The 166,001-nt window shown below is 72.1% G+C and carries 164 protein-coding genes and 5 tRNA genes; 109 read left to right on the forward strand and 60 right to left on the reverse strand.

The genetic code is table 11. The features are described from left to right. Window positions 1–422 precede the first annotated feature (422 nt). The 3 genes from TR42_RS10635 (at window position 423) to TR42_RS10645 (ending at window position 2,397) form a co-directional block, all read left to right on the forward strand. The gene (locus TR42_RS10635; protein WP_042215674.1) at window positions 423–1,250 is read left to right on the forward strand and encodes a class I SAM-dependent methyltransferase; all 828 of its coding nucleotides are present in this window, start codon (window positions 423–425) and stop codon (window positions 1,248–1,250) included. An 88-nt stretch (window positions 1,251–1,338) separates the two neighbouring features. Continuing rightward, window positions 1,339–1,893, forward strand: a complete 555-nt coding sequence (locus TR42_RS10640; protein WP_042215912.1) for a DnaJ family domain-containing protein — start codon at window positions 1,339–1,341, stop codon at window positions 1,891–1,893. Between the two features lie 114 nt (window positions 1,894–2,007). Next, window positions 2,008–2,397, forward strand: a complete 390-nt coding sequence (locus TR42_RS10645) for an SHOCT domain-containing protein (RefSeq protein ID WP_042215676.1) — start codon at window positions 2,008–2,010, stop codon at window positions 2,395–2,397. Window positions 2,398–2,438: 41 nt separating this feature from the next. Here the strand turns inward: TR42_RS10645 and TR42_RS14380 are convergent, their stop codons facing one another. From TR42_RS14380 to TR42_RS10660, 3 genes are read right to left on the reverse strand one after another with little or no spacing between them, the layout of a single operon-like run. Beyond that, complete coding sequence (locus tag TR42_RS14380) at window positions 2,439–3,482, reverse strand: DUF8320 family protein (RefSeq protein ID WP_052405964.1); 1,044 nt, start codon at window positions 3,480–3,482, stop codon at window positions 2,439–2,441. Continuing rightward, a complete protein-coding gene (locus tag TR42_RS14385) occupies window positions 3,479–4,648 on the reverse strand; it encodes a sensor histidine kinase (protein ID WP_052405966.1) in 1,170 nt (389 codons plus the stop codon). Before TR42_RS14385 ends, TR42_RS14380 begins: the two co-directional genes overlap by 4 nt. Beyond that, a complete protein-coding gene (locus TR42_RS10660) occupies window positions 4,645–5,295 on the reverse strand; it encodes a LuxR C-terminal-related transcriptional regulator (protein ID WP_042215678.1) in 651 nt (216 codons plus the stop codon). Before TR42_RS10660 ends, TR42_RS14385 begins: the two co-directional genes overlap by 4 nt. Window positions 5,296–5,463: 168 nt before the next feature. Here TR42_RS10660 and TR42_RS10665 point away from each other — a divergent pair, with 168 nt between their 5' ends. Next, on the forward strand, window positions 5,464–6,006 hold the full coding sequence (locus TR42_RS10665) for a variant leucine-rich repeat-containing protein (RefSeq protein WP_143059010.1): 543 nt from the start codon (window positions 5,464–5,466) through the stop codon (window positions 6,004–6,006). A gap of 41 nt (window positions 6,007–6,047) precedes the next feature. Here TR42_RS10665 and TR42_RS10670 read toward each other — a convergent pair whose 3' ends face one another. Next, on the reverse strand, window positions 6,048–6,836 hold the full coding sequence (locus TR42_RS10670; protein WP_042215682.1) for an exodeoxyribonuclease III: 789 nt from the start codon (window positions 6,834–6,836) through the stop codon (window positions 6,048–6,050). A 44-nt stretch (window positions 6,837–6,880) separates the two neighbouring features. On the opposite strand from TR42_RS10670, the gene TR42_RS10675 reads away from it, so the two are divergent. From TR42_RS10675 to TR42_RS10755, 17 genes are all read left to right on the forward strand, one after another. After that, window positions 6,881–7,645, forward strand: a complete 765-nt coding sequence (locus TR42_RS10675) for an SDR family NAD(P)-dependent oxidoreductase (protein ID WP_042215684.1) — start codon at window positions 6,881–6,883, stop codon at window positions 7,643–7,645. A gap of 43 nt (window positions 7,646–7,688) precedes the next feature. Next, the gene (gene pyrE / locus TR42_RS10680; protein WP_042215685.1) at window positions 7,689–8,255 is read left to right on the forward strand and encodes an orotate phosphoribosyltransferase; all 567 of its coding nucleotides are present in this window, start codon (window positions 7,689–7,691) and stop codon (window positions 8,253–8,255) included. A gap of 39 nt (window positions 8,256–8,294) precedes the next feature. Next, window positions 8,295–9,215: a hypothetical protein gene (locus TR42_RS10685; protein WP_042215687.1), complete on the forward strand. Its 921-nt coding sequence runs from the start codon at window positions 8,295–8,297 to the stop codon at window positions 9,213–9,215. A gap of 28 nt (window positions 9,216–9,243) precedes the next feature. Then, window positions 9,244–9,801, forward strand: coding sequence for a LemA family protein (locus TR42_RS10690; RefSeq protein ID WP_042215689.1), 558 nt, complete (start codon window positions 9,244–9,246; stop codon window positions 9,799–9,801). Beyond that, entirely contained in the window at window positions 9,801–10,556 is a 756-nt protein-coding gene (locus TR42_RS10695; RefSeq protein WP_042215692.1) for a DUF3137 domain-containing protein, read from the forward strand. Before TR42_RS10690 ends, TR42_RS10695 begins: the two co-directional genes overlap by 1 nt. A 43-nt stretch (window positions 10,557–10,599) precedes the next feature. Next, window positions 10,600–11,805 (forward strand): formate-dependent phosphoribosylglycinamide formyltransferase, encoded by a 1,206-nt coding sequence (gene purT, locus TR42_RS10700; RefSeq protein ID WP_042215694.1) that lies wholly within the window; start codon window positions 10,600–10,602, stop codon window positions 11,803–11,805. 58 nt (window positions 11,806–11,863) lie between these two features. After that, a complete protein-coding gene (locus tag TR42_RS10705; RefSeq protein WP_042215696.1) occupies window positions 11,864–12,760 on the forward strand; it encodes an ABC transporter ATP-binding protein in 897 nt (298 codons plus the stop codon). After that, a complete protein-coding gene (locus tag TR42_RS10710) occupies window positions 12,757–13,968 on the forward strand; it encodes an ABC transporter permease (protein ID WP_042215698.1) in 1,212 nt (403 codons plus the stop codon). Before TR42_RS10705 ends, TR42_RS10710 begins: the two co-directional genes overlap by 4 nt. Beyond that, window positions 13,965–14,630: a TrmH family RNA methyltransferase gene (locus tag TR42_RS10715; RefSeq protein ID WP_042215919.1), complete on the forward strand. Its 666-nt coding sequence runs from the start codon at window positions 13,965–13,967 to the stop codon at window positions 14,628–14,630. Before TR42_RS10710 ends, TR42_RS10715 begins: the two co-directional genes overlap by 4 nt. A 96-nt stretch (window positions 14,631–14,726) precedes the next feature. Then, entirely contained in the window at window positions 14,727–15,083 is a 357-nt protein-coding gene (locus TR42_RS10720; RefSeq protein ID WP_042215700.1) for a YciI family protein, read from the forward strand. Further along, a complete protein-coding gene (locus TR42_RS10725) occupies window positions 15,011–16,339 on the forward strand; it encodes an RNA polymerase sigma factor (protein ID WP_236623429.1) in 1,329 nt (442 codons plus the stop codon). The genes TR42_RS10720 and TR42_RS10725 overlap by 73 nt, the downstream gene beginning before the upstream one ends. 117 nt (window positions 16,340–16,456) lie before the next feature. Continuing rightward, a complete protein-coding gene (fbaA, locus tag TR42_RS10730) occupies window positions 16,457–17,476 on the forward strand; it encodes a class II fructose-bisphosphate aldolase (protein WP_042215702.1) in 1,020 nt (339 codons plus the stop codon). 173 nt (window positions 17,477–17,649) lie between these two features. Next, window positions 17,650–18,945 carry an adenylosuccinate synthase gene (locus TR42_RS10735; protein ID WP_042215923.1) on the forward strand — a complete coding sequence of 432 codons (1,296 nt, stop codon included), beginning with the start codon at window positions 17,650–17,652 and terminating at the stop codon, window positions 18,943–18,945. Between the two features lie 366 nt (window positions 18,946–19,311). Further along, window positions 19,312–19,815 carry a hypothetical protein gene (locus TR42_RS10740; RefSeq protein ID WP_042215703.1) on the forward strand — a complete coding sequence of 168 codons (504 nt, stop codon included), beginning with the start codon at window positions 19,312–19,314 and terminating at the stop codon, window positions 19,813–19,815. 119 nt (window positions 19,816–19,934) lie between these two features. Then, window positions 19,935–21,233 (forward strand): phosphoribosylamine--glycine ligase, encoded by a 1,299-nt coding sequence (gene purD, locus TR42_RS10745; RefSeq protein WP_042215706.1) that lies wholly within the window; start codon window positions 19,935–19,937, stop codon window positions 21,231–21,233. Beyond that, window positions 21,233–22,129, forward strand: coding sequence for a phosphoribosylaminoimidazolesuccinocarboxamide synthase (locus TR42_RS10750; RefSeq protein ID WP_042215708.1), 897 nt, complete (start codon window positions 21,233–21,235; stop codon window positions 22,127–22,129). The genes purD and TR42_RS10750 overlap by 1 nt, the downstream gene beginning before the upstream one ends. Window positions 22,130–22,194: 65 nt before the next feature. After that, window positions 22,195–22,659, forward strand: a complete 465-nt coding sequence (locus tag TR42_RS10755) for a hypothetical protein (protein ID WP_042215710.1) — start codon at window positions 22,195–22,197, stop codon at window positions 22,657–22,659. Between the two features lie 4 nt (window positions 22,660–22,663). Here the strand turns inward: TR42_RS10755 and TR42_RS10760 are convergent, their stop codons facing one another. Beyond that, window positions 22,664–23,371, reverse strand: a complete 708-nt coding sequence (locus TR42_RS10760; RefSeq protein WP_052405968.1) for a trimeric intracellular cation channel family protein — start codon at window positions 23,369–23,371, stop codon at window positions 22,664–22,666. 94 nt (window positions 23,372–23,465) lie between these two features. On the opposite strand from TR42_RS10760, the gene purS reads away from it, so the two are divergent. From purS to TR42_RS15425, 4 genes are all read left to right on the forward strand, one after another. Continuing rightward, on the forward strand, window positions 23,466–23,780 hold the full coding sequence (purS, locus tag TR42_RS10765) for a phosphoribosylformylglycinamidine synthase subunit PurS (protein WP_081953345.1): 315 nt from the start codon (window positions 23,466–23,468) through the stop codon (window positions 23,778–23,780). After that, the gene (purQ, locus tag TR42_RS10770; RefSeq protein ID WP_236623430.1) at window positions 23,777–24,481 is read left to right on the forward strand and encodes a phosphoribosylformylglycinamidine synthase subunit PurQ; all 705 of its coding nucleotides are present in this window, start codon (window positions 23,777–23,779) and stop codon (window positions 24,479–24,481) included. The genes purS and purQ overlap by 4 nt, the downstream gene beginning before the upstream one ends. An 87-nt stretch (window positions 24,482–24,568) precedes the next feature. Beyond that, window positions 24,569–25,234 carry a nucleoside/nucleotide kinase family protein gene (locus TR42_RS10775; RefSeq protein ID WP_042215713.1) on the forward strand — a complete coding sequence of 222 codons (666 nt, stop codon included), beginning with the start codon at window positions 24,569–24,571 and terminating at the stop codon, window positions 25,232–25,234. Next, window positions 25,231–26,031, forward strand: coding sequence for an antibiotic biosynthesis monooxygenase (locus TR42_RS15425; RefSeq protein WP_342341834.1), 801 nt, complete (start codon window positions 25,231–25,233; stop codon window positions 26,029–26,031). Before TR42_RS10775 ends, TR42_RS15425 begins: the two co-directional genes overlap by 4 nt. Before the next feature lie 10 nt (window positions 26,032–26,041). Here TR42_RS15425 and TR42_RS10785 read toward each other — a convergent pair whose 3' ends face one another. From TR42_RS10785 to TR42_RS10795, 3 genes are read right to left on the reverse strand one after another with little or no spacing between them, the layout of a single operon-like run. After that, window positions 26,042–26,389 (reverse strand): hypothetical protein, encoded by a 348-nt coding sequence (locus TR42_RS10785; RefSeq protein ID WP_042215715.1) that lies wholly within the window; start codon window positions 26,387–26,389, stop codon window positions 26,042–26,044. A gap of 49 nt (window positions 26,390–26,438) precedes the next feature. Further along, window positions 26,439–26,741, reverse strand: coding sequence for a YciI family protein (locus TR42_RS10790; RefSeq protein WP_042215717.1), 303 nt, complete (start codon window positions 26,739–26,741; stop codon window positions 26,439–26,441). 17 nt (window positions 26,742–26,758) lie between these two features. Continuing rightward, entirely contained in the window at window positions 26,759–27,799 is a 1,041-nt protein-coding gene (locus TR42_RS10795; RefSeq protein WP_042215718.1) for an LLM class flavin-dependent oxidoreductase, read from the reverse strand. Between the two features lie 125 nt (window positions 27,800–27,924). Between TR42_RS10795 and TR42_RS14390 the strand changes: the two genes are divergently transcribed. Further along, window positions 27,925–28,908: a GNAT family N-acetyltransferase gene (locus tag TR42_RS14390; RefSeq protein ID WP_052405970.1), complete on the forward strand. Its 984-nt coding sequence runs from the start codon at window positions 27,925–27,927 to the stop codon at window positions 28,906–28,908. Beyond that, entirely contained in the window at window positions 28,905–30,557 is a 1,653-nt protein-coding gene (locus TR42_RS10805; RefSeq protein ID WP_042215721.1) for an amidohydrolase, read from the forward strand. Before TR42_RS14390 ends, TR42_RS10805 begins: the two co-directional genes overlap by 4 nt. On the opposite strand, the gene TR42_RS10810 is transcribed toward TR42_RS10805, so the two are convergent. Together TR42_RS10810 and TR42_RS10815 are read right to left on the reverse strand one after the other, a co-directional pair. After that, window positions 30,554–31,117 (reverse strand): hypothetical protein, encoded by a 564-nt coding sequence (locus tag TR42_RS10810; RefSeq protein ID WP_143059011.1) that lies wholly within the window; start codon window positions 31,115–31,117, stop codon window positions 30,554–30,556. The genes TR42_RS10805 and TR42_RS10810 overlap by 4 nt on opposite strands. Window positions 31,118–31,199: 82 nt before the next feature. Further along, on the reverse strand, window positions 31,200–31,901 hold the full coding sequence (locus tag TR42_RS10815; RefSeq protein ID WP_042215725.1) for an aspartate/glutamate racemase family protein: 702 nt from the start codon (window positions 31,899–31,901) through the stop codon (window positions 31,200–31,202). A gap of 87 nt (window positions 31,902–31,988) precedes the next feature. Here TR42_RS10815 and TR42_RS10820 point away from each other — a divergent pair, with 87 nt between their 5' ends. Together TR42_RS10820 and TR42_RS10825 are read left to right on the forward strand one after the other, a co-directional pair. Beyond that, window positions 31,989–32,408 (forward strand): heavy metal-responsive transcriptional regulator, encoded by a 420-nt coding sequence (locus TR42_RS10820; protein WP_042215727.1) that lies wholly within the window; start codon window positions 31,989–31,991, stop codon window positions 32,406–32,408. Between the two features lie 9 nt (window positions 32,409–32,417). After that, window positions 32,418–34,802 (forward strand): heavy metal translocating P-type ATPase, encoded by a 2,385-nt coding sequence (locus TR42_RS10825; RefSeq protein ID WP_042215729.1) that lies wholly within the window; start codon window positions 32,418–32,420, stop codon window positions 34,800–34,802. 209 nt (window positions 34,803–35,011) lie between these two features. Here the strand turns inward: TR42_RS10825 and TR42_RS10830 are convergent, their stop codons facing one another. The 5 genes from TR42_RS10830 to TR42_RS10850 all read right to left on the reverse strand — a co-directional run bounded on the left by TR42_RS10830 (window position 35,012) and on the right by TR42_RS10850 (window position 39,745). Continuing rightward, window positions 35,012–36,157: a PrsW family intramembrane metalloprotease gene (locus tag TR42_RS10830; RefSeq protein ID WP_042215730.1), complete on the reverse strand. Its 1,146-nt coding sequence runs from the start codon at window positions 36,155–36,157 to the stop codon at window positions 35,012–35,014. Then, the gene (locus TR42_RS10835; protein WP_042215732.1) at window positions 36,154–36,756 is read right to left on the reverse strand and encodes a hypothetical protein; all 603 of its coding nucleotides are present in this window, start codon (window positions 36,754–36,756) and stop codon (window positions 36,154–36,156) included. Before TR42_RS10835 ends, TR42_RS10830 begins: the two co-directional genes overlap by 4 nt. A 45-nt stretch (window positions 36,757–36,801) precedes the next feature. Then, a complete protein-coding gene (gene metZ / locus TR42_RS10840) occupies window positions 36,802–38,019 on the reverse strand; it encodes an O-succinylhomoserine sulfhydrylase (RefSeq protein ID WP_042215734.1) in 1,218 nt (405 codons plus the stop codon). An 89-nt stretch (window positions 38,020–38,108) separates the two neighbouring features. Then, window positions 38,109–39,143: a LacI family DNA-binding transcriptional regulator gene (locus TR42_RS10845; protein WP_042215735.1), complete on the reverse strand. Its 1,035-nt coding sequence runs from the start codon at window positions 39,141–39,143 to the stop codon at window positions 38,109–38,111. A gap of 188 nt (window positions 39,144–39,331) precedes the next feature. Further along, a complete protein-coding gene (locus TR42_RS10850) occupies window positions 39,332–39,745 on the reverse strand; it encodes a rhodanese-like domain-containing protein (RefSeq protein ID WP_042215737.1) in 414 nt (137 codons plus the stop codon). Window positions 39,746–39,850: 105 nt separating this feature from the next. Between TR42_RS10850 and TR42_RS10855 the strand changes: the two genes are divergently transcribed. After that, window positions 39,851–40,129, forward strand: a complete 279-nt coding sequence (locus TR42_RS10855) for an ArsR/SmtB family transcription factor (RefSeq protein WP_042215740.1) — start codon at window positions 39,851–39,853, stop codon at window positions 40,127–40,129. Continuing rightward, window positions 40,126–40,518 (forward strand): VOC family protein, encoded by a 393-nt coding sequence (locus tag TR42_RS10860; protein ID WP_425305735.1) that lies wholly within the window; start codon window positions 40,126–40,128, stop codon window positions 40,516–40,518. The genes TR42_RS10855 and TR42_RS10860 overlap by 4 nt, the downstream gene beginning before the upstream one ends. A gap of 87 nt (window positions 40,519–40,605) precedes the next feature. Here the strand turns inward: TR42_RS10860 and TR42_RS10865 are convergent, their stop codons facing one another. Together TR42_RS10865 and TR42_RS10870 are read right to left on the reverse strand one after the other, a co-directional pair. Then, window positions 40,606–42,669 carry an FtsX-like permease family protein gene (locus TR42_RS10865; protein WP_143059012.1) on the reverse strand — a complete coding sequence of 688 codons (2,064 nt, stop codon included), beginning with the start codon at window positions 42,667–42,669 and terminating at the stop codon, window positions 40,606–40,608. Window positions 42,670–42,750: 81 nt separating this feature from the next. Beyond that, window positions 42,751–43,254 (reverse strand): phosphoribosyltransferase, encoded by a 504-nt coding sequence (locus TR42_RS10870; RefSeq protein WP_042215745.1) that lies wholly within the window; start codon window positions 43,252–43,254, stop codon window positions 42,751–42,753. 67 nt (window positions 43,255–43,321) lie between these two features. Here TR42_RS10870 and TR42_RS10875 point away from each other — a divergent pair, with 67 nt between their 5' ends. From TR42_RS10875 to TR42_RS10910, 8 genes are all read left to right on the forward strand, one after another. Beyond that, window positions 43,322–44,590, forward strand: a complete 1,269-nt coding sequence (locus TR42_RS10875) for a hypothetical protein (RefSeq protein ID WP_042215746.1) — start codon at window positions 43,322–43,324, stop codon at window positions 44,588–44,590. Between the two features lie 77 nt (window positions 44,591–44,667). After that, window positions 44,668–45,117: a hypothetical protein gene (locus TR42_RS10880; protein ID WP_042215748.1), complete on the forward strand. Its 450-nt coding sequence runs from the start codon at window positions 44,668–44,670 to the stop codon at window positions 45,115–45,117. 41 nt (window positions 45,118–45,158) lie between these two features. Then, window positions 45,159–45,722, forward strand: coding sequence for a hypothetical protein (locus TR42_RS10885; protein WP_143059013.1), 564 nt, complete (start codon window positions 45,159–45,161; stop codon window positions 45,720–45,722). After that, window positions 45,719–46,261, forward strand: coding sequence for a hypothetical protein (locus tag TR42_RS10890; RefSeq protein ID WP_042215752.1), 543 nt, complete (start codon window positions 45,719–45,721; stop codon window positions 46,259–46,261). Before TR42_RS10885 ends, TR42_RS10890 begins: the two co-directional genes overlap by 4 nt. 72 nt (window positions 46,262–46,333) lie before the next feature. Next, complete coding sequence (gene purL, locus TR42_RS10895; protein WP_042215753.1) at window positions 46,334–48,640, forward strand: phosphoribosylformylglycinamidine synthase subunit PurL; 2,307 nt, start codon at window positions 46,334–46,336, stop codon at window positions 48,638–48,640. 131 nt (window positions 48,641–48,771) lie between these two features. Next, the gene (locus tag TR42_RS10900; protein ID WP_042215755.1) at window positions 48,772–49,023 is read left to right on the forward strand and encodes a type II toxin-antitoxin system Phd/YefM family antitoxin; all 252 of its coding nucleotides are present in this window, start codon (window positions 48,772–48,774) and stop codon (window positions 49,021–49,023) included. Continuing rightward, on the forward strand, window positions 49,020–49,295 hold the full coding sequence (locus tag TR42_RS10905; RefSeq protein WP_042215757.1) for a Txe/YoeB family addiction module toxin: 276 nt from the start codon (window positions 49,020–49,022) through the stop codon (window positions 49,293–49,295). The genes TR42_RS10900 and TR42_RS10905 overlap by 4 nt, the downstream gene beginning before the upstream one ends. A gap of 30 nt (window positions 49,296–49,325) precedes the next feature. Next, window positions 49,326–49,697: a sterol carrier family protein gene (locus TR42_RS10910; RefSeq protein WP_042215759.1), complete on the forward strand. Its 372-nt coding sequence runs from the start codon at window positions 49,326–49,328 to the stop codon at window positions 49,695–49,697. 56 nt (window positions 49,698–49,753) lie between these two features. Here the strand turns inward: TR42_RS10910 and TR42_RS10915 are convergent, their stop codons facing one another. From TR42_RS10915 to TR42_RS10945, 7 genes are all read right to left on the reverse strand, one after another. Continuing rightward, window positions 49,754–51,853 carry an FtsX-like permease family protein gene (locus tag TR42_RS10915; RefSeq protein ID WP_042215761.1) on the reverse strand — a complete coding sequence of 700 codons (2,100 nt, stop codon included), beginning with the start codon at window positions 51,851–51,853 and terminating at the stop codon, window positions 49,754–49,756. Next, on the reverse strand, window positions 51,850–53,937 hold the full coding sequence (locus tag TR42_RS10920) for an FtsX-like permease family protein (RefSeq protein ID WP_042215762.1): 2,088 nt from the start codon (window positions 53,935–53,937) through the stop codon (window positions 51,850–51,852). Before TR42_RS10920 ends, TR42_RS10915 begins: the two co-directional genes overlap by 4 nt. Further along, complete coding sequence (locus tag TR42_RS10925) at window positions 53,934–55,778, reverse strand: FtsX-like permease family protein (RefSeq protein ID WP_042215764.1); 1,845 nt, start codon at window positions 55,776–55,778, stop codon at window positions 53,934–53,936. The genes TR42_RS10920 and TR42_RS10925 overlap by 4 nt, the downstream gene beginning before the upstream one ends. Continuing rightward, the gene (locus TR42_RS10930) at window positions 55,775–57,577 is read right to left on the reverse strand and encodes a hypothetical protein (RefSeq protein WP_042215766.1); all 1,803 of its coding nucleotides are present in this window, start codon (window positions 57,575–57,577) and stop codon (window positions 55,775–55,777) included. Before TR42_RS10930 ends, TR42_RS10925 begins: the two co-directional genes overlap by 4 nt. Next, complete coding sequence (locus TR42_RS10935) at window positions 57,574–58,326, reverse strand: ABC transporter ATP-binding protein (protein WP_042215767.1); 753 nt, start codon at window positions 58,324–58,326, stop codon at window positions 57,574–57,576. Before TR42_RS10935 ends, TR42_RS10930 begins: the two co-directional genes overlap by 4 nt. An 80-nt stretch (window positions 58,327–58,406) precedes the next feature. Further along, the gene (locus TR42_RS10940) at window positions 58,407–59,057 is read right to left on the reverse strand and encodes a response regulator (protein WP_042215769.1); all 651 of its coding nucleotides are present in this window, start codon (window positions 59,055–59,057) and stop codon (window positions 58,407–58,409) included. Next, window positions 59,054–59,848, reverse strand: a complete 795-nt coding sequence (locus TR42_RS10945; protein ID WP_042215771.1) for a sensor histidine kinase — start codon at window positions 59,846–59,848, stop codon at window positions 59,054–59,056. The genes TR42_RS10940 and TR42_RS10945 overlap by 4 nt, the downstream gene beginning before the upstream one ends. A gap of 230 nt (window positions 59,849–60,078) precedes the next feature. Here TR42_RS10945 and TR42_RS10950 point away from each other — a divergent pair, with 230 nt between their 5' ends. The 6 genes from TR42_RS10950 to purM all read left to right on the forward strand — a co-directional run bounded on the left by TR42_RS10950 (window position 60,079) and on the right by purM (window position 66,555). Continuing rightward, on the forward strand, window positions 60,079–61,461 hold the full coding sequence (locus TR42_RS10950) for an ABC transporter substrate-binding protein (protein WP_052405973.1): 1,383 nt from the start codon (window positions 60,079–60,081) through the stop codon (window positions 61,459–61,461). A gap of 184 nt (window positions 61,462–61,645) precedes the next feature. Further along, window positions 61,646–62,548, forward strand: coding sequence for a carbohydrate ABC transporter permease (locus tag TR42_RS10955; protein ID WP_236623436.1), 903 nt, complete (start codon window positions 61,646–61,648; stop codon window positions 62,546–62,548). Further along, window positions 62,548–63,480: a carbohydrate ABC transporter permease gene (locus TR42_RS10960; protein ID WP_042215773.1), complete on the forward strand. Its 933-nt coding sequence runs from the start codon at window positions 62,548–62,550 to the stop codon at window positions 63,478–63,480. The genes TR42_RS10955 and TR42_RS10960 overlap by 1 nt, the downstream gene beginning before the upstream one ends. Before the next feature lie 152 nt (window positions 63,481–63,632). Then, complete coding sequence (locus tag TR42_RS10965; RefSeq protein ID WP_052405975.1) at window positions 63,633–63,944, forward strand: hypothetical protein; 312 nt, start codon at window positions 63,633–63,635, stop codon at window positions 63,942–63,944. Next, on the forward strand, window positions 63,941–65,449 hold the full coding sequence (gene purF / locus TR42_RS10970) for an amidophosphoribosyltransferase (RefSeq protein WP_236623431.1): 1,509 nt from the start codon (window positions 63,941–63,943) through the stop codon (window positions 65,447–65,449). Before TR42_RS10965 ends, purF begins: the two co-directional genes overlap by 4 nt. A 2-nt stretch (window positions 65,450–65,451) precedes the next feature. Next, window positions 65,452–66,555: a phosphoribosylformylglycinamidine cyclo-ligase gene (gene purM / locus TR42_RS10975; protein ID WP_042215776.1), complete on the forward strand. Its 1,104-nt coding sequence runs from the start codon at window positions 65,452–65,454 to the stop codon at window positions 66,553–66,555. Window positions 66,556–66,901: 346 nt separating this feature from the next. Here purM and TR42_RS10980 read toward each other — a convergent pair whose 3' ends face one another. Further along, the gene (locus TR42_RS10980) at window positions 66,902–67,090 is read right to left on the reverse strand and encodes a DUF3073 family protein (RefSeq protein WP_042215777.1); all 189 of its coding nucleotides are present in this window, start codon (window positions 67,088–67,090) and stop codon (window positions 66,902–66,904) included. Window positions 67,091–67,438: 348 nt separating this feature from the next. Between TR42_RS10980 and TR42_RS10985 the strand changes: the two genes are divergently transcribed. The 3 genes from TR42_RS10985 (at window position 67,439) to TR42_RS10995 (ending at window position 69,271) form a co-directional block, all read left to right on the forward strand. After that, window positions 67,439–67,636, forward strand: a complete 198-nt coding sequence (locus tag TR42_RS10985) for a BldC family transcriptional regulator (protein ID WP_042215779.1) — start codon at window positions 67,439–67,441, stop codon at window positions 67,634–67,636. A gap of 160 nt (window positions 67,637–67,796) precedes the next feature. Continuing rightward, window positions 67,797–68,324: a methylated-DNA--[protein]-cysteine S-methyltransferase gene (locus TR42_RS10990; protein WP_042215781.1), complete on the forward strand. Its 528-nt coding sequence runs from the start codon at window positions 67,797–67,799 to the stop codon at window positions 68,322–68,324. Continuing rightward, window positions 68,321–69,271, forward strand: coding sequence for a DMT family transporter (locus TR42_RS10995; protein WP_161786640.1), 951 nt, complete (start codon window positions 68,321–68,323; stop codon window positions 69,269–69,271). The genes TR42_RS10990 and TR42_RS10995 overlap by 4 nt, the downstream gene beginning before the upstream one ends. An 11-nt stretch (window positions 69,272–69,282) precedes the next feature. On the opposite strand, the gene TR42_RS11000 is transcribed toward TR42_RS10995, so the two are convergent. Further along, entirely contained in the window at window positions 69,283–69,672 is a 390-nt protein-coding gene (locus TR42_RS11000) for a phage holin family protein (protein WP_042215782.1), read from the reverse strand. 102 nt (window positions 69,673–69,774) lie between these two features. Between TR42_RS11000 and TR42_RS11005 the strand changes: the two genes are divergently transcribed. Continuing rightward, complete coding sequence (locus TR42_RS11005; RefSeq protein WP_042215784.1) at window positions 69,775–70,728, forward strand: nucleoside hydrolase; 954 nt, start codon at window positions 69,775–69,777, stop codon at window positions 70,726–70,728. Window positions 70,729–70,754: 26 nt separating this feature from the next. Here TR42_RS11005 and TR42_RS11010 read toward each other — a convergent pair whose 3' ends face one another. The 4 genes from TR42_RS11010 to TR42_RS11030 all read right to left on the reverse strand — a co-directional run bounded on the left by TR42_RS11010 (window position 70,755) and on the right by TR42_RS11030 (window position 72,593). Beyond that, window positions 70,755–71,321, reverse strand: coding sequence for a TetR/AcrR family transcriptional regulator (locus tag TR42_RS11010; protein WP_042215787.1), 567 nt, complete (start codon window positions 71,319–71,321; stop codon window positions 70,755–70,757). Between the two features lie 926 nt (window positions 71,322–72,247). Then, window positions 72,248–72,323 (reverse strand) — tRNA-Phe (locus tag TR42_RS11020). Window positions 72,324–72,384: 61 nt separating this feature from the next. Then, window positions 72,385–72,458: transfer RNA gene (locus TR42_RS11025), tRNA-Asp, on the reverse strand. 62 nt (window positions 72,459–72,520) lie between these two features. Continuing rightward, window positions 72,521–72,593, reverse strand: a tRNA-Glu gene (locus tag TR42_RS11030). 52 nt (window positions 72,594–72,645) lie between these two features. On the opposite strand from TR42_RS11030, the gene TR42_RS11035 reads away from it, so the two are divergent. Continuing rightward, on the forward strand, window positions 72,646–73,104 hold the full coding sequence (locus TR42_RS11035; RefSeq protein WP_342341835.1) for a metallopeptidase family protein: 459 nt from the start codon (window positions 72,646–72,648) through the stop codon (window positions 73,102–73,104). Between the two features lies 1 nt (window position 73,105). Here the strand turns inward: TR42_RS11035 and TR42_RS11040 are convergent, their stop codons facing one another. From TR42_RS11040 to galK, 4 genes are all read right to left on the reverse strand, one after another. After that, entirely contained in the window at window positions 73,106–73,321 is a 216-nt protein-coding gene (locus tag TR42_RS11040) for a hypothetical protein (RefSeq protein ID WP_042215793.1), read from the reverse strand. A gap of 93 nt (window positions 73,322–73,414) precedes the next feature. After that, a complete protein-coding gene (locus tag TR42_RS11045; RefSeq protein WP_042215795.1) occupies window positions 73,415–74,770 on the reverse strand; it encodes a uracil-xanthine permease family protein in 1,356 nt (451 codons plus the stop codon). 178 nt (window positions 74,771–74,948) lie between these two features. Then, window positions 74,949–75,923 carry a UDP-glucose 4-epimerase GalE gene (gene galE, locus TR42_RS11050; protein WP_042215796.1) on the reverse strand — a complete coding sequence of 325 codons (975 nt, stop codon included), beginning with the start codon at window positions 75,921–75,923 and terminating at the stop codon, window positions 74,949–74,951. A 10-nt stretch (window positions 75,924–75,933) separates the two neighbouring features. Then, complete coding sequence (gene galK, locus TR42_RS11055) at window positions 75,934–77,112, reverse strand: galactokinase (protein WP_236623432.1); 1,179 nt, start codon at window positions 77,110–77,112, stop codon at window positions 75,934–75,936. 264 nt (window positions 77,113–77,376) lie between these two features. Here galK and TR42_RS11060 point away from each other — a divergent pair, with 264 nt between their 5' ends. The 7 genes from TR42_RS11060 to TR42_RS11090 all read left to right on the forward strand — a co-directional run bounded on the left by TR42_RS11060 (window position 77,377) and on the right by TR42_RS11090 (window position 86,385). Further along, window positions 77,377–78,399, forward strand: coding sequence for a LacI family DNA-binding transcriptional regulator (locus TR42_RS11060; RefSeq protein ID WP_042215798.1), 1,023 nt, complete (start codon window positions 77,377–77,379; stop codon window positions 78,397–78,399). A 245-nt stretch (window positions 78,400–78,644) separates the two neighbouring features. Next, window positions 78,645–79,355, forward strand: a complete 711-nt coding sequence (locus TR42_RS11065; RefSeq protein ID WP_042215800.1) for an L-ribulose-5-phosphate 4-epimerase — start codon at window positions 78,645–78,647, stop codon at window positions 79,353–79,355. Beyond that, on the forward strand, window positions 79,352–80,866 hold the full coding sequence (gene araA, locus TR42_RS11070; RefSeq protein ID WP_042215802.1) for an L-arabinose isomerase: 1,515 nt from the start codon (window positions 79,352–79,354) through the stop codon (window positions 80,864–80,866). The genes TR42_RS11065 and araA overlap by 4 nt, the downstream gene beginning before the upstream one ends. 352 nt (window positions 80,867–81,218) lie before the next feature. Next, window positions 81,219–82,400 carry a multiple monosaccharide ABC transporter substrate-binding protein gene (gene chvE / locus TR42_RS11075; protein WP_042215805.1) on the forward strand — a complete coding sequence of 394 codons (1,182 nt, stop codon included), beginning with the start codon at window positions 81,219–81,221 and terminating at the stop codon, window positions 82,398–82,400. 84 nt (window positions 82,401–82,484) lie between these two features. Next, window positions 82,485–84,050 carry a multiple monosaccharide ABC transporter ATP-binding protein gene (gene mmsA, locus TR42_RS11080; protein ID WP_042215807.1) on the forward strand — a complete coding sequence of 522 codons (1,566 nt, stop codon included), beginning with the start codon at window positions 82,485–82,487 and terminating at the stop codon, window positions 84,048–84,050. Then, on the forward strand, window positions 84,047–85,225 hold the full coding sequence (mmsB, locus tag TR42_RS11085) for a multiple monosaccharide ABC transporter permease (protein ID WP_042215810.1): 1,179 nt from the start codon (window positions 84,047–84,049) through the stop codon (window positions 85,223–85,225). The genes mmsA and mmsB overlap by 4 nt, the downstream gene beginning before the upstream one ends. 146 nt (window positions 85,226–85,371) lie before the next feature. After that, the gene (locus TR42_RS11090; RefSeq protein ID WP_052405979.1) at window positions 85,372–86,385 is read left to right on the forward strand and encodes a LacI family DNA-binding transcriptional regulator; all 1,014 of its coding nucleotides are present in this window, start codon (window positions 85,372–85,374) and stop codon (window positions 86,383–86,385) included. A 10-nt stretch (window positions 86,386–86,395) separates the two neighbouring features. Here the strand turns inward: TR42_RS11090 and TR42_RS11095 are convergent, their stop codons facing one another. Together TR42_RS11095 and TR42_RS11100 are read right to left on the reverse strand one after the other, a co-directional pair. Further along, window positions 86,396–87,400 carry a LacI family DNA-binding transcriptional regulator gene (locus tag TR42_RS11095; RefSeq protein ID WP_236623433.1) on the reverse strand — a complete coding sequence of 335 codons (1,005 nt, stop codon included), beginning with the start codon at window positions 87,398–87,400 and terminating at the stop codon, window positions 86,396–86,398. 9 nt (window positions 87,401–87,409) lie between these two features. Further along, window positions 87,410–88,174, reverse strand: coding sequence for an SDR family NAD(P)-dependent oxidoreductase (locus TR42_RS11100; RefSeq protein ID WP_042215814.1), 765 nt, complete (start codon window positions 88,172–88,174; stop codon window positions 87,410–87,412). 101 nt (window positions 88,175–88,275) lie between these two features. On the opposite strand from TR42_RS11100, the gene TR42_RS11105 reads away from it, so the two are divergent. Genes TR42_RS11105 through TR42_RS11115 form a run of 3 tightly spaced genes read left to right on the forward strand, consistent with a single transcriptional unit; the run spans window position 88,276 to window position 89,823 of the window. After that, a complete protein-coding gene (locus TR42_RS11105) occupies window positions 88,276–88,764 on the forward strand; it encodes a beta-class carbonic anhydrase (RefSeq protein WP_042215816.1) in 489 nt (162 codons plus the stop codon). Between the two features lie 45 nt (window positions 88,765–88,809). After that, on the forward strand, window positions 88,810–89,082 hold the full coding sequence (locus tag TR42_RS11110; RefSeq protein WP_042215818.1) for a YkvA family protein: 273 nt from the start codon (window positions 88,810–88,812) through the stop codon (window positions 89,080–89,082). A 15-nt stretch (window positions 89,083–89,097) separates the two neighbouring features. Next, window positions 89,098–89,823, forward strand: a complete 726-nt coding sequence (locus TR42_RS11115; protein WP_042215820.1) for a flavodoxin family protein — start codon at window positions 89,098–89,100, stop codon at window positions 89,821–89,823. 60 nt (window positions 89,824–89,883) lie between these two features. Here the strand turns inward: TR42_RS11115 and TR42_RS11120 are convergent, their stop codons facing one another. The 5 genes from TR42_RS11120 to TR42_RS14395 all read right to left on the reverse strand — a co-directional run bounded on the left by TR42_RS11120 (window position 89,884) and on the right by TR42_RS14395 (window position 96,700). Then, the gene (locus TR42_RS11120; protein WP_042215822.1) at window positions 89,884–90,192 is read right to left on the reverse strand and encodes a hypothetical protein; all 309 of its coding nucleotides are present in this window, start codon (window positions 90,190–90,192) and stop codon (window positions 89,884–89,886) included. Next, window positions 90,189–90,680 (reverse strand): hypothetical protein, encoded by a 492-nt coding sequence (locus TR42_RS11125; RefSeq protein WP_042215823.1) that lies wholly within the window; start codon window positions 90,678–90,680, stop codon window positions 90,189–90,191. The genes TR42_RS11120 and TR42_RS11125 overlap by 4 nt, the downstream gene beginning before the upstream one ends. Window positions 90,681–90,741: 61 nt before the next feature. Beyond that, window positions 90,742–92,580: a BCCT family transporter gene (locus tag TR42_RS11130; protein ID WP_042215825.1), complete on the reverse strand. Its 1,839-nt coding sequence runs from the start codon at window positions 92,578–92,580 to the stop codon at window positions 90,742–90,744. Between the two features lie 94 nt (window positions 92,581–92,674). Next, window positions 92,675–95,050 (reverse strand): beta-glucosidase, encoded by a 2,376-nt coding sequence (locus TR42_RS11135; RefSeq protein WP_201770800.1) that lies wholly within the window; start codon window positions 95,048–95,050, stop codon window positions 92,675–92,677. A gap of 204 nt (window positions 95,051–95,254) precedes the next feature. Beyond that, window positions 95,255–96,700 (reverse strand): HNH endonuclease signature motif containing protein, encoded by a 1,446-nt coding sequence (locus TR42_RS14395; RefSeq protein WP_052405982.1) that lies wholly within the window; start codon window positions 96,698–96,700, stop codon window positions 95,255–95,257. Window positions 96,701–96,809: 109 nt separating this feature from the next. On the opposite strand from TR42_RS14395, the gene TR42_RS11145 reads away from it, so the two are divergent. Continuing rightward, window positions 96,810–97,589 (forward strand): siderophore-interacting protein, encoded by a 780-nt coding sequence (locus tag TR42_RS11145; RefSeq protein WP_042215826.1) that lies wholly within the window; start codon window positions 96,810–96,812, stop codon window positions 97,587–97,589. 42 nt (window positions 97,590–97,631) lie between these two features. On the opposite strand, the gene TR42_RS11150 is transcribed toward TR42_RS11145, so the two are convergent. After that, window positions 97,632–98,480 (reverse strand): aldo/keto reductase, encoded by an 849-nt coding sequence (locus TR42_RS11150; RefSeq protein WP_042215828.1) that lies wholly within the window; start codon window positions 98,478–98,480, stop codon window positions 97,632–97,634. Window positions 98,481–98,538: 58 nt separating this feature from the next. Between TR42_RS11150 and TR42_RS11155 the strand changes: the two genes are divergently transcribed. The 8 genes from TR42_RS11155 to TR42_RS11190 all read left to right on the forward strand — a co-directional run bounded on the left by TR42_RS11155 (window position 98,539) and on the right by TR42_RS11190 (window position 104,312). Next, complete coding sequence (locus tag TR42_RS11155) at window positions 98,539–99,111, forward strand: dihydrofolate reductase family protein (RefSeq protein ID WP_042215830.1); 573 nt, start codon at window positions 98,539–98,541, stop codon at window positions 99,109–99,111. A gap of 2 nt (window positions 99,112–99,113) precedes the next feature. Further along, entirely contained in the window at window positions 99,114–99,437 is a 324-nt protein-coding gene (locus TR42_RS11160; protein WP_042215832.1) for a YciI family protein, read from the forward strand. Window positions 99,438–99,599: 162 nt separating this feature from the next. Further along, window positions 99,600–100,160 (forward strand): RNA polymerase sigma factor, encoded by a 561-nt coding sequence (locus TR42_RS11165; protein WP_161786641.1) that lies wholly within the window; start codon window positions 99,600–99,602, stop codon window positions 100,158–100,160. Next, complete coding sequence (locus TR42_RS11170) at window positions 100,160–101,302, forward strand: hypothetical protein (protein WP_042215834.1); 1,143 nt, start codon at window positions 100,160–100,162, stop codon at window positions 101,300–101,302. Before TR42_RS11165 ends, TR42_RS11170 begins: the two co-directional genes overlap by 1 nt. A 55-nt stretch (window positions 101,303–101,357) precedes the next feature. Next, window positions 101,358–101,714, forward strand: a complete 357-nt coding sequence (locus TR42_RS11175; RefSeq protein WP_042215836.1) for a nuclear transport factor 2 family protein — start codon at window positions 101,358–101,360, stop codon at window positions 101,712–101,714. A 286-nt stretch (window positions 101,715–102,000) separates the two neighbouring features. After that, window positions 102,001–102,651, forward strand: a complete 651-nt coding sequence (locus TR42_RS11180) for a hypothetical protein (RefSeq protein ID WP_042215838.1) — start codon at window positions 102,001–102,003, stop codon at window positions 102,649–102,651. A gap of 104 nt (window positions 102,652–102,755) precedes the next feature. Continuing rightward, window positions 102,756–103,532 (forward strand): hypothetical protein, encoded by a 777-nt coding sequence (locus TR42_RS11185; RefSeq protein WP_143059014.1) that lies wholly within the window; start codon window positions 102,756–102,758, stop codon window positions 103,530–103,532. A gap of 63 nt (window positions 103,533–103,595) precedes the next feature. Further along, complete coding sequence (locus TR42_RS11190) at window positions 103,596–104,312, forward strand: hypothetical protein (RefSeq protein WP_143059015.1); 717 nt, start codon at window positions 103,596–103,598, stop codon at window positions 104,310–104,312. A 189-nt stretch (window positions 104,313–104,501) separates the two neighbouring features. Here the strand turns inward: TR42_RS11190 and TR42_RS11195 are convergent. The 3 genes from TR42_RS11195 to TR42_RS11205 form a co-directional block, all read right to left on the reverse strand. After that, window positions 104,502–104,574: transfer RNA gene (locus TR42_RS11195), tRNA-Lys, on the reverse strand. A 10-nt stretch (window positions 104,575–104,584) separates the two neighbouring features. Next, window positions 104,585–105,133 (reverse strand): VanZ family protein, encoded by a 549-nt coding sequence (locus TR42_RS14400; RefSeq protein WP_081953329.1) that lies wholly within the window; start codon window positions 105,131–105,133, stop codon window positions 104,585–104,587. A 78-nt stretch (window positions 105,134–105,211) separates the two neighbouring features. Beyond that, window positions 105,212–106,120 carry a phosphotransferase gene (locus TR42_RS11205; RefSeq protein ID WP_052405988.1) on the reverse strand — a complete coding sequence of 303 codons (909 nt, stop codon included), beginning with the start codon at window positions 106,118–106,120 and terminating at the stop codon, window positions 105,212–105,214. Window positions 106,121–106,204: 84 nt separating this feature from the next. Between TR42_RS11205 and TR42_RS11210 the strand changes: the two genes are divergently transcribed. Further along, the gene (locus tag TR42_RS11210; protein ID WP_042215846.1) at window positions 106,205–106,423 is read left to right on the forward strand and encodes a hypothetical protein; all 219 of its coding nucleotides are present in this window, start codon (window positions 106,205–106,207) and stop codon (window positions 106,421–106,423) included. A gap of 26 nt (window positions 106,424–106,449) precedes the next feature. Here TR42_RS11210 and TR42_RS15050 read toward each other — a convergent pair whose 3' ends face one another. The 3 genes from TR42_RS15050 to TR42_RS11225 form a co-directional block, all read right to left on the reverse strand. Continuing rightward, window positions 106,450–106,764: an AzlD domain-containing protein gene (locus tag TR42_RS15050; RefSeq protein WP_042215848.1), complete on the reverse strand. Its 315-nt coding sequence runs from the start codon at window positions 106,762–106,764 to the stop codon at window positions 106,450–106,452. After that, entirely contained in the window at window positions 106,761–107,540 is a 780-nt protein-coding gene (locus TR42_RS11220) for an AzlC family ABC transporter permease (protein WP_052405990.1), read from the reverse strand. Before TR42_RS11220 ends, TR42_RS15050 begins: the two co-directional genes overlap by 4 nt. Before the next feature lie 90 nt (window positions 107,541–107,630). Continuing rightward, window positions 107,631–107,921: a DUF1540 domain-containing protein gene (locus TR42_RS11225; protein WP_042215850.1), complete on the reverse strand. Its 291-nt coding sequence runs from the start codon at window positions 107,919–107,921 to the stop codon at window positions 107,631–107,633. Window positions 107,922–108,396: 475 nt separating this feature from the next. Between TR42_RS11225 and msrB the strand changes: the two genes are divergently transcribed. Further along, window positions 108,397–108,810, forward strand: a complete 414-nt coding sequence (gene msrB, locus TR42_RS11230) for a peptide-methionine (R)-S-oxide reductase MsrB (protein ID WP_042215852.1) — start codon at window positions 108,397–108,399, stop codon at window positions 108,808–108,810. Between the two features lie 38 nt (window positions 108,811–108,848). After that, window positions 108,849–109,439, forward strand: coding sequence for a hypothetical protein (locus TR42_RS11235; protein ID WP_369345344.1), 591 nt, complete (start codon window positions 108,849–108,851; stop codon window positions 109,437–109,439). A 428-nt stretch (window positions 109,440–109,867) separates the two neighbouring features. Here the strand turns inward: TR42_RS11235 and TR42_RS11240 are convergent, their stop codons facing one another. After that, on the reverse strand, window positions 109,868–110,842 hold the full coding sequence (locus TR42_RS11240) for an NUDIX hydrolase (RefSeq protein WP_042215854.1): 975 nt from the start codon (window positions 110,840–110,842) through the stop codon (window positions 109,868–109,870). Beyond that, entirely contained in the window at window positions 110,839–113,085 is a 2,247-nt protein-coding gene (locus TR42_RS11245; protein WP_081953331.1) for an RNA degradosome polyphosphate kinase, read from the reverse strand. Before TR42_RS11245 ends, TR42_RS11240 begins: the two co-directional genes overlap by 4 nt. 92 nt (window positions 113,086–113,177) lie before the next feature. On the opposite strand from TR42_RS11245, the gene TR42_RS11250 reads away from it, so the two are divergent. The 3 genes from TR42_RS11250 to TR42_RS11260 are packed head-to-tail and all read left to right on the forward strand — an operon-like array spanning window position 113,178 to window position 116,270. After that, complete coding sequence (locus TR42_RS11250; RefSeq protein WP_042215856.1) at window positions 113,178–113,654, forward strand: GbsR/MarR family transcriptional regulator; 477 nt, start codon at window positions 113,178–113,180, stop codon at window positions 113,652–113,654. Window position 113,655: 1 nt separating this feature from the next. After that, on the forward strand, window positions 113,656–114,615 hold the full coding sequence (locus tag TR42_RS11255) for an ABC transporter ATP-binding protein (RefSeq protein ID WP_074789490.1): 960 nt from the start codon (window positions 113,656–113,658) through the stop codon (window positions 114,613–114,615). Continuing rightward, window positions 114,615–116,270: a DUF2705 family protein gene (locus TR42_RS11260; protein ID WP_042215857.1), complete on the forward strand. Its 1,656-nt coding sequence runs from the start codon at window positions 114,615–114,617 to the stop codon at window positions 116,268–116,270. Before TR42_RS11255 ends, TR42_RS11260 begins: the two co-directional genes overlap by 1 nt. Window positions 116,271–116,415: 145 nt before the next feature. Here the strand turns inward: TR42_RS11260 and TR42_RS11265 are convergent, their stop codons facing one another. Continuing rightward, window positions 116,416–116,874 carry a GNAT family N-acetyltransferase gene (locus TR42_RS11265; RefSeq protein ID WP_042215859.1) on the reverse strand — a complete coding sequence of 153 codons (459 nt, stop codon included), beginning with the start codon at window positions 116,872–116,874 and terminating at the stop codon, window positions 116,416–116,418. Window positions 116,875–117,053: 179 nt separating this feature from the next. Between TR42_RS11265 and TR42_RS11270 the strand changes: the two genes are divergently transcribed. The 4 genes from TR42_RS11270 (at window position 117,054) to TR42_RS11285 (ending at window position 120,751) form a co-directional block, all read left to right on the forward strand. Then, entirely contained in the window at window positions 117,054–118,091 is a 1,038-nt protein-coding gene (locus tag TR42_RS11270) for an ABC transporter permease (RefSeq protein WP_042215861.1), read from the forward strand. Next, the gene (locus tag TR42_RS11275; protein ID WP_042215863.1) at window positions 118,091–118,897 is read left to right on the forward strand and encodes an ABC transporter ATP-binding protein; all 807 of its coding nucleotides are present in this window, start codon (window positions 118,091–118,093) and stop codon (window positions 118,895–118,897) included. Before TR42_RS11270 ends, TR42_RS11275 begins: the two co-directional genes overlap by 1 nt. 1 nt (window position 118,898) lies before the next feature. Further along, window positions 118,899–119,756 (forward strand): ABC transporter ATP-binding protein, encoded by an 858-nt coding sequence (locus tag TR42_RS11280; protein WP_042215864.1) that lies wholly within the window; start codon window positions 118,899–118,901, stop codon window positions 119,754–119,756. A gap of 86 nt (window positions 119,757–119,842) precedes the next feature. Beyond that, window positions 119,843–120,751 carry a phosphatase PAP2 family protein gene (locus tag TR42_RS11285; protein WP_081953335.1) on the forward strand — a complete coding sequence of 303 codons (909 nt, stop codon included), beginning with the start codon at window positions 119,843–119,845 and terminating at the stop codon, window positions 120,749–120,751. Window positions 120,752–120,864: 113 nt separating this feature from the next. On the opposite strand, the gene TR42_RS11290 is transcribed toward TR42_RS11285, so the two are convergent. After that, on the reverse strand, window positions 120,865–121,257 hold the full coding sequence (locus tag TR42_RS11290; protein WP_042215965.1) for a cupredoxin domain-containing protein: 393 nt from the start codon (window positions 121,255–121,257) through the stop codon (window positions 120,865–120,867). Between the two features lie 213 nt (window positions 121,258–121,470). Between TR42_RS11290 and TR42_RS11295 the strand changes: the two genes are divergently transcribed. The 4 genes from TR42_RS11295 (at window position 121,471) to TR42_RS11310 (ending at window position 127,082) form a co-directional block, all read left to right on the forward strand. After that, a complete protein-coding gene (locus TR42_RS11295) occupies window positions 121,471–123,144 on the forward strand; it encodes an ABC transporter substrate-binding protein (protein WP_042215866.1) in 1,674 nt (557 codons plus the stop codon). Window positions 123,145–123,236: 92 nt separating this feature from the next. Next, complete coding sequence (locus TR42_RS11300) at window positions 123,237–124,325, forward strand: ABC transporter permease (RefSeq protein WP_042215868.1); 1,089 nt, start codon at window positions 123,237–123,239, stop codon at window positions 124,323–124,325. Window position 124,326: 1 nt separating this feature from the next. After that, a complete protein-coding gene (locus TR42_RS11305) occupies window positions 124,327–125,403 on the forward strand; it encodes an ABC transporter permease (RefSeq protein ID WP_081953336.1) in 1,077 nt (358 codons plus the stop codon). Next, a complete protein-coding gene (locus tag TR42_RS11310) occupies window positions 125,400–127,082 on the forward strand; it encodes a dipeptide ABC transporter ATP-binding protein (protein ID WP_042215870.1) in 1,683 nt (560 codons plus the stop codon). Before TR42_RS11305 ends, TR42_RS11310 begins: the two co-directional genes overlap by 4 nt. 204 nt (window positions 127,083–127,286) lie before the next feature. On the opposite strand, the gene acs is transcribed toward TR42_RS11310, so the two are convergent. Beyond that, window positions 127,287–129,284, reverse strand: a complete 1,998-nt coding sequence (acs, locus tag TR42_RS11315) for an acetate--CoA ligase (protein ID WP_042215872.1) — start codon at window positions 129,282–129,284, stop codon at window positions 127,287–127,289. Window positions 129,285–129,401: 117 nt separating this feature from the next. On the opposite strand from acs, the gene TR42_RS11320 reads away from it, so the two are divergent. After that, complete coding sequence (locus tag TR42_RS11320; protein WP_042215874.1) at window positions 129,402–129,677, forward strand: hypothetical protein; 276 nt, start codon at window positions 129,402–129,404, stop codon at window positions 129,675–129,677. A gap of 29 nt (window positions 129,678–129,706) precedes the next feature. Here the strand turns inward: TR42_RS11320 and TR42_RS11325 are convergent, their stop codons facing one another. Both TR42_RS11325 and TR42_RS11330 read right to left on the reverse strand, forming a co-directional pair. Then, window positions 129,707–130,666 carry a hypothetical protein gene (locus TR42_RS11325; RefSeq protein WP_042215876.1) on the reverse strand — a complete coding sequence of 320 codons (960 nt, stop codon included), beginning with the start codon at window positions 130,664–130,666 and terminating at the stop codon, window positions 129,707–129,709. Window positions 130,667–131,016: 350 nt separating this feature from the next. Next, the gene (locus tag TR42_RS11330; protein ID WP_042215878.1) at window positions 131,017–131,814 is read right to left on the reverse strand and encodes an HAD family hydrolase; all 798 of its coding nucleotides are present in this window, start codon (window positions 131,812–131,814) and stop codon (window positions 131,017–131,019) included. A gap of 210 nt (window positions 131,815–132,024) precedes the next feature. Between TR42_RS11330 and TR42_RS11335 the strand changes: the two genes are divergently transcribed. Together TR42_RS11335 and TR42_RS11340 are read left to right on the forward strand one after the other, a co-directional pair. Beyond that, entirely contained in the window at window positions 132,025–133,023 is a 999-nt protein-coding gene (locus tag TR42_RS11335) for a TadA family conjugal transfer-associated ATPase (protein WP_052405997.1), read from the forward strand. Further along, the gene (locus TR42_RS11340) at window positions 133,020–133,904 is read left to right on the forward strand and encodes a type II secretion system F family protein (RefSeq protein ID WP_143059018.1); all 885 of its coding nucleotides are present in this window, start codon (window positions 133,020–133,022) and stop codon (window positions 133,902–133,904) included. Before TR42_RS11335 ends, TR42_RS11340 begins: the two co-directional genes overlap by 4 nt. On the opposite strand, the gene TR42_RS11345 is transcribed toward TR42_RS11340, so the two are convergent. Further along, window positions 133,901–134,686 (reverse strand): Rv1352/Rv1906c domain-containing protein, encoded by a 786-nt coding sequence (locus TR42_RS11345; RefSeq protein ID WP_143059019.1) that lies wholly within the window; start codon window positions 134,684–134,686, stop codon window positions 133,901–133,903. The genes TR42_RS11340 and TR42_RS11345 overlap by 4 nt on opposite strands. A 10-nt stretch (window positions 134,687–134,696) precedes the next feature. Next, complete coding sequence (locus TR42_RS11350; RefSeq protein WP_042215881.1) at window positions 134,697–135,980, reverse strand: ion channel protein; 1,284 nt, start codon at window positions 135,978–135,980, stop codon at window positions 134,697–134,699. A gap of 186 nt (window positions 135,981–136,166) precedes the next feature. Here TR42_RS11350 and TR42_RS11355 point away from each other — a divergent pair, with 186 nt between their 5' ends. The 5 genes from TR42_RS11355 to TR42_RS14405 all read left to right on the forward strand — a co-directional run bounded on the left by TR42_RS11355 (window position 136,167) and on the right by TR42_RS14405 (window position 139,575). Continuing rightward, window positions 136,167–136,655, forward strand: a complete 489-nt coding sequence (locus TR42_RS11355) for a MarR family winged helix-turn-helix transcriptional regulator (RefSeq protein WP_081953338.1) — start codon at window positions 136,167–136,169, stop codon at window positions 136,653–136,655. A 144-nt stretch (window positions 136,656–136,799) separates the two neighbouring features. After that, a complete protein-coding gene (locus TR42_RS11360; RefSeq protein WP_201770801.1) occupies window positions 136,800–138,512 on the forward strand; it encodes a tannase/feruloyl esterase family alpha/beta hydrolase in 1,713 nt (570 codons plus the stop codon). 165 nt (window positions 138,513–138,677) lie between these two features. After that, window positions 138,678–138,839 carry a DUF4244 domain-containing protein gene (locus tag TR42_RS15360; protein WP_081953340.1) on the forward strand — a complete coding sequence of 54 codons (162 nt, stop codon included), beginning with the start codon at window positions 138,678–138,680 and terminating at the stop codon, window positions 138,837–138,839. Then, window positions 138,836–139,162 carry a hypothetical protein gene (locus TR42_RS11370; RefSeq protein ID WP_042215886.1) on the forward strand — a complete coding sequence of 109 codons (327 nt, stop codon included), beginning with the start codon at window positions 138,836–138,838 and terminating at the stop codon, window positions 139,160–139,162. Before TR42_RS15360 ends, TR42_RS11370 begins: the two co-directional genes overlap by 4 nt. Window positions 139,163–139,167: 5 nt before the next feature. Further along, the gene (locus TR42_RS14405; protein ID WP_143059020.1) at window positions 139,168–139,575 is read left to right on the forward strand and encodes a histidine kinase; all 408 of its coding nucleotides are present in this window, start codon (window positions 139,168–139,170) and stop codon (window positions 139,573–139,575) included. Window positions 139,576–139,831: 256 nt separating this feature from the next. Here TR42_RS14405 and TR42_RS11380 read toward each other — a convergent pair whose 3' ends face one another. Continuing rightward, window positions 139,832–141,757 (reverse strand): hypothetical protein, encoded by a 1,926-nt coding sequence (locus tag TR42_RS11380; RefSeq protein WP_042215888.1) that lies wholly within the window; start codon window positions 141,755–141,757, stop codon window positions 139,832–139,834. A gap of 1 nt (window position 141,758) precedes the next feature. Beyond that, a complete protein-coding gene (locus TR42_RS11385; protein WP_042215978.1) occupies window positions 141,759–142,307 on the reverse strand; it encodes an RNA polymerase sigma factor in 549 nt (182 codons plus the stop codon). Window positions 142,308–142,465: 158 nt separating this feature from the next. Here TR42_RS11385 and TR42_RS11390 point away from each other — a divergent pair, with 158 nt between their 5' ends. The 11 genes from TR42_RS11390 to TR42_RS14410 all read left to right on the forward strand — a co-directional run bounded on the left by TR42_RS11390 (window position 142,466) and on the right by TR42_RS14410 (window position 157,212). Continuing rightward, entirely contained in the window at window positions 142,466–144,802 is a 2,337-nt protein-coding gene (locus tag TR42_RS11390; RefSeq protein ID WP_042215890.1) for a sodium-translocating pyrophosphatase, read from the forward strand. 81 nt (window positions 144,803–144,883) lie between these two features. Then, window positions 144,884–145,312: a hypothetical protein gene (locus tag TR42_RS15055; protein WP_042215891.1), complete on the forward strand. Its 429-nt coding sequence runs from the start codon at window positions 144,884–144,886 to the stop codon at window positions 145,310–145,312. A gap of 26 nt (window positions 145,313–145,338) precedes the next feature. Then, window positions 145,339–146,265 (forward strand): NAD(P)-dependent oxidoreductase, encoded by a 927-nt coding sequence (locus tag TR42_RS11400; protein WP_052406002.1) that lies wholly within the window; start codon window positions 145,339–145,341, stop codon window positions 146,263–146,265. Window positions 146,266–146,352: 87 nt separating this feature from the next. Continuing rightward, window positions 146,353–147,897, forward strand: coding sequence for an MFS transporter (locus TR42_RS11405; protein WP_081953341.1), 1,545 nt, complete (start codon window positions 146,353–146,355; stop codon window positions 147,895–147,897). Further along, a complete protein-coding gene (locus TR42_RS11410; RefSeq protein ID WP_042215893.1) occupies window positions 147,894–149,252 on the forward strand; it encodes a M20/M25/M40 family metallo-hydrolase in 1,359 nt (452 codons plus the stop codon). Before TR42_RS11405 ends, TR42_RS11410 begins: the two co-directional genes overlap by 4 nt. After that, window positions 149,252–149,779 (forward strand): GNAT family N-acetyltransferase, encoded by a 528-nt coding sequence (locus TR42_RS11415; RefSeq protein WP_042215895.1) that lies wholly within the window; start codon window positions 149,252–149,254, stop codon window positions 149,777–149,779. The genes TR42_RS11410 and TR42_RS11415 overlap by 1 nt, the downstream gene beginning before the upstream one ends. Window positions 149,780–149,806: 27 nt before the next feature. Then, window positions 149,807–151,318 carry a DUF7059 domain-containing protein gene (locus TR42_RS11420; RefSeq protein WP_236623434.1) on the forward strand — a complete coding sequence of 504 codons (1,512 nt, stop codon included), beginning with the start codon at window positions 149,807–149,809 and terminating at the stop codon, window positions 151,316–151,318. A gap of 449 nt (window positions 151,319–151,767) precedes the next feature. Next, window positions 151,768–152,493: an anaerobic ribonucleoside-triphosphate reductase activating protein gene (locus TR42_RS11425; RefSeq protein ID WP_052406004.1), complete on the forward strand. Its 726-nt coding sequence runs from the start codon at window positions 151,768–151,770 to the stop codon at window positions 152,491–152,493. A 299-nt stretch (window positions 152,494–152,792) separates the two neighbouring features. Further along, complete coding sequence (locus TR42_RS11430; RefSeq protein ID WP_042215897.1) at window positions 152,793–153,482, forward strand: hypothetical protein; 690 nt, start codon at window positions 152,793–152,795, stop codon at window positions 153,480–153,482. A 105-nt stretch (window positions 153,483–153,587) separates the two neighbouring features. Further along, window positions 153,588–154,877, forward strand: coding sequence for an alpha/beta hydrolase (locus tag TR42_RS11435; protein WP_236623435.1), 1,290 nt, complete (start codon window positions 153,588–153,590; stop codon window positions 154,875–154,877). A gap of 130 nt (window positions 154,878–155,007) precedes the next feature. Beyond that, on the forward strand, window positions 155,008–157,212 hold the full coding sequence (locus TR42_RS14410; RefSeq protein ID WP_052406006.1) for a leucine-rich repeat protein: 2,205 nt from the start codon (window positions 155,008–155,010) through the stop codon (window positions 157,210–157,212). A 215-nt stretch (window positions 157,213–157,427) separates the two neighbouring features. On the opposite strand, the gene TR42_RS11445 is transcribed toward TR42_RS14410, so the two are convergent. After that, window positions 157,428–158,282 carry an inositol monophosphatase family protein gene (locus TR42_RS11445; protein ID WP_052406008.1) on the reverse strand — a complete coding sequence of 285 codons (855 nt, stop codon included), beginning with the start codon at window positions 158,280–158,282 and terminating at the stop codon, window positions 157,428–157,430. A gap of 177 nt (window positions 158,283–158,459) precedes the next feature. On the opposite strand from TR42_RS11445, the gene topA reads away from it, so the two are divergent. From topA to TR42_RS11480, 7 genes are all read left to right on the forward strand, one after another. Beyond that, on the forward strand, window positions 158,460–161,117 hold the full coding sequence (topA, locus tag TR42_RS11450; RefSeq protein WP_042215902.1) for a type I DNA topoisomerase: 2,658 nt from the start codon (window positions 158,460–158,462) through the stop codon (window positions 161,115–161,117). 3 nt (window positions 161,118–161,120) lie between these two features. Then, window positions 161,121–161,345 carry a hypothetical protein gene (locus tag TR42_RS11455; RefSeq protein ID WP_042215904.1) on the forward strand — a complete coding sequence of 75 codons (225 nt, stop codon included), beginning with the start codon at window positions 161,121–161,123 and terminating at the stop codon, window positions 161,343–161,345. Window positions 161,346–161,425: 80 nt separating this feature from the next. Further along, window positions 161,426–162,421 carry a Gfo/Idh/MocA family protein gene (locus TR42_RS11460; RefSeq protein WP_042215906.1) on the forward strand — a complete coding sequence of 332 codons (996 nt, stop codon included), beginning with the start codon at window positions 161,426–161,428 and terminating at the stop codon, window positions 162,419–162,421. 47 nt (window positions 162,422–162,468) lie between these two features. After that, the gene (gene tmk / locus TR42_RS11465) at window positions 162,469–163,122 is read left to right on the forward strand and encodes a dTMP kinase (RefSeq protein WP_042215907.1); all 654 of its coding nucleotides are present in this window, start codon (window positions 162,469–162,471) and stop codon (window positions 163,120–163,122) included. Window positions 163,123–163,159: 37 nt separating this feature from the next. Further along, on the forward strand, window positions 163,160–164,308 hold the full coding sequence (locus tag TR42_RS11470) for a DNA polymerase III subunit delta' (RefSeq protein WP_042215909.1): 1,149 nt from the start codon (window positions 163,160–163,162) through the stop codon (window positions 164,306–164,308). Between the two features lie 9 nt (window positions 164,309–164,317). Beyond that, a complete protein-coding gene (locus TR42_RS11475) occupies window positions 164,318–165,865 on the forward strand; it encodes an alpha/beta hydrolase (RefSeq protein ID WP_042215911.1) in 1,548 nt (515 codons plus the stop codon). A 61-nt stretch (window positions 165,866–165,926) separates the two neighbouring features. After that, window positions 165,927–165,999: transfer RNA gene (locus tag TR42_RS11480), tRNA-Thr, on the forward strand. Window positions 166,000–166,001 lie beyond the last annotated feature (2 nt).

The raw sequence follows: 166,001 nt of genomic DNA on the forward strand, positions 1-166,001 counted from the left end.
CCTTCGACACCCCGTAGCGTGCAGCGACCTGCCCGTACGACATCCCCTGCACCGTCACTGCCTTGATCAGCACCTCGTACTTAGCCACCGTTCACGATGTCCTGAGACATCTCGAACCGCGCGACGGGCACCGTTCACGATGTCTTGAGACAGCCGTTCACGATGTCCTGAAACCAGACACCTCCGGGCGCGCCAGACATGAGGCCGGACCGCAAGGTCCGGCCTTCGTCGTCTCCGGACCGATGACCCGCGCGCCCACCTCTGCGCGGCTCCCACAGGCGCATCGTCGCGTCCCGATGCGCGCCCATGGTCCCGCGGGCGCGGAGGGCCCCGGTGCTAGCCTCGTCGCATGCGCTCCTAGGTCAGATTCCGCCCGACGCCTCGTCGCGTCGCGATCCGACCACCCCTGACAGGAGTACCTCATGACCAGCAAGCCGGCGCCGTTCAGCGCCTACACCACCCCCGAGTTCTGGAACGATCCGCACATCTCCGCGCGGATGCTCGACCTCCATCTCGACCCGGAGGCCGTCCCGGCCTCACGCCCTCACCGCTTCATCGACGCCTCCGCGGCCTGGATCGCCGCGGAGTTCGACATCGGGCGCGGCACAAGCGTCCTCGACCTCGGCTGCGGGCCCGGGCTCTACGCCGAGCGCCTCGCCGCGGCCGGCGCGACCGTGCGCGGGATCGACGTGTCCGCGCGCTCGCTCGCCCACGCCCGCGCGACGGCGGCCGCTCGCGGGCTCGCGTCGACCTTCGTCCACGGCAGCTACCTCGACGCCGAGCTCGGCACGGGCCACGACCTCGCGATCATGATCTACGAGGACTACTGCGCGCTCAGCCCCGCCCAGCGCGGGCTGCTGCTGCGACGGGTCCGTGTCGCGCTCCGGCCCGGCGGGTCGATGCTCGCGGACATGACGGCCGCGCCGCGCTTCGCCACCCTGACGGAGGACCGGGTCACCGAGCCGGATCTCATGGGCGGGTTCTGGGCGCCGACGCCGTACGTGGGCACCCGCGAGAGCTGGCGGTACGACGAGCTCCGGCTCGGCGTCGACCACTACGTGATCGAGCGCGACGGCGCGACGCGCGAGTACTGGAACTGGACCCAGTGCCTCACGCCCGAGGAGGCGACCGCCGAGGCCGCCGCGGCCGGCCTCGAGGTCGAGCAGGTGCTCGGTGATGTGAGCGGCGCGCCCTACGATCCGAGCGCGCACACCTTCGCCGTGGTGATGCGGAAGGCGCGCGAGGACTGACGGATCGCCGTCGCCGACCGATGCCGCGCGCACGGTCGGCGACGGCGCCTCATCGGGAGCCGTGGCTGAGGGCGTGCGAGCATGGAGCATGCGCAGATCCCGCCGCGACCCCGAGCTCGAGGCCGCGCGCTACGCGGTCGCGCGGGACGATGCGGCCGCCCACGAGAGCCCGACGGTCGACGTCGCGAGCCAGGCGGCCGAGCACGAGCGTCGCGAGCAGGAGAAGCGGGTCGAGGCGCGCCGCGCGCGCGACCGCGCCGACACGCAGCACCTCTGGGTCGAGCGGCGGATCGCCGAGGCGCAGGCGCGCGGCGACTTCGAGAACCTTCCCGGCGCGGGCAAACCGATCCCGGGGCTCACGAGCGGCGACCCCGACTGGTGGGTCAAGGGCCTCGTCGAGCGAGAGCGGCTGTCGGGCCTGGGCCCGGAGTCGGTGATGCTGCGCCGCGAGGACGCGGCGCTCGACGCTCGCCTGGACGCACTCGCCGCGGAGGCCGAGGTCCGCGAGGCCGTCGAGGGCTTCAACGCACGCGTGCGGACCGCGCGCTGCCGCCCGGCCGACGGACCTCCGCTCGTCACCCCGACCAGGGACGTCGACGCGGAGGTGCGGCGGTGGAGGGGCCGCCGCCCCGGCGGCGCGTAGCACGCCGCGGCTTCCGTGAATTTCGAGGCATTTCGTTGTGCTTGGGCGGTCTCGACGCGCTAGCGTGAGGATCGACGGCGCACCGCGACGGTGGCGCCTCAGAAAGGTACCGCGATGGACTTCTTCGCCAACTTCCTCAACATCCTGCTGTGGTCGCTCTGGTTCGCGATCTGGATCGGCTTCCTGTTCCTCGTCATCCGGTTCATCTTCGACGTGTTCCGCGACAAGGACCTCTCGGTGATCGGCAAGATCATGTGGACCCTGCTCCTGGTGCTCATCCCGTGCATCGGCGCGCTGATCTACATCTTCGCCCGCGGCAAGGGCATGGCGGAGCGCGACATGGCCGCCGCCGAGCAGGTCCGCGCCGCGCAGGTCGAGTACACCCAGGGCCTCATGGGTGAGGCCGGTCCGGCCGGCGAGATCAAGGCGGCCAAGGATCTGCTCGACTCGGGCGCGATCACGGAGGAGGAGTACGAGAGCCTCAAGGCGCGCGCTCTGTCCTGAGCCCGCGAAGTCCCCGTCTCCGGCGGCCTGATCCTCAGGGGTCAGGCCGCCGTCGCGTTCCCGTCCTCGTCGAGGACGATGCGGCTGACCGCGTCCTCGGCGACCGCCACGATGGTGACCGCCTCCTCGCGCGCGGCCGGCAGGAGCCTCACGGTCACCGCGCCGGAGGCGGAGTCGAGCGCCGCCGCGACCGCATCGTCCACGCGGGACATGGCCGCGCCGGAGGCGAGGCCCGCGCCGCGGTCGTCGAGGAGCGTCACGTCGACCCCGCGCGCCCGCGCACGGGCAGCGGCGTCGAGCACAGCCGGGGTTGCGAGCGCGCGCCCGCGCACGCTGTCGCGCAACCGCGCCTCGACCTCGCGCATCGTCGCGCGCTCGTCGTCGGACAGCGCGGAGCCCTCCGCGACGCGCTGGAGATGCGGGAGCGAGGTCGCGGCGACCTCGGCGGCGCGCTGGAGGCGCACCTGACGCTCGGCCTCGGCGGTCGCGGCGGCCGCGGCGGAGTCGACGGAGCGCTCGGTGAGCTCGTTGATCCGGTGGGCCGTGCGGCGCAGCGTGATGACGAACAGCGTCGCGACCACGAGCAGGCCGATCTGGGTGTCGACCATCATGAGGCCCGCCACCGCGCCGCGGCCGGTGGTGCCGGCCCACACCGCGGTGATGGCGGCCATGCCCGCCATCGTGACCCACGCGAGCGCGGTGCGACCGCGCAGGATGAGGAACCACAGCAGCCAGGTGTTCGAGCCGAGGTGCCACGACTCGCGACCGAGCGGACCTTCCGCGGGCAGGCACCACGAGATCAGCAGCGTCGAGACGATGACCGCGGCGGCGACGAGGAGCGAGTCCCTCAGCGGGAACGGGTCCGGGTGCGGCCGCCCGAGGAGCACGCCCGCGAGGCTCACGATGACGGTCGCGAGGTATGCGGGCCACGTCACCGTCAGCGCCTGGAGCGTCGAGATGGTGAAGACCACGTTGGTGACGATGAACACGCCGAGGATGAGGCTCGCGCCCTCGGAGCGCAGCGCGAGCAGGCGGCTGACGTCGACGGTCCGGGACGCCTGCGGCGGGGCGGTGTGATGGCTCATGCGCGGCTCCAGGACAGCGTGACGGTGGTGCCGGCCCCGGGCGTCGACGTGACGTCGGCGTCGCCGCCGGTGACGGCGCGCATGCGCTCGAGGATGCTCACGCGTATCCCGAGCCTGCGGGGCGAGATCCGCGACGCGGCGAAGCCGGTGCCGCTGTCCGCGATCACCACCCGCGCCGAGCCGTCGTCGACGTCGCACTCGACGCGGGGCGCGGAGGCGTCGCCCCCATGCCCGAGCGCGTTGCGCAGCGCCTCCGCGGTCGCCTCGGCGAAGGCCGCGACCACGCCGGCCGGCATCGGCTGCTCGCCCTCGACCGAGTAGCGCACGGGCACGGCGGAGTCGATGACCGCGGCGGTCGAGCGCACCACCGCGATGAACTCCTCGGGGTCGTAGTCCCGCGTCTCCGTGCGCCCGCTCGCGAGGGACTCGACGCTCGCGATGGCGTGGCGCGCCTGCTCCGCGAGCTGGGCCGGGGGAGAGGGCCGCGACGCGGCGAGCAGCACCGACATCACGTCATCGTGGACGATCGCGTTGATGCGCGACTGCTCGGCCTCGCGCGTGCGCCGGCTCGCCTCGAGCGCGGCCTGCTCGCGCGCGTGCGCCGCCGCGGCGTCCTGGCGGTCGCCCGCGGAGATCACCGCGATCGAGATGCCGCACACGATGAGGCAGAAGATGATCGCGCCGAGGCCGTCGAGCGTCGCCTCGAGGGCCGCGTCGTCGCGCACGCGGATCTGGGTGAACGCGACGATGGGGCCCTGGGCGAGCGGGTACGCCCAGCCGACGATGCGCGGCCACGAGATCGCGGCGGCCGTCGCGTGGACGGCCGTGACGCCCTGGATCCACGGCGTCCCGTCGTTCGCGAGGAACGGCTCGTGCATCATCATGGGCCACAGCAGCTGGACGCCCAGGAAGGCCATCGACGTGGTGCCGGCGAGCGCGAGCAGCGGGCGGATCGGGAGCACCCGGGCGAGCACCACGTACGCGGTCGGCACCACGATGCCGATGAGCACCGTGAGCACACCGAACGGGGCGCGCAGCTGGTCGACCTGCGTGATCCAGCCGCTGTCGCCGGTCGCGAGCAGCGCGCCGAAGATCAGGGCGCCGACGCCGAGGGCGCCGAGCAGGGTGCGCTGTAGGCGTTCGCGCGCCGGTCTCGCGCCCGTCACTGGGGGCCTTCGAGCAGACCGTCCTCGAGCGCCCGCTTGTACAGATCGACCCGCGAGGCGGCCGGTCGTCCCGCGTCCGCGTACTTGCGGCGGATGCGGCTGACGTAGTCGGCGACGGTCTCCCGGGAGACGCCCAGGTGGCGGGCGACGGAGAAGGCGGTGAGGCCCGAGGCGTAGAGCGACAGGATCTCGCGCTCGCGCGCGCTGAGCTTCGCGTCCGCGAGCGAGTCGTCGGAGTCGATCGCCGCGGCCCAGTCCGTGCCGAAGACCTCCTGGCCCGCGGCGGCGGTGCGGATCGCCTCGAGCAGCACGTCGGGCTCGGAGGACTTGCGGATCAGCCCCAGCGCGCCCGCGCGGGCCGCCGACTGGATGAGCTTGCGGTCCTCGCCGCCGGTGTAGATGAGCACGTGCGAGCCCATCTCGTGGATCGCGGCGATGTTCGACTCGGGGGTCGAGCCGTCGGCGAGACGGAGGTCGAGCACCACGAGGTCGAGCGTGCGCCCGAGCCCCGCGAGCGAGTCGACGCTCTCGACGAGCCCCGCGAGCTCGAGGTCGGGGGCGCCTTCCACGAGGTCGCGGAAGCCGATGGAGATGAGCGCGTGATCCTCGACGAGAGCGATGACGCGGCGCTCCTTCGCGACGGTCATGATCAGCCCCCCTTTCTACGCGGAAAACTCTAGTCCAACCTGGGCCGATGGCCGCGGTGGCACGGCCGTCGGACGCTTGTGCCCCCACAAATGGGGGCTTGTCCGGTCGGTGCGGGCGAGGGAACCTCTAACCGAGGTACACGTGGGAGGTGGAGAGGGGTTCGAGCAGTGAGCTGGTCGACCGAGTCTCTTGCACTGGTCGTCACGGGGGGAATGCTCCTGCTCGTCGTCATCGCCTCTCTCCACTCCCGCGTGGCCCTGGCCTCCGGCTCGAGAGTGATCTTCCTCGTCGGGGCCGTCTCCTTCATCGCCTTCGCGCTCCTCACGGAGTACGGGGTGGACATGTCGGTGCCTCCCGTGGTGCTCGCGCTGCCGCTCGTGCCGCTCGGCGTGATCGCGGTGCTGGTCCGGCGGATGATCCGCACGTCCCGCGCCGCCCGCGAGCTCCCGCGGCCCGCGGCGACGGCGTTCCGTGCGCCGGAGGAGTCCGCGCCCTTCGCGGCGCACGGCATCGGCGCGGAGCGGCTGCTCGCGACCAGCCCCTACGCGACCGCGACCGAGCTCTCGCAGCTCGCGTACGCGCATCCCGAGCTGCGGCCCGCGATCGCGTCCAATCCGTCAGCGCCGGCGAGCCTCCTGCAGTGGCTCACCGAGCAGGGCGAGCCGGCCGTGCTCGCCGCGATCTCGGCGCGTGGGCGCCTGCTGGGCTAGAGGGGGACCGGGATGAGGCAGTGGAGCGAGACGATGGACCGTCAGGCGTCGGCCAGGTCGACGACCACCGGGACGTGGTCCGAGGCGCCCTTGCCCTTGCGCTCGTCGCGCACGATGCTCACGCCGGTCGCCCGCGCCGCGAGCGGCTCGGACGCGTACGCGAAGTCGATCCGCATGCCCTCGCCCTTGGGGAAGCGCAGGGCCTTGTAGTCCCAGAACGTGTAGGTCCGCTCCTCGGGCAGGAACCGGCGCGACAGCTCGGTGTAGCCCGCGTCCTCGAAGGCGTGGAAGGCGGCGCGGGCCTCGGGGGTCACGTGCGTGACCGCCTCGGAGTCCTCCTCGGACCAGATGTCGGTGGGCAGCGGCGCCACGTTGAAGTCGCCCACGAGCGCGGTCGGCTCGGACGACCAGGTCGCCGCGGCGTCCTTGAGCCGCGCGAGGAAGTCGAGCTTGTACGTGTAGTGGGGGTCCGCGAGGCCGCGCCCGTTGGGGACGTACAGGCTCCACACGCGCACGCCGCCCGCGGTCGCGCCGAGCGCGCGCGCCTCGACGACCGGATCGCCGGTCTTGGCGAAGCCGGGCTGCTCGGGGAAGGACGTCTCGACGTCCTCGAGACCCACGCGCGACGCGATCGCGACGCCGTTCCACTGGTTGAGGCCGTGGATCGCGAGCTCGTAGCCCGCGGCCTCGAAGGCCTCGCGCGGGAACTGCTCGGGCTTGCACTTGATCTCCTGCATCGCGAGCACATCGGTGCCCGAGCGGTCGAGCCAGTCGATCACCCGGTCGACGCGGGCACGGATGGAGTTCACATTCCAGGTGGCGAGACGCATGGCATCCAAAATACCGGCGGACGATGCCCCGGTAGCCTCGTCGCATGGCAACCGCACTTGTGACAGGGGCATCGTCGGGACTGGGCGAGGAGTTCGCGTGGCAGCTCGCCGCCGCGGGCCACGACGTGGTGCTGGTGTCGCGCTCGCGCGACCGGCTGAGCGAGGTCGCGCACCTGCTCGAGGGCGCGACGGGTCGCACCGCCGAGATCCTGCCCGCGGATCTCACGACGGAGAAGGGGCGCACGGCCGTGGCCGCCCGCCTGCAGCAGCAGGACGCTCCCGTGAGCCTTCTCGTCAACAACGCGGGCTTCGGCATCGGCGAGCCCGTCACGTCGTCGAGCTGGCGCCGCGAGAAGGCGCTGCTCGACATTCACGTCACCGCGCCGCTGCGCCTCGCGCACGCCGCGATCCCCGGCATGGTCGAGCGCGGCCACGGAGCGATCCTCAACGTCTCCTCGGTCGCGGCGCATCTCGCGAACACCACGTACGCCGCGCACAAGCGCTGGGCGGTGGACTTCACGCAGGTGCTCGCCGGTCAGCTCGCCGGCACCGGGGTGACCGCGACCGCGGTGCTGCCGGGCCTGGTGCGGACGCATTTCCACGACGACGACGCGCTCAGCCACATGCGCCACGAGTTCCCCGAGCCGGTGTGGCTCGATCCCGAGCGCGTGGTGACCTCGGCGCTCGCGGCTGTGCGGCGCGGGCAGACCGTGGTGACCCCTTCGCCCGGCTACGCCGTCGCGGGCGCGGTGCTCCGCGCGGTGCCGCGCCGCCTTACCCGCGGACGTCGCAGCCACCAGGACCGCTGACACAGGGCCCGGCGCCCGCATCGTCCGCATTAGGCTGGGCGCCATGACCACCGGCACCCCGCGCGAGCAGCTGCGCGACCTCATCAAGGACCTCGCCGTCGTGCACGGCAAGATCACCCTCGCCTCGGGCAAGGAGGCGGACTACTACGTCGACCTGCGCCGCATCACGCTCCACCACCGCGCGGCGCCGCTCGTCGGCCATGTGCTGCTCGACGCGCTCGAGGAGGCGGGCTACGGCCCGGCCGACATCGACGCCGTCGGCGGTCTCACGCTCGGCGCCGACCCGGTCGCGACCTCGCTGCTGCACGCGGCGGCCTCGCGCGGGCTCGACCTCGACGCCTTCGTGGTGCGCAAGGAGTCCAAGGCGCACGGCCTGCAGCGCCGCATCGAGGGCCCCGACGTCGCGGGCCGCAGGGTCGTCGCCGTCGAGGACACCTCGACCACCGGCGGCTCGGTGCTCACCGCGGTCGGCGCGCTCAAGGAGGCCGGCGCGGAGGTCGTCGCGGTCGCGGTGATCGTCGACCGCGACACGGGCGCGCGTCAGGTCATCGAGGAGGAGGGCCTGCCCTACCTCTACCTCTACGGGCTGGACGACCTCGGCCTGTCCTGACCCTTCCCCGCGCATCGTCCCCTCGCTAGGGTGACCGCCATGAGGGGGATCAGAGGCGTGCGCGTCGGCGCGGGCGCGCTCGGGCTGCTGGGCCTGGTCGCGTGGTACGGCGGCGGCAGCCGCCTCGACGTGATCCTCGCGGTCGCGGGAGCTGTGGTGCTCGCGCTCCTCGTGTGGGAGGGCGTGTCGCGGCTGCGGCACGGGAACGCGGCCGCGGAGTTCGCCGCTTCCCACGGGTGGGAGCATCTCCCGCGCACGGCGGCCTACTCGCACCGGTTCTCGGGTGAGCCCTTCGACGCCACGGGCACGTCCGTGCGCCAGGAGGACGTCCTGCGCGGCATGTACGGCGGGATCCGGTGCGCGACGTTCACGCACGTGGTCGAGCGCCAGCGCGACGGGGAGCGGTCGACCGCGCAGGTCCACCAGGTCACGCTGGCCGAGCTGCCGGTGGCGCTGCCGCGCCTCGACATCGTGCCCGAGAACCTCGCCCACCACGTCGCGCAGGCGCTCGGCGGCGTGGACGTCGAGGTCGAGTCCCACGAGTTCAACCGCCGCTGGCGCGTCATCGCGCGCGACCAGCGCTACGGGCACGACGTCATCGACCCGCGCATGATCGAGCGCCTGCTCGCCCCCGATGCCCACGGGCGTTCGATCCGCATCACGGGCGGCGCGGTCCTGATCTGGACCCCGGGCCGCGAGAGCGTCGACACGCTCGCGAAGCGGCTCGACGTGGTCGTCGGTGTCGCGCGACGCATCCCGGCGCACGTGATCCGGCGCTTCAGCGAGGCCGGAGGGTCGCTCGTGGACGACGCCCCGCTCACCGGTCCCGCGTGGGCCACCACGCCCGGCGTCCTCAACTCGCGGAGCTACACCGGCATCGGCACCGACGCGGACGGCGACGGCGTCGAGGACTGGCGCCAGCGCGGCGAGCATCTGGGCAGCGACGACGAGACTCGCTAGAGTCGCGCAGAGACGTCAGGAGAGACACATGGAATGGCTCGTCATCGGGATCCTCGTGGTCCTCGTCCTCGTGGTCCTGTGGGCCATCACGGCGTACAACGGCCTGGTCAGGCTGAGGAACCTGGTGCAGGAGGCCTGGCGCCAGATCGACGTCGAGCTGCAGCGCCGCCACGACCTCATCCCCAACCTCGTCGAGACCGTCAAGGGCTACGCCAAGCACGAGCGCGAGACGCTCGAGGCCGTCACGCAGGCGCGCACCATCGCCGCCGCGCCCGGCTCGTCCCCCGCGGAGCAGGCGGCTCAGGAGAACGTCCTCACCCAGGCGCTCGGAAGGCTGTTCGCGGTCGCCGAGGCGTACCCGGACCTCAAGGCCAACCAGAACTTCATGCAGCTCCAGCAGGAGCTCACCAACACCGAGGACCGCGTCGCCGCGGGCCGTCGGTTCTACAACGCGAACGTGCGGACCCTCAACACGCGCATCGAGACGTTCCCGACCGTGTTCATCGCGAACATGTTCGGCTTCACGCGCGAGGAGTACTTCGAGACCGTCGAGGCCGCGCGCCAGGCGCCGAACGTGCAGTTCTGATGGACCCTGCGGAGCTCATCCTGCCGGGCTCCTACGACGCCGCCTTCTCGGCCGCGTTCGTCCTCTTCCCGCTGTTCTTCCTCGGCGTCGTCGCGCTCATCGTGGTCCTCGGCGTGCGCGGGTTCCTCGGGGCGCGGCGTCGCCGCGAGGCGGTCGCGGCGACGGTCGCCGCCCATCACCTCGGCCACCTCGCCGAGGACCCGGCCCGCGCCTCGTACTTCTCCAGCCCGCCGTTCGGGCTCGGCCGCAGGCGCCGGGCCAGGGACGTCGTGTGGGGGACGATGGGCGGCCGGCCGTTCGAGACCTTCGCGTACTCGTACGAGACCGAGAGCCGCGACACCGAGGGGCGTACCCGCACCACCACGCACACCTTTCAGGTGACGTGGGTGCCCCTCCCCGCGCCGCTGCCCACGGTGCGGCTCACGGGCGACAACGCGATGCTCCGCGCGCTCGGGCGCCTGGGCGGCCGCGACCTCGACACCGAGTCGCACGAGTTCAACCAGCGCTGGAAGGTGCAGGCCGATGACGAGCGCGTCGCGCACGCGATCCTCACGCCCCGCATGATCGAGCGGCTGCTCGGCGCGGACCTGGTCGGGCGAGCCTTCGTGATCGAGGGCTCCGCGCTGTACTCGTACGCGCCGTCCGCGAGCGACCTCGCCGAGCTTCCCCTGGTGGTCGGCGCGCTGCACGAGCTCGCCGACGGCATCCCCGCCTTCCTCTTCGAGGGCCCCCGCGAGGCCGACCCCGCCTCCTGACGCATCGTCCGCGCCCGGGACCGCGCCCTGGGAGGATGAGCGCATGACCGTCACCCTCGGCACCCCGCTGTCCGCGCACGCGACCCGCGCGCTCCTCCTCGGCTCCGGCGAGCTCGGCAAGGAGGTCGCCCTCGAGCTCATGCGCCTCGGCGCCGAGGTGATCGCCGTCGACCGCTATCCGGACGCGCCCGCGATGCAGGTCGCGCACCGGTCCCACGTGGTCGACATGCTCGACCCGGTCGCGCTGCGCGCGCTCCTCGAGGCGGAGCGCCCGCACCTCGTGATCCCCGAGATCGAGGCGATCGCGACCTCGGTGCTCGCGGACGTCGAGCGCGAGGGCCTCGCAACCGTCATCCCGACCGCGCGCGCGACGCAGCTGACCATGGACCGCGAGGGCATCCGCCGCCTCGCTGCGGAGGAGCTGGGCCTGCCCACCTCGCCCTACCGCTTCGTCGACACGCGCGACGGGCTCGCCGCCGCGGTCGAGGTGCTGGGCCTGCCGGTCGTGGTGAAGCCCGTGATGTCCTCGTCCGGCAAGGGCCAGTCGGTGATCCGCGCGGTCGAGGACATCGACGGCTCGTGGACCTACGCGGTCGAGGGCGGCCGCGCCGAGGGCAGCCGCATCATCGTCGAGGGCTTCGTCGACTTCGACTACGAGATCACCCAGCTCACCGTCCGCCACGCGGGAGGCGTGACCTTCCTCGACCCGGTGGGCCACATCCAGGTCGACGGTGATTACCGCGAGTCCTGGCAGCCGCAGCCCATGTCCGAGGCGGCGCTCGCCGAGTCGCGGCGCATCGCGGACACCGTCACCGCGGCGCTCGGCGGCTACGGCGTCTTCGGCGTCGAGCTGTTCGTGCGCGGCGACGAGGTGATCTTCTCCGAGGTCTCGCCGCGCCCGCACGACACGGGGCTGGTCACCTTGGCCTCGCAGGACCTCAGCGAGTTCGCGCTCCACGCGCGCGCCGTGCTCGGGCTGCCCGTCGCGGAGGTGCTGACGCTCGGCCCGACCGCCTCGTGCGCGGTCCTCGCGGAGGGCTCCGGCGTGCCCGTGTTCTCGGGCGTGGACGATGCGCTTGCGGCCCCCGGCACGGACCTGCGCCTCTTCGGCAAGCCGCGCGTCGACGGCCGCCGCCGCGTCGCCGTCACCGTCGCGCGGGGCGCCGATGTCGACGAGGCGCGCGCCAAGGCCCGTGACGCTGCCGCGTCGCTGCGGATCGAGCTGCGCGAGGACCCCGCCGGGTCCTGAACTTGGTCCGGAGCCCGGTCCCGACGAGCGGTGGGCCGGGGTTGGTAGCGTCGGGCGGGTGACCCACCCCTCCCTCGCGGTTCAGGACCTCACGCACGACTTCGGAGACCGGCGCGCCCTCGACGGCGTGTCCTTCGAGGTGCGTCCCGGTCGTCTCACGGGCTTCGTCGGCGCGAACGGCGCCGGCAAGACCACCACGATGCGCGCCATCGTCGGCGTGCTCGCCCCCGATGCGGGGAAGGTGACCTTCGGCGGCGAGCCGATGACGCTCGGGGCGCGGCGCCGCATCGGCTACATGCCGGAGGAGCGCGGCCTCTACCCCAAGATGAAGGTCGCCGAGCAGCTGGTCTACCTCGGGCGCGTGCTCGGGGTGCCGCGCGCGACCGCGCAGGCGCGCGCCGCGTCGCTGCTCGAGACCCTCGGGCTGTCGGACCGCGCCGACGACCTGCTCCACACGCTGTCGCTGGGCAACCAGCAGCGCGTGCAGGTCGCGGCGGCGCTGATCCATGAGCCCGACCTGCTCATCCTCGACGAGCCGTTCTCCGGCCTCGACCCCATCGCGATGGACACGATGGCGGCGCATCTCCGCGGCCGTGCGGACGCGGGCGTGCCCGTGCTGTTCTCGAGCCATCAGCTCGACATGGTCGAGCGGCTGTGCGACGACCTCGTGCTCATCCACGAGGGCCGCGTGGTCGCGGCCGGCGACGCCCGCGCGCTGCGCGAGGAGCGTGCCGGGCGGCGGTTCCGGGTCGCGGTCGACGGCAGCCCCGGATGGGCGCCCGACCTGCCGGGCATGACCCTCGTCGAGGCCGGGCGGCAGGGGACGCTCGTCGATCTCGACGACGCCGCCGACCCGCAGGCGCTGCTCGCCGCGGCGCAGGCGGTCGGGCCCGTCACCCACTACTCGCGGGTGCTGCCGTCGCTGTCCGACCTCTTCGCGGAGGTGGTCCGATGACCGCGTCGCGGGGTGCGTCGCGCACCGACCTCATCCGCCTCGTCGCGGGCCGCGAGATCGCGGTGAAGATCCGCGACAAGGGCTTCCTCGCGTCGACGCTCGTCTTCGTCGCCGTCATCGTCATCGCGATCGTGGTGCCGACCCTGATCGAGGGGGACACCCCGGAGTACACCGTCGCGAGCACCGCCGACGCGCGGCCCGTCGCGGAGACCGCCGCCGCGATCGGCGCCGACGGCGGGCTGGGCCTGCCCGAGGCCGCGATCACCGTGATCGATGCCGAGGACCCGGCCGCCGCCGTGGCCGACCCGGACGTCGACGCGGCGCTCTCGCTCGATCCGGACGGCGCGGTCGTGGTGACCGCCCGCGAGGGGGTCCCCGGCGCGCTCGAGGAGCTGGTCGCCACGGCATCGGCCGCCGCGTCCGCGCAGGCGGTGGCCGCCGAGGCGGGCCTGAGCGCCGACCAGGTCGCGGCCCTCACGACCCCGACGCCGCCCCGCGTCGACCTGCTCGAGCCGAAGGAGGAGCAGCCGGTGCCGCCGGAGCTCGTGGTCGTGATCTTCGGCTTCATGTTCTACTTCACGGTCCTCACCTTCGGCGTCGCGATCGCGCAGTCGGTGGTCGAGGAGAAGTCCTCGCGTGTGGTGGAGATCCTCGTCGCCGCCGTGCCGATCCGCTGGCTGCTCGCGGGCAAGGTGCTCGGTAACGCCGTGATGGCGCTGGGCCAGGTGGTGCTCATCGTCGGCGCGGGACTGCTGGGCGCGCGTGCGATGGGCCAGGGCGAGATCGTCTCGCAGGTGCTCGTGGTGAGCGGGTGGTTCCTCGCGTTCTTCGTGCTCGGCTTCCTCATGCTCGCGTGCCTGTGGGCCGTCGCGGGCTCGCTCGCGTCCCGGATCGAGGAGCTGCAGTCGACCACGCTCTACATGCAGATCGCGGTGATGGTGCCGTTCTTCACCGCGATCTTCCTGCAGACCGAGAGCCCCGCGCGCATCGCGCTGTCGTACTTCCCGCTCACCGCGCCGCTGCTCATGCCGGCGCGGGTCGCGACCGGGGACGCGGCGGCCTGGGAGCCCTGGGTCGCGATGGGCGTGGTCGCGCTCACCGCGCTCGCGCTCGTCGCGATCGGCGCGCGCCTGTACGCGGGCTCGGTGCTCAACACGTCGTCGCGCACCAAGCTGGGCGGCGCGTGGGCGGCGGGCGGCCGCGCGTGACCTCGGCCGACGGGCCCGGCGGCGAGGCCGAGGGCGACCAGGCCCCGGCGCACGGCGTCGGACCGTGGGAGGGCGCGTGGCCCGCCGATGAGCGCTACGACCCCGAGCTGCTGCGCGACGGCGACCGCCGCAACGTGGTCGACCGCTACCGCTACTGGCGCCACGAGGCGATCGTCGCGGACCTCGACGCACGGCGGCACCCCTTCCACGTCGCGATCGAGAACTGGCAGCACGACCTCAACATCGGCTCCGTGGTGCGCACCGCCAACGCGTTCCTCGCGCGCGAGGTCCACATCGTCGGCAACCGCCGCTGGAACCGCCGCGGCGCGATGGTGACCGACCGCTATCAGCACATCCGTCACCACCCCACCGTGGAGGACCTCGCGACCTGGGCGGTCGGGGAGGGGCTGCCGGTCATCGGCATCGACAACCTGCCGGGCTCGGTGCCGCTCGAGACCTACGAGCTGCCGCGCGCGTGCGTGCTGGTCTTCGGTCAGGAGTCCGTCGGGCTGTCCGACGCCGTGCGCGAGGTCGCGACCGCGACGCTGGCGATCGGTCAGTACGGGTCGACGCGGTCGATCAACGCGGGCGCGGCGGCCGCGATCGCGATGCACGCGTGGGTGCGCCGTCACGGAGACATCGCGGCCGGTCATCTCGGCTGAGCAATCCTGCGCGAGGCATGTCGATCCGTTGCCTCCGCTGCGTCGTACGGGTGAGACTCGGGAGGTGCCCGGGCTCATCGATGCGAAGGATCTGCCATGAAGTACCTGCTGCTCATCGTCTCCGACCCCACCCTTCCGTCGCCCGAGCCGGGTGACGAGGGCTTCGACGCCTACATGGGCGCGTGGACCCGGTACACCCAGGACATGATCGAGGCCGGCGCCTACGGCGGCGGCGAGGCGCTCCAGGGCGCCGAGACCGCGACCACCGTCCGCCATCAGGACGGCGCCACCACCGTGGTCGACGGGCCGTTCGCCGAGCTCAAGGAGCATGTGGGCGGCTACTACGTGGTCGACGTCGACACGCTCGACGACGCCCTCGCGTGGGCGAAGCGGCTGCCCGTCGGGACAGGAGCGGTCGAGGTCCGGCCCATCTTCCCCACGGACGGGTTCTGACCGAGCCCGCGGACGATGCGGCGCTCACCCGCGTCGCCCGGGAGGAGGGCGGGCGCCTGCTCGCCCTCCTCGCCGACCGTCTGGGCGATCTCGACGCCGCGCACGACTGCCTCCAGGAGGCCTACGCCAAGGCGGCCGCGACCTGGCCCGAGCGCGGGCTCCCCGACGATCCCGCCGCGTGGGTCTACGTGGTCGCGCGCAACGCGGGCATCGACCGGCTGCGCCGCGACGCCGCCGCCGGTCGGCGGGTCGCCGCGCAGTCCCGGGTGCTCGAGACGGGGGTCGCGCGCGACGATGCGGCTGCGCCGGAGGACCCCCGCACCCGTCTCATCGCCGAGGAGGCGGAGGTCGGCGACGAGCAGCTCCGCCTCCTCCTGCTGTGCTGCCACCCGGCGCTGTCGCGCGAGACCCAGGTGGTGCTGACGCTCCGGCTCGCGGGCGGGCTCACCACCCAGGAGATCGCCGCCGCCTTCCTCCTGCCGGAGGTGACGGTCCAGCAGCGCATCGTGCGCGCGAAGCGCAAGATCCGCGACGCCCGCATCCCGCTGGTGATCCCCGCGGACCTGTCCGAGCGCGCCGCGGTGCTCGCGACGGTGCTCGGGCTCATCTTCAACGAGGGCTACGTCGCGCATTCCGCATCGGCGGGCACGCTCACCCGCGTCGCGCTCGCGGACCAGGCGATCCGCCTCACCGCGGCCGCCGCCGACGCGCTTCCCGGTGAGCCCGAGCTGGCCGGGCTGCTCGCGCTCGAGCTGTTCCACCGCTCGCGGGAGGAGGCCCGCACCGACGAGAGCGGCGCACTGGTGCGCCTCGCCGATCAGGACCGCTCGCGCTGGGACCGGGTGATGATCGCGCGGGGCTACGCGGTGCTGGGCCGCGTGCTCGCGCAGCGCCGGCTGGGGCCGTGGCAGGTCCAGGCCCTCATCGCCGCGGAGCACACCCGGGAGACCACGGACTGGGAGCGCATCGTCCGCTACTACGACCTGCTCCTCGAGATGCAGCCCGGCGCGGTGGTGCGGCTGTCGCGCGCGGTGGCGCTGGCGGAGGTCTCCGGGCCGGTCGCGGCGCTCGAGGAGATCGCGGGAGTGGACGGGCTCGACGGCTACCACCTGCTCCACGCCGCGCGAGGGGACCTGCTCGAGCGGACCGGCGACGCGGCCGGCGCCCGCGCGGCCTGGGAGCGCGCCGCCGCGCTCGCGACCAACCCCGCTGAGGCGGCCTACGCACGCGGGCGGGCCGAGGCGTGCGCCCGGTGACGCATCGTCCCTACCTGCCCGGACGGGGCCCGTGATCTGGGACCTTCGCCACCACCGCCGTGCCGATTTCTGACAGAATGGCTGGCGGTTCCATCCGCACAAGCTCAGGAGTTACCCATGGCTATCGCCACCGTTGAGTCGTATGCCGCGATGCTGGACGCCGCCAAGGCCGGCGGCTACGCGTTCCCCGCGGTCAACATCACCTCGTCCTCCACCATCACCGCGGCCATCCAGGGCTTCGCGGAGGCGGAGTCGGACGGCATCATCCAGGTCTCGGTCGGTGGCGGTCAGTACGCCTCGGGCGGCACCATCAAGGACCAGGTCGTCGGCTCGCTCGCGCTCGCCGCCTTCGCCCGCGAGGTCGCGGACTCCTACGGCGTCACCATCGCGCTCCACACCGACCACTGCCACAAGACCTACCTGGACAGCTGGCTCAAGCCGCTCCTCCAGATCGAGGCGGACCAGGTCGCGGCCGGTGGCCAGCCGATCTTCAACTCGCACATGTGGGACGGCTCGACCGTGCCGATGGACGAGAACCTCCTCATCTCGGAGGAGCTCCTCGAGCTGTCGCAGGCCGCCAAGACGATCCTCGAGATCGAGATCGGCGTCGTCGGCGGCGAGGAGGACGGCCACTCGGCCGAGATCAACGACAAGCTCTACTCGACCCCCGAGGACGGCATCGCCACCATCGAGAAGCTGGGTCTGGGCGAGAAGGGCCGCTACCTCACCGCGATGACCTTCGGCAACGTGCACGGCGCGTACAAGCCGGGCGCCGTGAAGCTCCGCCCGGAGATCCTCGGCGACATCCAGGCCGCCGCCGCCGCGAAGTTCGGCAAGGAGAACCCCTTCGACCTCGTGTTCCACGGCGGCTCGGGCTCGACGGCCGAGGAGATCGCGACCGCGGTCTCGCACGGTGTCATCAAGATGAACATCGACACGGACACGCAGTACGCGTACACGCGTCCCGTGGTCGACCACATGATGAAGAACTACGACGGCGTCCTCAAGGTCGACGGCGAGTGGGGCAACAAGAAGGCCTACGACCCGCGCGCCTGGTACAAGTCGGCCGAGGCCGGCATGGCCGCCCGCATCGTCGAGGCGTGCCAGCAGCTCGGCTCCGCCGGCAAGAAGATCTGAGCGATCGACATGTAGGCGAGGCCTCCGCGGTCGCATGACCGCGGAGGCCTTCGCACGTTCGGGCCGGTGCGCGCTGCAGGTGCGGCGCGCATCGGCCGATAGCCTGTGAGGGGCGTTCCGCGCCTCACAAGATTTCAAGTCCCGGCGGGATGCCGGGCGAAGGGGAGGGCACGATGCCCGGAGCAGTGATCGTCGGAGCCCAGTGGGGCGACGAGGGCAAGGGCAAGGCGACCGACCTGCTCGGCTCGCGCGTCGACTACGTGGTGAAGTTCAACGGCGGCAACAACGCGGGCCACACGGTCGTCATCGGCGACCAGAAGTTCGCGCTGCACCTCCTCCCGTCGGGCATCCTCACGCCGGGCTGCACCCCGGTGATCGGCAACGGCGTGGTCATCGACCTGCGCGTGCTTTTCCAGGAGCTCGACGCGCTGAACGAGCGCGGCGTCGACACCTCCGACCTCCTCGTGTCCAACGCGGCGCACATCATCGCGCCGTACGCGCGCACGCTCGACAACGTCACCGAGCGCTTCCTCGGCAAGCGCAAGATCGGCACCACCGGCCGCGGCATCGGCCCGGCGTACGCCGACAAGATCAACCGCCTGGGCATCCGCGTCGGCGACCTCTTCGACGAGACCGTGCTGCGCGACAAGATCGAGGGCTCGCTGGTCGCCAAGAACCACATGCTCGTCAAGGTCTACAACCGCCGCGCGATCACCGTCGACGAGGTGACGGACGAGCTCCTCGCGTACCGCGACCGCCTCGCGCCGCACGTCACCGACACCTCGCTGGTGCTCAACGGCGCGCTCGACGAGGGTCAGAACGTGCTCTTCGAGGGCGGCCAGGCGACGATGCTCGACGTCGACCACGGCACGTACCCGTTCGTCACGTCCTCGTCCGCCACCGCGGGCGGCGCGTGCACCGGCTCCGGCGTGGGCCCCACCCGGATCGACTCCGTCATCGGCATCGCGAAGGCCTACACCACCCGCGTGGGCGAGGGTCCGATGCCCACCGAGCTGCTCGACAAGTGGGGCGACCGCCTCCGCGACGTCGGCCACGAGTTCGGCACCACCACGGGCCGCCCGCGCCGTTGCGGCTGGTACGACTCGGTCATCACCCGCTACGCCTCGCGCATCAACGGCCTCACCGACATCGTGCTGACCAAGCTCGACGTGCTCACCGGCATCCAGGAGATCCCGGCGTGCGTCGCCTACGACGTCGACGGCGTGCGCTACCAGGACCTCCCGCTCGACCAGGCGGCCTTCGCCGCGGCCGAGCCGGTCTACGAGACCTTCCCCGGCTGGGACGAGGACATCTCGGGCTGCCGCGAGTTCTCGGACCTCCCGCAGAACGCGCAGGACTACGTCAAGGCGATCGAGGAGCTCTCGGGCTGCCGGATCTCGACCATCGGCGTGGGCCCCGGCCGCGAGGAGATCATCCAGATCAACGACCTCCTCCACGAGCGCGGCTGAGCCGCCCGGCCGTCCCGTCGGCCTGCTCTGCCCGCCCACCCCGCCAGGCAGCACCCCGTGCCACCCCGCGCCACCCCGCCGGGACGCTCACCATGCTTCTGCGCGCCGTTCCGATCCGCACGGGACGCTCACCTGCAGCGCCCGCGGCGGGGGTGCGGATAGCCGTCCCGTGCGGCGCACGAGCCACGGATTCCGCGTGGTGACCGTCCCGGCGAGAGGGGGGCGACGGATGCGGATCTGCCCGTGATCCGGCACGCCGAGATCTGCGGTTGCCTTCGGCGCGAATCGGTCATGTGGTCACGAATGGGACCGAGGGATCCCGGCGGGGCTTCAGAGGGGGGCGCCGCGTCAGACTGAGGGGCTTCGATGATGAAGAAGATTCTGGCGACCCTGTTCGCCTCCGCGCTGATGATGACCGCGGCAGGCACCGCCGCCTCCGCCGAGGACACCACGTACCGCGAAGAGACGGGCTGGGCTCAGGGCTGCGAGTTCGCCGGCGCCAACTGGGCCATGTACTTCGAGCCCTTCACCTGCACGCGCATCGTGGCGGGCAATCCCAAGAAGCACGTCAACAACGTCGGCGAGGTCTGGATCGAGGACTACGACCCGGTCGCCGGCACCGTCACCGTCAACGTCGACCTGTGGGAGTGGAAGGCGCAGTACACGGACCCGTACGTGGTCCACATCGCCTACTCGGACGAGCCCTTCACCCAGAAGAACCCGGCCCCGGGCCGCTTCCCGATCAACACCGAGAAGCTCGTCGAGGGAGTCGACTACTGGACTCTGCTGCCGTACGGCGTCATCAAGGTCTACAACGTCCCGATCGCGAACTACTACGCCGTGCACACCGAGGTGCTGGTCAAGAACTAGGCAGGGCTTGAGGGGGGACTTGCGGGGGTCGCGGCTCGAGCTGCGGCCCCCGCGCCATGTCCCGAGCGCCCCGGTGCCCGCGCGACCTCGCCCGCCGTGCACCGCCTAGACTCGCACGCGTGATCATCCTTCTCGTCGGCACCGGAGCGCGCGAGCACGCGCTCGCCCGCGCGCTGTCCCTCGACCCCGCCGTCTCGCAGCTGCACGCCGCCCCGGGCAACCCGGGCATCGCGACCCTCGCCACCGTGGACGGCGACCCGGTCACGCTCCACGGCGTCGACGCCACCGACCCCGTCGCGGTCGCCTCGCTCGCGGGTGCGGTCAAGGCGGACCTCGTGGTCGTCGGCCCTGAGGCGCCGCTGGTCGCCGGCGTCGCTGACGCCGTCCGGGGCGCGGGCATCCCGGTCTTCGGCCCCAGCGGCAAGGCCGCGATGCTCGAGGGCTCCAAGGCCTTCGCCAAGGAGGTCATGGCCGCGGCCGACGTGCCGACCGCCGAGCCTCGCGTGTGCCGCACGTCCTCGGAGCTCGAGGAGGCGCTCGACACCTTCGGCGCCCCGCACGTGGTCAAGGACGACGGCCTCGCGGCGGGCAAGGGCGTGGTCGTGACGTCGGATCGCCGGGAGGCGATCGAGCACGGCGAGGCGATCATCGACGCCGGCGGAGTCGTGGTGATCGAGGACTTCCTCGACGGTCCCGAGGTCAGCCTCTTCTGCCTGTGCGACGGCGAGACCGTGGTGCCGCTGCAGCCCGCCCAGGACTTCAAGCGCGCCTACGACGCCGACGCCGGCCCCAACACCGGCGGCATGGGCGCCTACTCGCCGCTGCCGTGGGCGCCCGCGGACCTGGTCGACGAGGTGGTGCGCACCGTCGCCCAGCCCACCGTCGACGAGATGGCCCGCCGCGGCACGCCGTTCGTCGGCGTGCTCTACTGCGGCCTCGCGCTCACCTCGAAGGGCACGCGCGTGGTCGAGTTCAACGCGCGCTTCGGCGACCCCGAGACCCAGGTGGTGCTCGCGCGCCTCGCGACGCCGCTCGCCGGCGTCCTGCTCGCCGCGGCCGAGGGTCGCCTCGCCGACCTCCCGCCCCTCGCGTGGAGGGACGATGCGGCGGTCACCGTCGTCGTCGCGGCCCAGAACTACCCGGACGCCCCGCGCAAGGGCGACGAGATCACCGGCATCGACGAGGCCGAGCAGATCGACACCGTGCACGTGCTCCACGCCGGCACCGCGCTCGACCACCGCGGCACGCTCCTCAGCAACGGCGGCCGCGTGCTGTCGGTCACCGCGCTCGGCGCGACGCTCGACGAGGCCCGCGAGCGGGCCTACCAGGGCGTCGACCGCATCGTCCTGCCGGGAAGCCACCACCGCCGAGACATCGCCGCGCGCGCCGCCGCCGGCGAGAACCTCCTGGAGGCCTGATGCCCGGTCACGCGACCCCGCCGCAGCACCTCGAGCTCGAGGGCTGGCGCCACGTCTACTCCGGCAAGGTCCGCGACCTCTACGAGCCCGTGGGCGAGCACCCGCGCGGCGACGTGGTGCTCGTGGTCGCCTCCGACCGCATCAGCGCCTACGACTGGGTGCTCCCGACCGAGATCCCCGGCAAGGGCGGCATCCTCACGGGGCTGAGCCTGTGGTGGTTCGACCAGGTCGTCGACATCGTCGCCAACCACACCGTCGAGGCGCCCGTGCCGGCCGAGGTCGAGGGGCGCGCGATGGTCTGCAAGCGCCTCGACATGTTCCCCGTCGAGTGCGTGGCCCGCGGCTATCTCACGGGCTCCGGCCTGGTCGAGTACAACGAGAGCGGAACGGTCTGCGGCATCCCGCTGCCTCCGGGTCTGGTCGACGGCTCGCGCCTTCCCAAGCCGATCTTCACCCCCGCCACCAAGGCCGAGGTGGGGGAGCACGACGAGAACGTCGACTTCGACGCCGTGGTCGCCCTCATCGGCCTCGAGGACGCCACCGCGCTCCGCGACCTCACTCTCGCGCTCTACACGCGTGCCCACGAGATCGCGGCGGCGAAGGGCATCATCCTCGCGGACACCAAGTTCGAGTTCGGGCGCGACGGCTCGGGAGCGATCATCCTCGGCGACGAGGTGCTCACCCCCGACAGCTCCCGCTTCTGGCCGGCCGACGAGTGGGAGCCGGGTCACGCCCAGCCCAGCTACGACAAGCAGTTCGTGCGCGACTGGCTGACCTCGCCCGAGTCCGGCTGGGACAAGAAGTCCGATGTGCCGCCGCCGGCGCTGCCCGACGAGGTGGTCGAGCGCACCCGCGGCCGCTACCTCGAGGCCTTCGACCGGCTGGCGAAGCACTGACCGCGGCGCCGGAGCCCCGCACCCAACGTTCCGCCCCCGAGGGGCGTTCTTCCAGCATGGGACGGATGCCGATGGTGGCGATGGTCGCGGTGCTGGGAGCGCTGGTCCTCGGGACGCTGCTCAGCGCGTGCGCGGTGCCGGGCTCGCCTGCGGAGCAGATCGGGCCGACGGGCTTCGACGACACGATCGACCTCGGCATTCCCGGCGCGTTGATCGGGACCGTCGGTGGTGTCGAGGGCTACCCGGCCTGCCACAACGAGTCGATCACCTACGACGGCACCACCTGGTACCCGTTCCTGCCGGAGAACCTCGCGGACTTCCCCGAGGTCGTGGCGCTCGCCTCGACCGGCGGCGGCCTGGGCGGAGGGACGATGCGCATCGTCCTGCCCGCGGTCGTCGCGCCGGGGCCGGGCGACGACGTGGGAACGCTCAGCGTCTACGAGGGCGGCTTCGCGTACTGGATCTCCGATTCCGGCGATCTCGAGACCTGGCTCACCGACCGGGAGCTCAGCTACCCCTGGATCTGCTGAGCCGCTACGCGTGGCTCTCGGTCTGGAGCTCGCGCTTCTGGACCACGGCGACGGACGGCACGCCCCAGCCGCGCCGGAGCGAGAGCGTCCGCAGCACGAGGATGACGAGCAGCGGGACCCAGAACACCACCTCGGCGGGCGCGCCGGCAGCCCAGAGCGCCCAGAGCGCGAACGCTCCGCCGAGAGCCGCGGTCGCGTAGAGCTGGCCGTTCCAGAACACCTCGGGTACCTGCGCCGCGAACAGGTCGCGAAGGATGCCGCCGCCCACGCCGTTGACCACGCCCACGATCATCGCGGCCACGGGGCTCGCGCCGGCATCCAGCGCGATGCCGGTGCCGATGACGACGAAGATCGCGAGCCCGGCCGCATCGGAGTGCTCGACGATGCGGTGACGCGCGAGGGCGCCCAGGTCGCGGCGGCGCGCGAAGGGCGCGATCGCGAGGGCTGTGGCGATCGCCACGAGCACCAGCGTGGGGTTCTCGATCCAGAAGACGGGCTGGCGCAGCAGGAGGTCGCGCATCGTCCCGCCGCCGACGGCGACGAGGCCCGCGAGGACCACCGCGCCCACGAGGTCCATGCGGCGACGGCTCGCGGCGACCGCGCCCGAGATCGCGAACGCGACAGTCCCGAGGTACTCGAGCACCATGCGCAGGGTCCCCAGCGCGTGCGTGAGGATCACGTCGGGATCGACGACGGCGACAAGGGTGTGCATGAGGGGCTCCGTTCGGGGGACGGTCAAGCGTAAGCGCCCCGAAGGGTCCGCTTCGCGCCTCTGTGCACCCCGTCGCGCCGGTAGACTTCGGCGCATGGCCACGATCCTCGTCCACGTCATGCCCAAGCCCGAGATCCTCGACCCGCAGGGCAAGGCCGTCGGCGCCGCCCTGCCGCGTCTCGGCTTCGACGGCATCTCCCAGGTCCGTCAGGGCAAGCGCTTCGAGCTCACCGTCGACGGCGAGGTCACCGACGAGGTGCTCGCCAACGTCCGCAAGGCGGCCGAGACGCTGCTGAGCAACCCCGTGATCGAGGACGTCGTCCAGGTCAAGGTGGTCCGCGAGGGCGGCTGCGGCTGCGGCGGCCACGGCCACGGCGCGGGCAAGGCCGAGAAGGACCTGCTCGCGTGACCGCGCGCATCGGCGTCGTCACCTTCCCGGGGACGCTCGACGACCGTGACGCCTCCCGGGCCGTGCGGCTCGCCGGTGCCGAGGCCGTGGAGCTGTTCCACGCGGACGCGGACCTCAAGGACGTCGACGCCGTGGTGCTCCCCGGCGGCTTCTCCTACGGCGACTACCTCCGCGCCGGCGCGATCAGCCGCTTCGCGCCCATCATGGACAAGGTCGTCGACGCCGCGAACGGCGGCATGCCCGTGCTGGGCATCTGCAACGGCTTCCAGGTGCTGACCGAGGTCCACCTGCTGCCCGGCTCGATGATCAAGAACGAGCACCTGCACTTCATCTGCCGCGACCAGACGCTGCGCGTCGAGAACGCGGAGACCTCCTGGACCACCGAGTACCAGGACGGCGAGGAGATCGTCATCCCGCTGAAGAACCAGGACGGCCAGTACGTCGCGGACGACTACACGCTCGACCAGCTCGAGGCCGAGGGTCGCGTCGCGTTCCGCTACGTCGGCTGGAACCCCAACGGCTCGCGCCGCGACATCGCCGGCATCACCAACGAGCGTGGCAACGTCGTGGGCCTCATGCCTCACCCCGAGCACGCGGTCGAGGCAGGCTTCGGTCCCGACTCGCGCGAGAGCGGCCGCATGGGCACCGACGGGCTCGCGTTCTTCACGTCCGCGATCAAGGGCCTGCTCGCCACCGCCTAGCGGTGCGATGCGCCCCGTGGGGCGCTGACGACGGTTCTCGGAGCTCCTGGCGCCCTGCGGGGCATCCGACGACGCAGGGAGGGGACGATGCAGCGCGCCCAGGTGATCGCAACGCTCGCCGTCGCGGTGGCGAGGGCCGCATCGTCCGCCACCCGTCCGCTCCGGGTCGGGATCGACGGCGCCGACGGCGCCGGCAAGACGACCACGCGCCTCGCGCTCGCCGTGGAGCTGCGCCTCCGGGGCGCCCATGTGATCGAGGCGAGCCTCGACGACTTCCACCACCCGCGCGTGCACCGCTACCGGCAGGGGCGCGACTCGTGGCGCGGCTACACCGACGACGCCTTCGACCTCGCTCGCGTCCGCCGCGACCTGCTCGACCCGCTCGGCCCCGGGGGCGACCGCCGCTTCCGTGCCAAGGCGCACGACCTCGCCACCGACCGCGAGCTCGACGAACCGTGGGCGCACGCGACGCCCGGTGCGATCCTGCTGCTCGACGGCGTGATGCTCCAGCGGCCCGAGCTGGCCGACGCGCTCGACCTCGTGATCTACCTCGACGCCTCCGAGGCGGAGCGCTGCCGGCGCCTCGCCGAGCGCGACGGAGCCGACCCCGATCCCGAGGCGCCCGCGAACGTGCGGTACACCCTCGCGCATCGTCATTACCAGGCGTTCTGTCGCCCTCGGGAGCGCGCGCACCTCGTGGTCGGCACCGAGGACCTCGCGGCGCCGACGATTCTGAGAGGATCGCCCTCATGATCACCGAGTCCGTCGTGCTGACCGTGAAGCCCGGCCACGAGGCTCCGTACGAGCGCGCGTTCCGTGCGGCGTCCTTCATCATCGCGCGCCAGCGTGGCTACCTCGGCCACTCCCTCAAGCGCGGCATGGAGGACCCCTCGACGTACCTGCTGACCGTCGAGTGGGAGACCCTCGAGGACCACGAGGAGGGCTTCCGCGGCAGCGCCGACTACCAGGAGTGGCGCGCGCTGCTCCACCCCTTCTACGACGCCCTGCCGTCCGTCCCGCACTACGGCGAGGACCTCGCCGCGTCCGCCGCCGCGTGGGCCGACGCGCCCGATCCCGCGGACGAGGACGCTCTCGCCCGCTTCTGGGAGCGCTGCCGCGCCGAGGTGCCGGGCCTCCCGGAGGCGCGGCCCGAGGCGTGGGCGTTCGGCGCGACCCGTGCGCACGCGGACGTCCTGCTCGAGCTGGTGCTCGCCGGCGTGAAGACCGGCACGGCGGGCGCGCTGTGGGAGTACGAGGCGGACGGCGACCCCGTCCCCGAGGTCGGCGAGCTCAGCATCATCCTCGACGCGGACGGTGCCCCGCAGGCGCTGATCGAGACCACGGACGTGAGCATCGTGCCGTTCGACCGCGTCGACGCGGACCATGCGGCGTCCGAGGGCGAGGGCGACCGCACGCTCGAGCATTGGCGCGAGGTCCACGGGCGCTTCTGGCGCACCTACGCGCGGATGGCGCACCCCTTCGCGGCCGACATGCCGGTCGTGTGCGAGCGCTTCCGGCTGGTCCTCGCCGCCGGGGCGCCGCGCCCCTGAGGCGCCCGGCTCAGCGCGCCGCGGGAGCGAGCCGCCGCGAGCGGCCCAGCAGCACGATGCCGCCCGTGCAGATTGCGAGCGCGAGGGTCATCGCGTTGCCCAGATAGACGTCGCCGGTCGGCGTCACGGTCGCGACCAGCGCCGCGCCGGCCGCCCATGCCCAGCGCTCCTCGCGCACCAGCACGACGGCGGCCGCGGAGCAGGCGAGCCCCACCGCGAGGCACGCTCCGACGAGGAGCCGCTCGCCCGCCTCGAGCCCGGTCCACGCCTCGGCGGCGAACCACGCGGACGTCCCCGCGAGCGCGACCATGCTCAGCACGGCCAGCACCATCGACGAGCGCGCGAGCGAGGCGATCATGCGCGCGACCCTACTCGCGCATCGTGCCCGCTACAAGGCTCGTGCGCCGCTACGGGCGGACGGGTGCCGCGGCATCGTGCCCGACCACCGTCGCCCAGGGGAGGACGCGCCAGCTCGAGGCGATGCCGTGCAGCACGTACGGGTCCGAGGCCGCGTGCGTCGAGGCGAGCGCGACCGGGTCGTCGCCCATGAAGATCATCACGCCCGTATAGGGGCCCTCGCCGGCGGCGCCGCCGAGCAGCATGTCGCCTCGCTCGACGGCCGCACACGCGTAGGCGAGGTGCTCGCGGCGGTAGGGGAGACGTGCGGTGAGGTGGTCGTCGCCGAAGTCGTACTCGAGCAGCGCGTGCATGGGTGCCTCCTGAGCCTTCAGAGCGCGATCCGACGGGTCAGCCGCTCCCGGAGCTCGGCGAGCGCGACGAAGGTCGTGTGGTTGAAGTCCGCGCCCAGCTGGTTGGGGATGGTGACGAGCAGCGTGTCCGCCGCCATCACCGCATCGTCCTCGCGCAGCTCCCGCTCGAGCTTGTCGAGGCCCCCCACGTAGGTCTTCCCGAAGGTCGACATGGTGTTGTCGATCTCGCCGATGTGGTCGCGGTTACCCCCCATGAGGTCGCGCTCGAGGTACGGGTGGAAGTAGGTGTTGGAGAGGTCGTCGACGATCGGCATGATGCTGCGCGACACCGAGACCCGCGGGTTCCCGGGGTGTCCGGCCTCGCGCCACGCCGCGCGGTACTCGCCGATCTGGCGGGCCTGCACCACGCCGAGCGGCTCCCCGGTGGCCTCGAGCACCAGGGTCGAGGACATGAGGTGCATGCCGAGCTCGCCGGTCCGTCGCGCGGAGTCGATGCCGCCCGCGCCGTACCAGACGCGGTCGGACAGGCCGGGGCTGTGCGGCTGGATCGGCAGCAGCCCGCCCTCGGGCACGTGCGCCTGCGGGCCGGGCTTCGCGATGCCGATCCCGTCGACGGCCTCGCGGAACACCTCGATCCGGGAGGCGGCGTCCTCGACGGGGGTCACGCCCCACGCGAGCGGATAGCCGAAGGCCGCGGGTCCGTCCGCGGCCGGCTCGGGGCTGCCCCTCGACACCCCGAGCTGGAGCCGACCCCCCGCGATGAGGTCGACCGTCGCGGCCGCCTCGGCCATGTACAGCGGGTTCTCGTAACGCATGTTGATGACGCCGGTGCCCAGCTCGATCCGCGAGGTCCGGGCCGCCATGGCCGCGAGCAGAGGGAACGGCGAGGACACGCACTGCTCGAAGTGGTGGACGCGGATCCAAGCGCCGTCGAGCCCCGCGTCCTCGGCGGCCTCCGCGAGGCCGATGGTGTCGACCATCGCATCGTTCGCGGTGCGCACCTTCGAGCCGGGCGCGCCTGACCACCATCCGAACGACAGGAACCCGATGTTGCGCATCCCGCCTCCTCGTCGTCGCGCCGCCGCTCAGACCATCTTCGCGCCAGGGCCGCGGCATGTCGCGGCCAAAAAAGCGCGGGGCGTCGGGTCGGGGCGCAGGGGCGGGCGGTGGCTAGCCTGTCGCCATGATCACCATCCGCAGGGTCGAGCCCGACGATGCCGATGCCCACGCGCTCTGGGCCGAGCAGCAGGCCGACCTCGCGCTGCGCTACGACAGCCCCGACCTGGTGCTCGAGACGTCGTTCCCGACGCTGGTGGCCTCGCTCGTCGGCTACGCGGGCGACGGCGAGCCGGTCGCGAGCATCGTCCTGCGCTGGTCCCCGTACCCCACGGGTGCGGGCTCGCTCGAGCTCAAGCGGCTGTGGGTGCGTCCCGCGCACCGGGGGCACGGGCACTCCAAGGTGATGATGGGCGCCGCGGAGGCCATCGCGCGCAAGGCCGGCGCGACGCGCATCGTGCTGGAGACCGGGACCGAGCAGCCCGAGGCGCTCGCGCTGTACGACCGGCTCGGCTACGCGCGCATCGAGAGCTACGGCGAGTACAAGGACGAGCCCGACTCCATCTGCTACGGCCTCGACCTCCCGGTGCGCGTGCTCGTGCTCACCGGACCGATGGGCGCGGGCAAGACCGCGGTCGCCGAGGCCGCGCACACGGCGCTCGCGCTGCGCGGGGCCCGCACCGCCTTCGTCGACGCGGACACGCTGTGCGAGGCGTACCCCTCCCCGCCGGACGACATGGTGAACCAGACGCTCCTCATGGAATGCCTCGCGGCGCTCGCGCCGGTGCATCGCCGCCACGGGTACGGGCTCCTCGTGATCCCGCGCATCCTCGAGGACCCCGCGGACCGCGGCGCCCTCGCGCACGCGCTCGCGGGCCCCTCGGGTCCCGCCGAGGTGAGCGTGGTGCGGGTCGACGCGCCCGTCGAGGAGCGCGTGGCCCGCCTGCGCCGCCGCGAGACCTCCACGCGCTGGCTCGAGTGGGCCGTCCCCCGCACCGCGGAGCAGGGCGACGAGCTCGAGGCGCTCGCGATCGAGGACGCCACGGTCGACAACAGCGGGCGCACGCCGGAGGAGTCCGCCGCCGAGGCGCTCGACGCGGTCGGCTGGTGAGCGCGCTCCTCATCCATGGCGGACGGCCGTGGTCGGACGGCGCCTTCCTGCCTGGGGACGCCGTGCTGGTGGTCGACGGGCGGATCGCGGCCGTCGGCGAGCGTGCCGCGCTCGCGGCCCGGGACGATGCGGCGGGGGCCGAGGCGATCGACGCCGCCGGCGGCCTGGTCCACCCGAGCTTCGCGGACGCCCACGTGCACGCGGCGATGGCGGGGATCGAGGCGCTCGGGCTCGACCTCAGCGGCGCGCACGGCGCGACGGCATGCCTCGCGGCGGTGGCCGCGTACGCCGCGACGCACGACGGGCCGTGGATCGTCGGCGGCGGCTGGCACATGTCCGACTACGCGGGCGGCGCCCCGACCGCCGAGGCGCTCGATGCCGTGACCGGCGACGTCCCGGCCTTCCTCGTCAACGCCGACCACCACGGCGCCTGGGTCAACACCGCGGCGCTCCGCGCTGCGGGCATCTCGGCGGCGACCCCGGATCCCGCGGACGGGCGTCTCGAGCGCGACGGCGACGGCAACCCGACGGGGACGCTCCACGAGGGCGCGATGGCGCTGGTCGAGCGGCACCTCCCGTCCGTGACGCCGGATGCGGCCCGGGCCGGCCTGGCGGCGGCGGCGCGGACGATGCTGGGTCTCGGCGTGACCGCGTGGCAGGAGGCGATCCTCGGCGAGTACGGCGGTCACAGCGATGCGAGCCCCGCCTACCGCGCGCTGATCGCCGAGGGTGCGCTCGCGGCGCGCGTGTCCGGCGCGCTCTGGGTGCCGCGTGATCTCATGCTCGAGGCGGTGCCCGACCTCGTGGCCGCCTTCGCGAGGCGACGTGCGGCGAACGCCGCCGCGGGCTTCGACACGTCCACCGCGAAGATCATGGTCGACGGCGTCGCGGAGAACCTCACCGCAGCGATGCACGAGCCGTACCTCGCGCCCGGCTGCGACTGCGGCGCGGGCGGGTCCGGGAGCGGCGAGCGTGGGATCGCGTACTTCTCGGTCGAGGTCCTGCGCGCCGTCTCCGCCGCGCTCGCGGCCGAGGGCTTCGCGCTGCACTTCCACGCGATCGGCGACCGCGCGGTGACGGACGCGCTCGACGCGGTCGAGGCCGTCCCCGCGCCCGATCGGAACCGCCGTCGCCACCACGTGGCGCACGTCCAGGTGGTCGACCCCGCCGACGTGCCGCGCTTCGCGGCGCTGGGCGTGACGGTCAACGCGCAGGCGCTGTGGGCCCGCAACGCGCCGCAGATGACCGAGCTCACCGCCCCGATCCTCGGCGAGCGGCGCTCGGGCTGGCAGTACCCGTTCGGCTCGTTCCTGCGCGCCGGCGCCGCGCTCGCGATGGGCTCGGACTGGCCGGTCTCGACCCCCGATCCGTGGCAGGCGATCCATACCGCGGTGACGCGGCGGGAGCCGGGCTCGGAGGCTCCGCCGCTGAACCCGGGGGAGGCGCTGACGCTCGCCGAGGCGCTCCGCGCCTACACCGCGGGCTCGCACCGGCTGCTCGGGCTCGAGGGCTCCGGCGTGCTCGAGGTCGGCGCGCGGGCGGACCTGTGCGTGGCGTCGCGCGACCCGTTCTCGGGCCGCTCGGAGGACATCGCGCGCACGCGCACGGCGGTGACCGTGCTCGGCGGCGAGGTGGTCGTGCGCGGCTAGAGGTCCTCGTCCTCGCACGAGTCCCCGGTGGGCATCACGCGGTAGCCGTGCTCGTCGTGCTCGACCTGGCTGATGATGCCGTTGTCGTAGAGCACCAGGAGGTCCTCGACCGTGGCGGGCGCCGCCGCGTCCTCGGGCACGATGCTGAAGAGGACCTGTGCCGTGACGCCTGGCTCGATCACCGCGTCGGCGGGTGCAACGAGCCGTTCGATCACCTCCTCGGTGTGCTCCCAGGCGTTGGTCGCGGGCCACGACATGGTCCCCACCGCCTGGTCGAGCCCCACCCCTTCGACGTCGACCGCGGCGGTGATCGAGCCGACGTTCGTGCCCGAGGCCCGCACCTCGGTGAGCGTGATCGCCTCGTCGCCCTCGTTGGTGAGCATCGAGCCGAAGTAGCGGGTGGTGCCCGGCTCGGGACCGGCGCTGCAGATCATGGGTGTGCCGCTGTAGCCTCCCGTGCGATCGCCGACGAGCGGTCCGCCCGCGTACGGCGCGCAGCCGGCGAGCGTCGCCGCGCACGCGATCCCGGCCGCGCCCGCCGCCACCGTGCTTCGCCGCATCGTTCCTGCTCTCCTCCGGGCTCCTGAGGGCAACGTAGCGCCGCGGTCCGCAGGAGCGCGCGCCCCCACTTGTGGGGTCGCGTCAGTCGGCGAGCGCGAACCTCACGGCCGCCTGGGCGTGCAGCGCAAGCGCGTCGAGGTACGGCACGTCGACGTCGTCCGCGGTCATGACCATCGGGATCTCGGTGCAGCCCGCGACGATGCCCTGCGCGCCTGCATCGAGCAGCTCCAGGGCGGCGGTCCGCATGAGGGTGCGGCCCGCATCGTCCACGATGCCCCGGGCGAGCCGCGCGTAGATGAGGTCGTGGACCTCGGCCAGGCGCTGCTCCTCCGGGACGAGCGCCTCGATGCCGCCCGCCGCGAGGCGCTCGCGGTAGAACGGCATGCGCATGGTGAAGCCCGTGCCGAGCAGCGCGACCCGCGCGATCCCGGCGGCGCGCGCCGCGGCGGCGACCTCGTCGACGATGTGGATGACCGGGACGCCCGCGGCCGCCGCCACCTGGTCGGCGACGAGGTGCATGGTGTTCGCGCAGATGAGGATCGCCTCGGCGCCGCCGTCGACCAGCCATCGGGCGTCCGCGCCGAAGCGGGCCGCCAGCCCGTCCCAGTCGCCCTCGGCCTGCGCGCGCTCGACCGCGCCCCATTCGTAGTGCCGGATCGCGAGGTCGGCGCTGGACCCGGGCAGCGCGCGGGCGACGCCCTCGTGGAGGAGCCGCTCGTACTCGAGCGTCGAGTGCCAGGTGATCCCTCCGAGGAGGCCGATGCGGCGGGGTGCGGTGCGCATGGCCCCGACGCTACGGGCCGGGCGCGGGGCCACGGAAGGGACCCTTGGCCCCGGCCGCGCGTCCGAACATTCCTTTACGCTGTAACCATGCAGATCGGCGAGCTTGCCGCCCGGGGCGGCGTCACGGCGAAGACCGTGCGGTACTACGAGAGCATCGGGCTGCTCGACGCGCCCGAGCGGCGCGCCAACGGCTATCGCGAGTACGGGGAGACGGCGCTCGAGCGCCTGCGCTTCATCCGCGACGCGCAGGCCTCGGGCATGACCCTCGCGGAGACCGGCGACATCCTCCACATGAAGGACCGCGGGGAGAGCACGTGCGAGCACTCGCGCGCGGCCCTCGGCCGTCACCTCGCTGACATCGACGCGCAGATCGCGAGCCTTCTCGCCGCCAAGGCCGAGCTCACCGCGCTCGCCCGCCGCGCGGACGCGCTCGACCCCTCCGAGTGCACCGATCCCAACCGCTGTCAGGTGCTCGCCCTTGACCTTCCAGCCCACGGGAAGGCCTAGCGTGGCGTCATGAGCACCGAGACCACCCCCGCCGGCGTGCCCGGGACGCCGGTCGACGGCACCCCCGCCGCCCCCGAGGCCGCCGCCCCCGATCAGTCCGCCCCGATCGAGCTCTCCGTCGGCGGCATGACGTGCGCGGGCTGCGCGTCCGGCATCCAGCGCGGGCTCGCGGCGCTGCCCGGCGTCGAGGGCGCCGACGTCAACATCGCCACCCGACGCGCGCGCGTCCTTCCCGACGGCTCGCTCGACGAGGACGAGCTCGAGGACATGATGCGCGCCGCGATCACCGGGCTGGGCTACCAGGTGCTCACGCGACGCGCGGGCGAGGGCGTGGACGCCGACGGCGACGCCGCGCATCGTCCCTCCGCGGACCCGCTCGACGCCCGCGCGGACGAGGCCGAGGCCCAGGCCCGCAACGACGCCCGTCGCATCGCGGGCTACCGGCTCCGCTTCCTGGTCGCCGCCGGGCTGTCGATCCCGGTGATGCTGGTCTCGATGATCCCCGCGCTGCACTTCGCGGGATGGGCCTGGGTGGTCGGCGCGCTCGCGACGCCGGTGGTGTGGTGGGCCGGATGGCCGTTCCACGTCTCCGCCGTGAAGAGCCTCCGTCACGGCACCACCACGATGGACACGCTCGTCAGCCTCGGCACCGCGGTGGCCTGGGGGTGGTCCGTCGCGACGCTCCTCGCGGGCGACCTGGGCCACGTGTACTTCGAGACGGGCGCCGTCATCGTCACCCTGATCCTGCTGGGGAAGTGGCTCGAGGTGCGCTCGACGGCGCACGCGGGCGACGCGATCCGCGCCCTCAGCGCGCGCCAGAGCGCGACCGTGGTGCTCGAGGACGGCACCGGGATCCCGCGCACGGAGCTCGGCGTCGGCATGCGCTTCCTCGCGCGCCCCGGCGAGGCGATCGCGACCGACGGCATCGTCGTCGACGGCGCCGCGGCCGTCGACGCGAGCCTCGTCACCGGCGAGCCCGTGCCTGTGGCGGCCGGGCCGGGCGTCGAGGTGGTCGGCGGCACCGTCGCGACCGACGGCGCGCTCACCGTCGAGGCCACCCGCGTGGGCGAGGAGACGATGCTCGCGCAGGTCGCCCGCATGGTCGACGAGGCGCAGTCGGGCCGGGCCCGCGTCCAGCGTCTCGCGGACCGCATCGCCGCGATCTTCGTGCCCGCGGTGGTCGCGATCGCCGCGCTCACCGCATCGGCCTGGCTCATCTGGACCGGCGACGGTGCGGCCGCCGTCACGGCCGCCGTCGCCGTGCTCATCATCAGCTGCCCGTGCGCGCTCGGGCTGGCGACGCCGCTCGCGATCATGGTCGGCACGGGCCGCGGGGCGCAGCTCGGCATCCTCGTGCGCGGGCCGCAGGCGCTCGAGGACGCGCGCCGGCTCGAGACCGTGGTGCTCGACAAGACCGGCACCGTCACCGAGGGGCGCATGTCCGTCGAGGCGTGGCACGCCCCCGGGCTGTCGGACGATGCGGCGGGGCTCCTGCTCGACGCCGCCGCCTCGGTCGAGGCCCGCTCCGAGCACCCGGTCGGGCGGGCGATCGCGGAGTCCCGGGAGGGGCGGATCCCGCTCAAGGGCTTCCGTTCGTCGCCCGGTCAGGGCGTCACGGCCACAGTGCAGCGCGCGGGTGCGGACGGCGCCCACGCCGACGTCACCGTCGGCTCCCGGCGCCTCTTCGACGAGGTCCCCGAGGAGATCGCCGCGTGGGCGTCCGCGCGGGAGGGACGGGGCGAGACCGTCGTCTACGTCGGCCGTGCGGCCGTGCTCGGCGGCGGGCTGCTCGGGGGCGCCGCGGCGTCGACCCGCGCGCCGCTGCGCGCCGAGGCCGCGATCGCGGTGCGCGACCAGGTGAAGGACTCCGCTCCCGAGGCCGTCGCCGCGCTCCGCGGCATGGGCGTCGACGTGGTGCTGCTCACGGGCGACAACGCCCGCGCGGCCGGCGCCGTGGGGGAGGAGCTCGGCATCGAGCGCGTCATCGCCGAGGTGCTCCCCGGCGACAAGGAGGACGTGATCCGCTCGCTCCAGGCCGGCGGGCGCCGCGTCGCGATGGTGGGCGACGGCGTGAACGATGCGCCCGCGCTCGCCCGCGCCGACCTGGGCCTCGCGATCGGCACCGGTGCCGACGTGGCGCGCGAGGCCTCCGACCTCACCATCGTCTCGGGCGACCCGCGCGCCGCCGCCGACGCGATCGCGCTGTCGCGGCGGACCTACGCGACCATCCGTGGCAACCTCGTGTGGGCCTTCGCGTACAACGTCGCGGCGATCCCGCTCGCGGCGTTCGGCGTGCTGGACCCGATGATCGCCGCGGCGGCGATGGGGGCGTCGAGCCTCTTCGTCGTGGGCAACTCGCTGCGGCTCAGGGGCTTCAGGGGCCTGCGCGGCTGAATCGGTCCGCTCGCGCTCCCCACCGCAAGTGGTAGGCAGTGGTCGGTTTTCGCGGATTCGCGCCTCGCACCGGTAGGTCAGTGTCGGTGGGGCGTTGCGAGCGACCATCAGCCACCACTCTGGTATCGCGACCTGCCGAAACCGACACTCACCTACCACTTGCGATGGGGGCGGGCGGGCGGGGTCCGGTCAGGCCGAGGCGACGCGGATCAGCGCCCGACGATCGACCAGGCCAGCGCCGAGCGCGCGGAGGTCACGCGCCCCGCGGCCTCGGCCGCCCGGCTCGAGACCATCCCGTCGCTGTGCGCAGCGACCAGCAGCGCGAGCTGGGCCCGCTGCAGCTTGTGGAGGTCGCGCGCGGCCATCCGGCCGTGCCGCTCGCGCATCTCCGCGCGGGCGTGGCGGCGCCGGTTGCGCGTCGCGAGGCCCTCGAAGTCGGCCGGACTCACCAGGTGATCGGGCACCGTGACGCGCGCGGTCCGCGCGAAGATCGCGCGCTCGCGGCTGTGGCTCACATGGAGCGTCGTGAGCAGGACCGCGACGATCGGCACGCCCTTGATCAGCGCCGAGCTCACCTGCGTCCCGTGGATCACGGGGGAGTTGAGGAACGCGTGGAGCGCCATCGCGGCGCCGAGCGACCCGAGCGTGACCGCCCAACGCTGCACCGCCGGCGCGACCGACACGAAGAAGAACGCGATGCCGGCGCCCGCCACCGCCGAGAACGCCGCATGGCTCCACAGCCCGGCGACGATGCCCCGCAGCACGAACATCTGGGTCACCGTGTCCATGGCGTCGCCCGCGAGAGCCGCCGTGCGCGCGGTGTAGAGGAAGCCCTCGACCACCTGGAACCCGAGGCCGATCATGCCGCCGTAGAACGCGCCGTCGGCGACCGTCCTGATGCGCGCGCCGGGGATCAGCGCGAGCGCCACCACCCCGAGCGCCTTGAGGGGCTCCTCGACCAACGGCGCCGCGACCGCCGACAGCCACAGCGAGTCCTCGCCCAGGCGCGTCGCGACGATGGAGTGCATGGCCGGGCCCGCGACGTGGGAGACGCCGACCGCGACGATCGCGCCCCACAGCAGCGAGCCGGCGACGTTGAGGATCCTGCGTCTCTCGAACAGCTCGAACAGATAGACGGCGGAGGCGAAGGCGATGCCGTAGACGGCCCACACCGCGGCGGCGTAGACGCCCGAGGCCGGGTTCGCCAGCAGAGACTCGAGCACCAGGGGCGCGACCTGGGTGAAGGCGGCCAGCGTGAGCATCACCATGGTCCAGAAGACCCACGAGCGACCGTCGACGAACGTGGGCGTGCGCGGGCGCAGCGGGCGCATCCCGAGCTCGGCGGCGCCGCTCATGCCGGCTCCTCCGGGAACACCAGGGAGCGGAGCACCAGCTGCGCCGATGCCGACGTGGACTCCCAGCCGGCCTGCGGCGTGGTGAGCAGCGCCACCACCTCGGACGAGCCGTTCGACACCACCCACGCCTGGCCGCTGCGAAGCGGGTCCTGCAGCGCGACGGTCACCGCATCGTCCCCGGCATCGGTCTCGAACGCGCGAGGCGACGGGAGGACGGCGATCTCGCCGGGGCCCTGAGCCACCCACTCGTCGATGACCGCCTCGATGGTCTGGGCGGGGTGCTGCTCGGCCGGGTGCGGCTCGCTGATGACGAGGACCGCGCCGGACTGCGCGAGCGTGGTGTAGCCGGGGGCGCCCTCGGTGACGGTCCAGTCCTCGGAGACAGCGACGGTCGCGTCGCCGCCGATGGCGACCACGAGCGGCGGCGTGGGCTCCGACAGGGCGCGCGCGATGCCCGGGAGCACCACGGCGTAGGCGAGCGCGATCGCCAGCACCAGGGCCGCCCCGGCGAGCGAGCCCCGCCCGACGAGGCGCAGCGCGAGCGGCTGCGTGGTGCCCGCCGGTGCCGCGTCAGCGGCCGAGGATGCGCCGCTGCTCATGGCTGCGACGCTAACACGGGGGTCCGCCGCGGACCCGGGTGCCGGTCAGATCGCGTCGAGGGCGCGCGCGAGGTCCTCGCGCAGGTCCTCGACGTCCTCGAGACCGATGCTGAGGCGGATGGTCGCGTCGGACATCCCGACCCTCGCGCGGCGCTCGGGCCCGATCTTCCGGTGCGTGGTGGTCGCCGGATGCGTCGCGATCGACTTCGCGTCGCCCAGGTTGTTCGAGATCGCGACCACCTGCAGCGCGTCGAGGAAGCGGAAGGCCGCGGCCTTGGCCTCGGGGCCGTGGGGGTCGGTCCCCTCGGGCAGCGCGATGTCGATGGTGACGAGCGTGCCGCCGAGCGTCATCTGCGCCTTCGCGCGCTCGTGCTGCGGGTGCGAGGGCAGCAGCGGGTAGCGGGCGACGGCGACCTTGGGGTGCGCGTCGAGCCAGCCGGCGAGGTCGAGGGCCGATGCGGCCTGCGCCTTGACGCGCACCGCGAGCGTCTCGAGCGACTTGCCGAGCACCCAGGCGTTGAACGGGGACATGGTCGCGCCCATGGTGCGGACCATCTGGCGGACCTTGTCGACGTACTCCTTGCCGCCGAGCACCGCTCCGCCGAGCACGCGGCCCTGCCCGTCGATGTGCTTGGTCGCGGAGTACACGACGGCGTCCGCGCCCAGCTCGAGCGGCTTCTGACCCAGCGGCGTCGCGAAGACGTTGTCGACGATGAACAGAGCGCCCGCCTCCTTGGCGCGCGCCGCGACGAAAGGCACGTCGACCACGTCCTGCATGGGGTTGGTGGGCGACTCGCAGTACACCGCGGTGGCGGGCTCGGCGAGCGCGCGCTCCCAGTCCTCGTTGACGTGGCCGTCGACGTAGTCGACGCGGATGCCCCAGTTCGCGAAGTACTCGTCGAACGTGGTGATCGAGGTGCCGAACAGCGCGCGCGACGCCACGAGGCGGTCGCCCTGGCGCAGGATCGACGCCATCGACACGAACACCGCCGCCATGCCCGTCGCGGTGGCGAAGCAGTCCTCGGCACCCTCGATCGCGGCGAGGCGCTGCTCGAACATCGTCACCGTCGGGTTGGCGTAGCGCGAGTACTGGTAGCGGTCGATCTCGCCCGCGAACGCCGCTTCGGCCTCGGCGGCGGTGGGGTAGACGTAGCCCTGCGTCATGTAGAGGGGCTCTGCCATCTCGTCGAACGGCGAGCGCGTGTGGCCGGCGTGGACGGCGAGGGTGTCGGGACGGAGCTGCGGGGCGTCTGCCGAGGTCATGCGCCCAGGCTACCGGCGCGTGCGGGGCCAGCCGGGTGCGTCCCGGCACCTTCCCGGCGCGGCGTGCGCGCCGAGCCGCGCGAGCGGGCTCAGGAGACCCGGCGCAGCGGCGGGTAGCCGGGGTGACGCGGGCGCACGGAGCCGCGGTCGACGTAGGTCGGCGGGAGCAGGACCACGCGCGGCTCGCGGTTCCCGCCGTCGATCGCGTCGATCAGCATGTCGACCGCGGCGGTGCACGACGCGTGGGCGTCGAGCGGCATCGTGTCGAACGGCACCGGGAAGTCCTCCGTGGAAAACGTGACGCCGGCGGCGATCACCGAGACCTCGCGCGGTACGGTGAGCCGGTGCGCGCGCAGCGCGGTGGAGAGGGACGATGCGACGTCGGCCCCGGTGTTGAGCACCACGGCGTCGAGGTCGGGGAGGCTGTGCAGCAGGTGGTTCACGCTCTCGAGGGCGTCGTGGCCCTTGGGGTGCACCACCGCGTGGCGGACGCGGCGCCGCGCGCACTGCGCGACGAAGGCGCGCAGGAAGCGGTGGATGAAGTTCGAGCCCCGATCGAGCGGCGCCATGCGGTGCGAGATGAGCCCGATCTCACGGTGACCGCTCGCGGCCAGCCTGTCGACGGCCCGGCGCGCCGCCTCCTCGAAGTCGAGGTCGACGCACATGAGCCCCTCGGTGTCCGCCGGGATGCCCACGAAGACCGAGGGGCAGTCGAGCTCGCGCGCGAGCCGCGCGCGGGCATCGTCCTCGTCGACGTCGAGGATCACGATGCCGTCGGCGAGCTGCGTCGACGCGGACCGCTGCATCCCGTCGAGCGCGTCGTCGTCGACCAGCAGCAGGGTGTCGTAGCCGCGGGTGCGGGCGGTCTTGGTCGCCTCCATCGCGAACGCGCGGTGCGTCGCGTCGTCGGTGTCGGGGTGGACGGGCTCGCTCACCGCGACGATGTGGGAGCGCTGCGCCGCGAGCATCTGCGCGCTCGCGTGCGGGCGGTACCCGAGCGCCTCGGCGGTGGCGAGGACCCGGTCCCGGGTGTCCGCCTTGATCGAGCGCTTGCCGCTCATCGCGTACGAGACGGTGCTGATGGAGACGCCCGCGGCCTCCGCGACGTCGACGATCGTGGCCATCTCCGCTCCTTCGATGCCGGTGGCGGCCGTCGGGCCGGAGCGCGCTGCGGCATGTCCGCTTTCGAAGCGCTTCGACGACAACCTGGTGCTTCGAAGTTAAGGACCGCGACGCAACAAAGCAAGAGCACGCGGACATCTCTGACGCACGGGTCGCCGAAATCCGATGTCCCGCGCGGAGGCGGGGCGGGTCAGCCCTGCTGCCAGGGGAGGCCGGCGCCCTTCCAGCCCTGCCAGCCGCGGTGGCCGTCGCCGTCGGTCGCGCCCTCGAAGCCCTCGAGCACGTTGTAGGCCGGGCCCAGGCCCGCGGCGGTGGCGGCCTCGGCGGCGCTGATCGAGCGCGCGCCCGAGCGGCACAGGAACACGATGGGCTGGCCGGGCTCGACGCCGGTGGCCTTGAGCTGGTCGAGGAAGCCCGCGTTGCGGGACATCGCGGGGTACTGGACCCACTCGATGAGCGCGGCCTTCTTGTCGAGGCTCGACGCGTCCGGGACCCCCACGAAGCGCCACTCGGCCTCGGTGCGGACGTCGACCAGGATCGCGCCGGGCTCGTCCTCGAGCAGCTTCCAGGCCTCGTGCGGCGTCAGGTCTCCGGCGTAGGTCACGTGTCCTCCCTCGGGTTCGGTCCGGTCAGTCTAGGGGTGCGTGCGTCGCGCGGATATGCAAGCCCGGGCTTGCATGCAAGTCGACGCTTGCCTATTCTCGGAGCTGTGGCAGACGTGTACGACGCCCTTGCCGCGCCCGCCAGGCGCGCGATCCTCGACGTGCTCACGGTCCGTGACGACCAGAGCCTGTTCGAGATCACCACGCGGCTGCTGGGGGATCACGGCATCTCCCTCACGCGCCAGGCCGTCTCGCAGCACCTCGCGGTGCTCGAGGAGGCGGGGCTCGTGTCCTCGCGACGTCACGGTCGCACCCGCCTCCACACCCTCGATACCGGGCCGCTGCGCGAGATCGCGCGCCGCTGGCCCACGAAGGAGTCCTCATGATCCGCATCCACCTCGCCAGCGTCTTCGTCGACGACCAGGCCAAGGCGCTCGACTTCTACACGCGCGTCCTCGGCCTCGAGCCGCGCCAGGACATCGACATGGGCGACGGCAACCGCTGGCTCACCGTCGGCAACCCGGGCGCGCCGGGAGTCGAGCTGCTGCTCGAGCCCTCCGCCCACCCCGCCGTCGGACCGTTCCGCGACGCCCTCGTCGGCGACGGCATCCCTGCGACCCAGCTCGCGGTCGACGACCTCGACGCCGAGCACGAGCGCCTCACCGGGCTCGGCGTGACCTTCGTGCAGCCGCCCATGGACTTCGGACCCGTCGCCGTCGCGGTGATCGACGACACGGTCGGCAACCTCATCCAGCTCGCGCAGCTCAAGGGCTGAGCCGGGCGGTACGTCCGCGTGCTGCATGGGTGACAGATTCGGGCGTGATCTGACGCTCATGCAGCAGCGGGACGCGCATCGCGGCGCTCAGCGAGCGAGGCGCGCGGCCTCCTGCGGGGAGCGCGCGTCCACCCCGCGTGCCGCGAACAGCGCCGCGACACCGACGCCCACGGCGCCCGCGGCGACGATGCCGAGCGCGGCGACCAGCGAGCGTCCGCTCTCGACCGTCAGCGTCTCCCACGAGGGCACGCCGGGCCCGGGGGCGAGCGCCTCCATCGCCTCGAGCAGCGCCGAGGCGCTCAGCCCGAGGGCGGCGCCGGCCAGCAGCCCGAGCGTCATCGGAGCGGCCACGCGCGCGATCGCGGCGATCTGGCGCCCGTGACGGTCGAGGCCGAGGGCGCCGGTGGTGGCAGCCTCGCGCAGCGCCCGTCCGCGTCCCATCCACTCGGCGAGCCCCACGACCAGGCCGCCCGCCGCGATGAGGACCGCGCCGCCGAGCCACCACGGGAGCAGCTCGGACACCACACGGTCCCACGTCGCGACGGCGGCGTCGCCGTCCGATGGCACCGTGATCGCGGTCTGCGCGGCGAACACCGTGAGGGGTGCGGAGAGCAGCAGCGCGGTCGCCGCGGGGAACGTCCCGCCGGTCCGGTGCCGCAGCGAGTCGGCGGCGAGCAGGAGCGAGGGTCTGCGGGTCGCCTCGAGGAGCCGTGCCATCGGTGTCACCGCGGCCCGCAGCGCGACGATCGCGAGTGCGATCGCGGCACCCGCGGCGACCAGCCAGGCCGTGTTCACCGTCAGCTCCCAGAGGCGGCTCTCGGGAAGCAGCGTCAGCGCATCGGCCGACGCGACGGCGAGGGCGGCCAGGCATGTCACGGCGAGCGCGGCGGGCGACGCCTTCCGGCCGGCGCGCTCGGTCCGCAGGTCGAGCGGACCCGTGGGCTTGAGGGCCGCGCTCGGCTCGACGCGCGTCGCCCATCGTGCAGGTGCCAGCGAGATCACCAGCGCGATCACCACCGCCAGGCTGAGCAGCACCGGCACGAGGGGCCAGGGAAGCACGGCGACGGAGGGGCCGTAGAGAGGGTCGCTGGCGAGATGGGTGCCGGCCACGGGCACGGTCGCGGCGGCCCAGCCGATCGCCAGTCCTGCGGCGCCCGCCGCGAGCCCGCGGACCACGCCCTCCAGCGCCGCCGCCCGGAGCAGGTCCTCACGCGTCGCCCCGAGCGCCCTCGCGGTCGCGACCCAGCGAGTGCGCTCCTCGCCCTGCGCGCGGCCCGCGGCGAGCGCTGCGGCGACTGCGGTGACCGCGAGCAGGATCGCGCCGCCGACCGCGAGGTTCACGGACGTCGGAACGTCCCACACGAAGCCGGACGTCTCGTCCGTGCCCCACTCCGCGTCGCTCAACGCCGGCACGTCGGCGCCGTCCCAGCGCACTTGCGCGTAGTACGGCGCGGTACGGGTGCCGTCCTCGGACACCATCGCCTGGATGCTCAGCCGTGCGAGCGTCGGCATGTCCTCGGGGGCGGCGAAGAGCATCGGCTCGCGCCAGTACGGGTCCGGATCGACGCGCGTCAGCCCCGAGACCTCGACGGAGACCGGCTCGGCCGCGGGGACGCCGTCGCGCGCGAGGCCCGTGAGCGTGAGAGCGTCGCCGATGTCGACCTCGAGCTCTTCGGCGAGCGTCGCCGGCAGCGCGATCTGCCCGGAGGCGGGTGAGGCGCCCTGGTAGAGCAGCGTCTGCGGGATGCCGCTCACCGGCGACTCGACGAACACGACGCTATCGAAGCCGCGGATCCGCACATCGGTCGACAGCATGGTGAGCGGATCGACGCCCAGCGCCTCGGCTTCCTCAACCGCCGAGGCGAGCGCCTCGGGCGTCGTGTCGTGCCAGCCGCCGTCCCAGGGCTCGCCGTCGAGGAACCCCTGACCGTCGGTCCAGAGAGAGAACTCGGCCGAGTGCTCGCGGTCGTAGCCGAAGGCCTCCCACACGACCGCGTCCGCGGCCTCGCGCGTGGCCCACGACGCCGCGGCGAACGTCGCCAGCGCGACGGCCAGCGTCACCAGCACCCCCGCCGTCAGCGTGTACCGGCGCTGCGCGCGCCACTGCTCGCGCAGCAGCGCGCCCGTCAGCCCCCCGAAGATCCCCCGCATGGCGGCCACGCTAGCGGCGGCTCCGCGGCGCGCGCATCGTCCCCGCGCATCGTCCCCGGGTGATACCCAGGTATGACGCGCTCAGCCCTGCTCGGGGTGCGGCTTGCCCGGGGTCACGGGCGGGAGCGCGGACCACGGGAAGGTGATCCACAGGTCGGTGCGCTTCCACACGTAGTCGGGGTCGATGACCGAGTGCGACTTCGCGTAGAGCACCACGGTGCGGACCTCGCCCGCGTGCTGCTCCATGAGCGACTTCACGAGGGCGAGGGTCTCGCCGGTGTCCGCGACGTCGTCGGCGATGAGGACGCGCAGGCCCTTCATCGCGTCGGTGTCGAGCAGCGGCGGCAGCAGCACGGGCGCGGGGAGGCGCTCGTCGATGCCGGTGTAGAACTCGACGTTGAGCGTGCCGACGCCCTTGGTGCCGAGCGCGTAGGAGATCGCGCCGCCCACCGGCAGGCCGCCGCGCGCGACCGCGACCACCACGTCGGGCTCGTAGCCCGAGTCGACGACCATCTGCGCGAGCTCGCGCGATGCGTCGCCGTATCCCTGCCAGGTGAGGATCTCGCGCTCGGGGGTCTCGGTCATGGTGGCTCCTTCCGGTGAGGGAAGGCTACCCGCGTCGCGCGGGTCGCGACGCGGCTAGCCTGACCCGATGGGCTTCTTCACCTCCGAGGGCGACGAGCGGCGCTTCTACGAGTCTGAGGCGTGGTTCCAGGCCTGGCTCGCCGCCAGCCCCAAGAGCGCCGAGCACCTCGCGACGCGGCTGCGCAAGGCGACCGGTCACGACCTCCAGTTCACCGCCGCCGAGCTGCGCCCCACCATCGACTGGGTGACGCGGGACCTGCGCCGCGACCGGTCGGCGGTGAAGCCCGACTGGGCGTACCGCTCGGAGCTGGGGCGCGAGCTCACGATGCACGGGTCGGCGCTCATCGACGGGCTGCTCGTCTACGTCGGCGGGCTCGCGGACCAGCATCGTCCGCTGTCGTGGGGGCTCGACAAGCGCGAGGCGTCGCCCACGTACCTCGACCCGGTGCTCGGGCCGGGCGGCCCGCCGGTCGAGATGCTGCCGCACGCGGTGGCCGCGATGGGGCACGGTCGCGCGGCCTGGGACGTGGTCGAGGAGGTGCTGCGATGGTTCGACACCGAGGGCGAGCTCTCCTACGCCGACTTCGACACGCCCCCCGACGTGCGTGAGTCCTTCCAGCCCAAGGGCGGCCTGCTGCGCAAGGTCGAGCGCCCGAGCGAGCTGCCGCGCACCCCCGCGTCCGAGGCCCTCGGCCCGACGGGCGACGACGACCCGGGCCTGGTCGTGAACGATGCGGGTCCCGGCCACGCGCCCGGCACCCCCTCCGACGCCACGCATCACGCGATCGTCATGCTCGCCGCCGGCGCGATCGACGAGCCGGCGCTGCTGCGCTTCCTCCGCGGCTGCGACGCCGCCCCCGGCATCCAGCGCGTCGCGTTCCGCAGCCACCACGTGCTCGAGGTCTGGGCGCCCGGGCTGCTGACCGTCGAGGTCCTCGCGGCGCTGCGCGTGGTCGCGCGCAGCGAGCTGCCCTCGCGTGCGGACGATGCGCCGCTCACCGAGGACGACCGGCGCGGGCTCCTGCTGCGCGCGCCGTTCCTCGAGCGGCTGGGGCAGCACGAGGACCTCGCGGTCGCCACGATCGAGGTGGGCGGCTTCGATGCGACCGTGACCGCGCAGACGCCGTGGCTCGACGACTACACCCACACCGTCGCGCTGCACCCGCGCATCGTCGAGACGCTCACGGACGTGCGGATGCACGCGGTCGCGGACGCGCTGCAGGGCCTGCCCGGCGTCGAGCGCGTGCTGTGGGAGGACGCCGAAGGGGTGCATGTGCACGCGCCCGGGCTCGACCCGCAGGTGCTCGCGGACACGGTGGCGGCCGCCCTGCGCTGAGCGTTCTGGTGGACGCGCGGCTACCGCCGCGCCATGCTCGACCCATGCGCTCCTTGCGGATAGCAGGCTGGACGGCGATGACGGCGGCAGTGGTCGTCATCGCCTACTTCGGCCTGTGGGAGGCGCCGGCCCGCACTCCGACGCACGAGCTCGAGCTGCGCGGCGATCCGGTGGCGGTGGCGGAGGTCGCGGTCGAGACCCACGGCTGGTGGACGGTCTGCGTCACCGGGACGATTCCGGGCGGCGACGACATGGACGCGGAGCGGGTCGCGGTGGTGCTGCCGTCGACCTGGACAGCGCATGTGTCGGGCGTGCTCCCGCGCATCTTCCTCGTCGGGGTCGACACCGAGGTGCGCGACCGCGCCTCCGGCGCCGTGCTGCGCGACCAGTACGAGGCGACGGTCGAGGGGGTCGAGCTGGGCCTGTCCAACCCGGACGAGGCCGCCGTGATCGAGGCGTGGACCGACAGGTGCGGCGAGGCCGACGGCTACGTGGCGATGGTCCCCGCGACGTCCCTCGCCGAGTGAAACCCCTGGTGCGGCTCGGAGGCGTGGGGCATGATGCGTCCATGGGGGAGACGGCGGAGCAACGCAGAGCCACACCCGCCCGACGGGCGGCGCTGGCGGGGATGATCCTGGCGGGCGGTGGCCTGGCGCTCGTCCTGCTCGTGCCTGCGCTCACGGCGGCGATGCCGTCGTCGACCGAGTGGCGCGACGCGGCGTTGGTGACCTATCCGGCGACCGCGTGGTCGGGTGACGCCCGGCACGTGGCGGATGGGCTCGTCCTCTCCCTCACGGTCCCGAACACGTTGTGCTCGAGCGCGTCCGCGGCAGACGGCAGCGGCATCGCGGGGGTGGTCCTCGCCGACACGTGGCGGGGTACGTACCCGATCACCACCGGGTTGTCGCAGGGCTACGCGCCGCGGCTCCAGGATGGCGCGGATGGACTCCTCCTCGAGGCGCAGCCGCACGGCAAGGCGCCGATCGCGGTGTCCGGTCGCGTGCTCGATGTCTCCGTCGCGGCCGATGCGGTGCTCGCCGAGTCCTGGACGACCGCTTGCGGCGAGGCGGACTCCTATGTGCTCGCCGCGCCCGACGGGCTGATCGGCGGACGAGTGGGGGAAGAGGGATGAGCGCCGAGGCGCAGCGCGACGGTGAGGACGCCAAGATGCGCACCCAGGCGCCGACCAGGCGCGCGGCGCTGGCGGGGATGATCCTGGCGGGCGCGGCGCTGGTGATCGTCGGCGTGCTCGCCTTGGCGGAGCGGCCGGCGCGGCTGCCCACCTACGAGGTCTCGGCATGGACGGGTGAGGCCTCGGAGGTCGCGCAGGGGGTGCGCGCCGATGCGCGAGGCCTCTTCACCGTGTGCCCGACGACGGCCACGGAGGCGGACGGTGTGGTCGGGCTGCTGCTTGCGGACACCTGGAGCGCGACGACGCCTCGCGTCGGCCACCCCGGCGAGCTCGCCCACCTCCACGGCGGTCCGGTCGAGCTGACGGAGGTCGAGCTCGCGGATGACTACTACCCGCCGGTGGTCGGGCGCTTCCTCGACCCTGCGGTCGCGGCCGATGCCGCGCTCGCGGAGACCTGGACCGGCCTGTGCGGCGAGGTCGCCGCCGTGATCATGGTCGCGCCCGACGCGGCGATCGAGGAGATCGACTTCGCGCCGTAGGCCCGGGGCCTTCCGCAGGGGTGCGCGCGGCTAGGATTGCCGGGTATCCGCCGGCACTCTCACGAGGACACCATGACCGACGCCCCCGCCCAGCCCGCCGCCCACCTCGACACCGTCGAGCACGCGGCCGCCACCCCCGACGAGCAGCAGCCCTGGGGCGAGCTCGGCCTCAAGCACGACGAGTACCGGCGCATCCGCGACCTCCTGGGTCGCCGCCCCACCAACGCCGAGCTCGCGATGTACTCGGTGATGTGGTCGGAGCACTGCTCGTACAAGTCCTCCAAGGTGCACCTGCGCCAGTTCGGCGAGAAGACCACGCCGGAGATGAAGCAGCGCCTCATGGTCGGCATCGGCGAGAACGCCGGCGTCGTCGACATCGGCGACGGCTGGGCCGTGACGTTCAAGGTCGAGTCGCACAACCACCCGTCCTTCGTCGAGCCGTACCAGGGTGCCGCGACCGGCGTCGGCGGCATCGTCCGCGACATCCTCGCGATGGGCGCCCGCCCGGTCGCCGCGATGGACGAGCTCCGCTTCGGCGCGATCGACCACCCCGACACCGCGCGCGTGGTCCACGGCGTCGTCTCGGGCGTGGGCGGCTACGGCAACTCGCTCGGCCTGCCCAACGTGGGCGGCGGCGCGCGCTTCGACTCCTGCTACCAGGGCAACCCGCTGGTCAACGCGCTGTGCGTCGGCGTGATGAAGCACGAGGACATCCACCTCGCCTCCGCCGAGGGCGTGGGCAACAAGGTGGTCCTCTTCGGTGCGCGCACCGGCGGCGACGGCATCGGCGGAGCCTCGATCCTCGCCTCGGAGACCTTCGAGGACGGCGTGCCCGCGAAGCGCCCGAGCGTCCAGGTGGGCGACCCCTTCATGGAGAAGGTGCTCATCGAGTGCTGCCTCGAGCTCTTCGCCGCGGACGTGGTCCAGGGCATCCAGGACCTCGGCGCGGCGGGCATCTCGTGCGCCACCTCGGAGCTGGCCTCGAACGGCTCGGGCGGCATGCACGTGTGGCTCGACGACGTCCTGCTGCGCGACCCCACCCTGAACGCCGGCGAGATCCTCATGTCGGAGTCGCAGGAGCGCATGATGGCGGTGGTCCGCCCCGAGAAGCTCGACGAGTTCCTCGCCATCACCGGCAAGTGGGACATCGAGTCCGCGGTGGTCGGCGAGGTCAACGACTCCGGCCGCCTCACCATCGACCACCACGGTGAGCGCATCGTCGACGTCGACCCCCGCACGGTCGCGCACGATGGTCCTGTCTACAACCGCCCCTTCGCGCGGCCCGCGTGGATGGACGGCCTCCAGGCCGATGCGTTCGCGGGCGAGCTCCCGGCTTCCGGCGACGCGATGCGCGACGCCTTCCTCGGCCTGATCTCCAGCCCCAACATGTCGTCGCGGACATGGATCACGAACCAGTACGACCGCTACGTCCAGGGCAACACCGCGGCCGCGCGCCCCGACACGGCGGGCGTCATCCGCGTCGACGAGTCGACCGGCCGCGGCGTCGCGATCGCCACGCGCTCGAACGACCGCTTCACCAAGCTCGACCCGTACAACGGCGCGCGTCAGTCGGTGGCTGCGGCCTACCGCGCCGTCGCGATCACCGGCGCCGAGCCGACCGCCGTCACCGACGGGCTCAACTTCGGCTCGCCCGAGGACCCCGACTCGATGTGGCAGTTCGCGGAGGCCATCCGCGGCCTCGCGGACGCGTGCCAGGAGCTCGGCGTCCCGGTCACCGGCGGCAACGTGTCGCTGTACAACGGCACCGGCGAGCCCGGCAAGATCGACTCGTCGATCAACCCGACCGCCATCGTCGGCATCCTCGGCATCCTCGACGACGTCGCCCGCGCGACCCCGTCGGGCTGGCGCGAGGACGGCCAGCCGCTGTTCCTCATCGGCTCGACGAAGGCGGAGCTCGACGGCTCCGAGCTCGCCTCGACCCAGGGTCACCTCGGCGGCCTCCCGCCGGTGCTCGACCTTGCGTGGGAGAAGGAGCTCGCGGAGATCCTCATCGCGTGCTCGCGCGACGGCCTGGTCGACGCGGCGCGCGACGTCTCCGAGGGCGGCCTCGCCGCCGCCGCGGCCTACGGCGCCCTGCGCTACGGCGTCGGCGCGCGCATCGTCCTCGACGAGGTGTGCGAGCGCGACGGGCTCACCCCGGCCCAGGCGTTCTTCTCCGAGTCGCAGGGTCGCGCGCTGGTGACCGTGCCCCGCACCGAGGAGCCGCGCTTCGTGGCGATGCTCGAGGCGCGCGGCGTGCCGTTCGCCCGCGTGGGCGTCACCGGCGGCGACGCGCTCGACGTCCAGGGCCAGTTCGAGGTCCCGGTGGCCGAGCTCACCGAGGCCTGGGAGGCGCCGCTTCCCGCGCGCTTCGCCTGATCTCTCCTGCCCCTGACCAGGGACGATGCGACGCCCGGCCTGGGTTCAGGCCGGGCGTCTCGCTTCTCCACAGGGGGGTTGACCCACCCCGCTGGCGACGTACACTTTCTTGTACGTAGCGGAGGTGTGCCATGAAGACGATGTCCTACTCGGAGTCGCGCAAGAACTACGCCAGCGTCCTCGACTCGGTGGTCGACGATCGCGAGGAGATCGTCATCACGCGTGCCGGTCACGAGCCTGTGGTGATCGTGTCGCTCGACGACTACGAGTCGCTCAAGGAGACCGCCTACCTTCTTCAGAACCCCGCCAACGCCCGACGCCTGCTGAGCGCGATCGAGGAGCTCGAGGCGGGCCGCGGCGAGGTGCACGAGCTTCTCGAATGATGCTCGTATGGCAGGCCCGCGCCTGGGACGATTACGTCCGCTGGCAGGAGCAGGACCGGAAGGTGCTCCGCCGCATCAACCTGCTGCTCAGGGACATCCTCCGGGGTGCGGCCGAGGGTGCGCCGCACGAGGGTATCGGCAAGCCTGAGCAGCTCAAACACGGACTTCACGGCTACTGGTCGCGCCGCATCACCGATGAGCATCGGCTCGTCTACAAGGTGGTCGGCGACGAGGTGCGGATCGCGGCCTGCCGGTTCCACTACTCGGACTGACCCGTCGGCGGCATCTGGGATCCTGGGGTCATGCCTCCCCGCCGCCGCATCCCCGTCGCCGCCGGACGCGCAGCCGTCGCCCGGTGGGCCGCGCTGACCGAAGCAGGGAACGTCGAGCCCGGCATGGTCGCGATGGCCGTCCGCTTCTCGCTCGAGGAGCTCGCGGCCGTCGCGCCCGGCCGCTCGCTCGAGGTCCGCGTGCCGCCGTGGGGAGCGGTCCAGGCGGTCGAGGGCTCGGTCCACCGCCGCGGCACGCCGCCGGCCGTGGTCGAGATGGACGCGGAGACGTGGTTGGGCCTCGTCACCGGCCGCCTGCGGTGGGACGATGCGGTCGCCGCAGGCAGCGTCGACGCGTCGGGGGAGAGGTCCGACCTCTCCGAGCTCCTGCCGCTGACCCTCTAGCGCCCTGGCAGTCGATGGCTGCTGGATCCGGCCCGGATCCCGGCACTCATCGACTGCTAGCGCACGGGCTCCTGGACGCGGGTGCGAATCGTCGCGGCGACCACTGCGGCGCCGGCTGCGACGCATCCGAGCGCGATCCCGGCCATCATCAGCGCCGGCAGCAGCGCGTGCGTCGCGTGCACGAGCGCCCAGAGCGGACCGAAGCTCGTGAGCGGTCCGGCGGCATCCGCGAGCCCGAACGAGGTGTCGGCGGTGCTCCCGCTGAACGACGCAACCGCCCCGACGAAGCCCGTGGCGAGCCCCGCGGCGATGCCGACGACGAGCGGCAGCGCGAACTCGGCGGCGGTCGCCAGCCGTGCGGCGCCGTGCGGCAGCCCCATGGCAGCCCTCGCGTGCTGCTCGCCGCGGTACGACGCCGCGGTGGCGATCGCGGCGCCGCCTGCGACCGCGGTGAGCAGTGCGAAGGCGATGGTCGCAAGCGCGAACAGGGGGAAGCCATCCCAGGCCGTAGGCACGAGCATCGTGTCCGACCGCAGCGGCTCGGGCAGCCACGCGGGGATCCCCGAGCCGTGCTGCGCCCAGCTCTGCAGCGCCTGATGCGCCACGAACCAGCCGAAGCCCGCGGACACCACGGCGAACACTGTCGCCGGTCCCGCCGCCTGGCGAGGTCGCGACACGAGCGCATGACCCGCGCTGAGCGCCCACGGACGCGACGACTCCGCCAGCCGGCGCGCGACCGGGGCCACGAGCCGTCGCGCCCATGTCGCCGCGACCACGAGCATCATCACCCCGGCGACGGGGAAGACCAGCCAGGGCATCCGGAAGCTGATGAGCGGCAGCTCGTGATACAGCCGTCCCTGGTACGAGGCATACGCGAGCACCGGGATCCACGCCGCGACGAGCCAGCCGAGTCGCAGCCGATGGCGGGGCTCCGTGGCGGTCAGGGGTGCGACGGGCTTGAGGGCCGCGCTCGGCGTGGTGCGGACCGCCCAGTACGCCGGGATCGCGGCGACGATGCCGGCGAGAATCAGCGCCAAGACCACCAGTCCCGCGACGATCGGGACCGCGGGAGGCGCGGCGGCGCCGAGCAGCGTGTCCGGGTTCGCGGCGACGAACGCACGCCAGTCGAGGGCGGTCAGCGCCCAGGCGGCACCGAGCCCGGCGGTTCCGGCGCCGATGCCCACCGCCGCCGCCTCGGCGGCGGCCGCCCAGACGAGGGTCGACCGTCGGGCTCCGAGGGCCCGCGCGGTCGCGACCCACCGGGACCGCGACTGCGCCTGCGCGCGTCCCGTGGAGAACGCCATCCCGATCACGCCGCACACGAGCACCCCGGCGGTGAGGAGGAGCACGCTCGATCGCACGAAGTCGTCGGAGCTCCCGAACCATGGGCTGCCGGGCCATCCCGGGATGACGGCGAGGGCGGGCGTCTCGTGCGCTGCGCCCGCCTCGACCAGACCGTCCTCCGTCGCGTAGCCGCCGCGCGCGTTGACCTCTGCGCCGTACGCGACCGCGTCGTCCCAGGGCAGGATCCCGACGGGCAGCGAGAGGTCGTAGCGGCCGTTCGCCGACGAGCGCGTCAGCCCGGCCACCGTCACCTGCCCGAGCGTGAACTCCCCGATGGCGGTGTCGTTCCACATCTGGACCACGTCGAGCCGTTCGCCGACGTCGACGCCGGCGAAGCGCGCCCACTCTGCATCCACGGCGGCTTCGCCCGCCCCGGGAGCGCTTCCCTCGAGGAGCAGGGCGTCCCAGTCGACCGCGCCGCGCACGCCGACCACGCCACGCTCGCCCCACGATGCGGTCGAGACCTCGTCCGGATAGGCGCCGGGATCGGTGGGGCGCAGCGCGAACAGGCCAGGCTCGTGCAGCGCGGCGGTCTCCGCGCCTTCGGCGTCGGCCGAGTCGAGAGCGGCGTCGAGCTCGGCCCACGTGACGGAGAGGTCCGTGTCCTCGTAGGTCATGCCGATCCAGAGCCGGCGCGACCACTCGCCGTCGAGCCCGAAGGCGTCGTAGGCCCGTTGCTCGGCGGCGAGCTGCTGTGCGGCGGTGAGGGTGACGAAGCCGACGAGCGTGACGGTGACGGCGATGAAGGCTCCCGTCCATGCGAGGTACGCACGATGCGCACGTGCCTGCTCGCGCAGGAGATCGAGGATCATCGGACCGTCTCTTTTCGGGCCTGCGACGAGCGCACCATGGTCGCCGCCGCGAGGCCCGCGCCGAACGCGATGCAGACCAGCGTGGTAAGCGCCATGAGGATCATCGGCGCCGTCAGGCTTCCGGCGTGCGCGAGGGCCCACGTCGGCCCGAGAAGCTCGGCCTCGACGGTGCCGGTGAAGTCGAGCGGAAGCGCCTGCGGCATCCCCGCGCCGTGGAAGGTGAGGAGCACTCCGACCAGGCCTGTCGCCATGCCGAGCCCTACGCCGACGAGCAGCGGCACCGTGAAGCGAAGGGCCATCGCGGCCCGCGCGGTGCCGGTGGAGAGGCCGAGGGCGCGCCGGGCATCGTCCTCGGCGGCGGAGGCGCGCACGGAGGAGGCGAAGGCCGCGAACGCGACCAGCACCAACGCCGCGATGCCCGTGATGGCGACAGCCATGAAGACGTCCGCGATCACCGCGGCCGCCGGGACCTCGAAGCCGGCCGGGAGCCATCCCCACGCGCTCACGTGGAGCTCGGCTGTCGTGTACCCGGCCACCGTCGCGAGCACGTGCCACGCCACCGCAGCCGTGAGCGCCGCGGTGCCGATCGCGACCACGCCCGCGGGGATCGCGGCGAGGCGGAGCCGTCCGAGGAGCGCGTCCCCGGCAGGCATCTCCCAGGGCACGGAGCTGCGCGCGAGTGCACGGCCCGCGCGCGCCACCAGATCCCGCGCTGCCCGCATCAGCATCGGCACGGAGGCGACGATGACCGCGAGAGCGAGCACCCACGCGGTGTTCCGGCGCTCGTAGGAGAGGTCTGCGGGCCACGCGAGCACCACGAGCGCGAGGAACAGCGCCGCCCAGACCCCGTAGATCCACGCCGAACGGACCCGTGGCCCGGCGGGCTCCTCGATCACGGGGGTGACGGGCTTGAGTGCCGCGGCGGGCGTGACGCGCGCCGCCCAGAAGGCGGGGATCGCGCCGAGGATCGCCGCCATGACGAGACCGAGCGCCCCGATCGCGAGCACCAGCCATCCGCCGACGTCCATGCCCGCCGGGATCAGCGCGTCGGGATTGTCGGCCGCGAAGGCGGAGTACTCGAGCGCCACCGCACCCCACGCGATCGCCGTGCCCGCGACCCCCGCCACCAGACCCACGAGCAGGACCTCGCCGACGGTCGCCGCCGCGATCGTGGAACGCCGCGCCCCCAGCACTCGTGCGGTCGCGACCCACCGGCTGCGGGCCTGCGCCTGCGCGCGTCCCACGGCGAAGACCATCCCGATCATCCCGACGGGGAGCACGATGGCGGTGACGGCGAGGACCTGCAGACGCTCGCTCGAGTGTTGGGGGAGAGGGCCCGACCAGGACCCGCTCACCGGACCGCGAAGATCCGTCAGCGACTCCGTCGCGACCTGCGCTCCGACGACGGTGGTCGCGCTCCAGTCGAAGTCGCCGGCCCTGCTCTCCTGCGCCTTCCAGGTGTGCCAGACGGTCACCGCGTCGTCCCACTCCAGCACGGCATCGAGGGGTCCGACGGCGTAACGTCCCTCGGCGCCGTCCCGCAGAAAGCCCGAGACCTCGAAGGTGCCGAGGTCGATGGTGCTGTAGGCCCCGTCGGAGGTCGAGGAGTCGCCCGCGACCGTGAGGGTGTCGCCGATCTGCACGCGGGAGTCCGAGCTCGCCGCGATCGCGATCTGTCCAGGTCCGGGAGCGTCGCCCTCGGTGAGGAGCAGCTCCCAGTCGACCGCGCCGCGCAGGCCCCCCACGTTGTACGCGAGCCCGATGTCCTGGCCGAAGGGCGCGATCACCTCGATCGGGAAGCCGTGCAGCATCGCAGCGGTCCCGGCTCCCTCAGCGTCCGCCGCGTCCAGCGCGGCACCGAGCTCGGTGAGCGGCAGGGTGTCCGTGCCGTCGACCGCGAAGCTCCGGCGCCACTCGCCGTCCAGCCCGTACGCCGTCGCGGCGTGAGCGTCGACGGCGTCCTGCTGCGCGGCAGAGAAGGCCGCGTATCCCGCGAGCGCCACCCCGAGCGTGAGGATCGCGGCGGTCGAGACCAGGTAGCCGCGGTGCGCGGCCGCCTGCGCCCGCATGAGGTCGAGGATCACGCGACGCCTTCCTTCTCCGCCTCGCGCAGCTGCGCGGCGGGGGAGAGCGACTCGGCGCGCACGCGGATGAGCGCGGCGAGACCGGCTGCGAGGCCGGAGGCCAGCACCGCGAGCCCGATCAGCGCGCCCCACGGTGCCTGTGCAAGATCGAAGCCGATGTTCCACAGCCGGATCCCCAAGCCGCCCGCGTCGCCGACGCTCAGGAGGGAGAACAGCGACCCCAGCACTGTCCCGGAGACGAGGCCCAGCGCCGCGCCGACCGCGGTCACGGCGCCCGCCTCGAGCGCCGCCGCGCCCCGCATCGTGCCCGCCTGGGCGCCGAGGGCCACCAGCGTCGCGTGCTCGCGGGCCCGGAGGCGCTGCGTCGCGGCGGCGAGCACCACCACGATCGCGACCGCGCCGAGCAGGAACGGCCCCGCGACGGAGACGAGGCCGCGGGCGTCGATGCGCGTGGTGCCACCCCCGTTGTCGCCGATGCGCTCGGAGACGATCGCGTCGCCGAGGTCGTGCTCGGCGAGGATGGACTCGACGTCTGCCGAGTCATCGGCCCCGTAGATGAGCAGCGCGGCGTCGGGCGCCTCGCCGTAGGTGCGCTCGGCCCAGCCGCGCTCTACTGCCGCGAAGGGCGCCGAGACGGCCGGCCACACGACCTCGGCCTCGACGCCGCCGATCGCGAGCTCCGTCTTGCTGCCGCCGATCAAGACGGCGTCGTCGAGGTGCATCGGCCGCAGTCCCCGCGGGTCCACCGCGTCGAGCGCGTCGACCTCGAGCGCGAACACATCGCGCGCAACGGCAGCAGGGACCGCGATGAGGCGTTCGTCCGCCGAGAGCTCGGCGACGATGCGAGGGTCCAGCGCGGGGGCCCAGTCCGTCGCGACGATGCGATCGGTCCACTCGGAGAGCGGCTCGAGCATCGGCATCGTGGCGACCGTGGCGTCCGGCACCAGCTGCTCGGCGAGCACATTGCGCTCGGCTGTGCCGTTGACGGGGATGCTCACGCCCGTCGCGACGGCCACCACGAGCCCGATCGCGCCGATGGCGGCCGCCCGCAGCGGCGCGGGACGCACCAGGGCGTCGGCGGCGAGGCCGCGGGCGCTCGCGGGATCGGCCCTGCGCGACATGACCCGGGCGACCCGGGCGACGAGGCGCACGCCCACGGCCGATCCCCAGCGCAGCAGCAGCGCGGGGAGCGCGACGTACATGCCGAGCATCGCCACCACGACGACCACGCCGACGCGCCAGCCGGAGAGGTTCGACATCATCGGCAGCGCCTCCAGGGCGAGTGCGACGAGGACCAGCGCGATCGCCCACCACACCCACCGGGGCGTCCGACGCATCGCGCTTCCGGCCACGCCGGTCGCATCGTCCACCGCCGGACGATGCGTAGCCCAGGACGCGGCGAGCGCCCAGCCGAGAGCGGCGCCGCCTGCCAGCCCGACCCAGAACCATGCCAGCGCGCTGAGCCCGTAGATGTCCGGATAGCCCTCGCCGAACCCGACGCGGAGCTGACCGACGATCGACCCGAGCAGCAGCGCCGCGCCGCCCCAGGTCGCACCCGCGGCGAGCCCGCGAAGCGCCTCGGCGCCGATGAGCGAGCGCCGCGACTGCCCGAGCGCGCGCAACGAGGCGAGCTCGGCCCGCCGGGTCGCGAGGTGCGCCGCGCGCAGGACCCCGACGACGGTCGCGACCACGATCGCGATGATCGGTGCAGCGATGTACCCCGGCATCATCAGGAGCGTGGCGAGGTAGTAGTCGCTCGACAGCGGCTGCCACACCGGCGGAGCCAGATACCCCATCACCACGCCGCCGACGGCGAGCGCCCACGCAGCTGCATTCCTCATCGCACCGTCTCCTTGTTCCGAAGGGCCTCGGCGGGTGTGTCGAGGCGGATCGCGGCGGAGGCGAGCGCCGTCACCGCGGTGAAGATCCCGAGAATGAGGGCGCCCCAGATCACCAGGTACGCCCACGGCACGGACTCGAGAGCGAGCGTCGTATAGGAGTCCGTGATGACGCCGGTGAGCGAGCCTCGGGCGGCCCCGAGCACCGCCATCACCATGTGCGCCGCGGCTCCCATGGACATGCCGGCGGCGACGGCGGTGCCTGCGACCACGGCGCCCTCGAGGGTGAGGGCCTGCCGCATCAGGCGCGGCTCCGCGCCGAGCGCCGCGAACGTGGCCGCCTCGCGGGAGCCGGCCTTGACCGCGCCGAAGGCGACCGGTGTGAGCACGAGTCCCAGCAGGACGGCGATCGTCACGAGCGCGCCGGTCGAGTCGCCGCCCGAGGTGTACGAGGATGACGAGGACCACGTCGAGTCGGTCTCGACCGCCGTCGCGGCCTGATCGATGGCCTCGCGGTCCGCGCCCTCGTGGGCGTACACGAGGTACGTGGTGCCGGCCGTCGGTCCGGTGACGTCGGCGAGCGAGACGAACGTGTCCCAGCTGCCGTCGAGCGGCACGATCCCGCTCGGCCGGAACACGTCGGTGGTGATGTCGCGGACGTTCGTCTCCGCGGAGACGGCGGCTCCGGGATGCGTCTCGAGCGCATCCGCGACCTCGTCGTCGATGCCCCGCAGGTCCGCGGGATCGACCGCGATCGCTCTCTGCCACTCGTCGAGCCCGGCGAGCGCCTCGCCGACGACCACGCGCTCGACACCGTCGATCGCCGCGAGCTCGTCGCGGAGATCCGTGCTGTCCGCGGACACGCTCGTCGTGGTCACCAGGAGATCCGACTGCGCGACCGCGGTCGGACCCGTCGCGAGCGCGCCGACCGCGAAGGCGATCAACCCGACCGTCATGAAGGTCCGTCCGGTCGCCTTGGTGGGGGACGAGGCGCGGGCGGCGAGGACTGCGGCCAGGCGCGGTGCCCCCGCCCCGTCGGCGAGCCCGGCCGCGAGGGCAACGAAGCGCGGTGCGTATCCGCGCGCCCACGGCAGCACGGCCGCGAGTGCGAGCACCACGAGGAGGATCCAGCACGCGCCCCACGCGATGCCCGCGGCGTTGGTGACCACGAAGCCCTCGGCGAGCTCGTGGTCGAGCGCGAGCCCGACGATCACGCCGGCCGCGGTCGCGGCGAGGCCCGCCACGATGGCGGCGCCGCGGCCGAGCCGGAGCGGACGCATCGCCTCGGCGTCCTCGCGCAGCCGCTCGACGGGCGTGCGACGCGGCCGTCGCACCGCGATCACATGTGCGATGGAGAGCGAGAGCGCGACGAGGATGCCCTCCTCGGCGCGGACCGCCCAGGTCTCGGCCCCCGTGGAGAAGGGCTCCCATCCGTGCGCCTGCTCGAGCGCGACGTGCACCGCGCCGGCCATCACGTAGACGGACGTGGCGACGATCAGCCCGTGGCGCAGACCTGTCCACGCGGCTCGTCGCACCGCGGTGCCGGGCGTCTCGCCCAGCGCGGCGCGCACGGCGGCCTCGCCCGGATCCACGGCACGGATGCCGAGGATCGCGACGAGCATCGCCACCAGGATGGTGAGCGGGATTCCCATGTAGAGCACGAGGCCGAACGCCCACACGAGGGTGAAGGGATCTCCGGCCTGCGTGCACTGTCCGCCGCACTCCCCGATGTCCCACGGCAGCCCGAGCGCCATGAACGCCGCCGCTGCTGCGCCGGCGACCAGCGCCGCGACGCCCCTCATCGCTCGACCCCGGCGAGCGCGTCGAGCCCGGCCAGGACGGCATCGGGCGTCGGGTCGGTGACGTGGCCGGCGACCTTGCCGTCCGCGAAGAGCAGCACGCGCCCCGCGTACGAGGCGGCGGCCGGGTCGTGCGTCACCATCACCACCGACTGCCCCAGCTCGCGGCACGACTGCCGCAGGTGCGCGAGGATCTCCGCGCTCGCGTGGGTGTCGAGGTTGCCGGTGGGCTCGTCGGCGAGCACGATGCGCGGCTTGGTGATGAGCGCCCTCGCGATCGCGACGCGCTGCTGCTGGCCGCCCGACATCTCATAGGGCCGGCGCTCGAGCTCGCGCCCGATCCCGAGCATCTCCACCAGCGAGTCGAGCCAGGCGTCGTCCGCGGGGAGGGCGTTGAGCCGCAGCGGCAGCACGATGTTCTCCCGCGCCGTCATCGTCTGCAGCAGGTTGAAGCCCTGGAAGACGAAGCCGATGATGCGCCCGCGCACCTTCGCGAGCTGCTTGTCCTTCATCGCGGTGATCTCGTCGTCGCCCACCCAGACCTGGCCGCCGTCGGGGCGGTCGAGCCCGGCGAGCAGGTGCACCAGCGTCGTCTTGCCCGAGCCCGAGGGGCCCATGACCGCGGTGAGCACGCCCTCCGGGATGTCGAGGTCGACGTGGTCGACGGCTCGCACGGTGGCGCCGCCGCTTCCGTAGGTCTTGGTCAGACCGCGCGCCCTCAGCGCGAGCGCCGTGTCCCCCTGGTTCTCCATGCTGGCGAACCTATCGGCGCGCGTCGGGCCCGCACATCGTCCGTCGGCACCGTTCTCGGGTGATACCCAGGTATGACGCGTCAGGCCCGCGCGACCAGCCCGGCCTCGTAGGCGATCACCACGGCCTGCACGCGATCGCGCGCACCGAGCTTCGCGAGCACACGGCCCACGTGCGTCTTCACGGTCGGCTCCGCGAGGAACAGCGAGGCGCAGATCTCCTGGTTGGACATCCCGCGCGCCATGAGCAGCAGCACCTCGCGCTCGCGGTCGGTGAGGTCCGCCAGCCGCGCATCGTCCACCGGGTCCGGCAGCGCCGCCATGCGGGTGAGCAGCCGACGGGTCGAGGACGGTGCGATCACCGCGTCCCCCGCGTGCACCGTACGGACCGCGGCGAGCAGGTCCTCGGGCGGCGCGTCCTTGAGGAGGAAGCCCGAGGCGCCGGCCTTGATCGCCGCGACCACGTACTCGTCGAGGTCGAAGGTGGTGAGGATCACCACCTTCGTGGCGGACGATGCGGTGATGGCCGCGCAGGCGGCGATCCCGTCGGTGCCGGGCATGCGCACGTCGACGAGCGCGACGTCGGCGTGCGGCTCGAGCGCAGCGAGCGCATCGACCGCGGCCGCGCCGTCGCCGGCCTCCGCGACCACGGTCATGTCCTCCTGCGAGTCGACCACCATGCGGAAGCCGGCACGGATGAGCTGCTGGTCGTCGACCAGTGCGACCCGGATCATGCGTCCTCCTTGTCGTGCACCGGCGCGGTGCGAGGGGTGAGCGGCAGGCGGCCGCGGACCAGGAAGCCGCCGCCCGCGCGGGGCCCCGCGGTGAGCGTGCCGCCGAAGACGGTCGCTCGCTCGGCCATGCCGGCGATGCCGTGCCCGGCGCCGTCGCCCCGGGCCGCGGCGCCGCGGCCGTCGTCGGACACCGCCACGGCGAGCGCGTCCTCCTCCCACCGCAGCTGCACGAACGCGGTGACGTGCGGACCGGCGTGCTTGAGCACGTTGGTGAGCGCCTCCTGGACGATGCGGTACGCGGCGAGCCCGGCGCCGATCGGCAGGGGCCGCGGGGTGCCGGTGGTGACGTACGAGACCTCGAGGCCGCCGTCGCGCATCGCGGCGACGAGCGCGGGGATGTCCTCGAGCGAGGGCTGCGGGCCCATCTCCGCATCGCCGTCGCTGTCGCGCAGGACGCCGAGCAGCGCGCGCATCTCCGACAGCGCCGAGCGGCTCACCTCGGCGATGGTGTCGAGGCTGCCGACCGCGGCGGCGGGATCGGCGCGGCCGGCGAAGCGGCCGCCGTCGGCCTGCGCCACCACCACCGACAGGGTGTGCGCGACGACATCGTGCATCTCGCGCGCGATTCTTGCGCGCTCGTTGGATGCGGCGAGCGCGAGCGCCGCGGCGCCTTCGCGCGAGCGCTCCTCGGCGAGCGACGCGAACCTGCGGCGTTCGGCGCGCAGGCGCACGGCCAGGACGACGGCGACGGCCGTCGCCAGGCCGGCGAGCGCCACCGCGAGCCAGATCATGGCGGCCACTGTACGGCCCGGAGGCCCCGCATCGTCCCAGGTCACGCAGCCGTAACGATTCGGACGACACTCTCGCACAACTGTTGCGGGCCGGTACCGCTCCCACTACGTTCGGTTGCAAGCGCTTGCGTCGTCGGAGACGCGATCCCCGGCGAAGCTGGCGTCGTTCCGTGTCCTCGGGGGGTCACGGAAAAGCTCAACGTGGAGCCCAATGAGGAGGCGCAGGACCTATGACACGACGCATCATCTATCCCGCTGTGGGGCTTGCCCTCGGCGGGCTCGTGCTCGCCGGCTGTTCCAGCAGCGACGAGCCCGGCGACAGCGGTTCGAGCGGCGACGGCGGCGACGGCGGCGCGATGGCGGCTGGCTGCGAGGCCTACGCCGACTACGGCACGTTCGACGGCGAGTCCGTCGAGATCTACGGCACCCAGGTGGACGAGGAGGCCGACCGCCTCGTCGAGTCCTGGATGGAGTTCGAGGAGTGCACGGGCATCACCGTGGAGTGGATCGGCAACCAGGAGTTCGAGACGCAGATGAACGTCCGCGTCGAGGCCGGAGACCCGCCGGACCTCGCGATCTTCCCGCAGCCCGGCCTCGCGGCCCGCTTCATCGAGGGCGGCTCCGTGGTTCCGGCTCCGGAGTCCGTCGAGGCGAACGTCGACGAGTTCTGGACCGAGAGCTGGAAGGAGTACGGCACGGTCGACGGCACCTTCTACGCCGCGCCGCTCATGGCGAGCGTCAAGGGCTGGATCTGGTACTCGCCCACGCAGTTCGCCGAGAACGGCTACGAGGTCCCCGAGACGTGGGACGACATGATGGCGCTCACGGCGCAGATGGCCGAGGACGGCGCGGACAACTCGCAGTACCGCCCGTGGTGCATCGGCTTCGAGTCCGGCGAGGCCACCGGCTGGCCCGGCACCGACTGGATCGAGGACATCGTCCTGCGCCAGCAGGGCGCGGAGACCTACGACGCGTGGGTCGCAGGTGACGTGAAGTTCTCCGACCCGGAGATCGTCGAGGCCTTCGACACCTTCGGTGAGATCGCGCTCAACGCCGACTACGTCAACGGCGGCATCGGCGGACCCGAGACCATCGCGTCGACGGCGTTCGGCGACGGCGGTCTTCCGATCCTCGACGGCAACTGCTCGCTCCACCACCAGGCCTCGTTCTACGAGGGCTTCTGGCCCGAGGGCACCGTGGTGGCCGAGGACGGCGACATCTGGGCCTTCATCACCCCGAAGATCAACGCGGACGACCCGGACGCGGTGACCGGCGGTGGCGAGTTCATCACGGCCTTCAACGACAACCCGGCCACGGTCGCCTTCCAGACGTTCCTTTCGAGCGACACCTGGGCGAACATCCGCGTGGGCCTGGGCGGCGTCATCTCCGCGAACCAGGGCCTCGACCCGGCGAACGCGAGCTCCGAGCTCGGCACCGCCGCGATCGAGCTCCTGCAGAGCGAGGACACGCTGTTCAAGTTCGACGGCGCGGACCTCATGCCCGCCGCGGTCGGATCCGCCTCCTTCTGGACCGGTATCACCGACTGGGTCCAGGGCACCAAGTCCACGGAGGAGGTCACGTCCTTCATCGACGGGACGTGGCCCTCGTCCTGATGCCGACAGCGATGCGCCGGCCGGGTGGCCCCCGGCCGGCGCATCGCGCCATCGAAGGGAGTGGACGATGATGACGGTCCACGCAGGTCTGGTCGCAGGGGCGCTCCGCACGGAGGGCTTCTGGACCGAGCAGAGTCCCAAGCTCGGCTTCGCCGCGATCGCGATCGTGGTGTTCCTCGCGGTCATGGGGCTGGTGATGTTCCTCGCCGACAACGCGCCGCGCAAGGGACGCGACGTGGTGCAGCTGCTGCTGTTCGTGCTGCCGGCGATGCTGCTGCTCGCCGCGGGCATGATCTGGCCGGCGCTGTCGACCATGTGGCAGTCCGTGACCTCGAAGGCGGGCGAGTTCGTCGGCCTCGACAACTTCGTCACGATCTTCACCGACCCGACCGGCCAGGTGGTGCTGCGCAACACCCTGCTCTGGGTGGTCTTCGTGCCGCTGATCTCGACCGTGGTCGGCCTCGCCTACGCGCTGTTCATCGACCGCGCCAAGGGCGAGCGGATCCTCAAGTCGCTGGTGTTCATGCCCATGGCGATCTCCTTCGTGGGAGCGTCGATCATCTGGGGATTCATGTACACGTACCGGTCCGAGGGCTTCCCGCAGATCGGCCTCCTCAACCAGATCCTCGTGTGGCTCGGCATGTCCCCGTACCAGTTCGTCGAGACGCCGCCGTGGAACACGTTCTTCCTGCTCGTCGTCATGGCGTGGATCCAGACCGGATTCGCCATGGTGGTGCTCTCCGCGGCGATCAAGGGCGTTCCCGCGGAGATCGTCGAGGCGGCCGAGCTCGACGGCGCCAGCGCGTGGGAGCGGTTCCTCCACGTGACGCTGCCGTGGATCCGCGGCTCGCTCGTGGTGGTGGTCACCACCATCACCATCTCGACGCTGAAGGTCTTCGACATCGTCCGCACCATGACGGGCGGCCAGTACAACACCTCCGTCGTCGCGAACGAGATGTACACGAGAGCCTTCCGGCTCGGTCAGCCCGAGATCGGCGCCGCGCTCGCGGTGGTGCTGTTCATCCTGGTGCTGCCGATCGTCATCTACAACATCCGAGTCCTGCGCCAGCACAAGGAGACGCACTGATGAGCGCCGCGATCGCACCCGAGCCCGTGGTCGACGAGCCGTCCGGCACCCCGTCGGGAGGCAAGGCGAAGCGGGTCAAGAAGCGCCTCACGTCGCGCACCGCGACGTTCTTCGCGATCGTCATCGCGGCCCTGTGGACCATCCCGACGTTCGGTCTGTTCGTATCGTCCTTCCGTCCCGACACGGACATCGCGAACTCCGGCTGGTGGACCATCGTCACCAACCCGAGCTTCACCCTCGACAACTACGTCGCGGTCTTCTCCGAGTCCGGCGCCTCGTCCGCGAGCCTCGGCGTGTACTTCATCAACTCGATCGTCATCACGCTGCCGGCGACGGTGTTCCCGATCACGCTCGCGCTCATGGCGGCGTACGCGTTCGCGTGGATCCCGTTCCGGGGGTCATCCTGGCTGTTCGTGCTGGTGTTCGCGTTGCAGATCGTGCCGCTGCAGATGGCGCTGATCCCGCTCCTGAAGATCTTCAACTACCCGTGGCTCGACATCGGCGGCACGTTCCCCGCGGTGTGGATCGCGCACACGATCTTCGCGCTGCCGCTCGAGATCTTCCTGCTCCACAACTTCATCTCGGAGATCCCCCGGGACGTGATGGAGGCGGCGAAGGTGGACGGCGCCAACCACGCGCAGATCTTCCGCCGCGTGGTGATCCCGCTGTCGGTGCCGGCCATCGCCTCGGTGGCGATCTTCCAGTTCCTGTGGGTGTGGAACGACCTGCTGGTCGCGCTGGTCTTCTCCGGCGGCACCGTGAAGACCGCGCCGGTGACACAGCGCATCGCGGAGTTCGCGGGCACGCGCGGCAACGACTGGGAGCTGCTCACCGCAGCCGCCTTCGTCGGCACCATCGTCCCGCTCATCGTGTTCTTCTCGCTCCAGCGGTACTTCGTGCGAGGACTGCTCGCCGGTTCCACCAAGGGCTGACACGGGGGAGAGTGGGGCCGGGTCCGTGAGGGCCCGGCCCCTTCCGCTGCGCGCGGTGGCGGACGATGCCCCGCGCGACGCCCGACCGGGGCCGCGCGCATCGTCCACGCGACCGTCCATGGCCCGCGCGGCCCTCGCCTAGACTGGCTCGCGTGAGCGACGTCCCTCAGCACGACAACGCATCCGCCGTCCCCGAGCCCCTTCCGGAGGACCTCGAGAGCGTGGCCGTCCCCGCACACGTGCGGAGCGCCCCGAAGTTCGGCAGCTTCATCGGCACCGGGGTGGGCGCGGGCATCATCGTCGCCGCGGTCCTCGCGATCTTCCTGCCGAACTCCACCGGGGTGGGTCGCTTCCTCGTATTCGTGGTGCTGGCGCTCGGCCTGTGCCTCCTGGGCGCCGTGATCGGCGGCGCCCTCGCGACCGGTCTCGACCGCGCATCGACCGCATCCAAGGAGAACCGATGACCCGCCGCAGCCCCGCAGGCGTGCCCATGCCCGCCCGCCGAGGCGGCGACGGTCGCCTCAACCATGACCTTCTCCAGGGCGAGGCCGCCCCGCAGGACGAGTGCGGCGTGTTCGGCGTGTTCGGCCCGGGCGAGGAGGTCGCGAAGCTCGCCTACTTCGGGCTCTACGCGCTCCAGCACCGCGGCCAGGAGTCCGCAGGCATCGCGACGTCCAACGGCGACAGCATCCTGGTGTTCAAGGACATGGGGCTGGTCTCGCAGGTCTTCGACGAGGCGGCGCTCGAGGCGCTCCAGGGCCACATGGCCGTGGGCCACACGCGCTACTCGACCACCGGCGCCTCCGTGTGGGCGAACGCGCAGCCCACGCTCGGTCCGACCGAGCACGGCACCATCGCGCTCGGCCACAACGGCAACCTCACCAACGTGCAGGAGCTGCTCGACCTGCTGATCGCGCGCGAGGGCATGGCCAAGCGCCTCGACCTCAAGGGCGGCAAGTGCACCGATACGGCGATCGTGACGGCGCTGCTCGGGGCCGAGGGCTTCGACTCGCTCGAGGAGGTCGCGATCGACCTGCTGCCGCAGGTCGAGGGCGCCTTCTCCTTCGTGTTCATGGACGAGCACCGCATGTACGCCGCTCGCGACCCGCAGGGCTTCCGTCCGCTGGTGCTCGGCTCGCTGCCCTCGGGCGGCTGGGTGGTCGCGTCCGAGACCGCGGCGCTCGACATCGTCGGCGCGAAGCACGAGCGCGAGGTCGAGCCCGGCGAGTTCCTGGTGATCGACGAGGACGGCGTGCGCTCGCGCCGCTTCGCCGAGGCGAACCCCAAGGGCTGCGTGTTCGAGTACGTCTACCTCGCGCGCCCCGACACCACCATCGCCGGCCGCTCCGTCCAGGCCGCGCGCCTCGCGATGGGCCGCGCGCTCGCGGCGGAGCACCCCGTGGAGGCGGACCTGGTGATCCCGGTCCCGGAGTCCGGCACGCCCGCCGCCGTCGGCTACGCGCAGGGCTCCGGAATCCCGTTCGCGCAGGGCCTGGTGAAGAACTCGTACGTGGGCCGCACGTTCATCCAGCCGTCGCAGACGCTGCGCCAGCTGGGCATCCGCCTCAAGCTCAACCCGCTGCGCGAGGTCATCGCGGGGCAGCGCCTCGTGGTGGTCGACGACAGCATCGTCCGCGGCAACACCCAGCGCGCGCTCGTCGCGATGCTGCGCGAGGCCGGCGCCGCCGAGGTGCACGTCCGCATCTCCTCGCCGCCCGTCCAGTGGCCGTGCTTCTACGGCATCGACTTCCCCACGCGCGACGAGCTCGCGGCCGTGGGTCACGCGGTCGAGGAGATCTGCGCCGAGATCGGCGCGGACTCGCTCGGCTACATCTCGCTCGAGGGCATGCTCACCGCGACCGAGCAGGCGGAGTCGCGCCTGTGCACCGCGTGCTTCACCGGCACGTACCCGGTCGATCCGCCCGTCAACGCGCGCCACCTGCTGGCGTCGCAGCCCGTGGAGGCCTGAACATGACCGATGGGATCACCTACGCCGGCTCCGGCGTCGACACCGAGGCGGGCGACAAGGCCGTCGAGCTGATGAAGGCGGCCGTCGCGAAGACCCACGGTCCGGAGGTGCTCGGGGGAGTGGGCGCGTTCGCCGGGCTCTTCGACGCCTCGGCGCTGAAGTCCTACGAGCGCCCGCTGCTCGCGTCCTCGACGGACGGCGTGGGCACCAAGATCGTCATCGCGCGCTCCATGGACATCCACGACACCATCGGCCAGGACCTGGTCGCGATGGTCGTCGACGACATCGTCGTGTGCGGCGCCAAGCCGCTGGTGATGACCGACTACATCGCGTGCGGGAAGGTGGTCCCCGAGCGGATCGCGGACATCGTGCGCGGCATCGCGGTCGGCTGCGAGATGGCCGGCGTCGCGCTCGTGGGCGGCGAGACCGCCGAACACCCCGGCGTGATGGAGCCCGACGACTACGACGTCGCGGGCGCCGCGATCGGCGTGGTCGAGGCCTCGGCGCTGCTGGGCCCCGAGAAGGTGCGCTCCGGGGACGTCGTGGTGGCCATGGCCTCGTCCGGGCTGCACTCGAACGGCTACTCGCTGGTGCGCTCGGTGGTGAAGCACGCCGGCTGGTCGCTCTCGACGTCCGTGCCCGAGCTGGGTCGCACCGTGGGCGAGGAGCTCCTCGAGCCCACGCGCATCTACTCGCAGCTGTGCGTCTCCCTCGCCGCATCCACCCCGGGCCTGCGGGCGTTCTCGCACGTCACCGGCGGCGGGCTCGCGGCGAACCTGGCGCGCGTGCTGCCGCAGGGTCTCGCGGCTTCGGTCGACCGCGGCGCCTGGGACCTCCCGGCCGTGTTCTCCGTGGTCCAGGCCGCGGGCAAGGTGCCGTGGCACGACCTCGAGTCGACGCTCAACATGGGCGTCGGCATGGTCGCGGTGGTGGCGCCGGAGGACGCGGACGCCCTCATCGCCGCCTCGGCGGCGGCCGGCGTGCCCGCGTGGGTGCTCGGCGCCGTCTCCGAGGACGCAGGCCTCCCGGTGGGCCCGGACGTGGTCCGCGGCGCCAAGGGCGTCGACGGCGGCTCCGTGGTGCTCTCGGGGGCCTACAAGGTCTAGGCCGAGCGCGACCGCTCGCGTCCCGCCTCTCCGAAGTGGTAGGTGAGGGTCGCTTCTGGCGGTTTCTCGCGCCACAGCGGTGCGTGAGGGTCGCTTCGGACGATGCGCCGTGCCGTCCGGCAGTCGACGGCCCCGATCGGGGGTCCGACGGGCGCGCCGGAGGCCCGGCAGGCGCGCGCGTAAGCCGCGAGGGCCGACCGACCCTTACCTACCGCTCACGCGCCGCGACCTCGCAGAAGCGACCGCTGCCTACCGCTTGCGGGCGGTGGTGCTCCGGGTCGGGAACCGCCTGCGGGCACCCGAGCGCCTGCTCGGCCCGACGACGCGGTGCCGGGGCGCGCGAGGATCAGTCCTCGTCGTCCGCCCAGCGGTCGTAGTAGTCGTCGGAGTCGTCGGTAGTCGTCGACGGGACGGACGCGCTCCCATCGCGGGAGATCAGCTCACGCTCGAGCTCACGGATGTCAGACCCGTGGTTCGTGTACTTGAGCTGACGAGCGATCTTCGCGTCCTTAGCCTTCTGACGGCCTCGCCCCATGTCGCCGTCCCTCCCGGTCTCTCGCGCCTCATGTGTGGGCGCCGCCTCGTCATTCCTGCCCTACTTTACAACGCGTGTCCAGGACGTTGCGACCTCCTGGGCGCTCCGGGATCCGCGCGGAGGTCGCCCCGGGGCGCCGACTGTGACCGGTCCCCGCCGAGTCGCGCCTGCGTGAGCCGCGTCACATCGTGCCACGAACGGTAATTTGCGACACGCCGTGCATGTCACAATACGGAAATTGCGGAAACACTGACCTTTCGCCGTCATAATCGGAATCGTCGAGTGTCTCTATGGTCACAACCGCCTCGCCCGAGGCGACTCGACACCGGACTGAGGGAATGAACATCCATGACTGAGACCGCCCAGGAGCCCGAGAAGCTGCTCACCCCGTCGGAGGTCGCTGCGATCTTCCGTGTCGACCCCAAGACCGTCACGCGGTGGGCCAAGGTCGGCAAGCTGAGCTCGATCCGTACGCTCGGCGGCCACCGCCGATTCCGCGAGGCTGAGGTCCAGGCCCTCCTCGCTGCCGCTCAGGAAGGCCGCTAGGCCGCCAGCACGCGAGAGCGCTCTCCCGCGCGGGCGGGGGGCGTGAAGCGCACGGCGACGTGCGTGGGCGTGACGCGCTGAGGCGCCGCGCCCACGCACGCCGTTGCCGTGTCCGATGGCCGCGTGCCGGCTGTCGGACGGCGGACGTAGCCTTCTGTCCATGACAGGCACCCCGCTCACCGGCACGTCGCTCGAGACGCCGTTCGGCACGCTCACCGTCCTCGTCACGCCCGAGGACGGCGTGGTGCGGTCGTCCGGCTTCCGCCCGATGCGCGACACCCTCGCGGCGCTTCCGTCGCGCCTGCAGGCGCGCGGGTGGGCCGAGGGTCCGTTGCCCGAGGTCGTCGACGCGATCGCCGCGTGGCTCGAGGGCGACGGCGATGCGATCACCGCCGTCCCGGTGGCGCAGGAGGGCGGTCCGTTCTTCCAGGAGGCCTGGGAGCAGCTGCGCACGGTGCCGTCCGGCTCCGCGGTGAGCTATCAGGAGCTGGCGACGATGGCGGGACGGCCGCGCGCCATGCGCGCCGTCGGGACCGCGTGCGCCCGCAACAACATCGCGCCGTTCGTGCCGTGCCATCGAGTGATCCAGTCCGGGGGTCGGCTCGGGAGCTACGGCTTCGGCGGCAACGAGGTCAAGGCGGCCATGCTCGCGCTCGAGGGCGCGTGGCCGCCGGCGGCTGCATCGTGACCACGGCGCCGGCCCGCGCCTGGGTGCCGGCCTTCATCCTCGCGGCGGTGTCGTGGGGATCGAGCTTCCTCTTCATCTCGATCTCGCTCCGCGGGCTCTCGCCCGCGCAGGTGGGCTTCGGGCGGGTGCTCGTCGGCGCGGCGGTGCTGTGGACGATGCTCCTGGTGACCAGGCGTCGGCCCCGGCTCAGCGCGGGCGACGTTCTGCGCATCGGCGTCGCCGCTCTGGGGCTGTCGACCGTGCCGTTCGTGCTCATCCCGCTCGCCCAGCAGCACATCACGTCGATCCTCGCGAGCCTTCTCAACGCGACGGTGCCGCTGTGGACCGCGCTGTTCGTGGCCCTGCTCATCCCGCACGAGCGGGCGACCCGCGCGCAGGTCGGCGGCCTCGTCATCGGCGCCCTCGGCATCGCCGTGCTGCTGGGGGCGTGGGACATCGACGGGCTGCCGGTGCTCGGCGCGATCCTCATGCTGTCCGCCACGGCCTTCTACGGCATCGGCTCGACCATGTCGCGCATGCTGCTCACGCGCGTCGACGAGGGTCCGACCGCGCTCTCCGCTGTCCAGATCGGCATCTCCGCGGTGCTGCTGCTGCCGCTCGCTCTCCTCGCGCCCGCACCCGAGCCAGGAGCGCTCGATCTCGACTCCGAGGTGCTGTGGGCGCTGCTCGCGCTCGGCGTGCTGGGCACCAGCTTCACCTACGTGCTGTTCTGGCGGGTGGTGAAGCTCGCCGGCGCCACGACGGCCGCCTCGGTGACGTACGTCGTCCCGGTGGTCGCGACCACGCTCGGCATCCTGGTGCTCCACGAGGAGCTGCGCTGGCACGAGCCGGTCGGAGCGGTCATCGTCCTCACCGGGGTGTGGCTGGCGCAGCGCACGTCGAGGCCCAAGACGGCGGAGGCAGGCGTCATCGAGCCGCCGCGCAAGGAGCCTGACCCGGCCGCCTGAGCGGCCCGCGACTACTTGTCGGTGGACATGCCCACGGTCGACTTGATGGTGTCGATCTGCTCGTGGGGGGTGAGGTCCTTGTTCTTCTTGATGAGCGCCGAGCCGATGCCCACGAGGATGAGCACGATCAGCAGGATCGCGCCGCCCACCGTGAGCGCGGCGAGCCAGGCGGGCCACACCGTGGCGAGCCCGAGGATCGCGGCGGCGATGAACACGCCGACCATGAAGAACGCGAAGACGCCGGCGCCGATGTAGAGCCCGACGCCCACGCCGATCTTCTTGAGCTTGCTCGAGATCTCCTGCTTGGCCTTCTCGAGCTCCGCCTTGACGACCGTGGCCATACGACCGATCAGGCCGGCGACGATCGCGTTGACGAAGTAGCGGCCGAAGTTGTCGGACATTGGCACCTCCACTGGGATTGTCCCTAGTCAATCCTGTATCGGCAGGTGTCCGCAAATGAATGAGCCTGGCGCGGCGGACGTCCGGTCGCTAGCGTCGGCGTCATGACGCTCCCCACCGGTCGCAGGGTGCCGCTCGTCATCGACACGGACACGGCATCCGACGACTGCTTCGCGCTGCTTCTGGCGCTCCTCGACCCCCGGGCCGACCTCCGCGCCATCACCATCGCGCAGGGCAACGTGAGCTTCGATCAGCAGGTCCACAATGCGTTCCTCACGCTCGAGGTCGCGGGTCGCGTGGGCGAGGTGCCCGTGCACCTGGGGGAGCGCGAGGCGCTCGCCGGCGGCTGGATCGGCGCGGAGGACGTCCACGGCGACGGCGTGGGCGGGCAACGGCGCACCAACGACGCGCAGGCGGACCCGGAGCACGCGGTCGACGCGCTGCTGCGCCTCACCCGGGAGGCGCCGGGGGAGCTGAGCATCGTCGCGATCGGTCCGCTCACCAACCTCGCGCGCGCGGTCGAGCGGGACGCGGGCTTCGCCGGCCGGGTGAGGGAGCTCATCGTCATGGGCGGCTCGCTCGACGGCGTCGGCAACATCACCCCCGCCGCCGAGTACAACATCTACGCGGATCCCGAGGCGGCTGCGGCGGTGGTGGGTGCGGGCTTCCCGCTGCTGCGCTTCATCACGTGGTCGCCGGTGACGCTTCGGGACGCGATCTTCGATGCCGGGCGCGTCGAGCAGATCCGCGCGCTCGGCACGGGGCTCTCCGACTTCTTCGTGCGGGCGAACCAGGCGCCGTTCGATTTCGACACGTCGCACGGCGTGGGCGGCTCGACGCATCCGGACACGCTGTCGGTGCTGGCGGCCTTCGACCCGCGCATCGTCCGCGAGGAGCGCCCCTTTGCGCTCGGTGTGGTGCTCGAGGGGGAGCGGCGCGGCGCTACGGACTTCGAGATGGCGGACGATGCCTCGGCCGCGAACTGCACGGCGGTCACCGTCGCGGACGGGGAGCGGCTCTTCGCGACGATGCTCGGGATCCTCGCCGGGGAGGACTGAGCGGCTGCGCCTCTGCGGCCGGGACGCTACTTGGCCAGCACGAGGGTCGCGGAGGCGAGCATCGTGCCGCACAGCCCGTCCAGCGAGCGGGTCTCGCCTTCCGCGAGCCACGCGGCATGGCCGGTGCGGAACGCCAGCACGCAGAGCCCGGCGGCGAGCTGCGCGCGACGAGCGGACTCCCCGCGCTCCTGGAAGGCGCGCTCGAGGGCGGCGGTGATGCGCTGGAGCTTGAGCGCCTCGCGCTCCTGAAGCCCGGCGTCGGAGGCGATGATCGCGCCCCGCCTGCGGGCGTCCGCGCGGGCCTCCTCGGGGCAGAGCACGGCGACGTCGCGCAGGACGGCGCGGATGAGGTCGCGGAGCCCGATGTCCGGGTCCTGTGCGACCGCCGCGCGGCTGAACGCCGTCTCCAGGGCGTGCTCCGGATCGAAGAGGACCTCGCGCTTGTCCGCGAAATGGCGGTAGAAGGTGCGCTCGGTCACGCCCGCCACGGCGGCGATGCTCGCGACGGTCGTCGCGTCGAATCCGTACGTCTCGAAGGCGTCGAGAGCCGCCTGCTGCAGCCGTTCACGCGCGCCGGGGGCCCATCTCGCCATGGTCGCGAGCGTAGTGATGTCAGCCGCTGACATCAAATGGCGCCGTGATGTCAGCGTATGACATCATCCGGCGCTGCGCTCAGGGAGACGATCGTGTCGCATCCGCGTCGCCAGGGGGGCAAGGCGGATGGCCCGGGCTCAGCATGGGCACACCGTTCGGGGCCGAAGAGGACTACTACGCTGACCAGGAATCACCCCGAGCCGCTTGCACGAAAATCCTGACAGACCCAACGGGTCAGGCTCCATTGGTGCTGTCGCGTACTAGGAGATTGGCGTTTCATTGCCCTACTTGTTGATGCTCGTTGGGTCGGCGCTGAGTCTCTTCGCAGTCTTGCTTCTGAGGGACACGCGCCTTCACCCCGAGCGGCCGGGTCGTTGGGCCGCGCTCAGGGGCATGGCGAAGACTTGGTCGGATCTCGGGGTTAGCGAGAAGTTCGTGACGAGGGGCTATTACCTGAACACGGCGGGTCTGGTTCCGCTCGGCCTGGCGATTGCGCTTGTCGGCGCATTGCAGGCCGACGTTGTCGACGAGACGCCTTTTCTCCCAGTCGTGCTTGGGCTCCTCACTCTCTACATTGCATTTGGGTTGCTCGCGATGTGGGTCGCGCACTCAGGGCGTCCCTCGTGGCTGGTACCGCATCCCTTTCGCGCGTAGCCGGGCCGTTGAACCGTCCGCGTTGGTCCGGCGCTTCTAGGCGGCATCAAACCGGGGACGGTTCACCCTGATCCTGCCCCGATTATCCGTACTCGCTGGTGAGGGGTGGTGCGCTTGATGTCGTCGAGGGAGACGATGCATCATGCTCAATCCGTATCCGTCGGAGCTCCGTCGCCGTGCACTCGATCTGGTCGAGTCAGGGCGAGCTGGACGCACGGCGCGCCGCTCGGGAGAAGCAGAAAGCCCCCGCCGTGGCGGGGGCTTCTCTCGATGGTGGCTCCGACGGGCGTCGATCCCGTGACCTCACGATTTTCAGTCGTGCGCTCTACCAACTGAGCTACAGAGCCTGGCGCAGGGGCGTCCCCCCACTGAGACGAAGGCCCCTTCGAAGAAGGGGCCGACGCTCCGCGACCCTGACGGGACTTGAACCCGCGACCTCCGCCGTGACAGGGCGGCGCGCTAACCAACTGCGCTACAGGGCCTTGATCTCGCGAGAACCGCGAGCAAGACGTATGAAGTTTAGTACATCCTGGGACCGACTCAGTACCCCCAACGGGATTCGAACCCGTGCTACCGCCGTGAAAGGGCGGCGTCCTAGGCCGCTAGACGATGAGGGCTCGCTTCCACGCTAGGAATCCTTGCGCCGAGGCCTAGAAAACTATAGGGGTAATGGAGCGAAAAATCCAATCGAGCGTCTGCCAGGGACGATGCTCGGAGCACCGGCTGGGCGCCGCCGGCGGCGAGGGCGCCGGCCGCGGCCGTGGGAGCATCGTCACCATGGTGGAGATGACCCGCGAGGACTTCGAGAAGGCCGTCGACGACGCGATCGACGCGGTCCCCGAGGAGCTGCTCGACCTCATCGACAACTGCGTGATCCTCATCGAGGACGAGCCCGAGGGCGAGGATAAGGACCTGCTCGGCCTCTACGACGGCGTGGCCCTCACCGACCGCGGCGACCTCTGGGGCGGCGAGCTCCCCGACCGCATCCTCATCTACATGAACCCCACGTTGCGCATGTGCGAGGACGTGGAGGATGTCCGCGACGAGGTCGCGATCACCGTGGTCCACGAGATCGCCCACCACTTCGGCATCGACGACGCCCGCCTGCACGAGCTCGGCTGGGACTGACTCAGCCCGCGGGCGTCCAGCCCTGCCGGTCGAGGTCGTGCAGCAGCTTGGTGAGCACCGCCTGCGCCTCGGCCTCGGACTCGCACGCCTCGTAGCCCACGTGCGGGGGGCGGTCCGGCTGCGCCGTGTCGGTCGTGGTGACCACGACGGTGCAGCCGTCGTCCTCGACGCTCAACGTGCGCACCTGGGTCCCGTGCGCCATCGCGAAGGGTTCCATCCGTTCAGGCTATCCCCGCGCATCGTCCTCGCGCCGGACATGACGATGCCCCGGCCGCCCTCCTGCCGGGGCGACCGGGGCATCGTGCGCGGGTCAGTCCTCGTCGCCCTCGATGAAGGCGGGGGAGGCGACGGCGTGCGTGCCGGCGCGGCGGCCGATCCAGCCGAGGCCGTGGTAGATCGCGAGGGCGGCGAGGGCGCCCAGCGCGATGCCGTTGAAGACCATCGAGCCGGCGGTCGCGGTGAAGTCGGCGGTGCCGACGATGAGCGCGACGCCCGCGGTCACCAGGTTGACCGGGTTGGTGAAGTCGACCTTCGCCTCGACCCAGATCCGGGCGCCGAGCACCGCGATGAGGCCGAAGAGCAGCACCGACAGGCCGCCGAGGATGCCCACGGGGATGACGGCGACCATCGCGCCGAACTTGGGCACGAGGCTCAGCAGCAGCGCGACCGCGGCGGCGGCCCAGTAGGCCAGCGTCGAGTAGACGCGGGTGGCGGCCATGACACCGATGTTCTCGGCGTACGTCGTGGTGCCGGAGCCGCCGCCGAGTCCGGCGACGATGGTGGCGGTGCCGTCCGCGAGGAGCGCGCGGCCGGTCTCGGGGTCGAGGTTGCGGTCGGTCATCGCGGACACCGACTTGAGGTGGCCGATGTTCTCCGCGATGAGGATGATCACCACGGGCACGAAGGCGACGAGCACGGTGCCGTCGAACGTGGGCGTGTGGAACTCGGGGATGCCGAACCATGCGGCGTCGCCGATGTGCTCGAGCGCCGTCTGGCCGCCGAAGGAGTCGAGCGCGGTGGTCCACTCGCCGCGCAGCGCGGAGAAGACCGCGCCGATGATCGCGCCGACGAGGATCGCGATCCGGCTGATGAAGCCCTTGAACGCGACCATCGCGACCAGCGTCGCGGTCAGCGTGACGAGCGCCGTCCACGGGCTCGCCTCCCACTGGCTGCGCGCGGCGCCTGCGAGGTTGAGACCGATGAGCGCGACGACCGCGCCGGTCACCACGGGAGGCATCGAGCGGTCGATCCACCCCGAGCCGAAGCGCGAGACCACGAGGCCGACGATCGCGAGCAGGATGCCCGCGAGGAGGATGCCGCCGAGGCCCTTCGAGATGGTCTCGCCGTCGAGCGGGCCGTTGGCGGACGTCACGCCCGCGGCGGCCAGGGGTGCGATGAACGCGAAGCTCGAGCCCAGGTAGCTGGGCACGCGGTTGCGGGTGATGGTGAGGAACAGCGCGGTGCCGATCGCGCTGAAGAACATCGTGGTCGAGGCGGGCATGCCGGTGAGGGCCGGCACCAGCAGCGTCGAGCCCATCATCGCGAGGACGTGCTGCGCGCCGATGCCGAAGGTGCGGGGGTAGGACAGACGCTCGTCGGGGGCGACGGCCTTGCCGGGTGCGGCGTGCTTGCCGTCCCCGTGCAGCGTCCAGCTGAACATGCTCATGGTTCTCCTTGATGCGGGGGGACTGCGGTGAAACCTACTGGGCGGATGGGCGCGCCGATGCACCCCTCCACACGGTCGGCGCCGATACGGGCTCCTGCGATGCATCTTCGCGCGTCAGGCGGCGCGATGCGTGGGGGAGCGCAGAATCCGTGTGGAGGGGTGCAGAGGCGTGCGTGCCTCAGGCCTTGGGGTGCGCCGCCCAGGCGCTGTCGACCATCTCCTGGACGGTGTGGCGCATCGCCCAGCCGAGGTCGCGGGCCGCGAGGGTGCCGTCGGCGACGATCTTCGCGGGGTCGCCGGGGCGCCGCGGGCCCACGAGCGGCTCCTTGTCGGTGCCGGTCGCCTCGACCATCGCCTCGACGATCTCGCGCACCGAGGTGCCCGAGCCCGAGCCGAGGTTGTAGATCGGCTCGAGGGTGTCGCCCGCGTCGAGGCGCTGCGCCGCGACCACGTGGGCCGCCGCGAGGTCGCTCACGTGCACGTAGTCGCGCACGCAGGTGCCGTCGGGGGTCGGGTAGTCGGTGCCGTTGATCTGCGGCGCCCTGCCGGACTCGATGGTGAAGAACACCTTGGGGAAGAGGTTGTGCGGCGACGCGTCGTAGATGTCCGCGTAGCCGGAGCCCACCACGTTGAAGTAGCGCAGGCTGGTCGCGGCGAGCGGGGCGCCCGCCATCTCCGTCGCGATCACCTGGTCGCGGATGAGCCACTCGCCGATGAGCTTGGACTCGCCGTAGGGCGACTCGGGCACGGTGGGCGTGGTCTCGGTGACGAACTCGACCCCGGAGTTGCCGTAGACGCCCGCGGACGAGGAGAACACGAGGCGGCGCACGTCGGCGCGCTCCATCGCCTCGAGCAGGCTGCGGGTGCCGTCGACGTTCGCCTTGTAGTTCACCAGGGGGAACTTCACGGACTCGCCCGCGTACTTGTACCCGGCGCAGTGGATGACGCCGACCACGCCGTGCTCGCGCAGGAAGGCCTCGACGGCGTCGGTGTCGAGGATCGAGGCGTGCAGGAACGGCACGTCGGCGGGCACGAAGGCCTCGATGCCGCTCGAGAGGTCGTCGACCACGACGGGCGCGATGCCCGCCTCGGTGAGCGCGCGGACCACGTGCGCGCCGATGTAGCCGGCGCCGCCGGTGACAAGCCAGGACATGTCTCTCCTCCTAGAGGTCGCGGTGCGCGCCCGCGGCGGGGTTGACCACGAACACTATCGGGGCGGTGAAACCGGACTCGGCGAAGGCGGCCTCGACGGCGGCCCCCACCTCCTCGGCGCGTCCCGCGTCGACCAGCGCGATCGCGGCGCCGCCGAAGCCGCCGCCCGTCATGCGGGCGCCCACGGCGCCCTGCGTGAGCGCGGTCTCGACCGCGAGGTCGAGCTCGGGGCAGGAGATCTCGAAGTCGTCGCGCATCGAGGCGTGCGACTGGACCAGGAGGTCGCCGATCGCACGGGGACCGTCCTGCTGCACCACCTCGGCGGTGCGTGCGACGCGGGCGTTCTCGGTGATGACGTGCTTGACGCGGCGGTAGGTCTCGTCGTCGAGCGTCTCGAGCGCGCGCGGCAGGTCCGCCTCGCCGAGGTCGCGCAGCGAGTCGACGCCCATCGCGGCGGCGCCGTCCTCGCACGACTTGCGACGCGCGCCGTAGCCGCCAGTCGCATGCTCGTGGTGGACGCGGGTGTCGATCACCAGCAGCTCGAGCTCCTCGTCCGCGAAGTGCAGCGGGACCGGGTCCGCGGTCTCGGCACGCACGTCGATCAGCACGCCGTGGCCCGGCTCGCCCATGAGCGACGCGGTCTGGTCCATGTTGCCGGTCGGCGCGCCCACGGCGCCGTTCTCGGCCAGCTGGCAGATGTAGATGAGCTCGCGGCGGGTCAGGCCGAGCTCCCATTCGTCGTTGAGCGCGATCGCGACGGCGCACTCGATCGCGGCGGAGGAGGACAGGCCCGCACCCAGCGGGACGTCCGAGGCGAGCATGAGGTCGAAGCCGGTGCGGCCCTCGAGCGAGACGCCGCGCTGCTCCATGGCCCACACCACGCCGAAGACGTACGCGCTCCAGCCGTCGAAGCCGTCGGGGGAGAGCGCGTCGAGCGAGGCCTGCGCGGGCTCGGGCATCGCGCCGGAGTGCACGGTGAGGAGGCGGTCCTCGCGGTGGCCGACCGCGGCCCACGTGCGGCGCTCGATCGCGAACGGGAACACCAGGCCGTCGTTGTAGTCGGTGTGCTCGCCGATGAGGTTGACGCGCCCGGGGGCGGACCAGACGCCGTCGGGGCGGCGCCCGTAGCGGTCCTCGAAGTCGTCGGCGGTGGATTCGGCCGAGGGGATGTCGATCACTGTGCGCTCCACGGGTCGTCGTCGTCCGCATGACGCCGCGGGTGCGTCATGCGTGCTGCTCCACGGGGCGTCCGCGTCCCATGCTCCCATGCGGGGCGGTGCCCCGCGAGGGGCCCGGTGCGCCGAGCGTCCCCGCGCACGGCCGCCGCCCGAGGGGGCGTCCGCCGTGCATCGTCCCCACGATGTTATCGTCAACATGGCGGCGTGGAGACGGGGCCGAGGTCCCGGCGGCGCGGTCCCGGTCGCCGCGCGACGGGGTCGGCTACCCTGACGGCCATGACACCCGAGCGCCCCGCGCCGCTGGCCAAGCAGGGCCGAGGGCCGAGCATGCACGATGTCGCGGCGAGGGCGGGCGTGTCCCACCAGACCGTGTCCCGCGTGCTCAACGACTTCCCCGGCATCCGCCCCGAGACGCGCGAGCGGGTCCAGCAGGCGATCCGTGAGCTCGGCTACCGCCGCAACATGGCCGCGCGGGCGCTCGCGACAGGCCGCTCCGAGGTCATCGGCGTGATCATGCCGGAGGTGCCGCACTTCGGGCCCACCAGCACGCTCTACGCGATCGAGCATGCCGCCAAGCAGGTGGGCTTCAAGCCGCTCATCACCACCGCGTCGTGGGATCCCGAGTCGATGGGGCAGGCGCTCGACTTCCTGCTCGGCCGCGCGGTCGACGCGCTCGTCGTGATGGCCCAGCACCCGGACGTGCTCGCGGCCGTCGATGCGATCACCGATGTCCCCGTGCTCTTCGTGCTCACCGGCAACTCCCATGCCGAGCGCTCGGTCGCGGTCGACCAGGAGCGCGGCACGCGCCTCGCGCTCGAGCACCTCTACGGCCTCGGCCACCGCCGCTTCCAGCACATCACCGGCATCGCCGGCCTCACCGAGGCGCAGCTGAGGCGCGACACCTTCGTCGCCTTCCTCGACGAGCACGGTCTCGAGCGCTACCCGATCCTCGAGGGGGACTGGAGCGCCGATGCGGGCTACCGCGCCGGCCTCGAGGTCGACGACGACGTCACCGCGCTTTTCGTCGCCAACGACCCGATGGCGATCGGCGCGATCCACGCGCTCGAGGAGCGCGGCAAGCGCGTGCCCGAGGACGTCTCGGTGGTCGGCTTCGACGACGTCCCGGAGGCCGGCTACACGCACCCCGGACTCACCACGGTGCACCAGGACTTCACCGAGGTGGGCCTGCGCGCGGTCTCGCTCATCTTCGCCGCGATCAACGGCAAGGAGCCCGGCGTGGTCGAGCCGGTCGAGCCGTGGCTGGTCGAGCGCGCCTCGACGGGTCCCGCGCCCTCCTGAGCCCTTCCGGGTGAGGACGAGGGGCGCCTCGGCTAGCGTGGACGAGGGCCGCGGCACGCCCGCGGTCGCGATGGGACCAACGGCCCCTGAACGGGGCGCCGCAACCGGTATGTTAACGTTAAAACCAGCGACACTCTCAGACAGGCGACGGGGCCTCAGGACCGGCATCAGGACGGTCACGAGCCCTCCGTGCCGGGCCGAGAGGTGAGCGCGATCGAACGGCACCGAGGCAAGGAGACCTCCGCATGACCAGCTTCACCCCCGAGCAGGAGGCAGCGATCCTCCGCAGCCGCGAGAAGGTCGCGGCGCTCCATTCCGAGCTCACCCGCTACAACCTCGTGGTGTGGACCGGCGGAAACGTGTCGGAGCGCGTGCCCGGCACGCAGCACTTCGTCATCAAGCCCTCGGGCGTGGACTACGACGACCTGGCCCCCGAGAACATGATCCTGTGCGACCTCGACGGCAACGTGGTCCCCGGCTCGCTCGGCTCGGACCGCAGCCCCTCCTCCGACACGGCCGCGCACGCCTACGTGTACCGCGCCATGCCGAGCGTCGGCGGCGTGGTCCACACCCACTCGACCTACGCGACCGCGTGGGCCGCCCGCAACGAGCCCATCCCCTGCCACATCACCGGCATGGCGGACGAGTTCGGCGGCGAGATCCCCGTCGGCCCGTTCGCGATCATCGGCGACGACTCCATCGGCCGCGGCATCGTCGCGACGCTCGAGGGTCACCGCTCGCGCGCCGTCCTCATGGCCAACCACGGCGTCTTCACCATCGGCAAGGACGCGCGTGACGCCGTCAAGGCCGCGGTCATGTGCGAGGACGTCGCCAAGACCACCCACATCGCCCGCCAGGGCGGTGCGCTCGTCGACATCCCCGAGGGCAAGATCGACGCGCTCTTCGACCGCTACCAGAACGTCTACGGACAGAAGCCGCAGGGAGGCATGCAGTGAGCTCCATCGTCCCGAACCTCGCCGAGTACGAGGTCTGGTTCCTCACCGGATCCCAGACCCTCTACGGCGACGAGGTCCTCAAGCAGGTCGCCGACCAGTCCACCGAGGTCGTCGAGACCCTGAAGGCCTCCGGGAACATCCCGGCGACGGTCGTGTGGAAGCCGGTCGTCAAGAACCGCGACGAGATCCTCGAGACCATCATGGCCGCGAACGCGGACCCCAAGGTCATCGGCGTCATCACCTGGATGCACACCTTCTCCCCGGCGAAGATGTGGATCGCGGGCCTCAACGCGCTGCAGAAGCCGCTGCTCCACCTCGCCACCCAGGCGAACCTCGAGCTGCCGTGGTCGACCATCGACTTCGACTTCATGAACCTCAACCAGGCCGCGCACGGCGACCGTGAGTACGCGTACATCGAGTCGCGCATGAACGTCGCCCGCACCACCGTCGTCGGCCACCCGTCGACCCCGGCCGTGTCCGAGCGCATCGGCGTCTGGTCGCGTGCCGCCGCCGGCGCCGCCGCCGCCAAGAACCTCAAGGTCGCTCGCTTCGGCGACAACATGCGCTTCGTGGCCGTCACCGAGGGCGACAAGACCGAGGCCGAGATCAAGCTCGGCGCCCAGATCAACACCTGGGGCGTCAACGAGCTCGCCGACCGCGTCAAGGCCGTCTCCGACGCCGACATCGACGCGATGGTGGACGTCTACCTCGCCGAGTACGAGGTGGTGCCCGAGCTGCTCAAGGGCGGCGACCGTCACGAGTCGCTGCGCGACGCGGCTGCGATCGAGGTCGCGCTGCGCTCGTTCCTCGAGGAGGGCGGCTTCGGCGCCTTCACCGACACCTTCGAGGACCTCGGCGAGCTCAAGCAGCTGCCCGGCCTCGCGGTCCAGCGCCTCATGGCCGACGGCTACGGCTTCGGCGCCGAGGGCGACTGGAAGACCGCGATCCTGGTGCACCTGTGCGCGGTCATGGGCGCGGGCCTGCCCGGCGGCTCCTCGCTCATGGAGGACTACACGTACCACCTCGTGCCCGGCCAGGAGCTCTCGCTCGGCGCCCACATGCTCGAGGTGAACCCCGCCCTCTCGTCGAAGAAGGCGCGCCTCGAGATCCACCCGCTCGGCATCGGCGGCAAGGAGGACCCGGTCCGCCTGGTCTTCACCGCGGACGCGGGCGAGGCCGTCGTCGTGGCACTGTCCGACATGCGCGACCGCTTCCGCCTCGTGGCGAACGTGGTCGACAACGTCGACCTGCCCGAGCCCATGCCGAACCTCCCGGTGGGCCACGCGGTGTGGACGCCCCGCCCGGACTTCACCACGGCCGTCGCGTCGTGGCTGCAGACCGGTGGCGCGCACCACACGGCGATGTCCAACCAGATCGGCATCGACGTGATCAAGGACTTCGCGAAGATGGTGGGCATCGAGCTCCTCGTCATCGACGAGGACACCACCTACGAGGGCTTCGAGCAGCAGATCCGCTGGAACAACGCGTACTACGCGATGGGCGGCCGCTGACGGTCTGAAGGCGCCTGAGCGGCGCCGCACGGGAAGGCCCCGACCGGGTTCCGGTCGGGGCCTTCCTCGTGTCCGCAGGGCCGCCGGAGCGCCGCGCTCCGGGGGTGCGCCGGGCCGCGACATGTCCGTTTCGTCATCGCTCGAGCCGGCGCGCGGTTCCCGACTGTGCTCTCGAACAGGCTGAGAGCGCTCCCAGGATCTCGGCAAAAGCCCTGGTAAACCATTTTAATTCACGGTGTTCACGCCTCGTGATCGCATTGTGACGGATTTTGTTTGACGTTTGTTGTGAACGCAAACACACTTGGTGACGCACGGTCAGCAACGATGCGGACCGGTATCTCGAGGAGGAGATATGAAGTTCAGGAAGTTCCTGGCGGCAGGCGCCGGTGCGGCCCTCGCTTTCAGCCTGGCGGCCTGCTCCGGCGGCGGCGCGGGTTCCGAGTCGGAGAGCTCGGCGGACGCGACCGGCGGCACCGACGGCGGCACCATGACCGAGGCCGGCGGCACCATCGGTGTGGCGATGCCGACCCAGACCTCCGAGCGCTGGATCGCCGACGGCGACGCGGTCGAGGCGGGCCTGACGGAGCTCGGCTACGACGTCGACCTCCAGTTCGGCAACGACGACATCCCGACCCAGGCGGCGCAGATCGACGCCATGATCACCTCGGGTGTCGACGCGCTGATCATCGCCGCGATCGACGGCACCGCCCTCACCACCCAGCTGCAGCAGGCGGCCGACGCGGACATCCCCGTCATCGCCTACGACCGTCTCATCAACGGCAGCGAGAACGTCGACTTCTACGTGACGTTCGACAACTACACGGTCGGCGTCCAGCAGGCCACCTCGCTGCTCGTGGGCCTCGGCGTCCTCGAGGAGGACGGCGTGACGGAGACCGGCGAGACCGGCCCGTTCAACATCGAGATCTTCGCCGGCTCGCCCGACGACAACAACGCGACCTTCTTCTACAACGGCGCGATGGACACCCTGCAGCCCTACCTCGACGCCGGCACGCTCGTGGTGCCGTCGGAGGAGACGGACTTCAAGACCGTCGCGATCCTCCGCTGGCAGCAGGAGACCGCGCAGAAGCGCATGGAGGACCTGCTGACCTCCACGTACGTCGGCACCGACCTCGAGCTCGACGGCGTGCTGTCGCCCTACGACGGTCTCTCGCGAGGCATCATCACCGCGCTCCAGAACGGCGGCTACTCGGGCACCGTCGCCGACGGCTTCCCGGCCGTCTCCGGTCAGGACGCGGAGATCGCCTCCGTGAAGCTGATCGCGGACGACGTCCAGTTCGCGACGATCTTCAAGGACACCCGCAAGCTCGCGGCGCAGGCCGTGACCTCCGCGGTGGCGTTCCTCGAGGGCGGCGAGCCCGAGGCGAACGACACCGAGACGTACGACAACGGCGTCAAGGTTGTCCCGTCCTACCTGCTCGAGTCGGACATCGTCTACGCGAGCAACATCCAGTCGCTGCTGGTCGACTCCGGCTACTGGACCGCTGAGGAAGTGGAGTCCGGTCAGGCCTCCTGATCCGGCTGCGGTGCCGGCCCTTCGGGGCCGGCACCGCCCACCCCTTCCCAGACACCCCCTCTCTCACACCCATGGAGGTGAGACATGCCGAAGCACATCCTTGAGATGAGGAAGATCACCAAGACCTTCCCCGGCGTCAAGGCGCTCTCGGCCGTCGAGCTCAGCGTGATCGACGGCGAGATCCACGGCATCTGCGGCGAGAACGGCGCAGGAAAGTCGACGCTGATGAAGGTGCTGTCGGGTGTCTACCCCCACGGCACGTACGAAGGCGACATCGTCTACGACGGCGAGGTCCAGCAGTTCCACTCGATCCCCGACTCGGAGCGTCAGGGCATCGTCATCATCCACCAGGAGCTCGCGCTCATCCCCTACCTCTCGGTGGCGGAGAACATCTTCCTCGGCAACGAGCGCCGCGGGAAGAACGGCATGATCGACTGGAACCTCACCAACCACGAGGCCGCGAAGCTCCTCGAGCAGGTCGGCCTCCACGAGAACCCTCTGACCCCGGTCAACCAGCTGGGCGTCGGCAAGCAGCAGCTCATCGAGATCGCGAAGGCGCTGTCCAAGGACGTGCGGCTCCTCATCCTCGACGAGCCGACCGCGGCCCTCAACGACGACGACTCCGAGCACCTGCTCGAGCTGCTGCGCTCGCTCAAGGCGCGCGGCATCACGTCGATCATGATCTCCCACAAGCTCAACGAGATCGAGGAGATCTGCGACCGCACCACGATCATCCGTGACGGTCACTCGATCGAGACGATCGACATCGCCGAGGGTGGCGGCAACCAGGACCGCATCATCCGCGGCATGGTCGGCCGCGACCTCACCAACCGCTACCCCAAGCGCGAGCACGTGGTGGGCGACGAGGTCTTCCGCGTGGAGGACTGGACCGTCTACCACCCCACCCAGCCGGGCCGCGTGGTCGTGGACAACGCGACGTTCAGCGTGCGCAAGGGCGAGGTCATCGGAATCGCGGGCGTCATGGGCGCCGGCCGCACCGAGCTCGCGATGAGCATCTTCGGACGCTCGTACGGGCGCGACATCACGGGCCGCACCTACCTCCACGGCGAGGAGATCCGCATCCGCGACGTGTCCGAGGCGATCTCGCACGGGCTCGCCTACGCGACCGAGGACCGCAAGCGCTACGGGCTCAACCTCATCGAGGACGTGCGCCGCAACATCTCCGCCGCTGCGCTGTTCAAGCTTGCCAAGCGCGGGTGGGTCGACGGCAACAAGGAGATCAAGGTCGCGGAGGAGTACCGCGCCTCGATGAACATCAAGACCCCGTCGGTCATGCAGACCGTCGGCAACCTCTCGGGCGGCAACCAGCAGAAGGTGGTGCTGTCCAAGTGGATCTACTCGGACGCCGAGGTGCTCATCCTCGACGAGCCGACGCGCGGCATCGACGTCGGCGCGAAGTACGAGATCTACACCATCATCAACCGCCTGGTGGCGGCGGGTAAGGCGGTCATCATCATCTCGTCCGAGCTCCCTGAGCTGCTCGGCACGTGCGACCGCATCTACACGCTGGCCTTCGGCGTCGTGACCGGCGAGCTGCCGGTCGCCGAGGCCACCCAGGAGAAGCTCATGACCCTGATGACTCAGGAGAAGGCGAGTACCACCACCATGGACAAGGAGGCCCGGGCATGACCGGCACGGCTAACATCCGGGAGCTGATCACGCGGAACATCCGCACCAGCGGCATCTACCTCGCCTTCATCGCCATCATCGCGGTGTTCGCGATCTGGACCGACGGCAAGCTGCTGAGCCCCGGCAACGTCACCAACCTGGTGCTGCAGTACTCCTACATCCTGATCCTCGCGATCGGCATGGTGATGGTGATCATCGCCGGCCACATCGACCTCTCGGTCGGATCGGTGGTGGCGTTCACGGGCGCCGTGTCCGCCGTGGTGGTCATCCGGCATGACATGCCGTGGTGGGTCGGCGTGCTCGCCGCGCTCGGCGTCGGCTCCCTCATCGGCGCATGGCAGGGCTTCTGGGTCGCGTTCGTCGGCATCCCCGCGTTCATCACGACCCTGTCCGGCATGCTCCTGTTCCGTGGCCTCACCTGGGTGACGCTCGACAACATCTCGCTGTCGCCGTTCCCCGCGGAGTACCAGAACATCGCCAACGGCTTCTTCAACGGGGTCCTCGGCGGCAACGGCTACGACGTCTTCACGCTCGTGGTGTTCGCGATCGCGCTGCTCGGCTACTTCTACTCGACCTACCGCACGCGTCGCAGCCGCATCGCGTACGAGCAGCCGGTCGAGGCGTTCCCGCTGTTCATCGTCAAGCTCGTCGTCGTCTCGTTCGTCGTGATGTGGTTCGCCTGGCAGCTGGCCAACGCGCGTGGTCTGCCGTTCGTCCTCATCATCCTGGCGGCGCTCATCATCATCTACTCGCTCGTCACGCAGCGCACCGTCTTCGGTCGCCACGTGTACGCGATCGGCGGCAACCTCTCCGCCGCGATGCTCTCGGGCGTCAAGGTCAAGTGGGTGAACTTCGGCGTCATGCTCAACATGGGCATCCTCGCCTCGGTCGCCGGCGTCGTGTTCTCGTCACGCATGAACTCGGCCCAGCCCTCGGCTGGAAACATGTTCGAGCTCGACGCGATCGCCGCCTGCTTCATCGGTGGCGCGGCCGTCACCGGCGGTGTGGGCCGCGTGACCGGAGCCATGGTCGGTGGTCTGATCATGGCGGTGATGTCGAACGGCATGTCGCTCCTCGGCGTCGACCAGTCGATGGTGCAGATCGTCAAGGGCCTCGTCCTGCTGCTCGCGGTCGCCTTCGACGTCTACAACAAGCGCCGCGCGGGCGCCCGCTAGGACACCGCGTCGCACGAGGGGCCTCGGGGACTCCCCGAGGCCCCTCGTCGCGTGTCCGGGCGCCGCGTCGGGGGAGGCCCCGGGGCGTCGCGCGCACTGAGAGCGCTCCTAGTCCATACTCGTAAGCGAAGCGAGGAGAGATACCAGTGACGAAGCTGCGTGGACGCCGGCCCACCATCGACGATGTGGCCACGGAGGCGGGGGTGTCCCGCGGCACCGTGTCCCGTGTCCTCAACGGGAGCCATTGGGTCTCCGAGACCGCGCGCATCCAGGTCGAGAAGGCCATCAAGTCGACGGGCTACCGGATCAACCCGCACGCCCGCTCGCTCGCGACCAGCCGGACCGGCTCGGTCGGCTTCCTGCTCACCGAGTCCTACGAGCGCTTCTTCTCGGACCCGAACTTCCTGCACATCCTGCGCTCCTGCGCCGACGCGCTCGCGGAGCACGGCATGACGCTCGTGCTCATCATGGCGGACACGCTCGAGGAGCGCCGCCGGGCCACCGAGTACCTCACGGGCGGGCACGTCGACGGCGCGCTCGTGGTCTCCGCGCACCGGGACGGCCAGGAGTTCATGGCGGCGTTGCTCGAGGCGCGCCTCCCGGTGATCTCCGCGGGCATCCCGCTCGGCTTCGAGGAGCAGGTGGGCTACGTCACGGCGGACGATGACGGCGGCGCGCGTGCCATCCTCGAGCTGCTGCTCGCGCGGGGCCGCACCCGCATCGCGCACATCGCGGGTCCGCAGGACACCTCGGGCGGCACGGGGCGCCTGGCGGCGTTCCGCACGGTGCTCGGCGACGACTTCTCCGATGAGCGGGTGGTCTACGGCGACTACAGCCGCGAGTCGGGCGCGCGTGCGATGCGCGAGCTGCTCGCGCGCGAGGTCTCGTTCGACGCGATCTTCGCGGGCAACGACCTCATGGCGGCCGGCGCGATGGACGTGCTCGAGGAGGCGGGCATCCAGGTACCGGACGATGTCGCGGTCGTCGGCTTCGACGACGCTCCTGCGGCGTGCGAGACCGTGCCGCAGCTCACGACCGTGCGCCAGCCCTTCGACCGGGTGAGCGAGGAGATGGTGCGCCTGCTCGTGGACGAGATCAACGGCCGGCCCGCCGGCCGCGTGGTGATCCCGACCGAGATCGTGGAGCGCGGGACCGTCTAGCGTCCGCGCCTCACGGACGCGGCGGCGCGGTCGAGGAGCGTTCCACCAGCTCGCAGGGCACCAGCTCCGTGCCGGTCGGCTGCGAGGCGCCGGCGATGCGCGAGAGCACCGTGGAGACGAGGCGGCGCCCGACGTCGTCGAACGGCTGCCGGACCGTGGTGAGCGGCGGGTGGAGATAGCCGGCCAGCGGGATGTCGTCGAATCCCACGACGGAGAGGTCGCGGGGCACGCTCAGGCCCGCCTCGGCGCACGCGAGCAGCAGGCCCGCGGCCATCTCGTCGTTCGCGCAGAACACCGCGGTCGCCCCGGGCTCGCCCAGAAGGCGGGACGCGGCGGCGTGACCCGAGGCGGCGGACCAGTCGCCACGGACCGGGGCAGGCGGCTCGATGCCGTGCTCGAGCAGCACCGCGCGCCACGCGGTGAGGCGCGCCCGCGCGGGGATCGAGTCCTCCGGTCCCGCGAGGTGGTGGACGGCGCGGTGCCCGAGGTCGAGGAGATGCCGGACGGCCTCCCGTGCCCCCTGCGCGTGGTCGGCGCCGACCATGGGCAGGCGCCCGCCGAAGGTCGCGTCCGCGACCACCACCGGCAGGCCGGACGGCAGCGCGAGCCGGCCGACGTCCTCGATCTCGGCACGGATGATGATGAGCCCGTCGATCGCCTGGTGCGAGAGGCGGGAGGCGGCCTCGGACACGTCTTCGTGCTCGGTCGAGTCGATGTCGAGAAGGGTGACGGTGTGCCCGGCGTCGCGGGCGGCCTGGACCACCGCCTCCACGATGCGGGACTCGCCGGTACGGGCGAGCCGATGGGCGATGACCCCGAGCGTGTCGAAGCTGCCGCTCCTCAGCGCGCGGGCGGCGGTGTTGGGCGTGTACCCGACCGCGTCCATCGCGTCGAGCACCCGTCGGCGCGTGCCCGCGCTCACGTGGGACGAGCCGTTCGCGACGCGCGACACCGTCTGGCCCGAGACCCCCGCGAGCCGTGCGACGTCGGTCATCGAGGCGCGCGGCGTGCTCACGTCGTCACCCTAGTGGAGGTGCTCGCCCGTGAGCTCGATCAGCCGGTCGATCAACGCCTCCCGCAGCGCCGCATCGTGCGCCGCCGGGGGAGCGTCCTCCGCGCGCCGATGGTGGATGTACTGGCCGCCGCGCCGCGCGACCGGCTCCTCGGACGTCGCCATCCACACGGGGCTGTCAGCGCCGTCCGAGATCGGCAGCGCCGCCCGCGGACCGCCCATGCGGGTCCGCACCCAGCCGGGATGCACCACGTTGATGGGACGGTCCGTGTGCCGCGCCGCCATCTCGAAGGCGAGCATGGTGAGCAGCAGCTTCGAGTCCGCGTAAGCCTGCTCGCCGTCCCACGGCTCGAGCACCCCGAGGTCGACGCGCGGCCGCCCCGAGAACGCGGAGTCGGACCCGAGGAAGACGATGCGCCGCGGCACCGAGAGCAGCGCGCTGAGCAGGTACGGCGCGACCACGTTGACCTGCGTGATGCGCTCGATGCCGTCCTCGGTGAGCACCGGGCGGTCCTGGTCGGGTCCGAGCGCGGCGTTGTGCACGATGAGGTCGTACGGCCCGCGCCCGCGCGCATCGGCCGCGAGCAGGCGGGTCGAGGCGAGGGAGTCGAGGCGTCCGGTGACGCCGCCGAGGGCGCCGGGGGCGGCGGCGAGGGCGACCTCGGTCCGGGCGGCGTCGCGTCCGTGGACCACCACCTCGTAGCCGTGCGCGACCAGCCGGCGCGCGATCTCGGAGCCCAGCCCCTGGGCGGCTCCGGTCACGAGGACGCGTGTCATGGGTCAATCATCCTCGAAACTCCGGACATGGGAAGAGCGCTCACCGGAGATCGCGGCGCTGCGACGTGACATATGCTGACCCGCGACACCCGGGAGGACATATGGGAATCGCCGACGAGCTCATCGCGAACAACGCCGCGTACGCCGAGACGTACACGCCGGATCGCCCCCTTCCTCCGCGCCGCAAGCTCGCGGTGGTCGCGTGCATGGACTCGCGCCTCGACACGTTCGCGATGCTGGGCCTCGAGGTCGGCGACGCGCACGTCATGCGGAACGCGGGCGGCGTCATCACCGACGACATGATCCGCTCGCTGGTCATCTCGCAGCGCAAGCTCGGCACGCGCGAGATCATCCTCATCCACCACACCGACTGCGGTGCGCTGACCTTCACCGACGACGAGCTGCGCAACCAGCTCCTCGACGAGACGGGCCTCAAGCCGACCTGGAGCCCCGAGTCGTTCCGCGACCTCGACGCGGACCTGCGCCAGTCGATGGAGCGCCTGCGCCGCAACCCCTTCCTGGTCGACGCGACCCAGGTGCGCGGCTTCGTGTTCGACGTCCACACGGGTCGGCTGCGCGAGGTCCTCTGAGCATCGGCGGCTGACGTCGCGCGCCGCGAGGCGCATACTGACGTCATGTGGTGGAGCTTCCTCAACGCGGTCCGCACCGGGGAGCACCGGCTCGCGCCGACGACGTGGTTCGTCGGCCTCGCGGCGGTGCTCTACTCGCTGTGGCCGCTCGATTTCATCCCCGATCTGCTGCTGCCTTTCGGCATCGTCGACGACCTCGGGCTGTGGATGGTCGCGTTCACGCTCCTCGGGCGTGAGCGTCACCGCTTCGAGGCGCGCGAGGGCTCGCGCGCCGGCGGAGAGACCATCGACGTCGACGGCACGGTCCGGCGTTCCTGAGCCTGCGGTGCGGCCATGAGCGACGGCGACTTCTCCGACCTCACGGCCGTGGTGGTCAACTGCACGCTCAAGCCGTCGCCGACGCTGTCGCACACGCAGGGGCTGCTCGACAACGCGATCGCGATCCTGCGCGCGCAGGGCGTGACGGTCGACGTCATCCGGGCGGTCGATCACGTCATCGCGCCGGGCGTCTACCCCGACATGCGGGAGGACGTCCCGGGCGGGAACCAGGAGCGCGACGACTGGCCCGCGCTCGCGCCGCGCATCCTCGCCGCCGACATCCTCATCCTCGGCACCCCGATCTGGCTGGGCGACAAGTCGTCTGTCGCGACGCGGGTGATCGAGCGGCTGTACGGGCTGTCGGGCGACCTCAACGATCGCGGTCAGTACCTCTGCTACGGCCGCACCGCCGGCGTCGTGGTGACGGGGAACGAGGACGGGGTCAAGCACGTCGCGATGAACGTCCTCTACTCGCTCCAGCACCTGGGCTACACGATCCCGCCGAACGCCGACGCGGGGTGGATCGGCCCGGTCGGCCCTGGGCCGTCCTATCTGGACGAGGGGAGCGGCGGGCCGGAGAGCGACTTCACCCGCCGGAACACCGCCTTCATGACGTGGAACCTCCTGCACACGGCGCGGTGGCTGCGTGACGGGGGCGGCTTCCCCGAGGGCGGCAACTCGCGCCGCGAATGGGACGCGGGCGCGCGCTTCGATCACCCGAACCCCGAGTACCGGGCGTGATCCCCGGGTAGCTGCCCGCGACGGCGGGGGCGTTCCACCGCGACGCGGCGGGCCCGTCGGTCAGGCCGCGAGCGTGAACGAGGCGCGCGTCAGGGCGCGCGTGAGGCTCGGGCGCCGCATGTCGCCCTCCTCGTCGGCCTCCCGGTAGGCGACCATGCCGCCGGGGGCCGTGCATCGTCCGTGCCCGTGGTCCGCGACCTGCTCGCCCACGGTGAGGAGGTCGCCCGCGGCGGCGTCGATGCGCCACACGAGCATCGAGTCGCCGTCCGACATCAGGGCCCAGGTGCTTCCGACCTCCATGACCGTGCGGAGCAGCGGTCGCGTGCCATGCACGAGTCGGGCGCGGTGGGCCAGGGGAGCGGCGGTCATGAGGGCGACTGTACTCCTGCCGGTGGGGCGTCGATCGCGCCCCTGAGCGCCGTGACGAGGGCCGTCGGGTCGTCGGCGGCGACGGCGACCCCGGCACGGCCCAGCGCGGCGGCGGTCGCGCGGTCGAGGGCCACGAGCACGTTCGCCTCGCCCGCGTAGACGGTGCGTCCCGCTCCCGCCGGGAGCCCGTCGCTCGACGGCACGGTGCGGACCTCGGCGATGCCCATGAGGGGCACGATGCAGGGCCGACGCAGCCCCCGAGCGACGACGAGGCGGTCCGCCTCGAGCCGGATCGGCCGTCGCAGCGCGGCGCCCCAGTCCGCGAGCATGTAGGCCACGAAGAGGACCGACGCGACGGTGACGACGGTCGCGACCGTGCCGTTCCAGCGGGTGAGCAGCACGTGGGCCACCGGGATCTCGACGAGCGCCACCGCGGCCGTCGCGAGCACGAGCTGGCGCGCGAGGCCGCGGGCGTAGGAGAAGTCCATGAGGCGAGGGTAGGCACCGGCGCCGAGCTGCAGGCACCGCGGCCCTGCGCCCGCGTCGGCGCTACTGCTCGGGCTTCGGGTCCTGAGGCGGCTCGGACTCGCGGTGCGCGATGGCGATCGAGTCGGTGTCGAGCGACTCGTAGTGCGGCGCGGGTGCATCGTCCGCGGTGCCGGCCTCGGGTGCCGGCTCGGGTGCGGGCGACGCTGTCCCGGCCGCCGTCCCGGTCGCCGCCGTGCCTGTCGGGGGCCGGCGCCGCAGCCTGCCCATGAAGGACGGGCGCGGCAGCTCGGGCTCGGCGGGGCTCGCGTCGAGGCCGTAGGTGTCGCCGATGTGCTCGACGAACTGCTCGCGCGTGACGCGCAGGTAGGCACGATGCTCGCGTTCGAAGGCGCGGAACAGCGACACGACCATGGCGATCATGACGAAGCTGAAGGGCAGCGCGGTGATGATCGCCGCCGTCTGGAGGGCGGTGAGTCCGCCCGAGAGCAGCAGCGCGATCGCGACGGCCGCGGTGGTGCAGGCCCAGAACACGCGCACCCAGCGCGCGGGGTTCTCCTTGCCTCCGGTCGTCAGCATCGAGAGCACGAAGCTGCCCGAGTCGGAGGACGTCACGAAGAAGATGCCGACGAGCAGGATCGCGCCGAACGTGATGAAGGTCGACCCTGGGAGCGTGTCGAGCATGTCGAACAGCGCGCCCTCGTAGTTGATCGAGCCGTCCTCGGCGATGAGGCCGCCGCTGCCCTCGAGCTCCTGGTAGAGCGCGGTGCCGCCCATGACGGCGAACCATAGGAAGGTCACCATCGCCGGCACCAGGAGCACGCCCCACACGAACTCGCGCACGGTGCGGCCCTTCGAGACGCGCGCGATGAAGATCCCGACGAAGGGCGCCCAGGAGATCCACCAGCCCCAGTAGAAGGTGGTCCAGCTCGCCTGCCAGGCCGCGCCCTCGGCGCCGGCGTACGCGGACACGTTGAAGCTGAGCCCCACGAAGTTCTGGATGTAGTTGCCGATCGACTGCACGAACTCCCGCAGCAGGAACAGCGTCGGCCCCGTGAAGAGCACGTAGGTGAGGATCATGCCGGCGAGGGCGAGGTTGATGTTCGACAGCCACTTCATGCCGCGCGCGAGGCCGGTGAGCAGCGAGAACAGCGTGACGATGGTGATGATGACGATCAGCACCACCTGAGTGGTGGTGGTCGGCTCGGCGATACCGGCTGAGGACAGCCCTGCGGAGATCTGCAGCACGCCGAGGCCGAGCGAGGTCGCGATGCCGAACAGGGTGCCGAGCACGGCGGTGACGTCGATGACGTTGCCCCACGCCCCCTGCACGTGCTTGCCGAGCAGCGGCTCGAGGGCCCACCGGATGGAGACGGGTCGCCCGCGCCGGTGCACCGCGTACGCGATCGCGAGCCCGACGATGATGTAGATCGACCACGCGTGAAGGCCCCAGTGGAGGAAGGTCTGCGACATCGCGGACTGGGCGAGCTGCGACGGTGTGCCGGTGACGCCGGGCCGCGGCTCGGCGAAGTGGGCGAGCGGCTCGGAGACGCCGTAGAAGACGAGGCCGATGCCCATGCCCGCGGCGAAGAGCAGCGCGTACCAGGAGAACTTGCTGAAGGCGGGCTCCTCGCCGTCCTTGCCGAGGGTGATGTCGCCGTACCTGCTGAAGCCGAGGTACAGGGTGACCACCACGAAGAAGGCGGCGATGAGGACGTAGTACCAGCCGAAGGCCGAGATGATGTCGCGCTGGATCGCGTCGAACAGCGACTCGGCGATGTCGGGCGCGACGATCGCGAACAGCGCGAATCCCAGGATGAGCACGGCGGCCGGCCAGAAGACCCAGCGGGCCAGCTCCCGCCGCGACATGGGCGTCTTGGTCCTCGACTCGGTCGCGGTCATGCACGCCTCCCCTGGTTGAACGGGCTCCGGCCGTTCGGGCACGGAGCCCTGGGGTCAATCCTGCACCCCAGGGCTCCGGCCCGCGAGGGCTGTGTCAGCCGCGCGAGCGCCAGGCCTTGGTCGAGGCTCCGTTGAGGATCGCGATCAGTCGGTCCAGGTTCGACAGAGAAAGCTTGCCGTCGCTCCCCATCGCGACCATGCGCAGCGGGGCCTCGCGGGTTGCGGCGTCGAACATCGCCATCGTCGTCTCATCGGCGTCGGTGGTGTCGAAGGACTTCTTGGCCTGCTGGAGCAGGATGCCCGACATGAGCCGGCCGGCCGCGGTCTCCTTGAGGTCTGCGATGGTCGAGTCGCGGGTGAAGGGCAGGACCGAGGGCGCCTCCGGGATCTGGCTGCCGAGCATGATCCGGAACTCGTCGTCGTTGGCGACCCACGCGGTGGGGCCGAGGTTGGGGGAGACCGCCTCTCCGAACGTCACCTTGATGGCGCGACGGGCCCGGATGTCGGTCGAGGAGGCGCCCACGAGCACCTCGAAGGCCCCCGGCTCGACGCGCCACTGCTGCGAGCGGACGTCCCACACGGAGAAGGCGCGGCGGTCGAGCGTGAGGGTCACCTTCTCGGAGGCGCCGGGCTCGAGGTGCACCTTGGCGAAGCCCTTGAGCTCCTTGTCGGGGCGGTACGCGGCGCACTCGGGATCGCGCACGTAGACCTGGACCACCTCGGAGCCGGCGCGATCGCCCGTGTTGGTCACCGTGAGCGTCACCGTGTAGCCCTCGCCCGCCTTGCGGACGCTGAGGCCCGAGTAGTCGAAGGACGTGTACGACAGCCCGTGGCCGAACGGGAAGCGTGCGGGCACGCCCGCCGAGTCGTGGAAGCGGTAGCCGACGTAGAGGCCTTCGCGGTACTCGACCTGCTTGGGGTGGCGGGCGAAGTCGCGGTCGGCGGGGAGGTCGGCCGCGGAGATCGGGAAGGACTCCGCGAGGCGGCCTCCGGGGGCGACGTCGCCGAGCAGCACGTCGACGAGCGCCGAACCCGACGCCTGGCCGCCGAGGTACGCCTCGACGATCGCGGCGGGGCGGTCGGCCCACGGCATCTCGATCGGGGCGCCGTTCTGGAGCGCGAGGACCACGCGCTCGTTCGCGTCGAGGGTCGCGGCGAGCACGGCGGCGTGGCCGTCGGGGAGGCGGAGGTGGGTGCGGTCGAAGCCCTCGGACTCGTAGGCCTGGGGGAGGCCCGCGAGCACGATGACCACGTCGGCCTTGCCCGCGGTCTCGCGGACCTCGTCGAGCAGCGCCTCCTCGGTCGCGCCGGTCACCGGGTCGTAGCCGGGAGCGTAGTGGACCTCGGCGGCGTCGCCGAGGGTCTCCCGCAGGGCGGCGAGGAAGGTGTCGACCTTGGTCGGGTTCACGAGCGAGGAGCCGGCGCCCTGGTAGCGCGGCTTCTTGGCGAAGGCGCCGACGACGGCGATGCTGCCCTTGCGCTCGAGCGGCAGGATGCCGTCGTTGGTGAGCAGCACGGTGCCGGCGGCGGCGGCGCGGCGGGCGAGCGCATGGTGCTCCTCGGGGTCGACCTGCGAGGAGCCGCTCGACTCGGCGGCGCGGAGCGCGAGGTCGATGACACGGGTGGCGGCGAGGTCGAGCTCCGCGGTGGTGAGCAGGCCCTTCGCGTGCGAGTCCTTGACCTGGTTGTCCCAGGTGCCGTTGCTGCCGGGCATCTCGAGGTCGAGGCCGGCGCAGATCGCGAGGGCGCGGTCGGACACGGCGAACCAGTCCGACATCACCAGGCCGTCGAAGCCCCAGTCGTCGCGCAGCTTGTCGGTGAGCAGGCCACGGTGGACGTCGGCGTGCTCGCCGTTGATCTTGTTGTACGAGCACATGACGGCCCAGGGGTCGGACTCCTTCACGGCCATCTCGAAGCTCGCGAGGTAGAGCTCGTGGAGGGCGCGGTCGTCGACGAGGGAGTCGCACGACATGCGGAAGAACTCCTGGTTGTTGGCGGCGTAGTGCTTGAGGCACGCGCCGACGCCCTCCGACTGGATGCCCCGGACCATCGCGGCGGCGAGCTTGCCGGAGATGAACGGGTCCTCGGAGAAGTACTCGAAGTTGCGGCCGCCCGCGGGGTGCCGCTTGAGGTTGAGCCCGGGCCCGAGGAGGACCGAGACGTCCTGCGAGCGGCACTCGCGGCCCAGGGCGCCGCCGACCTCCTCGACGAGCTCGGGGTCCCACGTCGAGCCGAGGGTGACGGCAGGCGGGAAGCAGGTGGCCGGGACGGAGGCGGAGATGCCCAGGTGGTCGGTCCCCAGCTGCTGCTTGCGCACCCCGTGCGGCCCGTCGGTGAGCATGATCGACGGGACGCCGTGCTCGTCGAGCGCTTCGGTGGACCAGGCGTCCTTGCCGGACACGAGGCGGATCTTCTCGTCGGTGGTCAGGCGCGAGACGATCTGCTCGGCCCTCTCGTAGGTGGCGCGCATCATTTTCCTCTGTGGAGAAGGGGGACTGCTTCGTCGGTGATTCCATCCTATCGACGGGCTGTGCTGGGAAGACGGGCCGAAACGCCCGGTCCGACGGGGTCCCCGGAGGGGTGTCCCTGCAGCGCTCGGCGGCAACCACGAGCCACCCTTCCGGATGGAATCCGAATGGCACGGTTCGTCCCTCCGAAGTCACCGGGACAGGTGTCAGGTGGCGTCGGGTGGTGGTGCTGGCTCGGCGTCGGGGTCGTGGCGAGATGCGAGTCCGTGGGGTGCGTGGAAGCGGCGCCTGCCTCCGGGTCTGGGTTGTCGCGCGGGGTCGACGGAAGCCGGCGGGATGAAGTCGATGGTGGTGGCGGTGGCGTGGATGTCCCAGCCTTGGGTGTGGACCGTGGTGTGGCAGTGGCCGCAGAGCAGGACTCCGTTGGCGAGGTCGGTGCGGCCGTGGTCGCGTCCCCACCATTGGATGTGGTGGGCGTCGGTCCAGACTTGGGGTGCCCCGCAGAAGGCGCAGCCGCCGTCGCGTTCGCCTAGGGCCAGGCGCTGCGACCGGGTGAAGAGGCGTCGGCGCCGTCCGAGGTCGAGCAGCTCGCCGGCGGAGCCGAGGACGGCGGGGATGAGGTGCGCGTCGGCGGCCATCCGGCGCACGGTGGCGACATCGACCGGTGTGGAGGTGCCGTCGACCTCGCCCAGCCCCAGCCCTGCGTGAAGATCCTTCTCCGCGATGCGCACGATGACGGTGACGGTCGACAGGGGCAGGTCGGTCGCGGTGCAGCCCAAACCGTGACGGGATAGTGCGGACAGTGCGTCGGCGCGCATCTGGTCGGTCGAGCGGGTGTCTTCGCCGAGGGCGTCCTTGGAGCGGCGCATCGCGTCGCCGACGAGACCGTCGAGGGCCGCGCGGACGGGGGCGGCGGTCTCGGGGTCGAGACGGCCGCTGAGGACGACCATCCCGTCGCGGTCCTCATACATGCGTACCCACCGGCTCGCCCGCATCCGCGCCAGGCTCTTCTCGTGTGCGTGGATGTCGAGGGCGGCGCGGGTGCGGCGCACCACGGCCGCGAACCGGGTCGCCGACATGCCGCGAGCCCGCGCGACCAGCTCCCGCTCGGCACGCGTCAGCCGATCCGGCTCCACACGCTCTTCGAGGGCGTCGAGCATGTCGATGATCTGGGTGGCGCAGTCCACCGAGATCTCGAGGCGATCCAACGCGGCCGCGACATGAGGGTGGCGCGGGACGGGCGTAGGAGCAAGAGCGGGGTCTGACGTGGGCGCGGCAGGCTCGACCCCCTCGAGCGCCCGACCTGCATCGAGGAGCCGCTGTGCCTCGGCGCGGGTGCCGCCGGTGGTCGACGCCACCAGGTCCGCGGCACCGCGGTGACCGTGTCGGCGTGCCAACCCGCCCCCGGGGGCCTCGTCCGACAGGCGCTGCGCCTCACGGCTCAGCCGCGCCAGCACCATGTCGACCTCCCGGGCCAGCAGCGCCACCGCCTCGAGCTGTCCGAGAACCTCCCGACCCGGCGACCCGCCCTCGGCCGTCAGCGCCCGCATCGTCCCCACCGACTCCCGCGCCGCCGCGCACGCCCGCGCGAACCCGCCGACGGCGGTCTCACCACCGCCAGGCTCGGCATCAAGAAGGCTCGGAACGTCCATAGCCCCTAGTCAAACAGCAGGGGCTGACAATCCCCACGAAACGGACGCGCCCTGTGGAAGAGCGGGCGACGAGGCCGGGGGGAGGCCGCCGAACCCATACGATCGGCGCGTGCCCCGCCCCGAACGCCCCGATCGCCCCGTCCGCACCCTCACCGTCGTCCGCACCGAGCGCCTCACGCCGGCCATGGTCCGCGTGATCCTCACGGGTCCCGACCTCGACGCGTTTCCACCGCTCACCTTCACCGATCACTACGTCAAGCTGCGCTTCGGTGACGTGACCCGGACCTACACGATCCGCTCCCTCGACCTCGAGACGCGCGAGCTCGCGATCGACTTCGTGGTCCACGGCGACGAGGGCCTGGCGGGCCCGTGGGCCGCGACCGCTCAGCCCGGTGACGCGCTCAGGCTCGTCGGACCGGGCGGCGCGTGGGCGCCCAGCGCCGATGCCGACGCCCACCTGCTCGTCGGCGACGAGGCCGCCCTGCCCGCGATCGCCGCCGCGCTCGACCGCCTCGCGACGGCCAGGCCCGACGCGCGCGTCGAGGTCTACCTCGAGGTCGCCGGTCCCGCCGACGAGCAGCCGCTCGCGACCACGAGCCGCACCGCGATCCATTGGATCCACCGCACCGGCGCCGATGCGCACGGCGAGGCCCTCACCCGCGCCGTCGTCGGTGCGGAGCGTCCCGTCGGCCGCGTCGAGGCGTTCGTCCACGGCAACGCGGACATGGTCAAGCCCCTGCGGCGGCACCTCTTCCATACGTGGGCGATCCCACGCGAGCAGGTGTCGATCTCGGGCTACTGGCGCACCGGCATGAACGAGGACGGCTGGCAGGCCGGCAAGCGCGAGTTCAACGCGCGGATGGAGGCCGAGCAGGACGCTCCGGTCTGACCCGGAGCACGCGTACGGGTGAGAACCCGCGCATCGTCCGCGCTACATCTCCTCGTGCGTCTCCGGATCGCCGTCGAAGAGCCGGCCGTCGGGGCGGCCGAGCGCCGTGATCGCGTCGACCTCCGCGGGCAGCAGCGAGAAGCCGAGCACGTCGAGGTTCTCGGCCTGACGTGAGGGCGTCGCGGACTTCGGCAGCGGCAGCGTGCCGCGCTCGAGGTGCCACCGCAGGATCACCTGGGCAGGGGTGACGCCGAGCCGCGCCGCCGCCTCGGCCACGACGGGCTCGGCGTACGGCGCGTTGCGCTTGCCCAGCGGGCTCCACGCCTGGGTGACGATGCCGAGCTCGGCGTGCCGCGACAGGAGCTCGACCTGCGGGAAGTACGGGTGCAGCTCGACCTGGTTGATCGCGGGGACCACGCCCGAGTCCTCGATGATCTCCGCGAGCAGCCGCTCGTTGAAGTTCGAGACGCCGATGCTTCGCACCACGCCCCGGTCGCGCAGCTCGATCAGCGCGCGCCACGCCTCCTTGTAGAGGCCCGCCGACGGGTTGGGCCAGTGGATGAGCATGACGTCGATGCGGTCCAGCCCGAGCCGCGCGAGCGACTCGTAGCCCGAGGCGATCGCGCGGTCGAACGCGTGGTGGCGCCCGGGCAGCTTGGTCTGCACGGTGAGGTCGGTGCGTGAGGTCTTCCGCTTGACCAGGTATTCGCGGGCCGCGAGCCCGACTACGCCCTCGTTCTCGTAGTTCACCGCGGAGTCGAGCAGCCGGTAGCCGGCCTTGAGCGCCGACCGGACCGCGATGCGGCCCTCGTCGCCCACCAGCGGGTAGGTGCCGAAGCCGAGCGCCGGGATGGTGAAGCCGTCGTTGAGAGCGAGGGAGGGGAGGGCCATGCCCTCACCCTAGGACGATGCGCGGGGTTACCGTGGCGAGGGGAGGGAGGGCGATGCCATGGGTCGCCTCATCTACGCGTTCAACTGCTCGCTCGACGGGTACATCAACGACGTCGACGGAGCCTTCGACTGGTCCGTGCCCGACGAGGAGCTGCACGACTACTTCACGGACCTCTGCTGGACCGCGTCGACGCTCCTCTACGGCCGCCGCATCTACGAGACGATGCGCGTGTGGGAGGACCTCCGCGGCGATCCCGAGCAGCCGCGCGCGATGCGCGACTACGCCGAGGCGTGGTGCGCTGCGGAGAAGATCGTGTACTCCGCGACGCTCGACGACCCGGGATATCCGCGCACCCGCGTCGAGCGCGGATTCGACGCCGCGGAGGTGGCGGCGCTCAAGCAGCGCTCCGCGTCCGACCTCTCGATCGCGGGCGCCGAGCTCGCCTCGCATGCGCTCCGCGCCGGGCTGGTCGACGAGATCCAGCTGGCGATCGCACCGGTGATCGTCGGCGGCGGCACCCGGATGCTCCCCGACGGGATCGGGCTCGATCTCGAGCTGGTCGAGCATCGTCGCTTCCCCGAGGGCGCGCTGCTGGTGAGGTACGAGGTCAAGGGCGCCCGGGGAGGGTGACGATGCGCTACCTGTTCTCCGTGATCGACGATCGAACCGGCTCCTCGACCCCCGAGGAGGACGCCGCGATCGACGAGTTCAACGCACGCCTGCGCGCCGAGGGGCGCTGGGTGCTCGCCGCGGGGATCGAGGACCCGGCCGGGGCGACGACGATCGACGACCGGGACGGCGCCGGCGAGGTCTCGCCGGGGCCCTTCGTGCGCACATCCGAGCATGTGGCCGGCTTCTGGATCGTCGAGGCCGAGTCGCGGGACGATGCGCTGGCGCTTGCGGCGGAGGCCTCGCGCGCGTGCCATCGTCGGGTCGAGGTGAGGGCGCTCCTCTGACCTGCTCCCCGGCCCGGCCGCCGACGGGTATGTTCGCGGCATGCAGCACAGCGGCGGGCGGGGGTCCGCGCAGCGGTTCACCTGGGGTTTCTCCAGCCATGCCCCCAACCTTCTGCGGCGTCCATGCGTCCTCGCTGGTATGGATCCAGGGGGGACGGCCGCGTGAGCGGGTGGAGGGACGCTCTCGACGTGCTCATGCGCGAGCGCGGACGGGCGCTGTTCGGCTATGCGTACATGCTGGCGGGCTCGCGCGAGGACGCCGAGGACCTGCTCCAGGAGGCGCTGGTCCGCACGTTCCGCACGGCGAGGCCGGTGCGCGATGTCGATGCGGCGCACGCGTACGTCAAGAGAGCGATCGCGACCGCGTCGATCGACCGGAGCCGGCGAGACCATGCGCGCCCGCGCATCGTCGACGCGGACCTCGACGCGCTCCGCGTGCGGGGTGCGCGCATGGTCTCTCCCGACCACAGCGGCCTGGTGGACGCTGCGATCGACCTCCGTGCCGCCCTGCTCACCCTGTCGCCGCGAGAGCGGGCATGCGTGGTCCTGCGGTATCTCGAGGGGATGCCCGTCGCGGAGGTGGCCCGGACGCTGGGCCTCGCCCAGGGGACGGTGAAGCGGTACCTCTCGGACGGCATCGTGAAGCTGCGCGGGGCCCTTCCCGAACTCGATCTCGACGAACCCGAGACCGTCCCCGTCCAGGCCCCGTCCGGAGGTGTCTGATGACCGCCGACCGGAGCACGTTCGAGAACCTCCAGGCGCTCGCCGTCGCCGCCTGGGACGATGCGGCGCACGGCGTCGACGTGGAGGCCGTCGCCGGACGGGTGGCCCGTCACCGGCGCCGCCGTGGCCTCGCGGTCGGTGCGGCGAGCGTCGCGGTCGTCGCGCTGGGCTTCGTCGCGGCGTCGCTGTGGCTGCCCGGGCGTCCGACCGAGGTGGCACCGGCGACCTCGAGCACGCCTGCGCCCGCGGAGCCGACGGAGACGGCGACCGCATCGTCCCTGGACCTCGCCCTCGCCGCCGCGTGCAACGACGCGACGGAGATCTCGGGGAAGGCCATCGGCAACATCGGTGGCCTGGAGACGGACTGGAACAGCACCCCGGGCGCACCGTGCGACGAGTGGCCGATCGAGATCCTCGAGCACCCCAACACGGTGGTGGTCAACACGAGCGACGGCACGATGCTCCAGGCCGACTACCGCGTCGACGGGCCCGACATGGATCCGTACCGCGACCTCGGCCCGGCCTTCCTCATCCCCGATCCGGATCCGACGTGGCCGGCGGACAAGCTCGTGGTCATCGACGCGGCGACCCGCGAGGTCCTGGAGGTGAACGACATCCCCGACCATGCCGACACGTTCGGGTTGGAGGGGGAGATCCCGACGAGCCTGTCCGACGAGACCGCCGCGGTGCTCGAGGCGCTGTCGCACGGCGACACCCTGGCCCAGCACCTCGACGGGTGGGAGCTCGTGGGCACCTCGGAGATGACCGAGGCGTGGGGGAGCGTGCTCACGCTCGCGCCCACGGACGTCTACGACGCGATGGAGGCCGACCCGTCGGCGGGCATGACTGTGCACGCCAACGTGGTGCTCACGCCGGAGCCGCTCACCGCGGGCCAGACCGTCACCTCGGCGGAGGGGGAGGAGGTCCCCCTCGGGGACAACCCCCTCCTGGACCTGCTCTACTACTTCCCCGAACAGTTCCGCGGCGGCGGTTTTCAGTGTCCCATCGGAGACGAGGCGTTCCTGGTGGTGCAGTCTTACCCCGGCGATGATCCCCGCTTGGACGACCTTCAGGTGGACGTGTTCGAGGCGTTGCGCGCCATGACCGGGTACGAGCTGCCGAGGTGCGTGAATCGTGAGTGAGGCGGCGGCGGTCCCAGGCCTCGCGCATCGTCCCCTGGGCGCGTAGAAACAAGGCATGACCTGCACGAACGACTGGCTGGCCGGCTACCTCAAGGCATGGGAGACGAAGGCCGAGGACGACGTCCGCGCGCTCTTCACCGACGACGCGGAGTACTGGTTCCGACCGAACGACCCCGAACCGGTGCGCGGCATCGACGCGATCGTCGAGGCGTGGCAGGAGCCCGAGCCGGGCGTTCCCGTCCCCCGGCTGGCGGTCCTCATCGAGAACGAGCGGCTCGGCATCATCAAGGGCTCCGTCGACTATCCGGGGCACGAGACCTACACGAACCTGTGGGAGGTGTGGTTCGCCCCGGACGGCCGCGCGCTGAGGTTCGTCGAGTGGTACATGACGCCCCGCGCAGCGGGCTCTTGAGGGATCGCGCGCCGGCGCGATTCTCGTCGTGGCAGCCTGAGTGGGAAGCGCGCACCACTCATCTGCACGCCGACTCAAAGTCTCGTCTCCTGAAGAGGCGCTTCTTGTCTCAGGCGCAGGCGGTGGTGCTCGTCCACGGCGGCCTCGCCGGAGGCGAGTCCTGACGCAGCTGTGGTGAGCCCGCAGGTGCCGTGTGCGCAACGTCACCAGCGATGTGGTAGGCGAACACGCATCGGCGCAATAGCCTGCCCCTGTCCAACCTGCTAAACCATCTGGGGGAACCTTCATGCGTATCCGCGCTCTCGCCGCTGCTGCGGCGCTGACCTTCACTCTGGCCGCGTGCTCGTCCGCCGACGCTGACGACACCACGCTCGAGGCTGAGGCGACCGAGACCGCCACCGTCGTCGAGACGACCGAGACGACCGCGACCGCGACCGCTGACGTCGACACCGTCACCGAGTCGCCCGAGCCTGAGCCGACCGAGGAGGCACCGTCGGTGGTCGCCCAGCTCGAAGCCGGCGAGGTCACCCTGACCGGTATCCCTGAGGACTGGACCGTCGCCGAGTCGCAGTTCGAGACGATGCTCCTTGAGGTGCAGTTCAACGCGTTCCCCACGGCGATCGGTTCGGCGTACGTCGCCGACGTCGCCGTCGGCGGTGACGCGAAGGCACAGGTCGAAGGTGCGGCGTACGGCATGTCCGGTGGGCTGGCCGACACGACCGACTACGTCGTCGAGTACACCGATGGCCAGGTGCCCGGCTACTACGCCTACGTGCCCGGCTCGGAGGACCCGCTGCTCAACGCCTTCGAGATCTACGCCTTCGACCACGGCGACGCGGTCATCGTCATCAGCGCGTCGTACATGGACGCTCTCGAGGCCGACGCGGACTTCTCCGCCACGCTCGCCGAGACCGCGCAGACCATCACGCTCGGCTAGCCCCACACACCTACACCTGCGGCCCGTCACCTCACCAGGAGGCGGGCCGCAGGCACAATCCGAACCAGCGCCATCATCGGCGCACCACTGAGGGGAACACACGAATGCGCCACACCATCACCAGACATGTGCCCGCGGTGCTCGCGGGCATGCTGCTCATGACCGGCTGCGATGCGGCGGCCGAGGAGACCACTACCGCTGCGACGTCGGAATCGCCGGCCGCGACTGAGACCGTCACGACCGTCGACGCATCCGCATCCGCATCCGCATCCGCATCCGCATCCGCGACCGGGACCGCGACCGCGGAGCCGACCCCGGCCGTCGCGGACTGCTCCATCGAGTACGAGGACGGCATGGAGCTCGTGCCTGGCGTGAAGATCACCGATCCGGACGCTGAGCGCGGGTACAAGCCTGAGATCCTCGAGGACACGCCTGCATACCTGCACGACGGCGCATGGTGCGTCCTGGACACCACGGTCCCGTACAACGAGACCGTGATGGCGGAGTACTTCTACGACGACCCCGATCAGGGCATCTACGAGGCGAACTATCAGACCGCCTACGCAGTCAGAGACCTCATGGGATGTCTGTTCTACGTCTATGACGACGCCGGCTCAGTCACCGGAGACCTGCGGTACGGCGCGAACCTCCTCTGGTACGCCAAGGCAGGTGATGCGACCGCGCAGCACGAGGACTTCCGCGACGCGACAAGCATCGCCCTCAACAACTGGAGGCCGATGACGGACTGGCACCCCTCGGTCGAGGTTGCGCTCACGTCGACACAGGACGTGGCAGATGCCCACCGCGATGAGATCGACTGCTACAACTACGACCTCACCGTCCCGATCGTCAACGTCGCAGACGACGGCAGCAGCCACTGAGGGGAAACACGAATGCGACACGTCACCAGATACGTGCCCGCGGCACTCGCGGGCATGCTGCTCATGACAGGCTGTGATGCTGCAGCCGAGGAGACCACGACCGCTGCGACGTCGGAGTCGCCGGCTCCCGGCGAGACCGTCACGGTCGCCGAAGCGTTCGCGAGCGCGACGCCGTCACCGTCTGTCACCGCCGAGCCTGGTCCGGAGTGCCTGCCCACGGAGATCGACTGGACCGAGGACACGGACGGCTCGTACCTGGCGGGCACGTACGTCGTCGCGAAGGACGGCATTCAGGACACCACTGCGCTGAAGCCTGACGAGCTCAACGGCGTCTCCGTCGCCCTGTGCGACGGCAAGTGGCTGATCGTCGACCCGACCGAGGACCTCCCTGAGGAGATCTGGGAGATGGCCTCGGTCGACCGCGCAGACACACTGGCGGACAGCAAGCGTGCAGCACTGATGGTGAAGAACCTTGAGATCTGCTCCGTCCGCGCGCAGCCCTACGGAACGGTGCCGCTGTCGTGGGGACCCCGCCTCAACGCGTGGCAGGCGAACTCCGAGTGGCGTGAGGCGAACTCCAAGGGGCAGGTGGGTGACAGCACTTTCTGGTGGTCCGTGACGGGCACAGGCGTGTACACGGCTCGCTCCTTGGGCGAGTTCGTCGACGGCGAGCCCGTCACCGTCAAGACCGCTGACGACGCGCTCGAGTACGCAAGGACATACGCGACGCCTGAGCTGTGCCTCAACTACGGCACCAACTACCCGACGATCGTCAGATAGTCGTGACGCCAACGCCCTGGTCACCGTCGTGGTGACCAGGGCGTTGTGCTGTGTCAGGCGGTGAGCAGGGGCAGCGTCTCGGTGAGGTCGAAGGGGATGGTGACGAGGGAGCCGGTGCTCTCGGATCGGGCGGTCAGGCGGGCCACGCCGAACGAGTCGGTGACGGACAGGATGCGCCGCCCCCGAGAGTGGGCCCCGTGGGGCTCGAACCCACGACCTACGGATTAAAAGTCCGCTGCTCTACCGACTGAGCTAGAGGCCCGCCGACCATGTTAGTCAGCCCGGCGGCGCCCCTCTGCCGCCGAGTCGCCGAGAGCGAGGACGATGCCCGCCGCGAGGGCGCCCAGGAAGGCGCCGGCGGTGTTGAGGATGATGTCGTCGACGTCGGCCACGCGGCCCAGCAGGTACTGGGTCGACTCGATCGCGGTCGACAGCGCCGCCCCCAGGAACGTCGCCGTCAGCACCCGCAGCACGAAGCCTCGCTGGGTCAGGAGCGCGACCACGGTGCCGAACGGGAGGAAGAGCACGATGTTGCCCACGAGATTGAGCCACGGCTCGCGCGCGCCGGTGGTGATCGCGCGCCGGATCTCCTGGCCCGGATCGAGGTTGACGCCGCCCGTGCCCGGGTCGTGCGTCACGAGCGTGAGGCCGATGGTGATCCACCCGATCACCGCGAGGCACGTGAGCAGCGCGACCCACAGCGCGGTGCGACGCCCGTGGCCGAAGAGCGCGCCGAGGCCCCAGGCGATCAGCACGAGCACACCGCCGATCAGCGCGATCGGGAGCGCCATGCCGGCCTCCTCGTACCGCAGCATGGGCATCGTTCCTCCTGGTCGCACGGTCGGGGTCCAACGCTCAAGCGTACGGTCTGGAACCTGCCCGGGCGTCGCGCGCCGGGGTCAGACGAGCACGCCGAGCTCGCCGAATCCGCGCCACGCCATAGCGATGTTGAGCGGGCGGTCGAGCACCGCCCACGAGGCGCATTTCGCGACCGCGATGCCGCGCATCCGGCGTTCGAGCCCGCCATCGTCGCAGTCGGTGGCCTCGCGGTAGGCCGCCACGGCATCGTCCACGCCCGCCGCGGGCATCGCGGTGTAGAGGAAGGAGAGGTCCACGGCGCGCTCGCAGCCGGCCATCTTTCCCCAGTCGATCACCCCGGCGAAGCGTCCGTCGACACCCAGCAGGTTCGAGCCGTGCGGGTCGGCGTGCGACCACACCACGTCGCGCGGCGCGGGTGCGTCGAGCGCCTCGTCCCACACGTCGCCCACGGCGGCAAGGTCGAGCCGCTCTGCGCTCGGACCCTCGGCGCCGGCGAGGCGACGCAGCGCCCACTCGAGGTTCTCCGCCCGCTCGGTGAGTGTGATCGACTGCTCGGGGTTGAACCACGCGTCGTCGCCCGCGGGGGAGTGGACCTGGGCGAACGCCCGGCCCAGCTCCGCACCGGACGATGCGTCGAGCGGCGCCGCATCGGCCGCGCGGCCGGGCAGCCATGAGACGACGGCCCACGGCCACGGGTAGCCGTCCTGGCCCACGCCGCTCTCGACGATGCGCGGGTGGGGGAACGTCCAGCCTGCGCCGACGGTGCTGAGCAGCCGCGACTCGCGTGCGAGCGAGCCGACGGCGGCCTCGACGCGAGGCAGGCGCAGGCTGAGGTCCTCGCCCAGCCGGTAGACCACCATGTCCCAGCCGTCGAAGCGCTCGCCGATCTCCAGGTGCGCGAGGCCGGGCAGCTGCTGGTCCACGAGCGCGCGGGCGAGCTCCGGCGAGATCGCCGGGTGCGCGGGCGGCGGGCCGGAGTCGCGGATCACTCCGCGACGCTATCAGCGTGCGTGGCGGGCCGTCGGGGAGGGCCGGTGGAGGCGTTGTCAGACCCCGCCGATAACGTCGGCGGCATGATGGATGCGGAGCTTCTCGAGGGGATGCGGGCGGCGGCCAGCCGTGCCGCGGCGGGCATGGGTGCGGACGCGCGTCTGGCCGAGCGCATCGCGCAGGACGTGGTGGTGCGGATCATCGCGGAGGGGATCCCTCAGCTCCCCGACCCGGTGGCGCATGCGGCCGCGCTCGGGGCCGGCGAGGCCGTCGCGCGCGTGCCGCGCGGCCGCGCGGCCTGACGCGCCGAGCGCGGTGTCGCGGCGGGTCAGAGACCCGCGAGCAGCAGCGCCGCGAAGGCCACCGCCCCGGCCGCGATGGTGACGCCCATCGTGCGCTTCCAGAGGGCGACGCCCGTGGCGACGACGGCCGCGAGATGCCACGCGCCCAGCGCGCGCCATTCGGTGCCGTCGAGGAGCAGGGAGTTGGCGACGATGGCCGCCATCGCCGCCGGGCCCACGAGGTTGAGCGCCCGGGTCACGGCCGGCGGCAGATCGCGGTCGCCGCCGAGCAGCGAGATGCCCGACAGTCGGATGAGGTACGTGCCGATCGCGGCGAACGTGAAGACGAGGAACGCGGTCACAGGCTCGCCTCCGATCCGGTGGGCGGGTTCTCGGGGTCCTCGTTCGCGTCGTCGTGCGCCGCCGCGCGCCGCGGCACCATCGCGCCGGCGGCGATGCCGGCGAGCGCGCCCAGCAGCACGTTGAGGCCGTAGGGCAGCTCCTTGCCGAGCAGCACGACGCCGACCGACACGGCGACCGCGACGAGCGCGGGGGAGTCGCGCAGCCCCGGCACCAGCACCGCGAGGAACATGAGCGGCACGATGAACCCGATCTGCCAGGAGTCGGGGATCACCGGCCCGAGCGCGATGCCGGCCGCGGTCCCCATCGCCCACACGGCGACGAACGGGCCGGACGAGCCCCAGATGAACCAGCGGCGCCTCACCGGATCGGGCCAGCGCGGGGAGTGCTGGAGGGCCACCACCGCGGACTGGTCGGTCATGAGGTGCGCGAGGCCCAGCCGCCAGCGTGCCGGGAAGGCCTCGAACACGGGCGCCAGCGCGGCCGAGTACAGCGCGAACCGCGCATTGATGACGAGCGCCGTCAGCACCGCGATGGCCGCGGGCGCCCCGGCCCGGAGCTGCTCGACGATCGCGATCTGGCTCGCGCCGGCGACCACCGACACCGAGGCGAAGTTGCCCACCCATGCGTTGATGCCGGCGACGCGGATGAGCGCGCCGAAGGCCAGGCCGAAGAGGATCGCGCCGGGCATGAGCGGCGCGACCGCGCGCACTCCGGCCCAGGTGTCCTGCCACTGCTGACGGCCGATGCGCAGGAACGACGGCGAGGGAGAGGTCACCTCAGCGAGTCTGGCACGCCGCGATGACCGCGATGTCCGCCGGGCATGCGTCGGCCCCGGCGCGTGGCCGGGGCCGAGCGAAGGTCGTGGCTAGACGCGAGCCGCGAAGGTGAGGCAGTCGGCGACATCGGTGCTGCCGCCCACCGCGATGGAGTCAGCGGTGCACATGAGGTTCTCGTTGTGCTGGCACTCCTCGAGCGAGCATGCGCCCACCGCAGCGGTCGCGTCCGCGCCGCCCTTGCTCTCGGTGTCCACGAAGGTGTGGCAGGCGCCGTGCGCGCCGCCCACGGAGATGGCGCCGGCGTGGCAGCCGTCGTGGTTGTAGCCGCACGACTCGACCGAGCACGAGGAGACGATGGGGAGTCCGATCGACACAGGCATGGGGGCCTCCAGATATCCGTGCGCCGGCATGTTCCGGCGGTACTTCTTGCGAATATACGCGCGGATATCGGCCCGTGAGCCGTGTCGCGATATCTGTGCGATAAGCATGCCGATATTCGATTATCGCCACTGATATCGCGCGGAATTCGGTGCCGCGGCCCAGGCGGCTCGCGCGTCTGGGGCGCGCCCTCCTCGTGGCCGCGGCTCGCGCATCGTCCCGCGCTCCGCGCAGGCCCCGCCGAGAACCGTCTCGCCAGGCGGGAACAAATGCGCGCTGGTGAGCGTCTGTATGGGTGTACCCGCCACGGCGCGAGCCGCACGGGTGGCCAGGTGAGTACGCGTGGCGTCCGACCTCCTCCCCCCCTCGGAGGTCGGGCGCCTCGCGTCTTGATCTGTTCGGGCCGGTGTCGTCGGGCTCGGTGCGCGATTCGGGAGCGCGCCGCGCGCGTACGCTTGCCCGGGAAGGAGCAGACCTATGAGCCCCAACAAGATCGTGAAGACCGACGCCGAGTGGCGCGCCCAGCTGACGGACGTCGAGTTCCAGGTGCTGCGCGAGGCCGCCACCGAGCGTCCGTGGACCGGTGAGCTGATCGACGAGAAGCGCGACGGCGTGTTCCGCTGCCGCGCGTGCGGTGCGCAGCTGTTCCCGTCCGGCACCAAGTTCGACTCGCACTGCGGCTGGCCCAGCTTCTACGACGCCGAGGACGGCGCCGTCACCCTGCACGAGGACCTCACGCACGGCATGGTGCGCACCGAGGTCCGCTGCGCCGCGTGCGACTCGCACCTCGGCCACGTGTTCCCCGACGCCCCGCAGACGCCCACGGGCGACCGCTTCTGCATCAACTCGGTGTCGCTCACCTTCGACGAGTCCGAGGGCGGTCCCGCCTAGTGGTGGAACCGCGCTTCCGCCGGCCGGCCATGCTCGACATGGAGCTGGCGGACCAGATCGAGGGTGACATCGATCCCGCGGACCGCGGGCTGATCGCGCACGAGACCGCTCTCGCGATCGTCTCCCAGGCGCGCGAGTCGAAGGACCCCGCGCTGGTCGAGCGCCTCATCCGGCTGGTCGACGAGGAGGGCATCGACACCGTCGCGATGATGTGGTCGAAGGCGGGGGAGCACACCCTGCCCGGCGCGCTGTGGCGGATCTACATGATCCGCGAATGGGTGAAGCACGATGCGGCGAACGTCGCGCGCTCGTACCACCAGGGCGTCCAGGCGGCGCATGTGCGTCACGCGATCGCCGGCGTCGAGGACCCTCCCGGCCCCGACGAGGTCCGCACGCTCGCCGACGCGGTGCTGTCCGGCGTCTTCAGCGGCGACCTCGCCGTGGCGCTCGACCGCGCCGGGGCGTTCTGCCGCGTGGTCGCGACCGGCTCGGCCTTCGAGGCGGGCTCGGACGAGGGCCACGCCGACGCCCGCGCGCACCGCACGACGATGCGCGCCGCGCAGCTGCTGCGCACAGGCGAGGACCTCGAGCGCTGCGCCGCCATGTGGCGCGAGGACCGGCTCGACTAGCCGCACCCGCACCCGCACCCGCACCCGCACCCGCAGCCGCCGCCCGCAGCGTGGAATGGGGCGCTCACGGTCGAATCCGAGCCGCCTCCGACTCCTGTGGGGCACCCATGGTCGCCCCGCGCATCGTTCCTTCGCAAGAGGCGTTCGCGGAGCGCGAGAAGGGTCCACAGTCGCGTCCCGGCGTCAGGTTTCCGGCGTATGGTGGGGGTGACGTCGGACCGCGGTAGCCCCGGGCTCCAAATCCAGCCGCTTCGAGCGGCCTTCGCGCCGACTGGCGCTCCCGGTCCGGCGTCGCTTCATGTCCAGCTCGCGCATGGTTGCCCCATAGCGCGCAGCGACAGCCCGGGATCGACGGTGAGCGCCCCATTCCGGATCGGGACTGCCGGTGCCGCCGGGTGGGGTGGCGGGATGCCGGCGACCGCGAACGGTCAGACGTGCACGCGCAGGAGGTGGGTCTCCACCGCGACCACCACGGGGCCCGACTCGTAGTCGGCCACATGCGCGACCAGCACGCCGCCCGCGGGCAGGTACGGGTTCGAGCGCGGCAGCGCGCCGCGGGTGTACGGCCGCACCGCGGCGCGCAGCATCTCGATGATGGTCGGCAGCGTCGGCCGGTGCACGCACACCGCGCGCGGCGAGCGCTTGCGCAGCAGCTTCCCGAACACGGTCGCCGTCTCGAGCGGACGATGCGCGTGCCGGGGCTCGGTGAGCGCCTCGTGGACGTGGATGTCGGCGCCGATCGCGTCCGCGTAGGGGGTCACCGTGTCGACGCACCGACGTGCGGGCGAGGACTCGATCTTGCCGATCCCGAAGGACGCGATGAGCGGCACGATCTCGTTGGCGCGCTCCTTGCCGGACCTGCTCAGCGGCCGCGCCTCGTCGGCCAGCCTCCAGGCCTTGCGGCGCTTGGCGCGCGCATGCCGGACCAGCATGAACGGCCGGGTGTCGAGCCGTCCGGCCGCGTACGCGTCGACGAGCGCATCAAGAGGACGGAGGTCGTCGGGGAAGGTGATGAGCTCGTGCGCCTGCTCGACGCCGAGCCAGCGGACCTGGTCGATCTCGTTCTTCGAGGCGTCCTTGTAGCGCGGGCGCGCCTTCACGGCGGCGGCGTTGGGGGTCGCGACCTCGGCGGCCCAGTACTTCACCACCTTCTGCTTGCCCGACCCGATCGGGTAGCGCAGCGTGGGCAGCGGCTGTCCGAGCACCACCTGGCGGCCGGTCTCCTCGGCGATCTCACGCACCGCGCACTCGGGCAGCGACTCGCCGGGGTCGAGCTTGCCCTTGGGCCAGGACCAGTCGTTGTACCGGGGGCGATGCACCGCGAGCACCTGCAGGCGGCCGTCGCGGATGCGCCAGACCAGCGCACCTGCCGCGACGACGGTGCCCTCGGGATAATGGCTCACTTGCCCTTGGCCCTCCGCTTGGGCTGGCGGCGGATGTACGTGCCCTGGAGGTCCTTGAGGCGGTTGCCCTCGCCGTCGGTGACCCCGTGGCCCCACGTGCCGTCCTCGTGAAGCTCCCAGCCCGCGACCTGATGGCTCATCGCCATGTCGATGTTCTCGATGAGGCTCGCCGACTGCTGCGGGTCGGTCACCGTGATGAGCGCCTCGATGCGACGGTCGAGGTTGCGGTGCATGAGGTCGGCGGAGCCGATGAACACCTCGGGGTCGCCGTCGTTGGCGAAGGCGTAGATGCGCGAGTGCTCGAGGAAGCGGCCGAGGATCGAGCGGACGCGGATGTTCTCGGAGAATGCGGGGACGCCGGGACGCACCGCGCAGATGCCGCGGACGTTGACGTCGACCTTCACGCCCGCGTTCGAGGCGCGGTAGAGCGCGTCGATCGTCTTCTCATCGACGATCGAGTTGACCTTGATCTTGACCCACGCCTCCTTGCCGGCGGCGGCGTTCCGGGCCTCGCGGTCGATGCGCTCGATGAGGCCCTGGCGCACGCCCACCGGGGCGACCACGAGGCGGCGGAAGCGCGACTTGGGCGCGTAGCCCGAGAGCTGGTTGAAGAGCTTGGTGAGATCCGCGCCCACCTCGGCGTTCTTGGTGAGCAGCCCGTAGTCCTCGTAGAGGCGCGCGGTCTTCGGGTGGTAGTTGCCCGTGCCGATGTGGGAGTAGCGCTGAAGCCCGTCCTCCTCCTGGCGCACCACGAGCGAGAGCTTGCAGTGCGTCTTGAGGCCCACGAGGCCGTAGACCACGTGCACGCCCGCCTGCTCGAGCTTGCGGGCCCACGAGATGTTCCGCCTCTCGTCGAAGCGGGCCTTGATCTCGACGAGCGCGAGCACCTGCTTGCCGGCGTGCGCGGCCTCGATGAGGGCGTCGACGATGGGCGAGTCTCCCGAGGTGCGGTAGAGCGTCTGCTTGATCGCGAGCACCTTGGGATCCGCGGCGGCCTGCGCGAGGAAGGCCTGGACCGACGTCGAGAACGAGTCGTAGGGGTGGTGAAGCAGCACGTCGCCGCGCGTGATCGCGTCGAAGACGTTCTGCTCGTCCGCGGTCTCGACGGGCGCGAGCCGGTGGTGCGTGGTCGGGCGGAAGGACTCGAACTGCAGCGCGGGACGGTCGAGGTCCGCGATGAGGTTGAGCCCCGTGAGGTCGAGGGGTGCAGGGAGGTGGAACACGTCGTTCTCGGTGATGCCCAGCTCGCGCACCAGCAGCTCGCGGATCTTGGGCGGGAGGTCGTCGGCGACCTCGAGGCGCACCGCAGGGCCGAAGCGGCGGCGCAGCAGCTCCTTCTCCATCGCCTTGAGGAGGTTCTCGGCGTCGTCCTCCTCGACCTCGACGTCCTCGTTGCGGGTGACGCGGAACGTGTAGTGCGCGGCGACCTTCATGCCGGGGAAGAGGTAGTCGAGGTGCGCGCCGATGACGTCCTCGAGCGGCACGAAGCTGCGCGGCTCGTCGGACAGCGCGGCCGCATCGGTCACCTGGCCCACGTGGCCCGCGGCGTCGACGGACAGGAAGCGCGGCAGCGTCTCGGGGACCTTGACGCGCGCGAAGTAGTCCTTGCCGGTGTCGGGGTCGACGATCTCGACGGCGATGTTGAGCGACAGCCCCGAGATGTACGGGAACGGGTGCGCGGGGTCGACCGCGAGGGGGGTGAGCACCGGGAAGATGTCCGCGCGGAAGAGCTTGCGCAGGCGCTCGCGCTCGGCGTCGCCGAGGTCCTCCTGGCGCACCAGCTGGATGCCCTCGTTGGCGAGGGCGGGGCGGACCTGCTCCTCGAACGTCTCGGCGTGGCGGTCCATGAGCTCGTGCGCGCGCTCGGTGATGGCCTCGATCTGGCGCGAGGCGCTCATGCCGGTCGCGGAGGGCACCGCGAAGCCGGCGGCGATGCGGCGCTTGAGGCCCGCGACGCGGACCATGAAGAACTCGTCGAGGTTGGACGCGAAGATCGCGAGGAAGCGGGCGCGCTCGAGCAGCGGCGTGTGCGGGTCCTCGGCCATCTCGAGCACGCGCTCGTTGAAGGCGAGCCACGAGAGCTCGCGGTCGAGGTAGCGGTCGTCGGGCAGCGGCGACGGCGCCTCCTCCTCGTCGAACTCGACCATGGGCACCGGGTAGGTCTCCTCCGACTCGCGCGCGGGAGCATCGTCCTGCGGCGCGGGGGCAGGGCTGGCGGCGTTGACGTCGAGGCTCTCGGACATGGGGCCATGGTTCCACGCTGCGGGGGTGGTCGCCACCCCCTGAAGGGCCCGGGTCGCTTGCGTTCTTCAATGCTTTCAGGCATCGTTGAAATATGACGATGACCGAGGCGCAGCACGCGTACGTGGACAGGGTGGCGACCTTCTTCACGATGTTCGGCTCCGCTCGCGCGTGGGCCGAGATCCTCGGATGGCTCATGATCTGCGAGCCCGCCGAGCGCACGCAGGCGGAGATCGCCGCGGACCTCGGCCTCAGCGCCGGCACGGTCTCGACGCAGCTGCGCACGCACGTCCAGCTCGGCATGGTCGAGCAGGTCCGCGTGCGGGGCGACCGCACGCAGCGCTACCGTCTCCGCTCCGGCGCCTGGTACGGCGTCATGGCCTCCGAGCTCGAGCGCATCCGCGCCCTCGGCGACCTCGCGCGGGCGGGCGACGACATCCTTCCCCGGGACCGACCCGAGAGGGTCACGGAGCTCGGCGACCTCGCCGACTTCTTCGCACGCGAATGGCCGCCGCTGATGGAGCGGATGGCCGCAGAGCTGGACCCGTCCCCCTCAGAGACAAGGATCTGACATGACCTCCACCCCCGCCATCGAGACCGTCGGTCTCACCAAGAGGTTCGGCGACTTCACCGCCGTGCAGGACGTCTCCCTCCAGATCGGCCCTGGCGAGATCTTCGGCTTCCTGGGACCCAACGGCGCGGGCAAGTCGACCACCATCCGCTGCCTGCTCGACCTCATCCGCCCGTCCGAGGGCGAGTGCCGGATCGCCGGCCTCGACTCGCGCAAGGACGCCGTCGAGATCCGCCGCCATCTCGGCTTCCTCCCGTCGGACCTCGCGCTCTACCCGAACCTGTCCGGCCGCGAGACCCTCGAGTTCCTCGCGAACCTCCGCGGCGGGGTGGACTGGGCCTGGGTCGACTCGCTCGCGGACCGCTTCGATGCGGACCTCGGCAAGAAGGTCGGCGAGCTCTCCTCCGGCAACCGCCAGAAGGTGGGCCTGATCCAGGCCTTCATGAACCGGCCCGAGGTGGTGATCCTCGACGAGCCCATCACGGGCCTCGACCCGCTGGTGCAGCTCGAGTTCCACACGCTCATGCGCGAGCACGTCGCGGAGGGGAGCACGGTCTTCCTGTCGAGCCACACGCTGTCCGAGGTCGAGCGCGTCGCCGACCGCGTCGGCTTCATCCGCCGCGGCCACCTCATCGCCGTCGAGCGCATGAGCGAGCTGCTCGACAAGGCGCTCCGCCGCGTCACGCTCGAGTTCTCCGCGCCCATGCCCGCCGCCGCCTTCGAGGGGATCGAGGGCGTCCACAGCGTCGAGGCCGACGGCGCGACCGTCACCGCCCAGTACGAGGGCTCGATGGGGCCGCTCCTGCGCGCCGCGACCGCCCATGACGTGCTGTCGCTCGAGTCCTCCTCGGTCGACCTCGACGAGATCTTCCTCGAGTTCTACCGCGACGAGGTGACCGAGGCCGAGGGCGGGGACGCCCCGGAGCCGGCCGCCGCATCGTCCGCCGCGGAGCGTGCGTGATGCTGCAGACCCTCTACCTCAAGACGGTCCGCGACCGCTGGCTCGGTGCGCTCATCGGCGTCGCCTCGCTGTGGCTCGTCGCGGTGTTCGGCATGTGGGCCTACGCGGGCATCGGCGACGACGCGGTGGCGTTCTTCGACGAGATGCCGGAGTTCTACTCGTCGCTCATCGGCATCAGCGGCGACGCGGGCGTCACCGGGCTCATGATGTCGATGATGTTCAACTTCCTCGGGCCCTTCGTGGTCGCGGGGATCGCGATCTCGATGGGGGCCGCGGCCATCGCCGGCGAGGAGCGCGAGGGCACGATGAACGTCCTCACCACCGCGCCGCGCTCGCGTTCGCGGCTCTTCACCTCCAAGACGCTCGCGGTGCTGAGCATCGGCGTCGCCGTGAACGTGCTCGCGTGGCTCGGATACCTGGGCATCACGGTGATGTTCGGCGAGAGCGTCACGGGCGTGAACGTGGGCGCCGCGACGCTGCACGTGCTCGTGGTGTCGATGCTCTACGGCGCGGTCGCGCTCGCGATCGGCGCGGCGACGGGCCAGCAGCAGCTCGCCTCCGGCATCGCCACCGCGTTCCTGGTGGTGTCCTTCCTCGCCTCGGGCCTGCTGCCCATGTTCGAGGGCTGGGAGGACGTCGCCAAGATCTTCCCGTGGCACTACATCAACGCCTCCGCGCCTCTCACCAACGGCGTCGACTGGGGTCAGATGGCGGTGCTGCTCGCGATCACGGTCGCGCTCGTGCTCGTCGGCTGGGCCGCGCTGATCCGCCGTGACCTCCGCTCGGGCGAGGGCCGGCTGCCGCTGGTCGCGCGCCTCCAGGAGGACGAGCGGGTGGCGAAGGTGCTGACGATGCTGCAGGGCCGCCAGAGCACGCGCGGCATGACCGGCATGGCGCTGAGCGACTCGCGCGCGCTCGTCGCGATCGCCGGCGGCGGGATGTTCTTCATGATGACCGTCATGGGACCGCTGTTCAACGCGGTCTCGGACTTCGTGGGCGACTTCGCCTCGGCCTTCCCCGACTCGATCATGGCGATGGTCGGCTTCGCCGACTACTCGCGGCCCGAGGGCTGGTACCACGGCGAGGGGCTGTCGATCCTGGCGCCCGTCGCGATCGCGGTGCCGGTCATCGCGGCCGGCGCGGCCCTCGCGCGCGAGGAGCAGCGTCGCACCATCTCGGTGCTGCTGACCTCGCCGGTGTCCCGGTCCACGGTGGCGTGGCGACGTGCGGCCGCGATGCTCGTCGTCTCCTTCGCGGTCTCGGCGCTCATCGCCGCGGGCATCGCGCTGGGCAACTGGATCGGCGGCCTCGGGATGTCCTACGCGAACATCGCCGCGACGGGCGTGCTGCTCGCCGGACTGGGCGCGGTGCTGGGCGCGGCGGCCTTCGCGGCCGGCGCGTTCACCGGCGTGCCGCGCATCGCGATCGGCGCAGGCACCGGCGTCGCGATCGTCGGGTGGGCGCTCACGGCCTTCGCCGCGGTGAACGATGCGCTCGAGCCCCTCGCGCACGCGTCGCCGTTCTACTACGTCACGTGGGAGTTCCCGCTCGACAACGGCCTGTACTGGTACCAGCCGGTGGTCCTGTTCGGCGCATCGGCGGTGCTGCTCGCGCTGGGCGTCGCCGGCTACCGGGCGCGTGACCTCAAGGGCTGACCCCGCCGTCGTCGACTCCCAATGACACATGTGACACAAGTGACAGCGCGTGACGGACGAGGCATCCCCATCCGTCACGCGGCATGACTCCGGTCACAAGTGTCATTGGGAGTCGGCGCGGGTCGTTCGGAGTCGGCGCGCGGCGCTACACCTCGCGCGTGTAGAAGATCGAGTTCGGGTCCAGCGTGTACTTGCCGAAGGGCTCGCACTCGAGGAAGCCGTGGCGCTCGTACAGGCGGCGGGCGGGCGCGAAGTGCGGCTCGGTCCCGGTCTCGAGGCTCACGCGCGTGCGGCCGTGCTGCTGCGCCGTGGCGACCAGCTCGGCCAGCACCGCGGCCGCGACCCCCTTGCCGCGCGCCTGCGCCGTGGTGCGCATCGACTTGATCTCCGCGTGGTCGTCGGCCAGCGCGACCACCGCGCCGACGCCCAGGAGGTCGCCCGACTGATCCCGCGCCGCGAGGAACGTGACCTCGGGCCGGCGCAGCGCCTCGACGTCGAGCGCGTGCACCGACTCTGCGGGCGAGGTCGCGTGCATCTCCGCGAGGTGCTCGTTCAGCAGCGCGAGGATGTCGGGGGTCGTCGGGTCGGCCGGGGAGATCTGCATGGCCGGGATTCTTCCACGGGCCCGGCGGGGCGGGACGTCCGACCCCTCGCGCGGTCCCGGCGCGGCGACCATGCTGGGCGTGGGGGCGACACGCCTGCGTCGCGGGTTGCGCCGATGTTTCCCTATGTGGAGAATTAGCGGGACGGGCCACCCGGCCGACCGACGAGAGAGGCAGCACGATGAAGGCGATGATCCTCAAGGAGTTCCGCGAGCTGAGGCGTGACAAGCGCACGATGGCGATGCTCATCGTGCTGCCGATCGTGCTGCTCACGATCTTCGGCTACGCCGCGAACTTCACGGTGGACACGATCCCCACCCGCGTCATCGGACCGGGCGCCGAGCAGGCCGCCGCGAACGCCCCGGAGCTGTTCGACATCGGCGAGGTCGACGCGGAGGCGACCACGGACGATGCGCTCGCGTGGATGACCGACAACGCCACCGAGGTGGTGATCGACACCACCACGCAGCCCCCGACCGCCTACGTCGACGGCGCGAGCCTCTTCACCGCGCAGAGCGCCTCCGCGGCGTTCGGACGCATGGGCGACCAGGTCGAGGTCGACATCCTCTTCAACCCCGACCTCGAGACCTCGTGGGTGATGGTGCCGGCGCTCATCGGCCTGATCCTCACCTTCATCGGCACCATCATCACGTCGATCGGCCTGGTGAAGGAGAGGCAGTCGGGCACGCTCGAGCAGCTCGCGGTCATGCCGCTCAAGCCTGCCGACGTCATCATCGGCAAGATCGCCCCGTACTTCCTGCTCGCGTCCTTCGACATGCTCGTCGTCACGTTCCTGGGCGTGTGGATCTTCGACGTGCCCTTCAACGGCAGTCCCTGGCTGTTCGCGATCGGCGCCGGGATCTTCCTCTTCGTGGTGCTGGGCATCGGCGTGCTCATCTCCACCGTCTCGCAGACGCAGGCGCAGGCCATCCAGCTCGCGATCATGCTGCTGCTGCCGCAGATCCTGCTGTCGGGCTTCATCTTCCCGCTCGACGCGATGCCGACCGCGATCGCGGCGATCGGACGATGCCTGCCGCTCACGTACTTCGTCGAGATCGCGCAGGGGATCTTCCTGCGCGGCGCCGGCCTCGACGCGCTGTGGGTGCCGTACGCGGTGCTCACCGGGATGGCGCTGCTCGTCTTCACGGCCGCCGTGCTGCGCTTCCGTCGCGACCTCGCGCCGAGCGCCCACCACCGCGCGAAGTCGAAGGCCGCGTGATGGCCGCCTGGGGAGCCCACGGGCTCACCGTCGAGAGGGGCGGCCGGGCCGCGCTCGCGAACGTCACCCTCACGGTCGCACCCGGCGAGATCGTGGCCGTGGTCGGAGGCGACGGCGCGGGCAAGACCACGCTGCTGCGCACGCTGGCGGGCGCGATCGCCCCGACCGCGGGCGAGGTCGCCACGCCCGCCCTCGAGCGCATCGGCTTCATGCCCACCGCCGCGGGGGTGTGGCGCGACCTCTCGGTGGACGAGAACATCGCCTTCGTCGCCGCCGCCCACGGCATCGCGGGCGCCACGCTCGAGGAGCGCCGCGCCGCGCTGCTCGCGGGCGCCGGGCTCGAGCACGCGACCGAGCGCCTCGCGCGCAACCTCTCGGGAGGCATGCGTCAGAAGCTCGCCTTCTCGCTCGCGATGCTGCACCGGCCCGACCTGCTCATCCTCGACGAGCCCTCGACCGGCGTCGACCCCGTGAGCCGCGTCGACCTGTGGCGCATGGTCTCGCTCGCCGCCTCGCAGGGCGCCGCCGTGGTGATGGCGACCACGTACCTCGACGAGGCGGAGCGCGCGCATCGCGTCACGGTGCTCGACGCGGGGGAGGTGCTGCTCGAGGGCGCGCCCGCGGACGTGCTCGCCGGCATCCCCGGCCACGTGGTCGCGGCCGATGCGCCGGGCGACCCGGCGCGCACCTGGCGCCGCGGACGCGGCTACCGGATCTGGTCGCCCGAGGAGCCGCCCGAGGGCGAGCCGCGCGTGGCCGACATCGAGGACGCCGTGGTCGCCGCGGCCATCGCGAAGGGGGCCTGACATGGCCGAGCCGCTCATCCACGCGCAGGACGTCACGCGCCGCTTCGGCGACTTCACCGCGGTCGACGGGGTGTCCATCTCCGTGGCGGCGGGGGAGATCGTCGGCCTGCTCGGCGCGAACGGCGCCGGCAAGACCACGCTCATCCGCATGATCCTCGGCCTGCTCCCGCCGTCGGACGGCGCGCTCGCGCTCTTCGGCGCCCCGCCGTCGCGCGAGGGTCGCGCCCGCCTGGGCTACGTGCCGCAGGGCCTCGGGCTGTGGGACGACCTCACGGTCGCGGAGAACCTCGCCTTCGTCGATCAGGCCTTCGGGTCGCGTGCGACGGCCGTCCCGGACGCGCTCGCCGGCTCGCGGGACGGGCTGGTCGGCGGCATCGGCCTCGGCCGTCAGCGTCAGCTCGCCTTCGCCGCCGCGCTGGGGCACGGCCCGGAGCTGCTGGTCCTCGACGAGCCCACCTCCGGCGTCGACCCGCTCTCCCGCGCACGCCTGTGGGACACGGTCCACGAGAGCGCCGAGCAGGGCGTCGGCGTGCTCGTCACCACGCACTACATGCAGGAGGCCGAGCAGTGCGACCGGCTGGTGCTGATGTCGCAGGGCCGCGCGGTGGGCGAGGGGCAGCTCGCGGACATCGTGGCCGGCACCACCGCGCTCGCGGTCCGCACCGAGCGTTGGCAGGACGCGTTCGAGGCGCTGGACCGCGCCGGAGTGCTGGTGATGCTGTCGGGCACGCACGTCCGGGCGGTCGATGCGGACGAGGTGCGGGTCCGGGCGGCCCTCGGCGGCCTCGCGGCGGAGGTCGAGCCTGTCGGCGCGACGCTCGAGGAGGCGATGGTCGCGCGCGAGCGCTCCGCCGGCTGACGCATCGTCCCCGGTGGGGGAGCCCTTGCGGGCGCGGCGGCGCGTGCCGCCCGGCGCGGGGGTGCGCGCTGCCTAGGGTGGGCCGCATGACACGACGGATGCGACCCTCCGATGCGGCCCTCGCGCTGTGGCCGGCGGCGCTGCTGATCGCGATGGGCGTCGCCGGCTTCATCGGCGTGCTGGACTGGGTGGTCGAGAAGGAGGACCTGTTCCTCATCGACGAGCCGCTGCTCGAGCTGCTCGCGCAGCAGCGGTCGCCGGAGCTCGACACGCTGTTCAACGCGGTGTCGCTGGTCTTCGGGCCCGCGGTGCTGCCGGTCGTGGTGGCCGCGATCGCGCTCGTGTGGTGGCGCGTGTCCCGCTCATGGTGGGAGCCCGCGCTGCTCGTGGTCGCGATGCTGCTGTCGACTGGGCTCACCGTCGCGCTGAAGTCGCTGGTGGGGCGTGACCGCCCCGCGGACCTGCTCATGGTGGTGCCCGGCGGCGAGACCTCGGGGTCCTTCCCCTCGGGGCACACGGTGGGCGCGGCGACCCTGGTGCTGGTGGTCGGCTACCTCCTGTGGCACGAGGACGCCGAGGCGTCGTGGGCGCTCACCGGCTGGGTGGCGGCGTCGCTCCTCATCATCGTCGGGGTCGGCGCGAGCCGCCTCTACCTCGGCTATCACTTCCTCACCGACGTGCTCGCGGGGCTGTGCGTCGCGCTCGCGGTGCTGGGTGTGGTGGTGGGGGCGGAGCGCTGGCGCGACCTCTGGCTCGAGCGGCGCGACCCGCCTGCGCGTCCCACCGCGCTCGCGGTGACCGAGGAGGACCTCGCCTGGGCGCGCGACGGCGCGGACGATGCGGAGGACGGGGCCCCACGGCGGCCGACCGGGGCTGAGGCGCGCCCCTGCGCGGGGCAGAAGGGCCCGGAGACGAAGGTGCCCCGGGAGGTCGGCTGCGCTGGGGGGCACCGCGGCCGTCCCTCCCGGGGACGTCTTCGGCGATCGAGGCGGTGATCCGGCCTCTCGCCTGGTTCAGTGTAGGGCCTGGGATGCCCTCCGGCAATGAGGATCGCAACGTTTCTTCCCACGTTTCGCGCGGCGTCTGGGATCGGTCACAGCGGGTGGGCTCACGTCACGGTGAACGACACCTCCATGCCGCGCGACCGATGGTCGCCGACGGAGCAGTAGAGCGTGTAGGTGCCCGGGTCGAGCACCACCTCGAACGAGGCGGACTCGCCGGGATCGATGACCGCGGTCGCGCCGCCGGGGTCGCCCTCGAGCACGAGGTCGTGGCTCACGGCGCCGTCGTTGGTGAGCTCGATCGCGACGGTGCCGGAGGGGACCGTCGTGGACGAGAGGCTGTACGCGTACTCCGTCGCGGAGACGCTGAGCACCGTCTCCGCGGAGGGCGGCTGATCGTCGAGCGAGGGCACCTCCTCGCCGCCTCCGCACGCGCTGAGCGCGGCGGCGAGAGCGACGGCCGTGGCGGCGAGCGCCGCGCGGCTGCGGATGATGCGCATGGCGACCTCCTGACGCTCCACGGTACGTCGCACGCCGCGCACGTGCCCGTAACGATTCGGTCACGTCACACAGGGGTGCGGCGGCGGAAAGTTTCAGGAATGTAAAACATCCCTCACCGGCGGTCGCGAGGCCCCTGGTGCGTGCCAGGATCGCTTGCCACGGCCGACGCGCGCACAGGCGCCGGTCTTCTCTCAACAAGGAGGGCAACACCCATGCGGAACCCGTCCCACCTGCGTCGCACGGCCATCGTCGCCGGCGTCGCGGCCTCGGCGCTGACGCTCGCCGCCTGCTCCGGCGGCGACTCCGACACCGAGTCGAGCGCGGACGCGACCGGCGGCGCTGTCGCCGGCGCATCGGAGCCGATCATCATCGGCACCACCGACAAGATCACCACCATCGACCCGGCCGGCTCGTACGACAACGGCTCGTTCGCGGTGATGAACCAGGTCTTCCCGTTCCTGCTCAACACCCCGTACGGCAGCCCCGACGTCGAGCCCGACATCGCGGTCTCGGCCGAGTTCACCGCGCCGACCGAGTACACCGTGGTCCTCAAGGAGGGCCTGACGTTCGCCAACGGCAACGCGCTCACGTCCTCGGACGTGGTCTTCACGTTCGACCGCATGCAGGCGATCTTCGAGTCGGGCGCTGACGACGGCAACGGCCCGGGCTCGCTGCTGTGGAACCTCGACCACGCCGAGGCCATCGACGACACCACGGTGGTCTTCCACCTGCTGTCGGAGAACGACCAGACCTTCGCGCAGATCCTGTCGTCGCCCGCGGGCCCCATCGTCGACGAGGACGTCTTCGCCGCCGATGCGCTCACGCCGGACTCCGACATCGTCGCGGGCAACGCGTTCGCCGGTCAGTACGTCATCACCGACTACGACCAGAACAACCTCATCAGCTACGAGGCGAACCCCGACTACATGGGTCTGCTCGGCGCCGCCAACGCGGAGATCGTCGACGTGAAGTACTACGCCGAGGAGTCGAACCTCAAGCTCGACATCCAGCAGGGCAACATCGACGTCGCGTTCCGCTCGCTCTCCGCGACGGACATCGCGGACCTCCGCGAGGACGAGAACGTCCAGGTCGTCGACGGCCCCGGCGGCGAGATCCGCTACATCGTGTTCAACTTCGACACGATGCCGTACGGCGCCACCACGGACGAGGCCGACGAGGCCAAGTCGCTCGCGGTCCGTCAGGCCGTGGCCGACATCGTCGACCGCGAGGAGATCGCCGAGCAGGTCTACGCCGGGACCTTCACCCCGCTGTACTCCTACGTCCCCGCGGGCCTCACCGGCGCCACCGAGTCCCTCAAGGGCCTCTACGGCGACGGCGAGGGCGGCCCGGACGCCGACAAGGCGGCCGCCACGCTCGAGGAGGCCGGCGTCGAGACCCCGGTCGCGCTCAGCCTGCAGTACAACCCGGACCACTACGGCTCGGGCTCGGCTGACGAGTACGCCCTGGTCAAGGACCAGCTCGAGGCCTCCGGCCTGTTCACCGTCGACCTCCAGTCGACCGAGTGGGTCCAGTACGCCAAGGACCGCACCGCCGACGTGTACCCGGCCTACCAGCTCGGCTGGTTCCCGGACTACTCGGACGCGGACAACTACCTGACCCCGTTCTTCTACGAGGGCGGCTTCCTGGGCAACCACTACTCGAACCCGACCGTGGACGACCTGATCGTCGCGCAGGGCACCGAGGTCGACGCGGACTCGCGCACCGCCCTCATCGAGGAGATCCAGGACACCGTCGCGGGTGACCTCTCGACCCTGCCGCTGCTGCAGGGCGCGCAGGTCGCGGTGACCGGTGTGGACGTCTCGGGTGCTGCGGACACCCTCGACGCCTCGTTCAAGTTCCGCTACGCCGCCCTCTCGAAGGGCTGACACATCGGCGTGCGGGAGGGTCTCACGGCCCTCCCGCACGCCGCTGTCGTCCTCGCAGTTCATCGGCCCGTCGGGCCAGTCAGGACCCACGCATGACCACCACGTCGGAAGCCCCGGCGAAGCGAGCCGGCGCCCCCCGCGCCTGGGCGAAGAAGCCCGGAGGCTCGCTCGGCCGCTACATCGCGGTTCGCGCCCTTCTCATCATCCCCACCGTGTTCATCCTGGTGACCACGGTCTTCGTGCTGATGCGCACGACCGGTGACCCGATCACCGCCGCGCAGGGCGGCCGCCTCCCGGCGGACCAGCTCGCCGAGCGCATCCACGAGGCCGGCTACGACCGGCCCATCCTGGTGCAGTACCTCGACTACCTGGGCGGCGTCTTCACCGGCGACTTCGGCACCACGCTGTCCGACCGCCGCGAGGTCACGGACGTCATCGTCCACTTCGGCGCCGCGACGCTCGAGCTCGCGTTCTACGCGCTCATCGTCGCCTTCGCGGTCGGCATCCCGCTGGGCCGCCTCGCCGCCTTCCACCGCGACCGCTGGCCCGACGCGGTCTACCGCATCGGCGCGATCCTCGCGTATGCGACCCCGGTCTTCTTCGCGGGCCTCATCCTCAAGCTCATCTTCTCGGTGTGGCTCGACATCCTCCCGGTCGCCGGACGCGCGGACACGCGCACCGAGCTCACGCTGTCCCGGCAGGACGGCGCGACCGGGATCTACCTCATCGACGCGATCAAGACGGGCGATCCGGCCGTGATCGGCAACGTGCTCCAGCACGCGATCCTCCCGGCGCTCGCGCTCGGCCTGCTCACCGCGGGAGTGTTCCTCCGCGTGGTCCGCACCAACGTCATCTCGACCTTCGGCGCCGGCTATGTCGACGCGGCCCGCTCGCGCGGCGTCTCCGAGCGCCGCCTTCTGCGCAAGCACGCGTACCGGCCCGCGCTCATCCCGATCGTCACCGTGGTGGGCCTGCAGATCGCGCTGCTGCTCGGCGGCGCGGTCCTCACCGAGACCACGTTCGAGTGGAAGGGGCTGGGCTTCCAGCTCTCGCAGTACCTGCAGGCGCGCGACTTCGTCGCCGTCCAGGGCATCGTCGTGGTCCTCGCGGTCATCGTGGCCATCACCAACTTCATCGTCGACATCATCGCGGCGCTCATCGACCCGAGGGTGAGGTACTGACATGGCCTCCGCCGCCGCCACCGCCCCCGCGGCCACCGCATCGTCCCGTCCGTCCCGCTGGACCCGGCTCCCCGTGATCTCGCAGCTGCGTCAGAGCGTGGGCCTCCAGCGCGGCATGCTCGTCGCGGGCCTGGTGCTCACCGGGATCTTCCTGCTCACCGCGCTGCTCGCGCCGATGCTCGCGCCGTACGGCTTCTCGCAGCTGCGCGACGAGGACGGCAGCTTCGGCTCGCTCCAGGAGCCGTCGAGCGCGCACCTGCTCGGCACCACCGTGGGCGGCTACGACGTCCTGTCGCGCCTCATCTGGGGCTCGCGCACGGCGCTGCTCGTCATCATCGTCGCGGTCGCCGCCTCGATCCTCGTCGGCGTCACGCTCGGCCTCATCTCCGGCTACTTCGGCGGCTGGCTCGACCGGGTGCTCGTGGTGATCGCCGATGCGATCTACGCGTTCCCGTCGCTGCTGCTCGCGATCGTGCTCGCGATCGTCATCTCGGGCGGCCAGTCGAGCATGTGGGGAGGCATCCTCGCGGCCGCGCTGTCGATCACGGTGATCTTCATCCCGCAGTACCTCCGCGTCACGCGCGCCGAGGTGATCCGCATCAAGTCCGAGGCCTTCGTCGAGTCGGCGCGCGTCATCGGCGCGAGCCACGCGCGGATCATGATCCGTCACGTGCTGCGCAACTCGACTCGGACGATGCCGCTCATCCTCACGCTCAACGCCTCCGAGGCGATCCTCACGCTCGCGGGCCTGGGCTTCCTCGGCTTCGGCATCGAGCCGACCGCGGCCGCCGAGTGGGGATACGACCTCAACAAAGCCGTCTCCGACGTCACCTCCGGCATCTGGTGGACCTCGGTGTTCCCCGGCATGGCGATCGTGCTCGTGGTGCTGGGACTCACGCTCGTGGGCGAGAGCCTCAACGACCTCTCCGACCCGCGCCTGCGCAAGCGCGCCGCGGGCGCCGAGCCCGTCGAGGACCTCGGGGTCGACCTCGGGGACGATGCCCCGGTCGCGCCGGGCGCACCCGCCGGGGCTCCCGAGCCCGCCGCACCCGCCGCCGCGAAGGAGGCCTCCGCATGACCGACATCGTCGACATCCAGGACCTCTCGGTCACGTTCGCGACGGACTCCGGACCCGTCCGCGCCGTCGACGGGGTGTCCCTCAGCGTCCAGCCGGGCGAGGTGCTCGCCGTGGTGGGCGAGTCCGGCTCCGGCAAGACCGTCACCGCGAAGACCATCCTCGGCCTGCTCCCCGAGACCGCGCACGTGCGCGGCGCGGTGGTGCTGCGCGGGCGCGACGACGCCGAGGGGGCCGATGTGGCCGCCATGTCCGCGTCGCAACTGCGGAGGATGCGCGGCCGCGACGCCGCGATGGTGTTCCAGGAGCCCTCGACCGCGCTCAACCCCGTGTTCACCGTGGGCTGGCAGATCATCGAGGGCCTCCAGGCGCACGGCAGCTACACCAAGGCCGAGGCGCGCGAGAAGGCCATCGACGTGCTGCGGCGCGTGGGCATCCCGGACCCCGAGGTGCGCATCGACCACTACCCGCACCAGTTCTCGGGCGGGCAGAAGCAGCGCATCGTCATCGCGCAGGCGCTCATCCTCGACCCCGGCGTCATCGTCGCGGACGAGCCGACCACGGCGCTCGACGTCACGGTCCAGGCCGAGATCCTCGACCTGCTGCGCCGCTGCCGCGACGAGTTCGGCGCGTCGATCGTCCTCATCACCCACAACATGGGCGTGGTCGCGGACCTCGCCGACCGCGTCGCGGTGATGTACCAGGGCAAGCTGGTCGAGCAGGCGCCGGTGAAGGAGCTGTTCGCGGCTCCGCGCGAGCCGTACACGCAGCAGCTGCTCGCGGCCGTGCCGCGCATCGGCGAGGGCCTGGCGCGCGCCGAGGTCCGGGCCGCGCGCCGTCCCGAGGGCTGGGCCGACCAGGCGCCGGTGGTCTCCGCGAAGGACCTGCGCATCGTCTACCCCGGTCGCTTCCGACAGCCCGACTTCGTGGCCGTCGACGGCGTCTCGTTCGACATCCGTCCCGGCGAGGTGCTCGGCCTCGTGGGCGAGTCCGGCTCGGGTAAGACCACCATCGGCCGCGCGATGGCCGGCCTGACCAAGGTGAGCGGTGGCTCGTTCGAGGTGCTCGGCGTCGAGATGAACGGCGCGAAGGAGAAGGCCATCCGGCCCATCCGCCACCGCATCGGCTTCGTGTTCCAGGACCCGGCGACCAGCTTCAACCCGCTGCTCACCATCGCGCAGTGCGTGGCCGAGCCGCTGGTGGTCCACGGCCGCGCGGGATCCCCCGAGGACGCCCGCGCACGGGTCGACGAGCTGCTCGAGGCGGTCCAGCTGCCGGCGTCCTTCGGCGATCGCTTCCCGCACGAGCTCTCGGGCGGTCAGCGCCAGCGTGCGTCCCTGGCGCGCGCCCTCGCGCTCGACCCCGAGCTGCTCATCGCCGACGAGCCGACCTCCGCGCTCGACGTCTCGGTGCAGGCGCGCGTGCTCGACCTCTTCGACGAGCTCCACCGCGAGCTGGGCTTCGCGGCGCTGTTCATCAGCCACGATCTCGCGGTGGTGGACATGCTCGCGGACCGCATCGGCGTGCTGCACAAGGGCCGGCTGGTCGAGGAGGGCACGGGCTCCGAGGTGCTCGGTGCCCCGAAGGACCCGTACACGCAGCGCCTGCTCGCGTCGCTCCCCGTGCCGGACCCGGTGGCCCAGGCCGCGCGGCGTGCGGAGTGGGAGGAGCTCAGCGCCTAGCGCGGGCCGTCTCGCCGGCCCTCCTCCGGCCGGGACGCTCACCACGCTTTTCGAGCGTCTTTCGCGTCCTGCGGGACGATCATCTGCAGCGTCCGTGCGGCACTGCAGATGATCGTCCCGTGTCACGCCGTAGTGGCCGAGAAAGCGTGGTGGGTGTCCCGGCGGCGCGCGGGCGGGGAGGGCAGGCGGAGGTGCGGCGGCGGGTCAGTCGCCGGTGCCGGCCTCCAGGCCTGTGCGGATCGCGTCCATCACCGACGGGTCCGCGAGCGTGGTGACGTCGCCCGTGGGACGGTCCTCCGCCACGTCGCGCAGCAGCCGGCGCATGATCTTGCCCGAGCGCGTCTTGGGGACCTCCGACACGACCAGGATGGTGCGCGGCTTCGCGAGCGAGCCGATCTGGTGGCGCACGTGCTCGCGCAGCGCTGCGGCGACCTCGTCGCCGTCCTCGGGGACCCCATGGGCGTCGCCGCGGACGATGACGAAGGCCACCACCGCCTGACCCGTCACCTCGTCGGAGGCCCCCACCACGGCGGCCTCGGCGACCCACGGGTGCGCGACCAGCGAGTGCTCGATCTCGGTGGTGGTGAGCCGGTGTCCGGAGACGTTCATGACGTCGTCGACGCGGCCGAGCAGCCACAGATCCCCGTCGACGTCCTTCTTCGCGCCGTCGCCCGCGAAGTACATCCCGTCGAAGTGGTTCCAGTACGTCGAGACGTAGCGGTGCCGGTTGCCCCAGATGCCGCGCAGCATGCTCGGCCACGGCTCGGTGATGACCAGGTACCCGCCCTCACCGTTGGGCACAGGGCGTCCCGCATCGTCCACCACGTCGACGCACACGCCGGGCATGGCCGTCATCGCGGAGCCGGGCTTGGTGGCGGTGACGCCGGGCAGCGGGGAGATCATGATCGCCCCGGTCTCGGTCTGCCACCACGTGTCGACGATGGGGCAGCGGTCCCCGCCGATGACCCGCCGGTACCACATCCATGCCTCGGGGTTGATGGGCTCTCCCACCGAGCCGAGCAGCCGCAGCGAGCTGAGGTCGAACTGCTGCGGGATCGCCTCGCCCCACTTCATGAAGGTGCGGATCGCGGTGGGCGCCGTGTAGAGGATGGTGACCTTGAACTGCTCGACGATCTCCCACCAGCGGCCCTCGTGCGGGGTGTTGGGGGTGCCCTCGTAGAGCACCTGGGTCGCGCCGTTGATCATGGGCCCGTAGACGATGTAGCTGTGCCCGGTGATCCAGCCGACGTCCGCGGTGCACCAGTAGACGTCGTCGGGCTTGAGGTCGAAGACGATGCGGTGGGTGTGCGCCGCCCCGGTGAGGTAGCCGCCGGTGGTGTGGAACAGGCCCTTCGGGGTGCCCGTGGTGCCGGAGGTGTAGAGGATGAACAGCGGGTGCTCGGCCTCGACCCACTCGGGCTCGTGCTCGGCGGGCTGAGGGTCCACGGCATCGTGCCACCAGACGTCCCGGCCCTCGGTCCAGGCGGTCTCCTGCCCGGTGCGCCTCACGACGAGGACGTGCTCGACCGACGCGCACGGCTCGGGATGCGCGGTGCCCTCGCCGTGGCTCGCGAGGGCCTCGTCGACCAGGGGCTTGAGCGCGAGGTGGGCGCCGCGGCGGTTGCCGCCGTCCGCCGTGATGACGAGCTTCGCCTCGGCGTCGTCGATGCGCTGGCGCAGGCTCTCCGCGCTGAAGCCGCCGAAGACCACCGAGTGGATGGCGCCGATGCGGGCGCACGCGAGCATCGCGACCACGGCCTCGGGGATCTGCGGCAGGTAGATCGCGACGCGGTCGCCCTTGCCGAGGCCGAGCGCGACGAGGCCGTTCGCCGCCTTCTGCACGCGCTCGTGGATGTCGGAGTAGGTCAGCGTCTCGGTGTCGCCGGGCTCGCCGACGAAGTGGAAGGCGACCCTGTCCCCGCGACCCTCGCGCACGTGCCGGTCGACGGCGTTGTCGCACGCGTTGAGCGTGCCGTCGTGGAACCAGCGTGCGACCGGCGCATCGGACCAGTCGAGGATCTCGGTGAAGGGCTGGCGCCAGGCCAGGCGCAGGGCGGCCTCGCGCCAGTACTGGAGCCGGTCGACCCCGGCCTTCTTGTACTCGTAGGACGTGGCGTTGGCGTGCGCGGCGAAGGCCGCGTGAGGGCGGAAGGACCGCGACTCGTGGTGGAGGTTCTCGAGGGTATGGGCGACGTTGACCATGGGCGCCACCCTAGGACCAAGGTCCCGAGCGTGTGAAGCGTTTGTAAGAGGGCCTGGTAGAAGCCCGGTGGGCGGCCCCGCCGCGCGCATCGTGCCCGCCCGTGCGACGCTGGATCGATGAGCGCTCCAGAGGGATACGACTTCCGCACCCGGACCAACGGCGAGGTGCACATCTTCCATCACGGCAAGCTCGCGAAGATGCTCCGCGAGGGCCCCGCGGAGGAGTTCCTGGCGGCGGTGAAGGACGGCGACGCGCAGCTCGTCATGGCGTCCGCCGCGGGCAACGACGGCCAGGGCGGAGGGGTCCAGGGCTCGGCCTCGGGGCCCGGCACGCACCTGCACGGGAACGGCGAGGCGCACGGTCACCAGGAGTTCCGCCGCAAGAGCGGGTGACCGCGTGACCGTCTGAGCGGCCCGGGGGTCTACTCGACGGTGAACTCGGCCGCGAGCGAGATGGCGACGGCGGGCGGGGTGTCCGCGATGTACTCGACCGGCACCTCGCGCTCGAGCACCTCGGCGAGCACGTCCTCGGGGACGTCGCAGCTGCGCGACAGGAGGTTGCCGTCGCCGTCGACCTGATCCGTGCAGTGCTCCTGCACGCGCGCATCCTCGTAGAGCGCGGTGTAGCCGATGTTGTACTGGAGGCCGGCGAGCCCCGTGATGCCCTCCTCGGACAGCACGCGCGCGATCGCGGCGGGCTCGCCGAGGATGATCGGCGAGTACTGGTACACGCGGTAGGTGCCCGCCGGGAGCTGCTCGTGCTGCGCGTTGAACGCGGCCGTCTCCGCCTGCTTGGCCGCGATCTCGTCCTCGGTCGCGGTGGACCAGTCGAAGCCCTCCCAGATGCTGTTGAGCTCGTCCGCGACGTCGCACAGCGTCGAGCCGGTGAACTCGACGTTGTTCTGCGTGAGCGTGGTCTCGCCCGGGGTCGCGACGAAGTACTCGGGCACGAACTCGGCGCCCCACCCGGGGGTGACCACCACGTCGTCGCGGGTGACGATGATGCTGCCCTCGGAGGCGAGGAAGCCCAGGCCCGCGGTCTCGGTCGTGTAGCCGGGTACCACCGTGACGGTGTCGACGCCGGACACCTGGCGCAGCGAGGCGTCGACCTTGGGCAGCACGCCGTTCGCGGTGTCCGAGCTCGGGGTCCAGGTCTCGCCGCACGCGGGGGCGTCGAACAGCCCGTCGACCGACGCCTCCACCTCGGAGAGGCGGAAGGTCAGCGCGACCGTCTCACCGCTCGTGGTCTCCGTGGGGACCGAGGTCTGTTGGGGGTCGGGCGTGTCCTGCGACGCCTTCCACGCCTTGACGCCGAACCATCCTGCGGCGGCGGAGGCGAGCGCGACTGCGATCGCCGCAAGGGCGAGAAGGAACTTGCGCATCGAAATCCTCGGCAGGGGTGGGGCTCCGCCCGCCGGCGACGCGAGGGGCTGCAGCGAGGATACGTCATCTGAGCGGTCTGTCCGAAGCGGCTCGCCCGCCCGTCAGGGCCTCGGCGCGCGAACGCGCGGTGCGCGGTTCCGAGGGATGCGCGTGCGTCAGAGGGGCGCGGCGGCGACGCTGTCCCAGAGCCAGCCGGCCCCGAATCCGAGCGCGAGGCCGACCACGCCGACGAGCGCGCCCACGAGTGTCTTGTTCATGCGACCCCCCGGTCGTTCTGCTGTGCCGTGTGGTCGCGCGTGCTGTCGCATTCGCGCCTTTCACGGCACCCCCTGAGGGGACGGTATCGCGTTCAGGCCTCGCGGTCGCGTCGAGAGGTCAGCGAGAGGATCCACAGCGCGGCGACCGCGCCCAGGGCGACCGCCACGACGAGAGCGGGGCGGGCCTTCGACGAGGAGCGCAGGCCCACCGGCTTGCGGAACACGAGCATGCCCCAGCCGTGACGCCGGGCCGCCCGGCGCATGGTCCGGTCGGGGTTGACCGCGAAGCCGTGTCCGACCGCATCGAGCATGGGCGCATCGGTGATCGAGTCGGAGTACGCGTACGAGCCCGCGAGGTCGTAGCCGCGCTCCTCGGCGAGCGCGCGGATCGCCTCCTCCTTGGCCGGGCCGTACGCGTAGAACGAGATCTCGCCGGTGAAGCGGCCGTTCTCGACCTCCATGTGCGAGGCCACGACCGCATCGGCCCCGAGGAGCTCCGCGATCGGCTCGACCACCTGCAGCGCCGACGCGCTGACGATCACGACGTCACGGCCGTTCATCTGGTGGCGATGGATGAGGTCGAGAGCCTCCTGATAGACGATCGGATCGATGTGCTCGTGGAGCGTCTCCGCGACGATGCCCTCGACATGCGCCACGTCCCAGCCGGCCACCAGCCCGCTCAGCGCATCGCGCAGGCGCGACGTCTGGCGCTCGTCGGCGCCGCCGACCTCGAACAGGAACTGGGCGAAGGCCGTGCGCAGGGCCTTGGTGCGCGTGATGAGGCCGCCCTCGAAGAACGAGCGCGAGAAAGCCATGGACGAGGACCTCGCGATGATGGTCTTGTCCAGGTCGAAGAAGGCCGCGCTCCGGCGCGGTCCGAGTGCCTCCATGGCGTCACTCTAACCGCCCGCTCCGACAGCCCCTCGCGGGCGGCGCGGGAGGGGCGGGAGGGGCGGCGCGGGAGCGGGTGCGGCGGCGGGCGCGCCGGTGTGCGACGCCTGGCGGCGCACCGATGTCCCCAGGACGATGCGGCGTCCGGCGGCTCCCGAGCGTCACGGGTTCGGCTGCCCGGGGAGGTGCCGCGTGCGCAGCATGGCCGGGTGTCCTCGAACCCCGCGGCCCCGATCGCCCCGCTCCTCGCGCTGCCCGGCGTCACCGACGTCCTCCTCCAGCAGCCGGGGGTCGCCTGGATCGACCGCGGGCGCGGGCTCGAGCGGCGGGAGACCGCGCTCGCCGACGCGGACGCGGTGCGGGAGCTCGCCGTCACGCTGGCGTCCTCCGCAGGGCGTCGGCTCGACGATGCCGAGCCCACCGTCGACGCCCGCCTTGCCGACGGAACGCGCCTCCACGCGGTCCTGCCGCCGGTCGCGGACGGCTGCACGGCGATCTCGTTGCGCCGCGTGAGGTCGGCGCCGTTCGCCATGCCGGACCTGGTCGCCGCCGGCATGCTCACCGCCGAGGTCGCCGCGCTGCTCGCCGGGCTGGTGAGGAACCGCGCGGCGATGCTCGTGTCGGGCGGGACGGGCGCCGGCAAGACGACGCTGCTCGCGGCGCTCCTCGCGCTCGCGGACCGGGCGGAGCGCATCGTGCTCATCGAGGAGGCGGGGGAGATCGCGGTCAGCCACCCTCATGTGGTGCGCCTGGTCGAACGCCGGCCCAACGTCGAGGGCGCGGGAGCGGTGCCGCTCGACAGGCTGGTGCGCGAGGCGCTGCGGATGCGGCCGGACCGGCTGGTGCTCGGCGAGTGCCGAGGGCGCGAGCTGAGCGACGTGCTCGCCGCGGCGAACACGGGCCATCGCGGCTCGCTCACCACCGTGCACGCGAACACCGCCGCCGACGTGCCCGCGCGGCTCGCGGCCCTCGCGCTGCTCGCCGGGCTCCCCGGTCCGGTGCTCGCCGCGCAGGCGGCCGCGGCCTTCTCGGTCGTGGTCCACGTCGAGCGCACCGTGACGGGCCGCCGCGTGGCGGAGATCGCCCGGCTCGAGGACGGCGGGGGAGAGCTGCGCGTGCGGTCGGCGCTGGCGCTCGCCGACGACGGGCCGCGCTACGGCCCCGCGTGGTCGGCGGTGCGGGCGCAGGCCGAGGGGGCCGCGGCATGAGCGGGACGGACGAGGGGTGGGACGAGTCGTTGCCGCGCGTGGTGGGGCTGCTGCGGGCGGGGCTCCCGCCGAGCGAGGCCTGGCGGAGGGCGGGAGCGGCGCCTCCCCGCGACGCGGCAGGGACGCTCGACCGGGCGGTGCAAGCGGCCGATGCGCTCGCCGCACGCACCGGGGCACCGCTCTCCGCGATGCTCATGGCGATCGCGCGCGCTGCGGCCGACGAGCGTGAGGCGCATGCGCTGCGCCGGGCCGCTCTCGCGGGACCGCGACTGAGCGCGCGCATCCTCCTGTGGCTGCCCCTGGCGGGCGTCGCGCTCGGCGCGCTCGTCGATCCGCGCACCCTGCACGTGCTCGTCGGCACGCCGCTCGGCTGGGGGCTGCTCGCATGCGCGGCCCTGCTCACCGGGGCCGGGCGGTCGTGGATGAGGCGCCTCGTCCGTCGCGCCGAGGGCTCGGGCGGCGACGCCGATGCGGTCGTGGCGGGAACCGCGCTGCTCGCGGCCGCGCTCGCGGCGGGCGCACCCATGGACGGAGCGCTGCGCGCGGTCGCCGAGGCGTTGGACGAGCCCGGGCTCGCCGCGCTGGCGGACGCGCTTCCCGGGGGCTCGGGCGAGCCGCCGCCACCGGGGTCGAGATGGGCGCCCGTCGCTCGCGCGGTGGTGCCCGCGGCCCGCGCGGGCGCGAGCCCGGTGCCCTCCCTCGAGGCGGCGGCCGGCTCAGCCGCGAGGCGTGGGCGCACCGAGGCGGCGCTGGCGGCCGGCGAGCTCGGGGTGCGGGTGACCCTGCCCCTCGCGCTGTGCCTGCTCCCCGCCTTCGTGGCGGTCGGGCTCCTGCCGCTCCTGGTCGCCGTCGTGGGAGGGGTGGTCGTCGCCTCCGGCTAGGCCTCGGGCGAGGCCTCCGGAGCCGAGACGCGGACCCAGCCGTCGCAGCCCTCGCCGCGGAACTGCTGTCCCGTCTCCAGCGCCAGCTCGGGGCGCCCGTCGCGAGCGACCCCGAAGTCGATCATCTCGGCGAGCCAGTCGCGCCAGTCGGAGTCGATCTCCCACGAGCACCAGAGATCGGGGTCGTCAGGGTCGCCTGCGTCGTTCGCGCGCCACACGCCCGGCGCCATGTCCTCGCCCACGAGCCAGATCCCGTCGCCGATCTCCGTGGCGGCAGCCTCCGGTGCCGCGAACATCGTCTCCTCGTCGACGCGGTCCCAGCGCCCGCATCGCAAGGACACGACGCTCTGCCCCTCCTCGATGGTGAAGGTGGGTCGGCCCCGATCGTTGTTGCCCACGGAGACGATGCCCTCGAAGCCGGACGTCCCGCCCTCCCGCAGCCGCCACTTGCACGAGTGGTCGAACAGGATCCCCTGGTTGCCGTCGTCCTCGATCTCGAGGGCCGCCGTGCGATACGTGCCCGGCGCGATGTCGATCCCGGCGACGAGGTCCTCGGCGTCGAGCTCCCCGACGCCCGCGTCGTCGAAGGCGGTGGGCAGCCCCGACTCGGGATCCACGGGGAGCCCCGCCGGTGCGGATGCCGACGCCGCGGGGGTCGCGGACTGCGACGCGGCGCCGGGCGAGGAGCCGGCAGGCGCGTCCGCATCTGCGGCGGTGCAGGCCGCCAGGGCGACGGCGGCGAACAAAGCGAGCGGGACCAGGGGCGATGCTCGTCTGCGCATGTCCCGGACTCTAGCGGGCGCCCTCCTCGGCGGCGGCAGGCGCGGCGGGCGTGCCGTGCTCGTGGACCAGCATGTGCGGCACCCTCGTGAGCACGAGCCAGACCGGCAGCACCGCGATGCAGAGGATCGGCAGCACCGCGACCGAGCCGCAGATGAGGACCGCGCCGAACAGCGCGATCCACCCGTCGCGCCCCACGGCGAACAGCACGCCCATGACGCCGGCGGCGACCGCGAGCGTGAGGGGGATCTCGGGGAGCGCCGCGTGGGCGAGCAGGCCGAACGCGACACCGGTGAACATCGCGGGGAAGATGCGGCCGCCGCGGAACCCCGAGGCGCCCGAGATCACGATCGCGGTGAGCTTGACGAGCACGATCACCACGAGCGCGCCGACGCCGTAGGAGTCCTTGTCCGCGAGGATCTCGGCGGTCTGCTCGGCCCCCTTGAACATCGTGATCTGTCCGCCGATGAGGGCGAGCACGCCGAGCAGCGCGCCGCCGACGGTCGCGTAGAGCACGGGGTGCCCGAGGCGGCGCGACAGCCGGTACGCCGGGGTGAAGGCGTACGCCGCGACCGCGCCGACGGCGGCGCCCGCGGTTGCGACCACGGCGGCGGTGAGCAGGTCGATCCACGCGGGCTCGTAGTCCGGCAGCCCCATGTCCCAGCCGGTGCCTCCGAGCAGGTGGTACGTCACCGCGCCGGTGCCTGCGGCGACCAGGGGTGCGAACAGCCGGTCCCAGAGCTGACCGGGCTGCGCGCCGCCCATGACGGACGTGAGCACCAGCGCCGACGCGACCGGCGTGCCGAGCATCGCGCCGAGCATCGCGGCGGTCGAGATCATGAGCACCGCCGGGACGGGGACGTCCGGCAGGAACCTGCGGTACGCGATGACGGTGAGCCCGGTGGCGATCATGATGATGGGCCCCTCGGGGCCGAGGCTCACGCCGCCGGCGAGGCCCAGGATGAGCGCGACCGCGACGCCGGGCAGCGCGCGCAGCGGCAGGGGAGGGGAGACGAGGTCCACGGTCGCGGTGTCGTGTCCTCCGTGCCCGGGCGCCTTCCACAGCGTGAGGCCCACGAGCGCACCCGTGATCGTGAGGATCACGGCCGCCCACCAGCGGCCCCCGCCGTCGATCCCGAAGGTCTCGGGGAGCAGGTCCCACCACACGTGGTGGAGCACCTCCGCGACCTCGTCGACCCCGAAGAGGATGAGGGCCGAGACGACGCCGACGACCGCGGCCGGCATCCCCGCACGGGCGAGGGCGGCCGGTCCGGGGCTGGTGGTGGTCTCCGACATGTTCCCCCTCGGCTGAGCGGCCGGCTGGCGCCGTGCGTCCCTGCCGCCACTCTAGGGCTGCCGCGCTCGCGGGTCAGGGGCGAGGGCCGGCATCGTCGCACGTTCCTGGGGGGACGATGCGGCCCGCGGCGCCGCGAGGTGCGTGTCCGGGCGTCCCGTACCCTGGCCGGGACCGGGAGGATGCCGATGGATGCGCAGAGCGAGGCGCCGCGCCTGCTGTACCTCGTCAAGCGGCTCGAGCTCGCGGTGCGCGCGCGGCTCGACGCGGTGCTGCGGGAGCATCGGATCACGGTGCCGCAGTACACGGCGCTCACCGTGCTCGCCCGGCACCCCGCCATGACGGCCGCGGAGCTCGCCCGGCACTCGTTCGTCTCGGCGCAGGCGATGGACGGGGTGGTGCGCGCGCTGCTGCAGGCGGACCTCATCGAGCGCAGCGTGGACCCGGCGCATGCGCGGCGCCTCGTCATCTCGCTCACGCCCGCCGCGACGGCGCTGCTCGCGGACTGCGCCCCCGACGTCGACGGCATCGAGGCGGCGGCCTTCGGCGCGCTCGCAGAGGAGGAGCGCACCGCGCTGGCGCGCTGGCTGGGCGAGGCGCGGGCGGGTCTCGCGCCGTCGCGGGCTGCGACGCCCCAGGCAGGTGGGGTGGCGGAGGGCGAACCGGACATCTCTTGACTTGTTATCAACTTCCTTGATAATCGAAGAGCGTGGGCGGTACAACGAGGTGCCGCGGCGGTCCACGCGTCGACGAAGGGAAGTGCGATGATCCCGACAACGAGGTCAGGACAGGCGACGATCGGCAGCCCGCCGCGAGGCGGCGTGACGCGACGGCGGATCGCGGGGGTGCTCGCGATCGCGGGACTCGCGGTCGCGGGGCTGTCCACGGCGGCTCAGGCCCATCCGCGCGGCGGCGGCACCGGTCTGCCGCAGCTCTCCGCGGCGGCGCCGGGGACTCTCGCGGAATGCGAGGGGCTCGCCGGCTTCGCGTACGACGCGACGGTCATCACCACGGCCGAGCTGGTGCCGGCGGGTGCGCTCACGAACGCGGGCGCCGACGTCGGCGAGCACTGCCTGGTGCAGGGCCACATGAACGAGCGCGTGAGCGCCTTCGACGGCCGCACCTACCGCATCGGCTTCGAGATGCGGCTCCCGTCCGACTGGAGCGGGCGCTACCTCTACCAGGCCAACGGCGGGCTCGACGGGAGCGTGGCGACCGCGACCGGAACCTTCACCGGCGGGCAGCTCGAGAACGGGCTGCAGATGGGCTTCGCGGTCCTCAGCTCCGACGCCGGGCACACCGGCGCGCAGATCCCCGTCTTCGGCTTCGAGCCGCAGGCGCGGCTCGACTACGGCTACCAGGCGGTGGGCACGCTCACGCCGATGGCGAAGTCCCTCATCGAGGCCGCCTACGGGCGCGGCCCCGACCGCTCGTACTTCGCGGGAGGCTCGAACGGCGGCCGCCACACCATGGTCGCGTCGGCCCGGTACGCCGACGAGTACGACGGCTTCCTCGCGATCGCCCCGGGCTTCAACCTCCCGCAGGCCGCGGTCGCTCAGATCTGGGGCGCGCAGCAGTGGGCGACCGTGGCGACCGATACGGCCGACCTGTCCACCGCCTTCACCCAGGACGAGCGCGAGCTGGTCGCGGCCGCGCTGATCGATCGCTGCGACGGGCTCGACCGGCTGCGCGACGGCCAGGTGCTCGACACGGAGCGCTGCCAGAAGGTGTTCTCGATCGACCGCGCGGTGCCCACCTGCGAGGCCGACCGGGACGGCTCGTGCCTGACGGCGGAGCAGAAGGCCGTGATCCGCACGGTCTTCGCCGGTGCGACCACGAGCGACGGCGCCGAGATCTACAGCACCTTCCCGCTCGACCCGGGCATCGTCCAGGCAGGCTGGGGCTGGTGGAAGTTCACGGCCTCGGTGCAGCTCGACCCGCTGGCGGTCGGGACCGTGTTCGGCACCCCGCCCGCGTACATCGCCGACCCGCTCGCGCTCGACATCGACGCCGCCGCCGAGGCGATCTACGCGACCTCGGACGTCTACACCGAGAGCGGGATGGAGTTCATGACGCCGCCCGATCCGACGTCGCTCGACACGCTCCGCGACCGCGGCGCCAAGATGATCGTGGTGCACGGCACCGCGGACGGCGTGTTCTCGTCCGACGACACCGCCGCCTGGTACGAGGAGCTCGACGCCGCGTACCGCCAGAAGGCCGACGAGTTCGTGCGCTACTTCGAGGTGCCCGGCATGGGTCACGTGCGCGGCGGGCCCGCGACCGACCAGTTCGACGGGCTCGGAGCGCTGATCGCGTGGGTCGAGCAGGGCGACGCCCCCGACCGCATCGTCGCCACCGCGCGCGGCGCGGGCAACGCGGGCGGGGTCAACCCCGAGGTGCCGTCCGCGTGGGCGGACGACCGCAGCCGCCCGCTGTGCCCGTACCCGCTGGTCGCGCGCTACCGGTCCGGCGACCCCGAGGACGCCGCGAGCTTCGCGTGCAAGCACAGCGGCGGGGGGCACGGCCGCCGATAGCCCGCGCGCGGGCGGCGGCGCGGCGAAGGGGGGTCGCGGCGTCGCCGCCCGTGCGTGATGTCCCCGTGCCCGGTGGGCCGACGGCCTCTGCGCCGCCCGGTCCGCCGGTCGGCCGTGCTCCGGGCCCGCGAGGCAGCGTGGGTCCACCGGCGGAAAGGAGCACGGATGAACAGGGATCTGCACGATGACGAGGGGATGGCGACGGTCGAGTACGCGCTCGTGACCGTGGCCGCGGCGGGCTTCGCGGGCCTGCTCGTGGTCATCCTCAAGTCCGACGCGGTGCGCGAGATGCTCGTGGGCGTTCTTCGCGGCGCGCTCGGCGGATGAGACGGCGCGACGACCGCGGCGCGGCGACGCTCGAGCTCGCGCTCGTGCTGCCCGCCGCGGTCGTCGTGCTCGCGTTCATGCTCGGCGCGGTGCAGGCCGCGGCGGCCGGGCTGGCCGGACCGGCCGCGGCGCTCGCGGGCGCACGGGCGGCGACGGTGGAGGGGGACGATGCCGGAGAGGCGGCCGCGCGACGCGCGATGGGTCGCGCGGCGACCGTAGTGATCGCGCGGGACGGAGGATGGGTGCAGGTGACGGTCGAGGTGGACCTCGGCTGGCCCTGGGGAGCGCGCACCTCGCAGGCCGCGCTGCCCGCGCAGGGGTGAGCGCCGTGCGCGTGCGGGTGATGCGCCGGTGGACGATGCGCCGGTGGACGATGCGTGGCGACCGCGGCGCGGGCACGGTGACGGCGCTCGGGGTCGCGTGCGTCGCGATGCTCGCGGTGCTGGCGCTCGCGGCCGGACTCGGCCAGGCGGCGTCGCGAGGGCAGGCCCAGGCCGCCGCCGATGCGGGAGCGCTCGCGGGGGCGGCCGCGACCCGAGCGTCCGCGGCGCGTGCGATGCCGCTCGACGCGCCCGCGGCGTGCGAGGACGCGAGGACGGCCGTCGAGGCCGCCGGAGCGGTCCTGGCCTCGTGCGACGTCGACCCGGGAGGCGACGTGAGCATCGACGCGGACGTCGGCGGCTCGCGGATGCGCTCGCGCGCGGGGTGGAAGGGTGTCGGCGGCGGCCCGGGCTGAGGGGGGTTCGGGCCGCCGCCGACGTATTCCTGACACCGGACGGCTGAGGGATCGTGCCGCTGTCAGGAAATCTATGTGAGCGCCTTGTGGGGCGCCTGCCTCACCGATTCAAACGGTGGAAGCGCAACGATTCCATAACATCTTCGGGTGTGTCGGCACTTCCAGTGGAGAATGTGACATTTCCCACAAGTGCAACCCGACGGCCGTTCCAGCCGCGGCGCGGCGTTCCCCCTCTTTTCGTCCGTGGCCAGGGGGTTCAGCGCACGGTGATGGTGCCCAGCGAGGTCCACACCATGAGGTCGAGAGCGTCGTATCCGTCGGGTGCGACCGCCATCGCGGAGTCGGTGCCGACGGAGCCGCCGCCGACAGCCCCGGACGACGTCGCGACGCCCAGATCGACGTCGTCACCGTCGCTCTCGAGCCCGAGGCCGCCCGTGTCGCCGGTGTCCGGCCAGACGTCCTCGATCGCCGACTCGTCCTCCCAGGCGTCCCATTCGTCCACAGCGACGGCGTAGCCGCCGACCGAGAGGTAGTGGCCGGCCAGGAGCGTGTAGGACCCGGGGGTTACCGTCGTGGGGCCCGCGTCTGTCCAGCAGCCCTCGAGGTCGCGCCACAGGAAGTCGGATGCGCGCGAGGCGCCCGCTGCGAGCGTGCTCGTGTCGACGTAGGAGGGCTCGGCCCCGGCCTCCGCCTCCGCGGCGGCGATCATGTCGACCCCGTACATGTCCTGACGGTCCGGGTTCACGCCGTAGGCCTCGGCCGCCACGCGACCGTTCCGCACGAGCAGGAGGTGGAGCTCGGTCTGGCCCCAGAACTGCGTGAGGTCCTGATCGGACGTGTTGCGCACCTCGGCGCTCAGCACCGGGTTGCCGTCGACCACCCAGCCGTAGCTGAGGCCGATGGAGGCGGGCGCGGTCACGTCGACGTCGAGCAGGTCCATCTCCGCCGACCGCGCAGGGAAGGCGCCCTCGCTGCCGCAGCCGTACCACTGCGAGGCGATCTCGCCTCGGGAGTCGCTCGACACGGTCCACCGCTGGGTCCCCGCGGCCATGTCCCATGCGCCCGTGAGGCCTGCGAGGTACATCTCGCGCGCGCTCGCGGCGTCGAGAGCGGAGTCCGACGTGCCGACAGGGGGATCGGTGGCGTCGGGGTCCGCCGGGTCGGGCTCGGGCGCCGGCTCCACCGGCGCCGACAGGTAGTCGGCGAACGGCTCGTCGGGCGCGGCGCCCTCGATGACGAAGCCCAGCGGGTCCGAGACCGCGCGCATCGCGCCGCCGCCGGCGACCACCGTGTCGGGGAGCTCGTCGATCATCGGGGAGTCGTCGGCCGGGTCCGTCGCCTGGTCCTCGATCGCGGGCGCGGGCTCGGCCGAGTCCGTCGACTCCGCCGCGTCCGTCGACCCGTCCGAGCCCGTCGACTCGTCGGAACCTGCCGACTCCTCGGTCGCCTCCGGCTCGGGAACGTCCTCGAGCGCCGGCGGCTCCTCCGCCACCGCGGTCGCGTAGTACTCCTGCGTCAGCACCAGCTCGTACTTGCCCGCGGGCAGCGCCTCGCCGTCCCAGCAGTTCTCGAGCGGGACGGACAGCGCGTCGACGCTCTCGCCGCCCTCGTCCAGGGTGACCGCGGCGAGCTCCGAGACGGTCGCGTCGCCGGGATCGCCGGCGAGGGTCGCGACCACGACGCCGTCCCACAGCACCACGCCGTCGAGCCCGAAGGTCTCGAACGTGCCGTCCGTGTGCGAGGTGGCCGTCACGGTGACGGCGAGCGGCTCGCCCTCCGCCGGCTCGTTGCCGATGGCGGCCGACAGATCGACCGGCGCGCCCTCCGTGTCGACGTACGGAAGCGTCTGGCCGCACAGGCCCCACGCGAGCGAGGTCGAGCCCGCACCGGACGAGTCCATCTCGAGATCGCCGCCCATCTCGGCGCCGTCGTCGGCCGTCGCGATCGACGCCGAGTCGGACGCGGACTCCTCCATCGCGGCGGACTCGTTCGTCGAGGAGCCCGTCAGCCCGGAGATCCCGAAGCCCAGCACCACGACCATGCCGCCCGCGAGCGTGCCGTTGGCGCCCATGCGCAGCCCGCGCTGCGTGGTGACGCGGCGGCGGGCGCGGTCGGTGTCGACCTCGAGCCCGTCGAGCGGGGCGCGGTCCGCAGCGCTCCTCAGCGCATCCGAGAGCCTCATGTCACTCACCATCCCTTCCGTGCCGCGCGGAGACGTCCACCGCATCGGTCTCCTCGTGGTCGTCCAGCGGGCCGAGCACCAGCTCGAGCCGCGCCAGGCCGTCATGCAGATACCTCTTCACCGAGCCCGGCGCGAGGCCCAGCTGGTGCGCGATGTCCGGCACCGTGAGGTCGTCGAAGAAGCGCAGCACCACGCAGGCCCGCTCCCGCGGGGCGAGCGTGTCGAGCGCCTCGAGCACGTCGGCGCTCGCCTCGACGCCGGCGAGCGGGTCGATCGCCTCGGTGGTCGGGCGGAACAGGTGCTGGACGCGGCGCCACCGCTGCTCGCGCCGGTAGCCGTCGATGTACGTGGTCGTGATCGCGCGACGCACGTACGCCTCGGCCTTCGCGACTCCGAGCCCGGGCCGAGGGCGGGCGAACGTCCGCACGAGCGCGTCCTGCACCAGGTCCTGGGCGAGGGTGCCGTCGCCGCACACCACATAGGCGTATCCCAGGAGCGCGCGTTCGCGGTCGCGCATCAGATGCTCCATCGTGTCCCGCCAGTCGCTCATCACGTCCCCCACCTCGTCGTGCCTCGCAGTATCGACGTGCCTGGCCCGCAAATCGTTGGGGCGCACCGGTCGCGCTCGGGGCCGCGTCGCCTAGAGTGGCGAATACCCGCGCGGGCGCGACAACGGAGTCGCGTCGGGGAGGACGTCAGGGAGGACGTATGCACGCCGCCGCCACCACCGTCGAGGTGGGCTCGAGCAGCCTCACCATCGTGGTCGTCATCGGGATCATCGCCGCCGTCGCGCTGCTCGCCTCCTGGCTGCTGCGCGCCCAGGTGCTCAAGGCCCCGGACGGCACGGAGACGATGAACGACATCGCCACCGCGGTGCAGGAGGGGGCGTCCGCGTACCTGAGCCGCCAGCTGCGCACGCTCGCGCTCTTCGCGGCGCTGGTGTTCGCGCTGCTGTTCCTGCTGCCAGGAGACACCGGCGTGCGCATCGGCCGGTCGCTGTTCTTCCTGCTGGGCGCCGGATGCTCGGCGACCATCGGCTACATGGGCATGTGGCTCGCGGTGCGGGCCAACGTGCGCGTCGCGTCGGCGTCGACCCGCGAGGGCGGGCGCGCCGAGGGCGCGCGCATCGCGTTCCGCACGGGCGGCGCGGTGGGCATGTCGGTGGTCGGCATGGGCCTCGGCGGCGCGGCTGCCGTGGTGTTCCTCTACCGGGACGATGCGGCGGCCGTGCTCGAGGGCTTCGGCTTCGGGGCGGCGCTGCTCGCGATGTTCATGCGCGTGGGCGGCGGGATCTTCACCAAGGCGGCCGATGTGGGCGCGGACCTCGTGGGCAAGGTCGAGCAGCACATCCCGGAGGACGATCCGCGCAACGCCGCGACGATCGCCGACAACGTGGGCGACAACGTGGGTGACTGCGCCGGCATGGCCGCGGACCTCTTCGAGTCCTACGCCGTGACGCTCGTGGCCGCGCTCATCCTCGGCAAGGCCGCCTTCGGCGAGGACGGGCTGGTCTTCCCGCTCATCATCACCGCGATCGGCGCGCTGGTCGCGGCCCTCGGCGTCGCCATCACCAAGGTCCGCGGCGACGAGCCCGGGCTCAAGGCCATCAACCGCGGCTTCTACATCTCGGCCGTGGCGGGCGCGGTGCTCGCGGCGGTCGCGTCGTACGTCTACCTCCCCTCGAGCTTCGCGGACTTCGACGGCGCCGCCGTCGCGGACGCCTCGGGCGACCCCCGGGCCATCGCGACCGTCGCGGTCTTCGTCGGCATCGGCCTCGCGGGGCTCATCCTGTGGATCACCGGCTACTTCACCGACACCGCGAAGCGGCCCACGCGCCGCGTCGCGCGCACCTCCCTCACCGGTGCCGCGACCGTGGTGCTCGCGGGCATCGGCGTGGGCCTCGAGTCCGCCGTCTACACGGCGACCGTGATCGCCGGCGCCATCGTCATCCTCTTCGCGATCTCCGGAGGGTCGATCGCGCTCGCGCTGTTCCTTGTCGCGCTCGCGGGCTGCGGGCTGCTCACCACTGTCGGCGTCATCGTCGCGATGGACACGTTCGGGCCGGTCTCCGACAACGCGCAGGGCATCGCGGAGATGTCCGGGGAGGTCGACGAGGAGGCCGCGAAGACCCTCACCGACCTCGACGCGGTGGGCAACACCACCAAGGCCATCACCAAGGGCATCGCGATCGCCACGGCGGTGCTCGCCGCGACGGCGCTGTTCGGCAGCTACTCGGACGCGGTGACGCACGCCCTCGAGGAGGCCTCGGCGAACGCCGCCGACTTCTTCAGCTACGAGGTCATCCACCCGCTCACCCTCGTCGGCCTCATCATCGGCGGCGCGACGGTGTTCCTCTTCAGCGGGCTCGCCATCGACGCGGTGACCCGCGCGGCCGGGGCGATCGTGTTCGAGGTGCGCCGCCAGTTCCGCGAGATGCCCGGGATCATGGACCGCACGCAGCGACCCGAGTACGGACGCGTGGTCGACATCTGCACGCGCGACTCGCTGCGCGAGCTCGCGACGCCGGGCCTGCTGGCCGCGATGGCGCCCATCTTCGTGGGCTTCGCGCTCGGGGTCGGCGCGCTCGCGGGCTTCCTCGCCGGCGCGATCGGCACGGGCGTGCTCATGGCGGTGTTCCTCGCGAACGCGGGTGGCTCGTGGGACAACGCCAAGAAGATCGTCGAGGACGGCCATCACGGCGGCAAGTACTCCGCCGCGCACGAGGCGACCGTCATCGGCGACACCATCGGCGACCCGTTCAAGGACACCGCCGGCCCCGCGATCAACCCGCTCATCAAGGTGATGAACCTGGTGGCCCTGCTCATCGCGCCCGCGGTGGTCGCGCTGAGCTACGGCGACGGGGCGAACGGGCTGTGGCGCACGGTGATCGCGGCCGTGGCCGCCGCGGTCGCGGTGACGGCGGTCGCCTTCGCGTCGCGGCGGGCGCACGCGGGCGGGATCGCGAGCGAGGCCGATGCGGCGGAGGCTGAGGAGCACCCCGACGAGCCCGCGGGCGGCGTCGAGGAGCGCGCCGAGGCCCGCTAGCGTCGACAGCCCTTCCAAACGGGGTCTCCGCGCTGGTAGAACTTGCTCATCTCGACTCGATCGAGGGTCGGAGGGGCGCCCATGAACCGGCCGATGCGCTGGGCTGTCGTGATCGTGGGGCTCGCTGCGGAGCTGGCCTTCCTGGTGGCGCTCGACGGGCTCGGCGTGCCCCGATGGGTGGTGTGGCTGTGCGTGGTGCCCGCGGCGTTCGTCGCCGAGGCGTACCTGCTGCCGCTCGTCCGCCGACCGCGTGTCCCGGACCGGCCCGCGCGCGATCCCGGGCACTTCATGGTGTCGGTGACCGACTGGGGGCGGGCGCCCATCCAGGTGCTCAAGGCGGTACGCGAGGAGGACGGCGACGCCCGGGCCTTCGAGGTGCTCTCCCGTGCGATGCATGGCAACGGCACCCTCATCGTCCGCACGGGGCTGTCGGGGTCCGCCGCGTCGCAGGTCGCCCGGGCTCTCGAGGGTGCGGGCGCGGTCGTCGCGATCGAGCACGCCCGCGGCTGATCGCGTCCTCGTGCCATCCTGGCCCGATGGACACCACCCGCCCGCGGATCCTGGTCGACATGTCGCTCCACCCGAGGGCGCGCGCGGCGCTGACCGCGGCGGCCGACGTCGCCGGCCTTCCTCGCGACGGTGACGCCCGTGCCGCCGCCCTCGCCGGCGCCGACGGCATCCTCGCGTACGGCCCACCCGCCCCGACCGAGCTCGCATCGGCGCCGCACCTCCGTGCGCTCGCGGTCCATCTCGCCGCGCCCGACGTGCACGCGTACGCCGCCGAGCAGGGCGTCGCGGTGATCGAGTCGAGCCGGCTGTGGCGGACGGTCGCCGAGCACACGCTCGCGCTCCTGCTCGCCACGCTGCGGCGCGTCCCCGCGGCCGATGCCGCGATCCGCGCCGGACGCTGGCCTCGCGAGGATCTCAAGGTGCCGTACTCGGGCCGCGACCTCGCGCGCTCCACGGTGGGTGTGCTCGGCGCGGGCCGCATCGGCGCCCCGCTGCTCGGGATGCTCGCCGCGCTCGAGGCGCGCCCGCTCTTCATGGACGCGACGCCGATGCCCGACCTCGAGGCCGCGACGGGAGCGCGCCAGGTCGATCTCGACGCGCTGCTCGCCGAGTCGGACGCGGTGGTGGTCCTGCTCCCGCTCGACGAGGCCACGCGCGGCACCCTCGGCGCCGCGGAGCTCGCGCGGATGAAGCCGGACGCGGTGCTCGTCAACACGGCGCGCGGGCCCGTGGTGGACGAGGACGCGCTGCTCGCCGCGCTCCGGGACGGCACGCTCGCGGGGGCCGGCCTCGACGTCCACGGCGACGAGCCGCTGCCGGCGGACCATCCGCTGCTCGCGTTCGAGCAGGTGGTCATCACCCCGCACCTGGGCGGGTCGACGCTCGAGTGCGATCTCGAGCTGGTGGACGGGCTGCTCCGCGCGCTCGGCGGGGGAGCCGCACCGCCGGCCTGAGCGGCCCAGGTCTCAACCTCGTCACGATGCGAGAGGCGCCCCGCTCGCCGCAACGTCCGGGACACATGCCTCTGGGAGCATGCGGCCATGAGACGCTCGACCGCACCTTTGGCCGGAGTCGTCGGAGCCCTCGTGGTGGTCGAGGCGACGTCCGGCGTGATCCAGGGCTTCTACACGCCGCTCCTGCCCGACATCGCCCGCAACCTGGGCATCCACGACGCGGACGTCAACTGGTTCGAGGCCGCGCAGCTGCTGCTGAGCGCGATCGTGGTGCCGCTGCTCGCGCGCCTGGGCGACATGATCGGGCACCGCAAGGTGCTCATCGGCTCGCTCGTCGTCACGGCGGCGGCCTCGTGGGCGATCGCCTTCTCCGGCACGTTCTGGCTCTTCACCCTCGTGTGGGCCATCCAGGGCTTCTACGTGGTGTGGCTGCCCATGAACGTGTCGATCATCCATGCGCGGGCGCGAAAGCATGAGAACACCGCCGAGCTCACCGCGAAGGGCGCGGGTCTCATCGTGGTCGCGCTCGAGGGCGGCGCGATCGGCGGCGCGCTGCTCGCTGGCCAGCTGGGCGGCATCTTCGCGGACCGGCTGTGGATCTCGCTGTCCGTCCCCGCGGTCCTCGTGACCGTCGCGCTGTTCGTGGTGATCTTCAAGGTCGAGGACCCGGGCACCCGCGCCGGCGGCCGCATCGACTCGAGCGGCACCGTGCTGCTCAGCCTCGCGCTGCTCGCGATCACCGGCGGGCTCTCGCTCGTCCGGGTCAACGGCTTCACCATCTGGGTGTGGGCGATGATCGCGGCCGGACTCGCGCTCCTGTGGTGGTTCGTGCGCGTCGAGAAGCGCAAGGACGACCCGCTCATCGACATGAGCCTCATCGCGCGCCCCACGCTCTGGCCCGTGATCCTCACGTCGGCGCTGTTCGGCGTCTCGGTGCTCGGCGCGCAGGGTCCGCTGTCGACCTTCGCGGCCACGGACCCGACCGAGGTGGGCTACGGGCTCGGCCTCGACTCCGCGTCGCGCTCGTACCTCATCGGCGCGTACGTCTTCTCGCTGCTCATCGGCGCAGGCGTGTACGCGCGCCTGTCGCGCCGCTTCGCGCCGCGCGCGGTGCTGCTCGGTGCCGCCGGGATGGTGTCGGCCGGCTACCTGCTGCTCATCCCGTTCCACGGCGGCGTCGGGATGGTCACGACGCTCATGGTGGTCGCGGGCCTGGGCTCGGGCGCGCTCGTCGCCGCGCTGCCCGCGACGGCCGCGGCGGCCGCGCCGCCCCACCAGACCGGCGTCGCGACCGGCCTCACCAACACGACCAAGACGCTCGGCGGCGCGTTCGCGTCCGCCATCTTCGCGCTCGCGCTCTCCTCGGGGATCGACGATGCCGAGACGACCGCCGCTCCGCTCGCCGGCTACCAGGCCGTGTGGGCGATCTGCGGCGTGACCGCGCTCGTCGCCGTCGGCGCGATGCTCACCGTCCCCAAGGCCGCCTTCACAGCCGCCGATCCCGAGGCGCAGGGCCTCGGCGACCGCTCCGACGCCATGGCGCTCGAGGCCGTGGGTGCCGACGCGGTGGTCTCCGAGAAGCCGTTGCCGCGCCCTGAGAAGTTCGAGGCGGGCGAGGAGGACCGCGCGTGACCGTCCCCTCCGCCGAGGCCGTCGCCGAGCACCTCGCGGCGCTGGTCCGCATCCCGACCGTCACGCCGAAGGACGCCGGACCTCACGACGCGGTCACCGCCGCCACCTTCACCGCGCTCCACGACGCGCTGCGCGCCTTCTATCCGCGCGTCTTCGCGCATGAGGTCGAGGACATCGGCCGCGCGGGCCTGCTCGTGCGCATCCCGGGCGCCGCCGCCGACCGGCCCGTGGTGCTCATGGCGCACCAGGACGTGGTCCCGGTGCCCGCGGACTGGGAGGCCGAGGGCTGGGAGCACGAGCCCTTCGCAGGCGCGATCGTCGACGGCTGGGTCCACGGCCGCGGCACGCTCGACGACAAGGGCGCGCTCACGGTGATGCTCGAGGCGATCGAGTCGCTGCTCGCCGAGGGTTGGACCCCGGCGCAGGACCTGCATCTACTCATGGGCGCCGACGAGGAGTCGTACGGCGACTGCGCCATCACCGCCGCGTCGGTGCTGACCGAGCGCGGCATCGTGCCCTGGATGGTGCTCGACGAGGGCGGCGCGGTCGCGACGGGCGCGTTCCCCGGGCTCGATGGCGAGGCCGCGGTCATCGGCGTCTCCGAGAAGGGGATCGTCGACGTGCGGCTCACGGTCGAGGGCCTCGGCGGCCACGCGTCGACCCCGCCCCGCGAATCCGCGCCCGGGATCCTCGCGAACGCGCTCGCCCGGATCGAGGCCCACCCGCACCCGGCGGCCGTGAACGACGTCTCCGTCGAGATGCTCGAGCTCGTCGGGGGGCGGTTGCGGGGCCCGCTGGGCGCGCTGCTGCGCCGCGCCTCGTCCCTTCGCGGGGTGCTCGCGCGGGTGATGCCGCGCCTCAGCCCCGAGCTCGCGGCGATGGTCCGCACCACGGTCGCGATCACGCAGCTCGAGGGCAGCCCCGCGCACAACGTCCTCGCGACGCGTGCGACGGCGGTGCTCAACATGCGTATCGCGGTCGGCTCCAGCGTCGAGGAGGCCGTGGCGCATATCCGCGCGGTCGTGAAGGACGGCCGGGTGGAGATCGAGCCCGAGCTGCCGTCGGAGCCGTCGCCCGTGTCCCCGCGCGGGGACGATGCGCGGTGGGCGGCGATGCTCGAGGCTGTGGGCGCGTCGTACCCCGACGCGCTCGCGATCCCGTACGTCATGCTGGCCGCGTCGGACTCGCGCCACCTCGCGCCGATGTCGGGCGCGACGTACCGCTTCGCGCCGCTCCGGATGGCCAAGGCGCAGCGCGAGGCCGTGCACGGTCCGAACGAGAAGGTCGAGGTCGAGTCGCTCGGCCGCGGGGTCGCGTTCTACCGCGCGCTCCTCACCTCCGACAGACTGACGTGATGGCCCCGACCATCCGGCGCATCGTCCCCGAGGACTGGGCGCGGGCGCGAGACCTGCGGCTCGAGGCGCTCGCCGACCCGGAGGCGCGCATCGCCTTCCTCACGACGTTGGACGATGCGCGGGCCGAGCCGGACGAGTTCTGGCGGGATCGCGCGGCGCGGGCCGCGTCCGGCGGGGAGGTGCTCCAGCTGCTCGCCGAGGACGGGGGCGCGCTGGTCGGCACCGTCGCCGTGCTGGTCCAGGGCGAGGGGTCGGCCGACTACTTCGGGGCGATCGTCACCGAGCGCCGCGCGGCGCTCATCGGCGTGTACGTGGTGCCCGCGTCGCGCAGTGCGGGGCTGCTGGCGGCGCTGGTCGACGAGGCGTGCGCGTGGACGCGCTCGCACGGCCTGGCGACGCTGTACCTCGACGTGCACGCGGACAACGTGCGGGCCCGCCGCGCCTACGAGAGGCTCGGCTTCGCGCTCGCGGGCCACACGTTCGAGAGCGCGAGCGGTCACATGCTGCAGATGGTCCGCGCGCTCTGACGTCCGCGCCGCACTAGCCTCGAGGGCGTGACCCTCGACACCCCCGTGCTGCCCGATCCCGCCTCGGCGGAGGCCCTCCGTCGCGACCTCGACGGGTGGACCGTCGATGCGGTCGAGGCCGTGGTCGGGGAGCGCGCGATGCGAGCCTTCGGGCGCGAGCAGGTGCTGCCGGCGCGCATGGCCGCCCGCGCATCGTCCACGCCGGAGGCGACGCTCACCCGGCTGTTCCTGCTGGGCGACACGGTCCCGCGCGCGGCGGTCGACGCCGCGCTGCCGGCCACCGGCGCCGAGGGCGCCGCGGCGCTCGGCCTCGTCGAGGTGTCCGGGGGAGAGGCTCGCGGACGCGTCGACCTGCGTCCCTTCGAGGCGACCGCGGAGGGCGGAGAGGCGCGGTGGTGGGTCGCCTCGGACCACGGCGAGGCGGTGACGGGCGCGCGGCTGCGCGACGACCACGTCCTCGGCATCGGCGGCGCCTCGCTCACGCTTGCGGGGATGACGATGCGCTCCCCGGTCGGACGGGTGCTCGACCTGGGCACGGGCTGCGGGATCCAGGCGCTGCACGCCTCGCTCCATTCCGAGAGCGTGGTCGCGACGGACATCTCCGGCCGCGCGCTCGCGTACGCGGCCTTCAACCGGGCCCTCAACGGCGCCGCGTGGGACCTGCGCGAGGGGTCGATGCTCGAGCCCGTCGCGGGGGAGGAGTTCGACCTCGTGGTGTCGAACCCGCCGTTCGTCATCACGCCCGAGGGGGCGCCGAGCTTCGAGTACCGGGCGTCCGGGGTGCCGGGCGACGGGATCGTGTCCGCGCTCGTCTCGAGCGTCGGGACGGTGCTCGCGCCCGGGGGCGTCGCCCAGATGCTCGGCAACTGGGAGATCCGGGGCGGCTCGTGGGCCGAGGGGCTCGAGGCGTGGCTCGCCGCGTCGCCCGTGGCCCTCGACGCGTGGGTGATCGAGCGCGACGAGCTCGATCCGGCCGAGTACGCCGAGACCTGGCTGCGCGATGCGGGCGTGACCCCGGAGCGCGGGCGCGCGGAGTTCGACGCCGCCTACGGCGCGTACCTGGAGGACTTCGACGCCCGCGGCGTGCAGGCCATCGGCTTCGGGATGGTCCTGCTGCGACGGTCCGTCACGGGGACGCCGACGCTCCGGCGGCTCGAGCAGCACGAGGGCGCCCTTCAGGAGCCCTTCGGCGGCTACCTGGTGAAGGCGCTCGCGGCGCACGACCGCGTCGCGGCGCTGTCCGACGAGGTGCTGCTCGACACGGCCTGGACGGCGGCGGCCGACGTCACGCGCGAGTCGTACGGGCCGGTCCTGCAGGCCGATCCGCAGTACATCCTGCTGCGCCAGGGCGCCGGTCTCGGGCGCTCGGTGTCGATGGACACCGCGCTCGCGGGCTTCGTGGGCGCCTGCGACGGCGAGCTCACCGCGGGCCAGATCGCGCACGCGCTCGCAGCCCTGCTCGACGTGCCCGCGGGGACGATGCTGTCCGGGCTGGTGCCGGCGATCCGCGACCTGGTCGCGGACGGCTTCCTGGAGTAGTCCGCGACACGCCCGGGGTGGCGAGATTCACAGGGAGTTTCCTGGGAATTCACCCGCGGGACAGGCATTGCCGAGCCTTGGCCTCGGGGCGGGTGGCTTTACCATGCGTTGGTCCCGACCTGGTGCCGATAACACCGGAATCGGGACCCTGGTCCGAAGCGGTCACCCAGTGGCAAAACTAACCTTGAAGGGTGACATCGACGTTCGCGCCAGGGCCTCCGGGGGAGACCCCGCAGGTGGTTCTGGCCGGCTCCTCACGGGGTCAGAATGGTGATGTCGAGGTGGTGCAGGTGGACCCCCGCCGCCCCCTCGCCGACGAATCCCACCACGACGGTGTGTCGACGCGTCTCGCGACGCGGACTCGGCGCACCCTGAAGACGTCCGGACCGGTCGTCAGAGAAGGACTCCGCGAAGATCTCGCGGGGAAGCCGAGCCAGGAGGCACGCACCATGACCACCACCGAGATCGACCTGACCGCCATCGCGTCGCAGACCGCGGACTCGCTCGTCATCGCGGACTTCCTCTCCTCCTGCACGCACGCGTGGCCCGGGCGTATCGCCGCGACCGTCACGCTCCAGGGCTGCCCCTGGCTGTGCGCGTACTGCGGCACGCCGGAGAGCCACGACCCGACCGGCGAGGGCACTGTCGCGTGGCAGCGCGTCCGCGAGCAGCTCGAGTCGCACCGCGGCCTGGTCGACGCGGTCGTGTTCGGCGGCGGCGAGCCCGCGCGCCAGGACGGCCTCCTTCCCGCGATCCGCGAGGCCCGCGCGCTCGGTTACGCGGTCGGCCTCCACACCATGGGCGCGCACCCCGGCCGTCTCGCCTCCGTGATCCCCTCCGTCGACTGGGTCCGCTTCGACCTCAAGGGCACCCCCGGCATGTACGAGCACATCACCGGCTCCGACACCGCGGGCTTCCAGGCGTGGGCGTCGCTCGAGGCGATCCACGAGTCGGGCGTCGACTACGAGGTCCAGCTCATCGTCGACCCGACCGTTCACACGCGCGAGAACGTGCTCGCGACCGTGCGCGAGGTCATCCACCGCGGCTTCCACGCGCCGGTGCTCCAGCAGCCCCGTCGCGCCGGCGCCTCGGCGGGCTACCGTCGCGCGCTGCGCAACCGCGGCCTCTACGACGTCATCTCGCACGAGGACCTGCCCGACCTCGCGCGCCGCTGACAGCTTCTCCGAAGGCCCCCGTCGCTCCCGCGGCGGGGGCCTTTCGCATGTCCGACCGCGGGTGACGATGCGCCGGCGCGGCCTCGCCCGGGCGGGCCGTCTGGGCCCGAGGTCCCAGGTATCGGGCCATCGTGCGCGAGCATAACGCCTGTTATTCGGCCATATTTTGCCTAACCGTTATCGAATTCCCGTGTTTCGGGATTGTTTCGGGGCCTACGTCCCGGGCGTGTGGCCCGGCGGGGCGGAAAGGTTCTGGGTGACAGCTCAACAAGTCACCCGAACCCCAGAAAGGAACCATCATGGTCACCAAGCTCCGCATCGTCGGTGCCGCTCTCGCAGTCGCCGGTCTCGGCTTCATCGGCGCCGCCGGCTTCGCCTACTCCGAGGTCGCCGCAGGCCAGAACTCGCTTCAGAAGTTCTCCGAGGCCCAGGGCGTCGAGCTCGCCTACAACGAGGACGGTCAGCTGACCGACCACGGTTCCGTCGAGGGCGCCGAGGCCATCCTCGACCGCCTCGAGAACGAGTGGGGCTACAAGGTCGTCGCCTCCGAGCTCGACCCCAACGACCCGCTGGTCAACACCGGTACCGAGTACATGTACCAGATGGCCACCGTCGGCACCCACATCCTGTCCGGCACCCAGACCGTGACGGTCACCGAGACCACCGAGTACCTCGGTGAGACCTACGAGCCCGGCGAGTACGAGGTTCCGGTCGACGGCCAGTACTGGGCCGACTTCGAGTACGGCAACGAGATCGCGATGCAGGTCCGCGCCCAGGCCTGGACCGGCGTGGCGCACGGCCTCTTCGGTGAGCTGGGTGTCGGCTCGGTCACCGCGTCGACCCTCAAGCTGGGCCTCGGCATCGTCGGCCTGATCGCCGGCCTCGGCGCCCTGTTCCTCGCCCTCGGCGGTGCGACCTTCTGGATCGCCGGCGACGTCGCGAAGCGCGACGCCGCGAAGGTTGAGGAGAAGGAGCTCGCGACCGCGTAGTCGCCCGTCTCTCCTCCTGACGAGCGGGAGGGTCCTCCGGGACCCTCCCGCTTCGTCGTGTCCGCGCTCTTTACCAGGCGAGAGGCGTGTCCTACGCTCGGGCCCGTGGCCCAGGGGGTGTACCGCTTCGGAGAGTTCGAGCTCGACCCTGCCCGTTTCCAGCTCACCTGCGACGGGGAGCCTGTCCGTGTCGAGCCGCGCGCCTTCGATCTGCTGAGGCTGCTCGTCACGCATCACGACCGTGTGGTGACCAAGCAGGAGATCCTCGAGCACGTCTGGCAGACCGAGTACGTGAGCGACGCCGCGCTCACCACGGCCCTGCGGACCGTGCGCCGGGCCGTCGGCGACACGGGCGCGGATCAGCGGGTGATCCGGACCGCGCACGGGCGCGGCTACCAGGTGGTCGCCCCCGTCGAGATCGTCGGCGCGGCGGCGGACGATGCCGTGGCTGGCCTCATCGTGCCCGTCGCCCCGTCGCCGGAAGCTCCCGCGGCGTCCCCGGCCGCGCGCGAGGCCGAGCGTCCGGCGGTCCGCCCGAGCGCGGAGCTCCAGACCATCCGCTACTGCTCCGCGGCGGACGGCGCGCGGATCGCCTACGCGACCGTGGGCGAGGGGCCGGTGCTGATGAAGGCCGCGAACTGGATCACCCACCTCGACCTCGAATGGGACAGCCCGGTCTGGTCGCATTGGGTGCGCGGGCTCGCGCGCGGACGCACGCTGGTGCGCTACGACGAGCGCGGCTGCGGGATGTCCGACTGGAGCGTCCCGGGGTTCTCGTTCGAGGACTGGGTCACGGACCTCGAGACCGTCGTCGCCGCGACCGGGCTCGAGCGCTTCCCGCTGCTCGGCGTCTCCCAGGGCGCGGCCGTGGCGATCGACTACGCCGCCCGTCACCCCGAGAAGGTCTCCTCGCTCATCCTCGCCGGCGGCTACGTGCTGGGCCGGATGAAGCGCGCGCGCGACGACGCGGAGCGCGCGGCGGCGGCGCTGGACATCGACCTCGCCCGCGTGGGCTGGGGGCGCGAGGACCCGACCTTCATGAGGGTCTTCGCCTCGCAGTTCCTGCCCCGCGGCTCGCAGCGGGAGTGGGACGAGTTCACCGCCTTCCAGCGGCGCACCACCTCGGACGAGAACGCGGTGCGGTTCCTCGAGGAGTTCGCGCTCATCGACGTGAGGGAGCAGGCGGCGCGGGTGAGCTGCCCCACGCTGATCCTGCACTCGCGCGACGACGGGCGGGTGCCCATCGATCAGGCGCGCGAGCTCGCATCGCTCATCCCGCGCTCGCGGCTGGTGCTGCTCGACAGCGCGAGCCACCTCATCGGCGAGGCCGAGCCCGCATGGCCCGAGTTCCTCGCCCACATCGACGAGTTCCTGTCGGATCCGTCCCATTCCTGAGGACTTCTGAGGGAAGCCCTGGGGGACTCCTGCGCGCGGTCCGGACACCATTGTCCGCAGGCATCCTCCCTCGTACGTTCGCAGCAGCCCCGCGCCATCCGGGGTCACGCCATCGAAAGAGGAGCTTCCTGTGTCCCCGACCACCTTCCCGCTGCGCTCCGCCGCGGCCGCGACCCTCGTCGCCGGCCTGCTGGTCGTCGCGCCCGTCCTGGGCGGCGCCGCCGCCCTGGCCGAGGAGCCCGGTGCCGCGGCATCGTCTCCCGTTCCCACCGAAGCGGCGAGCGAGGTTCCCGTCGAGCCCGCCGTCGAGCCTGCCTCCGAGGAGGCCGACGCCGAGCCCGCGACCTCTCCATCGGCGGAGGCCGTCGCGCCGGCGTCCGAGACCATCGCAGCGCCGACTGCCGAGGAGGAGCCGGAGCCCGAGGCGTCCGCGCCTGACTCGCCCGAGTCCGTCGAGCCCGAGCCCGCCGCCGAGGAGGGCGGCGAGGAGCAGCCGGTCCTCGTGGCGCAGCCCCAGGCGCTCGCCGCGCCGGCCGCGCTCGAGGAGTTCGTGATCGAGGAGGCCACCCCGCAGCTCATCGGCGCGGACGGCTGCGAGTACACCTTCGTGGTCCAGGAAGGGTCGGTGAGCATCTCCGACATCACGGGCTGCACCGACGTGGTGGTGCCGGCGGAGATCGGCGGCTTCCCCGTCGAGCGCGTCGGCGCCTTCTCCACGGAGGTGACGATGTCCGGAGCGCCGCAGTTCACGTCGCTCGTGCTGCCGGACTCCCTCTTCGCGGTCGGCCCGGGCGCGTTCAAGAACGCCGACGCGCTGGTGAGCGTCGACTTCGGCACGGGCGTCCAGCGCATCGAGGGGCGGGCGTTCGCCGACGCCGACGCGCTCACGGCGATCACGCTGCCCAACTCGGTGAGGTTCGTGGGGGCCCGCGCCTTCGAGGGCGCCGGCGCTGTCGCGAGCCTCGACCTCGCCTCGGTGCAGCAGGTCGAGGGGCTGGCGTTCTCCGGACTCGGCCAGGTGACCGAGCTCGTGGTGCCCGCGACCGTCACGCGTGCGGCGGACACCGCGTTCGGCAACATGCCGCGCCTGCGGTCCGTCCTCATCGAGGGAGACCCGTCGGCGTTCGTGAGGTTCACGTTCGTCAACTCCGTCGCGCTCGAGGACGTCGAGTTCCGCAACCGCTCGGCCACCGCGACCATCGCGGGCAACATGTTCGTGGGCGCGGGCCTCCTCGCCACCCCGACCGTGTTCTTCCGCGACGGCGCCTTCGGGAAGAGCTGCGCGCTCGACGACGGCGAGACCCTCAGGTTCGGCGGGACGACGATGGTCCCGCAGTGCCTCTTCGACGTCACCTTCGACCTCGACGCGGGCCTCCGTTCCGAGCTGCGGCAGTTCAACATCCGCGAGGGCTCGGTGGTCACCGACGTACCCGCGGTGGAGGTCCCCGACGGCAAGGTCTTCGCGGGCTTCTCGCCGGATGTCGCGGAGCCGGTCGTCGCGGACACGCTCTACGTCCCGGTGTTCGTCGACCCCGTCCCGGGCGACTACACCCCGAGCGAGGACGACCTGATCGAGGAGAAGCAGTGCTGCTTCGTGGCCCCCGCGACGGTCGAGGCTGGCCAGGAGATGACGCTCACCGTCATCGACGAGGAGCCCGACCCGGGCGAGACCATCGAGCCGCTCCCGCTCGAGACGCCGGACCCTGCCCCGAGCGAGCCTGCGACGGAGAAGACCCTCGTGCCGTCTCCGGAGAAGACGGCGATCCCTGCGCCTGAGCCGACGCTGCCGGAGGACCCGGCCGAGGACGAGGGTCTGCCCGAGGACTTCGATCCGAACGACTTCATCGACGTGTTCCTCTTCTCCGAGCCGATCGAGCTGCTCATCACGGGCTTCAGCGAGAACTCGGTGACGGTGCTGGTCCCGGAGACCGTCGAGCCGGGCGAGCACAAGGTCGCCATCTACTCGGTGTTCGGCGAGCTCTTCGGGTGGCAGCCGATCACGGTGACGGCCGCCGCGCCGCCCGCGGGCGAGGAGCCCGGTGACGAGGCGCCTGCCGACGACGCGGCCGGCGACGACGAGGCCGCGGACGATGCGGCCGGCGACGACGCTGCTGCGGACGACGCTGCCGCCGATGCCGGTCTGGACGAGGTGGCTGACGAGGCCGCCGCTGTCGATGCCGAGGCGGACGTCGAGGCCCCGGTCGGCCTCGTGCTCGCGGCGACGGGTGCTCCCGAGGTCTGGCCCGCGGTGGCCGGCGCGCTCGCGCTGCTCACCATCGGCGGTGCGCTCATCGTGAGCAGGCGGCACAGCGTGGGGCGGCGGACCCAGCCGTAGCCCCCGGCGCGATCAGATGGCGGTCGCGCGGCTCCGGCGGGGTGGCCACCCCGCCGGAGCCAGCCGCCTGCCTGCGTCGCCGCCCGCCCCCGACGCCTGCCTGCGCCGCGAGCCTCGGGCCCCTCCGGAATGGGGCGCCGAGCGTCGGTTCTCCCGCCCCGACGCCTCCCATGGGGCACCGACCGTCGCCGCGCCGTTCGGCGGCGCGGCGGGGGTTACAGCCCGAGGTTGCGGGCGAGCACCTCGCGGATCGACTCCCAGCGGTCGGTGCGGGCCGCGAGCAGCGGAGCCCCGTCCTCGATCGCCGGCCGGTAGCCGCTGCCGTCGACGCGGCCGACTGTGAAGCCCGCCTCGGCCGCGATCGCGGCGCCGGGCACGTGATCCCATGGCTTGGCGCGCGTGTAGACCAGGTAGCCGACCTCCTGCGTCACCAGGTCCGCGTAGTCGAAGCCCGCACACATGCGCAGCTCGTCGTAGCCGCCCAGCTCCGCCTCGGCGGCGAGCAGCCCGTCGCGCACCGAGTCGACCGCGAACCTCACCGACACCGCGCCGCGGGGCTCCTCGAGCGCGAGCGCCGCACGTGCATCGTTCCCGCGGGACCGCTCGACGCCCGCCGCGAGCGACCGTCCGTCCAGGAACGCCCCGACGCCGCGCAGGCCCTCGAACATGCGCCCGTGCTCGGGGTGGTAGATCCACCCGCCCACCGATTCGCCGCCCTCGACCAGTCCGACCATCACCGCGTAGGTGTCGGAGCCCGCGACGAAGTTCGCGGTGCCGTCCACGGGGTCGACCGTCCACACGGTTCCCTCCGTCGCGAGCAGCCCGGCGATCGAGGGATCCGCGGCCGTCGCCTCCTCGCCCACGACCGGCACGTCGAGGATCTCGCGCAGCAGCGGGGTGAGGGCGCGCTCGGCCGACTCGTCCGCCTCGGTGACGTAGTCGCCCGGGCCCTTGAGGCGGATGTCGCCCTCGGCGAGGGCGCGGAAGCGGGGGCGGATCTCGGCGTCGGCGACGCGGCGCATGGCCTCGCCGACCGCCGCGCGCTGGGAGGCATCGAGCAGGGGTTCCATGCGCCCATCGAACCACGGGGCACCTCGGCGAACGCCCTGGGACGATGCGGCGTCACCCGACGTTCATACGATCCGGCCCTCCACACGTCCCGGTGGCGGCGCCGCACCCCGTATGTATATTGAGTGCGTCTCAGGCAGGTGACGCCGCCGGGACGCTAAGCCCAGAGAGAAGGTTCCATGGCCCGCAAGCTCGTGATCGTCGAGTCGCCCACCAAGTCGCGCACCATCGGCGGCTTCCTGGGCGCCGACTACGACGTGGTGTCCTCGGTGGGCCACATCCGCGATCTCGCGGAGCGCTCGGACCTTCCGGCCGAGGTCAAGAAGACCGACATCGGCAAGTTCGCGATCGACATCGACGCGGGCTTCCAGCCGTACTACGTGGTCAACTCGGACAAGAAGAAGATCGTCGCGGACATCAAGAAGCGCCTCAAGGAGGCGGACGAGCTCTACCTCGCGACTGATGAGGACCGCGAGGGCGAGGCCATCGCGTGGCACCTGCTCGACGTCCTCAAGCCCAAGGTGCCGGTCAAGCGGCTCGCGTTCCACGAGATCACCCGGGAGGGCATCTCCCGGGCGCTCGAGCAGCCCCGCGAGGTCGACATGGAGCTCGTCGAGGCCCAGGAGGCCCGCCGCCTGCTCGACCGCCTCTACGGCTACGAGGTCTCGCCCGTGCTGTGGCGCAAGATCCAGTCGGGCCTGTCCGCCGGCCGCGTGCAGTCGGTGACGCTGCGCCTGGTGGTCGACCGTGAGCGGGAGCGCATGGCGTTCCAGTCGGCGGAGTACTGGGACCTCAAGGGCATCTTCACCGCGACCGAGGGCAAGGACGCCGGCCGCAGCTTCGAGGCCAAGCTCACCTCGGTCGACGGCAAGCGCGTCGCCTCGGGCAAGGACTTCGACGACCGCGGTGCGCTCAAGAACGACAAGGTCATCCACGTGCACGCGGCGCTGGCGGGCGCCCTCGCGGCCGGCCTCGCCGACGCGAAGTTCACGGTCAACGGCGTCGACTCGCGTCCGTACAAGCGCCGTCCCGCGGCCCCGTTCATCACCTCGACGCTGATCCAGGAGTCGAGCCGCAAGCTCCGCCTGGGCGCACGGCAGGCGATGGGCGTGGCGCAGGCGCTGTACCAGAAGGGCTACATCACCTATATGCGTTCCGACTCGCCGGGCCTGTCCGGCGAGGCGATCCGCGCCGCCCGCAAGCAGGCGACCGCGCTGTACGGCGCCGACGCCGTCGCGGCGAGCCCGCGGGTCTACGCGACCAAGGACTCGAACGCGCAGGAGGCGCACGAGGCGATCCGCCCCGCGGGCGACAGCTTCCGCACCCCTGACTCGGTGCGCGCCGAGCTCACGGGCGACGAGTTCCGCATGTACGAGATGATCTGGAAGCGCACGCTCGCCTCCCAGATGGCCGATGCGGTGGGCACCACGTCCACGGTGCGCATCGGCGCGACCACGGCCGCGCACCACGCGGTCGAGTTCTCCGCCTCCGGCACCATCCTCACCAGCCCCGGCTTCATGGCGCTCTACGAGGAGTCGCGCGACAAGGCGCGCTACGAGGAGGACGAGCAGAAGGTCGAGAAGGAGTCCCGCCTCCCGGTGCTGGCCGAGGGTCAGAAGGTCGACGCCGACGGCATCGAGCCGCTCACGCACGCGACCACCCCGCCGCCGCGCTACACGCAGGGCTCCATGATCAAGGAGCTCGAGGACCGCAAGCTCGGCCGTCCGTCGACGTACGCCGCGATGGTCGACGTCATCATCGACAAGGGCTACGTGCGCGTCGAGAAGCAGGCGCTCGTGCCGACGTGGCTCGCCTTCGCGATGATCCGCCTGCTCGAGGACCACTTCGCGTGGCTCATCGACTACGCGTTCACCGCGGACATGGAGGAGGGTCTCGACGAGATCGCTTCCGGCCGGGTGTCCCGCGTGGACTGGCTGAGCGAGTTCTACTTCGGGTCGGGCGCGTCCGACGACGAGGGCCGCGCGCAGGGCCTCAAGCGCCTGGTCGAGGACCTCGGCGAGATCGACGCCCGTGCCAACTCGACGTTCGAGATCGGCTCGGGGATCGCGCTGCGCGTCGGTAAGTACGGCCCGTACCTCGAGCGCGAGGTCGACGGCGAGAAGCAGACCGCCTCCGTCCCCGAGGAGCTCGCCCCCGACGAGCTCACGGTCGCGAAGGCCGAGGAGCTCATCGCCAACCAGGGCGGCGACGAGCGCGTCCTGGGCCAGCACCCCACGTCCGGTCTCGACATCGTCGCGAAGGCGGGCCGCTTCGGTCCGTACGTCACCGAGGTGCTTCCCGAGGACGCCAAGGGCCGTCCCAAGACGGCGAGCCTGTTCAAGTCGATGGACCTCGAGACCGTGACGCTCGAGGACGCCCTCAAGCTCATGAGCCTGCCGCGCGTCGTGGGCGTCGACCCGGCGACCAACGAGGAGATCACGGCGCAGAACGGCCGCTTCGGTCCGTACCTCAAGAAGGGCACGGACTCCCGCACCATCGAGTCCGAGCAGCAGCTGCTCGACATCACGCTCGAGGAGGCGCTCGCGATCTACGCGCAGCCCAAGCGCGGCCGCGGTCGCGCTGCGACGCCGCCGCTCAAGGAGTTCGGCGAGGACCCGACCTCGGGCAAGCCGATCGTGGCGAAGTCGGGTCGCTTCGGCGACTACATCACCGACGGCGAGACCAACGTGACCATCCCCAAGTCGGAGTCGGTCGAGTCAGTCACGCCCGAGCGTGCGATCGAGCTGCTCGCGGAGAAGCGCGCGAAGGGTCCGGCCAAGAAGCCGGCTCGTCGCACCGCCGCGAAGAAGACCACCACCCGCGCGAAGAAGAAGTAGGCCATGGCGGAGAGCAAGGCCCCCGACTCCGTCGCGAGCCCCGCCCTGCGGTGGCTCGGCTACCTGGGGCTTCTCCTGGGGTTCGGGACGGTCGTGCTGACCGTCGACTCCGGATCCGTGTCCGTGATGGGCTTCTCGTTCGACATCGCCGTGCCTATCATCGCGGCCGTCGCGTTCGTGGGCGGCATGCTCGCGGCGCGCTTCGGCCCGCGCAAGGGCGAGCTCTAGCCTGGCCCCTCACGCCCTCCCGCGGTGTCGAGGATGGCACGCCCGGGCGCCGCAAGCTGGATCGTCGCTAGGGTGAACCCATGAGTGCACCGATGCCCATGTCCGCGCCTGCTGTTCGCTGGGGAATCCTCGGCGCCGGCGGCATCGCCCACAAGCTGGCCGACGCCGTCTCGAGCCACACCGCCTCCGAGGTGGTCGCCGTCGGCTCCCGCGACCAGAGCCGTGCCCAGGCCTTCGCCGACGAGATGGGCATCCCTAAGGCCTACGGCTCGTACGAGGACCTGGTCGCGGACCCGGACATCGACGTCGTCTACGTCGCGACGCCGCACTCGCGCCACCACATCGACGCGACGCTCGCGATCGAGGCGGGCAAGCACGTCCTGTGCGAGAAGGCCTTCACCCAGAACGCCGCGCAGGCGCGCGAGGTGGTCGCGGCGGCACGCGCGAAGGACGTCTTCCTCATGGAGGCGATGTGGACCCGGCACCTGCCGCACGTCCACGCGCTGCGGGAGGCGATCGCGCGCGGCGAGATCGGCGACGTGATCTCCGTCCAGGCCGACCACGGCCAGGCCCTCACCCACGTCGAGCGCATGTGGAACCCCGAGCTCGCGGGAGGAGCCCTGCTCGACCTCGGCGTGTACCCGATCGCCTTCGCCCACGACATCCTCGGCGTCCCCGACAAGATCACCGCCACCGCCCGCCTGCGCGAGACGGGCGTCGACGGCCAGACGTCGATGATCTTCGACTACGCGCACGCCCAGGCGAGCCTCACCACCACCATGGAGGTGCGCACGCCCAACATGGCGCTCATCGGCGGCACCGAGGGCCGCATCGAGGTGCACGACACCTTCTACACGCCCACGTCCTTCACCCTCACCAGGAACGACGGCACCGAGATGTTCTTCGACGGCGACGTCCCCAACGGCTTCCAGTACGAGGCCGCCGAGGTCGCGCGCCGCATCCACGCCGGCGACAAGGAGAGCGCGCTGCTCACGCTCGACCAGTCGCTCGAGATCATGGACATCATGGACGAGGTCCGCGCGCAGATCGGGCTCATCTACCCCAACGAGCAGTAGGACGATGCGGCGCGGGCCTGTCGCACCCTCCCGGTAGATTGCTCCCCATGACGTACGCGGGCTTCTGGGTGGTGTTCGAGGGAGCCGACGGCGTCGGCAAGACCACGCAGGTCGATCTGCTCGCGGCACACCTCCGCTCGGCCGCGGGCGGCGCGCGCGACGTGCTCACCACGCGGGAACCAGGGGGGACGCCTCTCGGCATCGAGCTGCGCCAGGCGATCATGCACGGCGATCACGTCGTCCCCCGCGCCGAGGCCCTGCTCTACGCCGCCGACCGCGCGCACCACATCGGCACCAAGGTGCGTCCGGCCCTCGAGGCCGGGACCGTGGTGCTGCAGGACCGCTACCTCGACTCGTCGGTGGTCTACCAGGGCGGCGCGCGCGGTCTCGGTGACGAGGTCGAGCGCATCTCGCTGTGGGCGACCGAGGGCATGCTTCCCGACCTCACCATCGTGCTCGACATGGCCCCCGACCCCGCGCGCATGAGCCGCGACCTCGACCGGGTCGAGCGCGAGACCATCGCGAAGTCCGAGGAGATGCGCCAGGGATTCCTTGCGCGCGCGGCGCTCGACCCCGGCCGCTACGCCGTGATCGACGCGGCCCGTCCGGTCGAGAGCGTCCACGCCTCGGTGGTCGAGGCGGTGGCCGCCGCGATGGACCGCCGCGACGGCATCCCCCTCGAGCCGTGGGGCACGCCGTGACCGCCCGCGCTCCGCGCGCCCACGCCGGAGGTGCGGCGTGACCGTCTGGGACGAGGTGGTGGGGCAGGAGCGCCCCGTCGGGCCGCTGCGCGCGGCGATCGACGACCCCGGCTCGATGACCCACGCATGGCTCATCACCGGTCCGCCCGGCTCCGGACGCTCCTACGCGGCGCGCGCCTTCGCCGCCGCGCTGCAGTGCGAGCGCGGCGGGTGCGGGGAGTGCCGCGAGTGCACCACCGCCATCGCGGGCTCCCATGCGGACGTCACGCTCGTCGCGACGGAGAAGGTCACCATCGCCATCAGCGAGGTCCGCGACCTCATCTCGCTCGCCGCGACGTCGCCGAGCCGGGGACGATGGCGCGTGATCGTCGTCGAGGACGCGGACCGCATGGCGGAGCGCACCTCGAACGTGCTGCTCAAGTCCATCGAGGAGCCGCCGCCGCGCACCGTCTGGGTGCTGTGCGCGCCCAGCCCGCAGGACGTGGCCGTCACCATCCGCAGCCGCTGCCGCGTGGTCGGCCTGCGCACACCCGACCCCGAGGACGTCGCGCGCCTGCTCACCGCGCGCGACGGCACCGACCCCGCCCTCGCCCTCGAGTGCGCGCTCGCGGCGCAGAGCCACATCGGCGTCGCCCGCCGTCTCGCGCGCGATCCCGAGGCGCGCGCCCGCCGCGATCAGGTGCTCGCGCTCGCGACCGACATCCGCGGCGTGGGCGACGCGATCTTCGCCGCCGCGGACCTGGTCGAGGTCGCCGAGACCGATGCGAAGGCAGCGACGGAGGAGCGCGACGCCGAGGAGCGCGCGCAGCTCATGGCGACCCTGGGCGTCGAGGACGGTACGCGCATCGCGCCCGCCCTGCGCGCCCAGCTGCGCCAGCTCGAGGAGGACCAGAAGCGGCGCGCGACCCGCCACAAGCGCGACGTGTTCGACCGCGCGATCACCGACCTCATGTCGCTCTACCGCGACGTCGTCATCGTGCAGACGGGCGCGACGGTGCGCCTGGTCAACGTCGCGCACGAGGGCCACATCCGCGACCTCGCCGCGCGCACCGCGCTGGCGGACACGATGCGCTGCCTCGACGCGCTCGGGACCGCGCGCGAGCGCCTCGCCGGCAACGTCGCACCGCTGCTCGCCCTCGAGGCGATGGCGCTCGAGCTCCGCCCCCGGACGCCCGCGCGTCGCTAGGGTGGCGGGATGAGACGCCCCCTCGCCTCGCTCGTCGCGCTGCTCGCCGCATCGTCCGTCCTCGCCGCCTGCACCGCCGGGCCGACGGAGATCGAGCCCTCCGACACGGGCTCCGGGTCAGGTTCCACGGCGGACCAGGGCGCGGTGGTCGCGCCCGACCAGGCGGCGGTGTACCAGCAGGAGGCCGTCTGGAGCTCGTGCGGTCGGCTCCAGTGCGCGACCCTCCAGATGCCCGTCGACTGGAGCGACCCCAACGGCGACACGTTCGACCTCGAGCTCAACCGGAGGCCCGCGCTCGACCAGGACGCGCGCATCGGCAGCCTGCTCATCAACCCCGGAGGCCCCGGCGCCAGCGGGAAGGACCTCACCGAGGCCGTCGCGACGATGGCGGGGGAGGACCTGGTGCGCACGTTCGACATCGTCGGCTTCGACCCGCGGGGCACCGGCGACTCGACGCCCCTCGCCTGCGGCGACACCGACGAGATCGACGCGTACTACCTCACCGACCTCTTCCTCGACTCGGAGGCGGCGCTCGAGGAGGCGCGCCGGACCACCGCGGACTTCGCCGAGCGCTGCCGCGAGCTCAGCGGCCCGCTGGTCGAGAACGTCGACACCGCTTCGGCGGCGCGCGACATGGACGTGATCCGGACGGTGCTGGGCGACAGCGAGCTCTACTACCTCGGGTACTCGTACGGCACGCAGCTGGGCGCGACCTACGCCGAGCTGTTCCCCGAGAACGTGGGCCGCATGGTGCTCGACGGCGCGGTCGACATCTCGCTCCCGTCCGAGGAGATGGCGATCGGCCAGGCCGAGGGCTTCGAGGGCGCGCTGATGAACTTCATCGACTGGTGCCACACGCAGGACTCGTGCCCGCTCGACTCGGACCGCGAGGCTGCACGGCAGCAGGTGCAGGACATCGCGCTGACCGCGCGCGACGAGGGCTATCCCACGCCCGACGGCGAGACGGTCAACGGCAACGTCATGGTCTACGGCATGGTCGTGACGATGTACGACGAGGCCTCGTGGATCTATCTCCAGGCGGGCCTCGACGAGGTGCTCGCGCGCGGCACCGCCGACATCTTCTGGCAGCTGGCGAGCTTCTACCTCGACAAGGACACCAACGGCGAGGAGTACCTCTCGAACTCGATGTGGGCCTTCACCGCGATCTCGTGCCTCGACGGCGCCGTCGCTGAGCCCACCACGCTCGACTCGCTCGCCGAGCTCCGCGGCGACCTCGAGGAGGCCTCCCCGACCTTCGGCTGGTGGTTCGCCTCGTCGCTCGGCTGCGACGGCTGGCCGTGGCAGGCGAAGGAGACGGTGACGGAGCTCGTGGCCGCGGACGATGCGGCGCCCATCCTGGTCATCGGCACCACCGACGATCCGGCGACTCCGTACGCCTGGGCCGAGGCGCTCAGCGAGCAGCTCGCGGGGTCCACGCTGCTCACCTACGAGGGCGACGGGCACACCGCGTACGGACGCTCCAACCAGTGCATCATCGACGCGGTCGACGGCTACCTCGTCGGCGGGGAGATGCCGGTTTCAGGATTGCGCTGCTGAGGCGCTATCATGTCTTTCCGTGCCCTCAGGGGCATGGACGCGATCCCCTCGGGATCGCACCGCCGCCTTAGCTCAGTCGGCAGAGCGATTCACTCGTAATGAATAGGTCGTGGGTTCGATTCCCACAGGCGGCTCG

This window comes from Demequina mangrovi (assembly GCF_000759715.1).
Classification (GTDB): domain Bacteria; phylum Actinomycetota; class Actinomycetes; order Actinomycetales; family Demequinaceae; genus Demequina; species Demequina mangrovi.

Excerpts from the sequence above, each read along its gene's own strand:
- metZ (WP_042215734.1), bottom strand. The coding sequence starts at position 38,019 with ATGACCTCGGCAGACGCCCCGCAGCTCCGTCCCGACACCCTCGCCGTC.
- TR42_RS10755 (WP_042215710.1), top strand. The coding sequence starts at position 22,195 with ATGCCGATGGTGGCGATGGTCGCGGTGCTGGGAGCGCTGGTCCTCGGG.
- TR42_RS10915 (WP_042215761.1), bottom strand. The coding sequence starts at position 51,853 with ATGATCCTCGATCTCCTGCGCGAGCAGGCACGTGCGCATCGTGCGTAC.
- purM (WP_042215776.1), top strand. The coding sequence starts at position 65,452 with ATGACCGATGGGATCACCTACGCCGGCTCCGGCGTCGACACCGAGGCG.
- TR42_RS11190 (WP_143059015.1), top strand. The coding sequence starts at position 103,596 with ATGACAGGCTGTGATGCTGCAGCCGAGGAGACCACGACCGCTGCGACG.
- TR42_RS11320 (WP_042215874.1), top strand. The coding sequence starts at position 129,402 with ATGAGCGCTCCAGAGGGATACGACTTCCGCACCCGGACCAACGGCGAG.
- TR42_RS11155 (WP_042215830.1), top strand. The coding sequence starts at position 98,539 with ATGGGTCGCCTCATCTACGCGTTCAACTGCTCGCTCGACGGGTACATC.
- TR42_RS11390 (WP_042215890.1), top strand. The coding sequence starts at position 142,466 with ATGCACGCCGCCGCCACCACCGTCGAGGTGGGCTCGAGCAGCCTCACC.
- TR42_RS10660 (WP_042215678.1), bottom strand. The coding sequence starts at position 5,295 with ATGACCGTCGCGAAGGAGCGCCGCGTCATCGCTCTCGTCGAGGATCAC.
- TR42_RS11130 (WP_042215825.1), bottom strand. The coding sequence starts at position 92,580 with ATGACCGCGACCGAGTCGAGGACCAAGACGCCCATGTCGCGGCGGGAG.
- TR42_RS11280 (WP_042215864.1), top strand. The coding sequence starts at position 118,899 with ATGGCCGAGCCGCTCATCCACGCGCAGGACGTCACGCGCCGCTTCGGC.
- TR42_RS10835 (WP_042215732.1), bottom strand. The coding sequence starts at position 36,756 with ATGAGCAGCGGCGCATCCTCGGCCGCTGACGCGGCACCGGCGGGCACC.
- TR42_RS11295 (WP_042215866.1), top strand. The coding sequence starts at position 121,471 with ATGCGGAACCCGTCCCACCTGCGTCGCACGGCCATCGTCGCCGGCGTC.
- TR42_RS10960 (WP_042215773.1), top strand. The coding sequence starts at position 62,548 with ATGAGCGCCGCGATCGCACCCGAGCCCGTGGTCGACGAGCCGTCCGGC.
- TR42_RS10945 (WP_042215771.1), bottom strand. The coding sequence starts at position 59,848 with ATGATCTGGCTCGCGGTGGCGCTCGCCGGCCTGGCGACGGCCGTCGCC.
- TR42_RS10935 (WP_042215767.1), bottom strand. The coding sequence starts at position 58,326 with ATGGAGAACCAGGGGGACACGGCGCTCGCGCTGAGGGCGCGCGGTCTG.
- TR42_RS11290 (WP_042215965.1), bottom strand. The coding sequence starts at position 121,257 with ATGCGCATCATCCGCAGCCGCGCGGCGCTCGCCGCCACGGCCGTCGCT.
- TR42_RS10980 (WP_042215777.1), bottom strand. The coding sequence starts at position 67,090 with ATGGGGCGAGGCCGTCAGAAGGCTAAGGACGCGAAGATCGCTCGTCAG.
- TR42_RS10775 (WP_042215713.1), top strand. The coding sequence starts at position 24,569 with ATGCAGCGCGCCCAGGTGATCGCAACGCTCGCCGTCGCGGTGGCGAGG.
- TR42_RS11010 (WP_042215787.1), bottom strand. The coding sequence starts at position 71,321 with ATGGCGAGATGGGCCCCCGGCGCGCGTGAACGGCTGCAGCAGGCGGCT.
- TR42_RS10670 (WP_042215682.1), bottom strand. The coding sequence starts at position 6,836 with ATGCGTCTCGCCACCTGGAATGTGAACTCCATCCGTGCCCGCGTCGAC.
- TR42_RS11005 (WP_042215784.1), top strand. The coding sequence starts at position 69,775 with ATGACGCTCCCCACCGGTCGCAGGGTGCCGCTCGTCATCGACACGGAC.
- TR42_RS11150 (WP_042215828.1), bottom strand. The coding sequence starts at position 98,480 with ATGGCCCTCCCCTCCCTCGCTCTCAACGACGGCTTCACCATCCCGGCG.
- TR42_RS10865 (WP_143059012.1), bottom strand. The coding sequence starts at position 42,669 with ATGCGGGGGATCTTCGGGGGGCTGACGGGCGCGCTGCTGCGCGAGCAG.
- msrB (WP_042215852.1), top strand. The coding sequence starts at position 108,397 with ATGAGCCCCAACAAGATCGTGAAGACCGACGCCGAGTGGCGCGCCCAG.
- TR42_RS10890 (WP_042215752.1), top strand. The coding sequence starts at position 45,719 with ATGAGCGCCGAGGCGCAGCGCGACGGTGAGGACGCCAAGATGCGCACC.
- TR42_RS11475 (WP_042215911.1), top strand. The coding sequence starts at position 164,318 with ATGAGACGCCCCCTCGCCTCGCTCGTCGCGCTGCTCGCCGCATCGTCC.
- TR42_RS11000 (WP_042215782.1), bottom strand. The coding sequence starts at position 69,672 with ATGTCCGACAACTTCGGCCGCTACTTCGTCAACGCGATCGTCGCCGGC.
- TR42_RS11225 (WP_042215850.1), bottom strand. The coding sequence starts at position 107,921 with ATGCCTGTGTCGATCGGACTCCCCATCGTCTCCTCGTGCTCGGTCGAG.
- TR42_RS11255 (WP_074789490.1), top strand. The coding sequence starts at position 113,656 with ATGACCTCCACCCCCGCCATCGAGACCGTCGGTCTCACCAAGAGGTTC.
- TR42_RS11330 (WP_042215878.1), bottom strand. The coding sequence starts at position 131,814 with ATGGAGGCACTCGGACCGCGCCGGAGCGCGGCCTTCTTCGACCTGGAC.
- TR42_RS11110 (WP_042215818.1), top strand. The coding sequence starts at position 88,810 with ATGTGGTGGAGCTTCCTCAACGCGGTCCGCACCGGGGAGCACCGGCTC.
- TR42_RS10760 (WP_052405968.1), bottom strand. The coding sequence starts at position 23,371 with ATGCACACCCTTGTCGCCGTCGTCGATCCCGACGTGATCCTCACGCAC.
- TR42_RS10900 (WP_042215755.1), top strand. The coding sequence starts at position 48,772 with ATGAAGACGATGTCCTACTCGGAGTCGCGCAAGAACTACGCCAGCGTC.
- TR42_RS11180 (WP_042215838.1), top strand. The coding sequence starts at position 102,001 with ATGCGTATCCGCGCTCTCGCCGCTGCTGCGGCGCTGACCTTCACTCTG.
- TR42_RS11100 (WP_042215814.1), bottom strand. The coding sequence starts at position 88,174 with ATGACACGCGTCCTCGTGACCGGAGCCGCCCAGGGGCTGGGCTCCGAG.
- TR42_RS11250 (WP_042215856.1), top strand. The coding sequence starts at position 113,178 with ATGACGATGACCGAGGCGCAGCACGCGTACGTGGACAGGGTGGCGACC.
- TR42_RS10955 (WP_236623436.1), top strand. The coding sequence starts at position 61,646 with ATGGGGCTGGTGATGTTCCTCGCCGACAACGCGCCGCGCAAGGGACGC.
- TR42_RS11235 (WP_369345344.1), top strand. The coding sequence starts at position 108,849 with ATGGAGCTGGCGGACCAGATCGAGGGTGACATCGATCCCGCGGACCGC.
- TR42_RS15360 (WP_081953340.1), top strand. The coding sequence starts at position 138,678 with ATGAACAGGGATCTGCACGATGACGAGGGGATGGCGACGGTCGAGTAC.
- pyrE (WP_042215685.1), top strand. The coding sequence starts at position 7,689 with ATGACCACCGGCACCCCGCGCGAGCAGCTGCGCGACCTCATCAAGGAC.
- mmsB (WP_042215810.1), top strand. The coding sequence starts at position 84,047 with ATGACCGGCACGGCTAACATCCGGGAGCTGATCACGCGGAACATCCGC.
- TR42_RS10810 (WP_143059011.1), bottom strand. The coding sequence starts at position 31,117 with ATGCGGCGAAGCACGGTGGCGGCGGGCGCGGCCGGGATCGCGTGCGCG.
- TR42_RS11065 (WP_042215800.1), top strand. The coding sequence starts at position 78,645 with ATGACCAGCTTCACCCCCGAGCAGGAGGCAGCGATCCTCCGCAGCCGC.
- TR42_RS11305 (WP_081953336.1), top strand. The coding sequence starts at position 124,327 with ATGGCCTCCGCCGCCGCCACCGCCCCCGCGGCCACCGCATCGTCCCGT.
- TR42_RS10870 (WP_042215745.1), bottom strand. The coding sequence starts at position 43,254 with ATGACCGAGACCCCCGAGCGCGAGATCCTCACCTGGCAGGGATACGGC.
- TR42_RS10930 (WP_042215766.1), bottom strand. The coding sequence starts at position 57,577 with ATGAGGGGCGTCGCGGCGCTGGTCGCCGGCGCAGCAGCGGCGGCGTTC.
- TR42_RS11135 (WP_201770800.1), bottom strand. The coding sequence starts at position 95,050 with ATGCGCGCCACCTACGAGAGGGCCGAGCAGATCGTCTCGCGCCTGACC.
- TR42_RS11310 (WP_042215870.1), top strand. The coding sequence starts at position 125,400 with ATGACCGACATCGTCGACATCCAGGACCTCTCGGTCACGTTCGCGACG.
- TR42_RS10925 (WP_042215764.1), bottom strand. The coding sequence starts at position 55,778 with ATGAGGAATGCAGCTGCGTGGGCGCTCGCCGTCGGCGGCGTGGTGATG.
- TR42_RS10750 (WP_042215708.1), top strand. The coding sequence starts at position 21,233 with ATGCCCGGTCACGCGACCCCGCCGCAGCACCTCGAGCTCGAGGGCTGG.
- TR42_RS11385 (WP_042215978.1), bottom strand. The coding sequence starts at position 142,307 with ATGAGCGACTGGCGGGACACGATGGAGCATCTGATGCGCGACCGCGAA.
- TR42_RS10785 (WP_042215715.1), bottom strand. The coding sequence starts at position 26,389 with ATGATCGCCTCGCTCGCGCGCTCGTCGATGGTGCTGGCCGTGCTGAGC.
- TR42_RS11340 (WP_143059018.1), top strand. The coding sequence starts at position 133,020 with ATGAGCGGGACGGACGAGGGGTGGGACGAGTCGTTGCCGCGCGTGGTG.
- TR42_RS11245 (WP_081953331.1), bottom strand. The coding sequence starts at position 113,085 with ATGTCCGAGAGCCTCGACGTCAACGCCGCCAGCCCTGCCCCCGCGCCG.
- TR42_RS10815 (WP_042215725.1), bottom strand. The coding sequence starts at position 31,901 with ATGCGCACCGCACCCCGCCGCATCGGCCTCCTCGGAGGGATCACCTGG.
- TR42_RS11345 (WP_143059019.1), bottom strand. The coding sequence starts at position 134,686 with ATGCGCAGACGAGCATCGCCCCTGGTCCCGCTCGCTTTGTTCGCCGCC.
- TR42_RS10740 (WP_042215703.1), top strand. The coding sequence starts at position 19,312 with ATGATGAAGAAGATTCTGGCGACCCTGTTCGCCTCCGCGCTGATGATG.
- acs (WP_042215872.1), bottom strand. The coding sequence starts at position 129,284 with ATGGTCAACGTCGCCCATACCCTCGAGAACCTCCACCACGAGTCGCGG.
- purS (WP_081953345.1), top strand. The coding sequence starts at position 23,466 with ATGGCCACGATCCTCGTCCACGTCATGCCCAAGCCCGAGATCCTCGAC.
- TR42_RS14380 (WP_052405964.1), bottom strand. The coding sequence starts at position 3,482 with ATGAGCCATCACACCGCCCCGCCGCAGGCGTCCCGGACCGTCGACGTC.
- TR42_RS11040 (WP_042215793.1), bottom strand. The coding sequence starts at position 73,321 with ATGGAACCCTTCGCGATGGCGCACGGGACCCAGGTGCGCACGTTGAGC.
- TR42_RS11185 (WP_143059014.1), top strand. The coding sequence starts at position 102,756 with ATGCGCCACACCATCACCAGACATGTGCCCGCGGTGCTCGCGGGCATG.
- TR42_RS10985 (WP_042215779.1), top strand. The coding sequence starts at position 67,439 with ATGACTGAGACCGCCCAGGAGCCCGAGAAGCTGCTCACCCCGTCGGAG.
- TR42_RS10695 (WP_042215692.1), top strand. The coding sequence starts at position 9,801 with ATGGACCCTGCGGAGCTCATCCTGCCGGGCTCCTACGACGCCGCCTTC.
- mmsA (WP_042215807.1), top strand. The coding sequence starts at position 82,485 with ATGCCGAAGCACATCCTTGAGATGAGGAAGATCACCAAGACCTTCCCC.
- TR42_RS11415 (WP_042215895.1), top strand. The coding sequence starts at position 149,252 with ATGGCCCCGACCATCCGGCGCATCGTCCCCGAGGACTGGGCGCGGGCG.
- TR42_RS11210 (WP_042215846.1), top strand. The coding sequence starts at position 106,205 with ATGATGGATGCGGAGCTTCTCGAGGGGATGCGGGCGGCGGCCAGCCGT.
- TR42_RS11285 (WP_081953335.1), top strand. The coding sequence starts at position 119,843 with ATGACACGACGGATGCGACCCTCCGATGCGGCCCTCGCGCTGTGGCCG.
- topA (WP_042215902.1), top strand. The coding sequence starts at position 158,460 with ATGGCCCGCAAGCTCGTGATCGTCGAGTCGCCCACCAAGTCGCGCACC.
- TR42_RS10905 (WP_042215757.1), top strand. The coding sequence starts at position 49,020 with ATGATGCTCGTATGGCAGGCCCGCGCCTGGGACGATTACGTCCGCTGG.
- TR42_RS10830 (WP_042215730.1), bottom strand. The coding sequence starts at position 36,157 with ATGAGCGGCGCCGCCGAGCTCGGGATGCGCCCGCTGCGCCCGCGCACG.
- TR42_RS11170 (WP_042215834.1), top strand. The coding sequence starts at position 100,160 with ATGACCGCCGACCGGAGCACGTTCGAGAACCTCCAGGCGCTCGCCGTC.
- TR42_RS10645 (WP_042215676.1), top strand. The coding sequence starts at position 2,008 with ATGGACTTCTTCGCCAACTTCCTCAACATCCTGCTGTGGTCGCTCTGG.
- TR42_RS10685 (WP_042215687.1), top strand. The coding sequence starts at position 8,295 with ATGAGGGGGATCAGAGGCGTGCGCGTCGGCGCGGGCGCGCTCGGGCTG.
- TR42_RS11460 (WP_042215906.1), top strand. The coding sequence starts at position 161,426 with ATGAGTGCACCGATGCCCATGTCCGCGCCTGCTGTTCGCTGGGGAATC.
- TR42_RS11260 (WP_042215857.1), top strand. The coding sequence starts at position 114,615 with ATGCTGCAGACCCTCTACCTCAAGACGGTCCGCGACCGCTGGCTCGGT.
- TR42_RS10795 (WP_042215718.1), bottom strand. The coding sequence starts at position 27,799 with ATGCGCAACATCGGGTTCCTGTCGTTCGGATGGTGGTCAGGCGCGCCC.
- TR42_RS11160 (WP_042215832.1), top strand. The coding sequence starts at position 99,114 with ATGCGCTACCTGTTCTCCGTGATCGACGATCGAACCGGCTCCTCGACC.
- TR42_RS11175 (WP_042215836.1), top strand. The coding sequence starts at position 101,358 with ATGACCTGCACGAACGACTGGCTGGCCGGCTACCTCAAGGCATGGGAG.
- chvE (WP_042215805.1), top strand. The coding sequence starts at position 81,219 with ATGAAGTTCAGGAAGTTCCTGGCGGCAGGCGCCGGTGCGGCCCTCGCT.
- TR42_RS10885 (WP_143059013.1), top strand. The coding sequence starts at position 45,159 with ATGGGGGAGACGGCGGAGCAACGCAGAGCCACACCCGCCCGACGGGCG.
- TR42_RS10990 (WP_042215781.1), top strand. The coding sequence starts at position 67,797 with ATGACAGGCACCCCGCTCACCGGCACGTCGCTCGAGACGCCGTTCGGC.
- purL (WP_042215753.1), top strand. The coding sequence starts at position 46,334 with ATGACCGACGCCCCCGCCCAGCCCGCCGCCCACCTCGACACCGTCGAG.
- purF (WP_236623431.1), top strand. The coding sequence starts at position 63,941 with ATGACCCGCCGCAGCCCCGCAGGCGTGCCCATGCCCGCCCGCCGAGGC.
- galE (WP_042215796.1), bottom strand. The coding sequence starts at position 75,923 with ATGTCCTGGCTTGTCACCGGCGGCGCCGGCTACATCGGCGCGCACGTG.
- TR42_RS10910 (WP_042215759.1), top strand. The coding sequence starts at position 49,326 with ATGCCTCCCCGCCGCCGCATCCCCGTCGCCGCCGGACGCGCAGCCGTC.
- purT (WP_042215694.1), top strand. The coding sequence starts at position 10,600 with ATGACCGTCACCCTCGGCACCCCGCTGTCCGCGCACGCGACCCGCGCG.
- TR42_RS14390 (WP_052405970.1), top strand. The coding sequence starts at position 27,925 with ATGATCACCATCCGCAGGGTCGAGCCCGACGATGCCGATGCCCACGCG.
- TR42_RS10640 (WP_042215912.1), top strand. The coding sequence starts at position 1,339 with ATGCGCAGATCCCGCCGCGACCCCGAGCTCGAGGCCGCGCGCTACGCG.
- tmk (WP_042215907.1), top strand. The coding sequence starts at position 162,469 with ATGACGTACGCGGGCTTCTGGGTGGTGTTCGAGGGAGCCGACGGCGTC.
- TR42_RS11300 (WP_042215868.1), top strand. The coding sequence starts at position 123,237 with ATGACCACCACGTCGGAAGCCCCGGCGAAGCGAGCCGGCGCCCCCCGC.
- TR42_RS11125 (WP_042215823.1), bottom strand. The coding sequence starts at position 90,680 with ATGGACTTCTCCTACGCCCGCGGCCTCGCGCGCCAGCTCGTGCTCGCG.
- TR42_RS11045 (WP_042215795.1), bottom strand. The coding sequence starts at position 74,770 with ATGAGCATGTTCAGCTGGACGCTGCACGGGGACGGCAAGCACGCCGCA.
- TR42_RS11355 (WP_081953338.1), top strand. The coding sequence starts at position 136,167 with ATGGATGCGCAGAGCGAGGCGCCGCGCCTGCTGTACCTCGTCAAGCGG.
- TR42_RS11350 (WP_042215881.1), bottom strand. The coding sequence starts at position 135,980 with ATGTCGGAGACCACCACCAGCCCCGGACCGGCCGCCCTCGCCCGTGCG.
- TR42_RS10720 (WP_042215700.1), top strand. The coding sequence starts at position 14,727 with ATGAAGTACCTGCTGCTCATCGTCTCCGACCCCACCCTTCCGTCGCCC.
- TR42_RS10790 (WP_042215717.1), bottom strand. The coding sequence starts at position 26,741 with ATGCACGCGCTGCTCGAGTACGACTTCGGCGACGACCACCTCACCGCA.
- TR42_RS11105 (WP_042215816.1), top strand. The coding sequence starts at position 88,276 with ATGGGAATCGCCGACGAGCTCATCGCGAACAACGCCGCGTACGCCGAG.
- TR42_RS10690 (WP_042215689.1), top strand. The coding sequence starts at position 9,244 with ATGGAATGGCTCGTCATCGGGATCCTCGTGGTCCTCGTCCTCGTGGTC.
- fbaA (WP_042215702.1), top strand. The coding sequence starts at position 16,457 with ATGGCTATCGCCACCGTTGAGTCGTATGCCGCGATGCTGGACGCCGCC.
- TR42_RS10710 (WP_042215698.1), top strand. The coding sequence starts at position 12,757 with ATGACCGCGTCGCGGGGTGCGTCGCGCACCGACCTCATCCGCCTCGTC.
- TR42_RS15425 (WP_342341834.1), top strand. The coding sequence starts at position 25,231 with ATGATCACCGAGTCCGTCGTGCTGACCGTGAAGCCCGGCCACGAGGCT.
- TR42_RS10880 (WP_042215748.1), top strand. The coding sequence starts at position 44,668 with ATGACGGCGGCAGTGGTCGTCATCGCCTACTTCGGCCTGTGGGAGGCG.
- TR42_RS11455 (WP_042215904.1), top strand. The coding sequence starts at position 161,121 with ATGGCGGAGAGCAAGGCCCCCGACTCCGTCGCGAGCCCCGCCCTGCGG.
- TR42_RS11425 (WP_052406004.1), top strand. The coding sequence starts at position 151,768 with ATGACCACCACCGAGATCGACCTGACCGCCATCGCGTCGCAGACCGCG.
- TR42_RS14400 (WP_081953329.1), bottom strand. The coding sequence starts at position 105,133 with ATGCCCATGCTGCGGTACGAGGAGGCCGGCATGGCGCTCCCGATCGCG.
- TR42_RS11405 (WP_081953341.1), top strand. The coding sequence starts at position 146,353 with ATGAGACGCTCGACCGCACCTTTGGCCGGAGTCGTCGGAGCCCTCGTG.
- TR42_RS11265 (WP_042215859.1), bottom strand. The coding sequence starts at position 116,874 with ATGCAGATCTCCCCGGCCGACCCGACGACCCCCGACATCCTCGCGCTG.
- TR42_RS11275 (WP_042215863.1), top strand. The coding sequence starts at position 118,091 with ATGGCCGCCTGGGGAGCCCACGGGCTCACCGTCGAGAGGGGCGGCCGG.
- TR42_RS10875 (WP_042215746.1), top strand. The coding sequence starts at position 43,322 with ATGGGCTTCTTCACCTCCGAGGGCGACGAGCGGCGCTTCTACGAGTCT.
- TR42_RS10825 (WP_042215729.1), top strand. The coding sequence starts at position 32,418 with ATGAGCACCGAGACCACCCCCGCCGGCGTGCCCGGGACGCCGGTCGAC.
- TR42_RS11380 (WP_042215888.1), bottom strand. The coding sequence starts at position 141,757 with ATGAGGCTCTCGGATGCGCTGAGGAGCGCTGCGGACCGCGCCCCGCTC.
- TR42_RS11400 (WP_052406002.1), top strand. The coding sequence starts at position 145,339 with ATGGACACCACCCGCCCGCGGATCCTGGTCGACATGTCGCTCCACCCG.
- TR42_RS11115 (WP_042215820.1), top strand. The coding sequence starts at position 89,098 with ATGAGCGACGGCGACTTCTCCGACCTCACGGCCGTGGTGGTCAACTGC.
- TR42_RS10860 (WP_425305735.1), top strand. The coding sequence starts at position 40,126 with ATGATCCGCATCCACCTCGCCAGCGTCTTCGTCGACGACCAGGCCAAG.
- TR42_RS11445 (WP_052406008.1), bottom strand. The coding sequence starts at position 158,282 with ATGGAACCCCTGCTCGATGCCTCCCAGCGCGCGGCGGTCGGCGAGGCC.
- TR42_RS10820 (WP_042215727.1), top strand. The coding sequence starts at position 31,989 with ATGCAGATCGGCGAGCTTGCCGCCCGGGGCGGCGTCACGGCGAAGACC.
- TR42_RS11120 (WP_042215822.1), bottom strand. The coding sequence starts at position 90,192 with ATGACCGCCGCTCCCCTGGCCCACCGCGCCCGACTCGTGCATGGCACG.
- TR42_RS11325 (WP_042215876.1), bottom strand. The coding sequence starts at position 130,666 with ATGCGCAAGTTCCTTCTCGCCCTTGCGGCGATCGCAGTCGCGCTCGCC.
- TR42_RS11035 (WP_342341835.1), top strand. The coding sequence starts at position 72,646 with ATGGAGCGAAAAATCCAATCGAGCGTCTGCCAGGGACGATGCTCGGAG.
- TR42_RS10635 (WP_042215674.1), top strand. The coding sequence starts at position 423 with ATGACCAGCAAGCCGGCGCCGTTCAGCGCCTACACCACCCCCGAGTTC.
- TR42_RS10845 (WP_042215735.1), bottom strand. The coding sequence starts at position 39,143 with ATGGCCACGATCGTCGACGTCGCGGAGGCCGCGGGCGTCTCCATCAGC.
- TR42_RS15055 (WP_042215891.1), top strand. The coding sequence starts at position 144,884 with ATGAACCGGCCGATGCGCTGGGCTGTCGTGATCGTGGGGCTCGCTGCG.
- TR42_RS11060 (WP_042215798.1), top strand. The coding sequence starts at position 77,377 with ATGACACCCGAGCGCCCCGCGCCGCTGGCCAAGCAGGGCCGAGGGCCG.
- TR42_RS11270 (WP_042215861.1), top strand. The coding sequence starts at position 117,054 with ATGAAGGCGATGATCCTCAAGGAGTTCCGCGAGCTGAGGCGTGACAAG.
- TR42_RS10940 (WP_042215769.1), bottom strand. The coding sequence starts at position 59,057 with ATGATCCGGGTCGCACTGGTCGACGACCAGCAGCTCATCCGTGCCGGC.
- TR42_RS10675 (WP_042215684.1), top strand. The coding sequence starts at position 6,881 with ATGGCAACCGCACTTGTGACAGGGGCATCGTCGGGACTGGGCGAGGAG.
- TR42_RS11430 (WP_042215897.1), top strand. The coding sequence starts at position 152,793 with ATGGTCACCAAGCTCCGCATCGTCGGTGCCGCTCTCGCAGTCGCCGGT.
- TR42_RS11370 (WP_042215886.1), top strand. The coding sequence starts at position 138,836 with ATGAGACGGCGCGACGACCGCGGCGCGGCGACGCTCGAGCTCGCGCTC.
- TR42_RS14395 (WP_052405982.1), bottom strand. The coding sequence starts at position 96,700 with ATGGACGTTCCGAGCCTTCTTGATGCCGAGCCTGGCGGTGGTGAGACC.
- TR42_RS10950 (WP_052405973.1), top strand. The coding sequence starts at position 60,079 with ATGACACGACGCATCATCTATCCCGCTGTGGGGCTTGCCCTCGGCGGG.
- TR42_RS10735 (WP_042215923.1), top strand. The coding sequence starts at position 17,650 with ATGCCCGGAGCAGTGATCGTCGGAGCCCAGTGGGGCGACGAGGGCAAG.